The organism is Flavobacterium sp., assembly GCF_046293665.1.
GTDB lineage: Bacteria > Bacteroidota > Bacteroidia > Flavobacteriales > Flavobacteriaceae > Flavobacterium.
Window position 1 is genome coordinate 1 of record NZ_JBKBOL010000005.1, and the last position, 209715, is coordinate 209715.

Genomic DNA, 209715 nt, shown 5'->3' on the forward strand with positions numbered 1-209715 from the left:
GACCTCTTAAGGTGGTTATTGCGTCGGGGCTCACCTCTTCCCATTCCGAACAGAGAAGTTAAGCCCGATTGCGCAGATGGTACTGCAGTAATGTGGGAGAGTATGTCGCCGCCTTTTTTTTGAAAGTCCTTTACGAAAGTAAAGGACTTTTTTGTTTATAGATGCGGCGTGTCCCTTCGGTCGATCCGCCGCCTTTTTTTAGAAAGTCCTCATCATTTATTTGATGGGGATTTTTTGTTTTAGATTATAGGCGAACTGAAGTTCGCGTACCTGACTGCCACTGGCAGTCCTCCTTTTAATTTCAAATCTGAAGCCCACCGGGCTTCCTCCTCTATATATCATAGGTTTTTTGTTTTACAGTAGGGTTGCCTTTCGACATCCAGATAGTTATCGGGACAGGGTGACAAAGGATAAACGATTATTATAAGTTATTTTCCAAAGCTTATTTTCTCAATAATATCAGAATATTGTTTTGTTTGGTCATTGAACTTACGCAGGTAAAAGGCATCACAATTAAATTCGAAATTAATTTCAGTATTGCTGAATAGCTCATACGCTATTCTGATTTTTTCAGGATCTAATTTACGAGCAATGCTCATGTGGCTATTTGTATTACTGACTTTAAAACCCAAATGTTCATGTAAATCAATAATTAATTTATCAAGATATAGTTGTGAAGGTTTGTCAGGTCCAATGAAAAACGTATGAGGATTAACAAAGTGATTCCATGTATTTAAAGTAACATTTTGAGGAACGATTGTCTTGCAGAATTCTCTGACTTGGTCAATATAAAGAGTAAGTAACATTTCATTATCAAATTGTATTACAGTTATGTGTGCTTTAGAATTTACACTACCAAACCAACCAATATGACTTTTAAGCAATTGTTTATAGGATTTGACTAGTTCTATCTGTTCAGGTGAAGGAAAGATAACCAGTGAGAAAAGCGGAATTTGTTTCATGATTGTGCGAATTGCGTGAGGGATGGGAGAGGTTACCGCGTAACCCGGACAGCCCGACCCGAAGGGGCACGCCCCAATTATATAGTTTTTAAATCATATTGACAATCGTTTTGGATTGGACATTGTGAGCATTTTGGATTAGTTGGCCGACAAGTCTCTCTTCCTAAAAACGATATCGCCATGCCGATTTCTCCCCAAACGACTTTTGGTAACGCTTCCATTAGCTGTTTTTCGACTTTATTCCCGTCTTTGGCTTCTTGAATAACGCCAATTCTCGGAGCAACACGAATCACATGTAAATCAGCAATAATTCCTTCAGCTGGTACTTTCATTTCACGCATAATGACATTGGCAGATTTTCTACCGATACCTTTTAAAGCAATTAATTCGGGTAAGGAAGTTGGAATGTTGCTGTCTTTTTTTAAGGTTTGGGCAATCTCTATAAGCCAACTTGCTTTGGTGTTAAAGTTGCGTACTTTAGTTACAAACGGAATCAACGTGTCCATTGAAGCCGTTGATAATGCTTGTAAATTAGGATATTCCTTAAATAATGCCGGTGCTACTTTATTGATATTAGCGTCAGAATCCTGGGCAGACAAAATCACCATAACCATCAGTTGGTATAGATTTTCATAGTCTAAAGGATGCTTTTTGTTTTTGTATAAATCGATGATAGGCTGTAATTTTTGAGCCCAATCGGTGGTTTCAAATAAACTCATAATTTAAGGTTTTAAAAATTCTTTGATACGATTAATGACTATTTCATTACCTAATATTTTTCGATGACCTAAATGTTCTGTAATCATTAGCTCACTATCTTCAAGGTGTTTGTTGATATTGTAAGCAGCTTTTACATTTACATCGTGGTCATTTTGGTCGTGAATTACTAGTGTGGGAATTTTAACCTCTTGGGCAGAAAAATGAGCAGAATACTTTTCCATAGACTCACCAAATTTCTTTTCAAAATATTGCTTCATCATTCCGGCAATTTTGGGTTGTAGTTTTAAATTCGATACAAAATCGTCTAAAATATCTTGAATGATATCGCCACTTCCAATAAGTACTGCTTTTTTAACTTTTAGATTTTGTTTGATAGCATTCAAAATTGACATACCGCCAAGCGAATGACCAATCGCAAATTCAAACGGACCATATTGCTTTTCAATTTCCAATATCGAAGCTATAAATTCGGTCATAATAGTTGTTTTGCCTTCAGATTTACCATGTGCCGGGGCATCAAAACTAATGGTTTGGTAACCTAATTTTACTAATTCATCCGCAATTTTGACCAATTGTGTGCCTCTTCCGGACCAACCATGAACCAATAAAACTTTTTTTTCTCTTTTGCCATATTCATAAATCATTATCTCTTTTTTGAGACTGGGAACCAATAATTTGCTTTGGCGACTATTTTGCTCCATTTGAAGTTCTCTCTTGGGAATTTTGTATTTTATGGGTGTCGTAAACAATTTAGCGGCGAACAGTGTAGCCCATTTTGGAGAAATTGTCTCTAATAATTTAGCCGTAAGTAGAATTGGCTTAGGAATTTGCAATGATTGGTTGCTAATTGGGGATTTTTTTGTCATTTCAATAAATTTTGTAACTAACCAAAAGTTGAAATAATTTTTTTTAAATTTCAACATCATAAATATAAGTCAAAATGCAAAATCAAACCCGAATAATTATTGAAAATGTCACGCCTCAATTAGACGGAGGCGCTTTTTATATCAAGCGAATTGTAGGACAAACGGTTGTCGTAAAAGCCAATGTTTTTGCCGATGGTCATGACGTAATCGCCTGTTGCGTAAAATACAAACACGAAAAAGATAAAAAATGGCAAGAGGTTAGATTGAGTGCTTTAGGCAATGACGAATGGACAGCAAAATTTACTGTAGAAAAACAAGGTCATTACACTTATTTTGTGGAAGGTTGGGTAGATTATGCTCTCAATTGGCAACACGGCACCGAAAGAAAAATTCAAGACAACCAACATGTAAAATCAGAATTATTAGAAGGTGCCGAATATTGTCAAGCGATTTTAAAAGAAGTTGATAAGGATGAAAAAGCTTATTTAACTTCAGCTATCAAAGCTTTTCAAGACGAAAAACAATACGACAAAGCTACTGAAATAGCCTTATCCAAAGAATTACACCACATCTTTGAAAAATATCCAACCAGAACTTTAGCCAATACTTCTGCCGAATTAAAAATTTATGTCGACAGAAAAAAAGCATTGTTCAGTACATGGTATGAATTTTTCCCACGTTCAGCTTCCCAAGAAAAAGGCAAACACGGAACCTTTAAAGACTGTGAAAAGCTCTTGCCAAGAGTTGCTGCTATGGGATTTGATACTTTGTATTTTCCGCCAATTCATCCGATTGGGGAAGTCAACAGAAAAGGAAAAAACAACGCCACCAATGCCCAACCCGGAGATGTAGGTTCTCCTTGGGGAATTGGTTCCAAACACGGCGGACACAAATCAACGCATCCTGAATTAGGAACGATTGACGAATTCAAATCCTTAGTCAAAGCGGCCAAAGATTTAGGAATCGAAGTCGCTATGGATTATGCCCTGCAAGCTGCACCTGATCATCCTTATGTAAAAGATTTTCCGCAGTGGTTCAAATGGCGTCCTGACGGAACCGTACAATATGCCGAAAATCCACCCAAAAAATACCAAGACATTCAACCGATTTATTTTGAAAGTGGTGATTGGAATAACCTTTGGAAAGAATTATTAGATGTGGCTTTGTTCTGGGTAGAAGAATGCGATATTAAAGTATTCAGAGTCGATAATCCACACACGAAACCGTTTTATTTTTGGGGTTGGTTAATCGCCGAAATCAAGAAAAAACACCCCGATGTCCTATTTTTAGCTGAAGCATTTACAGCACCAAAAGTCATGCACGAGTTGGCCAAACAAGGTTTCTCTCAATCGTATACGTATTTCACTTGGCGCAACACCAAAGCCGAACTAATCGAATACGTAGAAGAACTGACCAAAACCAGCCAAGCCGATTTTTACCGACCAAACTTCTGGCCAAATACACCCGATATTTTGCCTTACGCTTTACAAAGTGGCAACGAAAGTATCTATCTTCACAAGTATTTCTTAGCGGCAACCTTGAGTTCCAGTGTCGGAATTTACGGTCCGGCCTATGAATACATGATTTCTGAAGCGATGCCGGGCAAAGAAGAATATTTCAATTCGGAGAAGTACGAAGTTTACCATTGGGATTGGACCGTGCAAAATAAGTTGATAACACTGATTTCAAGACTAAACCGAATCCGACACGAACAACCGTCATTACAACAAACGAACAACATACAGTTCTGTAATACTGATAACGACCAAGTGTTGGCTTACTATAAATACGACGATTCAAGATTAGATGAAACATTGATGATTTGCAGTCTTGATCCTTATTATGCCAAACAAACTTGGATTCAATTGCCTTTACAAGCGCTGGGAATTCAACCCGGACAAACCATTAAAGTGGTCGATTTAATTACCGGAAACAGCTACTATTGGGATAAAGAATGGAACTTCGTAGAATTACATCCGGCATTGCCATTTCATTTATTTAAAATTATCAAGTAATGGATACTAAAATTAATGAAGATGAATTTATCAATCCGTACGTTTTTAAAACGGATTGGAAAACGGCCTTTGAAGACGAAGAATTCATAAAAGTATTTTCGTCGGATATTTTGGAAAACTATATCATCAACAAACGATGGTATGGCGGAAAAGCCAGCACGCTAAAGTATATCGAAGTCGTTGATTGGTTCAAAATCACGTCGAAGAAGAATACGTATTACGGTGTTTTGCTGGAAGTCAATTTCAAAGAAGCCTTTTATCAACATTATTTTATGCCGATTTCCTTCATGTCGGAAGACGAATTGGACACCAATACCATCATCGCTCCGGTAAAAATGGGCGGACAAGAAGGATTTCTCGTTGATGCCTTACACCAAGAAGATTTCCGAAAGTTATTGTTTGATAAGATAGTAGCGTCCGCAGGAAAAGACGAAAAAGTCAAATTCCACAAAGGTGAAAAACTCGAAGATACAGCATACAAATCGTCCAAATTCATGGGCGTGGAGCAAAGCAATACTTCTATTATTTACAACGGTACTTTGGTGCTAAAAATCTTTAGACGAATCTACATCAGCATGAATCCCGATTATGAAATCAGTCGATTCTTGACTGAAACGATGGATTTTCAACATTCTCCGGCATACACCGGAAGCATCAGCGTAGTGTTATCCGAAGGCAATATCACACTCGGATTAATGCAAGAATTGGTGCCGAACCAAGGCGATGCGTGGCAGTTTATGTTAGAGGAAGTCGATAGAATTTTTGACAACCTCAAACACAAAAAAATCAAAATTGCCAAACTTCCGGATATCGAATTGTTCAAAAGATTGAAGATTCACGAAGTGCCTCACGAGATCATCGATTGGGCAGGGCTGAGCATTTTTTTACGAATTCACACTTTGGCAACACGCACTGCCGAAATGCACATCGCGCTCGGTGGCGACATCCGCGATACGGCTTTTACACCAACGACATACAACGGCGATTACACCGTTTGGCTCAAAAATCGGTTGACTTATCAGTTCCAAAACCGATTGAATATTTTAGAAAATAATTTGCACAAACTCGACGGTTTGGCACTCGAACTCGCCAATCAATTCCTCGACAACAAAAAAGAAATCAGAAAATTGTTCCTCGATTTCGACTGGACGAAAATGAAATCCGAACGCATCCGAATCCACGGCGATTACCATCTCGGACAAGTGTTGGTCAACGGTGACGATTTCTATTTGCTCGATTTTGAAGGCGAACCAGAAAGCACAATCCGCGACCGAAAAGTAAAACAACCGCCGCTGAAAGATGTCGCCGGTATGTTCCGCTCGTTCCATTACTCGATTTACGCGACGCTTTTCAATAACAAAGACAAATATCCGTACGAACAAAAAGAGCTGTTCCAAGCAGGAGAAATCCTGTTCAAATATTTCGTAGGCGTGTTTCTGCAAACCTACACCGAAGTCGCCCAAGGAGGCAATCTAAATATCGGTTACCGAAAAGAAATCGACTTCCTACTCAAATATTGCATCCTCGAAAAAGCGGTTTACGAACTCGGTTACGAACTCAACTCCAGACCGCGTTGGGCAGTAATTCCATTAACCGGAATCGCCAGTATTATGGAATTTGAAGCGAAAGTGTAGGGCTGTTTCAGGAAAGGTAATTCCCGCTTTCTGTGCTACGCGGTAGCACTGCCAATCGGGGCTAGATAGGATTTGAATTGATTAGAAATAGAAGTAATTATAAGCACAATCTGTCATCCCGAGAAGTTTATGCTGAGCGCAGACGAAGTACAGTCGAGGGAACACAAACTTGGCAAGAGAACGACAATGAAAACTCTTTTGCTTTAATTATAGAATGAAAATTCGCGAATTCGCGGTAAAAATAAACCACAAAACAAATGAACCAAGTACAAGTACATTCGCTTTTTACCGATTTTGACATCGATTTATTCAAAGCCGGAAAACATTTCAGACTCTATGAAAAACTCGGCGCTCATCTCACCGAAGTGAATGGCGTAAAAGGCGTTTACTTTGCCGTTTGGGCACCATCGGCACGTTCGGTTTCCGTTGTGGGCGATTTCAATTATTGGATACAAGGCGAACACCAACTTAACGTGCGTTGGGACGCTTCAGGCATCTGGGAAGGTTTCATTCCCGGTGTTGATAAAGGAACGACTTACAAATACAAAATACAATCCAACAACAACGGCATCATCACCGAAAAAGCCGATCCGTTTGCACTTTACTGTGAACATCCGCCACAAACTGCCTCAGTCATTTGGGACTTAGACTACAAGTGGAAAGACAAAAAATGGATGGACACGCGAAAGGACAAAAACGGTTTAGACAAACCTTATTCAGTTTACGAAGTCCACTTAGGTTCGTGGCGCAGAAACAGCGAAGGTAAGTTCCTGACGTATCTCGAAATGGCAGACCAATTGGTGGCTTACGTCAAAGAAACCGGTTTCACCCACGTAGAATTCATGCCGGTGATGGAATATCCGTATGATCCTTCTTGGGGTTATCAATTGGTTGGGTATTTTGCACCAACTTCCCGTTTCGGAAAGCCACAGGATTTTATGGTTTTGGTGGATAAATTGCACCAAGCAGGCATCGGAGTAATTTTAGATTGGGTGCCATCTCATTTCCCTGATGACGCGCACGGACTAGGATTCTTTGACGGTTCCAATTTATATGAACATCCGGACAGAAGAAAAGGCTATCATCCCGATTGGAAAAGTTTGGTCTTTAATTATGGTCGAAATGAAGTGCGTTCGTTCCTAATCAGCAACGCGATTTTCTGGTTGCAACAGTATCACATTGACGGTTTACGAGTAGATGCTGTAGCGTCGATGTTATACTTAGATTATTCCAGAGAAGAAGGTGAATGGGAACCGAATATTTACGGCGGAAGAGAAAACTTAGATACCATTAGTTTCCTAAAAGATTTCAATGAAGCAGTTTATTCCACTTTCCCGGATGTGCAAACCATAGCCGAAGAAAGTACCAGTTTTCCAATGGTGTCGCGACCAACTTTCATCGGTGGTTTAGGCTTCGGCATGAAATGGATGATGGGCTGGATGCATGACACTTTGCAATATTTCAAAAAAGAACCAATATACCGCCGTTTCCACCAAAACGATTTGACTTTCTCCATGACGTACGCTTTTACCGAAAATTTCATGTTACCATTGTCGCATGATGAAGTGGTTTATGGCAAACATTCTATTTTAGGTAGAATGCCGGGCGATGAGTGGCAAAAATTTGCGAATCTTCGTTTGTTGTACGGCTATATGTTTACACATCCGGGCGGAAAATTATTGTTTCAAGGAGCCGAATTCGGGCAAAGCAGCGAATGGAACTTCGAAGGCAGTTTAGATTGGCATTTGCTACAATATGGCTATCACGCCGGTGTCAAAAAATGCATCACCGATTTGAATGCGCTATACAAAAACAATCCGGCGATGTACGAAAAGCAATTCCACGTAGACGGTTTTGAATGGATCAATTATTCCGACAGTGAAAATGCAGTATTGAGTTACATCCGTAAAGGACTAAATCCAAAAGATGATTTGATTATCGTGGCCAATTTTACTCCTGTAGTAAGAAGCAATTACAGAATCGGCTTGCCAAGCAAAGGAAAGCTGACTCAGATTTTCAACTCAGACAGTACAGAATACAACGGAAGCGGCGTCGTAATGACCAAACCTATTAAAATCGATAAAGAATCATGGAATTATCGTGATTATTCAGCCGAATTGGTATTGCCACCATTAGGCATTACCGTTTATAAAATTTCGTAGCCAATTATTTATTAGCCACGAATTACACCCATTTTCACAAATTGATTCGTGAGAATTCGTGTAATTTGTGGTTATCCTTTTTTATCACTATTCGCAAACGTTGTAGTTAAAAACTACTTTGCTTATATGTGAAATTATAGTTGTCATCTTTGTAAATTTGGCACAAGACACAAATACAATACTATGATTACCAACCAAGAACTTGAATTTAAAGGCGATCAGTTTCCTTCCAAAATAGTTTCTTTCGAACAAGATGTTGACAGTATTTATTTTAATACTGACAATAATGTCATTCTAAAAATAACAATACTTCGCGATAGTTTAATTCGCTTTCGATATACGACCAAAGGCTACTTCAGCAACGACTTTTCTTATGCTATTGACAAAACGCAATCACATGGTTATAACCAATTGGAAGTTATAGAAGAACAACAATTTTATCTCATTAAAACCAGCAAAGTTTTTTGCAAAATCAATAAGAAAGATTTAAAAATATCCATTCACGATATTGACGGGTTTACCATTCTTGAGGATGAAATCGGTTTCCATTGGGAAGAATGTTATGAACACGGTGGGAATATTGTCAAAATGAGTAAAGTCTCTAAAGACGGTGAAAGTTTTTACGGTTTGGGCGACAAGCCTACGCATTTGAATCTGAAAGGCAAACGTGTAGAAAATTGGGCAACCGATCAATATGCTTTCCATAAAGACCAAGAACCATTATACAAAGTAGTGCCGTTTTACATAGGCTTACACCACAATAAAGCGTACGGAATCTTCTTTGACAATACGTTCAGAACCTTTTTTGATTTTTGTCACGAACGCAGAAATGTAACCAGTTTTTGGGCAGAAGGCGGAGAAATGAATTACTATTTCTTCTATGGCCCAAAAATGAGCGATGTGGTCATCAATTATACCCATTTGACCGGAAAACCTGAATTGCCGCCCATGTGGACGTTGGGTTACCACCAATGCAAATGGAGTTATTATCCCGAAAGTAAGGTAAAAGAAATCACCGGTAAATTCAGAGAACTCAAAATTCCGTGTGATGCGATTTATCTCGACATCGACTATATGGAAGGTTTCCGCTGTTTTACTTGGAGCAAAGAATATTTTCCTGAACCCAAAAGAATGGTTGCCGAATTAGCCAAAGATGGTTTCAAAACAGTTGTTATCATCGATCCGGGAATCAAAATCGATAAAGATTATTGGGTTTACCAAGAAGCTTTGAAAAATGATTATTTCTGTAAAAGAGCTGATGGTCCGTTTATGAAAGGAAAAGTGTGGCCGGGCGAATGTAATTTCCCTGATTATACCAATCCCGAAGTACGCGAATGGTGGGCCGGATTGTTCAAAGAACTGATTTCAGAAATTGGTGTAAAAGGCGTTTGGAACGATATGAATGAACCTGCTGTAATGGATGTTCCCGGAAAAACTTTCCCGAATGACGTTCGTCACGATTACGATGGAAATCCTTGTAGTCACCGAAAAGCACACAACGTTTACGGAACCCAAATGGCACGTGCTACTTATGAAGGTGTAAAACGTTTTTCTTATCCAAAAAGGCCATTTATCATAACGCGTTCGGCTTATTCCGGCGCGCAGCGTTACACTTCATCTTGGACAGGCGATAACGTGGCCAGTTGGGAACATTTATGGATTGCCAATATCCAAATGCAACGCATGTCTATATCAGGAATGGGCTTCACCGGTTCGGATATCGGAGGATTTGCAGAGCAACCTTCGGGCGAATTGTATGCACGTTGGATTCAATTAGGCGTATTCCATCCTTTCTGCAGAACGCACTCTTCTGGCGATCATGGCGAACAAGAACCTTGGTCATTTGGCGAAGAAGTGATTGATATCACACGAAAATTCGTTGAATTGCGTTATCAGTTATTGCCTTATTTGTACACTATGTTTTGGCAATATGTCAACGAAGGAACACCAATGTTAAAACCACTAGTGTATTTCGATCAAGACGATTTCCACACGCATTACAGAACCGATGAATTTATTTTTGGAAACCAAATTTTGGTTTGCCCAATATTGGAACCCAATGCTCAAGGTCGCAGAATGTATTTGCCAAAAGGGCACTGGTACAATTTCTGGACAAATGAATTGGTAGAAGGCAAGAAAGAACTTTGGATTAAAACCAGTTTTGACGAAATTCCGATTTTCATCAAGGAAGGCGCTATAATTCCGAAATATCCGGTGCAACAATACGTAGGCGAATTGCAATTTGACGAACTGACTTTGGATGCTTATTACAAAGTTGGCAAAGAAAAATCAACAGTTTATGAAGATGCACAAGATGGTTATGATTATAACAAAGGCCGTTTTTCTTTACGCACATTTACTTTAAACGGTAAAGAGAAAGAGTTGATTATTCAGCAACATACTGAAGGAACATTTGAAACGCAATATTCGAGATTCAAGATTAATTTAAAAGGATTGCCATTTAAAGTGAAGAGAATCGAATTGGATAATGAAAAAATAACGTTGGATCAAGTACAATTAAATGGAGATAATTCTTTAATTATTGGTAAAGATTTTACCGAAATTCACTTGTTTGGCGCTTAAATTATGTAAATTTATTATCTAAATTATGTAATAATTTGGACTGTAGATTATGTAAATTTGTTATTCAAATAATATAAACATGAAAAAAGGAATTTTATTTTTTGCTTCGCTACTGATTTTAGTGGTAGCATCTTGTTCTACAAATCCAGTTACCGGAAAAAGAACCTTGGCATTGGTGCCTAACTCTGAAATTTTCGCCTCTTCTTTTAGTCAGTATGGTGAGTTTTTAAAAACCAATAAAGTAATCACCGGAACAACTGATGCCAAAAGAGTGGAAAATGTTGGGATGAAAATAAGGGCTGCAGCCGAAAAGTTATTGAAATCGAAAGGCACCGCAGATCAGTTGGAAGGCTATGCATGGGAATACAAATTAGTGGACAGCAAAGAAGTAAATGCTTGGTGTATGCCTGGCGGGAAAATTGTTTTCTATTCCGGAATTCTTCCTATCTGTAAAGATGATGCCGGAATGGCTACAGTAATGGGACACGAAGTTGCTCACGCATTGGCCAATCATGGTCAACAACGTATGAGTGCCGGATTGGCACAACAGTTAGGCGCTGGAGTAACACAAGCAGTTGTTGGTGGTAAAAGTGCCGAAACACAAGCATTGGTAATGCAAGCTTATGGCGTTGGTACTAGTGTTGGAGGAATGTTGCCGTTTAGCAGAAGTCACGAAACCGAGGCTGATGAAATTGGACTTACTCTAATGGCAATAGCAGGTTACAATCCAAGTGAATCAGTTGCTTTTTGGGAAAGAATGTCTGCGAATTCAGGTGGTGGAGCCCCAGCTGAAATTTTAAGTACGCACCCTTCAGATGCTACTAGAATAGCCAACCTAAAGAAATTAATCCCTAAAGCTAAAGCAGAAGCAGCTAAGTTTGGCGTAACGTTTAAATAATTTACCGGATACCAAAAAAAAGCTATATTTGAATTCCGTCTTGTTCTTTAAACGAGGCGGGATTTTTTATTCTTAAATAGTTTTTATGGCAACACTTCCTAAAGGTCATCCAAAATTACTCAACGCTTGGGCTTTTTATGACTGGGCGAATTCGGTTTATCCGTTGGTTATTTCCTCCGCAATTTTTCCTTTGTATTTTGGATTTTTATTTCCTAAGAACAATCCAAACATCTTGTTTTTAGGGATAGATTTCAAGAGTACAGCGCTTATAAGTTTTGTGACTGCCTTTGCTTTTTTAACGGTTGCATTTTTGTCGCCTTTGCTTTCAGGGATAGCGGATTTTGCCGGAAACAAGAAACGGTTTATGCAGTTCTTCTGTTATTTGGGAGCACTTTCTTGTATTGGTATGAATTGGTTTACCAAAGACAATATTGTTTTTGGAATAGTTTGTTTTTACTTCGGATTGGTAGGTTTTTGGGGAAGTTTGGTCTTCTACAATTCCTATTTACCCGATATTGCTTTCAAAGAACAACAAGATAGATTAAGTGCCAAAGGCTATTCTATGGGTTATGCAGGAAGCGTAATCTTACTGCTTGTTAATCTTTATTTCATATTGGGAAAAGAAGGAGAAGAAGCTATGAGTGCTATGAGGTTATCATTTGCTATGACCGGTATTTGGTGGATAGTTTTTAGTCAGTATGCTTTCCGATTTTTACCCAAAGGCAATCCCAATGCTGAAAAAATAACCAAAGATGTACTTTTCAACGGTTTTAGAGAATTAAAAAAAGTAAAAAATCAGGTACTTGAAAATGAATGGCTCAAAAAATACTTGTTTGCTTTTTTTGTGTTTAGTATGGCGGTGCAAACAGTCATGTTGGTTGCCACATATTTTGGCGAGCAAGAAATCAACTGGAAGACTGACAGTGAAAAAACCACCGGATTGATTATTAGCATTTTGTTGATTCAATTAGTAGCCGTTGCCGGAGCGATATTAACCTCTCGCGCTTCAGCCAAATTCGGGAATATAAAGACTTTAATAGTGGTTAATTCCATTTGGGCCATTATTTGTATTGCGGCCTATTTTGTGACTGAACCTATTGAATTTTACATAACGGCAGGATTTGTGGGCATGGTTATGGGCGGAATACAAGCTTTAGCTCGTTCTACTTATTCTAAATTTTTACCGGAAACAGATGATACAACCTCTTTCTTTAGTTTTTATGATGTTTCTGAAAAAATCGGAATTGTTATTGGGATGCTGATTTATGGTTTGATTGACCAAATTACCGGAAGTATGCGAAACGCTATAGTGTTTTTAACCCTATTTTTCATCATAGGATTGTTATTATTGTTGAGAATACCAAAAAAAGACTTGTAGTAAATCCAAAAAAAATTATATTTGAACAAAATTTATAAAAAGTCATGAAAAACATAAAATTTTTAATCGGATTATTTTTAGTTGTTAGTGTTTTTACCTTCACTTCTTGTGAAAATGAGCCGATTGACAGCGCCATTGATTTAGGAAATCCAACAAATCCGGGCGGTGGTGGAAATCCAGGCGGAGGCGGTGGTGGAGTTTCAACCGGTGATTATTGGCCAACAGCTTTAAATAACCAATGGGTTTTCAAACAAGACGGTGTTGTTCAACCACCGATGAAAATGATTTCCATCAATAGTATTGGTTCGTTTACATATTATACTTTTGATCAATTATTTGGGACTTCATCAGGAGGAACTTCAGCAGGCGTTGTAGCTCGATTGAGAAAAAATTCAGGAGATTATTATATTAAAATTGAAAACTTCACTTTTGATACAGGTCTCGGAATTACAGGGACTTTAACCGGATACGAAATGTTGATTTTAAAAGATTATTTAAATGTCAATCAAACATGGTCAGGTAGTTTTTCACAAACAGCTACTTTTACCGGATTACCTTCAACAACTCAAGTTACAAATTACAGTGGTGTTATACTTGAAAAAGATGCGACCGTAACTGTAAACGGTACTAATTATACCAACGTAATCAAGATGAAAATCACCCAAAATGTTACTGTAATGGGAACGCCAGCCAATAATGTAGTTACAGAGTATTGGTTTGCCAAAAACATTGGGCCAATTAAATCGGTTACGGTGTCAACTGACGATACCGGAACAGAGACTATAAATAACGAGTTACAGTCTTACATTGTAAACTAACCAAATCCGCCAAATTGGCGGATTTTTTTTTTCGGCATAATCCTTGTCTTATCACAGCGCTTTACGATATAAAGTTTTAGGTTGATTTAACCTAAATCATTTGTAGTACGTCGATTATAATTTATTTGTATCCAAAGATGTCCTATTTTTGTTTAGCATTATCTATTTTTTAATGTCAATTTGACTAAATCAAGTACCACATGTCAAACCACAATATTTTAACCCTTGACAGTCTGTCATTGCAGGAATTCGATGAACAAACCGATTTAATTCCGCTTTTAACGCCAGAAGACGAAGAGGAAATGAATAAGGAAGAATTACCCAATTCATTACCCATTTTGCCTTTAAGAAACACCGTTTTATTTCCCGGAGTAGTAATTCCAATTACCGCCGGAAGAGACAAATCCATCAAACTAATTAATGATGCCAATGCCGGAAATAAAATTATTGGAGTAGTAGCACAAAAGAATGAAGATGACGAAGATCCAACCAAAAATGATATTCATACCGTTGGAACAGTAGCCCGAATTCTAAGGGTTTTAAAAATGCCTGATGGTAATATTACTGTTATTTTACAAGGGAAAAAGCGTTTTGAAATCGATACGGTAACTGCTGAAAGTCCGTATTTAAAGGCTACCATCAAAGAAGTAGAAGAAAAGCGTCCGACCAAAAAAGATACTGAATTCCAAGCTATTGTAGATTCGATTAGAGAATTGGCTATCGAGATAATTAAGGAAAGCCCGAATATACCAACTGAAGCGACATTCGCCATAAAAAACATAGAAAGTCAATCTTTCTTAATTAATTTTGTTTCTTCCAACATGAACCTTACGGTTAAGGAAAAGCAGGATTTGTTAATGATTAATGTTTTAAAAGATAGAGCTCTGGAAACGCTACGTTACATGAATGTTGAGTTACAGAAGTTGGAATTGAAAAACGACATTCAGTCTAAAGTACGTTTCGATTTAGACCAACAACAACGCGAATATTTCTTGCAACAACAAATGAAAACCATTCAGGAAGAATTGGGTGGCGTTTCGTATGAGCAGGAAATCGAAGAAATGCGTATCAAAGCCAAAACCAAAACTTGGGACGAAAAAACCGCCAAGCATTTTGAGAAAGAAATCTCTAAAATGCAACGGATGAATCCACAAGCGCCCGATTTTGGTATCCAAAGAAATTACTTAGAGCTGTTTTTAGAATTGCCGTGGAATCATTTTTCCAAAGACAATTTCGACTTAAAACGCGCTCAGAAAATACTAGACCGTGACCATTTTGGTTTAGAAGATGTCAAAAAAAGAATCATTGAGCATTTGGCGGTTTTGAAACTGCGAAACGATATGAAGTCGCCAATCATTTGTTTAACCGGACCTCCGGGAGTGGGAAAAACTTCCATCGGAAAATCTATTGCGGAAGCTTTAGGCAGAGAATATGTTCGTATTTCTTTAGGCGGTTTGCGTGACGAAGCCGAAATCCGTGGACACCGTAAAACCTATATAGGCGCAATGCCGGGAAGAATTATCCAAAGTTTGAAAAAAGCAGGAACTTCCAATCCGGTGTTTGTTTTGGATGAAATCGATAAGTTGTCAAACAGTCACCAAGGCGATCCGTCTTCGGCTTTGTTAGAGGTTTTAGATCCGGAACAAAACAACGAGTTCTATGACAATTTCCTTGAAATGGGTTACGACTTGTCTAAAGTAATGTTCATCGCAACCTCCAACAATATGTCAGCCATTCAACCGGCGTTGAAAGACAGAATGGAAGTCATCAAAATGACCGGTTATACCATTGAAGAAAAAACCGAAATCGCTCGCCAACATTTGTTACCTAAACAATTAAAAGAACACGGTTTAACCACCAAAGATTTGTCTATTGGCAAAAAGCAATTAGAAAAAATTGTTGAAGGTTATACCCGAGAATCCGGTGTTCGTAGTTTGGAAGCCAAAATCGCTCAGGTAATTAGAAATGCCGCCAAATCAGTAGCGATGGAAGAAGAATACAACAAAAAAGTAACCGATGAAGATATCGTGTCTATCCTTGGTGCACCAAAATTAGCCCGAGATAAATCAGAAAGCAATGATGTAGCCGGAGTAGTGACAGGATTGGCTTGGACTTCAGTTGGTGGCGATATTTTATTCATCGAATCGCTAATTTCTGCCGGAAAAGGAACGTTAACCTTGACCGGAAATTTAGGAACGGTAATGAAAGAATCGGCGACGATTGCTTTAGAATATATCAAAGCTAACGCAGAGATTTTTGGGCTCGACCCGGAAATGATAGGCAAATATAACATTCACTTACACGTTCCGGAAGGTGCAACGCCAAAAGACGGACCAAGCGCCGGAATTGCCATGTTGACTTCTTTAGTATCATTATATACACAAAAGAAAGTGAAGAAAAACTTAGCCATGACCGGGGAAATTACGCTTCGTGGGAAAGTATTACCGGTTGGCGGTATTAAAGAAAAAATATTGGCAGCCAAAAGAGCCAACATTAAAGAGATTATTTTGTGTAATGAAAACAAAAGTGACATCGATGAAATCAAACCCGAATATATCGAAGGTTTGACATTTCATTACGTAAAAGAAATGAGTGAAGTAATTGATTGTGCTTTGACCAGTCAAAAAGTAAAAAATGCTAAAACGCTGAAATAATAATTCATAATAAAAGGTTGAAAAGGCATGAGCAAAATATCGCTGATGCCTTTTTTTATTAACTTTTTTCCTCCGATATAAAATAATATCTTCGCATTTCCGTTATAGTGTATAGCCATAAGTCTCTTTTAATGTTTAGAACAACAATCTGTATTGCATTTTGCCTCGCCAATTTAGTCTCTTTCGGACAAGTTGGAGGAAAGTCGGTATACCAATTTCTAAACTTAGTAACTTCCCCAAGACAAGCGGCTATTGGCGGAAAGGTGATTACTTTTTACGACCATGATGTCAATCAGGCGCATTTTAATCCGGCTTGTATCAATGGCGAAATGGACAATAAACTGTCGTTGAATTACGGTAGTTATTTTGGCGAAGTCACATACGGAACAGCTTCTTACGCTTATACTTATGACCGACATGTGCAAACGTTTTTTGGTGGCGTAAATTATGTCAACTACGGAAAATTTGACGGTTATGACGAAAATGGTCAGCAAACTTCCGACTTTACCGGAAGTGAAATTGCTTTGTCTTTTGGTTATGCTTATAACATTCCTTTTTCTGATTTTTATATTGGTGCCAATGCCAAACTGATTTCTTCTACTCTGGAAAGTTACAATTCCTTTGGAGCAGCAGTCGATATCGGCGCTTTATTTATTGATACTCGAAACGATGTCAATTGGGCGATTTCTATTAGAAATATTGGAACACAAATTACACCTTATGCTGAAACCCGAGAGAAATTGCCTTTAGAAGTTCTGATTGGCGTTTCACAATTGATGGAAAATGTACCGATTCGTTGGCACCTGACTTTGGAAAATATGCAACAATGGCAAGTGGCTTTTGCGAATCCGAATAGGGCAGAAGGCAACTTGGACGGTGGTGCAACTCCTGAAAAAGTTTCGTTTTTTAACAACGCTTTACGCCACGTGATTGTTGGTGCCGAATTGTTTCCCGAAAAAGGATTCAACATCAGAGTTGGTTATAATTTCAGACGTGCAGAAGAATTGCGTATCTTAGAGCAGCGAAATTTCTCCGGAATCTCGGTTGGTTTCGGATTGAAAGTCAATAATTTAAAATTCAATTATTCCTATTCTCGATATACTTTGGCAGCCAACACGAGTTTGTTTGGTTTGACCATCGATTTTTCAGGGAATAGGTATTAAAACATAAAACATCGTTTTGAGAAAAATTACCATTGCCATTGACGGATTTTCATCCACAGGGAAAAGCACTTTAGCCAAGCAATTGGCCAAGCATTTGGGTTATGTTTATGTCGATTCCGGTGCAATGTATCGCGCTGTGACTTTTTTTGCCATGCAAAATGGTTGTATAGGCGATGAGTTTTTCGACAAAGAAACTCTCATTAATAGCTTGCCGTTTATCAAATTGCATTTCGAGTTTAATTCGGACTTGGGTTTCGCCGAAATGTATTTGAATAATGTCAATGTTGAAAAAGAAATCAGAACTATCGAAGTGTCCGGTTTTGTCAGCAAAGTAGCTGAAGTTTCCGAAGTTCGTGCCAAATTGGTTGAACAACAGCAAGAAATGGGTAAAGGAAAAGGCATCGTTATGGATGGGCGTGACATCGGAACGGTAGTTTTTCCTAATGCTGAACTTAAAATATTCATGACTGCCAGTCCGGAAACGCGAGCGCGTCGTCGTTTTGACGAATTGCAAGCCAAAGGGCAAAACGTAACTTTTGAAGCCGTTTTAAAAAACGTCGAAGAGCGAGATCATATTGATACTCACCGAGATGATTCCCCTTTAGTCATGGCAGATGGTGCGATTAAAATTGACAATTCGGCGCTCACTCGCGAAGAACAGTTTGAGGTAGTTTTAGCCTTAGTGGAGAAAGTATCGAAATCGTTGTAAATATTTGTTTATCTCAATATAAATAGTAGATTTACGGGCTATTTTCTTTAAACCAAAAACTATTTTTATGAGTATAAAATTCAGATTGACCGTTATGAGCTTCCTCCAATTCTTTGTTTGGGGTGCATGGTTGATAACCATAGGAACTTATTGTATTAATGCTAAGGGATGGACTTTTTCAGAATTCGGTTCAATATTTTCAACCTTAGCTATTTCTTCCATATTTATGCCTGCCATTACAGGTATTATTGCAGACAAGTATATTAACGCCGAGAAGCTTTATGGAATGCTACATATTTTATATGGCTTAGTTTTGCTTTATGTTCCTTCAGTTGATGATCCAAACACGTTATTTTATGTTGTTTTGTCAGCAATGATTTTTTACATGCCAACAATTTCTCTCTCGAATTCAATAGCATACAATGTTTTAAAGAACAATAATTTTGATGTGCTCAAGTCATTTCCACCCATTAGGGTTTGGGGAACCATCGGTTTTATAATAGCCATGTGGACGACAAACCTTTCAGGAAGTAAAGACAATGCTAATCAATTTTATATAGCTTCAGTTTTTGCAATTCTCTTAGGTATTTATTCTTTTAGTTTACCTAAATGTCCGCCACAAAAATTAATAGCAAAGGATGCAACTTTAATACAAAAGCTTGGTTTGGATGCTTTCAAGTTATTAGGAACTTATAAAATGGCTTTGTTTTTTATATTTTCTATGTTTTTGGGAGCAGCTTTACAATTGACCAATATGTATGGCGATTCATTTTTATCTAATTTTGAGAATATTCCAAAATATGCGGATTCTTTTGGAGTTAAATATTCTACTGTAATATTATCAATCTCTCAGATCTCGGAAACTCTATTTATTCTAGCAATTCCATTTTTCTTAAAACGTTTTGGAATTAAACAGGTGATGTTGATATCAATGTTTGCGTGGGTATTAAGATTTGGCTTATTTGCCTATGGAAACCCGTCCGATGGATTGTGGATGATTATTATTTCTTGTATTGTTTACGGGATGGCTTTTGATTTCTTTAATATATCAGGCTCATTATTTATTGAAACAACTACAGATTCTAAAATACGTTCTTCTGCACAAGGTTTGTTTATGATGGTGACCAATGGATTTGGTGCTTACGGTGGAAGTAAATTAAGTGGAATCATCATCGATAAATATTTTGTCAATGATGGTGTAATGAATTGGCAAGATATCTGGCTTTCATTTGCCGGTTATGCTTTAGTAATTGCCATAGCCTTTGCCATTTTATTTAAACATAAACACGATCCGAACGCGGTAGCGAATGTGAGTCATTAAAATACAAGCCTTTCAATTTTGAAAGGCTTTTTTTATTCAATCGATTAATCCAAATCCCTTGGATGTTCAGGATCAACGAATTCATTTTCGTTTTTAGAAATTACTATTGCGGCGACGCCATTTCCGATAAAGTTGGTGATGGCTCGCGCTTCACTCATGAATTTGTCTACGCCTAAAAGGAAAGCCAAACCTTCCAGCGGAATTTTATGTATCGCAGTTAGGGTAGAAGCTAAGACGATAAAACCACTTCCGGTTACGCCGGCCGCGCCTTTTGACGTAATCATTAGTAATCCGATTATGGTTAGGATTTCCATAAAACTCAGCTCAACGTTATAGAGTTGAGCCAAAAAAATAATTGCCATTGAAAGATAAATCGAAGTACCGTCCAGATTGAACGAATAACCTGTTGGCACGACCAATCCTACAACTGATTTGCTACAGCCCATACTTTCTAGTTTGTTCATTAAATTGGGTAAAGCCGGTTCTGAGGATGAGGTTCCAAGTACGATTAACAATTCGGCTTTGAGGTATTTGATAAAATCCCAGATACTTATTTTGTAGTAACGAAGAATACTTCCAAGGACTAGGAATATAAAAATAGCCATGGTAACATAAACGGTCAGCATTAATTTTCCTAGCGGAATCAACGTGTGCAACCCGAATTTACCAACGGTGTAAGCCATGCCTCCGAATGCACCTAGCGGAGCCAAATACATGACGATTTTCAATGCTCTAAAAACAATTTTTGAGATTTTGTATAAAGTGGCTACAACGGTTTCTCTTTTACTATAATAGTTTAATAGAATACCGGAAATGATGGCGACTACCAAAACTTGAAGCGTAAAGTTGCTCAGGAAAAAGTCAAGCCAACTGAATTCGGTTGGAGCAGAAGTGTATTTGCTTGCATCCTGAATGTCTAAACCCGATTTGTCAATTTTTCCGGGTTGGATAATGTAAGCGGCAACAACACCAATGGCTAATGCTAAAGTAGTTACGATTTCGAAATAGATGAGTGCTTTAATTCCGATGCGCCCAACTTTTTTTAAATCGCCTATACCGGCAATGCCTAAAACAATGGTTAGGAAAATAATCGGTCCGATAAAAATTTTGACCAATTGGATAAATGAATCGCTTACGATTTTCATTTCTTGTCCGGTTTCGGGTTTGAAATGTCCGAGCAATACACCGCAAACAATAGCGATTAAGACCCAAAAGGTTAGGTTGGTTACAATGGTGAATAAGATGGATTCCCTTTTAGGCGTATCGTTTATCATGGATTTTCAGTTGGATTAAAGATACTATTTATTCAATACAAATCCCAATCTAGCCCTGATTCCTCCGGCAGTTGCTTCGCTCGTGTGCAGTGGAAATCAACTTTGTCAAATTGACAAAGTTATTGTAACGGAAAGCAGGAAAACGGAAACCAAAGATGCCCTAGCCTTTCGCTCTTGAAATTCAATCAGTCTATTCTCTATTTTCTATCCTCTATTTTCTTAGTTAATTGTTTTGTAATTAAGATTTTATGCTTACTTTTGCAGTCCTTTTGGCGAAGTAGAGTTTCCATTAGGGAGTAAACAATTTATAGCTAACACTGTTGTGTTTTCTATCGCATTAAGAAACTCGAGAAGCACAGCATACAAATTTTTTATCAGCATGTCTGAATTAAACAAAGAACAACAAGCGTTTTTAAACGAATTTAACTGGCACAATTACGCAGAAGGAATTGATGCAGTAGATCAGAAAAACTTACAAGAGTTTGAAGATTTAGTAACTAAAACTTTCATTTCTACCGATCAAGAAGAAGTAGTAGAAGGTGTGGTAGTTAGAATCACTGACAGAGACGCTATCGTTGACATTAACGCGAAATCAGAAGGAGTTATTTCTTTAAATGAGTTCCGTTACAACCCTAACTTAAAAGTGGGTGACAAAGTTGAAGTATTAATTGACGTTCGTGAGGACAAAACAGGTCAATTGGTATTATCACACAGAAAAGCAAGAACTATCAAATCATGGGATAGAGTAATTGCAGCTAACGAAACAGGTGAAATTGTTACCGGTTTTGTGAAATGCAGAACTAAAGGTGGTATGATTGTAGATGTTTTCGGAATTGAAGCATTCTTACCTGGTTCACAAATTGATGTGAAACCAATCCGTGATTATGATGTATATGTAAACAAAAACATGGAATTCAAAGTGGTAAAAATTAACCATGAATTCAAAAACGTTGTTGTTTCACACAAAGCGCTTATCGAAGCTGACATCGAAGTTCAGAAAAAAGAAATCATTGGTCAATTAGAAAAAGGACAAGTATTAGAAGGTGTGGTTAAAAACATTACTTCTTATGGTGTGTTTATTGACTTAGGTGGTGTTGATGGATTAATCCACATTACTGACCTTTCTTGGTCAAGAATCAATCACCCAAGCGAAGTACTTGAATTAGACCAAAAATTAAACGTGGTAATCCTTGATTTCGATGATGAGAAAACAAGAATTCAACTAGGTTTAAAACAATTAAACGCTCACCCATGGGATGCTTTAGACTCTAAATTAACTATTGGAGACAAAGTAAAAGGTAAAGTAGTAGTAATCGCTGATTACGGTGCATTTATCGAAGTGGCTGAAGGTGTTGAAGGTTTGATCCACGTTTCTGAAATGTCTTGGTCAACTCACTTAAGAAGTGCTCAAGATTTCGTTAAAGTGGGTGATGTAGTTGAAGCTGTTATCTTGACGCTTGACAGAGACGATAGAAAAATGTCTTTAGGCATCAAACAAATGACACAAGATCCATGGACAGATATCACGTCTAAATATCCTGTAGGTTCTAAACACACAGGTATCGTTAGAAACTTTACTAACTTCGGAATTTTCGTTGAGTTAGAAGAAGGAATCGACGGTTTAGTGTATATTTCTGATTTGTCATGGACTAAGAAAATCAAACACCCATCAGAATTTGTTAACGTAGGTGACAAATTGGATGTAGTAGTATTAGAGTTGGATGTTGACGGTCGTAAATTATCTTTAGGACACAAACAAACTACGGCTAATCCTTGGGACAAACATGAAGATGCTTTCGCTGTTGGAACTATCCACACCGGAACTATCGCTGAGATTGTTGACAAAGGTGCTACTGTAGATTTCGGAGATGATGTTGTTGCATTTATTCCAACACGTCACTTAGAAAAAGAAGATGGTAAGAAATTGAAAAAAGGTGAAGAAGCAGAATTCAAAGTAATTGAGTTCAACAAAGAATTCAAAAGAGTTGTGGCTTCACACACTGCTATTTTCAGAGAAGAAGAAGAGAAAAATGTTAAAGCGGTTGCTGAATCAGTAGCTTCTAATAACAATGCTCCGGCTTCAACTTTAGGAGATAACAATGACATTCTTGCCGGATTAAAAGCAAAAATGGAAAAAAACGAGAAAAAGAAATAATTCTTGTTTTTGAATAATAGAAAAGCCTCGAGTAATCGAGGCTTTTTTTTATAGAACTATTTTGAAGCTAATAATTTTACTTCATCCGGAGTGTAGTCATTTACAATGACATAAGTACCTATTTTGTTTATGGCCATTTCATCCAATATATCTATCAAATTTCCGTAGTTACAATTTTTGCTGGGTTTTATGATTACGATTGCGCCTCTATCATTGTCTCCTGTTACTTGTAAAATTTGCTTATTGGAACGTATCAGTTCTTTTCGGATACCATGCTTACCATAGCCAATTTTCTTTGGCTTCTCCTCAGGATATTCCAATAATCCGCGATAACTAATTATTTTGTCGTCATCATCTAAAAGTAAAGTTATCACTCTAGTCGGCCAAACACCACAACTTGTAATCCCGTCATCTGGACCGCAACCACCTTCAGGCAAACCCAAATCCATCGCCTGTGGCCTCGCCAATTCTACTGTAACCATAAAGAATATGATTAACAAAAAGGAAACACTAACCATAGCGGCTAAATCTATTCTGGGTTTTAGCTTTTTGGTTTTGAATTTTTCTTTTACAATACGGGAACTATAATTATTTTCTTCCATAATTCATTGCATTAAGTTAAACAATCGCATGATGCTTATATAATTACAACGAAAAAAACACTTAATTATTATAATACTGCCGTTGCCAAATTTCCTCGTTGAAGTTCTTACCCATCATAAAAAAGTAATAGGCAAAAACCGCAAAGATGGATTTGAAAGCAAAAAGAAATACAATCAAGGAAGCTAACGGAACCGATTTACTCAAGTTGTTTTCTGGTACCAAGAAAGCAATCATTATACTCAGAAGAATACTTGTTATGGTAAAATTGCCCAAATTTTTTATCGGTAAAACCATCAGCTTTCGCCACGGATTCATCTCGGTTCCCCATTGGTGAATTAAGTAAAAGTAATTGTTTCCAATCGGAACAAACAATAACGGATCATCATAGTTTAACAAATGAAACGCTTTGCTTGGTGCAATAATTTTAAAGCCTTCTAAGGAAGTGTTGTGTGCTTTCTCCATCATTCTGATTTTAGAAATGGCTTCTTCCGGAATTTCATTTTTGAAGATATTACTGTCTAAGAAACGCAAGCGATACTCAATACAAAGCGACTTAATTTGTTCCAAATGGAAAATTTTATCGGCTTCTAGTAAGTCAAAGTTGAGTTGATTTGGTTTTGTTGAACTTTTCTGTTGCAACTTTTGAGAAATCTGTTCACGAACCAAATCATTTTCGGTAAAAATCGATTGCACTTCTGCCAAAATTTCGGCTTCGGCTTTAAACTTTCTTCTTTTGGAAAGCAATTCTTTTTCGAGGTCTAACTTGTTTACCAACATTCTAAGAAGATATTAAATGGTTGATATTTGGTGTTTTAGAATTTCTAAATTACAAATTTATTTTTTGTTTTTCAAGTTTCCTGACTTAGAATTCGGTTCTCTACAGTTGTTAAACTTTTCAGAAAAATATAGCATTACAAAACCGAAAACGAAACTGTGGCGTAAATGAGGTCATAACTTAAAACAATTCATTTGCTATGAAAACAAAAAATTTTTTAACATCTGCCTTTTTTGCGTTGACCGTAATGATAAGCAGTGAAGCTTTGGCACAAAATGACTCGAGCGCAAGCGAACTGGCGAAGCAAAAAACTGTTACCGTAGGTGGCGCGCCAATGTATCCTTCCAAAAACATTGTTGAAAATGCTGTAAATTCTAAAGACCATACGACTTTAGTTGCCGCAGTTAAAGCAGCCGATTTGGTGGAAACCTTACAAAGTAAAGGACCATTCACCGTTTTTGCCCCAACCAACGAGGCTTTCGCCAATTTGCCAAAAGGAACTGTAGAAACTTTATTAAAACCGGAAAACAAAAAGCTATTGCAAACCATTTTAACCTATCACGTAGTAGCCGGTAAAATGAGCGCAGCCGATATTGCTACAGCCATCAAAAAAGGAAATGGTAAAGCGACTTTGAAAACGGTAAGTGGTGGAACTTTGACAGCTTGGACAAAAGGAAGTGAGGTTTACTTAACCGATGAAAATGGGAATAGCGCCAAAGTAACCATCGCTGATGTCAACCAATCTAATGGTGTGATTCATGTGATAGATGCTGTAGTGACGCCTAAATCATAATTTATACTCAATACTTCGAAAACGTTTTGTGTAAAAGAAAAGCCTCGAGATTCTCGAGGCTTTTTTGTATTTGTGAACATTGTATAAATTATCTCAAACTGGCACCAATTTCACTTTCCAAATTCTTTTGCAACTTACTCATGATTTTGTCTATTTGCTCGTCGGTTAAGGTTTTGGAATTGTCTTGTAAAGTGAAACTCACCGCATACGATTTTTTGCCTTCCGGAAGATTTTTACCTTGATACACATCAAACAAATTCACGTCTTTTAAGAGCGATTTCTCGGTTTGACGCGCAATGTTGTAAATGGCATCAAAAGCAACGGAATTATCAACTAAAAGCGCCAAATCTCTTCTTACTTCAGGATATTTCGGAATGTCTGTAAATTTGATTTTACTGCCAATTAGTTTCAAAACTAAGTTCCAATTGAAATCAGCAAAGAACACTTCTTGTTTGATATCGAAATGTTTCAAAATCGATTTTTTCACGGTACCAAATTCCACTAAAGTATCATTGCCCTGTGCTATGGCCAAACCTTCCGCAAAGACATCCGAAGTTACCGGTTTGTTTTGCACTTTGGTAATCCCTAATCTGTCCAAAATCGAAGTAACATAGCCTTTAAATAAAAAGAAATCAGAAGGTTTTTGGGCATTCGTCCAGCTTTCTTCATTTCTATTTCCGGTCACGAATAAAGTCAGGTGCTTTGGTTCGTTGTAACCGTTCAATTCTTTATGATAGGTTTTTCCTAATTCGAATAATTTCAAATCGCCATTTCTGCGGTTGATGTTATAGGAAACAGCTTCTAAACCCGAGAATAACATCGACTGACGCATTGCCGATAAATCATTACTCAACGGATTCAACATCATTACGTTGTATTCTTCTTTCAACATTTCAGATAAACCAACATAATCAGGCGTTGTCAATGAATTCGCCATCATTTCGTGGAAACCTAAACCATTCAATTGAGCGGCAACAATGTTTTGTACTTTATAATCTTCTGTTCGTGCCGAATTGGAAACCGTAGCATTCAACTTCTTCGTAAAATTGATGTTGTTGTAACCGTAAACTCTCAGGATTTCTTCAATCACATCGACTTCGCGTTGCACATCAACACGGTATGACGGAATGATTAATCCTAAACCAACATCGGAAACGCTATTGACTTTGATGTCCAAAGAAGCCAAGATTTTCTTGATGGTTTCTTTAGGTAGTTCTTGCCCGATGAGTTTTGTCGTTTTATCAAAGTTTAACAAAACCGGGAAGTCTTCAATCTTTTTAGGGTAAATGTCTACAATGTCTGAAGTGATTTCGCCACCGGCTACTTCTTTAATCAAAAGCGCAGCACGTTTCAATGCGAATTCAGTAATATTCGGGTCAATTCCTCTTTCAAAACGGAAAGAGGCATCGGTATTCAAAGCATGTCTTTTAGCTGATTTTCGGACTGAAACCGGATTAAAATAAGCACTTTCCAAGAAAATAGCATTCGTAGTTTCAGAAACACCAGAACCTTTTCCTCCAAAAACTCCGGCGATACACAATGGTCCTTTTTCGTCACAAATCATCAAATCTTCTTCGTGCAATGTTCTTTCAACATCATCCAAAGTGGTAAATTTTGTACCTGCATCGGCTGTTTGAACCACAATTTTACCGGTAATTTTAGCTGCATCAAAAGCATGAAGCGGTTGTCCTAAATCGTGTAAAATATAGTTGGTAACATCAACAATGTTGTTTTTTGGCGTAAGCCCAATCGCTTTCAAACGGTTTTGCAACCATTCCGGTGAAGGTTTTACCGTTAAGCCGGAAAGCGTAACACCGCAATATCTTGGTGCCAACTTGCTGTCCTTAACATCAACGTCAATTTTTAAAGTTCTTTTGTCAATTCTGAACGTACTTACCGAAGGCGTAATCAACTCGATATTGCTGTTTTTTTGCAACAAACTGGCACGCAAGTCACGTGCTACACCATAATGTGACATGGCATCGGCACGATTTGGGGTTAACCCAATTTCGAATACTTCATCATTTTCTATATTGAAAACTTTGGCACAAGGCGTTCCGGGTTTTAGTTTTTCGTCTAAAATCATAATACCGTCATGACTGGTTCCTAAACCTAACTCATCTTCGGCACAAATCATTCCGTGGCTTTCTTGTCCGCGGATTTTTCCTTTTTTGATTTCAAATTCAACGCCTTCCTTGTCAAATAATTTGGTTCCGATAGTAGCTACAGGTACTTTTTGTCCGGCCGCAACATTACTCGCACCACAAACAATTTGTACCGGTGTTCCTTCGCCTAAATCAACGGTAGTGATTTTCAAACGGTCGGCATCAGGATGTTTTTCGCAAGTCAATACGTGACCAACCACAACACCTTCCAGTCCGCCGCGAACCGATTGGTATTTTTCTACGACTTCTACTTCTAAACCCAAATCGGTTAAGATGGCAGCCGTTTCTTCTGATTTTAAATCTATTTTAATGAATTGTTTTAACCAATTGTAAGAGATTCTCATGATTGTGCTTTAAGGGTGCAAATATAGTTATTGCGGATGAGAGATAAAACAAAATTGTGTCGTTTATCGATGATGTTTTTAACCCCAATTCTGCATTAGCATTAATTAACCGCAGATTCGCAAATTTAATGGAATAATTTGCGAATTTGCGGTAAAAAAAATTTAAAATAGTGGATTTAAAAAGAAATTTTCACAAGATTTCCTCTACGTGGCGTTTGATGTTTTCCGCAATTTTACCCGTTGGTAAATCATTGGCATCAGTTCCAAACGGATCTTCAATTTCCTCGGCAATCAATTCTAAAGAAGCCAAAACATAAAAGATAAAAACCACTACAGGAATAACATAATATCCCAAGTTAAATACATAACCAAAAGGCAAAGTCATCACATAAAAGAAAATGAATTTCTTGATAAAGGCACTGTAAGAATAGGGAATAGGCGTGTTTTTGATGCGCTCGCAAGCACCACAAACATCGGTAAATGATTGCAGTTCGGCATTCATAATAATCAGTTGATCACCTGAAATTTTACCGGCTTGATGCAAATCGTGTATCTTTTGAAACATCACTTGCGCCACTTGATTGGGTTTGTGTTTTTGGTGGTTGATTTTTAATTCGACGTCTTCAAATAAAATTTGGCCCACTTCTTCGTTGCTCAAGTGTTTGGATAAAATCGAAGCATAAGTCGGAATCAAAAAACGCAGGTACTTTTTATCGTGTTCGTCTTTCAATATCGCTGAAAGTTTGATGGCTAAATTCCGACTGTTATTCACCAATGAACCCCAAAGTTTACGACCTTCCCACCAACGGTCGTAGGCAGTATTGGTTCGGTATGCCAACAACAACGAAATGACAAAACCCAACATACCGTGCATGATAGAGATGTTTTTCACATGACTGGTTTGTGATAATTTCCAATATTCAACTTCCAAATAGCAAATGCCACCTGAATACAATCCGATGAAAATCATCATGGGAAATAATTGTCTGAAGGTATCTGATTTGTGAAATCGAAAAATAAAAGTAATCCAGTCTTTCGGGTCGTATTTTACCATTTTGTATTGTAATTTGAGCTCAAAAATACATTAAAAACTCAAACTTCCGGCCAATTCTTTTAAGGTGATTTCATTAATTTTGGTCATGTACATTGCATTGCTGTAACGCACTTTAGCGTCCAGAAAATTCTGTTGTGCCGTTCTGAATTCGATAGGGGTAATGGTTCCGATTTTGAATTTTGACATCGTAATGTCTAAATTTTGCTCGGCTATGTCTAAGTTTTTGGCTTCTACTTTGGTCAGCTCTAAATTGGTTACATAACTTGTAAAAGCGGCATTTAATTGACTTTCCAAACTTCTTTTTTGTTGTTCCAAAGTGATGTTGGCGTTTTCCAATTGCACTTTAGCAATTTTTTCGTTTCTATTTTGCAAACTTCCGTTGAAAATAGGAACCGAAGCATTAATCCCATAAAACATTCCGCGTCCTGAGGATTGCGTAACAAATCCCAGAGAAGCTTCTGAACGTGTAAAGTTATAGGCAGAAGTGATTCTCACGGTAGGATAACGTCCGGCTTTGACTTGTTTCAGTTCTTGTTCGGCAATGTTTTTGGTTAATATTTGTGCTTGTATTTGTGGATTTTGTTGGTCTGCGGAAGATTTGAGTTCATCAAATTTAAGTTGTTCATCAACACTAATTTCATTGGTTACGACAAAATCGGTTTGGACATCGCGGGCTAAAATTTCGTTCAAACGAATCTTAGCCGTTTTGATTAACTCAATTTGTTTCAAACGCAGACTTTTATCGGCATTCAAATCTACTTGAGCGTTTAAGACTTCCAATTTAGCAGCTTTGCCAATGCTGTAGCGGTTTTGAGCTGTTGTGACTCTTTCTTCTGAAATTACAATGGCAGTATCAATGGCCGCCAATTGTTGTTGCTGTTGGACCAAATCGAAATAGTTTATATAAATATCACTGATTCGGGTTAGTATGGCTAGTTTCAATTCGGCTTCCCCTTGCTTTTGCAAAATATTCAATTGTTCTTTTCGCGCAAACATTCTTAGGCCGTCAAAAACTGTCCAATCTAAACCAACACCATAGGTTAAATTTAAATTTCGAGCACCATCCAAGGTTCTTTCTGAACCATCAATTTGGGTTTGAGTAGTGTTTAAGATATTATTATTGTTGACTACTGAAGCACTAATGGTAGGCAGCATTCCGGCATTTCCAATGGTGTTGCCGAGTTCGTCGATCTTTAAATCATTTTTGGCCAACTTGATTTCGTAGTTGTTTTCCAAAGCTATTTTCACAGCATCTTCCAGTTTTAAAAGTTCCTGTGATTTTGCTTGTTGCGCAAAGTATAGAAGGATGAAGACGATATATAAAGATTTAATTTTCATGTTAAATATTTTGAGCATTCACGCTTTTAGTTTCTGACGATTCATATTGTTTATAAACAAAGTAATCAGTGAAAATTTGTGTTAATCTGTGGCTAAAATTATTTTTCCAAAGCTTCTAAATTGTCAAATTCAGGTCGGTGTTTCTTAGCTCTCGACCACATTAAATAGAAAGCCGGAATTACAAATAAAGTCAGAATTAAAGAGAAAACAGTTCCGCCAACAATCACAACACCCATTCCGATTCTACTGGTTGAAGCGGCACCAAGTGACAGTGCAATTGGTAACGCACCCAGAGCAATCGCCAAACTGGTCATTAAAATAGGTCGTAATCTGGCTTCAGAAGCTTGAATAATCGCCTCGTATTTCGACAAACCTTGTTCACGCAATTGATTAGCAAATTCAACGATTAGAATTCCGTTCTTGGTAACGAGTCCAATTAACATTACAGTTCCGATTTGGCTAAAAATATTCCACGTTTGACCAAACAACCAAAGCGAAAATAATGCTCCGGCAACTGCCATTGGCACGGTTAAAATAATGATAAACGGATCGATAAAACTTTCAAATTGTGCTGCCAAAATCAAATAAATTAGCAGTAAAGCCAATCCGAACGCAAATAAGGTATTCGAACTACTTTCCACGAAATCTCGAGATTCTCCTCCTAAGTCGGTAGTGAAAGAATCATCCAAGACTTTTTCTTTTATTTCATCCATCGCTTCGATTCCGTCAACCATACTTTTCCCGGGTGCTAAACCTGCAGAAACTGTCGCCGACATGTATCGATTGTTGTGAAATAATTGTGGAGGATTACTTTGCTCATCAACTTTGACCACGTTGTCTAATTGTATCAATTCACCTTTATTATTTTTGACAAACATTGAAGTTAAATCCAAAGGTTCATCTCGGTCTTTTTCATCAAATTGGCCGATGATTTGGTATTGTTTGCCATTTCGCATGAAATAACCAAAACGTTGTCCACTCAAAGAAAGTTGCAGCGTTTGCGCCACATCTAAAACTGAAATGCCTAAACTTTCTGCTTTTTCACGGTCGATGGTAACGTTAATTTCAGGTTTGTTGAATTTCAGGTTAACATCAACGTTGGAGAAAGTTTCATTTTTATTGGCTTCTTCCATAAACAATGGAATTTTTTCGCGCAATTGTTCAAAATTTGGTGCTTGAATAATATATTGTATCGGCAATCCACCACGACGGTTGACAGAAATAGTAGGTTGTTCCGAAACAGTTACTTTAGCTTGAGAGTATTTTTTGGTCCATTTGGTGAAATCGTCGGCAATTTCTTTTTGCGAACGCTCACGGTCTTCCGGATCTTTCAACGCCAATCGAACTCTTCCGGCATTGACTGAAGAAGATAAAAACCCGGGCGAAGTTATGACCAAAGCAATTTTTTTCTCCGGAACGCTGTCGTTGATTAAGTTGGACATGTCCTGCATAAAGCGATCAGTGTAATCATAAGTTGAACCTTCGGGAGTAGTTACGCCAACAACAACTAAATTTCGGTCATCATAAGGAGCAGTTTCTTTTGGTAGAATTGAGAAGAACAACCCAATTAATCCAAGACACACAATGACAATAGGGAAACTCAACCATTTTTTTTGCATAAAACTTTCCAAAGCAGAAGCATAGCCTTTGTTTAAACCTTCAAAATAAGGTTCGGTGAATGTGTAGAACTTGGTTTTCTTTTGTTTGCCTCCTTTCATCAAATACGCGTTCAACATTGGCGTAAGCGTCAACGAAACAAAAGCAGAAATCAACACAGCCGCGCCAATGACGACGCCAAATTCTCGGAACAATCGCCCGACAAAACCTTCTAAGAAAATGATAGGTAAAAAAACCGCCGCCAAAGTGATGGAAATCGAAATTACGGCAAAGAAAATTTCATTCGAGCCTTTGATGGCCGCTTCAATAGGCGACATGCCTTCTTCGACTTTTTTGAAGATGTTTTCTGTGACCACAATTCCGTCGTCAACTACTAATCCGGTGGCTAAAACAATGGCTAATAAAGTCAACACATTTATCGAGAAGCCACACAAATACATGATAAAAAACGTGGCAATCAATGAAACGGGAATATCTATCAACGGTCGGAAAGCAATAGACCAATCACGGAAAAATAAAAAGATAATCAAGATTACCAAAATGATAGAAATCATAAGGGTTTCGGCAACTTCAACTACTGATTTTTTGATGAATAGTGTGTTGTCTAAAGCGACATTAATTTGAATGTCTTTGGGTAAATCTTTTTTGAAATTGTCAAATTGTTTGTAAAATTCTTCAGCTATATCTAAATAATTGGTGCCCGGTTGCGGAATAATAGCCAAAGCTACCATCGGTTGGTCATTGGCTTTCAATTGGGTTTCAAGATTTTCCGGACCTAATTCGGCTCGACCGATATCGCTTAAGCGTACAATCTTATCGGCATTTGCAATGATAATGATGTTGTTGAATTCGGTTTCGTTGGATAAATTTCCCATGGTTTTCACCATCAATTCAGTATTGGCGCCGGTTAATTTTCCCGAAGGCAATTCGACATTTTGTTTTTCGAGTGCGGCTCTGACTTCCGAAACGGTAATGCCGTAAGCACTCAATTTTATGGGATCAATCCAAATGCGCATCGAGTATCTTTTTTGTCCCCAAATTTGAACGCTACTCACACCGGGAATCGTTTGCAAACGCTCAGCGATTACATTTTCGGCATAGTCACTTAATTCTAAAACATTTTTGGTATCACTTTGAACCGTCATCGAAATAATCGCTTCAGAATCGGCATCCGCTTTGGAAACTACCGGCGGCGCATCGATATCTTGCGGTAAGCTTCTGATGGCTTGCGATACTTTGTCACGAACATCATTGGCGGCTTCTTCTAAGTTTTTCTCTAATTTAAATTCGATAGTAATATTGCTCGAACCTTGGTTACTTGAAGAAGTAATATTTCGAATTCCGTCGATGGAATTGATGGCTTTTTCTAAAGGTTCGGTGATTTGTGATTCGATAATTTCTGCATTTGCACCAGTATAATTGGTCCGCACCGAAATTTGTGCCGGGTCAATCGAAGGAAATTCTCTTACGCCCAAATAACTGTAACCAATAATCCCAAAAAGGACAATGGTCAGGTTGATTACAATCGTAAAAACCGGTCGCTTGATACTTAAAGTGGATAAACTCATATTAATTTTTAGATTTTAGATTTCAGATTTCAGATTGGTGAATTGAAATACTAAAATTATTTAACTTTTACTTTGATGTCAGCTTCATCTTTCAACGACATTACTCCGGAAGTCAATACTGTATCACCGATTTTTAGTCCGGAAGTAACTACTATATCTTTATCGGTTCGGGTTAAAGTTTCTATTTTTACTTCTTTAGCCTTACCGTTATTGGCAATAAATACTTTTTTACCATCTTGAATCGGGACAATCGCTTCGGTTGGAATGATGATAGCGTCTTTGATGTTTTTCAAAGGCAATTCGATGTTGGCAAAAGTTCCCGGAAGTAATTTTCCACTTGAATTATCAGTCAATGCTCTGATTTGCAATGTTCGTGTTGTGGCTTCAATTGCAGGTTCTAAAGCATAAATTTTGGCAGTGAATTTGTCGGTAATGTTCGGAACTGTAAAAGAGATTTGACTGTTTTTATCTATTTCAGTGGAATATTTTTCAGGAATAGAGAAAGTAATTTTAAGCGGATTGGTATTGACTAATTTGGCAATCAAAGTCGCCGGCGTGACATAAGTTCCCGGAGAAATACTTCTTAAACCAATTTTTCCCGAAAATGGTGCTCTAACCGAAGTTTTACCAATTTGTGCTTGTATGAGTTGGGTTTGTGCTTTGGCTGTTCTGAAATCAGCGCTGGCGATGTCGTATTCTTCTTGGCTAATCGCTTCTTTTTGCAAAAGCAATTTGGCCCTTCTCTCGTTTTCAGAGGATAAACTTTCTCTGGTTTTGGCTTGTGCCAATTGCGCTCTGAGTTCTATATCATTAACCTTAAATAAAACCTGTCCTTTACTGACATTGCTTCCTTCGGTAAAAGAAATCGTTTCAACAATACCGGAAACTTCACTTCTGATTTCAATTTGTTCATTGGCTTCAATGGAACCGGAAAGCGAAATAGTGTTAGAGAAATCTTGCCCTTTTACAACGAATCCACTAATACCAATGGGTGGCTTTTTACCATTTTTATCATTCCCTTTTTCGGCTTTGTTTTTGGTGATTCGGTATGCAATCATTCCTCCCAGAGCAATGACTAAAATGGTGATGACTATATTTTTTGCTTTCATTGAAATGCGATGGGCTAAATTAGATGATAGTTGTTCCTGCAAATCTAATTCTTACCAATGAAAGCGGAGTTACAGTTAATTTTTATTTAACACTTGTAGGTACAAATATTCGTCAACTGATATAATTCCAGATGTTTTTCTTTTTCGTCAGTTCGATAAATACAGCGCGAAGTGTCTGATGCTCGGGAAGCGTCATTGAAGCATCTTTTTTTAGAAGTTTCATCGCTTCATGTCGAGCTAATAAGAGAATGTCTTTGTCTTTGACCAAATCGGCAATTTGTAAATTCAATACACCACTTTGTTGTTTGCCCATGATGTCGCCCGGACCGCGAAGTTTTAAATCGACTTCGGCTATTTCGAAACCGTCGTTGGTTTTCACCATCGTTTCTAAGCGAATTTTACTATCGCTAGACAATTTAAAAGAAGTCATCAAAATACAATAACTCTGTTCGGCACCACGACCAACACGTCCGCGCAATTGGTGCAATTGTGACAAACCAAAACGTTCGGCGCTTTCGATAATCATTACACTCGCATTGGGAATATTCACTCCAACTTCAATCACAGTTGTAGCCACCATAATATTGGTTTTGCCTTCGGCGAAGCGTTTCATTTCGGCATCTTTGTCGGCCGGTTTCATTTTGCCATGAACGATAGAAATGCTGTATTGCGGTAACGGAAAATCTCGTGAAATACTTTCGTAACCGTCCATCAAATCTTTGTAGTCCATCGTTTCACTTTCCTTGATTAAAGGATAAACGATGTAGATTTGGCGGCCTTTGGCAATTTCGTCTTTAATGAATTTCCAAACTTTCAAACGGTTGCTATCATAACGATGCACAGTTTGAATCGGTTTTCTTCCCGGAGGTAATTCGTCGATGACAGAAATGTCTAAATCGCCATACAAACTCATCGCCAAAGTTCGCGGAATCGGTGTAGCAGTCATTACTAAAACATGTGGCGGAATGTCGTTCTTTTGCCAAAGTTTGGAGCGTTGCTCGACACCAAAACGATGTTGTTCATCAATTATCGCCAAACCTAAATTGTTGAACTTGACCTTGTCTTCCAGCAAAGCGTGTGTTCCAATAAGAATATGTAAACTGCCATTTTCCAACGCTTCGTGAATAATCTTGCGTTCAGCAGTTTTAGTCGAACCGGTTAGTATTTTGATGTTGATGTTTAAATCTTTCGCTAATTCGGTTAAACCGTTGTAATGTTGGTTGGCCAAAATTTCCGTCGGTGCCATCAAACAACTTTGAAAACCGTTATCCAACGCAATTAGCATCGCCATTAAAGCGACAATCGTTTTGCCCGAACCAACATCGCCTTGTAGTAAACGATTCATTTGGGCATTCGTACCCATATCATTTCTGATTTCTTTGAGTACTTTTTTCTGCGCATTGGTCAATTCAAACGGCAAATGATTTTGGTAGAAATTATTAAAATGATCACCAACGATTGTAAATGGATGACCTTTAATTTTGTGTTTGCGCACCAAATTTTTGGTAATCAATTGTAATTGGATAAAGAAGAGTTCTTCAAACTTCAAACGGAATTGGGCTTTCGCCAAAAGATCAGGACTTTTAGGGAAATGGATATTGAATAAAGCGGCGTTTTTCGGAATCAACTTTAATTCCTCGATTAAATATTGCGGTAACGTTTCAGAAAATTGTGCTTGGGTTTCCAAAAAAACTTGTTGCATCATTTTATTCACTACCCGATTGGAAATCCCGCGATTGGTTAACGTTTCCGTTGATGGATAAACGGGTTGCATTGCCGAACGCAAGCTTTGTTCGTGTTCGTTGAGCAATTCCATTTCCGGATGCGCCATGCTGTATTGGCCGTTGAAGTTGGTTACTTTTCCGAAAATTACATAAGGTGTATTGAGTTTGAGCGTATCGCGAATCCATTTGTGACCTTGGAACCAGTTGAGTTCCATTTGCCCGGTTTCGTCCACAAAAACAGCGACTAATCTTTTTTTGGCTTTGCCGAATTCGACCGTTTTAATATTGATGATTTTGCCAATGATTTGAACTTCAGCCGGATTGTTGTTCAGTTCGTTAATTTTGTAATAACGCGTTCTGTCTATGTAACGATTCGGATAAAAATTGAGCAAATCTTCATATTTATGAATGCCAACTTCCTTGCGCAACAATTCGCCGCGTTGCGGTCCAACGCCTTTAAGGTATTCGATAGGAGTTTGGAGAAGATTGTTTGACATCGTAAGAAATTGTTAAAGCGAAGATAGTTTTTAATTTGAAGATTTGAAAATGCTTATATTCGTAACAACTAAACATTCAAATATGCGCCTACTATTTTTCCTTTTATTTACCGCTTTAACTTTCGCTCAACAAACGACCAAAGTTGATTTTATTAAATGCAATGCTTCGTTAATTCCCGAGATGGATACTAAAAAAGTGAATGGCGTTGTTGTCTATGAATTCAAAGTGATTTCGGCTATTGATTCTATCAGAATTGATGCGGTGAATATGACTTTTAGCACAGTTGAGATTAATGGAAAACCGGTAAAATTTAAAAATAGCAACAAAGAGTTGGTTTTATTTGAAGGTTTTACAAAAGGAAAAAATAAACTCAGATTTGCCTATCAAGCATTTCCTAAGCAAACCATGTATTTTAACGCCGGAAGCAACCAAATTTGGACACAAGGACAAGGCAAATACACCAGTCATTGGTTACCGAGTTTTGATGATGTCAATGAAAAAGTGGTTTTTAATTTGAATGTGATTTATGATAAAAATTGTAATGTATTGGCCAATGGTGTTTTAAAGGAAGTATTTCCGGACAAAGACAAAAAAATATGGCTTTATGAAATGCAAAAACCAATGTCTTCCTATTTATTGGCTATTGTTATTGGCGATTTCAGGAACAAAGTCATCGCTTCAAAATCTAGTATTCCGTTGCAGTTTTTTATCCAACCGAAAGACACGGCGAAGTTTGAATCAACGTACAGACATTCGAAAAAAATATTTGATTATTTAGAGCAAGAAATCGGTTATAAATATCCATGGCAAATTTACAAGCAAGTTCCCGTTGAAGATTTTCTTTATGCCGGCATGGAGAATACGAGTTGTACCATTTTTGCCCAAGATTTTGTAGTGGATGAGATTGGTTTTAACGATAGAAATTATGTCAATGTCAACGCACATGAGTTGGCACACCAATGGTTTGGTGATTTGGTTACGGCAAAATCAGGGAAAAATCATTGGCTACAAGAAGGTTTTGCGACTTATTACGCTTTGTTAGCGGAACGCGAAGTTTTTGGTGAGGATTATTTTTACCATCAATTGTATCGAACGTCGTTGCAGTTGAAAAATGCAGCCAAAACCGATACGATTCCGGTAATGCATGAAAAAGCAAGTTCGTTGTCGTTTTACCAAAAAGGCGCTTGGGCTTTGCATGTCATTCGCGAAGCTATTGGTCCGAAATTGTTCCAAAAAGCAGTCAAAACCTATTTGAAAAAGTACCAGTATAAGAATGTCGAAACAGATGAGTTTTTAGCCGAAATCAAGAAAGTTGCGCCTGCATTCAATACAGATGAATTCAAAAAAGTTTGGCTCGAAGATTATCATTTTCAAACCGAAGAAGCCAATGCCTTGTTAAAGAAAAATGCCTTTATGCGAATGCTTTTTGAAACCCAGCAACTGCGTAAAAAGTCACTGACAGAGAACCAACAAAAGTTTACAGATTTATTGAAATCCGATGCTTTTTATCCTGTGAAAACTGAGATTGTTTACCAATTGAAAGACATTGCGTTTAGCGATAAGGTTGCTTTTTTGACTTTGGCTATGCAAACTAATGACATCAAGGTTCGTCAAACTGTAGCAGAATTTACCACTGAAATTCCGTTAGAATTTAAATCGCAATATGAATCATTGTTAGACGATGCTTCTTATGAAACCAAAGAAATTGCTTTTATGAATTTGTGGAAAAACTTTCCGGAAAGCAGAAGCGTTTATTTATCGAAAGCAAAAGATTGGATTGGTGGAAATGACAAGAGTTTGAGGATTTTGTTTTTAACTTTTTCCATTCTTTCAGATGAAAATCAAAGTGAAGAAAAATCAAGATTTTACAATGAATTAGTGGATTATACTTCGGCTAAATATGAAAGCTCGGTGCGCCAAAATGCCATTGTCAATATGTTGTCTATTAATAATAAAGATACTGCAGTTTTAAAAAGTTTGGTCAATGCTACAACCCATCACAAATGGCAGTTCAGCAAGTTTGGTCGTGACAATATCAGAAAATTATTGAAAGAAGATAGTTTTCGTACTGCTTTTGAGACGTTACTACCCACATTACCCGAAGCCGATAAAAACCAACTGCAAAAACTGTTAAGCGAAAAACCATGAGAGCCTTAGTGATTTCGGGTGGTGGAAGTAAAGGGGCGTTTGCCGGTGGCGTGGCGCAATATCTGATGCAGGAAAATGGTTGTGAGTATGATATTCTCATAGGCAGTTCAACCGGTAGTTTGTTAATTCCGCACTTGGCTTTGGGTGAAGTTGATAAGATTTACAATATCTATTCTAATGTCAATATGCGCAGTATTTTTGACATTAGTCCGTTTGTCGTTAAAAATAAAAACACACCACATGAAACCGTTTCCATCAATCATTGGAACGTTTTGAAACAATTTTTAAAAGGCAGGAGAACTTTTGGCGAAAGCCATAAACTTTTGGAATACATTAAAGAAAATTTTACCCGAGAAGAGTTTGTTTTGCTCAAATCAACTGCTTGCGAAGTTGTTGTTACAGTCACAAATCTTTCCAAAAACGAAGTCGAATACAAATCGATTAAAGATTATGATTACGAAGAGTTTTGCGAATGGATTTGGATTTCCTGTAATTACATTCCGTTTATGAGTTTGGTCACCAAAAATGGTTACGAATATGGCGATGGCGGATTTTCGAGTTTGGTTCCGATACGCGAAGCTATAAAGCGTGGTGCTACTGAAGTCGACGTAGTTATTTTGGAAACCGAAGTTCAAGTTCGTACCAAAAAGATTGGTAGCAATCCTTTTTCTTTGATGATTGATTTGTTTCAAACACTTTTGACACAAGTAGAAAAACATGATATCACTATTGGGAAATTGGCGGCTAAGAACAAAGATGCTAAACTCAATTTATACTATACACCAACACAATTGACAGATAATGCATTGATTTTTAACAAAGACAAAATGAAAGATTGGTGGCACAAAGGCTATCAGTATGCTAAAAACAAGAGTGAATTGATGAGTGATAATGTGCAGTGATTTAGGGTTTAAATTTGATAATAAATTCGGTTTCTTCACCCAATTTTGATTTAACACTTATTTCTCCATCTATTCGTTCTACCAAGTTTTTAACTGTTGAAAGACCAATTCCGGTGCCAATATTGTTAAATCGGTCGACTTTATCCAAAGTCGTATACATATCAAATATTTTGTCTAGTTTATCATTTTCTATGCCAATTCCATTGTCTTTAACGCTCAAGTTACAATAACCATCTTCAAATTCAACATCAATATTTATGATTACTTTAGGCTTGTCATTGTATTTGATTGCATTGCTGATGAGGTTTAATAAGATTTGTTCAAAGTAGGATTTGTGATTGAATATTTCAATATTTTGATGTAAATTAATTTCATATTCCTTGGTGGGATTGAGCAACTTATTACAGTTTTTTACGACACTATTAAGAGAGAAGAATTTTTTATCATTGACAGAAATATTTCCTTCTTTATAGGTTTTTAAAGTTGCATCAATGTAATCCTTTAATTTGGATGAAGATTCTTGTATGAAGTTTATATACATTTTAATTTCATCATCTATTTTTTCGCCAAATCCATCTTGAAGTAGGTTAGTTAAACTCAAAATATTGTTCAAAGGTGATTTTATATCATGTGATATTACATGAGAAAAACTCTCTAAATATTTGTAGTTATTGTCTAAAATATTATTTCTAACATTCAATTGATAATTTAATCTTTTGAGTTCCATTAACTTGATTACTTGATTACTGAGTGTTTTTAGTGCTCTTTCCTGGAAACTATTCAATTTTTTAGTTTGATGATCAATAACACATAAAGTTCCCAGTGAAAAACCTTCTGCATCCATTAAAGGAATTCCCGCATAAAAAACAATATTTGGATCTTCAGTCACTAAGGGTGAATTTTTAAAACGATTATCTTCACGGGCATCTTCTACTATGAAAATCTCATCACTTTGAATGGCATGTGCACAGAAAGACACATTTTTTGGTGTTTCTTTGATAGACAAACCATGAGCTGATTTAAACCACTGTCGATTAGCGTCAACAAATGAGATTAATGAAATTGGAGTATTACATATTTCAGAAGCTAATTTTGTTATTTCATCAAAATCACTCTCATTCTCAGTATCCAAGATTTTGTATTCCTCGAGTATTCTGAGGCGTCTATTTTCTTTGAGGATTTGTTTGGTAGTTGTCATAATGGTAGGTTTATACAAATTTAATACTAAATTGAAACTAATAGTATTAAAATTATTTTAAAGTATTGCAATTATATCTGTAAAACAATACTTATATTTGTTTAAAAATGTAAGTATTTTATGTTGGTAAAAGTCTTTGGAAGCGCTGTCTTTGGGGTAGAAGCAACAACTATAACTGTAGAAGTCAATATTGACAAAGGTGTTGGTTATCATTTAGTTGGGTTACCTGATAATGCTATTAAAGAAAGTAGTTATCGCATTGCTGCGGCATTAAAAAACAATGGTTATAGTTTACCGGTAAAGAAAATCATCATCAATATGGCGCCAGCCGATTTGCGCAAAGAAGGTTCGGCTTATGACCTGACTTTGGCTATCGGAATTTTAGCCGCCACCGGACAAATTAAAGCCGATGAAGTTGGTCAATATGTCATTATGGGTGAATTGTCACTTGACGGAAGCTTACAACCCATAAAAGGCGCTTTGTCTATTGCCATTAAAGCCAAAGAAGAAGGTTTTAAAGGGTTTTTTCTACCGATTCAAAATGTAAAAGAAGCAGCTATTGTAACCGGTTTAGAGGTTTATGGCGTAGAAAATGTGTTGCAAGTCATTGATTTTTTTGAAGGTAAAGGAACGATAGAACCTACGGTAATCGACACCCGACATGAGTTCTATAAAACACTTGATTTTCCCGAATTTGATTTTGCCGATGTGAAAGGACAGGAAAGCATCAAACGGTGCATGGAAATTGCTGCCGCGGGTGGTCATAACATTATTCTTATTGGTCCACCAGGTTCCGGAAAAACGATGTTAGCCAAAAGATTACCGAGTATTTTACCACCAATGACTTTGAAAGAAGCATTGGAAACCACTAAAATTCATAGCGTAGCCGGCAAAATAAAAGATGCCGGTTTGATGAACCAAAGACCTTTTCGTAGTCCGCATCACACAGCTTCATCGGTTTCGCTTGTTGGCGGTGGCAGTTATCCGCAACCTGGAGAAATATCTTTAGCACACAATGGTGTTTTGTTTCTAGATGAACTACCTGAGTTTAAAAGAGAAGTTTTGGAAGTGATGCGACAACCGTTGGAAGACCGAGAAGTGACGATTTCTAGAGCCAAATTCACCATTACTTATCCGTCATCATTTATGTTGGTTGCGAGTATGAATCCTAGTCCGGGAGGTTATTTCAACGATCCTGATGCGCCGGTTAGTTCATCACCAGCTGAAATGCAACGCTATTTAAGCAAGATTTCCGGACCATTATTAGACCGAATTGATATACATATTGAAGTCACGCCGGTTCCATTTGAAAAACTTACTGAAACTCGTCCCGCAGAAAGTAGTGTGTTAATTCGGGAACGCGTGACCAAAGCCAGAGAAATTCAATCACAACGGTTTGAAGCATTGGATAACATTCATTACAATGCACAAATGAGTACCAAACAAATCAGAACTTATTGTGCTTTAGACGACACTTCCTTACAGCTTTTGAAAGTGGCCATGGAACGACTGAATTTATCTGCTAGGGCTTATGACAGAATATTGAAAGTCTCAAGAACTATCGCCGATTTAGAACAAGCGGAAACTGTTAGTTCTAATCATATTGCAGAAGCGATTCAATATCGGAGTTTAGATAGAGAGGGTTGGTTGGGATAATTTTGAAAAAATTATACTGCCTTGCCTCCAGCTTCAGCTGGAGGATTTTAAATGAAGATTAATTATAAAATAAGATTTATGCCCTATTTAAAAATATACATCCATTTTGTTTGGAGTACAAAAAACAGAACTCCTTTTTTAAACACAAAGGAATCTCGTGAATTGATTTGGAAGCACATCAAAGAAAATGCCATTTCAAAAGAAATTTATATTGATTTTATTAATGGCTTTGAAGACCATTGTCATTGTTTAATTGCACTGAATATTAATCAGAGTGTTGATAAAATAATGCAACTTATCAAAGGTGAATCTTCATTTTGGATTAACAAAAACAATCATTTGTTTCCGAATTTAAGCGGTAGAAAATTTGAATGGCAAGAAGGATTTTATGCTTCTTCGGTTTCAGAATCAGTTTTGAATAAGGTTAGGAATTATATCAAAAATCAAGAAAAACACCATGGAAAAAAATCTTTTGAGGACGAGATTGAGGAGATGTTTACTGACAAAGAGTGTTCCGACTGAAGTCGGAACCAAGTCAAAATCATTTCATGATTTGAATTTATAATACCTCGCGCCAACCAATACCGGATTTTCTTTTTCAATCGAATCCAAATAAAACTCATTTTTCGGAGCAATAACAGATTGTTTTACTTCTTTTTTATGGAGTTTTTCATAAATTAGGAAATCAATAGCTTTGCATTGTTCCAAAGCCTCAAAAAGTTTTACTTTTTCTATGGCTGATTGCCATTCAGTATTAACTTCGGCTTCGAAGACTTTTGACTTGGAACCGCTTCCGTAGGCGATGAATCCCAATTTTTTATTGGTCAAATCTGAATTTTGTTTGAAATGATAACAAAGCGTGGACAATAATCCTAAGAAAATAGAACCGGTGTAAATATTCCCAATTTGTCCTGAAGCGATTTCAGAAGGCAAAATCTTGTCATTTACTAAAGCTAAATATTCCGGACTTTTGGCTAAGGCTTTGATTTTGTCTTTGGTGGTTTCTCCGACTTGAGCATCTAATAATTCCGGATTTTCTTTGGCAAAAATTTTGATAAAAGTTCTTCTGCCTTGAAAGCAATAGGGAAGATGCATTAAAATATTTGCCCAGTTTTCATAGATTTTTCCGCTTTGGTTGCTTTCGGATTTGTAATGTTCATAGGCTTCAGAAATTCGGTTGATGTAACACTGATTCGAATATTGTCCGTCGAATACCGGTTGTTCTTTGTAGATTGAAATTTCATTTTCTAAAACACCATGCCATTCGGGATTATGGTTTAAAGGTAAATCTTCTTTACTGACAGAACGACGAGGCTTAAAGAAGTCAAAAACGCCTTCTGTTGAAACACCTACTTCATTTGAAAAGCTCAAAATTCTTGGTTCAGCAGTGATTAGCATCGCAATAGCACCGGCGCCTTGAGTGTATTCTCCCGTCGAATTTAAATCGTATTTGGCATTGTCAGAAGCAATTACCATCGCTTTTTTGTTTGGATTTAACCGAATGTAATCGAGGCAATTTTGCAATGCATCAATCGCTCCAATGCAGGCAAAAGTCAAATCGACTACATCACAATTTCGGAAACTGCCTTCGCCTAAAACATTTTCCAAATTCGATACAACATATGAAGCCACAGGTTTTGAACTATCGACTCCGCTTTCGGTTCCCACATAAATTCGGTTAATTTCTTTTGGGTTTAAATTTTCTTGTCGGATGAGTTTTAAAGCCGCATTCGAAGCCATGGTGACTACATCTTGATGAACATCCAAAAAGCTCATTTTGTGTAAACCCAAGCCTTTGATAAGCTTGTCGGCTTCAATGTTTCTATTTTCCGCTAAAGTAGTTATTGGTAGGTATAATTGCGGAATATCAAATGCGATACTGTCGATGCCTGCTTTCATTTATTTTCGTTTTTTGCATTACAAAATTAAAAAAGACAACCTCAAAATGAATTGAAATTGTCTTTAAAATTAGCTTGTTAGACACGATTTATGATATATGCAAAAAAGGCGACATTTAATTTTTAAATTGTGAGTTTTGTTAAAAATAACTGATTTTTTTAATCGATTAGTGCTGAGAAAGTATCGCCTTGTTTAATATCGCCTGAGCTGTAACCTTTTTTGAACCAATACATTCTTTGCTCCGAAGTTCCATGGGTGAAACTATCGGGTTGAACATGACCTTGCATTTTGCTTTGAATGGCATCGTCACCTACAGCATGAGCCGCACTCAAAGCTTCTTCTATGTCGCCTTCTTCCAAAAGGTTTTTGTTGTAATGTGCCCAAACACCGGCGTAAAAATCAGCTTGTAATTCTAAGGCAACCGAAAGTTTATTTGCTTCGGTCTTGCTTTTGTTTTGTTGTAACTGACGAACTTTTCCGGAAGTTCCCAAGATAGTTTGCAAATGATGTCCCATCTCATGTGCGATTACATAAGCAATGGCAAAATCACCACCTTGGGCTCCAAATCGGGTTTTTAATTCTTCAAAAAAGCGTAAATCCATGTATATTTTTTTGTCAGCCGGACAATAGAAAGGGCCTGAAGCCGAGGTTGCACTCCCACAACCTGTGTTGACACCGTCGTCAAAAATGACCATGCCGGGCTCTTCAAAATCCATATTGTTTTCTTGGAAAATTGTAGCCCAAGTTTCGTTGTTGTACACAAAACAAGATTTAGAGAATTCTCCCAATTCTTTTTCTTCAGCTGATAATTCTCGGGTTTTTGTGCCTTCAACTTGTGTTTCGGTTCCTTGCGTTTGTTGGATTATATTGCCTATGGTTTGTCCGGTTTCGCCACCGAACATTTGGAGTAACAAAACTATAATTCCTATAACTCCGCCACCTAAAAGTGCTTTGCCACCGCCAGACATGCCTCTACGGTCTTCAAAATTCTCACTTTCTTTTTTTTGCCATTTCATGAGTTTGTAATTTTTAATTCAACTTCATTAAATCTTTAATGATTTTTTCTAATAGTTCTTTATCTATTGGTTTCGGAATATAATCGTTCATTCCGTTTTCTATACATTTTTCTTTTTCACCAACCACTGTTCCGGCGGTTAATGCTATGATTGGAATGTCTGAAGCATTTGGCAATTGTCTGATGGCTACGGTTGATTCATAACCGTTCATAATGGGCATTTGAATGTCCATCAAAATTAAATCAGGCGTTACAGTTTGTACTTTTTCAAAAGCTTCTTTACCGTTTTCGAGTTCTATAATTTGTGCATTTGGTAAAATTTGTTTGACCAATGTTTTGGCTAAAAGCATGTTAATTTTATTGTCTTCTACGATAAAAATAACTTTGTCTGCTGTGGTGATAACATTTGAAGCATGGTTTGATTTTTCTGAATAATCAATCGATTTATTGTTTTCTGTAGATAAATTAGAATAAGTTACATCTAAAATAAAACTAAACTCACTTCCTTTATTAGGTTCGCTGGTTAGCTCTAATTTGCTATTCATTAAACTCAAAAGTTGGTTTGAAATAGTAAGCCCTAGACCGGTTCCGCCAAACCTTTTAGATGTTGAATTGTCTTCTTGAGAGAATGCTTCAAATATTTTTAGTTGGTTACTTTTTTTAATGCCGATTCCCGTGTCTTTAACTGCAAATTGTAATTGAATACTGTCTTCGTCGATTACTTTGAAGGTAGTAACAGATAAATCTATGCTGCCTTTTTCCGTAAATTTAACAGCATTACTTAGCAAGTTGATTAAGATTTGTTTTAGGCGAATGTAATCTACCCAAATGTATTTTGGAACCTCTTTTTCAATATTTAGATTGAGTTTTAGGTTTTTGAGATTGGCTTCATATTGAATCAAATCTACTACTTGATTCAGTAATTCGGTGATATTGATTTTGTCAACATCGAGTTCCAATTTGCCTGATTCTATTTTAGAGAAGTCGAGAATGTTATTGATAACTTCCATCAAAGAGTTAGCTGATTGGTTGATGGTATTCATGTATTTTTTTTGGATATTTTCCAAATTGGTATTCATCAACAGTTCAGTGAAACCTATGATTCCGTTCAAAGGCGTTCTGATTTCGTGACTCATATTGGCTAAGAATTCTGATTTGGCTCTATTAGCCGCTTCTGCATAATTTTTCGCTTTGATGGCTTCTTCGGCTTCTATTCTTGTGGTGATGTCAATGAAAATCCCAACTATATATACAATATCATTGTTCTTGAAAATAGGTTCGCCAAATTCTTCTACCCAAATTGATTGTCCTGATTTATTGACTATTCTATAGATTAAATGAACTTTTTGCTTGTTTTTAAATAATTCATCTGCTTTGTCCTTAACGATATTTATATCATCAGGATGTACCAAATCGATGTAAAATATTTTATTGTTCAAGAAATCTTCTTTAGGATGGCCTGTGAGTTTTTCTATTTCGTCATTAAGGTAAATTTTTGACCATTTTTCATCATATTTTGAAAGATGAACCGTTCCGGGAATGTTATTGGCTAAAAGTCTAAACTTTTCTTCACTTTCTTTGATGATACCTTCATTGATGTTTCTCTCAAACGCAGAAGAAATGTTATTAGCCAATGATTGTAATATCGTAATTTCATCAATAGACCAAGCTCTTTCAAGAGTAGAATCATCAAAAACTAAAAAGCCGTGCAAGTCATTTTTGACAAAAATAGGAAGAAACAAAACAGATTTAATTTCAAAAGCTTCTAAGAATTTTCGTGTGGTTTCATCTTTTATTTTTCTGACTATAGCAGCGTAATAATAATTTTCCTCCATGAATTTCATCACATAGGAAAGCATATTTGGCGTTATGTTCTGCAATGTTTCTCTTGGTTGTGCAAATCCATTTTCAGTGGCTAACCAACGGTGTTTTTGATAGTAAAGAATGTCTTTTTCATTCTTAGCAAAAAAAGAAATCCTATCGACTTTCAATACTTTCCCAATTTCATTTACAATGCCTTTAAGGGTTTCATCAGTGTTTTTGTTGAGTAAGAATTTGTCAATATTTTTACTGATTACGGTCAAAATTTCACTCTTGTAAGACAGCTTTTTGTCTGATTCGAGTAGCAATTGTGATTCGATGGCAATCGCTATTAAATCGGCTATAGAACGCGCAAAGTTGATGTCTTCATTGTCCCATTCAAAAGCATTTTCGGTTTTCTCAAAACACAGTATTCCAATTATTTTTCCATTGATAAATATTGGCGTGTCAAGCAATGACATAATACCGTTTTTGGGAATATAATCATAGCAAAGTTCTTGGGTAATTGAGTTGTTGTAAACATTCGAAGCTACGATTTGCATACCGGTTTCAATGTTTTCAAAATAGTTGGGATATGCTTCTTTTCCTAAGAAAAAGTTTTTCTCAAAACGGTCACTTTTTAAATAATACAAGCTTTCACATTTTAATCCTTCCGGAATGTATGACCAATAACCAACGCGATCAATTGAACAATTTGTTGATGCTACTTTGAGTATGTTCTTGAGAATTCCGTTAAACGTATCTTTGTTGGAATAACTTTGAGAAGTTAAAACTTTTAATGTTTCATTGTGAATTCTAACTTTTTTACTTCGATTGTAATGTTCGATCTCTAGATTTTTAACCAAAGTAATATCTCTGGCAATGGCCGAATAGCCAATAACTTCGCCAAAATCATTTCTTTTTAAAGTCACTTTTTGAGAAACCCAAATGGTCTCTCCGTCTTTTTTTAGCAACGGAAACACTAAATCATTGTATTCTTGGCTTTCGGGTATTTCTTTGTAAAAATCAGTTACATAGTCAAGATAATCTGCACGGACAAAATTGGAAAAATGCTTGCTTAAGATGTCTTCTTTTTCGTAATTGAGCATTTTTACGGCGAATTGATTTACATAGGTAACCATTGCGTTCAAATCAATTTCGTAGATTAAATCGGCAGCCGATTCTATCAAACTACGGTATTGGTCTTTGATTTTTATTTGCTCTGTTACATCTTGTCCAATGCCTATGATTACATCATCTGAGTACTTTTTGTCTTTCCATTGGATGAATTTATAGTCGCCGTTTTTACATTTTAATTTTCGGATGTAAGTTCGGTCATTGATGAAATTTTCGTGATAGGCTTCGCCAATAAATTCGGGATCTTCGGTTAGTTTCCAGAAGCCCATTCCTAATACGTCTTTAACTTTATATCCTAAAATAGTTTCTATTGATTCGCTACAAAATGAAATTTCACCTTTGGTATTGGCTGTCATAATCAGCGAATTTCCATTGTTGACAATAATGTCGGAAAAAAGAAATTTGTTTTTGGTCTCCAATAGCGCTAAGTGTCTTGAAATATGAATGGCTACAGTAGAAAGAAAGGTACAAACCAATAAAACAGTCAATTTGGTTTCAATCAACTCTGTTTGATAGCTAAAGATTAAAAATGTAAAAATGCTTAAGACAAAAATCCAATATTGAAGTACATTTTTAGCCACAAAATAGGAAAGAAAAAAAGCAACAATAAAACTCGCGTAAGAGATGATTTCAAAAGGCTTAAAGAATAAGTTGTAGCCAATAAAGAAGAAATAACCAAGATAAAACAAAGGGAAAATGATGGTTATTCGTTTGTGGAAATAATCATATTGACTACATAAAAAATAAAACAGCAACATCAGTGCTCCAACGGTAAAATTAATTCCAACGTGCTGCGTAGCCCGCAATTGAAAAACATCAACTATAGTTTCTATCAATGGAATCGTAATTCCAAAAAAGAGAAAATAAATTCGAAATTGTTCTTCTTTGGGTTCAAATTCTGAGTAGCTTTTACTGAGGTTTAGTTTTTTGTGTAAAGTTTTGTGGATGGCTGTATAAAATAGCAATGAGATAATCAATAATAAACCGATTATTATATAACTATTGATATTGGCAAATGAAAAAAGATAACTCAATGTATGGCAGATGTTTAATCAATTAAACAATATGAATTTAAAATATTAACTTTCGCACTAAATATACACAAAAATAAAAACTCTGTTCGCTTTTTAAAATCTTAATTTAAGAAAACCAATTTAATAACTTTTTCATAGTCTTTAATTTGCCTTTGTAAGGTGCGTATCTAGACGGAATGTCAAGCCAATTCCCTTTTTTCACCACTGCTTTTTGATGGGAAAAAAGATCAAAACTAAGTTTTCCGTGATAAGCGCCTATGCCGCTGTGACCAACACCGCCAAAGGGTAATCTTTTATTGGCAAAATGAATTACGGTATCGTTAATACAACCACCGCCAAAGGAATAGTTAGCCATTATTTTTTGAGCAAAAGCTTTGTTTTCGGTGAAAACATATAGTGAAAGCGGTTTTTCATATTGCATAATTATTGCTTCCAAATCGGCTTCAGTTTCATAACTTAAAATAGGTAATATCGGGCCAAAAATTTCCTCTTGCATCACCAAACTTTCTAAGTTGGGATTGTCTAACAAAGTAGGAGCAATGTAAAAATCTTCAGCTGTTGTTTTTCCGCCCAAAAGAACGGTTTGGTTTTCTAAAAAGGACACTTGTCGTTTCCAGTTTTTTTTATTGATGATACGAGGAAAATCAGGTGATTTTTCCGGATTTTCTCCGTAAGCTGTAATGATTTCTTCTTTAAGAAAATCAATCAATTTTGGTTTAATACTATGGTGAACCAAAAGATAATCGGGCGCAATACACGTTTGTCCCGCATTTAGGAATTTGCCCCAAACGATTCGCTTGGCAGTCAATCTTAAATGGGCACTTTGTTCAATAATACATGGATTTTTACCGCCCAATTCCAAAGTAACCGGCGTCAGATGTTCCGCAGCAGCTTTGGCTATAATTTTTCCAACAGCAACACTTCCGGTGAAGAAAATATAATCCCAACGTTGTGCCAATAATTCTTGAGCCACTTCAGTGCCGCCTTCTATACATTCGACATGATTTTTATCAAAGGTTTCGCTGATTATTTTGGCAATAATTTTAGAAGTATTCGGTGTCAACTCCGATGGCTTTACTATGACTTGATTTCCGGCTGCAACGGCTGCAATTAATGGCGCCAAAGCCAATTGGTACGGATAATTCCAAGGTGCGATAATCAGTACTTTACCATAAGGTTCTTTATACAGATAATCGGTAGATGGAAAATTTAAAAAAGAAGGCAAAACCCATTTAGGTTTTGCCCATTTATTGATGTTTTTGATCGTATGTTTTAATTCAGCTACTACATAACTGGTTTCAGTTACAACCGCTTCAAAAGCCGGTTTTTTGAAATCATCATACAAAGCCTGAATGATTTCGACTTCCTGTTCCTGAACGGCATTTAGTAATTTCAGTAACGATTGTTTTCTGTAATTGAGGTCCGTTTTAAAAATCATAGTAGGTTCTGTTAGCTAGGCTAATATAGGATTTTTTAACAGACAATTTTATTTTTTGTTACAGAAATGCCCAACGGAATCCGGTGTAAATATCACCTTGTTTGCTATCGCTAATTAAAGCCGATACTAAAGAACTTGTACCAAGATAAAAACCGCCTAATCTAAATCCAAGGCCAACATTCGTCCCTGATATTTCATTAAAAGTAACCGGAACATAAGTTTCAAAGAAGCCTAAATTTACTCTTGGCGTAATACTGAAAATATTAGGAACGGTAATCTGCTCGTTGCCAGCATCTTCGTTTAGCTTTTGTTGCAAATAAGCCGTTACATAAATTTTGGGAATAATTCTAAAATCAGCATAAGTGGAAAGTACGGTTGGTAATTTTACTTTGAAATTAGTCTCACCGCTAGTTTGTGTTAAATAACCACTATCAGTAAGTATCTGCTCAACATCTCTAAGACTGTCAACATCTTCAAAGCTGCTCAAATCTAAACCTTGTGGGTTTTGAACAGTTGGTTGGATGTCTAAAACATAATTGGTTGACGAATTATTATCGTCTTTAAAAGTCATACTGCCAATATTTCTAATGGCTAAACCGGCATTTACTTTGTAATCTTTTCCTTTTTTCCATTGGTAATTAAAACCGATATCTCCGGCAAAACCGTTTAATCCGCCAAAAATAGATTTACTGTAATCATCAAAATTGGTAAAACTTTCCGCCAGATTTCCGGAGTAAGCAATGTTTAAACTAGCAGGTGAATTGGTTGTCAAATAAGCCCCTGAGGCATTTTCGTTAACGGTTCCGTTAAGGTTGCTCAAACCAAAGTTAGAGTAAGAACCCGGAAATAGTATTTTCAAAGTAACACCCGCGCTGAAACGATGTTTTTCAGTTTCAAAAACAGTACGAGCCGCAGACAAACCAACTTCACCGTAGGAAGTTCCGCTTAGTCTTTGATTGCCTGGATTGTTTAAAAGGGTTGTGTTTAATATGATATTGTTATTGGTAATTGCATTTCCGATGGTAGGATCAATATCTACCATGTCAAATTTGGCATAGGCTTTTGTTGTAATAGCAAATCCCCATTTTTGCCAACGCATTGCAAATCCCGGACCTAGAATTTCAGTATCAATTCGGGCGTTTACCGGACTTGAACCTTGAAACAATAATTGCTCAAAATCGGTATCCGAATTGAAATCACTAAAAGCGATTTTGTTATTCGACACATTAAAACTTAAGCCATAAATATTGACTTCAAATTTTTTGGACAAATTGGCCAATTCAGCCGGATTAATATTGGCATTCAAAATACCAATACGACTCGAGGTGCTAATCCCTGAATAATGGTCTTGTGCAAAAGTGTTTAGACCAATAAGCAAACATACGGTTAAAATGATTTTTTTCATACTTGGTTTGATTTAGGTTATAACAGTTGGGTTTTCAAAAATCCTAACGTATTTATAAACGTAAAAGTAGTCTTTTTAGTTTATACAGCGTTCCAAATTACCTCATTTGGTGTTGGAGCGATGATTTCTATAGTTTCCTTCGTTACCGGATGGATGAAAACCAATTTTCGGGCGTGAAGATGGATGCCGCCGTCAGGATTGCTTCGGTCAAAGCCATATTTTAAATCGCCTTTAATAGGACAACCTATAGCCGACAATTGTGCTCTGATTTGGTGGTGTCTTCCGGTATGCAGATTGATTTCTAAAGCAAAATAATTGTTGAGTTCTTTGATGATTTTGTAATCTAAACTCGCTTTTTTGCTTTCCGGAACTTCTTTAAAATGGGCTTTAGAAGTGTTGTTTTTTTCGTTTCGTTTCAGAAAATGAACCAAATTGTCTTCTGTCTTTGGTGGTTTGTTTTTCACCACAGCCCAATACGTTTTTTGTGTTTCTCTTTTGCTGAACAATTCATTCAAACGAGTCAAAGCTTTACTCGTTCGTGCAAAAACAACAATGCCTGTAGTTGGTCGGTCTAATCGATGGACTACGCCAAGAAAAACTTCTCCTGGCTTGTTGTATTTTTCTTTTATGTATTCTTTAACGACTTCAGAAAGCGGTTTGTCTCCGGTTTTATCACCTTGCACTATATCGCCTACACGTTTGTTAACCACAATGATGTGATTGTCTTCGTGAAGAATTTGCAGATTGTCTTTGTTGGAAACTATTTTCAAAATCGATTGTTAGATTGTTAGATTTTTGGATTTTTAGATTGTCAAGGTAGAACGAAATTTAGATGTCATTTTTATGATAGTGTCTAAATTATTAACTAATTTATCCAACTCTAATTGATTGATGTACCCTAAATCATAAGCAATCAATAATTGTGTTTCGATTTCATAAATTGAACCAATAGCAATTTCAAGAAATCTAGAAAAATCTTTGTTGCTGTTTCTTGAACAACCTTCTGCAATATTTGAAGGAACTGAAACGGAAGCTCTTCTTAACTGATTTGTTAATCCAAATTTTTCGTTATCAGGAAAATTTGCAGTTGTAGCATAAATATGTGAACAAAATTCTCGACTTAATTTCCAAATTTCCAAATCTTTAAATCTGTGCATATCTCTAAATAATCTAAAAATCCAACAATCTAAAAATCTAAAAATCTGAATTAATATTGCTCATTCTTATTAGGAAAATCACTCGACTTCACATCCGCCACATAATTCCCAATTGCGGAAGTCATTTGTTCGTATAAATTTAAATAACGTCTAAGGAATCTCGGACTGAATTCATTGTTCATGCCCAGCATATCGTGAATAACTAAAACTTGTCCGTCAACACCGCCGCCGGCTCCGATACCAATTACCGGAATCGAAATCGTTTTGGCCACTTTTTCCGCCAAAGCCGCCGGAATTTTTTCTAAAACCAAGGCAAAACAGCCTATTCTTTCCAATAATTTAGCATCTTCAATTAGCTTTTCTGCTTCGGCTTCTTCTTTAGCGCGAACGGTGTAAGTTCCGAATTTGTATATCGATTGTGGCGTCAAACCCAAATGTCCCATGACCGGAATTCCCGCATTCAAAATGCGTTTAATACTTTCTTTGATTTCGCTTCCGCCTTCTAATTTTACCGCATGTCCACCACTTTCCTTCATGATTCTAATCGCCGAACGCAACGCTTCTTTCGGGTCACTTTGGTAACTTCCGAAAGGCAAATCCACCACAACCAAAGCTCTTTCAATAGCTCTAACAACAGAAGAAGCATGATAAATCATTTGGTCTAAAGTAATCGGCAAAGTCGTTTCGTGACCGGCCATTACGTTACTCGCAGAATCGCCCACCAAGATTACATCAACACCGGCAGTATCTACAATCTTTGCCATGGTGAAATCATAAGCGGTAAGCATCGATATTTTTTCGCCATTGGCTTTCATGTCAAAAAGTGACTTGGTAGTGATTCTCTTGTAATCTTTTTTTGCTGTCGACATTGCTATATTTTTATAAAGTAAAGTTAATAAAAAGGAATTGTAAAATTTCACAAAATCTCTTTCTTACAGTTAGCAAAGGTGTAACTATTTTTTTAAGTGATGTACTAATTTGAAAAAAAAAGTAACCATGGAACCGAATCGAAATTGGAAAAAGATAACCGAAGAAAAATACCTTTTTTTGGTTGGAGAAAAGAAGATAGGCGAATTAGAACTGCAGTATTCCAAATGGAAGCGTGGAGCGATTTTCAACATTGAAGGACAAATGTATACCATTCAACATTTTGGTTTTTGGAAAGACAAATTCCAAATCTCAGACTATAAAGGTAATATAGTCTTAAAAGGCTATTCCGAAAAATGGTTTTCCAGTCAAACTACCTTGGAATACCAAAACACCAAATTACAGCTTAAAATTAGAAACAATCCTCTGGCAGAATTTGTCATTACCAATGAGGTGTCAGATTGGCTTTCTTATAGTTTAGAGGCTGATGGTGCGAAGATTGTCACTAAAATAATTTCTTTGCCCGAGAACAATGATTATTTGCTTGATTTCCTACTTTGGTATCTCTTCCAACCGATTGCTCAAGAAAATACAGGCGATGAGATGGTTTTTCAAAGTTTATTGATGTCTTTATAGTTCCATAAAATTTCTAAGCGTCTTTTTAAATTCACAGAAATTGTTTTTGATACCATAAAAGTAAGTCGCTTAATGCGATTTTATACTACTTTTGTCAAAACTGATGGGAGCGAAAGGCTTGGGCAAAGAATAAACCATTTTCCTGCTTTCCGATACAATCTTTTATGTCTCGCCTCGGGTTAAAACCCAAGTCAAGACACAAAAGGATTTCCACTCCAATCAGGGCTAAAGCGCCATTCATAAATAAAAAAAACAGTTGTGTATTCGTGGTAAACCAACCCGAAGCTTGACACTTGAAACTCGAAACAAAAAATTTATGCCCAAAATATTAATCATCGAAGACGAAGCTTCCATCCGAAGAGTATTAATCAAAATACTCTCTGAAGAAAGTGATACTTACCTAGTAGAAGAAGCCGAAGACGGTAAACAAGGTTTTGAAAAAATCAAAAACGAAGACTATGATTTGGTGTTATGCGACATCAAAATGCCTAAAATGAGCGGTGAAGAACTATTAGAAGCCGTTAAAAAAATCAAACCAGAAATTCCAATGGTGATGATTTCCGGTCATGGCGATTTGGAAACTGCGGTGAATACAATGCGTTTAGGTGCATTTGACTACATTTCAAAACCACCCGATTTAAACCGATTACTAAATACCGTCCGAAATGCTTTAGACAAAAAGCAATTGGTTGTAGAAAATAAAATTCTGAAGAAAAAAGTTTCTAAAAACTACGAAATCATTGGTGAAAGCGAACCAATCAACCAAATCAAACAAATGGTGGATAAAGTAGCTCAAACTGATGCCAGAGTTTTAATTACCGGACCAAACGGAACCGGAAAAGAGTTAGTCGCTCATCAATTACACGAAAAAAGCGAAAGAGCGAATGCGCCAATGATTGAGGTCAATTGTGCCGCGATTCCATCAGAATTAATTGAAAGCGAATTGTTTGGTCACGTAAAAGGGGCATTTACTTCTGCCGTAAAAGACCGTGCCGGAAAATTCGAAGCTGCCGATGGCGGAACGATTTTTTTGGACGAAATTGGCGATATGAGTTTGTCCGCTCAAGCCAAAGTATTGCGTGCTTTACAAGAAAGCCTGATTCAAAGAGTTGGTGCCGATAAAGACATTAAAATCAATGTGCGTGTTGTAGCCGCAACGAATAAAGATTTGAAAAAAGAAATAGCTGAAGGTCGTTTCAGAGAAGATTTATACCATCGTTTGGCGGTTATCTTAATCAAAGTACCTTCTTTAAACGAAAGACGCGATGACATTCCGTTATTGATAGAACATTTCGCCGTGAAAATTGCTGAAGAACAAGGAAATGCACCAAAATCTTTTTCCAAAGACGCCATCAAATTATTGCAAGAATACGATTGGACCGGGAATATTCGTGAACTAAGAAACGTTGTAGAGCGATTGATTATACTTGGTGGAACTGAAATTTCGGAAACTGATGTAAAGCTATTTGCCAGTAAATAAAAGTTGTCTGTTCTCTGTTCTCGGGATTTAACCGATAACAGACAACCGACAACCGACAACTAAAAATATGAACTTAAAAAAAATAAACCCACAACTCCAACAAGCACTCATCGAACACGGTTTAACTGAAGCCAATGAGATGCAACAAGAGACTTTTTCAACCATTAAAAGTGGCGCCGATGCCGTAATTCAATCACCCGGCGGAACTGGAAAAACAACGACAATTGTCCTGAATGTCATTCAACGCATGGAGAAATCTATAGGGGAAAGTACCAGAACTTTAATTATTGTAGAAAATAAAGAACGTGTTCTGGAAATGGAAGAGTTGTTTTTGAAATATGGTACTTATACAGATTTAAGTATACTTGGTGTACATGACAAAGGCGATATTGATTATGATAAAAACGTTATTTCTATGGGTTTAGACATCCTGATCGGAACGCCAAATCGGATTAATGCTATGTTTGCTTCGGCCGGATTTAACATCAATACTGTAAAAATGTTTGTGGTAGATGATGCCGATATTCTTTTCCGCTTGCGTCATGATGCAATTATTCAACGATTAATGATGAGTGTTGAAAAAACGCAAAGAATTTTCTTTTGTTCTCAAATCACAGAAAGGGTAGAAACACTCGCCGAAAAAGTAATGATAGAACCGCTTTTCTTCGAAATGGAAGAAGAATAGCGTTTTAATTCGTAATTCATAATTTTTAATTCGTAATCAATACAATGGGACTTATCAAAATATTTTCAGGAGAAGAAATTCTCGCCCTTACTCTAAAAGATAAATTAGAAGAAGCCAACATTACGGTGGTCATTAGAAATAATAACCAAGCCAATGTGATACCAAGTATTCAAACCAATAAACCGGTAGAATTATTCATTCAAGAAATAGATTATGGCAAGGCCAATCCGGTAATTGAAGAATTTCGATTGAGTATTTAAATGAAAAAAAGAATTGATATAATACCATTTTTTCTTATTGTATTATTCATTTTGATGATTGATCGGTTTTTCTTTTTGCCCGCAAGAATGGAAGGTACTTGGGATTACGAATATGGAACTTATATAGGCGATTCAATTTCTTTTACCCAAAACATAGATATCATCAATAATTTTGAAATCAAAATACAAGAAGATAAAAAATTGGATTCGTTTTATCTGGTAGGTTGTTATTTTGGATATTTGTATTTGCTAAATAAAGAGACATTAGAGTTTACCAAGTATGAAAGAAAGGCTGCTTGGTTTTAATCTCGTTAAAAATCTTCAGTCGAATCCACCAACAATAAATAAAGATCCCGAAAACACCAATTATGGCAAACGAATATTTCAGATTCGTATTCAGAGCTATAAAAGCCGAAGTCAATGTCTTAGTGATAGTATTTCATTAAGAGACCATCTTCAAGCGGGATAAATGATGATCAATTGCGTCAGGAAAAGTTGAATGAGATTTTGGGGTAAATTAATCACAAAATTTATTTACGGAATCTGCAGCTTCAGGATGTTTTAGTTCTTTTGCTTTGTGAAAATCTTCACAAGCTGATTCTTTTTCGTGGATTAAAAGCTTTACCATGCCTCTTAAATAGTATAATGATGGTTGATTTTTTTTTAATTCTATCGATTTTGATATATCATTCAGAGCACCGTTATAATCTTTTAGCTTTAATTTACAAGTACCTCTGATTGAAAAAAAGTTAGGATTATCCTTTTCAGATTCACTAGCTTTTGATAAATCATCTAATGCACCTTTATAATCAGAAACTTTTTGTCTTATCATTGCCCGGCTGTAATATAGATCTGTGTAATTCTTTAACTTCAGGGCTTCGGAAAAATCTCTAATTGCACCACTATAATCCTTTAACTCATGTTTGCTCATTGCACGTTTGATGTAAAATCGAACATCATTGGGATTTATTCTTACGGCTTCGTCATACTCAACAATTGCTCCTTTGTGGTCATTCTTTTCTGCCCTTTTTAATCCATTATTATAATAATCATCAGAAGTTTTTTTGCAGGAAAGGAATAAAATAGTCAAAGAAAAAAGTATAACTTTTGCGTAAAATAATGAAAGCTTTTTTTGCATATCGAATAGGATTAATGGATAGCTAAACTATTTAAAAATCTTCAATCGAACCACCAACAACGAAATAAACACACCAAAAACCCCAATTATCGCAAACGAATATCTCAAGCTCGTCAATTCTGCGATAAAGCCAATCAACGGCGGACCAATTAAAAAACCCAAGAAACTTATGCTGGAAACTATGGTTAGGGCAATACCTGTCGGAACATTTTTATTGTTTCCGGCTACGTTGAAAATGATGGGAACGACATTGGAAACGCCAAAACCAACCAACATAAAAGCAATCATACACGGAATCATATAAGGTAATAAAACCGCCATGTACAAGCCACTCGAAATGACCAAACCACTAATAATAAGGATTTTTTTGGCACCATATTTCCCTACTAAAATATCGCTCAAAAATCTTCCCGAAGCCATGCTAATCATAAAAGTGGTGTATCCCAAAACCACCAAAGCGCCCGGAGCTTTTATAATTTCTTTGAAGTAAACGCCGCTCCAATCAAACATTATGCCTTCACTCGCCATGCCGCAAAAACAAATTACGCCCAGCCATAACAAAGTTTTGTCCGGATTTTTCCAAAATGAATAGTTTGACTTTTCTTCTTCTTGCCTTGATTTGGCTTTGATAATGTATTTATAATTAGTCAACAAGATTATCACAACAAAACCAAAAGCCACCAAAAAATGTTGGAATGGATTTAATTTAAAAGCCAGCATCAATAAACCAACCAAAGCACCAAAAAATCCGGCCAAGCTCCACGAACCGTGAAATGAACCAATAATAGGTTTGTCAAACAATTGTTGGGTATAAACACCTTGAGTATTAACAGCAATATTGCAGAAATTGCCAAAGAAACCAAACAAAAACAATCCCGCGGCTAAATGATAACTCTCCGTTGCTAGTCCTAATAAAGTCAGGCAAAATCCATACAGCAATAATCCCAAAATAGCAATAGTTCGGCTACCATATTTAGTGACAATTCTACCCGAAAACGGCATCGCAATTAATTGTCCAATTGGCAAAGCAAAAAGCATCGTTCCCAATTCAGCTTCACTCAATTGCAACATCGATTTCATATCAGGAATTCGGCTTGCCCAAGTAGAAAAACAAAATCCCATCCCAAAGAAAAACAACGATGTAGCCAATCGAACCCTATTGAGATAAGACTTTTTGGCTTTTCTAAAACCTTTTTTAATCTTGGCTTTGGGTAAAATTTTGGCCAAAAAACTATAGTCAAATAACGGCATAGCTGAAATCATTGGTTATAATAAGCAAAAATAGTTTTTTTAATTTATTAGCTCTCAAGACATCAGTATTACAACGTTATTGTTATTAATTTTTTTTGAGGTAGTCTGTCATTGTAACATTGGTACATTTTCAAATTGATACATTTCCAAATTAAACTATCTTTGCACCTTCAAAAAATCAGCAGATTGAAGTTTACCAACTTCCAACTTCTGACTTCCAACTCAATAAAAATGATTACAGTTAACGATATAGCCGTTGAATTTGGCGGTACCACACTTTTCAGCGAAGTCACTTTCGCCATCAACGAGACCGATAAAATTGCCTTAATGGGTAAAAACGGCGCCGGAAAATCAACACTTTTAAAAATTGTAGCCGGAGAAAACAAACCAACTCGCGGAAATATTTCGGCTCCAAAAGAAGCAGTGATTGCTTATTTGCCTCAGCATTTATTAGCCGCCGATAATTGCACAGTAATGGAAGAAGCCTCGAAAGCGTTTGCCGAAGTGTTTCAAATGAAAGCCGAGATTGATGAAATCAACGAGCAATTAACTATTCGTACCGATTACGAAAGCGATGACTACATGAAATTGATTGAACGCGTTTCAGAGTTAAGCGAAAAATACTATTCGATTGAAGAAGTGAATTACGAAGCCGAAGTAGAAAAAGTGCTCAAAGGATTAGGGTTCGAAAGAGAAGATTTTAATCGTCCGACATCAGAGTTTTCCGGAGGTTGGAGAATGCGTATTGAGTTGGCCAAAATTCTTTTGAAACAACCCGATTTAATTTTGCTAGATGAGCCAACCAATCACTTGGACATGGACAGTATTCAATGGCTCGAAGATTTTTTAATCAATCAAGCGAAAGCGGTGATGGTGATTTCTCACGATAGGGCTTTTGTTGACAATATTACCAATCGTACTATTGAAGTGACGATGGGTAGAATTTACGATTACAAAGCCAAATATTCGCATTATTTGGAGTTGAGAAAAGACAGAAGAATACACCAACAAAAAGCCTACGACGAGCAGCAGAAATTCATTGCCGACAATCAAGCTTTTATTGAACGTTTTCGTGGTACTTTTTCCAAAACGGATGCGGTTCAATCGCGCGTTAGAATGTTAGAAAAAATTGTTCCCATTGAAGTCGATGAAATCGATACTTCAGCCTTGAAATTAAAGTTTCCTCCTTCGCAACGTTCCGGACAATATCCTATAATTGTGCGTGATTTGGAGAAATCTTATGGTGATCATTTGATTTTTAAAGACGCTAATTTAGTCATTGAACGAGGACAAAAAGTAGCTTTTGTGGGGAAAAACGGCGAAGGAAAATCGACCATGATCAAAGCCATCATGAAAGAAATTGAAATCAATGGTGGTAGTGTTGAGGTTGGACATAATGCACAAATTGGTTATTTCGCCCAAAATCAGGCAGCATTGTTAGACGAAAACGCTACTATTTTTGAAACGATTGACAATATTGCCGTAGGCGAAGTTCGGACGCAAATCAAAAATATTTTAGGAGCCTTTATGTTCCATGGCGATGACATTCAGAAGAAAGTCAAAGTGCTTTCCGGTGGAGAAAAAACGCGTTTGGCCATGATCAAATTGTTATTGGAACCAGTCAATTTGTTAATTCTTGATGAGCCTTCAAATCATTTAGATATGAAAACCAAAGACATCATCAAAGAAGCATTAAAGGATTTTGACGGAACACTAATTTTAGTATCACACGATCGTGATTTCTTAGATGGTTTGGCCGAAAAAGTGTTCGAATTTGGAAACAAAAGAGTGAAAGAACATTTTGAAGATATTAAAGGTTTCTTAGCCTATAAAAAAATGGAGAGTTTGAAAGAGATAGAAAAATAGTGTTCAGTCACAGTCACAGTTTTCAGTTATGATAAAACCCGTCAAATTCTAGGAACTTGGCGGGTTTTGTACACTTAACAAATCTCAATTTAACTATTTTTTGCTCTTTTCCATCATATCAAGAATGCTTTTGTTTCCTTTTTTTTCCTTTGGTTTACCATTTTTAGTAGAGATAATCACCACGCCTTTTTTGCCTTTTTCACCATAAATAGAAGTCGCTTTTTCCTCCTGCAGTATGGAAATAGAGTCGATTTCTTGTTCACTTAACGGTGTGTAAGGACTGGTTGGGTTTGGACCGAATAATTCTTTTTCGGTGTATTCCACACCATTGATAATATAGAGAGGATCAGGAAGTACGATGATGGATTCAATTTCGTCCATTTCAACTTCTTTCACCGTTTGTTTATTGTTTACCTTGTCATCAAAAACTAGTAAAGGTTTTTCTTTTTTGGCATTTGAGACTCTATTTTCTTTATTGATGAAAAGTTCTACATCCTGTGATTTTGCTTTTCTGTCTTCTCGTTTTTCTGAACTGATATACCCTTGGCTGGCTTGCGGTAGAGGATTAAGATAGGCTTTGTTGAGTTCTTTGTCAGCTACAGGAGTTACATTTTTATCTTCTTCAATCTGAATGTTTTCTTGAACAGCTACCTGACTTTCTGTTGCAATTTGTTCTTTCAAAATAACCGCAGCATCTTTTTTAATATCCGGATGAACCGTTTCAGTCGTTACAACAGCCTCATTATTTGGTGTTTTTAGTTTTGGAATACTGTCTTTTTGGACAATAACCTCATTAGTATTACTTGTTGGCTGGTCATTTTTAAAAAAATGGTAACCTAATGTCGTAACCAATAGAAGTGAAGCTGCAACAGCAATTTTTTTCCAAAGGTTACTTTCTTTTTTCAGTTCTTTTTGGTCCAGTTTTTCTTCGACACGGTTCCAGACTTTCTCCATTGATGCAAAATCGGGCGATTCAGCGTTGTCGGCTGCCTTTTTAAATTGATTAAAAATATCTTGATTTTCCATGATTATTTTGCTTTTTGATAATAAAGATTGTTCACTAAATCTTTCAGTTTGGTTTTAGCGACATTCAATTGTGATTTCGAAGTACCTTCAGAAATATGGAGCATAGCAGCAATTTCTTTGTGTCCGTAGCCTTCAATAACAAAAAGGTTAAAGATGGTTTTACAACCTTCGGGAATTAAATTGAGTAAGTTGAGCAAATCTTCTTCTTCTAATGGTGTTTCTTGTGGGCTTTGTGGCTGAATGCTAAACGAGGTTTCCTCTAAATACAAATTGAAATTCACATTGCGTTTCAATTGTAACAAACATTGGTTTACGGTTATTTTTCGAGCCCAAGCTTCGAAGGCACCGACTTCTTTTAATTGGTCTAGCTTGGTAAAAATCGTGAAAAACGCATCGGCTAATACTTCTTCTATTTCTTCTTCCTTTTTTAAATACCGTTTGCACGTTCGATACAGCTTAGGAGACAAGTAGTCATATACTTGCCGCTGTGTCTCTCGGTGCATTTTTTTACAGGCTGCTATTTGCGTTTCGTTGATCACTATGAATGTCTTTATAGGTAAAGAGTGCTATTTGTTTAAAAAGGTTGGGAAGAGGTTGAAAAAAAGTTGGGAGTTTGGAGTTATCAGTTAGGAGTGTTTAGTTTTAGGAGGTAAATGTCAGACTCCAAAACTTCCGAATCCGTGTCTTCACAGAGTAAAAATTCGAGTTCCTTTTCGGATTGTTTGTATAATGTCATGCCTTCGAATTTATGGGTGTTTGAAATTTGTTGGGTGAATTCGACTTTGAATGTTTTAGCATCCATGCGTCCGATGATACTTCCTAATACTTCGCCGTCTAGGTAAGTGGAATTAGTGTCTTCTGCGGAAGCCAGAAAATAGATTTTATCTTCTACTAAAATGGCGTCAGTGAAAGTGGCTGCTACATTTTTGATTTTGGGTAAATCAATTGGCACATATTCGAATTGTTGATTTTGTGGAGTGTCTTTGCTGTAAATAACCGCATTTTTGCCTTTAGCGCCATTGCCTCTTTGGAAGAAATAAATATGGTCATGGTTCATGAGTAAGCCTTCGATATTTAACTCATCATCGGAAATGGCGAACGCTTGTTTGATTTTTTGGTAAATGACGCCTATGTTATTTTTTTGAATTTTTCCGGTTGGAATGGCATAATTGAAAATCATGTTTCGGTTTTCGGTTGAGCCTGAACCCAAAAGCACTAAGTCGGTTCCTTTTAACGCTATGGCTTCAAAATCGGGTTTGTCTTTTTTGGCGATGTTGTCTTGGGCGTTTTCGACTAAAGCGATTTTGTTCAGTTTTTCGGTCGGAATCGAATATTCGTAAAGAAAAGTACTGTTGTCCGAAATCAGATAAAGTTTGTCCTCGTAGTAAACCAATCCGGATGCCGAACCAATGCCAATGATTTTGAATAGTAGTGAAAGTTGAAATTTTTCCATAAGTTAGCAGTAAGTAATTAGCCCCGATTGCAGCGGCATCCTTTTTATTGCTTTTATTGAAAGACCTTCAACAGTGATTAAGGTGAGTAAACAATAAAAAGATATAGCGGAAAGCGGGAAACAGCTCCTACAAATATAAACATTGAACGTATGAAAAACATCAATCCTGAAGATTTTAGAGTGAAAGGCAAAATTGAGTTGTCAAAATTACCAACTCGATTAGACATTGATACCAGTAAAGAAGAAGAAACTTTGGCTTTGGATAAGGTGCAACTCAAGCTCAGTAAGAAGCAAGATGCGATGTATGCGCACAACCGACATGCGTTTCTGATTTGCTTGCAAGGTATGGATACCAGTGGGAAAGACAGTTTGATTCGCGAGGTTTTTAAGGAATTCAATCCGCGTGGCGTTGTGATTCACAGTTTTAAAACGCCGAATTCAGCCGAATTAGAGCACGATTATTTGTGGCGTCATTATTTGGCTTTGCCCGAAAAAGGGAAGTTTGCCGTTTTCAATCGAACGCATTATGAAAACGTTTTGGTGACGCGAGTGCATCCGGAATATATTTTGTTTGAAAATTTGCCCGGCATAGAAAAAGTAGAAGACATAACACCGCAATTTTGGGACAATCGCATGGAACAAATCAATAATTTCGAAAAGCATATAGCCCAAAACGGGACTACAATTTTGAAGTTTTATTTTCACATGAGCAAGGACGAGCAGAGAAAACGATTGTTGAAACGTTTGGAAAACCCGGAAGACAATTGGAAATTTTCTACAGGTGATTTGAAAGAACGCGATCGTTGGGATGATTACATGAAATACTATGAAGAAGCCATCAGCAAAACCGCCAAAGACCATGCACCTTGGTATGTGATTCCGGCCGATGATAAAGGCGTGGCACGTTATATAGTAGCGCAAACGATTTGGGAAAAACTGGAATCGCTCACGGATATTACGGAACCTGAATTGGATCCGAAAGTAAAAGCTAACATTGAGGTTTACCGAGAGCAATTGAAAGGATAAAAAAAAGCGCTGAAATTTTCAGCGCTTTTTTTGTTGAACAGAATGTATGGTTTACAGTTCAAAACCATAAGCCAAACGAACACCTAATTGACCAATACCTTTTCCAACGGTTCCGTTGTTATTCAGTTTTGGGAAATCTGTGTAATGTTCGTAACGCAAACTTATATCAATATATTTGGTTGCATAACCTATACTTGGTGCTACTAAAAAGGAGGTCTTGTCATAATCATTAGTTACGGCAATAGCGGCTCCGGCTTCTCCCATGATGTAGAATTGATCATCCCAAATAAAGGCTTTAAAACCTGCTTTTACCGGAATAAATCCTAAATCGTTGTCATCACCGCTAACAAAAAGGTTAGAAAAACCGGTGGTTAATGTCAATGAGTTTCTTTTAGATAAATCATATTGTAATCTGGCATCTACTCCAAGCGCTAATTTATAAGGTTCTTGAAAAACATAGCCACCGCTGATACCAATCCCTAATTTAAATTTTTGGTCATAGTTTTCCGTTGGTGTAGTTTCTTGTGCTGTAATTTTAGTGATTGAACCTAAAGTCATTGCTAAAACCAATAGCATTTTAATCGTTGTTGTAATTCTCATAAATATTTTAATTTTTGTTTTGTCTTACTTTGAAAACCATAGGCGGTAACAATTTTGACGGTGCAAAAGTATTGGTATTATTAACCGACTTTGTTACACATTTATGGTTGTTTGTTGTATAATTCTTTGCTTGTAATACATGGTTATCATTATTAATTAAAAGTTTGTTGCTTTATTTCAGTTAACCTAAGTACTTTTGCAGTCAAATTTTTGCAAAGTGAATTTAGCGCAATACACCAAAGAGTTTCGATACAATCTTCAATTGGCTTATCCTGTAATTTTGGGTATGATTGGTCATACCTTAGTGGGAATTGTTGACAATATTATGGTGGGAAAAATTGGCCCAACCGAATTGGCAGCTGTTTCATTGGGCAATAGTTTTGTTTTTATCGCGATGTCACTTGGCATCGGTTTTTCAACTGCCATTACACCATTGGTAGCCGAAGCACACGGAAAATCAAATCGTGAAGAAGGCCGATTGGCTTTTCACCATGGGTTGTATTTGTGTACCATTTTAGGGTTGTTTCTTTTTGGGGTTATCTTTTTTTCAAAGCCGCTTTTGTCTTATATGGGACAACCGGAAGCGGTGGTTCAATTGGCGAAGCCTTATTTGGATATCGTTGGGTTTTCGTTGGTTCCGTTGATAGTTTTTCAGGCTTACAAGCAGTTTGCTGACGGAATGAGCCAAACCAAGTATTCGATGTGGGCAACCATTGTTGGCAATGTAGCCAATGTAATCATCAATTATTTATTGATCTACGGAATTTGGTTTTTTCCAAAATTAGGCATTATCGGTGCGGCCATTGGTACGATAGCTTCCCGAATTATCATGTTGCTTTTTATGCATTATATCATGAAAAGTAAGACCAAGTTTCATTATTATTTTGAAGGTTTTACTTTGAAAGAAATCAAACGAGAAATCAATGTTAAAATCATCCGATTAGGTTTTCCTTCTTCGATGCAGATGTTTTTTGAAGTCGCTTTGTTCACCGGAGCCATTTGGCTTTGCGGCATGATTGGAACGACCAGTCAAGCAGCGAATCAAATTGCGTTGAGTTTGGCTTCATTAACTTTTATGTTTGCTATGGGATTAAGTGTTACCGGAATGATTAGAGTCGGAAACCAAAAAGGCAAGCAAGATTACGCAATGTTGCGTAGGGTTGGGTTGTCGATTTTTCTTTTAACCGTTTTATTAGAAATTGTTTTTGCCTTACTTTTCATCATGTTGCACAATGTGTTGCCTTATATTTTTGTCAATATGAATGAGACAAAAACTTTGCTAGAAAACCAAGAAGTAATTGCGATTTCAGCACAATTGTTGATTGTCGCTGCTTTTTTTCAAATATCTGACGGAATTCAAGTCGTTGTACTCGGTGCTTTACGCGGTTTGCAAGACGTTAAGATTCCTATGTATATCACTTTTGTAGCCTATTGGATTATCGGTTTTCCGGTGTCTATTTATTTAGGATTGTACACTAATTTGAAAGCCGTTGGCGTTTGGATAGGATTATTAGCAGGTTTAACAGCCGCCGCAATATTTTTGTATATTCGTTTTAATTTTTTAACCAAGAAGCTATTGAAACAAAACTCATAACTTGAAGAAAAAAGAGGATAGAATATAGAAAATAGACTTTGTTGTTGTGTATTTTTGTCTTTATTCTTTTCTCTATTTTCTATAATCTAAAATAATATGGAATTACCAAAATTCGTACTAGCAGATAACTCCAATTACCCGGATGATATTTTTGTCATTCACCTTGATTTTCCTCGCTTTATCATCAATTTAAAAGACGATGAAGTGGAATTTATGGAAGACCTGGAAGGAGAAGACGAAACCGAACTAGAAGCCGAAATGGAGCATTTAATTACCTTGGCCGGAGAGTTTTATGACAAGGAAATGGAAGCTTACGAGGAGTAGTATTCAGTTCCCAATCAAGTTGGGAATGACAGTTGGCAGTCTTCAGTATAAGCTGCGACTGCGACTGAAGACTACTTAAAATACTTTTCCAACAAAATCATAGCTGCTGCAAATGGTGACAATTCATCATTTTGCACGGCTTTTTTGTTTTGTTCCAATAAAGCCATGATTTCCGGATGATGGTAGAAGTGGTTTTTCAACTGCTCGTTGATGGTTTCCATCATCCAATATTGGTTCTGGTCTTTGCGTTTTTCTTGGAAGTAGTTATTGCTTTTAACCAATTCCAAATAATTAGAAATCGTTTGCCAAACATCATCAATTCCGGTTTTTTCATAAGCACTACAAGTTGACACTGTTGGAATCCAACCCGAATTTTTTGCCGGAAATAAATGTAAAGCACGATTAAATTCGGTTTTAGCCAATTTGGCTTTGGCTACATTATCGCCATCGGCTTTATTAATCACAATCGCATCGGCCATTTCCATAATCCCGCGTTTGATACCTTGTAATTCATCGCCTGCACCGGAAATTTTTAACAGCAAAAAGAAATCAACCATACTGTGAACGGCAGTTTCACTTTGTCCTACGCCAACGGTTTCAATCACTATCGTATCAAATCCGGCCGCTTCGCAAAGGATAATCGTTTCACGTGTTTTTCGAGCCACGCCACCAAGTGTTTCACCCGAAGCACTCGGTCGGATATAAGCGTTTTTGTCTTTGACCAATTCTTCCATGCGGGTTTTGTCGCCCAAAATACTGCCATGCGAAATCGTACTGCTCGGATCAACCGCCAAGACAGCAACTTTTTTGCCTAAAGACGTCAAGTGTTTGCCAAAAGCTTCGATAAACGTACTTTTTCCAACACCGGGAACGCCTGTAATTCCTATCCTAACAGATTTATTGGCATGAGGCAAACAAGCCTTAATGATGTCATTGGCTTTCGCCAAATGGGTAATATTGGTACTTTCCACCAAAGTAATCGCCCGACTCAGCGCCGAAATATCTCCTGCCAAAATTCCTTTCACTAGTTCTTCCGAACTTGGCTGGATTTTGCGACTGCGAACCACTTTGTCTAAAGAAGATTTACTGAAACTCTCCGGTTGTGAGATTCCGTCTTTTTCGGTCAAAGCACTTTTTTTATGGGATTGGTCTTTCAAAGGAAAATCGTTTGGGTAAATTTAGTGAAATATTATTTGCGCAAAAATGGAAAGACACCATTTTTTAGGAAACCTTTTGCGCTCAATTTTCGGCTGTTTGTTTTTTTTGCCGTTCCTTTGCAAAATAATTTCACACTTCGAATGGATAACATTCTACTAGTTTTTCTTTGTTTGATTATGGGATTGGGCATGCAAAGAATCGCAGCTTTCCCGAAGAACGGACACTTAGCCCTAAACCAATTCGTAATCTATATCGCTTTGCCGGCTTTGGCCTTGTATTATATTCCTAAAGTGCGCATTTCAACCGATTTGCTTTATCCGTTAGGCGTAGCTTGGATTGGTTTTTTATTGTCGTTTGTTTTTTTCTATTTCCTCGGAAAAAAAATGGGTTGGCCTAACAGGTTGATCGGTTGTTTGATTATTACTGCCGGTTTGGGAAATACTTCTTTCATAGGCTTTCCAATTATTCAGGCACTTTACGGAGACGAAGGTTTAAAAACTGCGATTATTGTTGACCAAACCGGTTCGTTTGTAGTCATGACCACACTCGGAATTATTACGGCAGGAATTTTTGCCAAAGGCGATCCAAACAGAAGCGAAATCATCAAGAAAATATTGCTTTTCCCACCATTTATAGCTTTTATTTTGGCTTGTATAATGAATTCGCTCCGACTTGATTTTACAGACCAATTTCAAACCGTATTTCTAAAACTTGGCGCTACAGTTACGCCAGTGGCTTTGGTTGCCGTAGGTTTGCAATTGAAGATTGAAAGAGAAAGCCAGCATTGGAAATTCCTAAGGTTAGGATTGTTATTCAAATTAATCATCACACCGGCGGTTTTTGTTTTGCTGTACAAAGTTATTTTAGGCGGAAAAGGATTAGCCGTTGATGTTTCCATCATGGAATCAGCGATGGCGCCAATGATTACCGGAGCAATTTTGGCTTCCAATTACGGATTAAAACCCAAATTAAGTAGTATGATGGTCGGCATCGGGATTCCGTTATCGTTTATATCTTTGGCTTTTTGGTATTTTATTTTAAGCACATTTTAAATGGACACAATTGTAAATGTATCGGCAAAGAATAAAGATTTAGCCCAAAAAACGGTCTATTCTATTCTTTTTTCTATCAGTTTCGCGCATTTGCTCAACGATTTAATCCAAGCGATTATTCCTTCGGTTTATCCCATTTTAAAACAGAATTACAATTTATCATTTTCCCAAATCGGTTTGATTACGTTTGCGTTTCAATTGACGGCTTCTATATTCCAACCTTTCGTAGGCTATTATACCGACAAACATCCAAAACCTTTTTCTCAAATTTACGGCATGCTGTTTTCCTTGGCCGGAATCATTTCAATTTCGTTCGCCGATAATTTTTATTGGATTTTACTGTCCGTAATGCTTATCGGTACCGGTTCGTCTATATTTCATCCCGAATCGGCACGAATTTCTAACTTAGCTTCCGGTGGCAGACGCGGTTTGGCACAATCGATTTTCCAAGTTGGCGGAAATTTCGGAACCGCACTCGGTCCGTTATTGGTTGCCTTAATTGTAGTGCCCAATTCTCAAGTGTACATTCTTTGGTTTATCATTGCCGCTACAATCGGTTTGGGCATTCTGAGTAAGATTGCTTTTTGGTACCGAGATCATTTGATCAATCGCCAACCTAAAAAAGTGGTTTTCGCCGACTTCCAACGGTTGTCCAAAAGCAAAGTAAAATGGGCGATTGCTATTTTGCTAATCGTTATTTTCTCTAAATTTTTCTATTCAGCCAGTTTGTCAACCTACTATACTTTTTATGTGATGGACAAGTTCAACCTTTCCATCAAAGAAGCACAATTCCACATGTTTATTTACTTGTTTGCTTATGCGGCCGGAACCATCATGGGCGGACCTTTGGGCGATAAAATTGGAAGAAAATATGTGATTTGGTTGTCGGTTTTCGGTGCGGCGCCATTTGCGTTATTATTGCCTTACGTGAATTTGTTTTGGACCGATGTGTTAATGATCATCATCGGTATTATCATTTCATCAGCGTTCCCAGCGATATTGGTTTATGCCCAAGAATTATTGCCTAGAAAACTCGGCATGATTTCGGGCTTGTTCTATGGTTTTGCGTTTGGAATGGGCGCTTTGGGTTCGGCGTTGCTCGGCACTTTAGCCGATTACACGTCGATTCAATATGTATATCACGTATGTTCATTTTTGCCATTGATAGGTATTATTTGTTATTATCTTCCCAATTTGAAAAAACGGTAGGAGCGAAAGGTTCGGGCATTTTTGGAAACCCTATTCCTGCTGTCCATTCTGCAAGGCGCCATTCCCATCAGGGCTAATTAGGATTTGTCTTTTTCTTTTGGAATGGTTACATTTACTTCTCAATTTTTTACACCATGTCACTCAATCCAGAAATCATTCAAAAACTCACGGCTATAGTAGGAGAAACTTTTATTTTCACCGACCAAGAAACCCGAAATCATTACGGTCACGACGAAACTGAAGATTATGTTTTTCCGCCAAGCGTAGTCGTAAAACCGGCCAATGCTCAAGAAATTGCAGCCATCTTAAAAGTGGCCAACGATTATAAAATTCCCACAACGCCCATCGGAGCGCGAACCGGTTTAAGCGGCGGTGCCTTGAGTATTTATGAAGGTATAGGTTTGTCGATGGAGCGTTTAAATAAAATCATTGAAATTGATGAACAAAATTTACAAGTAACGGTTGAACCGGCCGTAATAACACAAGTGTTGCGCGAAGCTGTTGCCGAAAAAGGATTGTTTTATCCCGTTGATCCAAGTAGTATGGGCAGTTGTTGGATTGGCGGTAATATTGCCGAAAATTCCGGTGGCGCACGAGCGGTGAAATATGGCGTAACCAAAGATTATGTGCTGAATTTAGAAGTGGTTTTACCGAATGGAGAAATCATCTGGACCGGAGCGAATACTTTAAAAAATTCTACCGGTTATAATTTAACCCAATTGATGGTCGGAAGCGAAGGCACTTTGGGTGTAATTACTAAAGCAGTTTTAAAATTATTGCCTAAGAACAATCACAACGTTTTAATGTTAGTGCCTTTTTACAAAGCCAATGAAGCTTGTGAAGCCGTTTCAGCAATTTTCCGTGCCGGAATTGTGCCAAGCGCTTTAGAGTTTATGGAACGAGATGCGATTGATTGGACGTTGCAATTTGTAGAAGGCATCAGCATACCAATCAAACCCGAGCATCAAGCGCATTTGTTGATTGAAGTCGATGGCAATTACCCCGAGGTTTTGATGCAAGAAGCAGAGAAGATTTTGTCAGTAGTGGAACAATTTGAAATCGATGAGGTTTTATTCGCCGATACGGAAGACGAAAAAAATGCCTTGTGGAAAATGCGTCGTTCGGTAGCGGAAGCCGTAAAATCGAATTCGGTTTACAAAGAAGAAGATACGGTTGTACCAAGATATATGTTGCCGGAACTATTATCAGGGATTAAAAAAATAGGCGAGAAGCATGGTTTTAAATCGGTTTGTTACGGTCATGCCGGCGATGGGAATTTGCACGTGAACATCATCAAAGGCGATATGACTGATGACAATTGGCAAACGCAAGTACCGCTTGGTATTAGAGAAATTTTTGAGTTGACGGTTTCGCTAAAAGGAACATTATCAGGTGAACACGGCATCGGTTTTGTACAAAAGAATTTTATGGATATTGCATTTTCGCGAACGCATTTAGAATTAATGGAAAGTATCAAACGCGTTTTTGACCCGAATAACATCTTGAATCCCGGGAAGATTTTTCCTGATGAGGTTTAACCACGAAGGATACAAAGAATGCACAAAGAGCACAAGGTTTAGATAACTTTGTGCTCTTTTTGGTTTAAAAACTAATCTCTTTTCGGAGTTTGTTTTTTTATTCTTTTCTCCTCTTTTTTTTCCTTTGCGGTCTTCAGAGGTTCTTTTTTGGCTGCTTTTTGCACGTCTTTTCCTTTTGCCATGGTTGTATAGTTTTTAGATTGGTATCAATTGATATCAGTAAAGGTAAAATTATTTATCTAATCCCAAAGTCCTTTTTACATTTTCATCAAAGAGTTCTTTAAAAGCAACTAATTGCTCCGGATGGTCAAAGTTGAAAAATTTCCATTCGCCACTAGTAGTTTCATCAAAAACGGCTACGAATGTTGCTATCATTTTAACGTTAAAACTGTTTCGGTTGGGCTCAAAAACAACATCTTTTGTGCGGTTAATTTCTTGTAGCCAAGTTCTCTTTTCAGCTACTTGTTCGGACGTTAATTTGCTTTCAAAAAAGTAGCGTTTCGGAATGCGTATAGTAATGACAGAAAATGATTTTTGGTTAATTTTAGTGATTGGTCCATATTGAAGTGGAACAGTTTGCAATTGGTAACGCAAACGAAATACTTCATTCTCGTAGTGAAGCTCTGTTTTCTCTAGGAAACTAGTTTTGCTCATACTTTCCAACATTTTGGGATAAGACAATTGGGCAATAGTTTCAAAATCCATCAAAAAATGGGCTTCGTAGTGTTTTTGTGCCGATGCTTTTAAGGCTGCTGTGCTTTGTGAAAAGCCATTGGCAACAATAAAAAAAAGAAGAATTGAAAGGTGTTTTGGTTTCATATTTATGAATCTATAATCAAATATAAAAAATCCACAACAGTTTGAACCATTGAGGATTAAATTATTTAAACGGATAAATTTTACTTGAATTATAAGCCAAGCGCAGTCACTACTTTATTACTGAATAGTTTGTTTACCAGTACATTTTCTTTGTCTTTATTGATAAACTTCCATTGGTTTTTAGTAGCGGCATCTGAAATGCCAATCATAGTGGATTTTTTCTTTACAGTAAAACTATTGGCTTCTTTACTAAAGGTTACTCTTTCAGTTTCCATAGCTGCTTTAAGGAGATCGACCATCATTTCAATTTCTTCGCCTTCAATTTTTTCGGTTAGGGTTAATTCCATTTCTAAATTGTGGTCAATTAAACAAAAGTTTTGGTCGCCAATTTTTATTATTTCTCCATATTCAAAGTTAGGGGCAATATTTAGAAGTTTAATTTTCATTTGCTCATTGCCATTGAATGTTTCTATCAGTATTTCTTTCATTTGTGCTTTAGGAAGGATTTCAAAAACTTTCGGATAAGTTGAATCCAAGATAGCATCATAGTCCAAAGTCGTGGTCGCCAAATAGATTTTTTGCGTACTTTCTTTTAAAGAAGCCAAATCTTGCGCCAATGTGAATTGTGCCAATAGTAAAGCAACGATTAGTGTTAGTTTCAATTTCATAGTTTATGTTTTACCAAATATAAAAAATCCCCAACAGTTTGTACCATTGAGGATTGTATTTTTAGCCGATAGACTTTGCTTTATAACTCTTCCAATTGAATGCGTTTTTTGTACTGTTTCATTTTTTTAAAGTAGGTTGGTGTCAGTCCGGTTATCTTTTTAAATTGGTTTGACAAATGGGAAACACTGCTGTAGTCCATCAAGAAGCTTATTTCAGTCAGTGATAATTCATCATACAAGAGCAATTCTTTAACACGCTCTATTTTATTCAAAATGATGTAATTGACTATTGTTGTTCCGGTAACTTCTGAAAAAAGGTTAGCCAAGTGCGTATAATTATAATCTAATTCTTTACTTAAATACTCTGAAAAATTGACCTTTGGATGTTCTTCAGCATAATGAACGAGTTCTATAATGACATTTTTGGTTTTTTCTATCAGCAATGATTTCTTGTCATCAATTAATTCCAAGCCTTTTTTTAGTAAGGCTTTGCGAAGTGCTTCTCTTTCTTCGGCATGGATGTCTTTTTTGAGGGTTACTTCACCTAAATCAATTGCGGTGTGCTTTAATTTCAGCTTGTCTAATTCTTCTTTCACCGCTATTTTACAGCGAAGCGAAACCATATATTTAATGTGTATTTTCAAGATAGATGAGTATTGGTTTATAAAAGAAGAACAATTTTTCCTTCAATTCTTGTAAAGGTACTCTATTTAAGCGCGCAAAGGTAATTTATTTGATTGCAGTACTTTTGTAAAATTCTACTTCATGTTTGTACATTTCACAGAATTTCAGCGTAATAAAAAAATCCCCAATAGTTAATATTGAGGATTTATATTGTTACAATCTGCTGACTGCGACTGCCACTGAAAACTATTCGTTAACCAAAACCCATTCGCCTGTGGCCAACATGCCTTCGGCTTTTTTGTATTTGGTAGTTTCTGTTTTGCCGCTCATCACGTGTTTAATCGTTACAGTATCATTACGATTGATTTTTGGAGTTTCTCTCACAATCGTTTCTGTTACTTGAGGACGTTGTTGTGCCGCTTGACTAGCTTCACGATTACCGTTTTCGCTGCTTTGAATTTCGTCTTTGCTTTCGGTATAATTTTGTTTTTCACGTACTTGTCGTGCTTCTTGAATGTTTTGGTTTTGCTGAGGCAAATCACCTTTGAACAAGAACGAAATTACTTCTTTATTCACACCGTCTAACATTGAGCTGAACAATTTAAACGCTTCTAATTTGTAAATCAGTAACGGATCTTTTTGTTCGTGAACCGCTAATTGTACTGATTGTTTTAATTCGTCCATTTTGCGTAAGTGCTTTTTCCATGCTTCATCTACAATGGCTAAAGTGATGTTTTTTTCAAAATCGGCAATCAATTGAGCTCCATTTGAATCGTAGGCTTTTTTCAAATCCGTTACCACATTCAGGGTTTTAATTCCGTCTGAAAACGGCACGATGATACGTTCAAATTTATTGCCTTCCTTTTGGTAAACATCCGCTACAATTGGGAAAGCTTCGCGAGCGCTTCTTTCGGTTTTTTCGGTGTAATAGGCTAAAGCGGCTTTGTAAACTTTACCCGTAATTTCCATTTCAGATAATTTATCAAATTCGGTAGCTGAAATAGGAGACGTAATCGAGAAGTAACGAATCAATTCAAATTCGAAGTTTTTGAAATCGTTTCTGTTTTTGTTTTCACCTACGATAAGTTCGCAAGTGTCATACATCATATTAGCAATATCCAATTTCAAACGTTCGCCGTGCAAAGCGTGACGACGACGTTTGTAAACCACTTCTCTTTGAGCATTCATCACGTCATCATATTCTAACAAACGTTTACGAGTACCGAAGTTGTTTTCCTCTACTTTTTTCTGAGCGCGTTCAATTGATTTGGTCATCATAGAGTGCTGAATTACTTCGCCTTCTTTCAATCCCATTCTGTCCATAATTTTGGCTACTCTATCGGAACCGAATAAACGCATTAAGTTATCCTCCAAAGACACATAGAACTGTGAACTTCCAGGATCTCCTTGACGACCAGCACGACCACGCAACTGACGGTCAACACGACGCGAATCGTGGCGTTCCGTACCAATGATGGCTAAACCTCCGGCAGCTTTTACTTCCGGTGTCAACTTGATGTCGGTTCCACGACCGGCCATATTGGTTGCAATAGTTACAACGCCCGGTTTACCGGCTTCGGCCACGATATCGGCTTCTTTTTTGTGCATTTTCGCATTCAACACATTGTGTTCAACACCGCGCATTTTTAACATTCGGCTCAATAATTCTGAAATCTCTACCGATGTGGTACCAATCAATACAGGACGACCTGATTTTGATAATTGGGTTACATCTTCGATAACGGCATTGAATTTTTCGCGAACCGAACGGTAAATCAAATCTTCTTTGTCTTGACGCGCCATTCCTCTGTTGGTTGGAATTTCGACTACGTCTAATTTGTAAATCTGCCACAACTCACCGGCTTCGGTAACGGCAGTTCCCGTCATACCGGCTAATTTGCTGTACATACGGAAGTAATTTTGTAATGTAATAGTAGCAAAGGTTTGGGTTGCCGCTTCAATCGTTACATTTTCTTTGGCTTCAATAGCTTGGTGCAATCCATCAGAATAACGACGACCATCCATGATACGACCGGTTTGCTCATCAACGATAAGGATTTTGTTATCCATGATCACGTATTCTGTGTCTTTTTCGAACAAAGTGTAAGCCTTTAATAACTGAGTCAGTGTGTGAATTCTTTCTGATTTTACACCAAAGTCTTGAAATAATTTCTCTTTAGCTTCCGCTTCTTGGTCTTTTTCTAAGTTTTGTTTTTCGATGTTGGCAATTTCAGTTCCAATATCCGGTAAAACGAAGAAATCATCTGAAGTATCTTTGGATAAGAATTTGATTCCGTTATCAGTCAATTCTACCTGATTGTTTTTCTCTTCGATTACAAAATACATCGCTTCGTCAACTTCCGGCATTCTGCGGTTGTTGTCTTGCATGTATTCGTTTTCGGTTTTTTGAAGCAATTGTTTGATGCCTTCTTCACTTAAGAATTTGATTAAGGCTTTATTTTTGGGTAACGAACGGTAAGCTCTTAACAATTGGAAACCACCGTCTTTGGTATTGCCTTCTTTGATTAAACGTTTGGCTTCTGTTAAGAATCCGTTAGCCAATTGGCGTTGTAAGTTGTAAAGGTTTTCGATTTTTGGTTTCAATTCGTTGAATTCGTGGCGATCACCATCAGGCACCGGACCAGAAATAATCAAAGGTGTTCTTGCATCGTCAATCAATACCGAATCGACCTCGTCGACAATGGCATAGTTGTGTTTTCTTTGTACCAAATCTTCCGGCGAATGCGCCATGTTATCACGCAAATAGTCGAAGCCGAACTCATTATTGGTTCCGTAAGTGATATCCGCTTCGTAAGCTTTTCTACGAGGATCAGAGTTAGGTGAGTGATTGTCGATACAATCTACGGTCAATCCATGGAATTCGAATAAAGGTGCTTTCCACGTACTGTCACGTTTGGCCAAATAGTCATTCACGGTTACTAAGTGAACACCGTTTCCGGTCAAAGCATTTAGGTATAATGGCAATGTGGCTACTAATGTTTTTCCTTCACCGGTTTGCATCTCGGCAATTTTACCTTCGTGTAATACGATACCACCAATCAACTGAACGTCATAATGAACCATATCCCAAGTAATTTCTTTTCCGGCAGCATTCCAAGAGTTGGCCCAAATGGCTTGGTCACCATCGAGTGTAATGTATGATTTTGTAGCCGAAAGCTCTCTGTCTTTTGGCGTAGCGGTTACAGTAATAGTTGTGTTTTCTTTAAAGCGACGAGCGGTTTCTTTAATTACAGCAAAAGCATCCGGGAGGATTTCGCTCAATACTTTTTCTGAGATTTCATAAGCTTCTTTTTCCAGAGCATCAATAGCAATGTAGATGTCTTCTCTTTGGTCGATGTCTACCGTATTTTCTGCTAGTGTTTTTTTGGCTTCAATCTCGGCATCTTGTTTGGCACGAGCTTGTTTTATTTTTTCTTTGAACTCGGCCGTTTTGGCTCTTAATTCATCGTGAGACAAAGCCGCTAAAACGGGTTCTAAAGCTTTGATTTTATTGATGTAAGGTTGGGTTGCTTTGACGTCTTTTTGGGATTTGTCGCCTACAAAAGCCTTAATAATGCTATTAATGAAACTCATAATGGGTTTGTATTTTTATGTTTTAGTTTTCCTGGTTAAGGAGTGCAAATTTAAACAAAAAAAAAGCCCTGAATGGACTTTCTTCTGTTGTGATTGTATATTTTTTTAATATTCATCCTCGTTCCAAAGGTAATCTTCGTCGGTTGGATAATCCGGCCAAATCTCTTCCATAGATTCGTAAATTTCACCTTCGTCTTCTATCGATTGTAAATTCTCTACTACTTCTAGTGGAGCACCTGTTCGTATAGCATAGTCGATAAGTTCATCTTTGGTAGCTGGCCAAGGCGCATCGCTTAAATAGGATGCCAATTCTAATGTCCAATACATCTTCTGTCGATTTTTAGTTTATGCAAAAATAAATTTTATACTGAAAAAGTCAAGTTTTTTTTGATTTATTTTTAAGTAAGTTTAAGAACGTCCTATTTCAGTGATTAGTCTCAGTCTCAGTTTGCAGAAACTGGATACTGAACAGTGTGACTGTTTACTTTCGCGGAATCCATTTCACTTCCTCCGCTTGAAGGTCAAAGGACAACTTCCGTGCCAAGACAAAAAGGTAGTCAGAAAGTCGGTTTAGGTACTTGATTACTTGCTCATCAGTAGGTTCTAATTCATGTAAATGGGTTGCCAAACGTTCGGCTCTACGGCAGACACAGCGGGCAATGTGACAATATGACACGGTAGTATGACCACCAGGCAAGACAAAGTGTGTCATTTGTGGTAAAGTGGTATCCATGACGTCAATTTCGTTTTCTAAAAAGGCTATGTCTTCTTCAGAAATTCGGTTAATGTTTAATCGCGGTTGGCCGTTTTTTAAGACTTCTTTTTCGGGCGGTGTGGCCAAAATGGCGCCGACGGTGAAGAGTCTGTCTTGTACTTCAATTAAAACATTTTTGTATAAAACATTGATTTCTTGGTCGCGGATTAAACCGATGTGAGAGTTGAGTTCGTCAACGGTGCCGTAACTTTCGATGCGGATATGGTGTTTTGGGACACGGGTGCCGCCAAATAGAGCGGTAGTTCCGGTGTCGCCGGTTTTGGTGTAGACTTTCATGTTGAATTATGAATTATGAATTATGAATTATGAATTCACCAATTCTGTTATTTGATTTCAAAGGTAGCAAAAATACAAATGAATTGCTGATTAGCCCTGATGGGAGTAGTTACCGTGTAACTCGGACAGCAGGAAAATGGATGGCTGATAAAGCCCGAGCCATTCGCTTCTATCTTATTACAAATGATTGACGTTTTGGGTATCGCTTTCGATTACACCATCGCGCAGGCGGATGATTCTGTGGGCGTATTGGGCGATGTCTTCTTCGTGGGTTACCAAGATTACCGTGTTGCCGTTTTTGTGAATGTCGTTGAAGAGATTCATGATTTCGACCGAAGTTTTACTGTCGAGATTTCCTGTTGGCTCATCGGCTAAAATGATGGAAGGTTTGTTGACTAAAGCACGGGCGATGGCTACACGCTGGCGTTGACCACCGGAAAGTTGGTTGGGTTGGTGGTCCATTCTGTCGGCCAAATTGACTTGCTTCAAGACTTCGGTAGCTCGAATATTTCTCTCAGATTTTGAATAACCGGCATAAATCATAGGTAAGGCTACATTATCTAAAGCAGTTGTTCTTGGCAAAAGATTGAAAGTTTGGAAGACGAAGCCTATTTCTTTGTTTCTGATTTCGGCTAAATCATCGTCGTGCATTTGGCTGACATCTTTTCCGTTCAATATATAAGTTCCTGAAGTTGGCGTATCCAAACAACCTAAAAGGTTCATCAACGTCGATTTTCCGGAACCCGATGGTCCCATCAAAGCTACATATTCGCCTTTGTTGATTTGTAAGTCGATGCCTTTTAAAACGTAAATGGTTTCGCTTCCGAGTTGGAAATCGCGTTTAAGATTTTTTATATTGATTAAGGAATTTGCCATTGCTTACTAAAAATTGAATTTGCCAAATAAGTAGTAAATATACCGATAATGTTACAAACTGAAGCACAAATTTGAAACAAGGAATTATACAACTATTGTAGAAAATTGTGTAATGGGTTTGAAGGTTATCCTGACTAATTTTACAAGAACATTAAAACTTAAACATTATGAAAAACAGAATAATTAGATATGGAGTATTTTTTACTGCATTGGTGAGCTTTGTCTCTTGTAAAAACAACGAGGCAGAAAAAGCAGCAGATGAAAGAATAGCCGCTTTAGAAAGCTATGTAGATTCGCTAGAAAATGTAAAAACTGAAGATGCCGAAGCCAATTGGGAGCAAATCGCCGCTGATTATGACAGAAGAACGGCAGAGTCAAATGAGGCTATTGCTACTTTAGGAGATGATCTTAAGCCACGAAATCAAGCACGATTAGATTCGATTAATGCTAGATATTTTGTAATTAAAACTACGGTTGAAGAAGCCAAAGTTCCGGTTAAAGTGAATCCGAATCAAGCACTTAGGGATAAATTTTTTGGTGCCGGAAAATTGGGTGAAGACATGAATTTCAGTTGGGTAAATAAAGACAACATTTTAGAAACGTATCAAACTTTTTTTGATGCTTATAAAGCCAACAAAAGTAATTTTTCGAGAGAAGATTATGATGAGGTAAAAATGATTTATGAAGCATTAGACAGTAGAAAAAATACAGTTGAAAAAGAAGGTTTGTCTTCTGAAGACAATACTAAAATTGCCTCAATCAAATTTAAATTTGCGCCTATGTTCAAGATGAACCGAATAGGAGCAAAGGCAAGAGAAAATGAGGAAGCAAAAGAATAATTTTTTTGAATTGGTTTGTTAATTCGAGAAAATGGCAATCAGGGATGGTTGCCATTTTTTTATGCCCTAATGATAAAATGTTCTTTCTCTTGTTCGGTGCGGAAGAAAACAATTCCCCATTGAAAGGTGTCGATTGTAACGGTGACTTTGGAATGTTTTTTAATGATTTCCCAAGCAGTTTCCATGTCTTTTGACCAATGAATATCGTCGAAAATCCAGACGGTTTCGTTGGTTACGGTTGGCAGTAAAAGTTCGAAATAATTCAGTGTTGCTTCTTTCGAATGGTTGCCGTCGAAGTAAATCAAATCGAAGATTTGGGGTTTCAAGTTTATGGTTTCAGGTTTCAGGTTGTTTAAATAGGTTGTAAATTCTGTAGTAACAAACTCAATTTGATTAGCGGCCAACTTGAAACTTGAAACTTGAAACATTTCTTTTGTCAAACTAATCGTATTTCCACAGCCTTCCAAAGTGGTGATTTTTGCTTTTGGATTGCCAAGTGCTAAAGCTGAAGTCGCTAAACCTAATGATGTTCCGATTTCTAAAATGTTTTCGGGTTGGAAATACTTTGTGATTCGGAAGAGCAATTCCGCTCTTTTTGGAGTAATTCCGGCAGTTTTGGCAATTTGATTGATGGCTCGGGTGTTGCTTTTAAAAACTCGAGAACCGGCGCCAAAATCGGTTACTTCGATGGTGTTTTTATTTTCTAAAAGCGATTTTCGGTACTTTTTAAGAATGGCATATTCAGGATATTGCTTTTTATCATAAAAACATTTGGTCACCAAATTAAATACAAACGGCGAATGCACTCCGTGTTCGTTTTTGGAGTTCCAGAGGAAGTTTAGGTATGACTTTATTTGCTGCGACATTTATTTTTTGTTACACAGAGATTCACGGAGTTTTATTAAGATTCACAGAGTTTTTCTCCGTGTGTCTCATTTTTTCTCTGTGAATCTCTGTGAAATAATTTACTCCATTTTACTCGAAAGCTCAAACCAGCGCTCTTCTTTGGCTTCCAGTTTTTTGATGATGACTTCTAATTCTTGGGCTTTTTTGGTGATGTCAGCGTCGGCTACTTTGCCTTCGGCGAATTGGTTTTCGATTTGCTTTTTCTCGTATTCTAGGTCTTTGATTTCGCGTTCGATTTTGCTGAATTCCTTTTGTTCGTTGAAATTCAAACCCGAAGTTGTTGGATTGTTTTGTTTCCAATTTGTTTTTTCAGTAGAAACGCTCGATAAAACTTTTGGCTCTGCCGAATCTTCATACGCTCTGAAATCAGAATAATTACCCGGGAAATCCTCTATTTGTCCTTCACCTCTGAAAATGAACAAATGGTCTACAATTTTATCCATAAAATAACGGTCGTGGGAAACTACCAATAAACATCCCGGATAATCCAAAAGGAAACTTTCCAACACGTTCAAAGTCACAATATCCAAGTCATTCGTAGGTTCATCGAGAATCAAGAAGTTCGGATTTTGGATTAAAACCGTACACAAATACAGTCGTTTCAATTCGCCTCCGCTTAATTTTTCTACAAAGTCATATTGTTTTTTGGCATCAAATAAAAAGCGCTCCAACAATTGCGAAGCCGAAATGATTTTACCTTTCGTTAGCGGAATGTATTCGCCATACTCTTTAATGATATCTATAACTTTTTGTCCGGGTTTTGGGTTAATACCGCTTTGCGTGTAATAGCCAACTTTGATTGTTTCTCCAATGACTACTTTACCGGCATCGGGCACCATGGTTTTGGTTAGGATGTTTAGGAAAGTCGATTTTCCTGTACCGTTTTTACCAATGATACCAATGCGTTCGCCACGTTGGAAGTCATAAGTAAAATTATCTAATATGGTTTTCTCCTTGAATTTTTTGTTCAGTTTGTACAGCTCAATAATCTTGCTGCCCATGCGTTCCATGTTGATTTCGAGCTCAACTACATTTTCTTTACGGCGACTTTCCGCTTTTTCCTTGATTATGTAAAAATCATCTTGGCGCGATTTTGATTTGGTCGTTCTCGCTTTCGGTTGGCGACGCATCCATGCCAATTCTTTGACGAAAAGGTTTTGTGCTTTGTCGATAGAAGAATTTTCCATAGCAATTCGCTCTTCTTTTTTCTGCAAATAATAAGAGTAATTGCCTTTGTATTGGAAGAGTTTTCCGTTGTCGAGTTCGATGATTTCGTTACAAACTCGCTCCAAAAAGAAACGGTCGTGCGTTACCATAAACAGCGTGATGTTTTCTTTGGCAAAATAACTTTCCAACCATTCAATCATCTCTAAATCCAAGTGATTCGTTGGTTCATCTAAGATCAACAAATCCGGACGATTGATTAGAATAATAGCTAAGGACAAACGTTTCTTTTGTCCACCGGAAAGACTTTTCACTTTCAGTTTTAAATCGTCTAACTTTAATTTGGATAAAATTTGCTTGAATTGCGTTTCAAAATCCCAAGCGTTGTGGCGGTCCATTTCGTCGAAAGCCAATTGGTATTTTTCCTCATCTTCCGGGTTTTCCAGCGCTTTTTCGTAGCGTTCAATTACATGTAGAATTTCGTTGTCTGATGCAAAAACACTTTCTTCAATAGTCAATTCGTCCTGAAGCATATTGTTTTGAGAAAGAAATGCCATTTTGATTCCTTTGCGAATGATAATCTGACCGGTATCGGGTTCGTCATCGCCGTTAATCATGCGCATAATTTGGGTTTTCCCTGAACCGTTTTTGGCAATAAAGGCGATTTTTTGGTCTTTGTTGATACCAAAAGAAATGTCCTTAAATAAGGTTCTTTCGCCAAAGGACTTAGATATATTTTCTACTGAAAGGTAATTCATGGATTGATTTGAAAATTGATAGGTTGCAAAAGTAGTTTATTGAAAAGGATGAAGCAATATTTTAAATACAAAACCTGACAGGATACAAAATCTTGTCAGGTTTTTAATTGTTTGATCCGAGTTTGAATTAAACTTCAAATTTTAGCCAAACACTTCCACGCCTTTTCCTGTGGTAATCAGGTTTTTCAAACTTTCCTGAATAAGCATCGTCCAGCCGTTGGAGCAATCACCAAAGCATTCAAATTTTGGAGTTAATCCTTCATGAGTGAAATTTACTTGTGTCTTGCCATCGGTTTCAGTGATTTCGAAAATGATTTTTGTTCCTGTCCATTCGTTCTTTTTTTGAGTAAAAGTCAAATCGCTGTCGGTAACCAACCAAACTACTTTTTTATTAGGGATAAGTTCCGCTACTTTTTGTTTAGAATAGTGAAAGTGTTTAAAGCGATAATCGAAATCATCGTTTATTTTGTCTGTACTACCTTCAATTTCGCCATGCCACCATCCTCGAACATTGTTGATGGCATCGAAAACTTCTTTTGGAGATTGGTCAACTATAATCGTTGTTGTAAAATCGGATGTTATCATTTTTTTAGTTTATTTAAGTAATCGCAATTGCCCTAAATGGTATTGTAAGTGCGAAGTACGGGTTATTATTATGTTTAATTTGTTTCGATGCGGTTCATTGACAAAGTCTTCAGCAGAAACAGCTGTATGTTTTTTGAACCAGTCATCTGTTGTAAATGCCTCAAATTTTTGCTTCATGATTTCATTTTGCTTCGTCAGGTATAGTCTTAATTCACTAACAGTTGGGATTTCGGTACTTGCCTTGTCAGCATACTTGATAAAAGGTTCATTCAGTTCCGGATACAGTTTTTCACCCATATCCAAAAGAATCAGCATATCATCGTGAACCGCGATGAGATGTCCCAATAAGTAAATACCTCGGTTTTTGCCTGGTGCAATTTCTTTCATCAATGTTTCATCGCTCAATGAGTCCAGTAAGGTGTTGGCATTCAGTGCAGAAGCGTTCCATCGGTCAAGAACCATTTTTACACTAATGTCTGCCTGTGTGATAGTTTCTGATTGTTTCATAAATTCATTTTTAGTTAATACTACAAATTTACTTTCTGATTATTAGACTGAAGAGGTGTAAAATAGACTTTGTAGCGGGTTGATTTGGACAAAAGAAATTTATAGCTTTGACAAAACGTAAATTATGAAACACCTAACGTTACTTTTGCCAAGTAAGCAACACAATTTAAGTACGGTAACCTGTATAATTGGCGCTTATGAAATTTTTGAATTTGCTAATGCTTATTACAGAAGGATCGGTCGAGAACCCTTGTTTAGCATTCAACTGGCAGGTATTTCAGAACAGGTCGAACTTAAAAATGGTATGTTTACAGTAAAACCAGAAATCCATATATCGAGAGTTGATAAGACCAATCTGATTATCATCCCTTCTTATAATCCGGTACTTTATTTTGATGATGCAGAAACGCAGCAATTGTTGGATTGGATTAAACTTCAATACAGAAAAGGAGCTGAAGTAGCGAGCCTTTGTTCTGGGGCTTTTCTTTTAGCGGCTTCAGGTTTACTTGATGGAAAGAGTTGCTCTACACATTGGAAACATACGGAAACTTTCAGGAAAGTTTTTCCAAAAATAAATTTGCGAACGGACAATCTGATTACCGACGAGTCAGGCATCTACACCAATGGCGGTGCTTATTCTTTTCTAAACCTGATGGTGTATTTGGTGGAAAAATATTATGACAGGCAGACTGCCATTTTGTGTGCGAAAGTTTTCCAGATAGAAATGGATCGTAATGTTCAATCCGAATTTGTAATTTTTACCGGTCAGAAACAGCACGATGACGAGATCATTCAAAAAGCACAAACCTATATTGAGCAACATCTGGAAGAAAAAATAAGCATTACCGATTTAGCATCAAAATTCAATGTCGGCAGACGCAATTTTGACCGCAGATTTATAAAAGCCACCGGAAATACACCCATAGAATATTCCCAAAGAGTAAAAATAGAAGCGGCCAAAAAAGCATTTGAAACCAATAGAAAAACCATCAATGAAGTTATGTATGAAGTGGGTTATTCAGATACCAAAGCTTTTAGAGAAGTATTCAGAAAAGTAACGGGAATGTCACCACTAGAATATAAAGGAAAATATTATAAAGCGGTAATTTAATAATTTGAAGATTTGAAAATATCGTTAATTTTAAAATTAAAGTCGTGCAAGTATTAGGCTTTTCCGAACGCAATCAGAATTTTCAATCTTTAAATTAAATTTAAAGTAACCATCATTTTCAAATTTTCAAATTGATGCATTTTCAAATTAGATTATATTTGCCTAATGCAACTATCCGTCATCATCCTTAATTATAATGTGCGCTACTTTTTAGAGCAATGTGTCTTAAGTGTGCAAAAAGCACTCGAAAACATTGATGGTGAAATCATTGTCATCGACAATAACTCTTCCGATGACAGTTGCGCTATGATGAAACAGCGTTTCCCGAATGTCAAACTCATCGAAAACAAAGAAAATTCAGGTTTTCCGAAGGGCAACAACATTGCAGTTCGAGAAGCCAAAGGCGAATACTTGTGCATATTAAATCCCGACACAGTCGTAGCAGAAGACACTTTCGAAAAGATACTGAACTCCCAACTCCTAACTTCTAACTCCGAACTCGGAATAATAGGTTGCAAACTCATCGATGGCACCGGAAACTTTCTACCCGAAAGCAAACGCGGTATTCCAACACCTTGGGTGGCTTTTACTAAGATATTCGGTTTGTATAAAATCTTTCCGAAATCAAGGATGTTTAATCAATATTATGCCCAACATTTAGCCGAAAACCAAACCGGAAAAGTCGATATACTCGTTGGTGCTTTTATGGTGATGAAGCGTGAATTGTACAACGAATTAGAAGGTTTTGACGAAAATTGTTTTATGTATGCCGATGATATTGATTTGTCTTATCGGGCTTTGTTATTGCAAAAACAGAACTATTACTTTCATGAAACGACTGTTATTCATTACAAAGGAGAAAGTACAGTTAAAGATGCTACTTATATGAAGCATTTTCGGGAGTTTATGAATTTCTTTTACCAAAAGCATTTTAAGCGATCGGTGTTTTTCAATCTGATGGCGCGTTTTGGCGCGTTTTATTTTTCGATAGTGAAAGTTTTTAAAGGAAAAGCAAAGCCTAAAGTCAAACCTAATCAGTATATTTTAGTTTCTGATAATGAAGTGTTAAGAGAAAAATTAGAAGCCAAACTGCAAAAAAACATCGAAAGAATGCCATTAGAAAACGGGAAAATAGTAATTTCGCAAACGATTTCGAAGGAGAAAAATACAGAGGTAATTTTAGATGCCAATTATACAGGTTTTAAAAACGCCATCGCTTTTTTGGAAGAAAACAAAAACAAGTCGCTTACTTTTAAATTGTTACCGGTCGAAAGTGATTTTATCATTGGAAGTAACAGCAGTAACGATAGAGGAGAAGTGATTAATTTGTAGAAAAGTATGAAAATCGGCTTTTCTTTTATTAATTTTGCAAACGAAACAACAAAATACAACTTTAGATTATCAATATGGCAAAGTTTGAATTGAAATTACCCAAAATGGGAGAAAGTGTTGCTGAAGCAACTATTACCAATTGGTTGAAAAGCGTAGGTGAAAAAATAGATGCCGATGAAGCCGTTTTGGAAATTGCTACTGACAAAGTAGATAGCGAAGTGCCAAGCGAAGTTTCGGGTGTTTTGACCGAGATTTTATTCCAAGTGAATGATGTGGTAAAAGTAGGGCAAACCATCGCCATTATAGAAACAGAAGGCGGAAGTGTTGCGGCTGCTCCAATTGCGGAATCAGTTGCTGCACCGGTTGCTGAAGTAGTCAAAACAATTGAAGTAGCACAAACAGTAGCAGCTCCGGCCGATTTCAAATCGTCTGATAAATTCTTCTCACCATTGGTGAAAAACATTGCCACAGCAGAAGGTATTTCAATAGCAGAATTAGAGAGTATCGCCGGTTCAGGAAAAGATGGACGCGTGACTAAAGAAGACATCCTAAATTATATCAAGAATAGAGGAACCCAACCTGTTGCTGTTCAACAGCCAGTGACGCAACCGACAACCAACAACCAACAACCAACAACCCCAATCGCAACACCTGTTTCGGTAAACGGTGGCGACGAGATTGTGGAAATGGACAGAATGCGTAAGCTAATTTCAGGTTACATGGTCGCTTCGGTGCAAACTTCGGCGCACGTACAATCGTTTATTGAAGTCGATGTGACCAATATCGTAAAATGGAGAGACAGAGTTAAAAATGCTTTTGAAAAACGCGAAGGTGAAAAATTAACGTTCACCCCAATCTTTATGGAAGCGGTAGCGAAAGCTTTAAAAGATTTTCCGGGAATGAACATTTCCGTTGATGGAGATTTTATCATCAAAAGAAAAAATATCAACCTTGGAATGGCCGCTGCTTTACCAAACGGCAACTTAATTGTTCCGGTTATTAAAAATGCAGACCAATTGAATTTGGTTGGTATGGCCAAAGCCGTAAACGATTTAGGCAACCGTGCGAAAGCCGGAAAACTAAAACCGGACGATACGCAAGGCGGAACTTATACGGTAACGAATGTCGGAACTTTTGGTTCTGTTTTCGGAACACCGATTATCAACCAACCACAAGTAGGAATCTTAGCCTTGGGCGCGATTAGAAAAGTACCTGCTGTTATCGAAACTCCGGAAGGTGATTTTATCGGCATCAGACAAAAAATGTTCCTGTCACACAGTTACGACCACAGAGTTGTTGATGGCGCATTAGGCGGAAGTTTTGTGAAACGAGTAGCAGAATATTTGGAAGCTTTTGATGCGAATAGAGAGTATTAGAAAATTTATATGGTAATGTAAAAACCTTTCAAGTATTTATTTGAAAGGTTTTTTTAGTTTAAATATTCCTTGAATTGATCACCTTTTGTCTCGTTTTTAAAAGTTGTTAAAGACCGTAAAGATGTAAATTTTAAGATAAGTTATGTAATAGTTTTAGATTAAATCAAGTGTAAATTTGTTGATAAAAATTAATTTAAAATTATTATGAAAAAAATAACACACTTGGTTCTTTGTTTATTTACAGTATGTATTTCAATAGCGCAAGAAGTAAAGACTACAATTGTGGTTGATTCTGCTCAAGTAAAAATCGAATCGAGTAAAGCCAACATCAACGAAAAAAAATCCCAACTTAAATCGGATCTTCAAGATCAAAAGAAAATCAGTAAAGAACAAAAGAGAACAGACAATAAAGCAACTGACGAGCGAAGAGAATTAGCAAAAGAGCAAAGAAAGCTAAAAAAGGAGCAAAAGCAAACTCAAAAAGAAAATAGAGCGATTTCCAATAATAATGATAAACAAAACGATGTAAAGAAAAAGGAAATCAAGTTAAATCAAAGATTAATGAATGCCAATAAAGATTTAATTAAACTTCAAGAAAAATTTGAAAAGAAAAAAAATAAAGGAAATTTAACTGCTGTTGAAAAAAGCAAGTTTGAGGTAAAAATCACCAAAAAACAACTTGAAGTCAGAAAGATAGAAGAAGATATTTCAAGTTTAAAAAGATAATTGATTATTTAGATCTTTATCCGGCGCAAAAAAATATAACAGAATAATAAAATTGTAAAACCCCGACTAGCCTGTCGGGGTTTTTGTTTCCTCTTCTTTGGTTTCTTCAACAGGTTTTTCTTTTACTTCTTCTTTTACTTCTTCTTTCAAAGTGATGACAGTTTTATCTTTAAATAGGTATTCTCCTTTTTTATAGACTTCATTATTGGCTAAAATGACTTCGTAACTGTAAACGCCTTTTGGTAATTCAAATAAACATTCTTTGCTGTCTTTTTGGATAATGAGTTCTTTTTTGAATTCTTCTCCATCTTCGGTTTGACGGGTAAGGACTAAAGTGATTTTATCGGTCATTTTGTTTTTGATACAAACACTTTCCACAGTAGTACTCGCCGGATTCTTTTTAGAAGAAGAAAAAATGGTAATCAAACCACCAACTAAAATTTCCCCGCCTTTAACTAAAGCTGTAACGTCAGATTGGGCGCCGGATGCCATTGGCCACGCCAATAAAATAGCGATTAAAGTTTTGAGTTTTCTGGATGCTTTACGCTTAACAATTGCATTCATAATAAAGTTGTTTTAGAGATTACGTAAAGCTTTTCATAGTATTTTTAGGTTTAAAATTAGTGAAGTAAAGTTGCAGATACTCTCCGTTAATTCCTAAAAGAAAACTGATAATTTCCAAAAGAGTAACAATAATTGCTAAAACTTTTATTATTAATAAAGCAAAAGTAATTATACAATAAATCTGTAAATATCTCGTTATTAGTATAGTTGTCTAACAACGCTAATCATCTCAACCACTTATAACCACTAACTATTTCACTATGACTACCGGAACGAAAATCAGATACCTTAGAGAGAAAAAAAAGATATCCCAAGAGGCATTGGCTTATGCTGTTGGTGTTAGCCAAGTAACCATTGGCAATTGGGAACAAGGCAAAAGTATCAAACACGAGTACATCAAAAGATTGGCTGAAGCACTTGAGATTTCTATCGATTATTTGTTTGAAGAAAGTCAGAATAAAAATGTCGAAACGACTTCTAAAATAGACGTTCACAGCGATAGTTTTGAAATCATCATTAAAGCACCCAATCATTTCTTTGAAGACCTTCATAAAAAGATGGATTTACTGATTAATAAATTTGAGGCGCCGAAATAGTTGCAAATTCAATTAATTATAAATCAACCCTTTCCTTTTTCGAAAGGGTTTTTTTATGGCCAAATCATAAATCTTTATTAAAATATCGATAAACGGTAACTTCAATATTTTATATTTGTGAGCATAAATTTTTACAATGGAATTAAAACTCAACAGACCTATTTGCTTTTTCGACCTTGAAACCACCGGAATTGACGTAGCCAAAGACAGAATCGTCGAAATTTCAATTTTCAAAGTCTATCCTAACGGAAACAAAGAAAGCAAAACTTGGTTGGTGAATCCAACGATTCCAATTCCACCACAATCGACCGCCATTCATGGTATTTCCAATGAAAAAGTAGCCAATGAGCCTACGTTCAAAGAATTAGCCAATCAAATTCACAATATGATTAAAGATGCCGATTTGGCCGGATTCAATTCCGACCGATTCGATATTCCATTATTGGCAGAAGAACTATTACGTGCCGAAGTTGATTTTGACATGAAAAACCGAGTTTCTGTTGACGTGCAAACCATCTTCCACAAAAAAGAAGAAAGAACCTTGAGTGCAGCCTATAAGTTTTATTGCAACGGAAGCCTTGAAAACGCCCACAGTGCCGAAGCCGATACCATGGCAACTTACGAAATTCTAAAAGCACAATTAGACCGTTACGAGGATTTAGAAAACGATATGAAAACGCTTTCGGAATACACCACCCGTAAAAAATCAGTTGATTTTGCCGGATTTATTGCCTTGAATGCCGAAGGAAAAGAAATTTTTACTTTCGGTAAGCACAAAGGTGCTTTGGTTGATGAAGTTTTAGACAAAGAACCGGGTTATTTCGGTTGGATACAAAATGCCGAGTTTCCATTATATACTAAAAAGGTATTGACGGGAATCAAATTAAGAAAGTTGAATACTAAATAGTTGTCCGTTGTCAGTTCTCGGTTAAAAAAATGACAGACAACAGACAACAGACAACAGACAACAAAAAATGAAAATAATCTGTATCGGAAGAAATTATGCCAACCACATCACGGAGCTCAACAACGAGCGTCCCGACGAACCAGTAATTTTTTTAAAACCGGATACAGCGGTTATTCCCAATAAATCGCCTTTCGTTATACCCGATTTTAGCAATGATGTGCACCATGAAGTCGAAATTTTGGTTAAAATCAATAAAGTAGGCAAATATATTGACGCTAAGTTTGCTCACAAGTATTATGATGAAATAGGATTAGGTATTGATTTTACAGCTCGAGATGTTCAGAACAGACTGAAAGAGAAGGGTTTGCCTTGGGAAAAAGCAAAAGGATTTGACGGTTCGGCGATGATTGGTGCGTTTCTTCCGAAAAATAATTTTAATTCGGTGGAAAATATTACTTTTGAATTAACCAATAATGGAAAAACCGTTCAAAAAGGAAATACAAGCCACATGTTGTGGAAAATCGATGAAATTATTGCGCACATTTCACAGTACTTTACCCTTAAAAAAGGAGATATTATATTTACAGGAACTCCTGAAGGAGTAGCCAAAGTAACACCAAATGACATCCTCGAAGGATTTATAGAAGATAAAAAACTACTAAGATTACACATAAAATAATGGCTATAAACTACAACCTAGCGAAAGTTTACGCACTTTCAGACAATGATCCCGAATTCGTAATGCAAATCATAACTTTGTTCGTTACCGAAGTACCGGAAGACATGAAACAAATAGAATTAGGCATCAAAGAAAAAGACCATAAATTGGCCTACGCCTACGCACACAAGATCAAACCAACGCTTGATTTATTGGGAATGTCTGTGGCCTTTGAAGAAATTCTTCAGGTAGAAGCTTGGACCAAAAGAGAAGGCAAACGCAAAGAAATCAATGATACTTTCGCCAGCATTCAAAGCCAAGTGGAAAAGGCAATCAAAGAAATAAAAAAAGATTTCGAAGTTTAAAAAAAATTAGAAGCGAATGGCTCGGGAATTATCAGTTATGGCAGTTCCCGCTTTTCGTTACAATCCTTTTAAAGATTTGCCTTCGCTTTGCTTCGACGAATCCTTTTAAAATGGATTTTCTCTACAAATGCGTAGCATTCACTGAACACCTATAACAAATATAAACTCAGTGAAGTAATCGGGGCTAATTAGCAATCTATTTGTCTACTTTTCAGCAAAATTAACTCAGCAACTCAGTCACTTAGTAACTCAGCTACTTATGAAAGCAACGATAGTCACCATCGGCGACGAAATACTCATCGGACAAATTGTCGATACCAATTCGAGTTACATCGCCAAAGCGTTAGATAAAATTGGCGTGCAAACCCAAGAAATGCTTTCCATTTCCGATGACAAGCAACACATTTTGGACACTTTCGCAACTTTACAAGATAAAGTCGACTTAGTCATCATAACCGGCGGATTAGGACCAACCAAAGACGACATCACCAAACATACTTTTTGCGAATATTTTGAAGACACATTAGTCGAAAATCAAGCTGTTTTAGCACATGTTACAGAAATTATTGAAGGCTTTTACAAACGTCCGATTACGCAGTTGAACCGAGACCAAGCCTTAGTGCCTTCCAAGTGTGAAGTCCTTTTCAACAAGATGGGAACTGCATCCGGCATGTGGATGAAAAAGCGAAACACAGTATTTGTTTCATTACCCGGAGTGCCTTATGAAATGAAGTATTTAGTCGATTTTGAAGTTGTTCCGAAAGTCGTTAAAGAATATGAGCGACCTTACATTATTCACAAAACCATCATGACTTACGGTGAAGGCGAAAGTAGAATCGCTGAAAAAATCGAAAGTTGGGAAAACAATTTACCCGAATTCATCAAATTGGCCTATTTGCCAAGTCCGGGGAAAGTCAGATTGCGACTTACAGCACGTGGTTCAGACAAAGAATTGTTAGAAAAAAGGATTGCTGAAAATGTAACGTCGTTGACCAAAATCATCAGTGATATAATCGTTGGATTTGATGAAGACGAAACCATTGAAGTAATCATCGGCAGATTGCTCACTCAGCAAGGCAAAACCATTGCTACAGCCGAAAGTTGTACCGGTGGAAAAATTGCCCAAATGCTGTCTTCTGTAGCCGGAGCTTCGCAATATTTCAAAGGTAGTGTTGTGTCATATTCAAAAGAAACCAAAATAAATGTACTTGGTATTGACGCTCAACTAATTGAAGAAAAAGACGTGGTTAGTGCCGAAGTCGCTTCAGCGATGGCGATTAGTATTCAAAAAATGATGAAAACCGACTATGCTTTGGCCACAACAGGCAACGCCGGACCAACATCCGAACCCGGAAAAGCTGAAGTTGGAGTTGTTTTTATTGCTTTGGCGACACCGAATGAAGTGTTGGTTTCCGAATTTAATTTTGGCCAACCCCGTGAAAAAGTGATAGATAGAACGGCAAATAAAGCACTTGAAATAGTGCAGAAAGAAATTTTAAAATTTCTGCCATAAATTTTTTGTTACTACAATATATTTTGCGTAAGTTTGCACCCTGATTTTGAATAACGATAAAAGAAAAGCATAATGTCAAGAGTTTGTGACCTTACAGGTAAAAGAGCGATGGTAGGAAATAACGTTTCTCACGCTATGAACAAAACTAAGAGAAAATTTTCTGTTAACTTAGTTAAAAAACGTTTCTATCTTGCTGAAGAAGACAGATGGATTACGTTGAGAGTAGCTGCGTCTACAATTAAAACAATCAATAAAAATGGATTGGCTGCTGTTTTGAAAAAAGCAAAAGTTGAAGGATTTATCAAATAATTCTAATCCAATAAAAATAAAGTAAGATGGCAAAGAAAGGTAATAGAATACAAGTTATTTTAGAGTGTACTGAGCATAAAGGAACTGGTTTACCGGGAACTTCTCGTTACATTACAAACAAAAACAAAAAAAATACTCCGGACAGATTAGAGATTAAAAAATTTAATCCAATCTTAAAGAGAATGACTGTTCACAAAGAAATTAAATAATTAGAGATTTAAAAATCTCAAATGGTCACATTGGAGATATTTTAAATTTAAATAAACAATATAAGTCATGGCAAAGAAAACCGTTGCAACATTACAAACAGCTTCTAAAAGATTAACCAAAGCAATCAAAATGGTTAAATCTCCTAAAACAGGTGCATATACTTTCCAAGAAAGCATCATGACACCAGAAGAAGTAGATAGTTTCCTTAACAAGAAATAATCTAACAAACTCAATATATCAGAGCTACTTTCATTCGGAAGTAGCTTTTTTATTTTTATATTTGCTCCGCCAGTTCGTCTTGTTTGTAAATGAGGCACAGGTGTCGAACATTTTTGAAGCAAAACAGTCAGGCTTTTTTAAACGTAGTTCCTGCTTTTCGTTACAATCTTTTTTCACATTTCCCTTTCAGGGCAATCTAAAAAAAGGATTTTCACTACAATCAGGGCTATAATCAAACGCTTGGGCTTCTTTTAAACCATAAACACTAAACCATAAACTAAATTATGAGTTTTTTCAAAAGAATATTTTCCTCCGAAAAAAAAGAGACTTTAGACAAAGGTCTTGAGCAGACCAAAACATCATTTTTTTCTAAGTTAACCAAAGCCGTTGCCGGAAAATCAAAGGTTGATGACGAGGTTCTTGATAATTTAGAAGAAGTGCTTGTTTCTTCAGATGTTGGAGTGAACACTACATTAAAAATCATCGAAAGAATTGAAGCGCGTGTCGCCCAAGACAAATACATGGGAACCGACGAACTCAACAAAATCCTTCGTGAAGAAATAGCCGCACTTTTATCCGAAACGAAATCGGGTGAAGAAACCGAATTCACGATTCCGGCCAATAAAAAACCTTATGTTTTAATGGTTGTAGGAGTAAACGGTGTTGGAAAAACTACGACCATCGGGAAACTAGCCCACCAATTCAATAAAGCCGGTTATAAAGTAGTTCTTGGAGCAGCCGATACTTTTCGCGCCGCGGCGATTGACCAATTACAAATTTGGGCCGATAGAGTAGGTGTTCCTTTAGTAAAACAACAAATGGGAAGTGATCCGGCATCTGTAGCTTTTGATACCTTGCAAAGTGCCGTTACCCAAAATGCCGATGTTGTAATCATAGATACCGCCGGTCGTTTACACAATAAAGTAAATTTGATGGCCGAATTGACCAAAGTAAAACGCGTCATGCAAAAAGTCGTTGACGATGCACCTCACGATGTTTTATTAGTATTAGATGGTTCAACCGGTCAAAATGCTTTTGAGCAAGCCAAACAGTTCACAGCAGCTACTGAAGTATCCTGTTTAGCCGTAACCAAATTAGACGGAACAGCCAAAGGCGGTGTTGTAATAGGAATCTCAGACCAATTTCAAATTCCGGTAAAATACATCGGAGTAGGTGAAGGTATCGAAGATTTGCAGGTTTTTAATAAATTTGAATTCGTAGATTCGTTTTTTAAATAAAAAGTATGAGTAGAGTTTTATCTTTCTTTACAGAAACAGCCCCAATAAAATTAATAGCCATCGCTATTGGAATCGCAGCACTAAGTTATTTTATAGAAAAGCCATTACCCAATGTTTTTATGGGATTGCGTTTAGTTGCTTTTCTTTTATTTGTGTATGGTACTATTCGACTGCTGAACAGAAAATAGTTACTGGTATAAAGCATTGATTTTACTCCACAATTCATTATCAAATCCCGAAAAAGCAAAAGTAGGATTGTCAGGATTGGCTACTTCACCCATTCTGATAATGACCATTTTTTTACTTGGGATGACGTAAATTTTTTGATCATTTTTTCCTAAAGCAGCATACATATCATTTGGAGCGTTTGGTATCAAAGTGCCGTTGAATTCCAGTTGGGTTTGTGGTAAATGAAAACTCGATTTCCCGTTCAGCCACCACATATAGCCATATGCTTGATTAATCGATTGTGAGGTTGTTGTGGCTTGAGTAAAATAATTTTCATTTACTATGGTGGTTCCGTTCCATTTTCCTTTATTTAAAGATAATAACCCAAAACGAGCCATGCTTCTTGTAGTGCTCCAATAAACACTCAGACCATCAAGATTAATCCAAGCACCTCCGGTCATTCCGATTCTGTCTCTCAATTTGGTGTTGAAATAATTTGCCCAAGTTTGTCCGCTACTTTGTGCTACAACATCTTGTAATTTTACATAAACATTATGGTAAGCCCATCGCGTTCCTGCATCGGCGACATATTGTAAATTGGCCGGAGAAACATCATCACCTAAAGCATCGTTTAACCCCGAGTTCATTGATAATAAGTTTTTACACGTAATTAAATTTTCTTTCGCTAATGGTGCACTTGTCCAACCAATTCCTAAATAATCGGAAACTTTATTGTTAATATTGAGCAGACCTTCATCTTGTGCAATTCCGGTTACTGTAGTCGTTAGTGTTTTTCCGGCACTTGCCCAATACCATGGAGAAGTCGCGGTATGACCGTTGAAATAGTTTTCCATCACAATTCTACCGTTGACTAAAATGATAAAAGATTTGGTGTTTTTTTCTTCCAAAAAATCTAATAAGGGTTGTACTGCGTTTTGATTCCATCCCATAGCTGATATCGATTTGGTTTCCCAAGTATTGCTACCATCACTTGGTGGAAAGTACATTTGTTCCTCAGGAGTTCCGCCATCAGTCGAATCTGAACTGCAATTCACCATAAAAAGGGACACAAAAGCGAATAGGTATATCTTTTTCATATTTTTGGAATTTGTTTTTGGACTTTAAATGTAGCAAATAGTTTAATGTTGATAATATTAATTTTTATTTCACTCGCTTTCTAAAGTAAAAAATTAAATTTGTGATGCAAAATCCATTGATGTAAAATGAAAAAAGTGGCCTCCATACTAATCACTTTCTTGTTACTTTCATGTCAAGCTGATGTCAAAAAAGAAGATTTGTCTAAACTCAATGGCTATTGGGAAATTAAGCAAGTTACCTTAGCTGACGGCGAGACTAAAGATTATAAAGTGAACGAAACCATAGACTTTTTTGAAGTAAAAGAGAATGTTGGCTATCGCCAAAAGGTAATGCCACAGTTCGACGGTACATTTAAAACAAATGGCATCAAAGAAAATCTTAAAATTTTGGAAATTGACAATGTCTATTTTGTCGAATACAAAACCGATTACGGCAAATGGAATGAAGAAATCATTCAAATTGAAGATTCAACGTTGGTTTTAAAAAACAAGCAAAACCTAATTTATACCTATAAAAAGTTCAAACCTTTTTCTCTAAAATAATGGCTAAAAGACTTAGTAACGAAAGCTCGATAGGCGACGTTTTAAAAGCGTTTATTGAAACCAACAAACTTCAAAACGGTATGGACAAAATCGATGTTCAAGAAGCTTGGAAATCTTTGATGGGTAATGGTGTCAACAGTTATACTAAAGAAGTAGTTTTGAAGGGTTCGACCTTATATGTTTCTTTAACTTCAGCTGTTTTGCGCGATGAGTTGAGTTACGGTAAACAAAAAATTATAACCATGATTAATGAAGAACTTCGAAAAGAAGTAGTTACAGCTATAATCCTTCGTTAAGTATTGGTTTCCAAATCTTTAATGTAGTCTTCGTATTCGTAGAAAAAGACTTCAAACTGTGTCATTGTTTCGCTGAAGAAATCAAAAATTTCAGGCCAATAACTTCTATTGTTTAGACTTACACCTAATTTTTCGACCCAAATTCTACTAATTACTTTACCGCTTTCTAAATAAAATTGGCGCTCCAAAATCGCTTCCGGAAGGTATTCTTCCAGTAAAATGGTTTTGAGTGATTCTATCTTTTCGAAATATATTTTACGCTTTTCTTCATCTTTCGGCTCAATATCTAAAAGCACTTGTGCCTTTTTGTTATCGATGAAGAATTTGAAAGTAACATCTTTAATCTTAGTATCATACAACAACCACTTTCGAGGATATGCTTCAGCAAATGCGGTCCAAAATTCCTTTTTAATGCGTTGGGCTTCTTCTTTGCTGTACATTTTTGGCTATAAATTTGGTATGCGTTGTTTTTTTGAGGTAACTTTATATTTCTAAAACCAGGCATAATGCACTTTGAAAAGTTTTTAAAATATACGCCAAAAATACAAAATGTCGAGTTACCGGCAACCAATGCGCATGTAAAAATGGCTCCGGCCAACCGATTAGATTTAATCAAAGCTATAGATTTTACAAAGGTTACTCCAAAGCAAGCCGCAGTATTGATGCTTTTTTATCCTAAAGCTTCGCAAACTCATTTGGCCCTAATTCTAAGAACCAGTTACAACGGCGTTCATTCGTCTCAAATTGCTTTTCCCGGGGGAAAGGTGGAAGATTTTGATGCCGATTTAAAGGAAACTGCTCTACGGGAAACCCATGAGGAAATAGGCGTTCATCCCAATCATATCAAAGTAGTTCGAGCTTTTACTGAAGTTTATATTCCTCCGAGTAATTTTATGGTTTATCCTTATTTGGGTTATAGTGAAAGCGAATTAGAATTCAATCTCCAAGAAGAGGAAGTAGCCGGTTTGGTTGAGTTTCCGTTTGCCGATTTTATGAATGACCAGATTATTGTCAATACCGTCATGAAAACTTCTTATGCAGGTAGTATAAATGTTCCGGGATTCCAGGTCAAAGAGCATTTTGTTTGGGGTGCCACGGCGATGATGTTGAGCGAATTGAAAGATACTTTGAAATTGGTTTTATAAGTTTTAGTTTTTGTAGATTTGCAACCCTAAAAGTCGGTACTAAAAATTAAATTATGGGATTATTTAAAAGAAATCCTTTTGGTCATATACTCTTTATCAAAAAATGGTTAATCCGCATCTTTGGTGTGTTGACTCACCGCCGCTATCGTGGTTTTAATGAATTGCATATAGAAGGTTCAGAAATTATCAAAGGTTTACCCGATAAAAACGTACTCTTTATTTCGAATCACCAAACCTATTTTGCCGATGTTGTAGCCATGTTTCACGTGTTCAATGCCAGTCTTTCCGGGCGTGTTGACAGTATTAAAAATGTGGGCTATTTATGGCAACCCAAAATGAATATCTATTATGTGGCCGCTAGTGAAACGATGAAAGCCGGATTGTTGCCAAGGATTTTGGCTTATGTTGGTGCAATCACAGTAGAACGAACTTGGCGATCAGGCGGAAAAGACGTAACAGAAAAACGCGAAATCAACCCAAATGACACTGAAAATATCAGAATAGCATTGGAAGATGGTTGGGTAATTACTTTTCCGCAAGGAACGACTAAGTCTTTTAAACCAGTTAGAAAAGGAACGGCGCATATTATCAAACAACACAAACCTATTGTAGTGCCGATTGTGATTGATGGTTTCCGTCGTGCGTTTGACAAAAAAGGGTTACGAGTAAAAAAGAAAAATATTCTACAGTCATTTATCATCAAAGAACCTCTGGAGATTGATTATGACAACGAAACGATAGAACAAATTGTAGAAAAAGTAGAATATGCTATAGAACAACATGCTTCTTTCTTAAAAGTTATCCCTGCCGAAGAAATTGCAGAACAAGAGCGCTTGAATAAATTGCGAAAATGGCAAGTCGATAAAGAGGATAACAGTAAATTTAATTAAGAAACCCTATCTTAAAGTGTTTTTTAGAGCAACCCCAATTTTTTAGCAATATCAATCATTTCCTTATCAGATCCCGAATTGAGCATTAACTGTTTCTTGATGTTGGCTTTTCTTTTTTCAATTGAGCTTAAAGAAAGTGGAACGAAATCAGGAAGTTGAATAGTTTTTATACCTTCTGATAGGAATTGTAATATCTTGCTATCGTTGTCATCCCAATTGATGTTTTTTTGAATCATTACTCTCTGGGATTCTTTAATTGAACTACTATAATAGGTTTCGCTTTTTTCTATGCTTTCAAATATCAGAGGAAAACTTTTGTAATTAATGTCACTTTTGGCAATAAATCCATGAGGGTTGATACTTTTATAAATTTGGTTTACCCACAAAGGTTCTTTGTGCATCGAAATGATGATTATTTTACATTTCGGAAAGAAATCTTTAATTATCAAAGCCAAATCACTACCTGAAAATATTTTTTTGTCTTCATAAGGCGGAAGATTAATGTCTATAAAGGCAAAGTCTATAAGCAGTTGGTTATTTTTCATTCCATTGATTATATGATAAGCTTCTTTGCAATCAAAGGCAAGTTGAAAATCAGCATTACTATTTGAATCAATATTAGATAATAGTGTTTTATAGCTGTCCACATTAATGGGATGGTCATCAACAATTAGAATGTTTCTTTTTGTGGCTGGTTTTTCAATCATAGTTTTTCATCCTAAAGGTTACGATTAATCAAATTTAATTAATAAGATTTGAAGATTTACGGTTTTACCGTAAAATAGCCTTTTTCTTGTACACTAAATTGCCAAAAAAAAATGCAGTTTTCCTTTATTCTTGTAGACGATTCGGATTATTATGAAACGACTTTAGAACATATAAAACAATTTGATAATTTTTTATGCGTAGCAGTTTGCCACAATAAAAAAGAAGGAATTGATAAAATATTGGAACTGAAACCTAATGTTGTTTTTTTATCCATCAATAGTGAGCTAAGTCAAGACTCTATTTCGTTTTCATTGCTCAGTGAGTTGCACGAATATTTAGAGGAATTGCCTACGATCATAGTTTTAAGTGATGTTAAAGAAACAGCTTATGAAGCTTACCAAAGAGGCGTAACAGGTTTTTTACTCAAACCGATTGACCCAAACGAATTGCGCAGGTGTTTGTTCCGATTTCAAAAGACTCACAAGGGTTTATTTGCCGATAAAATTTCAATAAAGTCTAATGGCGATTATAATTTTATCAAGTTTCAAGAAATTATATACCTGAAAGCAGACAGTAATACCACAGATTTTTATTTAAAGTCCGGTAAAGTAGTTACTGCTTTTAAAACTTTAAAGCATTTTGAAAAATTATTGCCTTTCTATTTCTTCAGAATTCACCACGGTTATATCATTAATATTGATTTTGTCAATAGAATCAATTTAGGCAAAAGCAGCTGTTACTTAGATAATAACGAGATTATTCTTCCTTTTTCCCGAACTTATAAGGAAAATATTGACACGATCATTCACCGTATTTCTTAGCAGAAATTGTGAGTTACAGTTAAAAACCAACTAGTTACTTTCCTTGCCTGCCGACTTACTAAACAGGCCTTGTGTTTTACTTTTAAGCTAATCCAACAGCTTACATTTGGATGTTTTTAATACCAAACAATAGCGCTATGTAAATTGTTTTAACCTAGGGAATAAAGGTTAGAATAAAACAGTAAAGAAATTCCCTTCTTTCTGAAACCCAAATGAATTGTTGAGCCTCAAAAGCTCGACCTCACAATTATTTATAATTTAAAACCACTAATTTTTATGAAAACAAATTTTTTCCCTAAACTACTTTTGATAATGCTATTCAGCTTATCGCTTTATTCTTGTACAACTGATGAAATGCCGGCCACTCAGAATGAGACTGTAGCTAATGATAACGGTATGGATGGCGGACCAGTTATTCCACCAGGACCGAGACCTTAAATTTTTTTATAAGAGACTATGAAATATAGTCTCTTTTTTTTTGCTTATTTTTGTCAAAAAAGCAATGCGCCCCAACTATGCTATTTTATTAATACCACTCAGTCTTTTACTCTTTAGCTGTCATCCTAAAAAAACAGCTAATGTTGATTCATTAGTCTTTAATACTACTGAATTTAAAAATCTTTCAAAAAACGATAAACTCAAACTTCTGGATTCCATAAGTGTAATGGAAAGAACCATTAGTGACGATTCTGTTTATTTGGCTTATCTGTTTAACTTGTCTTCAGAATACTATTATTTGAATCAGCTTGATTCATCTTTAAAGATTAGCGAAAAAGCATTACAACTTTCGAAAAAGCGAAATGATACTATTTCCATTGCGAGAGCCTATTTTTATAAAGGCGATTGCTATGAGTATACACAACGGGATAGTGCTTATTATTTTTACCATCAGGCTGAAAAATTATACAGCCTCAAAGGTGATAAAGAGAAGGAAGGACAAACTTTATTTAAAAAAGGGTATCTTTTATTTTATGAAGGGAATTATTTAGAGAGTGAAATTCAGGTTTCTAATGCTTTAAAGCTATTGCAGGATAGTAAAAATAATCAGTTGCTATATTCCTGTTATGTTGTAATGGGCTATAATTTTGAAAAATTAGAGGAGTACAATAACGCTTTAAAATATTTTCATTTATCCAAAACAATTTTAGAGGAATTAAAGAAATCTAATGTTGATTTTGAAAAAACCAATAACTACACGGTCAATTATTCTATCAATATTGCTAATATTTATGATAAGAAAGGCGAGTACCTAAAGTCGATAAAAGAGTTGAGTTCGGTTGTTAGCCCTGATTTGAAAAACAAATGGCCAAAAGATTATGCTTCTGTAATTGGTAATTTGGGATACTCTAAGATGAAATATGGCATTTTAAATGGAGTAGAAAATGCTTTTAGAGAAAGCTTACAGTTGTCTAAACAAAATAATCATCAAAACAACATCATGTACCAGTTGATTAATTTGGGAGAATATTACAGTATAACAAAAGACACTGCTTCCTCCATTCATTATCTGAAAGAAGCAAATGCAATGGCGGTAAAGCTTAAAGCGGTAGGTGAAATAAAATTAACTTTAAAATTATTAAGCGAAATAGATGTTGCCAATAACCGATTATACAACCAAAAGTATATTTCGATTACTGATAGTCTTACCAAAGCCCAGCGCATCAATCGAAACCGATATGCGCGTATTGAGTATGAAACATCTGTAGTAGAAAATGAAAATAAGGATTTAATAGCCGAAAATTTGTATCTCATAACAGGTTCTTTTGCTATAGTGTTGCTATTGGTGCTCTTAATCATATACCGTTACTTGCAACATCAAAAAAAGGAAATAGCCAATAAAAGACAACAACAAAAAGCAGAAGAGGAAATTTTTGAATTACTAAAAGAGTACCAAATCAAATTGGCTCAAGCCAAAGAAATTGAGCAAAACCGAATCTCGAAGGAACTTCACGACAGTGTGATGAATAAGCTTTATGGTGTTCGATTACAGTTGGGTATGCTCAATGCAAGTGATGCAAAAGAGGTAAAACAAAAACGGTCAGAGTATATTGATTTTCTGCAAGAAATTGAAAAAGAAATCAGAAGCATATCACATGACTTGCACAATGAAACTTTTGAAGCCCATTTTGATTATAAAAATTTATTGCTCGACATCATTTTGCAGCACAATCAAATAAGCAACACTCATTTTTCTTTTGAATGCGATGACAACTTCAGATGGGATGATATAGACAGTTTGGTAAAAATAGCCATCTACCGAATTATCCAGGAAGCTTTGCGAAATGTGATTAAATATGCCAAAGCTGAAAACTGCCGAGTGAGCATATCTGAATATGATAACAAACTAAGATTATGGATTGAAGATGACGGAAAAGGATTTGACACTACTTTATCAGAAAATAGCGGTATCGGACTTAAAAATATGGAAGAGCGCGCCACTCAACTGAATGCTTCTTTCAGAGTAATCAGTCAAGCAAATCAAGGAACAAGAGTTGAAGTTGTTTTTGTACTTAAATAAAAGTGATATGACAGTTGATTTAAAAAGCATTAATCAAACCAACATGAAAAATAATTATACAACTTAAATCTATAATTCTACAACTGCTTAGCAGAGTAATACACCTAATTTCGCCTCTAACATTATAAATAAAATAATATGAAAAATCGAAGTGTATTACTCGCCCTAGTATTAGGCATCGGATTATTTGTCACTTCTTGTAGTGATGATAATGAAGGAGAAACCCTTGCGCCTCTATCAGGAAAATGGAACATCAGTAAAATAGGCGGAACAGTAGGCGGACAAGAAACTTTAGTTGATGCACCACAAAACGAACCGGGATGCAATAAAGATTATCTTGATTTGAATATTGACAACACGCTTACTGAAGGTAATTATGATTCTACCATAGATCCGTGTGCTTTATCAACTACTCCCGGCATTTACTCAAGGTCGCACAATAATTTAACCACAGTGGTTAACGGAGTAACTCAGGTGCAAGATATTGTAAATCTGACCCTTACGGAGTTAAAGTTAAAAGATGCCAATGGTATGATTGAAGTGTATGTAAAAAACTAAATCATTTATTGTTTAAAAGAAAATCCCTTCGTAATGAGGGGATTTTTGTTTTAGTATAAGTCTTGTAGTTCTTGTAAACAGCTATTATGCGTTAGTATTTTTATTATTTTTTCATGCTTTTTCGGAACTTTATGATTGCTTTTCGAACTTTATTGATGTCTTTTTTGGAACTTCTTGATACCTTTTCGGAGATTATAGGTGACTTTTTTTTGAATTTTTTGCTTATTGTTTAAAGAAGAGGAATGAGCATAGCATTGTTTATAAGGAGCAATTTGACATTGAAGCACTAGTTTAATAATGGTTATGCTTTAAAAATGATGTATTTATTTTTGATTAGGAAATTCAATTGCATGCATAATGTCAGTCTGAGCCTTTCGAAGACCATTTTATAAAAGAACTTTATTGTTTTTAGAAAAATTAAATTAACATACTAACACATAAAAAAACCTTCTTACTTAAAACAGTAAGAAGGTTTGTATTTTGATGATACATCGAGAAATTAGCTCTCGGTATTATTTATTCACAATGATTAGCATCAACATAAGTTCCTATTCTACCTCCGGCAGCAATCACCTGAGCTTTAGTAACTCCGTTTGAAGTTGCAGGTAAGTTGAAATAGCTGTAAGCATTATTACCTGTAGTAGTTACAAGAGTTGAAAACACATTCAATCCGGTGAAATAAGCATCAATAATAGCTGCATCTGCTGCCACTTCGCTTTCAACACCACTTAAACGTACCGCACCCAATTGGAAAAAGCCATTCATGGTTTGATCTCCACCACGACCACGGTCAGTGTTCCAAGCTATGTTACCTTGTGTTTGTGTATAAGTAATTCCACCAATGGTAAGTCCGTTTGTCCAGAATGTTCCGGCACCGTTGTTCACATTTCCATTAGCAAAGAAAAATCCTTGTGAGAAAGAGCAATACTCTTCAATTGGACAACCAGGGGCTACCATAGTAACTTGGCTACATGATGAACCAGCTTTAATCCAACCTGTTGCAGTAGCAAATGTCTCATAGCCACGGTCAAATTTCAATACTAATACCCATGAATTTGCTGCTTGAAGATTGTCAAACTTTACAAAGTTATTGGTAGAAGCTTGTGGATTACAGCCTGTTCCAGCACCTTCTGAAGGTGATAAATCAGCTGGACTTCCGTTTACAGTGGCCCAAACAATATTAGCAAAAGTAGCGCTGTTGTCTCCACAATTATTTAAGTCAATAATAAAGTGACTAAGATTTTTTGCTTTTGCAATCGCACGAGTAATGGTATAAGTCCACTGTGAACCATCAGGACTTACAGATACTGCAATGTTGTAATCTCCTGCGTTACTAGTTGACGCTCCTGCTTTTGATTCAACACTTTGATTTTCATTGCTACAACTTAATGAGGCAATAGCCATAACGAATAATACAATAATTTTTTTCATTTTTTTCATTTTTAATGTTAAGTGATAGTAGTACTATGATAGATTTTTGAGTTAATAAATTGGGGCGCACTACTATTCTGGTGCAAACGTATGGCGGCAGTTAAGAGATAAAAAATAAATCCGTTAAAAACAGTAAATATTCGTCAAAATACTCTTATGTCTTATTTTGCGGATTTAGAGTTGAAGTTTTTTGAAATTATGGGAAGTTACTGATGAGTATCTATAATAAAAATAAAGCCCTGATTTCTCGGGGCTTAACTTTTATAGGGATTAAAATCTTCTTAACCCTCGAAATAAATAAGAGAGGATGGGTTTTTATTTCACCGCTTCTACTTTAAAACCGGCTTTTCTTAACAAGACAATTACGCCTTGTTCACCACCTAAATGAGCAGCGCCAACACCAAAGAAAGTCGATTTGGCTTTAGCAATTTTATCCATTCGGCTAATCCAGTTTTGGTTTCTGTTGTTCAACATTACATCTGTATATTTAGAGGTCATCACATTTTCAGACTTTTTAGTAAATTCAAACATGGCTTCAATGTTTTCAGTTTTGTATAACGCTAACATATCGTTCATTTCCTCGGTATCTCTTTTCAAATTGCTTTTGGCTGTTTTAACCAATTCCTCCATTTGATCCTGATAAGAAATCGCATCAAAAACATTCATTTGTTCGGCTATAGTTTCCAATCCGATCACTTCTTCGTTTTGGGCTTTGCTAATTTTCATTAGTTCACTCTCCACCGATTGGACTTCGCACCCCAACATTTTTGGGTATAACATTGCTGAAATCATAAAAGGTTTAAAGGTGTTAAGCATTTCGGCAGAATAACCCAATTGTGTTTTGAGAAAGTCATCTACCATTTTAAAATCTTCAGCAGAAACCAATGATTTCATCGTTACACCATCTTTCATCATCATTTTAGTAACCATTTCTGTTTGCATGTTGGGGTCATCCATGTCTAATTCTAAACACAATTGTTCCGTATTGTCCATAGCTTTTTTCACTTTATCAGACAAAGAAGCATCGCAAGTAATGTGAATGGTTCCAAACAAGTAAGATGGTTTAGTCAATCCGTTGCCCGAGATTTTCCACAGTAGCGAATTTTCTTTGGTTTGGGCATTGACAAAACCCGATAATAATGCCAATAGAAGTAGAATTGCTTTTTTCATGTTATAAATCAATTTTTTTAAGTTCTCTGTAATTGCCTTGTAATCTTCGGAGTAAAATTCCATACAACAAACGGTAGAATAACCAAAATACCCCGACGGTTACCACACAAGTCACCACTATAATACAAATGGTTTTTGATAGGGTTAAGTAACTGTCTTCGTGAGCAATCTTATCTTTTAGTGCATTCATCTGAGGATTGTAAATAAAGGCCATAACAAAACCTAAAATGGTACTGATGAATATCATGATTAAATTATACCAAACATAGAACTGTACCGTTTTTCGGGTTCGTAAAATATCTTGCATCAACTGTTTGGTGGAAGTAATCGTTGAGATTTTAGCATAGTTTCGATAAAAAACGTAGATAAAATAAACCACCACGGCATAATTAATATAAGTTAGTATTTTTAGGTAAATGGAGAAACTTTCTGCATGCAAACTTTTTATCGCGTCATCAGTATTAAATAAAATACTGACTGCAGCCCATACGGCAAATTCAAGTATACTAATCACCAATATCCATTTAACAATAGAAGATGATTTCCTATGCAGCATTTTGTAAATTTCAGTTTCAGTAACTTGTTCAAAAGAATGCGTATCCTTTTTCCAAGCTTTTTTTAATAAATCCAACTCATCCATAATCCTTAGGGATTTAATATTTTTTTTAATTTTCCTTTTATTCTATTCATTTTCACACGAGCATTGACTTCACTAATTCCCAATGTTTCCGATATTTCGGTGTAATCTTTGTCTTCGAGGTATAAAAACACCAAAGCCTTTTCAATATCATTCAACTGTTGCACCGCTTGGTACATTAATTTGATTTGTTCTTCTTCTTCTAAATTGTAATCTTCTTGGCTTAAGAAATGTTTTTGTCCTTCGTAAGTGACAGTTGAAACCGTTCGTGTATTTTTCCGGTAAAGTGTAATGGCGGTATTCAGTGCTACGCGATAAGCCCAAGTAGAAAATTTAGATTCACCTCTAAATTTCGGAAAGGCTTTCCATAGCTGAATGGTAATTTCTTGAAACAAATCGTTGTGCGCATCTTCGCCATTGGTATATAACCGACATATCTTGTGGATAATGTTCTGGTTTTCCTTTAGCTGCTTTACAAATGATTGTTCTAAGTGGTCACTCATAGTCCGTTAGTAGTGCAAGCGATTATTTTGTTACACTTAGTAAAACTACATTTTTTATTATACAAATTCAAGTTTCTAATTTCCTTATCTTTGTAACCAAAATTACAAGCAGTTAAAATGAAAATAGGGCATTACAATACGCTAACCATAGCACGTGAAACCAAAGTTGGACTTTTTTTAACCGATGGCACAGCCGATGTGCTGCTTCCGGTGAAATATGTACCGAAAGACTATACTATTGGTGACGAAATTATAGTATTTGTGTACCTTGACCATGAAGAAAGGCCTGTTGCTACAACCTTGGAGCCATATATTTTGATGGATGAGTTTGGTTTGTTAAGGGTGAATTATGTTAACCAATTTGGAGCTTTTTTAGATTGGGGTTTAGAGAAAGATTTGTTCGTTCCGTTCAAAGAGCAAGCCCGCCCGATGGAGAAAGGAAAACGTTATTTGGTATTTGCCTTCATTGATGAAAAGACCAACAGAATAATGGCTTCCAGCAAAACCAATCAGTTTTTGAGCAATGAAAATCTGACGGTTGCAGTAGGTGATGAGGTAGACTTAATCATTTCGCACATAACAGAATTAGGCATTAATGTTATCATCAATGATATTCACAAAGGTTTGTTGTACAAAGACCAAGTTTACGAAGACATCCGTCTTGGCGACAGAATGACCGGTTATATCAAAAACATTCGTCCGGATAACAAGATTGATGTAACTTTAAATAAATTCGGTTATAGTAATGTAGAACCTAATGCTGAGAAAATTCTCTTCGAATTAAAAGCCAGTCGTGGTTTTTTAAGGTTAACAGATAACAGTCATCCAGAAGACATTAAAACCGTGTTGAAGATGAGTAAAAAGACCTTCAAAAAAGCCATTGGTGCACTTTACAAAGAAAAGCGCATCGAGATTAAAGAAGACGGAATTTATTTGGTTAACGAAATAAAAATCTAATTCTTATTCTTTAATTTCCAATTCACTCGGCATAGGGATTTCCTCAGTTTTCTTTGCAAATAGGCTACTAGCCATATTCAAAGTAGCATAAGGTCTGTTAGAATATTTATTGCCTAAACAGATGATGGTCATTGTATCTTTTTTGATAGGAACAAAAGAAGTATTATTGCCATGCCACCAACCGTTATGGTAAACTAATTTTTCTCCGTTAGCCAAATAACGCATACGCATTCCCAAGCCATAGTCTTTTATGGGTTTGGCCACATTTATAGCGCTGTAACCAAAATAGGCTTCTTGCAAGAGTTCGGGTTTGATAAAATCGGGAGAATATGTGGCTAAATCAAACTTTACCAAATCTCGTGGTGTAGAATAAATGTTTTTGTCACCGTACAAATTGTCGTATTGATCCCAAGGAAAAATGGTACTTGCTCTATAGGATTTACAAACCGTATCTCTATCCGTATCATAATTGAAAACAAAAGTGTTTTTCATGCCAAGCGGTTTGAAAATTAACGTTTGCATAGCATCGCGATAATTTTGACCGGTTGCTCTTTCGATGATTAAGGCCAAAATTACATAGTTGGTATTACAATAATCAAAACGGGCATTGTGGGCAAAAATAGGTTTGAATTTTTGTTTCACCATTAAATCCAAAACATCTTTGTTGGTCAATATCTTTTTTCGGTTCCAAGCTTTTTTCATGATACCCGGAAAGTTGGAATAGTGTGGTAATCCGCTGCGGTGATTCAACAAAGTTCTAATGGTGACGCTTTTATATGGGAATTTCGGAATCCAATCGGTGACTTTTTGGTCAAGCATTAAATTGTTTTCTTGTACCAATTTTAAAATCGCTGTGGCAGTCAATACTTTACTCACGGAAGCCAAGTGTATTGCAGTATTGGCATCGATTTTCTTACCGGTTTTGGCATTAGAAAATCCGGTATAATCTTCGTAAAGGATGCGACCATTTTTAGCTACTATAAAACTTCCACTGTAATAGGGTGAATTAATAAATTTATTGTAAAACGAATCTATCTTTGGCTTTTTTTCATTGATGTATTCTTCTGAAACTGCATTGAATTTAATGTTTAATGGAACAGTTATCAAGATGCTGTCTTCAACGTGGTTTCCTTTTGAAGCATCGTGATTTATTCCGGTCTTAGGACCTGAAAAATAAAATAAACTGGTTAGAAAAACGGATATTAAAGTAATCTTCATAATTGCAATAATACCAATATTTAATCGAAATTAAAACCCAAAAAGTCTAAATCGTTGTTAATCTTTCCAACTTTTGTTAACAAAAAACCGCCTCGTATTGGAGGCGGTTTTAAGGAATTAAAGTTTAACTTTTATAGGCAACATGAATAAGGTTCTAACGGGTTTTCCGTCTTTTATTCCCGGAGACCATTTTACTTTTGAGGATTTTAAAAGTCGAATGGCTTCTTTTTCTAGTTTATAATCGGTGCTTCTAACGGCTTTGATATCGGTTAGTGAACCGTCTTTTTCAATGACAAACGACATAATAACACTCAACGTCACTTCTCCGTCTTCTTCAATTTCTGGTCGGCTAAAATTATTGACTACATATTCATAGAATCTTTTCATTCCGCCCGGATAGAGAGGAAGTTTGTCTAACTCATTAGTGGTATTAATATCGTTACCTTTTTTCTCACCAGTATCATCCTTTCCTGTTCCGGTTGTGGTGCCACCGGTATTGGCCATTGTAACTGTTCCTTTATGATCACCTCCATCAGGATTTTTATCCTCATTTTTTTTACCTAAATCTTCATTTTTAGTAATATCATCAGGATTCTCAGTGTGTTTTACAATGATTGGGTCAACCAAATCTTTAGTTTCCACTTTTTCTGTTGGTTCATCTTTTTTAGGTGGTGCTATGATATCTTTTTTAGGTTCATCGTTTTTCTTTGGCGGATAAACGAAATCATCTACTTTAATTACTCTATCGAGATCGGTTGGTACAGGTGTCGGAATATCATTAAATGAAGTTAAGAAGAGACCCAATCCGATAGCGCCACAAAAAAAGGTGATACCACTTAAAAAAGCAATTAAAGAAGTTTTGGAATTTTCTTGACGCAATTGGTAAGCGCCATAGGCTTTGTTTTTGCCTTCAAAAACCAGATCAATCCAGTTTTTTTCATAAATACTAACGTTTGACATAATTATATGGTTTTAGAGTTAAGTATTTATACTACATAAGCGAGGTGTTTAATGGTATAACGCAGGAAATGTCATAATAGTATAAATAATGTTAAATATTTATAATATAGAGGTTGTGTTTTCCTAAAAGGTTGGGAAGACTTAAGTAAAATTGATAAAAAAAAACAAGATTATCTTTTGCTCTCGATGATTTCTGCCAATAGTTTTTTGGCGCGAAGCAATTTGATTTTAACGTTACTCAACGGTTCGTTCAACTGTTCCGCAATTTCCTGATAACTCATTTCCTGAAAATAGCGCAACTGAATTACTTCTTGATAATGTGGTTTCAATTCTTTGATGAATTGGAGTAGGCGAGACAGGTTTTGTTCGGTAATCAACTCGTCTTCTGCTGAAGGTGAGCTGTCGGCGACGTTGTATGCTTGTTGGTCTTCTTCATCAGTGATTTCAACGAATACGGTCGATTTCTTTTTGCGAAGCATGTCGATGTGCACATTTTTGGCAATAGCGATTAACCACGTATTGAATTGAAATTCGGGATTGTAAGTCGCAATTTTGTCAAAAGCCTTAGAGAAAGTTTCTATGGTAATGTCTTCCGAATCGGTTTCGTTTTCGGTTCTTTTTAGCATAAAGCCATACACTTCGTTCCAGTAGTGGTCGAGCAAAAAGGTAAACGCGACTTGGTCACCTTTCTTAGCTTTTTCTATATATTTATTTATTTCCAATGAACCGGTTTTGAGAATGTATTCGTGATAAACACATTCAATTGGGTGAAAATTAGAACAATTTCTATGATTGGGAACCAGTACATTACATCTTTTTCTTTTAATTTACCGGCGGCAAATCCCATTGTTAGCCAAGCAAATAAATATCGGAAACCGATAATGCTAACTACAGCGATCCATTGAAATTGAAAAGTAAGTAATATTATTGGCAACAAAAGAAAGAGCAATTGTGACGCGTAAAAAACACTTAATTGGTTTCGATCAAACATTTTATAGTGTTTGGCAGTCGATACGTGACGGCGTTTTTGGGTAAACCATTCTTTAAAAGAAGTTTTTGGCTCCGAATAAGTAAAGCTGTCAGGTGTGTAACAAACGGCAGTATTCTCTTTAGTAGCGGCTTGATTGATAAACAAATCGTCATCACCGGAACGAATTTTCATGTGATCCATAAAACCTCTCACTTTGAAAAACTCTTCACGTTTATAAGCCATATTGCGTCCTACTCCCATATAAGGTTTGCCAATTTTAGCCCAAGCAAAATATTGAGTAGCCGTTAGTAAAGTTTCAAAACGGATGATTTTATTTAAAAACGAATTGGCTATTTTTTCATACGCACCATAACCCAAAACGATATTCTTTTGAGCCGTAAATTGTGAACTCATACTCGTAATCCAATCTTTCGAAGTTGGATAACAATCGGCGTCAGTAAACAATAAGTATTCGTATTTAGCAGCTTTGATACCCAAAGTTAAAGCGAATTTTTTATTGCCCCAAAAAGCTTCGTTGTTTTCTACTTTCACCAATTTAACATTGTTATATTGTTTTTCGAACTCTTCAAAAATCTCTAAGGTATTGTCGCTGGAAGCATCGTCAATCAAAACAATTTCGAAAGTATGGTAATTTTGTTCGGCTAAAAGCGGGACAAACTTCTTAACGTTTTCTTCTTCATTTTTGGCACAAACAATTACAGAAATTGGCACTCTTTTCGGGGTAATAGTTTGCGGTTTTGCAAAAGAAAATTTGCCAAAAACTACAATATAATAGATGAATTGAATGAGAACAACGGCAATGAATAGACAGAATAGAGTTAGTAACATAGGCTTTTTTTGACTTTAAAAAGGGTTGCAAATGTAGTTATTCTAACCGCAATAATCAAAGGAATTTTAACAAATTCCTACCGGTTCTTTTTCATTTCTTTGGCAATGTCAATGGCTTGATTGTCATTGGTTTTTTCGAGTTCGTTAATGATGTTTTGGTAGTTTTTATCATCACGGTTTTGAGATAATTTCTTTTGGGCTTCGATACTAGTAATTTCGATTTCGAAAGCTATAATGCCACGAGCTTCACGCATGGTTTTTTCGGATAGATTTTCGACACGAACGGGGTTTTCTGATTTGGTTTCGTATTTATCGACTAATTTTTTAAGAAAATGAATCGCTTCCTCATGGTTGTATACTGTCACTTTTCCGTAAACATGCACGGCTAGATAATTCCATGTAGGTACATTTTCATGGTCATACCAAGAGGAAGAAATATAAGTATGTGCACCCGAAAAAATAGCTAAAACTTCGTCATTGCTTTTAAAACTTTCCGCTTGTGGATTTGCTTTAGAAATGTGTCCGACTAAAATCTGTTTTCCTTCAGTGTTCGTTTCTAAAAGCAACGGCGTATGCGTTGCCCACAATTTTCCATCGGTTTGGTTGACTAAAATTGCAAAGCCGTTTTGATGAAGAAAGTTATGGATGTCTTCTTGGTTTTCGTTTTTATATAAGTCGGGGATGTACATTTTTTAATTTGTTAAAGTTGCTAATTCAGCCCACTTAAGATTTTCAGGCAAATCTTTGCTCGAAAATTCTATATGAATTACTCTTCGTCTCTTATTGTTTTGGGTTCTGTTTGAACCATGCAAAATTAGGGGCTTCATAAGCATTATGCCCCCTGAATTTACACTGCAAATCGTTTCTTTCTCAATGTCCCAATTGATGGTTTCCGTTCTGTATATTGATTTGGTATGTGATTTATCAATCACTTTTAACGCGCCATTATTCTCATCAGTGTCATCTAAATGGATTCGAATTGTGAAAATATTTTCTAAGATATCTAAAGTTGGTTGCACTGCAAATTGATTCTGTTTAACTGTCCAAGGTCCAAATCCTTCGGTTTCTATTTTCTTATCGACAGAAATAGTTAAGTCTTGATGATAAGCAACAAACCAATTTGATTTTTCGGGTTTGTCAAAGTAAATGGACTTGACTACAAAACAATTTTCACCACCAATTTCCTGAATTATTTTTTTCAAATTGTCATTGAATAGTAGCGATTTGATTTCGGGAAATTCTTTAACGAATTGTCTAATGGCAAATAAATCATCGGTTTTTCTAAAAATAGGTTTAGAAGTATCTAAACCATTAATGAAACTAGAAATCAATTCGATTTCATATTCAGAATAGACATTGTTGACTACTGAAAATCCTAATTCGTTTAATGCTGTTTTTGTTTTATCAAGTGCAACCATCACTTTTAGATTACATTCACTTCAGCTTCAATTGCAATACCGAATTCTTTTAAAATGGTGGCTTGTATGTCTTTAGAAACTGCCAAGATTTCTTGTCCGGTTGCGTTGCCATAATTCACCAAAACTAAAGCTTGATTCTTGTGAATTCCTGCGTCACCAAAGCGTTTTCCTTTAAAACCGGCGCGTTCAATTAACCAACCTGCAGGTACTTTGACTTCGGTTTCCGAAACCACATAATGCGGCATTTCGGGGTGTAAAGCATGTGCTTTTTCGTAATCCGCTTTCGAAATAATCGGATTTTTGAAAAAACTGCCGCTATTGCCCAATTCCTTTGGGTCAGGTAATTTACTTTGACGTATGGCGATTACAGCATTGGAAACATCTTTTAGTGTTGGTACAACTACGTTTTGTTTTTCTAATTCTTTAGTAATATCGCCGTAAGACGTATTGATTTTATGATTGCGCTTGGTTAGTTTGAAAACGACTGATGTTATGACGTATTGGTCTTTCACGTCCTGCTTAAAAACACTTTCTCTATAACCAAAACGACAGTCTTCTTTATTGAAAGTTTTAAGTTCTTGTGTAGCAATATTCACGGCTTCACACGAAACAAAAGTATCTTTAATTTCGGTTCCGTAAGCACCTATATTTTGCACAGGAGTTGTGCCTACATTACCAGGAATCAAGGACATGTTTTCCAATCCGCCAAAGTTTTGGTCGATAGTCCAAAGTACGAATTCGTGCCAATTTTCTCCGGCCATACTTTCTACCCAAACAAAATCGTCATCTTCTTTCAAGATTCGTTTTCCTCTCAAATCGATGTGAATCACTAGAGCTTGAATATCCTGGGTTAATAACATATTGCTTCCGCCACCGAGAATGAATTTCTTTTGGTTTTGGTTTTCCTGTAAAACGGTTTTTAGTTCGTTTATTGAGTGAACAGCAACAAATTGTTGGGCCTTGGCTTCAATACCAAAAGTGTTGTATTTTTTTAAAGAGAAGTTATGTTGAATTTGCATTTTGTTTTGAAATTGATATGGAACTTTGCCATTGATGTTGAAATTTAGTCTTCGGTTTCTAATGCCCGATTTAAAAAATCATTCAGTGGTTTTAAAGCGATTAATTTTTGAGCCACTATTTTACTGAAATCTTTATCGGTAAAAAGCGCATCGTCAATTTTAGCAGAAGCAGTATAACTTTTCAATTTTAAAAATTCGATAGCCGGATGATTTGGGTCGAAATCTTTGGGCGCTTTTTTTAACGTGTTGGTTTCGTCACGTGTCATTTCTTTGAACTCTTTCTTAAAGTTTTTGTCATTGACAATGGCTTCCAAATCTTCATTAAAAAAGGCAATTTCTTTGCGAATTTTTTTTAATTCATTGGGTTCCGGACACCAAACACCGCCTGCGATGAAGGATTTTCCTTTTTCGAAGTGAACATAATAACCCGGGCTGTTTTTTCGGAATTTATTTTGGGTAAACCAAACACCCATATTGGTTTTATAAGGCGATTTGTCTTTAGAAAAACGAATATCGCGATTGATGCGGAACGTACAGTTTTTAACCTCTAATGGTTCCAATGATTTGTCTAAAGGTTTCATTTCGGCCAAAAGTGAAGCAATAAAACTGTGGTAGTCTTTTTTATAGTTTTCATACCTTTTTTTATTGGCATGCATCCAATCGGTATTGTTGTTGGCAATTAAATCTTCTAAAAAATCAAGAGCTTCTTTAGTTATCATGTTACAATTTTTTTCTAAGTTCTTCTTCCGAAATATAGCCAGCGCTTCGCCATACTTCTTTACCGTTTTCATAGGCAATAATCAGTGGTAAACCGCTGATTTTCATCTCCTCGGTTAAGGTTTTGTTTTCATCGGCATCTACTCTTACAATTTTAATTTGGTCTTTTAATTCTTCTTGTAATTTCAAGACATAAGGTTTCATTTTTTGGCATGGCGCGCACCAAACTGCAGTAAAATTAATCAACACTTTTTTATCGGAAGTAATGAGTTTTTGATAGTCATCAGCAGACATTCCAATTTTGGTTTTTGAAGTATTTTGAGAGGATTTTGGTAGGTCGTTAGCTGTCCATTTCATGATGCCGCCTTCTAAATTATAGATTTCTTTGAAACCTAATTCGGCTAATTTATCGGCTGCTTGTGCGCTTCTTCCGCCTACTTTGCAATACACAAAAATAGGTCTGGTTTTGTCGTATTCCGCAACTTTTGAAGCAAAATCACTATTATTGATATTAATGTTGGTGGCATTTTCAAGGTGATCAATGCTGAATTCTTGTGGTGTTCTAACGTCAATTAATTGTGGGTTTTCTGTGGTTTTCAACTTTTCATTGTAAGCTTTCGCCTCTAATGTTTGAATGTTTTTAGCGGTCTGACCTTGGCAACTTAGGAATAGGAAAGTTAATAATAACAGCGAAAATAATTTGGATTTCATCTTTTGCAATTTTCCGCTAAATTACAAAATACTCTAACATTATAAGTTAAATATTTTGTAACTCTGATGGGTTGTTTTTACTATGTTTTCGGTTCGTTCCGGATGCGTGTCTGAGATGAACAATTGCCCGAATTCCTCGTTGTTGACCATTTCTATAATCTTGCTGACACGAAATTCATCCAGTTTATCAAAAATATCATCAAAAAGTAGAATCGGTTTCTCACCACTTTGTTTTTTGACAAAATCAAATTGGGCCAATTTCAAAGCGATTAGAAATGATTTCTGCTGGCCTTGAGAACCAAACTTTTTGATTGGATATTGATCAATTTCGAAAGATAAATCGTCTTTGTGAACCCCAACTGAAGTGTATTGTAAAGCCCTGTCTTTATTGAGGTTTTCTTCTAATAAGGTCAAAGTATTTTTCTCGAATAAATCACTTTGATAAACCAATTGCACTGTTTCGGCAGAGTTAGTAATGTCTTGATGGTATTGATTGAAAATCGGAATGAACTCTTCCAAAAAATGTTGTCTTTTCTCAAAAATGGCTTTGCCTAAATTATCCAATTGCTCATTATAGATACTTAAGGTATCTTTTTCGAATACATGATTCAACGCGAAATACTTCAACAAAGCATTGCGCTGGCTGATGATTTTTTGGTATTGGATGAGTTGTTGTAAATAAGTATTGTCCAATTGCGAAATCACACTGTCCATAAATTTACGTCGTGTTTCGCTACCTTCTATAATTAAATCTCGGTCAGCGGGCGAAATAATTACTAGCGGAATAAATCCGATATGGTCGGAGAATTTTTCGTAGGGTTTGCTATTGCGCTTTAGGATTTTCTTTTGGCCTTTTTTTAAACTGCAGAGAATTTGTTCGGAACGGTTATTTTTTTCGAATTCACCATCTACTACAAAAAACTCTTCGCCGTGTTTGATGTTTTGTACTGCTAACGGATTGAAATAACTTTTTCCATTGGCCAAATGATAAATAGCGTCGAGGATATTGGTTTTTCCAATGCCGTTTTTGCCTACGAAACAATTGATTTTGGCATCAAATTCGAAGGTAGCTTCCGAAAAATTCTTGTAATTGAGTACTGAAATTCGCTTTAAAAACAATTTGGTTTTGTTTGAAATTAGTGTTTAAACTCCTTATTTATATGGGAAAATAGTTGATTTATCGCAGTCAATCCAAATCCTTAAAGTAAAGAGGTGTAAATTATTCAAAAATATCGACAAAAATAGCTTTTAAATATGAATAAAAATTTTATTTTTGCGCACACTAAATTAAAAATAGATGGCAACTTTTAACAAAAGAGGATATAGATCACCAAAAGAAAAAGAAGAGAAATTAGATAATAATTTTATCGAAGATGTGAATGTTGATGCTAAAGACAGTACAACTGCAAAAGCTTTCGATACTTTAGATGAATCAGCTTCAAGAGCGGAGGATTTTATTGCAAAAAATCAAAAAGTGATTTTAGGTTTTCTTGTAGCCTTGGTATTGGCTGTTGTTGGGTATTTTGCTTACGACAAGTTTATTGCTGAGCCAAACCAACAAGACGCGGCTGATCAGTTATTTGTAGCGCAACAAAATTTCCAAAAAGCTGTTGATGGTGATGTGAAAGCAGATTCATTATTCAATTTAGTATTAAATGGTTCTGAAGGTAAATTTGGTGCAGTTAAAATCGCTGAAGAATATTCAGGAACAGCAGCCGGAAATTTAGCCAACTATTACGCAGGAATTGCTTACTTAAACACCGGAAAATATGCAGAAGCGATTGCTAGTTTAGAGAAATTTTCCTCAAAAGATGTTACTATAAGTGCTTTGGCAAAAGGAGCTATTGGGGATGCTTATGCCCAACAAAATAAGCAAAAAGAGGCTTTAGAGTTTTATGTGAAAGCAGCAGATGCTAACACTACTAACGATTTCACCCGACCAAGATTTTTGTTGAAAGCAGGAAAAACAGCTTTAGCTTTAGGAAATAAAGCAGAAGCTTTAAAATATTTCACCGAAATCAAAGATAATTTCGATATGTCACCTGAAGGACAACAAATCGATGCTTTGATTGGATTAGCTCAATAAATAAATTACGAATTTCAAATTATGAATTACGAACAGTGAATCATAATTCGTAATTCATAATTCATAATTAATTATGGCTACGGCAAATAAAAACTTATCCAATTACGATAAAAACACAATCCCAAACGCGAAGGACTTTCGGTTTGGGATTGTTGTTTCAGAATGGAACGACCATATTACAAACGGCTTGTATAACGGTGCCGAAGTAGCATTATTAGATTGTGGCGCGTTACCCGAAAATATAATTCGTTGGAATGTACCCGGAAGTTTCGAACTCGTTTATGGCGCACAACGCATGATTGTCACGCAAGAAGTTGATGTGGTGATTACTATAGGTTGTGTGATAAAAGGCGAAACAATGCATTTTGAGTTTGTTTGCGAAGGTGTAACCCAAGGTATCAAAGACTTGAATGTACAAACCGATGTACCGGTAATCTTTTGTTTATTAACCGATAACAACGAGCAGCAATCCATAGACAGAAGTGGTGGTGTTCACGGTAACAAAGGAACAGAAGCAGCAATTGCAGCAATTAAAATGGCCGATTTGAGAAGAAAAACCATGTAGTTTTACTCGGTTTTAAATACAAAATAGAAGCCTATTCCGTTGTGAATAGGTTTTTTATTTTTAGCCAATTATTAACTAAAAATCCCAATAGTTTTTCGTTAAATTTGCTAACTTCGGTAGCCCAAATACTGAAACCGTAACAAAACACTGAATACAAAAAGAATGTCGAGTATCATCCAATTACTTCCTGATCACGTTGCCAATCAAATTGCTGCCGGCGAAGTGGTGCAAAGACCGGCTTCAGTAGTAAAAGAACTATTGGAAAACGCTGTTGATGCCAAAGCCACCGATATCAAACTCATCATCAAAGACGCCGGAAAATCATTGGTGCAGGTAATTGATAACGGACAAGGAATGAGTGTCACTGATTCGCGATTGTGTTTTGAACGTCATGCGACTTCTAAAATCCGTCAGGCGGAAGATTTGTTTTCTTTGCATACCAAAGGATTTCGTGGTGAAGCCTTAGCTTCGATTGCGGCAATTGCTCATGTGGAAATGAAAACCAAACAAGAACAAGAAGAGTTGGGCGTTCACATTATCATCGAAGGGAGTAAATTTGTTTCGCAAGAACCGGCGGTTTTACCCAAAGGCACTTCGTTTGCGGTTAAGAATTTGTTTTTTAATATTCCGGCACGAAGAAACTTTTTGAAGTCGGAAACCGTTGAACAACGCCATATTGTTGATGAATTCCAACGTGTAGCGATGGCGCATTCGAACATTCATTTTACGATGTACCACAACGGCAGTGAAATGTTCAATTTACCGATTTCGAATTTCAGACAAAGAATAGTCAATATATTTTCGGGTAAAACCAATGAGAAGTTGGTTCCGGTAAAAGAAGAAACAGAAATCGTAAACCTACAAGGATTTATCGGAAAGCCTGAATTTTCTAAGAAAAATAGAGGAGAACAATTCTTTTTTGTCAATAATCGTTTTATCAAAAGCGGATATTTGCATCATGCGGTAATGGCGGCTTATGAAGGTTTGTTGAAAGATGGCGCGCAACCGAGTTATTTTTTATACTTAGATGTTCCGCCGCATACGATTGATATCAATATTCATCCGACTAAAACGGAGATAAAGTTTGACGATGAGCATGCGTTGTATGCCATTTTGCGTTCTTCGATTAAACACAGTTTAGGACAATTTAATGTCGCGCCGGTATTAGATTTCGACCGCGATCCCAATTTAGATACGCCTTATCAATACCAAAATAAAGAAGCTGAATATCCTACGATTCAAGTCGATAGAAGCTATAATCCGTTTTCAGAAGACAAGCAACCGAGTAAATCATTTGCTTCAGCTTCTCATTATAAAAAACCAGAAGCGCAACCGAGTTGGGAAAGTCTTTATGTTGGTTTAAAGCAAGCCGGACAAGAGATAGCCGAAATGACTTTTGAAAATGGAGAGGCAGTAACTTCTTCTTTATTCGAAGAGAATGAGATTGAACAAGAAGTTAAACGTACGTATCAAATCCATAAAAAATACATCGTCAGCCCAATCAAATCGGGTATGGTGATAATCAACCAAAAACGAGCCCACGAACGTGTTTTATATGAAGAGTTTTTAACGAGTATGACTGTGAAACAAGCTTCTAGCCAGCAGTTGTTGTTTCCGTTGCAGTTGTTTTATTCTTCGGATGAGGTAGTATTATTGTCGGAATTAAAAACTTCTTTGGAAAATACCGGTTTTGTTTTTGAAGCGATTGAAGAAGATAACGTACTCATTTCTGGTTTACCTGTCAATGTGACCGAAAGTGAGATTTCAATTGTTTTGGAAGAGTTATTGAGTGATTTACAAGATGGCATTCCGGATAATAGTTTTTCACAAAATGACACCATTGCTAAGTCGATGGCCAGAAGTTTAGCAATTAAAACCGGAACCTATTTAACCGAAAAAGAACAAGAGAATTTGGTACACAATCTTTTTGCTTGCAAGGAGCCAAATGTGTCACCGTTTCAAAAACCAACTTTCATCACAATGAGTGTGGAAGATTTAGATAAAAAATTCAGCTTATGATGCGAATGACCGATACTGTAAAGCAGTTACTGATTATCAATATTATATTTTACATTGGTTCTAATTATGTAGGCGATGTAGCTTACCAATTGTTTTCTTTGTATTATCCTGAGAATCCGAATTTCAGATTTTGGCAACCGCTGACCAGTATGTTTATGCATGCTAAAGCACCTAATTTTATGCATATTCTTTTCAATATGTTTGCTTTATATTCTTTTGGAAGTGCGTTGGAACATTTTTGGGGTTCAAAAAAGTTCTTGTTTTTTTATATTTCCTGCGGAATTGGTGCTTCTTTATTGTATATGGGAATGAATTATTATACTTTTCACCAAGGGGTAAATTTATTAGTTGAAAATGGTCAAAATCAAGCATATATTTTAAAGACTTTAGCAGAGGGAAAATATGATACCAATTGGGAAAACATCATTCCATTAAGTGATTTTAGCAACATGATGTCAAGTTATTTAGTTCCTGCGGTTGGAGCATCCGGAGCTATTTATGGTTTACTGACTGCATTTGCTTTTATGTTTCCTAATGCTGAGTTGGGCATAATGTTTATTCCAATTCCAATTAAAGCCAAATATTTTGTACCGGGATTATTGGCTGTCGATTTATTTTTAGGATTTAAAGGCAGTTCTATTTTTGGCAGTGGCGGAACAGGAGTAGCTCACTTTGCTCACTTGGGCGGTGCGTTAACCGGATTTATCATGATGTGGTATTGGAAAAAGAATTCATTCAATAAAAATCGTTGGGATTAGGTATGAGTATCATTGAAGATTTAAAACTGCAATACAAAATAGGAGGCATTGCCAATAAAATGATTTATTGGAATGTGGGTCTTTTTTTGTTGTCGATTCCTTTCTTTTACCAATTTAAGATTGGTGTTTTTGCTTATCCGGATTGGTTGGCTGTTTCTTCAGAACCTTTGGTAATTCTATACAAACCTTGGACTTTATTAACCTATGCTTTTTTTCATTCCGGTTTTTTTCACCTGTTTTTCAACATGATGGTGTTGCATTTTGCTAGCCGATTGTTTCTCACTTTTTTTACGCAAAAACAGTATTTAGGCTTATACCTTTTAAGCGCTGTTTTTGCCGGAATAGTTTATGTACTGAGCTTTTATTTACTGGGTAATTACTCAAATATGGTTGGTGCTTCGGGAGCAATCATGGCTTTGTTGGTTGCTACAACGACCTATCAGCCTTTAATGGAGGTTAGATTATTATTGATTGGTAATGTTAAACTGTGGCACATTACAGGCGTGTTATTACTATTGGATTTACTGCAAATTCAAATGAATAATACAGGCGGTCACATTGCCCATTTAAGCGGAGCATTTTTTGGTTATATTTACATCAAGTTATTACAAAACGGAACGGATTTAAGTCGGATGGTGAGTTCAGTAATTGATTTTTTGGCCAATTTATCTAGCCCAAGGAAATCCACACCCTTTAAAAAAGTACACGTTAATCCCAAAAAACCTACTATAAAACGAGAGAGTAAAATTGTTGCCAAAGACAAAACACAACAACAAATTGATGAGATTTTGGATAAAATTAGTCAATCGGGTTATGACAGCCTAACTGCTGAAGAGAAAGAGTTTCTTTTCAAGGCAGGTAAATAATTGTAAATGAAGAAACTATCGTGGTTCAACAAAGTGGTTTTCGGGTTTAATATAGTAGTGACTGTATTGACGTTTATCGCCTATGTATTGCCTTTTTTGGCGCCAAAATTATTTCCGTTACTTTCGGTATTGACTTTGATTCTGCCGATGTTTCTTATCCTAAATGCGCTGTTTTTTGTTTATTGGCTGATACAGTTAAAGCGACAAGTAATGCTTTCTGGATTGGTTTTACTTTTGGGCATTACTTTTATCAATAAATTTTATAAGTTTTCTTCTAATGATTTGCCCGAAGAAGAGAAAGATTTTACGGTAATGAGTTACAATGTACGTTTGTTTAACTTGTTTGATTGGCTTCCCAATGATCATGTTGGCGATACGATTTTGTCTTTTATCAATGAGCAAAACCCGGATATTCTTTGCATACAAGAGTATTCTGAAAATGCAAAAGTAGATTTAAGAGTGTACAAGTACAAAGCAATTTTCATGGAAGGAAAGCAAATCAAAACCGGACAAGCTATTTTTTCAAAATTCCCAATTTTTAATCAAGGCGATTTTAAAATTCCGCAAGCGGGAAATAATATTATTTATGCCGATATCAAAAAAGGAAAAGACACCATTCGCGTGTACAATATTCATTTACAATCCATAAAAATTTCACCCGATGTCAGTGAAATTCAAGAACACGTTGAGACGATTGATCAAAACAAATCGCAGCAACTTTTTGGAAGAATAAGAGACGCTTTCAAAAAACAAGAACAGCAAGCCGCCGTTTTAGTAAATCATAAAAAAGAATGTAAATATCCGGTAATCATTTGCGGAGACATGAACAATAGTGCGTTTTCATATATCTACAGAAATATAAAAGGTGACTTGAATGATTGTTTTGAAGAAGCCGGAAATGGTTTTGGACAAACGTATAAATTCAAATATTATCCGGCAAGAATCGATTATATTTTTGCCAATAAAAGTATGAAAGTAAAGAGTTTTAAAAGTTTCTCCAAATTTGAGAATTCCGATCACTTTCCGGTAATGACCAGACTTTCTTTTGTGAAGTAATTATAATTCTTGTTTCTTCAAATAATCCAAAGCATACCGACCTTCATTGAACAATAAATCCAAGATGCTTAAATTGTTCAAGTAGCCGTGTTTTTCTCCAAAAACTTGAGTGTAAGATTCAAACTTCGAGGTGTCTTTTTTACCATTAATCAAGTTTCTGAAATCCAATTTATCGGTTACTTCATGAAAAAACTCAGTAGTTTCATTATAGTCGAATTCGAGTCCGAGACATTTTGAAACAATTGACATAGTTTCAAAATTTAAATCCATTAGAAATTCATGCTTTTTTTCAAATATCGGACGGATATCATCTTCAAAATATTCAAAGAAAGGGGAAGTTCTATAAGCAGCCTCAAGCGATTTAAAGTGCTGTTTTTGCCAATCAAAAGCAGTTTCCAGCTTAACATCTTTGGTCTTTTGATGCGCTTCTTTGGAATGTTTTATAGGAATGTTTAGCAACTGAATACCATTTGGGCTATAAATGTACATTCGGTTCCGATTGGTCTGTTTTTGGAAATTGTCATCCATTTCAAAAGTCACCAAATCACTTTGGGCCATCGCCACAAAATGACTGATGGACGGGAAATAGCTTGGATGGATAAGTATGTTGTTCATTTATTGGTTCTAAGTTCTAAGTTGTAGTTGCACGTTTTTTAGCTTATAACCTACAACTTACAACCTGTAACAATTAAGCTTTAGCGTCTTTTCGCTTTTTCCAGAAATAATCGCCCAAAACATACAAAACTACTAAACCAAGGAAGTATTTTAAGTAGGATTCCGGTTGGCCTTCTCCGTTAACGGTGGTGAACATTCTGTCCCAGCGAATTTTGTTGAGTCCGCTTCCGTTGGTATCCCAACTTAACCAAATGAATACCGGTTTACCAACGACATGATCTTCGGGAACAAAACCCCAATAACGACTGTCTTCAGAGTTGTTTCGGTTGTCTCCCATCATCCAATAGTAGTTTTGTGCGAAAGTATAAGTAGTCACTTTTTGATCATCAATGTAAATATCGTCACCCACTACTTTTAAATCATGTTTTTCATAAACAGTGATTAATCTCTTGTATTGAGGAAGATTTTCTTTAGTTAAAGTAATCGATTTTCCAGCTTCAGGGATATAAATAGGCCCCATGTTATCAGAACTCCAATTTGGATTTCGGCTAAAAATATTTCCTTCTGCATTTTTATTGATAACTTTGGTCACCGATTTAATGCCACTAACTTGTTTCAAAGCAGTTGCGCCTTCGTTAGTTAGGGCTTTAATAAAAATAGTATCTTTTGTTTGATTTATAAACCCGGCACCATCGGTTGAACCTACTTCTTTTAAAATATACTCAAAATCGATAGCTACATTCGCATCATAAGTCATGTAATAAGCGTGTTGTGGCTTAGCCCTTTCAGGTAAAATCAATTCTTTTCCATTAATATGAACTACTCCATTTTTGATTTCTAAGTTATCACCGGGAGTTCCTTGGCACCGCTTAACATAATTTGATTTTTTGTCAATTGGCTTAACAATACTTCTGCCTGAAGTGTCAAAAAATTTGTAAACGGTATCCGCTGGCCAGTTGAAAACAACAATGTCGTTTTTTTCAATTTTCTCAAATCCGGGAAATCTGAAGTAAGGCAATTGTGGCCAACTCAAGTATGATTTTGTTTTTACAATGGGTAACGTATCGTGAACCATTGGTGCGGCAACAGTCGTAATTGGTGTTCTGGCACCATAATGAAACTTGCTTACAAAAAGGAAATCACCAATTAACAATGACTTTTCTAAAGATGAGGTTGGAATAGTAAATGGTTGCATAACATACGTATGCACTAAAGTGGCTACTACTATTGCAAAAAGAATAGAACTTATGGTATCTCCGGTTTTCGTGTTTGCCACTAAACTTCTATCGCTGATATGAGTAACGTTTTGGGTGTAATTGATGTAATAAATATAAAGACCAAAAGTAAAAATTCCTAACCAAGTGTCAGCGCTTGATTTTCGACCAAAACTTCTCAAAGTTTCTACCCAAACTACCGGAAACATAATCAAATTGATGATTGGAACGAATAGGAGTAAGGTCCACAAAGTTGGGCGACCGATGATTTTCATCAAAACGATTGCATTGTAAACCGGGACAAAAGCTTCCCATCTTTTTCTTCCTGCTTTTTCATATAATTTCCAAGTGCCTAAACCGTGGATGACTTGAACTATCAAGAAAAAAACTAACCATTGATATGTTGACATAATGTTGGGTTTAAAAGTTTATTTGGCCATAAGTTTATCAAACTAAGCTTTTGTTACAATTTCGAATTTTGTTATTTTAAGTCAAGGACATCTTTCATTGAAAACACACCGTTTTTTCCAATAATCCATTCGGCTGCTAAAACAGCGCCTAAAGCAAAACCTTCGCGATTGTGCGCTACGTGTTTGATTTCAATGAAGTCAACGTCTGAGCTGTAGTAAACACTATGCGTTCCGGGAACATTTTCAATTCTTTTGGCATCGATATGAATCTGGTTTTCAGTAGCCGTTTCTTCAGTCCAAGAATCGTAAGCCGAGTTTTCGATAATGCCTTTGGCTAAAGAAATAGCTGTTCCACTCGGAGAATCCAGTTTTTGAGTGTGGTGAATTTCTTCCATAGACACTTTGTAAACTGATGAAAATCTTGCCATCATTTTGGCCAAATAATCATTGAGTTCAAAGAATAAATTGACACCCAAACTAAAATTGGAACCGTATAAAAAAGCACCGTTTTTTTCTTGGCATAATTGTACTACTTCATCGTATTGTTCTAACCAACCGGTTGTACCGCAAACTACCGGAATTCCTCGGTTGATGCCTTCTGAAATGTTTTGAACAGCAGCCATCGGCACACTGAAATCAATAGCAACATCGGCATTTTCTAATCCTTCATAAGTATTGGATTCGTCTTTTCTCAAAACAATTTCGTGTCCTCTTTCCAAAGCGATTCTTTCAATCACTTTACCCATTTTTCCGTATCCCAGAAGTGCAATTTTCATTAGAATTTGTAATTTAAAGTTAGGCCAATATTGGGTTTAGCCGTGAAATCATTTTGGTAAACATCTGGCGCAACGGAAAGTTTGTCGCTCACATTAAATTGGATTAAATGTGCATCAACATTGGCATCAACAATATTTAAAATATAAAACCCAAGGGTTACAATCAGCGATAAATCTCTGTTTCGTTGGTAAAATCGTTGGGCTTGAACCAAACGAGAATCGTCGAGATATTGGTATTGGTCATCGTTAAAACCGGCCAATCTTCTTTTATAAGCATCGCGATAGCTGTGGTATTTTTTGTTATTGTCAAGGTAGAAATACATACTCGTTCCGATAGCACCGTAAACGATGGGTATTTTCCAATATTTTTTATTGTAAGCTTGACCTAAACCAGGTAAAATAGCCGAGTAGAAAGCAGCTTTTGCAGGAGTTAACGGGTCGATTTCTTTCATTTTTGTCGTATCGGTAACCACTAATCCGTTAATCACTTCTTGTGAAAAAAGGCTTTGATTTCCAATCAGAAAAAAAAGAACAATTATGTAGTGTAGCTTATTCACTAACCTTTGATTAATTTGATGATACGGTTAAAATCTTCTTCAGAGTGAAAAGGAATGGTGATTTTACCTTTACCGTTTCCGGCTACTTTGACGTCGATTTTGGTGCCGAAAAAATTAGTGAAAGCCTTTTTTTGGTCTTCAGCTATGGCAAAACTTTCTCCTTTTTTCGTTTTAGTCGCTGCCGGTTTTAAACTGTCTTGGTAATTTTTTACCAAAGCTTCGGTTTCACGAACAGAGAGATTTTGGCTTACAATTTTTTGGTAAATATCAGCTTGAATGTCTTGGTTTTCGATATTGATAATGGCACGACCATGTCCCATACTGATAAATCCATCTCGAATTCCGGTTTGGATAATCGGATCTAACTTTAATAGCCTTAAATAGTTAGCGATAGTCGAACGTTTTTTACCAACACGTTCGCTCATTTGTTCTTGGGTCAATTGTATTTCGTCAATCAATCTTTGGTACGAAAGGGCAATTTCAATCGGATCTAAGTCATGACGTTGGATGTTTTCCACTAAAGCCATAATCAACGACTCGTTGTCATTGGCAATCCTAATGTAAGCCGGAACAGTGGTCAATCCGACCAATTTAGAAGCACGCAAACGGCGTTCTCCCGAAATCAGTTGGTATTTATTGAAGTCTAATTTACGAACGGTAATCGGTTGAATAAGCCCTAATTCCTTAATCGAAGAGGCTAATTCCTGTAAAGATTCTTCGTTGAAATTGGTTCTCGGCTGAAACGGATTAATCTCAATAGATTCAATGTCTAATTCGATGATATTCCCAACCACTTTATCGGCATTTTTATCGTTTACCGATTTGATGTCGTTTTCAGGATCTTTCAATAGGGCAGATAATCCTCTTCCTAAGGCTTGTTTCTTTATCGCTTTTGCCATGGCTTAATTGCTGTTTTTCTTGATGATTTCTTGTGCCAAACTTAAGTAGTTTGTAGCGCCTCGGCTGGTAGCGTCAAAATTTATGATGCTTTCTCCAAAACTTGGTGCTTCACTCAATTTCACATTACGCTGAATGATGGTTTTAAACACCATATCGTTGAAATGTTTCTGAACTTCTTCTACAACTTGATTTGACAAACGCAAACGCGAGTCATACATTGTTAGTAAAAGGCCTTCGATATCTAAGTTGGGATTGTGTATTTTTTGTACGCTTTTAATAGTATTCAGCAATTTTCCTAAACCTTCCAGCGCAAAATATTCGCATTGAATCGGAATTACTACACTATCGGCTGCGGTTAAAGCATTCAAAGTCAATAAACCTAGCGATGGCGCACAATCAATAAGGATGTAGTCGTATTGGTCTTTTACGCTTTCTAGGGCTTGTTTTAGCATGTATTCGCGGTTTTCTTTATCAACCAATTCGATTTCGATGGCCACCAAATCAATATGTGCCGGAACAACCCAAACATTAGGTGCTGTACAAGCAATAGTAGCTTCTGCCGGAGTGTTACTGTGTTCTAAAATTTGGTAAGTACCAATTTCAACACTTTCTACATCAATACCCAAACCTGAACTCGCATTGGCTTGTGGATCAGCATCAATTAATAACACTTTTTTTTCTAAAACACCCAGTGATGCGGCAAGATTTACAGAAGTTGTTGTTTTTCCGACACCACCTTTTTGGTTGGCTATTGCAATGATTTTACCCATTTATTTTTGATAGATTTTGAGCCGTAAAAATACGATTAATTATGGGTTTGTCAAGGCTTATTTGTTAACATTTAGGTAAAGTTTTGAGCGAGAGAAAAGAAGGAAGAGAAAAGAGGAAAAATTTACTTTTTTCTGTTTCCATATATTGCTAGAGCTAGTAGTGATAAGATAGAAACACCTAAATTAATCCAATAGTTAATACTTTTGTTTTCAAATGTTGGAATCAAAAATAACAGAAAATTTATTGAAACTGCAATTACAATTATGCCTATAAAAATTTCTTTTAATGCTTTTTTGTCTTTTTCTACGAAAGGGAATATTAGAGCTAAAAGAATGTAAATCGTCAGCCCAGATAATAGTCTGTAAAATATATTAATCTGATAAGCACTCATTCCTTTACCTGAGATTAATTCACTTGTGAAATTTTTAACTTTAGCTATAATCGGTTTTCTGTTAATTATTTCATTTTCAATTTGATGTAAATGTTTTCGTTTGTTAATATTTGCTGTACTATCATTAGGGATTATCTCGTAAATATTTTTTAATTGAGAAATTTTTTGATTAGTCCTGTAGTTGAACGAGAAATTAAATGTATCATTTATTACAAATAATAAAAAGATGAAGCTAATTGTAAATATAGTTCTCCTAGAAAATGATATATTTTTGTCAGTTAAAACATTTAGTATATTAGAGAAGAAATTTTCCATTACTTACTTCCTTTATTTTTAATCATCGCTTCCAACATATCCCACATTTCCTGAGGAATTTTTTCCAAGATATTGAATTGACCGGCACCTTGTAGCCATTCGCCGCCATCAATGGTAATAACTTCACCATTAACATACGCTGAAAAGTCAGAAACCATATAAGCCGCTAAATTGGCCAATTCTTGGTGGTCGCCTACACGTCTTAAAGGCACTTTTTTAGCCATATCAAATTTTTCGGCTAAATCTCCGGGTAACAATCTATCCCAAGCGCCTTTGGTTGGAAATGGTCCCGGAGCAATGGCGTTCATACGGATTCCGTATTTGGCCCATTCAACAGCCAAACTGCGAGTCATGGCTAAAACACCGGCTTTGGCAGTCGCGCTTGGTACTACATAACCTGAACCAGTCCAAGCATAAGTAGTGACAATATTCAATACATTACAATTCGTTTGTTTGGTATTAATCCAATGTTTTCCAAAAGCCAACGTACAGTTTTTAGAACCTTTTAAAACGATATCAATAATCGTATCAAAAGCATTAGCGGATAATCTTTCGGTAGGCGAGATGAAGTTTCCGGCGGCATTATTCAATAAAACATCAACTTTACCGAAGGCTTTTAAAACTTCAGCCAACATCGCTTCGACTTGGTCATAATGACGAACGTCACATTGCAATGGCAAGCATTGTCCTCCTGTTTCAGTTTCTAATTCGGCAGCCGTGGTTTTTAGTTTTTCGATATCTCTTGAAGTAATGGCGACTTTGGCACCTAATTCTAAGAAGTATTTGGTCATGGCTTTGCCCAAACCGCTTCCACCTCCGGTTACTACAATTACTTTGTCTGCCAAGGCATCGTCGCGAAGCATTTTTGCTGAAAAATTCATAAAGCTTTATTTTTTAACTACGTTCGGTTTGCCCAACGGGCTCGTGTGTAAAGATATAAACTTAGCCTTTAGAAAAAAAATAAACCGGATTGAAGTGATGATTTTCAATCCGGTTTATACAATTTACGTATTAACCTAAACGTTTTATTTTTTGATGAATTTTTTGGTGATACTTCCTTTTTTTGAGGTGACTTGCAAAAAGTACATTCCTGAACTTAATGAACTTACCTCCATGGTGTAAATGTAATTGGAATTGTCGACTGTGGTATTTTGCATGATGATTTTACCTTGCATATTAACAATCTTATAGTCAATGAAGTCACTTTGTAAATATCCCGGAATGATATTCAATTGATTGTCTGTGAAAGTAGGAAACATTTTAAATTCGGAAGTGATTGGCGTTTCATCAATATTTAAAGCCTCAAAATTAGTTACTACATTGTCTATTAATAAACGACTACCAAAAGTTGGTACAGAACCTTCTTTTGCCATCGAAAAAGAAATGGTCATAGCACTTTTGATGGCATTTGAAGTGAAATGAATCGGCATATAAATGTATTCAAACTCGCTATTGATTCCCATAATGTCAACTGTTGCGGTACCAATAGTTTGTCCGTTAATGTCAAAAACTTCAATTTTCGCTTCGGCTATGTCATTACCCATTGGTAAAAATTTATAATAAAACCCAATCATATAAACTTGATCGTTTTGAGCTAATGGAATTCCGGCATTCCAACCCGGAAAATCCTGAGAGGCATCGCTAAAAATCGTCGCACTACCAGAAATGACCTCGTTTTGTGTTGCATTAAGGGCATTTGAGATTTCCATAGCATATTGTCCGTTTAAAGCATCTGTCGAGGCATAAACCATAGATGGAATATTTGAAGTATATTGAATTTGGTCAAAAGTTGTCGCTCCGCTTGGGATGTCAATGGTTATGGGTTGCGTAAAATTCATTCCCCAATTGCTCGGTAAAAGATTTGGCTTTACATTTTCAAAATTTCCATTGACCACTTGAGCATTGGCTGCCGAAATGAGTAATAAAGCGAAACTTAAAAAGAGATAATTCTGTTTCATGCGACATGTTTTAATTCACAGAAATTTTTTTCATAGCAATTTCTTAAATATCAAAAGTACAGATAAGATTTCAAATTCACTCAAAATTTAGGTAGACAATAGGTAAACATCATTAAAATGTTTTTACGGTTTAGAAGCTTTTAATTATTTTATAATCAATTTTTTGTGAGATGATTTATTTACAGAGGTTAGTTTAACGATGTAAATTCCGCTACCAAGGTTTCTGAGATTTAAAGTAGTGACTTCGTTTTCGACACTAAGTGAAAACACTTTTTTACCGGTAATATCAAATACAGACAAACTAGTGCTTTGGTCAAATTCTTTGGTTGAAATCGTAACTAAACCATCTGAAGGATTTGGATAAACTTCGAAATTAAAATCTTCAAAAGCTTCATTGTTCAATTGACAAGTTAACGGATTTTCATATTTAGCGATAAACAATCCAGCGTTATTTGGAATTCCATTGTTATTCGAATTCAAAAGAAATTCATTAGTAGGTGACGGATCAAAATCGAGCTGACCTCTGAAACTTCCGGTAATCACCAAATCATTATTTTGGTCTAAAGCAATAGGCAAGTAACCATTAAAGTCAACAAAAACCACATTCCCGAATTTGCCAATATCCATCGACCATAAATGTTCGCCTGAAGAAGAATATGAAGCCACAAAAGCATCGATAGTATTGTTCAAAGTACTCAATATTTTTTCTTCAACAGCAGGATTAAAATCACAATTGCCTTGAAACTCACCCGATACATAAATGTTGTCACAAGGGTCTACAATAACATTGGCAGAGAACGAAGAAGGGAAAAAGGTAGTTTGAGTGCTTGTTGGTGTTCCGAATTGTTTGGTCCAAAGTAAGTCGCCGTTGGTATTGTATTTGGCCAAATAAGAACTGTAAAACCCATTGGTATTCAAAGAAGTTGTAGTAGGTAAAAATGTTGCATTTCCTTTATAAGAACCGGTCATGATGATGTTATTGTTGCTGTCTTTTTTGATGAAAGTCATAAATGCATCGGTTGTACTTGTACCGCTAATGTGACGATTCCAAATGAGCTCACCATTACTAGTGAATTTAGCCAGAAACCCTGAACTGATAGCGCCGAAAGATACCGATTGTGAAGTAATAAAAGTATTGGCTGTTGTACTTGGGTTTAAATCGACGGTTCCTAAAAAGATGCCGCTCAGAAAAATGTTGTTAGCGTCATCCACTTCCAAACCACTAATCAATACTGCTCCATTGCACCTGAATTGTTTTACCCATTCAAAATTTCCGTTGTCTGAAAGCGACAAGAGAAAGCCATCATTGTTGAAAGCTGTCAGTGTTTCGGTTTGTGATACTGAAGGATTAAAATCCATGGTGCTGGCAAAAAGTCCGGAAACTAGTATGGAATTATTCGACTTTTTAAGGGCAAAAGTGGTGACGAAATTTTCTTCAGCATCGTCAAAATATCTGGTCCAAATTTCAATGCCATCGCTATTCCATTTTGAGATAAAGAATCCTCGCGTACTGGTAAAACCGGTTAAGTAAAGGTTGTTGTTGTCATCTATAATCATTGAAGAAGCGCGTTCTTCATTCATATTAGCAAAAGTGGGTTCAATTAGGTTTTTGGCCCAAATAAATTCTCCTGCCGAATTGTATTTAGCCACATAAACATCGGCTTCGCCATCAGTAACATTGACCGTTCCGCCTTGGTAAACTAGCGGGAAACTACCGGTTGTACTGGTGTCAAAATCCACAGTTCCATGGTATAATCCGGTAATGTAAATGTTTCCGTTGCTGTCGGTAACCGTAGAACGTGACCAAACGCCATGTTCGTGTTGGGTTTCCATTGATTTGGCAAATTGCAATGTTGGTGTTTGCCCTAAACTTTTCTCGGGAATAGTTAAAGCGGTCAAAAGTGACAGTAAAGTAATACTTTTGGTAAAAAAATGTTTCATAGCTTTTATTTTTTTGATTTAGTCAAAATTATAAAGCTTGTTTCTTTCTACTCAATTTTTCGGGTTTACATTAGGTAAACACTAACGTAAATAGCTGTATTTAAAGGATTTTATACGCTAAGGATGAAGTCGGTCAAATTTTCCTCAGTGTTCAATTGCAGTTTTTTTCTCAATCGGTGACGTGCTGTTTTGACGCTATCGGGAGAAATATTGAGGATGGAAGCCATTTCTTTGATGGATAGGTTTAATTTGATTAAGGCGCAAATTTTCAGATCGTTAGCACTGATGTCCGGATATTTTTGTTTTAAACGTGTATAGAAGTTTTTGTTCACGCTTTCAAAATAGTTGTCAAAGTCGCGCCAGTTGTTGTCTTGAATGGTGTATTTGCTAACTAGTTTTTTGAGTTCGCTTTCGGAATTTGGCGTTTTTTTGTTGATGATATTCTTGATTTCGTCCAAAATCTCATTTTTCTCAATCATTTGAATAGTTACGGCACTAAGCTGACTTTCTTTGTGTTCAATGTCGTTCTGGAATTGTTGTTCTTTCAGGTTTTTTTGTTCTTCCATCAAGGCAACTAATTCTTCTTTGGTTTTGAGTAATTGCTTGTCGCGTTTGTTGATTCTTTTTAAGAAGAAATACAAAATCGTAAAAATTAGAATTAGTAAGGCTAATAAAGTAATCAAGAGATAATTGGTCAATTTTGACACTTCTTGCTCTTTGGAAATCAGTTCGAGTTTTCTGTTTTTTTCTGAAACTTCAAATTGCACTTCGAGACTTTTTACAATTTGTTCTCTTTCGAAAGAATAAAAACTGTCTTTGATTTGGATGACTTCTTCTTGCAATTGACTCACTTTTTGGAAATCATTTTGCTTCTTTTTTAATTCAATTAAACCTTCTATGGTTTTGATTTCGAATAATTTATCGGTTAAGGGAATAGCTATGATTCTGGCTTTTCCAAAATAATTTTCGGCTACGATAAAGTTATTTTCAAAATTCAAATGCCATTTTCCAAGGGCAATAAGCGCATAAACTTGTGCTTGCTTGTTTTCGGTCTTTTCGGCTAATTCTAATGCTTTTTTAAAGTAATTCAGACTGTTCTCTTTCTGATTTTTTTGCTTCGCCAATTCCCCGAATTTTAAGTAAGTTGTTGGTAAATAAGCAACATTGTTCAGTTTTTCAAATTCATTTAAAGCCAATTTAAAATACTTTTCGGAAGTTTCAGCATCATTCTCTAATTCATATAAACCGCCCAAACTGTTATAAGCCAGGCCCAAAGTTCCGGTGCTGTCTTTTTTGTCTTTGAGTTCGGCTACGACTTCCATGCTTAGTCGCAAGGCGTCTTCATATTTTTTTTGGCGACTGTAAATCGTACTGATGAGTTGTAGGCATTTGTATCGACCTATTTTAGCTTCTTCACCGTTGGTTTTCTCCAATTTTTTGTATTGGTCTAACGATTGTGTGGCAAATTGAAGTCCTTTTTCTAAACTGGAACCATAGGAACAAACACCAAGATAAAACAGTGCATCAGCTTTGTCTTTGATATTTTTGTCTTTGGTCGCTTTTTCATTGGCTTCCCAAAAATGTTTAAAGGCTTCAGTTTCGTTGTCTTTGACAAGTTCGACCCAGCCTTTTTGCAACAACTTGTTCGATGATGTTTGGGTATAGCCATCACCAACGAAGCCAATCACGAGTAAAATCAAAAAGGATTTCCAAGAATTCATAATCCAAAAATAGATTTTTTTGGGTTTACTTATTTAAAATGAGGTTGACATATAGTAAACAACTATAATTTTAGTAAACATTCAGCCGCTTTTTGTAGGGTTTCGTCATCTTTAGCAAAACAAAAACGAATGCATTTAGGGTCATTTCCATTGGCGTAAAAAGTAGAAATCGGAATGGTTGCTATGCCGAATTCGGTGACCAATCTTTTGGTAAAAGCTAAATCATTTTCATCCGAAATATTGGCATAAGAAGCGACCTGAAAGTAAGTGCCTTCGCAAGGCAAAAGTTCGAGTTTAGTGTCTTTAATCAGGTTTCTGAAAAAGTCTCTTTTTTGTTGGTAAAATTGTCCTAAAGCTTTTACGTCAACCAAATCTATATAGTCATTTAGCACATGTTGGGCAATACTACTTACGCTGAAAACCATAAACTGATGCACTTTTTTAATTTCTTTCATTATATTTTCCGGCGCAATGACGTACCCGATTTTCCAACCCGTTATGTGAAATGATTTTCCGAATGACGATACAGAAATACTTCGATGCCATAATTTCGGGCGGTTATGTACTGAAATATGAGGTTGCTCAAAAGTAATGTACTCATAAACTTCATCAGAAAGCACTAAGAGTTTAGGGTGGGTTTCGATTAATTTTTCCAATTGGATAAAATCATTCTCCGTCCACATTTTTCCTGTTGGATTGTGCGGATTGTTGATAATGATGAGTTTGGTTTTTTCATTGGCTGCAGCCGAAATCACTTCCCAATTGGGTGTAAAATCATTGTTGAGTGAAACTCTAACAGGTTTGGCATTGCTTAACAAAATAGGCGCTTCGTAGCAGTCATAACTCGGATCCAGGATAATTACTTCTTCATTGGCTTTAACCAAAGCTTGAATGGTGGCAAAAATACCTTCAGTAGCACCCGCTGTCACAAGGATTTCTTCTTTGGCAAAAACTGCTCTTCCATAAGATTGTTTTGTTAGGATTGCAATTTTTTCCAAAAGCGATGGCAAACCAGACATTGGCGTATATTGATGAATATTTTCTTTGGAAAGTTTTGATAGAATAGCAGTCAATCGTTCATCAATCGAAAAATTTGGGAACCCTTGAGACAGATTAATAGCGTTGTGTTCCGTTGCCATTTGTGACATTACGGTGAATATACTCGTGCCGATATGAGGAAGTTTGGACATGAATTTGTTTTTGGTAAAGATAAAAAAAGCACTTCGATTGAAGTGCTTTCTCAAATATTAAGAATGGTTGTTATTCTTTTTTTGGCTTATTCATTTTTGTTTTTATCTGAGGCCGACATGTCTCTTATACAAACATATTTACCATCTCTTTTTTCAAAAACAGCGATATAGTTTCCGGTGTAAAGCGGAGCGCTGGTTGAATCAGATACTCTGTAATGACCAATTTCTACCACTTGAATACCATCAGTAGAAGGGAAAATTTCATTTACCACAAAAGCAATCTGGTATCCTTTAGGGAAATTCTCTAAGTCATCTTTAATTGACTTTTCGATAGCAGATTTACCCACTAAAGGTGGTTTGTTTTGGGAAAAACTAGTAGCATCTTCTGCATAATATTCTTCAGCTTTGACGGTTCTGTCATTGAACATTTCTGCCATTTTGTTTTCGATAGCCTGAATTTCATTTTTAATTTGTTCTTTATCTATTGCTACTGCTTCTTCTTTTTTGGGTTCGCAGGCAAAAAATAGAATCGAGACGATACTAAGAACGATACCTTTTAACATCATGTTTTTCATAAATTGCTGGTTTTGGTTACTAATTTTGGTTAAAGAACGAGTTTGCTGAATTATAAAAGTAGTGAATAATTTATTGAAAATCAGAAGTGACAGGTTTTTTTTTGTGAAAACCTCAATTTATTTACCAAAAAATAATAATATCAAATCCAACCTTTTTAATAGAAACATTCTCTTAACCATTATAACAGTTTCCGTGTGGAAGCCAAAATAATATTTTTATGAAAAATTCACTCCTATTCTTGTTTGTATTGATTGGAACATTGGTACATGCACAAAATCCTCAGTTAACTGTAAAAGGCAAAGATTCTTCCTTAGTAAGAATGACCCAGATGAAAGTCAGTGTAAAAGTTGTAGGTAATATTGCTTATTCGACTTCGGAAATGCATTTTTTCAACGGATCCAATCGTCAGATGGAAGCCGAGTTATTATTTCCGTTGCCGGAAGGTGTTTCGGTTTCTCGGTATGCTATTGATATAAACGGAAAAATGCGTGAAGCAGTTCCGGTTAATAAAAACAAAGGCAAGCAAGTTTTTGAAGCTATCGAACACCGAAGAGTCGATCCCGGACTATTGGAAAAAGTAGAAGGGAATAATTTTAGAACGCGAATTTATCCTTTAATGCCCGGAAAATCGAGGATTGTTATCATTGGTTATGAACAAGAATTGAGTAATATAGATGCCACTCATTTAGGTTACCAAATGGTCAGTAGTGTTGCCCATGAATTGGATGTTTTTGAACTCAATATATCTATTGTAGGCGCAACTGAAAGGCCGACAGTAACTACCGATGAAGGTACTTTGGCGCTGGAAAATATGAATCAAAATTATCGAGCGTCCATTAAAAGAAATCAATATAAACCTAAAGATAAGCTGCTAATTACTATTCCAATCAGAACTGAAATGCCAAGTGTAGTGGTGCAAACGAAAGACAATCAGCATTTTTTCTATGCCAATACCATTATCGACGGTGGCAAAATTCTCAAAAAGAATCCAACCACTATCGGATTGATTTGGGATAATTCATTAAGTTGTCGCAAACGAGATTTAAAAAAGGAGTTAGAGTTATTGGATGCTTATTTCAGAGGATTGCATAATGTTGAGGTAACCCTTTATTTTTCAGGCTATAATTTTGAAAAGAAAGCTGTTTTTTCAGTGAAGAATGGTGATTGGGAAACCTTGAAAAATGTCTTGAAAGCGACCAAATACGATGGAGGAACGCGTTACTCTAAAATCAAATTACCTCTGCATGATGAGTATTTGTTTTTTACTGATGGATTGTCTTCTTTGAGTGCCAATACTTTGGCTGCGACCAGAAAACCAATGTATACCATAACCTCTTTGGCTTCTTCCGATTATGCCTTTTTAAACTATTATGCTGTAAAAACCGGTGGTGCTTTTGTTAATTTAAACGATTTAAATGTAGAGGAAGCACTAAGCAAAATGGTTTTTCAAACCATGAAATTTTTAGGAGTAAAGGATAATTATATGGTGATTGAGATGTATCCGATGATAGGCACTCCGGTTTCGGGAAGTTTTAGTATGTGCGGAATTTCTTTGAAAGATAAACAAGAAGTAACCTTACTTTTTGGTTATGATGAAAAACCTATTTTGGAAAAAACTATAACTGTAGAGGCTCAGCAACAAGCCGATAATGAGGTGAGTATTGAAAAGCTATGGGCACAAAAAAAGATTGCCAATTTGGGATTACAATACAAACAAAATGCAGAAGAGATTGAAACTTTAGGCAAAAAATATGGTATCGTAACTGAGAATACTTCATTGATAGTTTTGGAAAATCTACACGATTATATACAATATGACATCGTGCCTCCGGCAGAGTTGCGTCCCGAGTTTGATCGTTTGTTAAAGCAACAAATCGCTAATGCACAGGCTAAAAAATACAGCAATTGGGAAAATGTGGCAAACTATTATGAAACACTTTTAGCTTGGTGGAATAAGGATGTAAAGTTCAGTCCGCCCAAGCCAATTCCGGCACCAAAAAAATCATCAAGACAAAACGGAAATATCAGTGGCATCATCTCGGATTCAACAGGGCCGTTACCTGGAGCCAATATAGCGGTAAAAGGAACCAATAGAAATACTCAAACTGATTTTGATGGGAAATACAGTATCAATGCCAATCGAGGTGAAACGCTGGTGGTTTCGTTTGTTGGTTATGAAAATTCAGAAGTTAGAATTGGTAATAGCGCCACTTATAATGTAAGGATGAGAGATAATGTCAGATTAGAAGAAGTGGTTGTTCAGGGTTATAGAATGAATGACAATAGTGACAAAGAGGAAGTAGAAGATGACTTGGTTAAAGAAAAACGAAGCGTTGTATCTAATTCAACTACCGTAGTTACTGCTAGATCTATTGAGAGCAGACCTAATGCTAATATTATTCAATCTTTAGAAGGCAAAGTTCCTGGTTTAAATATTACTGGTGGTAGCCATTCTTTGGATAATAATAAAGGTTTTTTAAATGATAAAAACATTAAATTGACACAATGGAGTCCGGACAGAGTATACTTGAAAGCATTAGCTGTGGCACCGGTAGACAAAAAATATGATTTGTATCTGGATTTAAGAGAAGGTCAAGAAACCAATCCGAGTTTTTATTTTGATGTAGCCAATTATTTTTATGACAACGGGAATAAATCGATGGCACTATTGGTGTTAAGTAATATAGCCGATTTAAGTTTGGAAAACCACCAACTCTACAAATCGTTAACTTATCTTTTAAGACAATGGGAAGCATACGAGGACGCTTTGTACACAGCAACCCAAGTGGCCAAATGGAGAATCCACGAACCACAAGCCCATCGCGATTTAGCTTTGACATTAGAAGACAACAAACAATACCAAGCAGCTTTTGATGAATTAATCAAAGGTTTAGAAGTGAGTTATTACGGAGAAATGCGGGGTCAGTATGAAGGTGTTGAAGATATTATTCTAATGGACATCAACCGAATGGTTTCTCAACATAAAAGTATAAAAATAGGAAAATTAGACAAAAAATACGTAACCCAAATGCCGGTAGGTGTGAGAATCATTTTGAATTGGAACCAAATGGATACGGATATTGATTTACATGTAATCGAACCAACAGGTGAGGAGTGTTATTATGCACATCGTGATACACAAGCCGGCGCAAGATTCTCTAAAGATTTTACACAAGGTTACGGTCCGGAACAATATTTATTGAGAAATGCCGTTAAAGGTAAATACACTATTAAGACCAATTATTTTGGTGAAAGCACTTTAACCGAAAACGGTCCGGCTACTGTAATGGTGGAGATATATATTACTAAGAATGGGGTGACCGAAAGAACTTTGCAAACCATACAATTGGGTAAAGTGAAAGAAAATCAAAGTTTAGCAGAAATTACTGTAATATAATCAATTAAATTGTGGTTAATTGATGAAAGCAGTCTCTGAATTTTTTCGGGGCTGCTTTTTTTGTAGGTACAATAGTAATCTGTTCTAATTACCTTTTCAAAGTAAAATGACCTTTTAAAATTCGACCGTCTTCCCGATGCACTACAAACCAATAGTCATCAGAAAATAATTGTTTCCCATTAAGTGTTCCGTCCCAACCTATGCTTCCCGAAGGAAATCCGGTTATGAGTTTTCCATAACGGTCAAAAATATAAACCTGAAAATGAGGTTCGTTATCGGAATGTTTTACATACCAATAGTCGTGAATACCATCGCCATTCGGAGTGAAATAATGAGGGTAATTGAGTAGCCAAACAACTTGTGTTACCACTCGGCAACCATTCGTATCACGAACATAAACAGTGTAAAGTCCGGGAATCAGTTGCGTAAAATTAGGATTACTTTGGTAGTTAATGCCATCTATGGAATATTCAAAATCACCTGATTGGGTTGTAATGACGGTAATACTATTTTCATTAGCGGTCCAATCATGCAACTCTATACGGTCAATCTCAGGAACAGTTACTATCGTTACTGCAATATCCTTGGAAACTACACAACTTTGTGGTATATTATTACATAAACCATAAGTGTTCGTTGCGGTAACTGTGACATTGGTTGTGCCTAGCTCACTGATGGTAACAGAATTGGTGTTAAGCCCGGTTGACCACGAATAGGTCGTTGTGGGAAGATTGCCAATACCGGCATCAAGTAAAACCGGTTGACCATCGCAAAGGGAATACTCAGAGTTTAAATTAATAGCTGGGTTTTGGCCACTAATTAAGTCAAATGAACCTGTTTGATAGCAATTGGGAAACTGGTTAAAAATCAATCTCACATAAATTGTTTGAGGATTTGTAGTTGGATTGAAAGCTGTAATATTGGTAATAGGATTGGTATTATTTTCGGCATTTGTCTGGCTTGTGAAATATGAAATGGTATAATTAGATGGTGATTGTATACCAAGTATTGAGGCTGCTTGTGTAGACAAATTAAAAGTTTCATTACCTGTTATTACAGTAGAACAGCTAAACAAATTACAAGTTGGGTAAACCACCACAAGTGATTCCAAATCAGACACATCAAAGGTTCTTATAATGGTATTGCCACAGTTGTCTTCTATCTGGAATTTATAGATGGCGGGTTCCAAATTTTGAAAGATGTTCGAGGAACCATTATCAAGGAAAAACGGTAATCCATCTTTTTCAACAATGGTGAAATGTAAAGGAGGTTCGCCACTGGTAAAAAGAATTACATCAAGGTTTCCATTGGTTGAGCAAGGTACCCGATACACATCATTAATAGCCAAAACCCTGTCGAAAGTCAATTCAGGCGATAAGATTTCTATACAGTCTTTGATTTGGTTAGAGACTAAGTTATTGTTGATGTCACTGCCATTATTATAAGAAGTGAAATGATGCACAATTCTGAACCTACCATTGAAAATTAGGTTTGGATTAATCGTGTTATTCATCAATTCAATACCAGTAGAAGAATTGGGTACAGTACCAGGACTATAGGGTTCTTCAGTTTCGGGATGCCCCCATGTTCCGCTATTAGGGTCAAGTAATTTTTGCAACCAAAAGGTTTGGCCGGCAGTTAGATTACTAATAAAATTGAGCGGAACATCAAACGCTCCACAGCCTATGGTTAATGAAAAATCGCTAGTGGTTACTGTATAGCCTTCCATTAAAACGGTCGTGTCGTTGGTGAATCCGCAATTGTCTACTGTTCTGAACGTATAAGTTCCGGCGGGCAGATTGTTTAGGTAAAATTTTCCGGAAGCCACAATATTATTGGAAACATCAAAAGGTAACGGAAAATTAAATGTGCTAGGAGCATTTAAAACAATAACCGAAGTTAGATTGCCGTTACTGCTGCTCATTTCGATGGAACTTCTGCCACGATCACAACCGTGCAATAGCTCTGTCATTACCCCTAAATCATTATAGGCCGGAACCGTGACTTGCAGCGGATCATGAACAAAACCACATTCATCTGTAACCACTACAGTATAATCGCCAACCGGTACCGGGCTGACTACCAAAACGCCACCTGCATTAATAAAACTGCTTACATCATGTGGTAACGGAAAAGAATAGGCTGAAGGAGCTACTGTAATAACGGCATTTATGATATCCCGACCATCTACAAAGGCTATGATTTGCCCGCTAGTTGACTGACAGCCATTGTTGTTTCCCACAATATTGGCTGTTGGAAGTTCATAGATTACTTCAAAATTTATTGTCTCGGTTTTGCCACAAGTATCGGTAACGGTAACGGTATAATTGCCTTCTGGAACCGATTGCGAGTCACTTCCAAAAGTTACACTCGGCAAGGTGTAAGGTCCGGGATAAGCACTGTTGAAAAAAGCAGGGTTAAATCCGGAAGGGAAGGCATCAAAGTTTAGTGTATAAGACCCAGCAAAATTAGAAGTATTGAGAACAAAGAAGTACAGGCATTCTTCATCTTCAACAGTTGATTCAATTGTAATGATATTACTGATGGCGAAATTGTTGGTATAGGTCACTCCACAAGCATCAGTGATGATCATTTCATAAGTATAATCGTCGTTGATGAAATAAGGGAATGTTTGCGAAACAGTTACAGCCGTTGGATTTCCCGAGTTTAATATTTGTGTATTACTCGTTGTTCCTCCGGGTAGATAAAGGATGTATTGAACCTGAATGGGATAAGCTATCACATTGCCCGGCGATGGTGTTAAAGTATTAGAGACCACTATTGAGTTACAAGATGGAGGAACCGTTTCTGAATAAACAGGCTCACCTACGTTCAGGCTGGCCGGGTTGACCGTAACAATAAAGGTTTGAACCAACGCATTTCCGCAATTGTCAATTACCCGAATTCGGTAAGTGCCCGCCGGAACTCCTGAAAATGTATTAGAAGTTTGAACAGGAAAGGTAACCGGACCAAAAAAGATTTCGTAGGTAGCCGCAGTACCTGAACTGGTAATAACCGTAACATTACTAGTATTAGAACACGCTTGATTGAGTACTTGAACCGAATAGGACAAAGCGGTAACCGTGCTGTTGATGGTTACATCAGTTTCCTTGGCAGTAGTTATGCCACCAACAGTTTCTCTGGCAATTATCCGATAGGTGCCTGCGGTTAGTCCGCTAATAAAATTAGTGGTTAATGAGGCATAAGGAGTTGTAAGATTGGGCAATTTATAAACCACAAATACAATAGAGCCAGCGGGATCAGCGTCGAAAACATTAAAAGTTAAGGTGCCATTACCGGCACAAGTTTCATGGGTTGGGGTTACAGTAAATGAAAAGCTAAAGCCTGCTGTGGGGCAAAGCAAAAGCCATACAATTGTTAGTCTGTAAAACCAAGTTTTCATAGCATCTTGTAGCGATAATAGTATAGGTTACTATTGATTTTTAATTAATCGGACTTTAAAAGTATGAAAATTAGGTGAATATGAAAAGAGAAACTGTGATTTAACTTTTTTTGGAAGCCCTGAATTTTGGTTTTAAAATAAAAATTTAGTTTATTATGTTGTAGCTATTTAATTCAAAGTACAAGCTTGCTTCATAATCATAACATTCCACTCATTATTATCCTCTTTGATCAACATTTCAACTTGAATCTCTTTTTCATACACAGAAAAAATCAATTTTTGAATGTTGGCTACTTTGAAGTTCGACAGTGTTCTTTGATTTTGATTAAGAAAAGGATGTTTGTTAAGCACTATTTCCTGTAAAGCTTTAAAGGTATTAGGATTGTCATTTTTGGCTAAGGTAAGGGTAAACTCAACACATTTTTTACGGATGGTGTTGAGGGTTTTCATCTCTATTCGAATAGGATTTACTTCAAGGTTGTTGCCGGTTGGCGTAAGGATTTTGGTTTTTTCATCAACACTGAATTCTTGCAAGATTTCCTTGGGAATCATAACATTCAAGGCTGCTTTGGGAATGGCAATTGTGGTTTCATAACTGACTACTTCGTCTATATAATCGGAAGCATTATCGTTAGCATATTTTTTGAAGAAGCCCAAGAAATTTTGCGTTTCTTTTTTTTGGTCTTTGGTTTTGATATAAATATCATATAAAACACTTGAACAATATTTATTAGTTTGTTGGTACACTTGCGTTACAATACTTTTGAGGATTGATTTATCGTTTTTTTCATCGACTACTATTTTAACTTTAGCCTCTTTTTTTAAATCATCAGTCAATCTTTGGATAGCGGTTTTTTTCTTGTCGTTCCAATCAGAGATGTATCGGTTGATGAATTCAGCCAAAACCTGTTCTTCTGAAAGATTGAAAATCATCAAGCCCAGTTCGTATTTTTGTTTGAAGTTTTTCGGGTCATATTTATTGGGGTCAAAACTTCTGAAATACGCCAATATTCTGAATTTCTGTTCCATTTGAATATTAATCGGCACAGAAAAATCGGGTTTGTCCTTGTTGATGATGAGTTCAAAACCGGAATTCCCGAGTTTAAAGGTGTTTTGTCTTTTAAAAATTAACCCCATGCTTTGAAAAGACGCATCACCTCTTGGACTAACTGAATGCTGCAAGTCTTTGTAGAAAACTGCTTGGGTCAGGTTTTTTATCCAAATGTCATAGTAATTAAAATCAGCGGGCATTTGCTTGTCGAAAGGTTCCGAAAAAAGATTTTTTAGGGAAGGATAATACCTGTTGGTGTTTTGTGCCGATAGGGTAAAGGCAAATAATAATCCGAAAGTCAGCAGTATTCTTTTCATGTGTTTTTATTAAATGAAACAATCCCAACTTGTGTCGGGATTGGTATTTAAATATAATTATGAGTTAGTCTTCCAACAATACCTCCAAAATACTAATTGCTGCCTCACTAATTTTCGTTCCCGGGCCAAAAACCGCCACGGCTCCGGCATCAAACAAAAACTGATAATCTTGTGCCGGGATTACCCCGCCAACAATCACCATAATGTCTTCGCGACCGTATTTTTTTAGCTCTTCAATCACTTGAGGCACTAGGGTTTTATGTCCGGCTGCTAATGAGGAAACCCCTAAGATGTGTACATCATTTTCCACAGCTTGTTTGGCTGCTTCTTCCGGAGTTTGGAATAGTGGTCCGATGTCTACATCAAAACCTACGTCGGCATAACCGGTGGCGACTACTTTGGCACCGCGGTCGTGACCGTCTTGTCCCATTTTGGCAATCATAATACGCGGTCGGCGACCTTCTTTCTTAGCGAAAGCGTCGGCTAATTGTTTGGCTTTTTCAAAGCTCTCGTCGTTTTTAATTTCTTTACTGTACACGCCGCTAAAACTTCTGATTTGTGCTTTATAGCGTCCGAAAACTTCTTCTAAGGCATCACTGATTTCTCCCAATGTGGCTCGGTTTCGGGCTGCTTCTACGGCTAAAGATAACAAATTATCGTTTCCGTTTTTCGCACAGTCGGTTAATTTGGCCAAACACGCTTTGACTTTATCGTTGTCACGTGTGGCTTTTATTTTTTGTAATTGTTCGATTTGTTGTTTGCGCACCATTTGGTTATCGACATCCAAAATATGTAACGGATCTTCTTTGTCCAAACGGTATTTGTTTACGCCTACAATAATATCTTGTGAACTATCGATACGTGCTTGTTTACGCGCCGCGGCTTCTTCGATACGCAACTTCGGAATTCCGGCTTCAATGGCTTTGGTCATGCCACCTAAAGCTTCTACTTCTTCGATTAGTGCCCAAGCTTTTTCGGCAATTTCGGCGGTTAAACTTTCAACGTAATAACTGCCGGCCCAAGGGTCAACGGTTTTACAGATTTTGGTTTCTTCCTGTAAAAAGATTTGTGTATTTCTGGCAATTCGTGCCGAGAAATCGGTTGGTAAAGCAATCGCTTCATCTAAGGCATTGGTATGTAAAGATTGCGTTCCGCCAAAAGCAGCCGCAGCGGCTTCAACGGCTGTTCGAGCCACATTATTAAAAGGGTCTTGTTCGGTTAAACTCCAACCCGAAGTTTGGCAATGCGTTCTGAGTGCCAGTGATTTTTCGTCCTTTGGATTAAATTGTTTTAAAAGTTTTGCCCATAACATTCTTCCGGCGCGCATTTTGGCAATTTCCATAAAATGATTCATCCCGATGGCCCAAAAGAACGAAAGACGAGGAGCGAATTCATCAATCTTCATTCCGGTAGCCAAGCCGGTTCGGATGTATTCTAAACCATCGGCTAGAGTGTATGCCAATTCAATATCGGCAGTTGCTCCGGCTTCTTGCATGTGGTAACCCGAAATGGATATCGAGTTGAATTTGGGCATTTTCTTGCTGGTATATTCAAAGATATCGGCTATGATTTTCATCGAAGGTGTTGGCGGATAGATATAAGTATTCCTAACCATAAACTCCTTGAGAATATCATTTTGTATTGTTCCTGAAAGTAATTCCGGTGCCACGCCTTGTTCTTCGGCAGCTACTATATAAAAAGCCATGATGGGTAAAACCGCACCGTTCATGGTCATGGAAACCGACATTTCATCTAGTGGAATTTGGTCAAACAAAACCTTCATGTCTTCCACAGAATCTATGGCAACGCCTGCTTTTCCAACATCTCCTACCACTCTTTCATGGTCTGAATCATACCCTCGGTGCGTGGCTAAATCGAAAGCGACAGACAAGCCTTTTTGTCCGGCGGCTAAGTTTCGTCTGTAAAACGCATTACTCTCTTCGGCAGTAGAGAATCCGGCATATTGGCGAATCGTCCAAGGACGGCGAACGTACATGGTGGCATACGGACCGCGAAGATTAGGCGCAAAACCGGCTCCGAAACCTAAGTGTTCTAAATCGGTGATGTCTTTTTTAGAGTAGGTTGGTTTTAAATCAATATCTTCTGCAGTCTTGAAATTAGCACTTTCCGAACTATTGCCTTTTGCCTTTTGCCTTTTGCCTATCTGTAAATGTTGAATATCCTTTCTCATGATTATGCTTCTTGGGATAAACGTTCTTGCTCTAATTTTTCTGCCAAACGCTTTTCAATAATCGGGGTGATTAAAGTTTTGCGTGGGTTTTGTTTCACGAAGGGATACAATTCCAAATCGTGTTTCATTTTGTCGTTTTTGTTAGGGTATTTGTTGGTGCCCAATAAAACTTCTTTGCCGCTATCGAATAATTCTTGCTCTTTGGCGGCGCTTTCGCTGATTTTCTTTTGGATATTGCCTTCGATTAATTGGGTAATCAAACCGCCATTGGTTTCGATGTCTTTGAATAAAAGCAATGCTTTTTCGGCCAATTGTTCTGTTAAAGATTCGATGTAATAAGCACCATCGGCTGCGTTGTTGACTTTGTCAAAATAGCTTTCGTGTTTTAGTACTAATAATTGGTTGCGCGCAATACGGTCGCCAAATTCATTGTCTTTGTGGTATAAAGCGTCGTAAGGCAAATTCGCTATACTATCGGCACCGCCTAAAATAGCGCTCATGCATTCGGTGGTAGTGCGCAGCATGTTGACATTGTAATCGTATAGTGTTTTGTTGCGCTTGGTTGGCGTAACGATAATATGGCAGTCGAAATTATGATTGTATTCCTTAGCCAATGTGTTGAATAACAAACGAAGCGAACGCAATTTGGCGATTTCAAAAAAGTAATTAGTGCCAACGGCTACTTCAATTGTTATCGGTTGGTTGAGGTTGGCTATTCGATTAAAATATTCATTAGCGTGTGCCAAAGTGTATGCGAGTTGCTGTACCATATTGGCACCGGCATTTTGATAGGTTCCGCTTGTAATGTTTAAGAATGGCATGGCTGCTTTAGAAGCAATTGTATTTAGTTTGTCAAAATCTTTGTTTAAATTTTCAAACCAATTGCCGTCTCTAACCAATTGTCCGATTGGGTCGATTTGGGTAGCAATGTTGTAATTATTCTTTGTTTTGAAATCAATGATTTTATTTACGAAATCGATTGAAAGGAAAGGCAAATAAAAAAAATATTGGGTTTTACCCTGAGGAAGGTTTTTCATTAACTCTTCTACTGAAATGGAATCATTTTCAATAGTAAAACGGATATTTTCGGCACCACGATTTAAGGTGTCTAAAGCGCGTTCGTTTGATTTTTTAACATCGTGAACGAAAATATTTTGAAGAATTGAAAAAGCATTTTCACTTGAAGTAATTTCAAATTTTGTTTCCGTTTCATCATAATGATAAAACGGTTTCACTTTGATGCCTTCCGGACTTTCCCAAACTAATGTTTCGTTATAATCGGCGCCTTTGAGTTCGTATTGAATTTGTTGTTTCCATTGTTTGGAAGACACCGGTTCAAACTCATTGAATAAATTGTCAGCCATGATGGTAGTTATAAAGATTTTGACTTAGATTGTTCTTCTTTTAGAGAATCTTCTTCAAATTCGATGATGTAAACGTCTTCGCTGTCGCGTTTCATATAGTATTTTTCGCGAGCGTACTTTTCTATTTGGTCAGGATTTTTAAGGAGTTTGATGTTTTCTTCATCTTTTCTGATTTCGTCCTGATAGTATTTTTTATTGTCTTCTAATTCGTCTATTTGTTTGTTCAAGACACGTTGTTCCATATAGGAAGTATTGTCTATAAAAAGCATCCAAACGATAAAAAAACACAACACAATAACGTATCGGTTACCCAAAATTTTTAGGATAGGATAGGTATCGGTTAGGTTTTTAAAGAAGCTCATGTAATCGTTTTTAGGTAATTCGTTGGTTGATTACGGCACGAACCACATCAATGGCAACAGTATTGTATTTGTCATTCGGAATGATAATATCAGCAAACACTTTGGTTGGTTCGATGAACTGTTGGTGCATTGGTTTTAAAGTCGTTTGGTAACGGTTTAACACTTCTTCCATATCACGACCGCGTTCGGCAATGTCTCTTTTTAGTCTTCGAATTAAACGTTCGTCTGAATCGGCATGGACAAATACTTTGACGTCAAATAAATCGCGAAGTTCCGGGTTGGTTAAAATCAAAATTCCTTCAACAATCATTACTTTTCTGGGATGTGTAACGATGCTGTCATCGGTCCTGTTGTGTGTGATAAAAGAATAAACCGGTTGTTCAATGGTTTTACCTGCTTTTAAATCTTTTAGGTGTTGTACCAAAAGGTCAAAATCAATGGCGCGGGGATGATCAAAATTGATTAAGGCTCTTTCTTCAAAACTCAGATTATTATTGTCTTTATAATAAGAGTCTTGAGAAATGACACCCACTTCTGTTTCGGGTAATTCATTCATAATTTGGTGAACTACGGTCGTTTTTCCACTTCCTGTTCCTCCGGCAATTCCGATAATCAGCATATGTTGTTGTGTTATTTTTACTGAGAACAAAAATAGAAATTATATCGGAAGAGAATTTTATTTTTTTGAGAAAAGAGAAAAGAAAATAGAGAAAAGAAAATAGAGAAAAGAAAATGGAGGCAAGAGAGAAGAAACTTCAACGAGTTGAGGTGTTTTTACAGGATTAAATATACTGAGTTATGGCTCAATTACAAATAAAAAATCCCTCCTGTTAAAACAGAAAGGATTTATTCGTCGGGGTGATTTGATATTAAGAGGAGGACTGCCGGTGGCAGTCAGGTATATGAACTTTAATTCGTTTAACTGTTATCGCTTAGCAGGATTACTCTGTGATCCTGAGTTGGGGCTCAATCACAAATAAATCCTTTGGCAGTTTTGGCAAACTGCTGGTCTTTTTTATTTCAAATAAATTTTCAGGTAAACCTGAAATCATTTCAAATAAAAAATCCCTCCTGTTAAAACAGAAAGGATTTATTCGTCGGGGTGGCAGGATTCGAACCTGCGGCCTCCTGCTCCCAAAGCAGGCGCGATAACCGGGCTACGCTACACCCCGAAAGCGAGTGCAAATATAAAGCTATTATTTATTTTTCAAAGCATAATGTAAAATTATTTTTGAATAGCTTTTTATGATTTGAGGAGAATAAATTTTTCATTTTATTGAGTTACATTTGCAACCGAAATAAAACACAAATCATGTCAGATACTATAGAAAAAATTAAATGCCTTATAATCGGTTCAGGTCCTGCGGGCTATACTGCCGCTATTTATGCAGCCAGAGCTAATATGAATCCGGTGCTTTACCAAGGAACACAACCGGGTGGGCAATTGACCACCACTAACGAAGTAGAAAATTTTCCGGGTTATCCTGATGGGGTTACCGGACCGGAAATGATGGTACAATTACAAGCGCAAGCACAACGTTTTGGAACCGATGTTCGTGACGGTTGGGCGACTAAAGTTGATTTTTCGGGACCTATTCACAAAGTTTGGATCAACGATTCGATTGAATTGCACGCTGAAACAGTGATTATTTCTACCGGTGCTTCGGCCAAATATTTAGGATTGCCTTCGGAGCAACATTACCTGCAAATGGGTGGCGGTGTTTCTGCTTGTGCGGTTTGTGACGGTTTCTTTTACAGAAATCAAGAAGTAGTGATTGTTGGTGCCGGCGATTCTGCTTGTGAAGAAGCACATTATCTTTCTAAATTGTGTAAAAAAGTAACCATGTTGGTGAGAAGTGAGAAATTCAGAGCTTCTAAAATCATGGAAGAAAGAGTACGCAAAACAGAGAATATCGAAATATTAATGAATCACGATACCGTTGAGGTTATTGGTGACGGACAAGTGGTTACCGAAGTAAAGGCGTTGAACAAAACTACCGGAACAGAAATTACTATTCCGGCAACCGGTTTCTTTGTGGCTATTGGTCACAAACCCAACACCGATATTTTTGCCGATTACATTACGTTAGACGAAACCGGTTATATTGTTAATGTTCCGGGAACTTCTAAAACCAATGTAGCCGGTGTTTTTGTAGCCGGTGATGCTGCGGATCATGTATATCGTCAAGCGATTACTGCTGCAGGAACCGGTTGTATGGCGGCTTTGGATGCCGAAAGATATTTGGCTGCTTTAGATTAAATTTATTTAAAACCTTATAAGGCCGACTGATTGTTACTCTTTTTTGTCAACAATTAGTCGGTCTTTTCTATTGGCAATTTCCCAAGCTATCGCAAAAGCGTATTGTGTGCGTTTGGTCAATGCGTCAAATTCTATTTTGCTCACTTCATCGGTAGCTTTGTGGTAATCAGCATGCGTTCCGTTGAATAAGAATACTGATGGAATTCCGTTTTTGGCAAAATTGTAATGGTCAGAACGATAGTAAAAACGGTTAGGGTCTTTTTTGTCGTTGTATTTGTAGTCTAAGTCAAGTTTGGTGTATTCTTTATTGACACTTTCACAAATGTTATACAAGTCAGACGATAAGTAGTCGGAACCAATTACGTAAACATAATTATTACTGTCTTTGTGCAAATCATCTCGGCGACCTATCATATCAATATTGACATCCGCTACGGTATTGGCCAAGGGAAACAAAGGATTTTCAGCATAATAACGCGAACCGTGTAAACCGTGTTCTTCTCCGGTAACATGCAAAATTAAGATAGAACGTTTCGGACCGTGACCTTCATTTTTGGCTTTTTGAAAAGCAACGGCCATTTCCATTAAAGCAACTGTTCCTGAGCCGTCATCATCGGCACCATTATAAACTTCTCCGTTTTTAACTCCAATGTGATCATAATGGGCAGAAATTACCACAATTTCTTCCGGTTTTTCAGAGCCTTCTATATATGCCCAAATATTTTCTGAATCAGGTAAGTTTTCATTTCGTTTTGCATTCAAAAAGGCCGCCGGAACGGATTGGTAGTAATCTTTAGCCCCTTTTGGGAAAGATACGCCGTGTTTTTTATAGAAATCAATCATGAATTTCCCTGCTTTTTTTTGTCCTTCACTTCCGGTTTCGCGACCTTCTGTTTCGTCGGATGCTATATAGGTTAAGTTGGTTCGTAAACTTTCGGTAGAAATAGTATTGATATAGTTATTGGTTTTTACTTTGGTCTCAGACTTTTTTTCAGTTGATTTTTGGGTACTGCAACTTAGAGTTAACGTACCAAGCAATAATAAGACAATTGTTTTTTTAGACATGACTTTTGATTTAATGAATATTGATAAAAGTGTAAAGCATAAAAGCTAATAAAAGAATACTCATCAGGATAAGATTGATGAAAAACATCGCTATGCTTTTAATAAATGAAATGAATCGGGTTTCGCCGTAAAAGCGATGGTGTGCCGGAAAGAAATAATAAAACATCCAAACATAACCGGCAGCGTTGACTATGAAAGAGATAATATTGGTGAAAGTGTTTTCTACAAAACAACCCATTATTTTTCTAAAAAAGAAAAGGAGTAGTGTTGATAATAATAAAAATGAAAAATAGTGAAGTGTAAAGATGCCATGATCAAAGTAATACCAACGCTTTTTGCTATGAAACAACCACAAGACAAATGCAAATAACGGCATATAGATGAATAAGGTTTTCGGGAAATTGCGTCTTGCTTCTTCCAAAAATTTACTCAATATTTCCTGTTGTGTGAATTTAGATTTAATAACCAATGTTTTTTTAACAATATCATACTCCCAATCGGATAATTTTTCGTCCTTTGGACCATATTTTTGCATTGAATCCAACTCTTTCAAGTTCTTGTAACCCAAATTCACAAAGCCTTCATTTACTTGCGCATTAGTAAGATTTTTTGCTTTTTGCTCTTTTTCTCTAGCCTTAATAACATCAGATAATTTTACCTTTCTTGATGTGATGAGGCTGTCTTTTAATTGGCCATTGGCATCTGTAACTTTTATGGTTTGTGTTTCATTTAAATCTATCAGTTGATCTCCATTATCTATACTACTTGAGAAAATTGAAATTAGAAAAAAAGTTGCAAAACTGATAAAAATGTACAAACGCACCGGTGCTAAATAGGAGAGCCTTTTTCCAGAAAGGTATTCTTTAGTTAGGGCTGCCGGTTTTAAAAATAGGTTTTTGATTGTTTTCCAAAAGGCATTTTCATAGTGCGTTAAGTCTTCAAAGAAGTGCACAAATAGATGGTGGAAGGTTTTACGAGTATCCGTGTTTTCTTGACCACAATTCGGACAAAATCTATTTTCAACAACGTAACGACAATTCAGACACGTTTTGTCTTTTCTGAGTTCACTTTTGGACATCGCTTTGTAATAAAAATCAATACGTAAATCTATAAAATTATTTCTACTTTTGGGAAACAAAATACAAAACCATGCAATCTACCGCACTAACACCGGATGACTATACCAACGAATTGCCTGCCGACAGAAAAGAGGTGATTCAAAAACTAAGAAAAACAATCAATGACAATTTGCCGAAAGGCTTCAAAGAAGCTATGGGTTATGGCATGATGGGCTATTGTGTGCCGCATACTATTTATCCCAATGGCTATCATTGTAATCCTAAAGATCCATTGCCATTTATGGGTTTGGCTTCACAAAAAAACTTCATTGCGTTTTATCACATGGGTATTTATGCAGATAAAAATTTGCACGATTGGTTTGTGGAAGAATACGCAAAACGTTGCAAATACAAACTCGATATGGGCAAAAGCTGTGTGCGTTTCAAAAAATTCGATGATATTCCGTATGATTTAATTGCCGAATTAGTCCGTAAAATCTCTGTGGAAGATTGGATTACAACCTATGAATCTGCTTTCAAAAAATAAAGAATGATAGTAGTAGAAAAGAATTCTGACGCTGATTTTAAAGATGTTATAGCGATTGCTAATGAAGTTTGGCCGAAAACGTATGGTTCGATTTTGGGTCAAGCCCAACTCGATTATATGATGAATATGATGTACAGCATTGAAGCTTTACAAACGCAGGCGAAGGACAAACAACATCATTTTATTTTGGCCAAAGAAAATAATCTTTCAGTTGGATTTGCTTCTTATGAGTTTGATTGTAACGCAACGAAAAAGACCAAGATTCACAAGATTTATGTATTATCGACCCAACAAGGAAAAGGGACGGGTAAAATGTTATTGAATTATATTGCCGTTGAAGCCAAAAAGCAACATAACAAGGCTATTTTTTTAAATGTCAACAAATACAATTCCGCCCAACATTTTTATAAAAAATTAGGCTTTGAGATAACAGAGGAAGTAGTAATCGACATCGGTCAAGGTTATGTAATGGATGATTATGTGATGGAAAAACAAGTATAACGAAAAAATCTCCTGATGATTCAGGAGATTTTTTTATTTCATAGTAACCTCTAAAGTTACGGCTACTTTCTTAGAAACTTTTTTGCTGACAACACTCGGAATTTCAATATCGAAATCATCGGTGTTTAATGTGAAATTTGAATCAAGTTCTACACCGGCATCCGTTTTTTTGATTTTAGCTGTAATGGTAATGTCTTTTGATTTTCCGTGTAATTCTAATTTTCCTTTGATGGTATAGTCTTTGGCTGTAGCAGTGAGTTTGGTAGCATCAAATCCATCAATTTTTCCTTTAAAAGTAGCTTTAGGGAACTTATCACTTTCCACATAGTTTTCGTTGAAATGTTCTTCCATCAAAGCCACTTTAAAGCGAAATCCTTTCATCAGAACCAAACTGGCAATTTCTCCCGTTTCCGGATTCAAAATGCAAGTGACGGCTTCATTTTTAGCTTTCACTTCTTCAAAGGCAGGCACTGAAGCTTCGAAAGTTATTTTCCCTGTTTTGGTTACTAGTTTCGTTTGGGCAAAACTTTCTGCCATGACTAATAAAAATCCGTAAAACAATATTTTTTTCATAGGGCTGTATTTATTCTGTTAATCCTTGTGAATCCCATGCAATTACTTGATCAATAACCGCTTGAGGCAAACGAGTTCCACCGCTAGGCATCATTCCAGGTTCTCCTTGTGCTCTCGATATTCTATCTAATAATCCACGAGTAAGAACCGCATCTTTAACATTTTCGTATGTTGTTAGAGACATAGGCGCACCGTTTATTGGTGTTGTGGCATGACAGGAAATACAATTGTTGTCAATTATACTTTTTACAGTATTAGTGTAAGTCACTTCATCAAGTTCATCGATGCCCGATAAATCAGCCGAAGAGTCATTGGTACAACTGCTGACAAGAATTGTGCCGACAAGGAGGGTTAAAATTAAGAAGGTGTTCTTTTTCATGATTTTAATTTTTTTTTGAATAAATTTAATAAATTAAATGGTTTGAGTTTGGGTTACCTCATTTTTAATTAACGTTATTATGAAGAAGAAGGTTTTTATTTTAGGGATTATTTTAATCGTTATGGGTTTTGCAACTTATAAATATATCTATCAAGAACACAGAGATATTGCTGCTGAGAAAGCCAATTACACGGATACGGTAAAAGAAATTTTTGATGCTTTTGCTACAAATGATAGTTTGGCCAATGCCAAATACTTAGATAAGACGATTGAAATACACGGGAAAATATCCAATATCGATTTTGATACTAAAATTATCACGGTAGATAAAAATTTATCAGCTCGGTTCACTGAAAAGCTTCCCGAAAATTTAAAACTTCAGGATTCGATTAATTTAAAAGGAAGATTGACCGGTTTTAACGATTTGTTAGAGGAAATTGAAATGGACCAATGTGTAATGGTGCCATAGGATTTTCCCGTCTTTATTTTGAAAAATGGTTGTGTTTAATTAAAAGAAATTAATTTATGAAAAAAGTGCTATTATTGTTATTGCTTCCTTTTGGGATGTTGGCTCAGGATGATTTGTTAAGTGAAATTGACACCGCTACTACAGAAAAAAGCAAAGTTGAATCGGCTTTTAAAGGATTAAAGATTGTTAATCTCGAATCTACTAAATTGGCGGCCAAAGGTGATTTGTATTTTATAGTCGCCCACCGATTTGGTTCAGTAAAAGATGGTTTTGAAGGTTTCTACGGATTGGACCAAGCGGTAACCCAATTGAAATTTGTTTATGGTTTGACTGATTGGTTAACGATTAGTGGTGCCAGAAGTGAAATTGCCTATGATTTTTCAGGAAAGTTTTTAATTAAATCCCAACAAACCGATGGTTTTCCGGTGGCTATTGCCGGTTTTACCAGTTTGGCCATTAACAATACTTTAAAGGAAAGTCTGTATCCGGAAATGAAGTTTAACAATCGATTGGTTTATGTAACCCAACTTTTGGTTTCCAGAAAATTCAATAATAAATTATCGTTGCAATTAGCGCCAACTTATTTCCATGAAAACTTCGTGATTGATGACAATCAAGAGAATAGTCAGTACGCTATCGGAATGGGCGGAAGGTATAAGTTTGCCAAGCGATGGTCTGTCAATGTGGATTATGCAACGCATTTAAACCGTTCAAGTAGTTCACCGTTTCGTGATCCGCTGTCTATCGGCGTTGATTTAGAAACCGGTGGACACGTTTTTCAGATGCATTTCAGTAGTTCACAAGGCATGCATGAATCGGGTTTCTTAGGCAATTCAACCGGTGATTGGGGTAAAGGCGATGTTTTCTTTGGCTTTAATTTGTTGAGGGTGTTTTAATAAAAGTATTACATAAAATAAAAAATCCTCTTGTTTAATTACAAGAGGATTTTTTATATAAAAAGAAAGGGTTATTTATTCTTTAACGAATTTCTGAGAGTAATCTTTCCCTTGCGCATCTCTTAACATTAAGATGTAAGTTCCGGTGGCCAAGTGGTCAACAACGATACTTTGATTTTGAACAGGACTTTCTTGTACCATTCTTCCGTTTAAATCATATATCTGAGCCAATTTAAAGTCTACCGGATTGGCAGTATTCATTGAAATATTGATAATGTTTTTTACAGGATTTGGATAAACAGTAAATACAGAAGTTTCAAAAGCATTAGTGGCCAATGTTGCCCCTTCTACTACCAATAGAGATTGGTTTGGAGAAACATTGTTAAAGGTATCTACAATACCTGATGGCCATCTTACAATTACTTGATTGATAGTAGTAGCAGTGCCTAAACCAAAATGAGCGTTCAAAGTACTCATGTATCTAAAGCCTTCACCACTACGAACGTCTCTAATTTGTTTGCCCCAAGGCCCATAAATTTCAACACGAGCCCCAATTCCGTTGCGGTTACTTTGAATTCCTTGGAAATTAACTTTTAACCAATTGTTACCGTTTGGTACAGCATAACGAATAGTACTTCCGTTTTGAAAATCAAGAAAACCGTCGTTGTTTAAATCACCAACAGCTCCAACACTGATACCGTTATAGCTAACCGGTGCAAAAACATTGTTTCCTTGGTTGAACATGATTTTACCACCAGCTCCAAGAACATCAACACGGCCATCATTATCAAAATCATAAGCAATGTTATCAATATTAGTTGAAGTGTTAGTGTCCCAACCCGAACCTGCAGTAATATTGGTAAAAGCACCTAAAACACCTCCATTTGATTCATAGTTATTTCTAAAAAATCTATGCGTTCCGGAACTTGCAGTAATAATAACATCCATATCGCCATCGTTGTCAAAATCAGCAATGGCTGATGACCAAGTTTGAATTGGCGTTACATTAATTTGTGCTAAAGCGGAAACATCAGTGAAAACACCATTACCATCATTTCTATGCATTTCACAAGGAGGACCTGAACATTTTGAAATGAACATGTCTAAATCGCCATCATTATCAAAATCAGTCCATAAAGAAGCATAGTTTCCTCCACTTGGTGTAACACCTAACATATAAGCACCGTTTTGTCCTGATTGATAATATTGCATATTTGCGTTACCATCATTGATATAATAAACGTTTGGTGCAACATCATGACATGAAAAAGCATCTAAATGTCCGTCATTATTGATGTCAACAAAATTGGTTCTTTGACAGAAAATATAATCAGAAGGATTGATATTGGTGTAGGCCGTTCCGGTATTGTTAGATCTCCAAAAAGTTAGACCGGTGCCACTTCCTAACATAAGGTCATTATATCCGTCTTTGTTGTAATCTCCGGCAGCCATACTCCAAGAAGGCATATCACTCGTTCCGGTTATTGGAAAGTCGGTAGGGGTGAATGTTCCTCCATTACCTTGAAAATGTATTCTTAAATTGTTATTACTTACGCCTACAAGATCATCTTTATAATCTCCATTCATATCTACGATACAAGTGTTGAAATTACTGTTTAATGAACCAAGATTTTGAGTCGTGTAGTTTACAGGAACTATGATTGGTACTTCGGTGATGGTAAAGTTAAATCCATCATTACTCCAACGGTTATCCCAAACGATGTAATAAGTTGTACCGGCTTCAACAGAAAATGTTTTAGTAGAAAGATTTGAGTTGGTATTCCCAAAATTACAAGCTAAAACTCCGGAATTGTCATCACTAGTCAAACAACTCAATCCTGTGGTACAGTTTCCGGTGTAAACACTAAAAAAAGTGTCTTTACACAAATTTACAGCTAAGTCAGAAGAAACAGTAACGCTCGCATTTACAGTCGGAGTGTAAGAATACCACTTAGATAAAGCAGCTGAAGAACAAGAAGTATTGATGTTAAGTTGATCAACAGCATTAACAGTAGTTGTACCTGCTGTAACCGCTATAGCTGTACTACACGGATTGTATCCGGCAGGAATTTCAGATACTTGGAAATCAAAACCTACTGAGGCATATCGATTATCCCATACAATGTAATAGGTAGTCCCGGCTATGGCATTAAAAGTTGCTTTAGAAAGATAGGAAAAATTATTCCCTGCATTACAAGTGATTACACCTGAATCATCATCAGCAACTACACAAGTCATAGCTGCACAAGTTCCACTATAAATTCTTAATCTGGTATCTTTACAGATATTTTGAATCAAATCAGAGGTTACCGTTACAGTATAGTTCTGAGTAGGTGTATAAGCATACCATTCGGCAGCTGTTGTACTGGTATTAGAAAAAGAACAAGTTGTTGTTGGTAACTGTGTTCCGTTAATAGTGCTAATGGTGTATGTTCCGGCAGTGATTGGCAGTGCTGTAGCACAATTGTCTTGTGCGAAAGACATATTGCCGGCCAAAAGCAAAATAAAAAATAAGGTAATTTTTTTCATTATTAGTGGTTGGTTTAAATTGTTTGTTGTTTATTTTAAGGACAACTTTGTAAAGAGTTAATCCATTCTTCTATAAGTAATATGCCTTCATCATGAATTAAAGTTCTTCCGTGAAGTGGCATTCTGAAAGCTTCGTTGCTGGTATTTACACGATGAAATAACATGGATTGATCTATTTTTCCCGGCGTAACCAAATTACTTAACTCCGGGTTAAAATCCTGCATGTCTTGCGTTGGAACACAAACACCCATATTAGTTAGTCCGTTGGCACCATCGGTTTCTCCAAACGCTAAGCGCAAAGGTCTGTAATCACAATGTCCTTGTTCTTTATGGCAATGAGCACAATTAATATCAAAATAAGAACGAACTCTAGCCGCTAAAGGCTTAGAAGTATCGTCATAATTAACGGTAGTATTTTCAGGAGTAGGCAAAGTAAAGTTGTTTTCCAAATAACCTTGCTCAATCCACTTAGTCAATTGGTTTTTACTCGAACCACCATAATTAAAGTTGAAATTTAAATTCTGAGGCTTAATTCCAATCGGTGTATATCTTGTTATTTCACTACCATTCACTTCTTCCTTAAATTTATGACAAACGATACATTGCACTTCAGATGGAATTCTGTAATTAACATCTCTAGTAATGTTGTTATCGTCCTTAAAAGTCATTTGTTTGTAGCTTCCGGCTAAATTTAAGGTGGCTTCTGTTTGTTCGTCATTCCATACATAATCAGCAAAAATCCATCCGGTAGCTTTGCGAATCATAATTCTGGTTTCAATAAGGACAGTTTTGTTTTCGGGTTGTACTTTATCGTAATAAAAAGTTTTAATCAAAACAGCTCCTACCGGCATTTCCAAAATGCTGTCATCACCATCAAAAGTCGCTTTTGAACCCGGTGGCATCCAAACAAATCTTTTTTTGTGCGCATAGTCACTAAATAAAACACTTGCAGGTTCGTAGGGAATTACATTTAATGAAGGGATTTGGTCTTTCATATCGCCTTCAAAAAAATGGTAATCAGATAATTTAGGGTAAGGAACTTGTGTCAAATCAACCACAACCGGAGATACCGGAGTATATTCGTCATCGTTGTCTGAACAAGAATAAAAAATGGTAACGGCTAATAGTAAAACGGTAGCTAAGAGGTAATATTTTTTCATGTGTTTTTTAAAATGCAAACCAAAAATAATAAAAAAAATATAATATCCTATTGATTAAACAATTAGTAATACGTTTTTTTTAAAATTTATGTGAATAGTTTAAGGTTTGCGCTAAAAAACTAATAATTTTACATGATAATTCTTTAGTTTTTCTAAAGAATCTTCTGATTTGTAATCAAAAATTTCCTCGTGTCTGTTTTTGTCTTTTTTGAGAGAAATAAGTTTAATGCAATTACAAAAACGTCTGATTTCTTCATCATTAGATAAAATGAGTCCCGGAACTGGTGTATTGTTGCCTTTGTCATCTTTGGCTACCATCGTAAAATAGCTTGAATTGCAGTGTTTGACCATTCCGGTTTGAATGTTCTCGGCTTCTACACGAATGCCAACAATCATCGAACTTTTGCCCACATAATTTACGCTGGCTTTCATGGTTACGAGTTCGCCGACTTCTATCGGATTCAAAAAATCAACCGTGTCAACCGAAGCCGTCACGCAATAATGTCCCGAGAATTTCGATGCACAAGCGAAAGCAATTTGATCCAACAAAGACAAAATATAACCACCGTGAATTTTACCACTGAAATTGGTATGCGAAGGCAACATCAATTCGGCTATCGTAATTTTGGAGGCGTCTACGGATTTAAATTCGTTATTCATCTTTTTCAGCTCGAGTTAGTATGTTTTCGGGTAGTGCTTTTTTGGCTTTAGCTCCCATTTTTTTTAGCTTTTCAACGCTGGTCACTAAGTTTCCTTTGCCGTCGACTAGTTTATTCATAGCACCTTGATACTCGACCTTCGCTTCATCCATTTTCTTTCCAATTTTGACTAAATCGCCTACAAAACCTTCAAATTTATCATACAAAGCACCAGCTTGTCGGGCAATTTCCAAAGCGTTTTCTTGTTGTTTTTGGTTCGTCCACATGCTGTCAATCGTGCGCAAAGTGGCCAAAAGAGTCGAAGGTGTTACAATCACAATATTCTTTTCAAATGCTTTGTTGTATAGCGTTGTGTCTTCATTCAGCGCCAAAGCAAAAGCAGATTCAATAGGGATAAAAAGCAAGACAAAATCAGGACTTTCCATTTGATACAAATCCTGGTAATTCTTCTCGCTCAATTGGTCGACATGGCGTTTTAAAGCCATAACGTGTTCTTTTAAATATTGCGATTTAGTGTTGTCATCTTCTTCATTAATATAACGTTCGTAAGCGGTTAAAGTCACTTTTGAGTCAACAACCATTTTCTTACCATCCGGTAAATTAATTACTACGTCAGGAAAAACACGATTGCCTTCTTCGGTGGTGAAACTTTGCTGTACTTCATATTCGCGCCCTTTTTCTAAACCCGATTTTTCGAGTACTCGTTCTAAAATCAATTCACCCCAATTGCCTTGCATTTTGCTGTCGCCTTTTAAAGCTTTGGTCAAGTTCAATGTTTCTTTGCTCATCTGTTCGTTCATTTCGCGCAAACCTAAAATTTGTTGGCGCAAAGCTGCATGATAATCAATACTTTCCTTGTGTGTGTCTTCGACTTTCTTTTCAAACAGTTGAATTTTGTCTTGTAAAGGCGTTAAAATATTTTTGAGGTTTTCTTTGTTTTGTTCTGTAAATTTTGTGGTTTTTTCTTCTAAGATTTTGTTGGCCAAATTTTCAAACTCTTTGGTAAACTTCTCTTGTAGTTTTTCGACTTCCTCTTTTTGCTCTTTGTTGCGTTCCCAAAGATTCTCAAAATCGGTTTCTTTTTTGGATAACTGAATGGCCAAAGCTTCTTTTTCAGCACGAATGCTTTCGCGTTCTTGAACTGTTTGATTCACCTGATTTTTAAATTGTTCGATTTGTTGGAACAAGCCATTGATTTTTTCTTCCAACGACGCTTTATCCGATTGTGATTTGGCAGCGAAAAGTGTTTTACCCAAGAAAATTCCAATGGCTAAGGCGAGGATAAATGCAAGGATGATAAATAGCGATTCTGACATTATAAAGAATATGTTTTTTGGTAAAAATAAGGATTAAATCGAAATGATGGAATTGAAAAATGTATTTTTGTTTCAAATAAAACCCATGCACCGACACTTCATAATTCACAAGCCACACGGTTATTTAAGCCAATTCATTTACGCCAAAAAGCGACACAAAAAGTTGCTCGGCGAACTCTATAATTTTCCCGAAGGCACTATGGCTATTGGTCGTTTGGATGAAGATTCGGAAGGGTTGCTTTTGTTGACCACGGATGGGATGATGAGCGAAATCGTAAGAAGCAAAACCATCGAAAAAGAATATTACGCTCAAGTTGACGGCATTATTACGCAAGAAGCGGTTGAGCAGTTAAAATCAGGCGTAGAAATTGGTTTCAAAGGCATTCGATACACTACCAAAAATTGCGAAGCTAAAATTGTTGTTAAATTGCCGGAATCTATTGGCGAAGGCCGAAAAATTCGCGATGAGCGTCACGGACCAACAAGCTGGGTTTCCATCACGTTAACCGAAGGCAAATTCCGCCAGGTTCGAAAAATGACCGCTGCTGTTGGATTTCCGACCCTAAGATTAGTGAGAATTCGCGTCGGGAACATATCTTTGCAACTCAAAGCCGGAGAAGTTTTAGAAGTAGATAATTTTGATACGCTTCGCTCTTAGATAGTTAGACTCGTTTCACTCTTAGATTATTAGAAAAATCTAAAGAGTCCAATTGGTCTAACAATCTAATAATCTAATAATCCAAAAATGTTGAACATCGTCCTCGTAGAACCCGAAATCCCTAACAACACCGGAAATATTGGTCGTTTGTGCGTTGGCACTGAAAACCGATTGCATTTAATTAAGCCTTATGGTTTTGAGATTACCGACAAAAACTTAAAGCGGTCCGGTTTGGATTATTGGGTACATCTCGATTGGCATGAGTATGATAATGTAAGCGAATGGATTGCTCAAATTAAAGATAAATCGAGAGTGTTTCTAATGAGTTCACACGCTACCAAATCGATTTATGAAGCCGAATTTCAAGACGAAGATTGGTTGGTTTTTGGGAAAGAAAGCGTGGGTTTGAGTCAAGAAGTTTTGGCCCAATTCGAAAATCATCTAACCATTCCAATGTCAAATTTAATTCGCAGTTACAACATCGCTAATTCAGTAGCGTTTGTCGTGGGTGAAGCGAAGCGCCAAATTAATTTAAAATAGTATTCAGTCGCAGTCTCAGTTTGCTGTTAAGAAATCACAAACTTTCCTTTTTCACCGTCAAATTTGATAGAATCGTCTTTGAAAAGTGTATTGAAAACGCCTTTGGTAATCAAATTGCAAGGTTGGTCTTGAACCAATTTTTCTTCCGTCATGACAATCATTTCATCGCTTAACTGAATGGCTAAGTCGATATCATGTGTTGAAAATAAAATACATTTATTGGTTTCCTGAGATAATTTTTTCAACAGTTTAAAAACTGAAACCTTGTGTAATAAATCCAAATGTGTTGTTGGTTCATCTAAAATAATCAACGGCGTATCTTGAGCCAATGCTCTAGCAATTAACACAATTTGCAACTGACCGTCACTGATTTCATGGTGTTTTTTATTGACCAAATGTTCGATATGCGTCAATTCAATCGCTTGATTGATTTTTTTATAATCTTCATTGGAAAGATTTCCAAGCCAATTCGTGTAAGGCTGTCTTCCTAAAGCGATTAATTCAAAAACAGTCAAGTTACTTGGTGGTAATTTCTCGGTCAATACCAAACTTAAATTTTGCGCCAATTCTAATTGTTGAAAATCATTTATATTCTTTTCATTTAAAAAAACCGCACCTTTCAATGGTTTTTGAATGCCGGTAATAGTGCGTAATAAAGTAGATTTTCCTATACCATTAGCACCAACTAACGAGATTAGTTGTCCGGAAGTCAAATTCAAATTCAGGTTTTCGGCAATGACGAGGTTTTCGCGTTTGGAATGGTATCCAATGCTTAAACTCGTTGTGATTAGTATGTTCTTATTGTTTTCCAAATTTATTGAATATCAATAGTGTAATTTTTACTAGTCGAATCATTTCCAAGACAAATATTATTACTATCATAGAAAGGATCATCTTCTTCTCCAAAATCATTTTCCGGGTAATCAATGGTTAAGTCTACTTTGAAGGTGTAAATACCTCTTGCAGTAGGTGTTCCTGTAAAGATAATTTTTCTTCCTTGTTGGTAATAGCTGATGCCTGGCGGTAAACCGTTGTCAATTGAAATATAATAGATAAAACTATCGTCATTTGGGGCATTTTTAACGGAAGCTTGGATTGATTCACTATAAGTCATTCCAATTTGGCCGATGCTCAATGTTTTGGTAGGCAAATTAGGTTTTGCGCTCACAATACAATCAATCAATTCTCCACAACCCGACAAAGTGAATGACAAGGTCAGGCAAAATATGGCAATGATTTTGGAGCTAATCTTTTTCATAATTAAACAATTCTATTTTTTCTTTTTACGATTAGCCAAATCACCACTGGCGCGCCAATGATGGAAGTTATAGCATTAATCGGTAACGTAAAATCAAAGCTCGGCATTTGGGAAACGGTATCACAAAATAACATGATAATAGCGCCAACAAGTATTGTACTCCAAAACAATGTTTTGTGATTACTGGTTTGAAATATTAATTTCGACAAATGCGGTACCGCCAAACCCACAAAAGCAATCGGACCAGCAAAAGCGGTAATGCTTCCCGCTAAAATACTAGTGGCAAAAATGATGGTATATCTCGATTTTTTCAGGTTCAACCCCATGCTTTTGGCATAATTTTCACCTAGTAATAAAGCATCCAAAGCTTTTAAAGTCAACAAACTCAAAAACAAACCAATGGTTACCGCAATACCTAATACAATTATATTCTGCCAAGATAAATTGCCAAGACTTCCCATTGACCAAAAGGTGTATTTTTGCAATTGCTCGGCCGTACTGAAATAACTAAATACACTTACAATTGCACTAGTAAAACTACTGAACATTAGCCCAACAATCAAGATTGACATGGTATCACGCAAACGTTGGGAAACTATTAAAATCAATAGTAAAACCAATAAACTTCCCAGGCAAGAAGCCAAAATGATTCCGTAAGAAGATAATAAAAATTGTGAAAAAACAGCGGGCAATATTCCTGCACCGAGAATCACAAAAGCAACACCCAAACTAGAACCCGAGCTTAAACCTAAAACATAAGGTCCGGCCAAAGGATTTCGAAACAAAGTTTGCATCAACAAACCACTTATCGATAACCCTATGCCAACTAAAGTTGCCGTAATCGCTTTGGGCAATCTGAAATTCATAATGATGTATTCCCAAGTTTCCTTTTCGGCTTGACCGCCAAACAAACTTGTAAATACTTCTTTCAACGGTATCGCTACTTGACCAAAGGAAATGTTCACGAGGAATGTCAATAACAAGGTCAATGACAAGAAGGTAAAGAGGAGACTATTTCGGTTGCTGGTTTTCAAATCTGTATAATCTGTGTAATCAGTGTTTTATTTTAATTTTTCAAAAAAGAAAGGCTTATAACTCGGCAATAATTCCGGATGTAAAATTTTGACAATGTCTTTCAATACCATATCCGGTCGGTTGGGTGCCAATTCATAATACAAAATGCCACCGGTTTTTCCTTTTTTGCCGCTGAACGAATATACCTTTTTATTTTTGAAGGCTGTAAATTGTGCATAATGCGGATTTTTATCGGTCATTTCCTTTAAGGTGGCAAACTGTCCTGAAGTGATCCAAATATCAGCGTTTTGGGCTTTTTCGAGTACAGTTTCAAAGGATAAAGACAAACTTCCGGTTCCACTCGTTTCTTGCCATAAATAGTTTCCTTTGGCTTCTTTTAGTAACAAACTTCCCCAACTGGTGCCTTTGGGTAAATACCAACGATCTTCAAACATATCTCCGGCTAAAACGGTTGGCGCAGTGGTAGCTATTTTTGCAATTTCAATCGTTTTCAAATAATCTTTTTCAATTTTGGTAAAGAGTTCATGGGCTTCTTTTTGTTGGCCATACAATGCACCGAAAAACTTAATCCATTCGGCTTTGCCTAAAGGAGTTTCTTCATTCCAATCGCCATTGAGCATGACTTTCAAACCACTTTTTTGCAAATTATCTAAAGTCGGATTGTTGTTGTCAATGCCGTAACCTATGATTACATCGGGTTGTAAATTCAGAATGACTTCGGTGTTTAGGCTTTGATTCATACCCAATTCTTTGACCTTTCCGGCGTCTATTCGCGCTCTGACTTTTTCGGAAGAGATGTAATCTAAATGCGGAAAACCGATTAAAGTATTTTGTTTGCCCAACATTTCCAATGATGGAATATGCGTCGTGGAAGTCACGATTATAGTTTTTATCGGAACCGAAATAATGGTGTTTTGTTTTAAACTATCGGGAACAATTCCGTTTTTTTCTTTAAGGACATAAGTGTAGGTTTTACTGGCTTTCGGCCATGGATTTTGTACGGTTACTATAGAGTAGCCATCGTAATTTCGGATAGAAAAACCTTTGGCATAAGTAACGGTATTTTCAGAAGAAATAGTTGGAGCCGATTTCGTTTCGGTTTTGCAATGAACGAACAACAAAGAAACAAAAGCAATAAATAGAGCATTAAAAAAGGTTTTCATCAAATTGTTTTTGCAAAAGTATAAGATTGTTGTCTAATATTGTTGTTTTGGTAACATTTGATGCAAAACCATTTAGAAATACGCATTACTTTTACTTAAAATGATAGTTGTGAGAGACAGTTCCAATACTTTTATATACATCGTAGGCGGAATTATTCTGCTTCACTTTTTGGTTGGATTTATATGGTTGATAGTCAAGTTTTCCAAGAAAAAAGAGGAATAATTTTGCCAAGTTCTTGTAGAAGTTTCTTTTATTGCTTTACCTTTACACCCGAATTAAGGTTGCGATTTCTGTTTTTCAAAATCGCATTAAAAGGGAATCAAGTGAAGAATTACGAATTGAGAATTACGAATTAGTAATTCTAAATTCAATCATAATTTTAAATCTTGAGCTGTTCCCGCAACTGTAAGCTATCAAGCTTGTTGTTATCTCCAAAACCATTGTTCCAGTATCGGGATGAGAAGGTCAACAACAAGACGCAAGCCAGGAGACCTGCCTAATTCATCGAGTAACAAACTTTCGGGACAAAAGGTTTGGGTATGGGTAAATTCTATGCTTTTCTCCCAAGATTATCAAATTATTGTTGAATTTAAAAAATGAAAAAAACAGTTAGAGCTGTAGCTATTTTGGCTATGCTAAACACTTGTGCCTATGCGCAAGAACAGGATTCTACCAAAGTGAATCCTTTAAAAGAAGTGGTCATCTCTGATACCAAGTTTGCACAAAGCAAAGAAAAATCAGGAAAAGTAATCGAAGTCATCTCAGCCAAAGATTTGGAGAAAAAGTCTGGGCAAAGTTTGGCCACAGTTTTATCTCAAGTAACCGGTGTGGAAATCAATGGAAACCAATCGGCCAACGGTAAAAACTTAGGGTATTACATTCGTGGTGGTAAAAACAGACAAGTTTTAATTCTGATTGACGGTATTCCGGTTACGGATGCTTCCGGGATTAGTTTGGAGTATGATTTGCGTTTGCTTCCGGTTGAGCAAGTAGAAAGTATCGAAGTCATGAAAGGTGCTGCAAGTACGCTTTACGGAACAGGAGCAGCCACTGGTGTAATCAATGTTACCCTAAAAAAATCATCCAAAAAGCCCATTGAAGGGAATGTTTATATGAACATTGGTTCCAATAATACTCAGGACAACAAAAAGTACAACGGACAAGATTTTAACCAAGGGATTTCGGTGAACGGAAACCAGAAAAAAGTGAATTATTTTGCCGGATTTAACAGTACTGAAACAAGTAACATCTCCCAAATTGCCTCACCGGATGAAACCATAAAGTATGAAGATGATCGATTTTCAAGACAAAATGCCATAGCTAAGTTGGGTTTCAAAGCTACAGAAAAACTGACTTTAGACTTTTTTGGTAATTATGACAAGTTGAAAAACGGTTATGATTTAACTTTTGATAATACCGGTTTTAATGATACTAATATAAATACAACCACTTCAGAGCAAGTTCGTTTTGGATTCTCCCCGAAATTCAAATACAACAAAGGCGAATTTGTTCTGAATTCCGGTTTTGCCAGGATTGTCCGCGATTATAGTGAATACAATAGTTTTACAACCGGAACGGATTATTCTTTGTACGAATCGAGAAATATAGTTGTTGACGGATTTAATAAATACAATCTCAATAAGGATTTTGCGGTTATCGTTGGAGTGAATTACCAATTCAATGATATGCTAAGTGAAACACCTTATGGAAATTTAGAAAACGAATCGACTAAGTTTAATATAGTTGATGGTTACACGACTTTGGTTTACCATTTTGATTTTGGCTTGAATATCAATGCCGGTGCTCGTTTGAACAATCACAGTGCTTACGGCAATAATTTTGTGTATAACTTCAATCCGTCCTATAATTTTAAAACGAGTTTCCCTTTGAAATTGGTAGCTTCTTATAGTACTGCTTATATCACGCCGAGTTTGTACCAATTGTACTCTGAGTATGGAAATGCCGAGTTAACACCGGAGAGAAATGCCACAGCAGAAGCCGGTTTTGAAACCCAATTGTTAGATAAGAAACTAAGGCTAGATGCGGTAGCTTTTTATCGTGACCAAACCAATTCGTTTGATTTCTTTTTTGATTCGGATACTTTCGAAGCTTATTATGTAAACATCGACGGAACTAACAAGGCTAAAGGAGTTGAAACCGAGGTAACCTTTGACGTGACAGCTAAGTTAAGATTAAATGCCAACTATACATTTACTCAGGTTGACAAAGCTTTAGATCGATTAATTCCGAAGCACAAAGCCAATGCCGGATTAGATTTTCAGCCAACACCAAGAACTTTGTTTAACTTGACTTATCAGTATTTTGATGCCAGAAACGATGCGTTTTTTGACGGGAATACTTTTGGAACAGCATTTGTAAAATTGGATTCTTACCAGTTGGTAAATGCTTTAGCAAAATATGAATTGATTAAAGGACGAATGTCTGTTTTTGGTTCGGTTACTAATATATTAAACGAAGAATTCGTTGAAAATATCGGTTACTCCACCCGAGGAAGAAATTTCAAGTTGGGGTTAAACATTGTTTTATAGTGGTATTTAAACTTTGTTTATAATTGTGGTGAAAAGGCTAACTGAAAGGTTAGCCTTTTTTTAACAGGTTGGTAGAAATTATTATCTTTCAATATACATCTCGCTTTGCAAAGGATTAATCGCTTTAGCATCTGTAAAATCTCGTGCAACAACGTTTGGTAATTGTGGCACTCGCTTGCCACTAGAGATGATTTGATTGATAGCTACGTTTAATAAAGGTTCATCTACGTTACCTAAGATTCCTAAGTTGGCTAAGTTTTCCGGCAATGGCATAGTTGGTGCAATTCCAGATGTATAATCTCCAAAACCATTCTTGTCTACTATTTTCAATACGATTGGTTGCATAGCATATTTGTGCCTTGGATTTACGTTTTGTTTGGCAAAGGTAGGTGAATCATATAGGGTAATTGAACCCACGTTTTTTCCTGTGGTTACATCGCCAATTTGTACAACATCAATATAGGGTTTTAGGCAATTGATTACTAATTCACTTGCTGATGCAGAAGCTTTAGAAGTTAAGATATAAACTTTGTTGAGGTTCAAACTATTCAATCCACCCACAAATTTATTGGTCAAACTGCCCGGATTGTTCTCTTCAAAATAAGCTTGTGCTTTGGCATTCCATTGTTGTTTAGCAAAAATTTGTCCGGTGAACTGTCCGGTAATCATGCTGGCCAATTTTGTAGCGGTATTAACAGAACCTCCTGAATTGTAGCGTAAATCTAAAACCAAATCAGTTACATTTTGCGATTGAAAATTACCAAAAACGGTATTCAATTGGGTTTCATAATTGGAATAAAATCCATTATACATTAAATAACCAACATTGCGAGCGCCTTGTGGAATTACAGTGCTAAGTAAAATTGGGTTTTCAGCCAAAGGTGTTTTGGTCAAAGTCACTGATTGACCGTTTGGAGTAATAGTAACAAAATCGTTACTGTCGATACTGTAATCAGCCAAGTTAACAGTATAGGTTTGGTCATTACTAAATAAAAGTGATCGATAATTGTCATCCGTCAAAGGAATTCCATTAACGGCATAAAAAATATCACCACGCTGAATGTCCTTGGTTGCTGCATCAGAATTCGGAATAATGTATCTCACCCAACCAAATACACTAGTAGTACCATTGATGTGTTTTAATCCGAAATCCATTCCGTTGTTCAACGTATTTCCGGAAAGAACACCTTCCAAAACATCATAATCACTGTAAATTACACTAAACCTATCAATTGAATTATTAACCCGTAAAGCACTAAACAAAGTTTCAGGCGTTTCAAAATCTTCTAAAAAATTATTCAATTCGTTTTGATTGGCAAATCTATTGTCTGCTAAATCGGGCACATTTCCTTGCCATAAGTAATATAAATTCATGCCTTTCCAAACAAAGTCTTTTACGGCAAGACTACTCGGTATGGCATTGTCATCCATATCTTCACAACCCAAGGGCAGCACAAAAATAAATAATAACAAAAAGGTTTTCAATAAGTTTTTCATAGCAGCTTTTTATTTTAATAAACGTAAATTTACTAAGTTTAGATTAATAATAGAAATTTGTTTGTAACAAATAAAAGGATGGGTCGTCTGGACTTTATAACTACTAACCAAGGATAGTTTCAATGAACCAAAATGAGTTTATGCTACTCGTGAATCCGTTTAAGGATAAAGTCTTTCGAATGGCGAAGCGATTGCTCGTTAGTACTGAAGAAGCAGAAGATGCCACTCAGGAAGTTTTGGTGAAATTGTGGAACAAGAATGAAAGTTTGGATGAATATAAAAGTGTGGAAGCCGTGGCAATGACCATGACCAAAAATTATTGTTTGGACCAACTAAAATCGAAGCGTGCCAGCAACATGAAGATTGTACACAACAACTTCACCGACAGGGAAGCGGGTTTACAACAAAAAGTAGAAGACCGTGACACTTGGAATTGGGTAGAAAAAATAATGAACGACTTGCCCGAACAACAAAAATTGATTGTCCAAATGCGTGACATTGAAGAAATGGAGTTTGAAGAAATCGGCAAGATATTAGACATGAATGAGTCGGCTATTCGCACGGCTTTATCAAGAGCAAGAAAAACGATAAGAGAAAAAATGATAAAAACACATCATTATGGCATTGGATAAAATAGAAAAATTACTGGAAAAATACTTCGAAGCAGAAACGAGTATAGCCGAAGAAAAAGAGTTGAAAGACTATTTTGCTTCTTCAGATGTTACGCAGCACCTGGAACAATACAAGCCTATATTTGGTTATGCTACTCAAGCAAAACAAGAACAGTTTACCGCAACTATTCCATTAAAAACGAATAAACGCTCAAGCGTAGTTTGGTTATCAGTTGCAGCGTCTGTGGCGGTTTTTTTGAGTGTGGGTTTGTTTACTTTTAATCATTATAATCATCCTGTTTCAGAAGATTTAGGGACTTATGATGATCCGGAAGTCGCTTTCCGAGAAACACAAAAGGCTTTGGCTTTAATTTCTCGAAGTGTAAATAAAGGCATAGAGAGTATGGAATATTTAAATGAATACGAACAATCAAAAAACAAAATTTTTAAATAAAAAATCAAGAAATCATGAGAAAATTAATCTTAGCCTTAGTGGCAATATTATCAACGAACACCTTTTTTGCACAGTCCGTCTTTGACAAATTTGATGGTCCAGAAGAAATCACAACAGTAATCGTAAACAAAAAAATGTTTTCGTTATTGAGCAAAATGAAAGTAGAAGACAAAGAAACCCAACAGTATGTTAATTTGATTAAGAAATTAGACAACCTGAAAGTATTTGTAACGACTAATACTAAATATGCTAATGAGATGAAATTAACTTCTGACAAATACATTAAAACGTCTGTTTTAGAAGAATTAATGCGTGTTAACGAAAAAGGGAAAAGCGTAAAAATTTATGTAAAATCCGGTGCAACTGATTCTCAAGTGAAAGAATTGTTGATGTTTGTAGAAGGCAGTGGCAAAGAAGAAACTGTTTTGATGTCGTTGACAGGAGATTTTGACCTGAATGAACTTTCAGTTTTAACCGATAAAATGAGTTTACCGGGTGGAGAAGATTTAAAAAAAGCATCTAAAGGGTCAAAAGGAAAAAAATAGCAAGACATGAAACTTATTTATTTCATCGCCACTTTGGCTTCACTGTTATTGTCGAGTTGTAGTAGTGAACCAAGTCTGCAAAAGTATTTTGTTGAGAAATCAGAGGACAAAGATTTTGTAGCTCTTGATTTGTCACCTAATATTATTAATGTTGACAAAACCAAATTAACTTCTGAGCAAAAAACCGCTTTAGCTTCTTTTGATAAAATGAACATTTTGGCTTTTAAATTAGACGAGAATAACAAAGCGCAATTTGAAGCAGAAAGTAATAAGCTTACGCAAATACTGAAAGGAAAAAAGTACCAACAATTAATGAAAGTCGGTTCAGGTAAAGATGGTGCTTCGGTTAGTTTTGTTGGTGACGAAGATAATATAGACGAGTTTATTTTATTTGGCAAAAAAGAAGATAATGGGTTTGCAGTAGTGAGAATTTTGGGAAATGACATGAATCCAAACAATATCATGAACATGATTTCCATCTTGCAATCGGCCAACATTGATATGGATCAATTAAAGCCTTTAGAAGGTTTAATCAAAAAATAAATAAAATCCCGATTAACTCGGGATTTTTGATTTGAGGCGGGATTTATCCCGCCTTTTATTTTTTAAAATATTTAAAAGGAACAACCAGCATTCCAAAGCATTCGCCATGTTCTTTTCCCAAGTGTTTGTGATGCATTTTGTGAGCTCTTCTCACGGCTTTAGCATAACGATTATTTGCGTTTCGAAACAATTTAAATCTTTGGTGAATAAAGATGTCATGAACAGTAAAGTAAGCCAATCCATAAGCGAAAATTCCTAATCCAATGGCCAAACCAATTTCAAGAATGTTGTTTTGCCAAAGCAAAAAGAAACCAATGCTAACCACTGCATAAAAAATAAAGAAAGCATCATTGCGCTCAAACCAAGAATCATGGTCTTTTTTATGGTGATCAGCATGTAAATTCCACAGAAAACCATGCATGATGTATTTGTGACTAAACCAAGCCATAAATTCCATAATACAAAATGTGACAATAAAAACTATAATGTGTAATAACATAATCTTATAATAAATTTAAACGATAATTGACATAGCAACGTGCCAACAGCCCAAATTTTTCATAATCAGGTACTCGTATTCGAGTATTTTTGATTTCTGTCGATGGTGTTTTTTTTAACTTAGATAAAAGTTTTTTGTAATAAACATAAGCGGTATAAACACCAAATTTGGCTTCCATTGGCAATTTTAAAATTCCTTCAAAACCTGCTTGAAAATCGGCTTCGATTTCTTTGATGATTTCATTTTTGGAATGTTCATCCAGTTTTGATAAATCGGTATTCGGAAAATAAGTCCGATTTAAATCTTCGTAGTCAGCTTTTAAGTCGCGAAGAAAATTTACTTTTTGAAATGCGGAACCTAGTCGCATAGCTGAATGTTCGAGTTCAGTAAACTTTTTTTCATCGCCTTTGACAAATACTTTCAGACACATCAATCCCACTACGTCGGCAGAACCATAAATGTATTCGCTGTATTCGTCATAAGTTTGATATACCGTTTTGTGTAAATCCAGTCTCATACTTTTCATGAAAGCCGCAATCATAGAATGCGGGATGTCGTATTTGTGAACGGTATGTTGAAAAGAATTTAACACCGGATTCAGACTGATTTTATTTTCCAAAGCATTCTTTAAATCCTTTTCAAACAGTTCAAAAAGCATTTCTTTGTTGTAATCGTGGAAAGTGTCTACAATTTCATCAGCAAAGCGAACAAATCCATAAATATTATAAATATCCTGACGGATGCTCGGCGCCAACATCTTCACGGCCGCTGAAAAAGAGGTGCTGTAAGATTGGGTCACATTTTTACTGCAATCGAAAGATACGGTGTCAAAAATTGATTTCATATTTATTAATTATAGATTTTTTGCAATGAGTTCTGCAACGAGTTTTCCGGAAATCAGTGACGGTGGCACACCTGGTCCGGGAACTGTTAATTGTCCTGTAAAATAGAGATTTTTTACTTTTTTACTTTTCAATTTGGGTCTTAAAAAAGCGGTTTGCAATAGGGTGTTGGCTAACCCATAGGCATTCCCTTTATACGAATTATAGTCTTTAATGAAGTCATTCACGCAAAACGATTCTTTAAAGATAACATTATTTTTTACTTTTTGTTGTGTCAACTTTTCAAAGCGAGTAATAATTTTTTCAAAATACAGCTCTCTTATTTCAGGAGTATCTTCAATTCCCGGTGCAATCGGAATTAAAAAAATACCGGCTTCTTTTCCTTCAGGTGCAGTATTCGCATCTGTTTTGGATGGAAAACTCGCATAGAATAAGGGCTCTTTGGGCCATTTTGGAGTGTCATAAATAGCTTCCGCATGTACATCAAAATCCACATCAAAAAACAAAGAATGGTGCTCTACATTTTCTATCTTTTGATCAAAACCTACATAAAATAGGAGTGAAGAAGGGGCAAAAGTTCTTTTGTCCCAATATTTTTCAGAATAGGCTCGGTATTTTTCCTCTAATAAAGTTTCTGAATGATGGTAATCAGCGCCACTCAAAATGATGTCCCCTTTTACAATTTCTCCGTTTACTACTATAGCATTAGCCGAACCGTTTTCAACTAGAATTTTTTCAATATTAGCATTCGTGTGGATGACTACACCGAGTTCTAGGGCTAACTTTTCCATGGCTAAAATCACACTATACATACCGTTTTTTGGATGCCAAGTACCTAAACCAAAATCGGCAAAGTTCATAAAACTGTAAAAGGATGGTGTATCTGAAGGTTTGGCTCCAAGGAAAAGTACGGGAAATTCAAGGATTTGGATTAACTTGGTATTGTTAAATCGTTTTCGAATGTCTTTAGAAATATTACCAAAAAATTGATTGACCTTTTTGGCTGTTTCTAAAGTGACTAATTCTAAAGGAGAAACGCCCGGACGATAGACCAAATCTTTAATGGCGATGTCATAATTACTTTGAGCTTCTTTGATAAAGGACGTTAGTTTTTGCCCGCTTCCTTTTTCAATTGATTCAAAGGTTTCAATAATTTCAGGGAGATTGTCAGCAATGGTTATAAAATCTTTTACCCCAAAATAAACCTGATAAGCAGGAGAAAGCTTGATTAAGTCATAATATTCGGAAGGTTTTTTTCCAAAATCAGCAAAGAATCTTTCAAAAACGTCGGGCATCCAATACCATGTTGGACCAATATCAAAGGTAAAACCATTTTTTTTGAGTTGACGAGCCCTACCGCCAATAGTAGCATTTTTTTCATAAACAGTAACACTATGACCTTGTTGGGCTAAATAGCTTGCCGCTGCTAATGACGAAAATCCGGAACCGATTATTTTAATTTCTTTTTTCATATTTTGTTTAACAAAAGTATTAAAAAGTTAAACAATAAAAAAAGATTTCTTTATATAAATTCAACTAATTCTTTGATTGAGCTAAATGTAGTTGTTTTTTCGCTCAATATTTTTGTATCAATATTTTCAATCATTCTTCCAATGAGCCATAAACTCGAAGATTCGTCCAAAACATCTTGTTTTAAGGATTTAATATAATTGTTGACTTCTGATTTGTTGGGTTCAACCGTCATATAGCATATGTATGTGATGTTGTCAAAGTGCTTTTTCATGTCTTTCAAACTGTCAATCGGAACACTTTCACCCAAATATATGGTTTTATAGCCTAAATTTAAAATTTCATAGTTTAAGTACATTAATCCTAGTTCGTGGATTTCATTCATTGGAAGGTATAATACAAAAACCCTATCCGATTTCGTTGGCTCAAGGGTTTGAACTTTCTCGGTATTTGTCAATAATTTTTGTTTGATGAGATAGGAAATAAAATGTTCATGCGCCGGCGTAATGGTATCGGTTTGCCAAAGCAATCCTATTTCCTGAATTAAAGGAATAAATACGTCATAAAAAGTTTCTCTGAACGATTTTTCGGAGAGTAATTTATTATAGGTTGCAAAGAAAAGGGCTTGGTCAAAATTCATCATTGCCATTTTAAACGAGCTAATTGCGTGGTGTTTTGCGCTTTTCTCAGAAATGATTTCATTAACCAATTGCGGAATTCTTTCGCTAGAAAGCTTAGATATTTTTGAGATTTTATAACCGTAGTTGTGCAACAAAGTAATGTTTAGAAGCTTTTGTAAGTTGTTCAAATCATAAAGCCTTATATTCGTTTCAGTACGCATAGGTTCGAGTATGCTATACCTTTTTTCCCAAATTCTAATCGTGTGGGCTTTGATTCCGGAAAGGTTTTCTAAGTCCTTAATGCTAAAAACACTCTTAACGTTGTTCATCTTTTGTTTGAATTAGTTAAACAAAATTAATAAAATAACTTTACGAATGGCTTTTTTGGAAATAAACTTTAAAAAAAAGAGCAAACTCAATAGAATTTACTCTTTTAATGTGACCACGATTGGAGTAATTTCGTTTTTCCCACAAAGCTCCGCTTTGAAAATAAAAACAGCAAATAAAAATACTCAAGTAAACTTGGAATTTTTATTTGCTGCTTTTATTTATCCGTGACCACGATGGGATTCGAACTTTATTTTGAATACCTTAATATTAAAGGCTTCACAGTGTCATATTTTTGATGTACCCCTAATTTTACCCCTATCAGATTAATTCGTTTTATGCTTTTTTGATATTATAAAAATATACAATTTATTTTATATTACAAAGGATAACAATAAATAATTAGGCTAATAATTGAACTAGTTTCTATAGTTTTCAGTGATTTAGCAGTCTTTTAAGCTGTTTAAAATTTATCCAACTATACAGCGTACTACATGCTCTATTTTAAGTCCTGTATACTCGCAGAATTCTTGTATTGAGATTAACTGGTGAGGCTCTTTATTTAGATGCTTTTTTATCTTCAATAAATATAATCTTGCCTGAGCATATTCTTTTCCCATGATGCGCTGCACGTCTTTTGGATATATACATACCCTTGTGCTGCTTGGTATCACTTCTTATCTATTTAATACTTTATCTATGCCTTTGACTAGGCTATAGCTAGCTTAATGTAAGTTACAAATTTATATAATTTTAGATGTTAAATTTCGTTCTGATACGATTAATTGTACTTATCGGCAGATTTAATTGTTTTGCTATCATCTCATTAGAAATTTGTTTATTGTTAGAATAAACTGAAATAATCGCACAGCCAATTGGGCCTATTTCTGACGGTTCCCATTTTTTAGACTTTATCTGCTTAGGATTCTTGTTTTTACTTTCTAAGTTTGATGGTTTAATTTTTGGAATCATGTGAATTAATATGTTTTCATGATCAAGTGCATTTTGGAGAGATAAAGATTTATTTTCAAATGCAGGGTTGAAATTGCTTGTGTCATTTGAGGAGTCAGCTACTGCATCAGATTCCCCGTCAAAATGCGCATAGTTTTCTTCAAATACATTTTCAGTTTCATTTATTAAAGAATTTTGATTATCGTATTCTGTGTTAAACTCTAACTCTGATTGAAATGAAGATATTGGTTTAAATGTGTTATAAGGTGAATCGAAAATTTGATTTTCAGAGACATGGTCGTTTAGACTGTTTTCTGCAATTAAAAATGAATAAGTTGAAGCTGCTTTTTTTATTGCTTCAAAAGCTACTCTTAACATAGGTGTGCCTGGAACTCTAATTTTCTCGTCATTTGAAATAGTTTTTCCGAAATGCTGATAGCTTAAGAGATTTAATGCCCAAATATCAGGTGATTCATTTCGGGTTTTTAATATCTTATTTTGGAGGTTATACACTATAGCTTTGAATAAATGATCCTCTTTAGTTTCTTTGCTGCTTAAGTAAATATAAGCCCCTAATAATCCTAACATTGGTGATTCATATTTTCCATATGCAATGTTTCGCAATAGTTCAGAATCAAGTGAGTAATCATTATTTTGTAACTTATCTAAACATATGTCAATATAATAATTATTTCTATCCATTGGATTAAAAGTGGAAGTGCGAGAAATAAAAACTCTAATAGAACCAAACAGTGGCTCTTGACCAACAGTCATAAATAATTGTGTATACCAACCTTCATAGATGTAAATTGGAGTTAGTCTTGAATCACCACCACTCTTCTCGTATTTTAAAAAATATAACCCGGGCTCTAGATGTTCACTTAACCCAATGTAGTCTGAATTACGGTGGTAATTATAATTTTGGTTTATTTTGTCATTTATACAAAAATCAGGAAAGTTTAAAATGCTTTTTCCCACATCATTGAGAAGTGAAAAACAGTCCCAATATGATTGTTCATTAAATTTTTCTCGAAAAACTTCTTCATCAGGATATCTTAAGAAAATAAATAGACCTGAATTTAACACGCTGCTTAAATTGTTTTTCATTTTTTTACTGATTTCTACGGCAGGATTTGTGTAGTATTCATGTGAAGAACCATAGGGAATCTCTCCGCCGAGTAGAGCGGAAGAATATAATATTGGACTTTCAAGTTGTTTTATGTAAGGTGAAAATTGACCAACACTACAAGTATAATCGTTTTGAATTATAATTTTATTATCAGTTATCTGACTATTGATTTCTATTCTTATTATATAGTGTCCTTCTAATAGAACATATATCCTTGTATCACCTTGTATCTTTTCATCTCCTGGTTTTGAAACTACTTTTAACTTATCACTAAATATCCAGATGTTTGTTATATGGCTGTAAACACCCGATAAGTGAATAGTTAAGGTAAAACCAGATTTATTGTATAGATGTGATTTATTAGGTAAATTAGAAGAAGCAGTTAAAATTGTTTGTCTTATTTGTTGTTGTTGCATGACAATTCGATTTATATTTTAAAAATTATTTTTTTATGCTTAGTTTCGTTTGTCAATGGATCAGGTATTTGAGTATAACCTGCTTCTTGTGCTTTAATTGGAACATGGTATGCAAGGTAATCACACATATCTCTTGCTGTTATGTCTACCCCATTTTCGCTTGCATCACCATACAACCCTTTAAGCAGTACTGTGGTAAAGACACCTCTAGTTTCCTTACCACTAGCTGTTTCTACCGTTGCTTCGAATGCTTGATTTTGATAATTTGTTGCAAAAGCTGTAAAAAATAAAGGGTCTGTATTTTGACCCAATGGTGTTCTGCTTGGAGCACCATGTGGATTAAAGTACATTTTTGTATTCCGACAGCAATCCATCCACATTACAATTTCTTTAAATAAACCCTCATTAAGAAATTTTTTCTTGTAATCTGTTGTAGACAAAGCAGCAGAATCTTTTTGGTATTCACTCCAATTTGCCATGCACATACCATTGTTTTCTTTGTCCAATTCAACACCAAGTCCATGACCAGCAAAATAAAAATAAAATCTATCAGCATCGCTGTCATCATCTCTAATTACAGCCTTTGTAATTTCTGTAATTGCATTATCTACATCATTTTTAATAGGATACAGTGCATCGGTTGATAATATTAAGTAGCAATTACTTTTTTTGACATCCCCTTTATTAATCATCCAAGTATAGATTTCTTTAGCGTCTCGGATTGCACCTTGTAATTCTTTCAATCCTGCATCTTCAGGTTTGGTATAATTATTTATTCCGATAATTATTGCATAATTTGCCATACGTCATCTATTTAATAATTGCTTGAATACTTTTAAGTGTTGCCGAGTCATCGTCAAATCCACCATGAGAAGTGCTTTCAGTTGATAATCCATTTGCAGTTCCTTGAGGCGTGACTGAAAAACATATGCGGTTTTCACCAGCCGCATAAATATAAGTGTGTACTTCTTTTAAATTGGGTGTATTATATGGTAATATATATCCAATATGACGCTCTAGTCCCAAAATATTGGCGTCATAGGAATCACCCTCATCTTCTAATATCCCTGATATTAGGTATAATAGAGAATGAGTATAAAAGTAGGGCACTAAAACATCATCACATTCTGTTTTATCATTCATTGTAAATATTCTGATGTCTCTATATCTAGAAATATTATCTAGTATTTCTTTTTTAAATAATTCTATCCGACATGCGGGAGCCATAAAAATTATATGATTGGCAGAAAAACTATTTTCAAGTTGAGCAGTATATTTTAATAAATTACAGGTAGCGATGGAACCTGCGCTATGTCCAATAATATTAACTTCTGTTTCTGGATAAAGCAATTTGTAAGCAGCAAGTTTTTCTAAAAAATATCTTCCGGCAAATTGGTTCAGACCTATTCTGCCCGCATTACTTTGCCACATGTCTGATGATTTATCTTTCATCGATTTCCAGACCCAAGCACCAACCTCAGCGATATAGAATTCACGTAAAATTTCCTCTACGATTGTTGGGTAGAGATCATGGTCTTTCTTTTGTATAAATCTTGTAATTATTCTTATGGCAATTTTTGTCACGTGAACTAGAAATACACCTACACTTATAAAACCACGTGCGCCCGTACTGTTTCCATTCGCGTTTGTTGTTAATTTTGTTTGTGAAATCGCTAACACAAATTCTTGATCATTCTCAATCAAAATTCTGAATTCACGTTCAAGTTCAGCATTCAAAAATGGTCCTTGTCCTGCGAGTGATTCAATATTAATTGCACTACGTGCTTCATTAGGCTCAGCAGAGCGGCTATAGGCTTTAAAAGGGTTAGGTTTTGAAAGTTCAATTTCAATTTCATCATAGGAAAGTTCCTTTCCTGCTATTCCCCTTCCTGTTGGAGTGTCATATCCCATTTTTTGGGTAACTTTTTTGAGAAGTACTTTTAACAATTTATTGAAAAGTTTGGTTTCAGATATTTTTTGAAGATTTGTAGAAATAGTCTCGACTAAACCTGTTTCCCAAACAAAACAAACAGGTTCAACATCAACTTCTGCAATTAGTGGTCCGATTTTGCGAGCACAATCTAAACCACTTTGTTCATTTACTAATCCTCCGTGGAAATAGAGAGCAATTTTCCTAGAAGCATTATTTTCATAGCGTTCAAACATAGCATCGATATCTTTAGGTAAAGTTTGATATTTTCCGGACTTACTGAAAGTTCCGTGAGGACCTACATTAATTATGTAGTCTTTGTCTACAAGATTTCTCATAATTTCTTTTTATTTATCTGTTTAATTTTTAAAACTTTCGTTGCGTAGCAAAATATCTATGAATGGCTTCAGAAAAAGTATAAATAGAATTACTAAAGTTTTAATGTTCAAGCGATGAATATCAATAAAATTCAAAATTAACTTGACCAAAAAAAAATGACTCGCCAAAAAGCTGAAGTGGTATTGCTTCTTATAGCTAGTTGTATAAATTTAAAAAAATATAAGCATTCATAAACCAATACTGATGTTTTTTCAATAAAAACTTCAACAAAGCAATTGTTTTATAGATAATTACTTACACAATATCAATGTTTATTTTACTAAAATGCCTCATAAAGCTTTTTTTATTAGAAAATTTAAGTTCTATGGTAAGAATACGCTATGTGAATTTTTTAATAAAAAAACCTTCTATTCTGATTTTAAGGGATAATTTATTATGTGAAAATAGACGATTATGTATGTTTTTAATTGCTTTAGTAAACCGAGTGTTTGAAATGTCTTTTTAATATCTGAATCTTTGATCAAATCATTGAGATTTAGTTGCAACGATTATCGAAATGAAAGTGAAATGTGAAAATGAGTATTAATCAAAAATTGTAAAGATTATGGCTAGACAGAAAAGCATAATTAAATTAAAAGGTACTATCGGAGGTATTACCTTTTACAAGACTTCTCAAGACGGGCATCTTGCTCGCGAGAAAGGAGGTATCGAAAAAAGTAGGATTATGAATGATCCTGCGTTTCAAAGAACACGTGAAAACGGTTCGGAGTTTGGAAGGGCTGGGAAGGCCGGAAAAGTACTTAGAACTGCGTTGAGAGCTTTGCTATTAAATTCTGCTGATGGTAGATTGACAAGTAGACTTCATAAGGCGATGTACAAAGTTATTCAGGCAGACATGACTAGTGAGCGTGGTTTAAGAAACGTGATAGATGGTGAAGCCGAATTGTTGTTGGGCTTTGAGTTCAATATCAGAGGTAAGCTTGGTACAAGTTTTTATGCTCCGTACACAACTGCGATAGACCGTGTTAGTGGTGAAATGACTGTGGATATACCGTCGTTTGTTCCTGTTAATATGATTGCGGCTCCAACAGGGACTACGCATTATAAAATTATTTCTGCAGGTACGGAAATTGACTTTGAAGCAGAAACCTTTATTGAGCAACATTCTGAAACAGCCATTTTACCATGGGATGCTGTTGCGACAGTTGCGATTGCACAAACCAATCAGGTTACTGCTGCTAGTACTAAACCATTATTCCTTGTCTTAGGAATTGAGTTTTACCAAGAAGTTAATGGTCAAATGTACTCACTTAAAAATGGTGCATACAACCCATTGTCGCTTGTTAAAGTTGATAGCGGCGTGTAACGGACTTTGACTCCCGAAGTTTCGGGACAGTACTATAAAAAACTGTAAAAAATGGTTTTAGTCCTTACCAGAACTTATTTCCCTGAAGGAACTAATGGCAAACTCGAATGCGATGGCAAATTGATTTGCAACACGATTGAATTGCCTTGGAAGAATAACGAAACGAAGGTTTCCTGCATTCCTGAGGGGAAATATTTTATAAGAAAGCGCTACAGCAAAAAGTTTAAATGGCATTTGGAAATCATTGAAGTAATAAGCAGAAGTTTTATTCTGCTTCACCCGGCCAATAATGCCCTCAAAGAACTTAACGTCTGTATCGCACCGGTAACAAAGATTTCGGGAGCCGGTTTAGGAATAATGTCCCGAAAAGCTTTTACCAAGCTTAAAACTATTGTTTATAAAGCTTTGGATGAAAAGCAACGAGTTTTAATCATCATCAAATCTTAAATTTTTTAAATCATGAAAACAAATTTTTTTAAAAATGTGAAACTATTACTGTTTCTTTTATTTGCTGCATTTGGCAGCTTTGTTGGGACAGCTCAAACGAGTCAACCCAATGTAATTATTAGTCCAATTGGAGGGAAGAAGACCCCAGACCCAGGACCGTATACCAATTTTACAAATTTGACGTTCAGCGGAAAGATTTTTTTTGTTGACATAGGCGGAAGAAGTACCGGAGGAGAGTTTTCAATTAGTGATATAGGAGGCAAAGGTTCGGCATCTCCAACACCATTCTCAGAAATGAGGATTAGACAGCCTGAACTCTCTCCGATTACAAAATTGGTTGTAATTGGTGGAAAAAAAGGTTCTGGTCCAGTACTCATAACTAATGGAGTTGTATTATTTAATTTGGAACCCTCAACAAAACCACTATCGAATAACAATTATTCAGCAGATGTTGGTTTGGGGTTCTCCGGATTTAGTTTGCCTATTCATGTCTAATATTTGAGGTCATGAATATTAGCAAGAGAGTAACTGCTCCCACTCCGAAATTTTTCAAGGTGCTTCGAAATATTGGATTGGTGCTCGCCGGAGTTGGCGGAAGTATATTGGCAGCACCAATTGCGCTACCGGTTGTTATGACTACCTTAGGTGGTTATTTAGTTGTTGCCGGAGGTGTTGCATCAGCGGTCAGTCAATTGACGATTAAAGAGGACGAGGTCACTCGACCCTTCGACAGCGCTAAGGACAGGCAAGCTCAGGATAACCATGAGCGCAAATAATCCCACTTTGATGGGTACAGCCGGAGGCACATTTTTAAGTGTGATTCCAAATATTAATTCGGCAGATGTTTTGAGAACTGTTTTACTAGCTGCTATCGGTGCAGTTGTAAGTTTTACCATTTCATTAGTACTCAAAAGGATTATTAAGAAGCACAAAAAATAGTTTAACCTTTGTTGTGCCCCGATGGTTATCGGGGTTTAGGTTAAACAAAATGAAAAGCCAAGTCGTGAGACCTGGCTTTTTTATTTGTCATTGGATACAGTAAAATTCCTATATTTGTTTTAAATCATCTATATGAGAAATATAATTAGGGAAAAAAGAAGGTTAGCTTTTGGTTATAAAAGAATTACACCGATCACCATTCGGTCATTTTCAGAAATCATCGAAAATGAAATTAAAGAACTGCAAAATGATAATAATTATTCCTATTATGTTATGTATTCAGTAGATGCCACTGATAATACTTCATTTGAAAGTCAGTCGCATACAATATTTGATGAAAATCAAATTATTGAAAATAGAGTTGTTAGAAAAATTACAATGCACTTTTATACTCTAGATAATTCAAAAAATATTGAAATTCAAATAGTGCATTCTCAAAACAACGAAAACTTAGAAAATTTTATTTTAGTTAGTGGTGATTATCCTAATTGGGTAAACGGTATATTGACACGGTTATCCGAAATAATTTCCTTATCAGAAGATCAACCAAAATTCAATAACAGTGGATATTTAATATTCATGGTATGGATTCTTTTTAACATTGTTTATTTTAGATTTACATCAGATCTAATAAATCATAGTTCCGCTAATTCGTGGTTTCCCATATTGTCAATCTTGGGAGCTCCAATCTTATCAGCAATTTTGCTTACGAAACTTTCCAATTATGTAAAGTCTGTGTGGCCAACTGTTGAATTGCAAACGGGACCAAACTATCTACAGAAGCCAGAGGAGAACAGGAAAAAAGCAGAACTGATTTTTTTGACAATAGTAATTCCATTAGTGCTTGCATTTTTATATGATGTACTAAAATCAAATTTTTTATGAATCAACAATATGTATTTTCGACGCACTGGTTTAATGTAATTTCCTCAATTACAACTTCAGTGTAACTGGAATATAGACCATGATATTTAGCACAATCAATAGCTTTATTCAAGCTATCGAAACACCAAAAAATACCCTTGAGGCTTTGCTTTTCCATTGGTCTGTTTGGTAGAGAATAAATAGTATCATATTAGCTTGTATTAATGGTTATTATTTACAATAGCGATGAAGAATGACTCTCCGCAAATCATTAATAAGGTTTATGTTTTGATGGAATTGTTTTGCTTTTAGTTCTAACAAGCGTAGTGCTTCAACATCTTTTTTGTGTTGTTCAAAATCGTTTAGCATTTCGTTTGCTTTTGCCGAAAACTCTTTTATGAAATCGGAAATTCTCAAAAAGGGAATTACAGAACCGACAAGGTTTCTGTGCCAATATTTGGATTGCCAAAGGCTATAGGTTATCCAAAAGATATTTTCGCAGTCCTCTTCGTTTTCGAAAATGACAACAAAACTGTTTGTAAATGGCTCTTTTGAGGGCTTTCCGCTGTTCAATCCTTTGTTCAGAATGAATAGGTGCGGTTTGTTGTACTGAGTTTCTTTTCTGTGGGTTTTAATAATGTAATTTCGCATGGCTTCGGATTTAACGTGATGTGCTCCGCTACGCTGCGCGCACAAAATTTTTTAAAAGAAAAAAAGAAAAAAAAGAAAGCCGTTCGTTGAAGTGGAGGGTTTCAAAAAAGCAATTTTTTTAAAAAAAATACTACCCAATTTGTTCAATAGAAACGGAGATATAATACTAAAGACAGAAGGTGTTGTGGAAAGGTAGGGGTGGAGATTTTTTTCAAAACCCGCAGGGCTTGAACTTGCTTTTTTGAATACCCGGAACTTACCTTTGCAGTCTTTTTTTTATTTTTTTATTTTTCGCCATAGTAGTAATCTGAGATGATTTTTGGAAGTCGTTAGAAAGGTGGTTGTGATGGGAAAGGGTATAAAATTTCTGTGACTGGTGAAATAACAAAGACAAATAATATCATCCCTTTTCACCAGTCACAGAAATTTTATACTCTTTCGTAGAGTTGTTTTTTGAGGATGCAGAGATAGTGTACAGTAAGTAGTTATTAGTGTTCAGCAGTTAAGTGTTTTAGAAATGAAAAGCATCTTCAAAAAACAATGCATTAACTTACCGAGTGCGACGTAGCAGCAGCGCGGGCAAGGGTATCATTTTTTATTTGTTGAGTATGATGTTTGTGATTGCTTTTATGAATAGCTGATGCCTTAAAATAGTGTTCAGTTTGCAGTGATCAGTATATAGAAGAATGAGTATAAAGACACAGTGGCATTGGCTATTGGTGGAAGCAATTTATAGGACGGTGCTGGCGAATGAAAAATGATACTCTTGCTGGCTTTTTAGGTTTTATAGGTGCCAGAGTAGTGTTTAATAAAGAAGAGTTTGGTCCTGTAAAATAGGTTGTATTGAAAACGGGAAGGCCCTTATAAAACCAGGGGAGTGCGCGGCTTTTTTACATAATGTTATTATAGTTGCGCAGCACTATAATGCGACATTATGTAAAGAAGCTTGGGAGAAAAAATTACCGGCGCAAGTCACGCAGTGTACGCATTATTGTTTCAATAATTGTGACGGTAATTTTTTAAGGAGCGGTGGGACTTAACGAAAGCTAAACAATCTTTATTTATTCAGCATGCTTTAATATTAAGTTTTATTTTGTATTTGAAATTTATTCCTTAATAACTTTAATTGTTTTAGAAAAACCATCAAACTCTATTTTAACAAAGTAAGTTGAAATTGAAAGGTTTGATAAGTCTAAAACTGTTTCTGTATTTTCAACTGATTTATCTAGGAGTTTTTGACCAAGCAAATTAAAGATGCTAACACTTTTGATTTCAGTTTGTGCTTTGATTGTAAAATTGTTTTTTACCGGATTGGGATAAAAATCGATATTGTCTATTTCGAATTCAGTGTTTGATAGATTGCAAGGTTGTTGCATAACTGCTACCATTTTTGACACAGAATCTGTTTGTGATAGTAGCACACATGTGTCATTGCTGGTTATCTGACAACTTAAAATATCATTATGCTGCAAACTGGCTGTAGTGAAAGTAGGTGAATTCGTTCCTACCACCTGATTATTTCTTTTCCATTCGTAGACAGGATTGGTGCCCGGGTATTGAGCAATTACAGAGAACGTATAGGTGTTGCCACTGCAAAGGACTTGATTTTGTGTAATTGATTGAAATGACAGATCCGGGTTTGGAATACCGGGTACGTTAAATACCATTAGTTGTGAAAATCCGTTAACATTTGAACAAATGGGGATGATTTCCATTTTGTATCTACTACTACATACTGTATTATCATCATTATATGGAAAAGCAAATGTGCTCTGAGGATAACTTACCGTTGTAAAAGAACCCCATGTATTGGAGGTATAGTTGTATAAACGCAGTTTATATTCCATTCCAATTTCTGAAAGCCAATTGATATTGATGTTATCATCATCTGTACTTATGACAAGATTTTCAACTCTTTCATTATAACACAATTCCGTTTGACAGTCGCTAATACAATTAGACACGGTCAGTTTATTGTTAATGGCTGCAATAGAATCAGGATGCCAATTATTACTTGTAGAACCAGCAGCATACATTATAGTACCACTTTCATAAATGTGTTGACAGCCAAAATTATGACCTAACTCGTGTGATAATACTGCTCGAGTAAAATTAGTGTTGTTTAAAATAACTCTCAATGAAGCATTTCCCGAATTAGTTAGAAGATCTTGAGGATTGCAATTTTGCATTGAATTCTGAGTTCCATATCCCCACGCTTGTGGTGTTGGGTCGTAAGAGTCCTGCCAAAACACTTTAATGTCACTTTTAATATCAAATATCTGACTATAATTTTCAAACAGAAGAAATTTACTGTTATTTGTGGTAAGGTTATTAGTTGAAGGCCAATAATTACAGTTGTTGCAGGTAAGTATATAATGTCTGTTCAATTTAAAACTTACATCATAAGCCAGTCCATTGGCAATGGTATAATTTAACTGTGTTAAGTTTAGGATTTCAAAGGTTCTATTAATGGTAGCATTTATAGAATTATAGATTGCATATAATGAATAATCTACACAGAAATTCAACTCTACAGTTTTGCAACCATCATTAGGTTGCATCAATTGGTTTCTTTCGTGATGTAAATCATGAATATTTTTATCTTCAACACGGCAACTAAGCTCGTCTTCATTAATAATATCCTCGACTTGATAGTAAACATAAACATCAGCAGAAGCGAACTTAACAAACTTATTTAGTGGTTCTATATAAAATTCATTCCCTGCGCTTTTAACGTAAAAACTGTATTGGTTTTCAAATGAAGAAAGTGCGAGTTGATGTGTAGAAGAACGGTCAGCATTGAGGAAATACTTTCCATCAAAACCTAACTCCTCTAACTTTTTATGTTCTACTGTGTTTTCTTTTTTTATAATAGCTACATAGTCATTAGAAAACAATCTGCTTTCTTGTAGTTCAAAAACATAATCTCTTTCGTAAGCCAAAGTAAATTTTTCTCCATCACCAATAGAGTTGATATCCTCACTAATTTTGATTATTTCATAGCTTTTAAAACTCTTTGATAAATCTATATCAGATGCATTCATTTTTGCAAATGAAATTTTATTTTGGGAATACATCCCGGCACAAAAAAGAATTATGTAGCAAAGTATTAACTTTTTCATCAAGTTTAGTTTTAATGGTTTGATTAGCTATGTTTTGTGTAAAAGTATAATATTTCATTAAATAAAAAAAATACTAGATTTTGCTATATGAAGGTTGAATTTTAATGGCATTTATTGTAAGCGCTAATATTGTTTTTTTTAGGTAATCATCAATTTATAAAAATATAAGTCATTGACTTTTTATAATGCTTAAAAAAAATGTTAATTAATTTTGTTAGAGAGGAATGTTATTGAAAACTAAAAATTAATGGTGATAGTTACTAAATTTCAGCAAATTGAATTGAAATTATATTGAAAGAAAAAATTTATCTTTCTAATCAAACTCTGCTATTACTTGGTTTTACTGCGAAATTTATTTTTTAATAAAAAAATTACATTTATATTTTTTTTTGTAGGAATAAATTAATTAGATTTATAAAAAAAATAAAACAGTATGCAAAAACGGATTTTTTTCGGTTGCGCCTTAGTATTGCTAATCACCCTACCTTTTCTTATATATTTTTATTACAAACAAACTGTCACTTCGGTAGTTTATGTTGATAATTTAAAGTTATTTAATGAGTTTAAGATGACGAAAGAGTTAAAGGAAAAAGGAGAAAAAGAATTGAAATTCAAAAATGACCAATTAGATTCTATACAGTTTTTATTGAAAATCGCGCCTGATGAAAGGACTAAATCATTACTGATGCAACGTCTAATAGCTAGTAAACAGGAGGTTGATGAATTTGAGAGTAATTTTACTCAGTCTAATACGGAAAGGATTTGGGGTAGAATGGCATTATACAGTAAAGAGTTCGCAGAATTAAACGATTATGATTTTATCATAAGTTCAGATGGTGGTCGAAGTTTGCTTTATGGAAAAAAAAACAAGGACGTAACATTGCTATTGTTAAACTTTATTAATAAAAAATATGAAGGTTTTCAATAGTTTTTTTTTATTCTGTATTGTTTTTGGGTTATTGTTATCGTGTAAGAATGATAAGCAGGCTATCGTATCAGATGACTCTGAAATTAGATTCAGATATTACAATCTTGAAAATCAAGGTTGGAAATCTAAAACACATTCATACAAAGTTGATAATATCAATTTTACCGCAACAGAAGTTCCAATAATATACTATCTATTAAAAGATAATCCTACTCCAAATTTATTGCAGACCGACTCGATTTATGAAGAGAATAAAAGAGAAAGAATTATTGAGTTTGTTTTTAAGGAAGAATCGGAGAATGATATATTAAAGAAGGAATATACCAATTTAGATTATCAAAAAGCGGTTGAATATATATCGTTTGCTATCCAGAAAGATTTTTTAGTTGTGACATCCAAAAACGATACTATAGAATGCTCCGGGGTTTTATTTGAAAGAAATTTTAAAGTATCGCCAGATAATAAAGTATTATTGTTTTTTTCCAATATTGACCCTAATGACAAAATACAATTAGTTTACGAAGATAATCTCTTCAGGAAAGGAGTACTAAAATTTAGATTTAAAGAACCAATATTAAACCTTTAGTTATGTTCAAAGCAATCAGAACCAGTAAAGCCACTAAGATTTTTATTTATTATTTGTCAATAATGATGTTTCTTGAGTTTACACAACCCATGAATTTGTATGCATTAACAGAGGGTCCTTCGCAACCTGAATTTAATTCGTTTACACCAATAGGTACTTCAGATATGGTTGATTTGGCCAGCGGTGATTTCAATTATAATATACCGATTATGGATGTTGGAGGATATCCTATAAATCTTGCTTATAATTCTGGCGTAACTATGGATCAAGAATCTTCATGGGTTGGATTAGGCTGGAATTTAAATGTAGGGCAAATTAACAGAAATGTTAGAGGGATACCAGATGACTTTAAGGGCGATGTGATTAAGAATGAAAATAATTTAAAGAGAAATTTGACAGTAGGTTTGAGCGGTTATATTAATCCTCAAGTTATAGGTGTTCTTGATAATGTTCCTGTTTCTGTTGGTGGAGGAATGAATGTTCAATATAATAATTATCATGGATTGTCAGCAGTGCCCTCTTATGGTGTTTCATTCAAACTTTCAGAGAGCGTTTCGGTGGGTATGCAGCTTTCCAGTTCAAATGAAACGGGGGCTAGTGTTACACCGAATGTTTCGTTAAGTCACAAGTCTTCATCAGAAAATGGCAAATTAAATTTTATTGGAACATTATCTCCAGGTATAACTTATAATTCCAGACAAGGATTGTCATCATTTAACTTATCTTCAAGTGTTGGGATTACTAAGTTTTTTAATAAAGGTGGTGGGGCAAATGTTGGTTCATCTGGTAGTGGTAGTATCTCTTTTGTAAACAATACATTTACCCCTTCAAAAAGATTAGCATTTAAAAATAATAACATTACATTTTCTATGTCTGGTGGTCCAAATTTATGGGGAGCTCACATAGAGGGGAGTATTTCTGCCTTTGCCTCTGTGCAAACATTAAAGGACAAAATAAAAAACGATGCTGCCTACGGTTATGAATTTACGGAGTATGCCTCAAAAGAAGATTTGTTGGATTTCAATAGAGAAAAAGAACTTCCAATGGTTACTAAAAACACTTTAGTTCTCCCAGTCACTAATTATACTTATGATATTTTATCTGTTCAAGGACAAGGTGTAGGGGGTACAGTTAGACCCTTTAGAGGACAAGTTGGCTTTGTTTATGATCCATTAGTTAATGATATTTCAAGTAGTAAATCTATGGGGGTAGAGATTGAAGGTGGAGCAGGAGGACATTTTGGTGCGAGTAAAAGACACTCTAATTCTAATTCATACACAGGAATTTGGAATACAGTAGCGACTCCATTCTTTAAAGAGAAAGTTTCAGGAAATAATAGAAACTATGAGCGTGTTTACTATAAAAATGTTGGTGAAACTAGAACAGATCAGGAATATCACGACTTATTTACAAGCAAGCTAGGCGGTTATAGTCCTATAACATTAAGTTTAGATGTTAATAAACAAGCAAGTAATAATTATTTCAGAAAAACTGTTAGTGATAATACCGCTAGCTTAGAATTGTCTAATACAATATTACAACCTATAAAACGAAATGAAAGGGAGAAAAGAAATCAGATTACTCAAAAAATTTCAAAAAGTGAAATTTCCAGATATAATTTACAATCGGTTATAACACCAAATTTTTATGCTAGACCACACCATACTGCAGGTTATATCATAACAGATGAAAATGGAAATAGAAATATTTACGGAGTTACTGCGTACAACAATGTTAAGGACGAGGTTACATTTGCTATTAATGAAGGGCAGCAAATTGATTATCAAAAAGGATTAGTTAATTACTATTATGGTCAAAATTCCACCTCTAATATTTCAGGAATAGATAATTATTTTAATAGAATATCTACACCAGCTTTTGCTCATACTTATTTGGTTTCTTCTATATTATCATCTGATTACGAAGATTTAACAAGGAATGGGCCTACAGATGATGACTTAGGTTCCTATACTAAATTTACATACAGAACTATTCCTAATTATAAATGGAGAGTTCCTTTTGGTGAGTATAAGGCATCCTACAATGAGGGGTTTAAAACCGATAGCAGAGATCAAAAGGCAAGTTATTTATACGGTGAAAAAGAATTAAAATATGTAACAACGATAGTTACCAAGACCCATGTTGCTTTTATAGATCTTCAAGATAGAAAAGATGGTTATGGAGTAAAAGATAAGAATGGTGGATTTCCAAATGATTTGAATAATTGCCCTAGAATGCAATCAATAAAAAGTATTCGACTATATTCTAAACCTGAAGTGATTAATTCTGCAGGAGTTGTCTTTGATCCCGCTTTATCCGGAAACGCTATAAAGCCTATAAAAACCGCTCATTTTGAGTATGATTATTCATTATGCCCAGGAATTGATAACAATAGGGATAATTATAATAATTCAAATGGTTTAGCCGGAAAATTGACCTTAAAGAAAGTTTATTTTACTTATAAGTCTTCAAATATGGGTAAATACGCCGCTTACAAATTTAATTATGAACAGACAGACCCCAATAATGACTCTAATCCCCGTTATAATCCTAAAAATTATGATGTTTGGGGTAATTTTATGGAAAACAATTCTTATACAGGAAGTACACCCAATCCTACCGAGACATCACCTCAAGAATTTCCATATGTAAATCAAAATAATGACCAGCAACAAGATACTTGGTCATCGGCATGGTCACTGACCTCTATTGAGCTTCCATCGGGAGGAAAAATTAAACTTGCTTATGAAAGTGATGATTACAAATATGTGCAAAATAAAAGAGCTCTTCAAATGTTTAAAGTTGCAGGGGTTAGTAATGAATATGAGTATTTTGATGTAGAACGGAATAAATTATATGGGGGAGTTCCTGAAGCAAAGTTTGTCGTAGTTAAACTTAATGAAGAAGATCAAGATGCCAATTTTAATGAAGATGTTATACGACAAAAATATATTGGTGAGTTGGAAGGGAAGCCAATCTATTTTAATTTTTTGCTCAATATGACTAGTGATAAATCGGACTATGTTTCTGGTTATTTCGAGATGGATGAAGAGGCTAAGGTAAGAAGGCATAGTGGTGTTAATTACTTATTTGTTCCGATGAAGCATTTAAATAGAGAGGGAAAAGTTGGGAATGGAAGTAATAAAATTAATCCGATAACTTTAGCCGGTCTGTTCTTTGGCCGAAGTAATCTTCATTATCAAGTTTATGATGTTGATTTTAGTCCGAACTCTGTTAATGTTGTCGATATAGGATGGAGTATTTTAAGTAATATGGGTGCTATGGTTGAGATTTTTATTGGTCCTAATGGTCGATTGATACAGAATTTTGATACAGCTCAACGATTTGACAAGAATAAATCATGGATTCGATTACAAGAGCCTACTGGATCAAAAATGGGAGGTGGTTGCAGAATCAAGAAAATTGAAATGTTTGATGCTTGGGATGAAATCTTAAGTATCAGCCCTTCTAGTGATGATATACAACGCTATAAGAAGAAATATGGTCAAGAATACAACTATAGTTTAGAAGACGGAACATCGAGTGGTGTTGCGACTTATGAACCTAATGTTTGTAAAGAAAACCCTTTAGTACAACCATTTTATCACAAGCCTGAAAAAATGGCAGCTGCCGTTTATCAAGAAAAGCCCTTTGGAGAGTCCTTTTTTCCAAGTCCAACAGTTACGTACAGTAAGGTCACGGTTAAGAATATCACTGCCGCTGATGATGATAATGGAACCGATGGAGACAATAATAGAAAGACAAGGTCGGGAACGGTCGTAACAAATCATTATACAAGTTATGATTTTCCAACTAAAACAGATTTTACGCCACTTGTAAATAGGATATCACAAATATACAGAAGCAATGAAAATCAAGTTTTTCAAAACATTATAAAAGGTATGTTAGGTTTAAAAGTTACTGTGAATGTTGATCTCACTATGACGCAGGGTTTTGTCATTGAGACTAATGATATGAATGGTAAAGTCAAAAAACAAGAAGTGTTTAATAAAGGTGGTGATGCAATATCAAGTGTTGAATATATTTATAGCACTGAAGAGAACGACAGAAGCACTTTGAATAGTAAGCTTACCACTATTAAAAAGAATGGAGATATCACTAATGAACATGCTATTGGAATGCATTACGACGTTGTTAATGATTTTAGAGAAAGTTATTCAAACATGAACGTGTTTGGAAAAAACGTTAACGTGGATGTATTACCTCTTGGGCCTATACCAGTAGTAATTGGAATGGGTATTCCTGAAAGGTCTAAACATACACAAATATTAAGGACAGCAGTGACCACCAAAGTAATTCATAAGACAGGGATTTTAGTTGAAAAAATTGCTAAAGATTTGGGTTCAACTGTTAAGACAAAGAATTTGGCGTGGGATGCTGAAACCGGACAAGTATTGTTAACAGAGACTATAAATGAGTTTGATGACAATTATTATACTTTTAATTTTCCTGCTTATTGGTATTATGAGAATATGGGAATGGCCTCTGAAAACATTGATATTACCGGCGTTTTCAAACATATCCCAATGCCCAATACAGGAGCGGATAAATATTTTCAGGTTTATGGTCTGTTAACCGGACAACAAATAAAAAAATATTTAAAACCCGGTGATGAAATTTTATTCAATCAGTCTAATAATTTCAGATTTTGGGTGACAGGTTATGATAGTTCCGGTAATGGTGTTAGTCTAATTAGAGCCAGCGGTCAAAAAGTGAATAACTTAAATTTTATAAGTCTGAATCCTTATCAAATTTCAAAATCGTTCAGGGTTATCAGGTCTGCTAATAAAAACAATCAAATGTCTTCGATGGCAAGCATTACATTGATGAAAAATCCTTTATTAGATTATTCAACGACAGTACCAACAGTAAAAACAAGTATAAAGGACAGTTTTGATAAAACAAATGTAAATGATCCGAGAATTATTAATTCTTCAGCTATTGAATATAAAGAAATTTGGGAATCTCAATGTGAAAATGGATTACCAGAACCTAATCAGACTAATGTTAATCCTTATTTATATAATATTAAAGGGGAGTGGAGACCGGTTAAATCATATGCCTACTTGACCAGTAGAAACGCAACTAATAATTCCAATATCAGAAAGTCTGGTTATTATGTTAAATTCAATCCTTTTTATAAGTTGAATGATGTTGCAACTACATGGGAAATAGATAGTTTGAATTGGACATTTGCTAGCGCAGTCACTAAATATAATCCATATGGTGTTGAATTAGAAAACAGGGATGCTTTAAAAAGATATTCAGCAGCACAGTATGGATATAAATATAAATTACCTGTTGCTGTAGGCTCTAATGCTAAATATAAAGAAATTGGATTTGACGGTTTTGAAGATTATTCCCTTTTAAACTTTTTAACACCGACAACTTTACGACCTCATTTTGGCTTTTCTAATCTTGTAAACCAAGATGCAAGAGTGACTAATAAAAAATCTCACACCGGCAAAAACTCAATTGTTATTAGACCACAAAGCAGCGTTCGGTTTTCGAGGAAAATGAATGGTTGTGAAGATTCAAGTAGTAATACGAACAATTAATTTGGCGTTAATTTTTAATTATGGAAAATATGAATATTAAAAATAAACTGAGTTTGCTGATTTTATTTTTTATTAGTTTTAATATAGTTGGGCAAACTAATGTAATACCAGTGGTAGTTGATTGTTATAATTTAAATTACGTTGAAAATACTGATAGATGGGCCTTATTTTGGGACAATAATAACTACAGTCAAACACAATTGTTATCTGAAGGGAATACTGCGAATTATCAATTAGGTTCAACGGCAATTAATCATATTTCCGAATCCGGATCAAGTTCCAACAGGATTCAAATTTTAACCTCTAGTGGGGTTCAAAATGAACTTTCTGCTATTGGGTATACTATGCCCAGTTTGGATAATGTATACTTTATGAGATTAGGAGGGCACTTAGCTCCTAATTTAGGGAGTGAAGAAGCGGTAAGAAAAGTTAATTTGACATTACAAAATTCTCATATTCAAACAGCATGCAGAGTAGTTTTGAAATTTGTAGAGAATGAAGATGGCGATTACATCAATCCACAATATTTCAGAATAGCTGCGAAAGTTGAATATGATGACGGTACTATAGCTGACTTACCAGCTGAAATAGAAAGTTTAGTAGTTAATCCATACAGTCCTTTGTTAGAGTATGATCTTGAATTGCCGAATGACTACTATTTTTATCAAAGAACTTATGACGTTAATTTTGCTCATTATGTTGATATGTGCAGAAATCCGGTACTTACTTTGTCATTCATGGTTTCTGATCCTGAGAGTGGTTTGTATAATTTAAATCATGGTGAGGCCTATGCTTATATTACCTCCGATTGCTATGTTTATCAAGATGTTTTCATTGATTTTGATGATAAAATATGTACGAATTATAATTATACTTTGCTTGAGCCAAATTTTGGTGTTAACAATCAAAATCCTGATAGTGTTATAACTTGGCTTGTCAAAGGCATAGCGAATGGTGTTATGGAAGTTTTACAGCAAGGTGATAATGATTATACTTTTACAATTCCCGGAGATTACGTTATCATTTATACTGTTACTAATCCAAATTTTCAAGATTGTGAATTAGAGATGAGATATTATTTTACAGTTTATAATTGTGAAAATACTTCGGAGTGTGATGATTGCAGTTCTTTTAATTTGGAAAATGATAAAAAGTATGTGATATCAGCCTGGGTTAACGTTATGGAAGATAGCGAGGATGATTATGTAAAAGTTAATGGTGTTATGAACTATAACGAAGCTTATATAGTATTAAAGTTTTTAGATCTAAGCGGTAGTGCTATAGGTAGTCCATTGACTTTTCATACCAGTGGTGAAATTATAGATGGGTGGCAAAGAATCTTGGGAGAATTTGTTACTCCTACCAATGCTGAAGATATGAGTTTTGATTTAGTTAATAATTATGATGGGTTGAGTGTTTTTTTTGACGATATCAGGGTTCATCCATTTAATGGAAACCTCAAATCGTTTGTTTATGATCAGGAAACTCAAAAGTTGATGGCTGAGTTAGATGAAAATAATTATGCAACCTTTTATGAATATGATAAAGAAGGCGGGTTAGTAAGAGTTAAAAAAGAAACAGAGAAGGGTGTTTTTACCATTCAAGAGACACGGTCAAGTACCATTAAAAGAGATTAATCATGGGTATATATTTTAAGACTTATTTTTTTCTGAGTGTACTGCTTTTCTCTGGTATATCATTTGAAAATGTTTGTATTTCAAATTCAGATGATAAGAAAGCTGTGGTTAATATTTTAAAGAAAAGTAATAGTTACTATCAAGGTAAAAATAAATTTCAGCTTAATACAACTTACAAAATATATGCAACCAAAAGTTCTAAGCAAGTAAAGGATAGTTTTAAAGGGTTATTTGCATGCAATAATGATCGCACTTATGCTAAAATTAATCAAACAGAATTTATTATTTCGTCCGATTTGAGTTTAAAAATCGATAATGAATCCAAATTGATTCAGTTCTCAAAAAATGAGCTTGATAAAGATTTAAAAGTTTATGATTTAGAGAAGTATTGCAGTTATTATAACGGATTTAAACTTACTGAGACTGAGAAAGAATGGATTTGTACTTTGACAACTGCTGCTTTTTCCTTTGTACCCTATTCTAAGGTTGTAATTTATATCAATAAAGCTAACTACAATGTGAGTAAACAAATCTTATATATAATTAGCGCTGTAGAGTATAAAGATAGTGATGGTAAAATGAAAATTGATTACCCAAGACTTGAAATAGAGTTTGATAATCTTAAAACGGTAATTGATAATGAAAATGTTTTTAACATAGATAGTTATATACTGTTAAAAAACGGAAAATATTATCCGTCAAAAAAATATAACACTTACAAAGTAATTGATTAACTTAATATTCAGACGATTATGCCAAAAGCTGCAATCAATATTCTAGGAATCTGGAAGATAGTATTTTTTACTATTTTATTTTTAAATTTTTCTATTCTTGAAGCTAAAGAAAAAAAATGGGAACAACAGATTAGTGGTTCTCAGATTCAAACCGGTTCAGTTATATCTATATTCGATCCAGAAATTGCAATGACAAATACTAATTCTGTTAGTAAAAGGACATTCATTGAAATAAAAATAGATGATTTTGAAGCTCCTTATTATTGGTATGAATGCGAGTTGAAATTGAGAATTACACCAATTTTAGACAATGGTAATCCTTCATCAACATATGATATTGGGCTGATGGTGCAAAACAATCATTATGGAAATTTTGGAAATTTTGTTGATTTAAATAAGCATCTAGTGGTTCAAGGATTAAGAGGTGCTATTGTTGAAGTCATTAGTTTTACTGTTTTAAACAAAGACACTAATACCAATGAAAATTCAGTGCCAGATAATGTTCATATGATTGTTTCATTTGAAACAGAAAGGTATTATGATTTATCCGCTACAAGTATACCAGTATTACAACCTTATGCATTATTAAATTCAACAAACAATACCTTAAATATTTCATGGCAGAATATTCCTGAGGCGGAAGCCTATGAGTTAGAATGGACTTGGGTAGATAATTTTGGATTAACTTTATCAAGTGTTTTACAACCTCATCAAATTGCATTATCTCGAAGAGAATTTGAATTGAATAACACTAGGATTCAAACAGCAAATATTACTTATTCCATTCCATTAGTTTATGATAAGGGATACATAGTTTATAGAGTTAGACCAATTGGTAGATTTCTTGCAGACACTTCTAAAAAGTATGAAGGGCTTTGGAGTATGGATGCGCCCACTGTGCAGACAGTATCAGATTGGGGTGATTTCATTGAGGTAACCAATCATAATAACATAAACTGGCAGTTTCAATCTTCCTATGCAGAAAACGGTAAGAAAAAAGAGGTTGTTTCTTATTTTGATGGGTCGCTAAGAAATAGGCAAACTGTAACCAGAATAAATACAAATGATAAAGTTATTGTGGGCGAGGTGGTTTATGATGAAGAGGGTAGACCGGCGGTTGAAGTATTACCCGTACCTACTGAAGGAACAAAAATTGAATATTATCCAGATTTTAATAGAAATACAGATGAAAAAGTTTATTCTTATCAGGATCTGGATTCTATTAGTCAAAATTGTAATATTGTTGCAGACGGCATGTCTAAGATTTCTGGGGCGAGTAAATATTATTCTTCTAATAATAGTGTTGAAAATAGTTATCAAGATTTTGTTCCTGTTGCGCATAGATATCCATTTTCGCAAACTGAATACGAATTAGATAATACAGGTAGGGTTAAGAAAAAAGGAGGTTTAGGACCTGACCATCAATTAGGCAGTAACCATGAAATGAAATATTTTTATTCGGTGCCCACTCAGGAAGAACTTAACCGATTATTTGGTTACAGTGTTGGTTTTGTTTCTCATTATAAAAAGAATATTGTAGTTGATCCTAATGGTCAAGCGAGTGTTAGTTATCTTGACCCACAAGGGAGAACCATTGCAACAGGTTTGAGCAGTGGAACGCCAACAAATTTATCACCGCTAGAAGATGAAGGAAATTCATCTCTTCATACTAGAGTAACTACGGATTTGTTGAATAAGCTTTCAGTAGATGATACTGACACATCTCTAGATAATAACACTAAATATCTTTCAAGTAGCTATTGGAGTAATTATTTTGATGGTTTGAAATACGAGGCTCAAAAGGTATTTATTACCTCTGGAGGTTATGATTTTTACTATAAAATGAATAAACCGGATGCTTTTTCTATCAATTGTGGAAATGAAACTTACAACTATCCTTTTATTTATAAACTCAAATTAGATGTTACTGATGATTGTGGGGTTTTGAAAAATCCATATAATACTTTCAATATAACAGGTAATGATATTACAATTGTTCCTGATGTCGAAGCAACTTTACAGGATGAATCTACAATAATTATAGGTGATTATGACACAATTCCCGATGATCCTAATACTCCTGCATTTGATCCGGGGATTGAATTAGTTAGTGCCAATCAAAATAGTATTTTTGATAGTCCCGGCTCCCCGGCGATAACTTTTACTGTCAACAATCAGTCCATTAGAGCATATGGTATATCCAAGAAGCTTGATATAGATCAAATTGCACTGGAATTATTTGCTAATGATTACATCAGAAGAGGTATTCTTGCCGGTTGTATTTTAGGTCCTCAAGATCCTGTTATTGACTCGACAGGTTGTTTCTACAGTTGTGCTGATTGTGAAAATCATTTCAATAATTTACAATTTGTAGTTGGGGAAACACCTTATACAGGTAAAAATGCCTATGTACAACAAATGTTGTCTACCAATTTTGATTTATTGCAAATTGAAGATGTATTATCTTTAGAATATTCGACACTCAGAGAAATGTTAATTGCCAGATATGAAAGAGAGTGGGATTTATATATCATTGGCTGTAATGAACCATGTAATAATGGCACTACTAATCAAGGAGTAATTTCAAGTTCTATATCGTGTGAAAATAATCTTGAAGTTTTGAGATCTGATATGCTTCCAAGCGGACAGTATGGTATATTTATATCGGATATTGATAGTAATGGGGATGTAGTTAGTGATTCCGCTAGCACTTCAACTTCAATTCCTGATCTTGTATCTAATAATCCGCTCACTGTATATAATGATGACACTACATTTAATCGAATCTATTCAATTGTACCGGGTACCAATCAAACTCAAATAAATTGGAGACATCCGCATTATTTTGATGCAGATCAAATTATTACTGCTCTCAATCCTAACGCAGTTAATGATGATTACAAACATTATTTTACTGAAACAGGAGAAATAGATTATGTAATTATAACTTTAGATGAAGAGACAGAAACTTTTAATCCTCCGTTACTGAGTAATGTTGTTTATGGTCCAAATAATCAGACCAATATACATGCTATTCCAGTAGATGCGGAGGCAGGTATTTATAAAGTTGAACCGCAGTATTTAGCCAATGTGGAAGATTTTGTTAATCTTATTAACTCAAGAGATCATTGGTCTCAATCATTGGTAAAATACCATCCTGAATTTCATTATTTAGATTACCAATATAAAACCTGTAAAATGACGCTTACCACTGGTGCATTTAGTATCGATGCCGGTGATAGTCAAGATGAAATCACTTTAAATTCAGATGGTTTTGATATGTTGTTGGGAAGTAAAAGTACTTTTCAAGAAGCTTTCGACGCCGGTTTTTTTAGTAGTAAAACCGCATTCTTTGATAATGACCCGTTTTTTCAAATTCCTCATGAGTTTGATGGTTTTGTACACACTGTTACCAATGAGAATGATCCAGATGTTGAAACCGATACACTTGTTTCTAAACTTGATATGCTTCAGGTTAAAAGGGCTATAATGTATCAGGCACTCAAAAAGGATAATGACCCACTGACCACTAGTATAACTAACATTTCTTTGGGTAGTGATTTTGTAACGACAACTACTCCAGAATTACAAAAAGGTTATGATGATACCAATTATGAACTTGCTGTTTATGTTTATAGAGTCTCGTTTTGTAATGCACCAGGTTTTACTTGTTCTATCACAAACTTTACTGATGTAATCAATTCTGTTAGTACAATGGTGCCAACTCAACAAGATTTGTTTTGGAGGAACTATGTATCTTATTATATTGGTTTAAAGCAAAAAATTCAACATGTTTTTATCAATTTATATGCTGCTAGGCAAGGATTTTATAATGATTGTATTGGGAATAACGGAAATCAAAATCTGAACAAAATTAAAACTATTATTAATGATTATCCCAAGGCTAAAAATAGAGTAGGTGGTTGGATTATTCAACCATCTCCAAATTTACATTCTGAAAACCGACTATTATTGAGAGATAATATTAAGAGGTTTATTCCTTATGATGGTTCTCATGATTCGACAAGTTCAGCTCAACAGATTTATGAAGATATGATGGATACTACCGGTACTCAAAATTACTTGGATACAGGAGTTTGTCCGATGGTGAGAGATTTACAAATTTTCCTAAATAATGCCCCAAGCAGACCGGGAATGGATCAAGTTTTTCAAGGTAGTAGTAGTCCGACCCCAACCCCAATCGTAAACTTTATTACACCAGACTTACTTGAAGCTATAGGAGGTAATTACAGTAATGAATTAACCATTTCCGGTAGTGTTAGTGGGCAGACTTTAAGTTTAAATTTTGCACAAGGACTAGGGGTTACCATAGCCCCTATTACATTGACATTGCCAACAAATTCGTATACTGGTAGTGGATGGAGTGCTTTTGGTTATAACACTACATCAACATGGGTAATTACAGAAATGCACCATTTAACTTTTGATCATTATGATACTTCTGTACCAGGACTTGTGATAAGTCACTTCTCTGTGGTAGCAAAAATTGTAAGTACTGACCCAGCCGTTACTAATACGACTTATCCTTTTAGGGAAATAATTTTAACAGGAACGGTTAAAGCTATTTTGACCTGTACATCAAATTCTTCTGATTTAGTGGATGGAAGTAATACAAATCCAATTTATCTGGATCCAAGCAATTCATTTGATTGTAATAAAAAGGAATTGTTTGCTAATGGGTTGAAGGATTTGATAGTTGGATTACAAGCTGCTAATCAGGTTAATAACAATTATTTTATTACTAATTTTGCCCCTTTTACTTCTAATTATCTTTATTCCTATTTTGGTGTTAGACCGGGAGATTCCGTTGAATGGAAAGGATTTGGAGGTACGTCTCAATCATACGAATTATATATAAATACTATTTTGAGGTTTACAATTTCTTCAAATAGTACTTTATCAAATGGCTGGTTGGGGCATCCTTTAGTTTCTATTGGAATTGATAATGTATATTTAGGAGGACTAACCGGTCTTCCACTTTCCTCAATTGCTATTCCCGGTGTTTCCTCCGGGCATAATTTTCATGCTACGCTAGAAACCTCGCCAGATACTTTTGTACAAATTGTAGGGGATATTTTTAGAGGAGGTGCTTCAGGAGCCTATGGAGGTAAAGCACCTTTATATTTTGAATGTTGTTCTCCATGTGGTGAATGGGATTATGATGGTGATGGTAGGGGAGATGATGGTTTTTTTGGCGAAAACAGTTGTGATAGATGTGATAATAGGGATAATCCACAGGATGCTTGTACTTATACTGTATGTGAACCAATTAATACAGATACTGACAGCGATAGTATTGATGATGCTTGTGATAATTGTGTCGGTACTGCCAACTATAATCAGAATAATTTTGATGGTGATCATTATGGTGATTTGTGTGATAGTAACCCAGATTATGGGATGTGTTTCAATGATGATAATGGTGTTAAAGCAGCATTTGAAGCAAGATTGAAGAGTGCTATAAATGGTATAATTGGTGATACTTCCGTTGTTAACAGTAACGGCTTTTCGGGAATTGTGTCAATAAATGACGTATCCAATTTAGCCCAACCGTCCGGTTTTCATTTACCTTTTTGTTTTTCACGTGTATCTGGTGGAGTTATTCAGGAACCGGTTGTTTTAGCGAGTTTCAGGTATAAAAAAGTTAATAATTTCCCTATGGTAATGCGTTGGCATAGTGATAGTAATCCAAATTCATATAATAGTGGAACTTATTATGATATCATGTTTCTGGGAGAGCCTGAGTTTGAAAGTAATGTTTTAAGCATCTCTCAAGTGGCGATTTTACCTGCTAATAATCCTTATACAGATGCTTCAAATGAAGTATTAATCAGAGGAAGTTATGAGAATAATACTCAGTTTGAGATTACCATACCAATTAAGGTGCAAAGAGTTTCACCTGAATTAGGAGCTTTCAGTGAAAATATATGTGAGTTTTTAAGAAGTAGCGATATCAACACAACCTTAAGTCCTGTTGTAGCACCTATTGGTGACTATACTTGTAATTGTATTCCGCAAGTCCCAATTATATGCTCGAGTAGTGATATGTATTTCCTTTATCTTCAAAAGAAAAATGATTTTCCAGCATTGGCACTTACATCATATACGTTAGAAGAATTTGCGAATTTGAACTTGCAATTTATTACAGAGGGGTATTTAGATTATTTACTAGCATTAAATATTGATTCTACAGATGACCCTTATTATTTGACCCTAGCAGGATTTGGAGCCACAGTATTGAACTATGGTTTTAACGATTATGAAACAGTTATTACACAATTTCAACAATATGTAGGTTCTATGAATGGTTCAAATTTTACACCATTCACAGTCCTAAATGGTGAGGGAGAAACAATAGAGGTAAATAGTTGGGGTCAATTTGCTAACTATTTTCTACAGCATAATCCTGATATTTGCCCCCCTCAGCCAATGATTCCTATAATAGAAGCTACAGTGGTTATGGAAAACCCGTGTATTGATTTTCTGTTTAATGCTGCTGAAACCTATAATAGTGAAGCTTATGCGGCTTACATAAGTGCTTTAAAATTAGCCTTTAAGAAAGCATATCTTGAAGAAGGTCTTGGAGAAGTTATTGAAAACTTGACGATGACATATGATGATAAAGAATATCAATATACTTTATATTATTATGATCAAGGTGGTAATTTAATTCAAACAGTTGCTCCAGAGGGTATAGATAGACTAAACTTAGATGTTGCTCAAAACGATATAATTGATAATTCTAGGATTAATGATAATGAAAATGGCTTATTACCAAGCCATACTTTCAAGACTAAATACAGATATAATTCCTTAAACCAATTAGTTTGGCAATCCACTCCTGATGGAGGAGAAACAAGATTTGCCTATGATGGACTAGGGAGAATAGTAGCATCACAAAATGATAAACAGCGAAATCCTCAAATTGAGATAAACCCATCTTTGAATCTTCAATCCCATTTGACTAGTGGTTTTAATACTGTTTTCAATAGTTCATCATCTTTTGATTGGAAGTATGCAGGAGGTATATCTATGGGTACTGTTGGTTCAAGCGGATATGCTGAGCATACTATTATCATCGACGATCTTCACCCCATTCGTACGACAGAACAAATTATTTTTGGTTTATCTTATTCAAATTCAGTAGATAATGATAATGTATATTATGGCTTCTACTATATGGATAATGGTCAGTTTACTTTGAGAAGTGGACTTGAAAATTATGGGCCAACCTATACTTTGGCTAATGGCGATAAATTTAAGATTGAAAGAATAAATGAAAAAGTTAGGTTCTATCAAAATGGCGTATTACTTCATGAGATAGTAGATCCCGAACCAGGGGTATTAACCATCGTAGATTTTGCGATAAAAAACCCAGGTTCTATGCTTAATAACATAAAAATTGTTAATTATAAAAATTTTGATTTTAGTTATACTTGTTATGATAAATTAGGAAGAATTGTAGAAGCGGGTCAATTATTAACTGATCAACTCAGTACTTTTATAAATGATGATGGAAGGTTAGTAGATGATAATAACGATTTAGTTGGCGTAGATTCAATTGTCGATAATTATCCACATAATATTTCGAAAAATCAAATAGAAGTCACTAAAACGTTATATGATTCTTATGAACCTTTTAATCCTAATAGTTATCTAACTGCTCAATCTATAAGAAATACAAGAAATAGGGTTACGGCGATTTTAACTTTTGCTAAAACAATTGTTTCAACACCACTGACTGAGAATGAAACTGCTATTTTCTATAATTATGATATACATGGAAATGTTGATGAAATGGCACAAAGGGTTAGCCCTGACATACTTTATGTAGATGCCTATCCTTCAGGAGTGGTAAAAAGAGTGAATTATGAGTATGATTTGATTAGTGGAAATGTTAACAAAGTAATTTATCAGAAAGGAGTTGATAAAGATCAATTTATTCATAAATATAATTATGATGCAGATAATAGAATTACCGCTGTTGAGACTTCAAGAGATAATGTGATTTGGGAGAAAGATGCTACCTATGAATATTATGACCATGGGCCATTAGCAAGAGTTATTACCGGGGATAAGAAAGTGCAAGGAACAGATTATGCTTATACTATTCAAGGTTGGATTAAAACGGTTAATTCTGAGAATCTTTCCAATAGTAACAAAGACATGGGGAATGATGGACAACATGTTTCTAAAGATGCTTATGGATACTCACTTACTTATTTTGACAGTGATTATAAAGCAAGACATTTAGGTTCAAATGAAGGATATTATATTTCGAATAATGCACCAACTCAAGGGGGTAACTTATTTAACGGAAATATTAATCGCATGATTACATCGGTTAGAGGCATTAAAGAAGAAATTCTTCCTACTCAAATTAACTTATACACATATGATCAGTTGAATAGGATATTTTCTTTGCGATCAAAGAGTGGAATACAGGTTAATGACACTTTTCCCTATGATGATAGCTATCATAGTGATTACACTTATGACAGAAATGGTAATTTAAAGACCTTAAAACGTTCTGCACCTCTCTCAGCAGATGCCTATGCGACCGAGATGGATGACTTTTCATATCATTATATTTCCTCAACAAATCAATTGTCTTTTATTAAAGATAATGTTTCGGAAAATACTTTTTCTGATGATATTGATAATCAATTGGATAATAATTATCATTATGATGAAATAGGTCAGCTTATAAAGGATGAAGCAGAAAAAATTGATAAAATTGATTGGAGAGTGGATGGAAAAGTGAAAAGTATAGAAAAAAATTCAGGTTCATTATTTATTAACTTTTTTTATGATGGTTTAGGGAATAGGGTTGCTAAGCAGGTAACATCGGGAGAAAATAGTACACTCACAACGCATTATACCAGAGATGCTCAAGGAAATGTCATGGGAGTTTATAGTTTGATTTCGGCTCCTGATAAGAAGATAGAGTATAATTTATCGGAACATCACATTTATGGTAGCAGTCGTTTAGGTTTACAACAGTATGAATTTTTTAAAGCTCCTAAATATTTTTACAGATTGGTAGGAGATAAGCGCTATGAATTAACTAACCATCTTGGGAATGTTTTAAGTGTTATAAACGATAGGAAAATAGTAAATACAGACGTAAATTTATTGCACAGTGATTTCTTTAATGAAAGTTCATTATGGAGTAGATTTAATATGGCAGAGGCATATATTACAAGTGAAAGAGAATTAGAGGTGCTTGTTTATGGTGACAATTCGGGTTGCAAACGAGATTTTTCCTTTGAGAGTAATGCACCAATTACTTTTCAGTTGAAAGTAAATAGACCTGATAATTTTCCTTCTAATACTCCTATTACATTTGCGGTCAGAAACCCTTCCGATGATAGTATAATTTGGAGTACTTTAGTGCCTGAATCAGGTATTATTGCCCATAATTTTACTACGACTTACTCAGGAGATTATAGAATCACAGTTACAACTAATGGACAATTAGGAGAAACGGTCATTTTTACCATGGATGACTTTTATGTCTATCAATTACCGACATCAAATACAGACTATTTATCTTTGTATTTACCAGACGTTCTTAATTATAATGATTACTATCCTTTCGGAAGCCTAGT

Annotated in this window: 183 protein-coding genes, 1 tRNA gene, 1 rRNA gene and 1 riboswitch; of the genes, 86 read left to right on the plus strand and 99 right to left on the minus strand. The window is 35.8% G+C overall.

Features of this window, described 5'->3' with window-relative positions:
* Positions 1-7 precede the first annotated feature (7 nt).
* Positions 8-117: ribosomal RNA gene (gene rrf / locus ACK4R1_RS08760) — 5S ribosomal RNA — on the plus strand.
* Between the two features lie 311 nt (positions 118-428).
* Here rrf and ACK4R1_RS08765 read toward each other — a convergent pair.
* The 3 genes from ACK4R1_RS08765 to ACK4R1_RS08775 all read right to left on the minus strand — a co-directional run bounded on the left by ACK4R1_RS08765 (position 429) and on the right by ACK4R1_RS08775 (position 2548).
* Complete coding sequence (locus ACK4R1_RS08765; protein WP_409685983.1) at positions 429-962, minus strand: 2'-5' RNA ligase family protein; 534 nt, start codon at positions 960-962, stop codon at positions 429-431.
* Positions 963-1039: 77 nt separating this feature from the next.
* Entirely contained in the window at positions 1040-1681 is a 642-nt protein-coding gene (nth, locus tag ACK4R1_RS08770; protein ID WP_409685985.1) for an endonuclease III domain-containing protein, read from the minus strand.
* A gap of 3 nt (positions 1682-1684) precedes the next feature.
* Entirely contained in the window at positions 1685-2548 is an 864-nt protein-coding gene (locus ACK4R1_RS08775) for an alpha/beta fold hydrolase (protein WP_409685987.1), read from the minus strand.
* Positions 2549-2622: 74 nt separating this feature from the next.
* Here ACK4R1_RS08775 and ACK4R1_RS08780 point away from each other — a divergent pair, with 74 nt between their 5' ends.
* The 11 genes from ACK4R1_RS08780 (at position 2623) to ACK4R1_RS08830 (ending at position 19883) form a co-directional block, all read left to right on the plus strand.
* The gene (locus ACK4R1_RS08780) at positions 2623-4563 is read left to right on the plus strand and encodes an alpha-1,4-glucan--maltose-1-phosphate maltosyltransferase (RefSeq protein WP_409685989.1); all 1941 of its coding nucleotides are present in this window, start codon (positions 2623-2625) and stop codon (positions 4561-4563) included.
* The gene (locus ACK4R1_RS08785; protein ID WP_409685991.1) at positions 4563-6197 is read left to right on the plus strand and encodes a maltokinase N-terminal cap-like domain-containing protein; all 1635 of its coding nucleotides are present in this window, start codon (positions 4563-4565) and stop codon (positions 6195-6197) included. Before ACK4R1_RS08780 ends, ACK4R1_RS08785 begins: the two co-directional genes overlap by 1 nt.
* Positions 6198-6454: 257 nt before the next feature.
* Positions 6455-8359: a 1,4-alpha-glucan branching protein GlgB gene (gene glgB / locus ACK4R1_RS08790; RefSeq protein ID WP_409685993.1), complete on the plus strand. Its 1905-nt coding sequence runs from the start codon at positions 6455-6457 to the stop codon at positions 8357-8359.
* A gap of 183 nt (positions 8360-8542) precedes the next feature.
* Positions 8543-10942 (plus strand): glycoside hydrolase family 31 protein, encoded by a 2400-nt coding sequence (locus ACK4R1_RS08795; protein WP_409685995.1) that lies wholly within the window; start codon positions 8543-8545, stop codon positions 10940-10942.
* Between the two features lie 79 nt (positions 10943-11021).
* The gene (locus ACK4R1_RS08800) at positions 11022-11840 is read left to right on the plus strand and encodes a M48 family metallopeptidase (protein WP_409685996.1); all 819 of its coding nucleotides are present in this window, start codon (positions 11022-11024) and stop codon (positions 11838-11840) included.
* Positions 11841-11925: 85 nt separating this feature from the next.
* Positions 11926-13218: an MFS transporter gene (locus ACK4R1_RS08805; RefSeq protein ID WP_409685998.1), complete on the plus strand. Its 1293-nt coding sequence runs from the start codon at positions 11926-11928 to the stop codon at positions 13216-13218.
* 44 nt (positions 13219-13262) lie between these two features.
* A complete protein-coding gene (locus ACK4R1_RS08810) occupies positions 13263-14036 on the plus strand; it encodes a hypothetical protein (RefSeq protein ID WP_409686000.1) in 774 nt (257 codons plus the stop codon).
* Positions 14037-14236: 200 nt separating this feature from the next.
* Positions 14237-16690: an endopeptidase La gene (lon, locus tag ACK4R1_RS08815; protein ID WP_409686002.1), complete on the plus strand. Its 2454-nt coding sequence runs from the start codon at positions 14237-14239 to the stop codon at positions 16688-16690.
* Between the two features lie 131 nt (positions 16691-16821).
* Positions 16822-17853, plus strand: a complete 1032-nt coding sequence (porQ, locus tag ACK4R1_RS08820) for a type IX secretion system protein PorQ (protein WP_409686004.1) — start codon at positions 16822-16824, stop codon at positions 17851-17853.
* A 16-nt stretch (positions 17854-17869) separates the two neighbouring features.
* The gene (gene cmk / locus ACK4R1_RS08825; protein WP_409686006.1) at positions 17870-18562 is read left to right on the plus strand and encodes a (d)CMP kinase; all 693 of its coding nucleotides are present in this window, start codon (positions 17870-17872) and stop codon (positions 18560-18562) included.
* A gap of 67 nt (positions 18563-18629) precedes the next feature.
* A complete protein-coding gene (locus tag ACK4R1_RS08830) occupies positions 18630-19883 on the plus strand; it encodes a nucleoside permease (RefSeq protein ID WP_409686008.1) in 1254 nt (417 codons plus the stop codon).
* 44 nt (positions 19884-19927) lie between these two features.
* On the opposite strand, the gene ACK4R1_RS08835 is transcribed toward ACK4R1_RS08830, so the two are convergent.
* Positions 19928-21157 (minus strand): cation:dicarboxylate symporter family transporter, encoded by a 1230-nt coding sequence (locus tag ACK4R1_RS08835; RefSeq protein WP_409686010.1) that lies wholly within the window; start codon positions 21155-21157, stop codon positions 19928-19930.
* Between the two features lie 379 nt (positions 21158-21536).
* Here ACK4R1_RS08835 and rpsA point away from each other — a divergent pair, with 379 nt between their 5' ends.
* Positions 21537-23312, plus strand: coding sequence for a 30S ribosomal protein S1 (rpsA, locus tag ACK4R1_RS08840; RefSeq protein WP_409686012.1), 1776 nt, complete (start codon positions 21537-21539; stop codon positions 23310-23312).
* Positions 23313-23368: 56 nt separating this feature from the next.
* Here rpsA and ACK4R1_RS08845 read toward each other — a convergent pair whose 3' ends face one another.
* Complete coding sequence (locus tag ACK4R1_RS08845; protein ID WP_409686014.1) at positions 23369-23914, minus strand: ExbD/TolR family protein; 546 nt, start codon at positions 23912-23914, stop codon at positions 23369-23371.
* Positions 23915-23975: 61 nt separating this feature from the next.
* The gene (locus tag ACK4R1_RS08850; protein ID WP_409686015.1) at positions 23976-24692 is read right to left on the minus strand and encodes a hypothetical protein; all 717 of its coding nucleotides are present in this window, start codon (positions 24690-24692) and stop codon (positions 23976-23978) included.
* A 197-nt stretch (positions 24693-24889) separates the two neighbouring features.
* Here ACK4R1_RS08850 and ACK4R1_RS08855 point away from each other — a divergent pair, with 197 nt between their 5' ends.
* Entirely contained in the window at positions 24890-25483 is a 594-nt protein-coding gene (locus ACK4R1_RS08855) for a fasciclin domain-containing protein (RefSeq protein ID WP_409686017.1), read from the plus strand.
* Positions 25484-25571: 88 nt separating this feature from the next.
* Here ACK4R1_RS08855 and pheT read toward each other — a convergent pair whose 3' ends face one another.
* From pheT to recG, 6 genes are all read right to left on the minus strand, one after another.
* Complete coding sequence (pheT, locus tag ACK4R1_RS08860; protein WP_409686019.1) at positions 25572-27992, minus strand: phenylalanine--tRNA ligase subunit beta; 2421 nt, start codon at positions 27990-27992, stop codon at positions 25572-25574.
* 190 nt (positions 27993-28182) lie between these two features.
* Entirely contained in the window at positions 28183-29046 is an 864-nt protein-coding gene (locus ACK4R1_RS08865) for a bestrophin family protein (RefSeq protein ID WP_409686021.1), read from the minus strand.
* A 30-nt stretch (positions 29047-29076) separates the two neighbouring features.
* Complete coding sequence (locus tag ACK4R1_RS08870; protein ID WP_409686023.1) at positions 29077-30384, minus strand: TolC family protein; 1308 nt, start codon at positions 30382-30384, stop codon at positions 29077-29079.
* Positions 30385-30482: 98 nt separating this feature from the next.
* A complete protein-coding gene (locus ACK4R1_RS08875) occupies positions 30483-33569 on the minus strand; it encodes an efflux RND transporter permease subunit (protein WP_409686024.1) in 3087 nt (1028 codons plus the stop codon).
* 56 nt (positions 33570-33625) lie between these two features.
* Positions 33626-34678, minus strand: a complete 1053-nt coding sequence (locus tag ACK4R1_RS08880; RefSeq protein ID WP_409686026.1) for an efflux RND transporter periplasmic adaptor subunit — start codon at positions 34676-34678, stop codon at positions 33626-33628.
* A gap of 112 nt (positions 34679-34790) precedes the next feature.
* Entirely contained in the window at positions 34791-36899 is a 2109-nt protein-coding gene (gene recG / locus ACK4R1_RS08885; protein ID WP_409686028.1) for an ATP-dependent DNA helicase RecG, read from the minus strand.
* 82 nt (positions 36900-36981) lie between these two features.
* Here recG and ACK4R1_RS08890 point away from each other — a divergent pair, with 82 nt between their 5' ends.
* A complete protein-coding gene (locus tag ACK4R1_RS08890; RefSeq protein WP_409686030.1) occupies positions 36982-39048 on the plus strand; it encodes a M1 family metallopeptidase in 2067 nt (688 codons plus the stop codon).
* Entirely contained in the window at positions 39045-39950 is a 906-nt protein-coding gene (locus ACK4R1_RS08895; protein ID WP_409686032.1) for a patatin family protein, read from the plus strand. Before ACK4R1_RS08890 ends, ACK4R1_RS08895 begins: the two co-directional genes overlap by 4 nt.
* 1 nt (position 39951) lies before the next feature.
* Here the strand turns inward: ACK4R1_RS08895 and ACK4R1_RS08900 are convergent, their stop codons facing one another.
* The gene (locus tag ACK4R1_RS08900; RefSeq protein WP_409686034.1) at positions 39952-41148 is read right to left on the minus strand and encodes a sensor histidine kinase; all 1197 of its coding nucleotides are present in this window, start codon (positions 41146-41148) and stop codon (positions 39952-39954) included.
* Positions 41149-41268: 120 nt separating this feature from the next.
* On the opposite strand from ACK4R1_RS08900, the gene ACK4R1_RS08905 reads away from it, so the two are divergent.
* Together ACK4R1_RS08905 and tnpA are read left to right on the plus strand one after the other, a co-directional pair.
* A complete protein-coding gene (locus ACK4R1_RS08905) occupies positions 41269-42804 on the plus strand; it encodes a YifB family Mg chelatase-like AAA ATPase (protein ID WP_409686035.1) in 1536 nt (511 codons plus the stop codon).
* Positions 42805-42882: 78 nt separating this feature from the next.
* Positions 42883-43326 (plus strand): IS200/IS605 family transposase, encoded by a 444-nt coding sequence (tnpA, locus tag ACK4R1_RS08910; protein ID WP_409686037.1) that lies wholly within the window; start codon positions 42883-42885, stop codon positions 43324-43326.
* Between the two features lie 24 nt (positions 43327-43350).
* On the opposite strand, the gene ACK4R1_RS08915 is transcribed toward tnpA, so the two are convergent.
* From ACK4R1_RS08915 to panB, 8 genes are all read right to left on the minus strand, one after another.
* Positions 43351-44703, minus strand: coding sequence for a hydroxymethylglutaryl-CoA synthase family protein (locus ACK4R1_RS08915; RefSeq protein WP_409686039.1), 1353 nt, complete (start codon positions 44701-44703; stop codon positions 43351-43353).
* Positions 44704-44861: 158 nt separating this feature from the next.
* The gene (locus tag ACK4R1_RS08920; RefSeq protein WP_409686041.1) at positions 44862-45719 is read right to left on the minus strand and encodes a neutral zinc metallopeptidase; all 858 of its coding nucleotides are present in this window, start codon (positions 45717-45719) and stop codon (positions 44862-44864) included.
* A gap of 13 nt (positions 45720-45732) precedes the next feature.
* Positions 45733-49689: a PAS domain S-box protein gene (locus ACK4R1_RS08925; RefSeq protein ID WP_409686043.1), complete on the minus strand. Its 3957-nt coding sequence runs from the start codon at positions 49687-49689 to the stop codon at positions 45733-45735.
* Between the two features lie 106 nt (positions 49690-49795).
* Positions 49796-51127 carry an aldehyde dehydrogenase gene (locus ACK4R1_RS08930; protein ID WP_409686045.1) on the minus strand — a complete coding sequence of 444 codons (1332 nt, stop codon included), beginning with the start codon at positions 51125-51127 and terminating at the stop codon, positions 49796-49798.
* Positions 51128-51185: 58 nt separating this feature from the next.
* Positions 51186-52532, minus strand: a complete 1347-nt coding sequence (locus ACK4R1_RS08935; protein ID WP_409686047.1) for a DUF5723 family protein — start codon at positions 52530-52532, stop codon at positions 51186-51188.
* Positions 52533-52612: 80 nt separating this feature from the next.
* The gene (locus ACK4R1_RS08940) at positions 52613-53302 is read right to left on the minus strand and encodes an RluA family pseudouridine synthase (protein ID WP_409686049.1); all 690 of its coding nucleotides are present in this window, start codon (positions 53300-53302) and stop codon (positions 52613-52615) included.
* Positions 53303-53335: 33 nt separating this feature from the next.
* The gene (locus ACK4R1_RS08945; RefSeq protein ID WP_409686051.1) at positions 53336-53689 is read right to left on the minus strand and encodes a four helix bundle protein; all 354 of its coding nucleotides are present in this window, start codon (positions 53687-53689) and stop codon (positions 53336-53338) included.
* 50 nt (positions 53690-53739) lie between these two features.
* Positions 53740-54558, minus strand: a complete 819-nt coding sequence (gene panB, locus ACK4R1_RS08950; protein ID WP_409686053.1) for a 3-methyl-2-oxobutanoate hydroxymethyltransferase — start codon at positions 54556-54558, stop codon at positions 53740-53742.
* A 127-nt stretch (positions 54559-54685) separates the two neighbouring features.
* On the opposite strand from panB, the gene ACK4R1_RS08955 reads away from it, so the two are divergent.
* The 5 genes from ACK4R1_RS08955 to ACK4R1_RS08975 all read left to right on the plus strand — a co-directional run bounded on the left by ACK4R1_RS08955 (position 54686) and on the right by ACK4R1_RS08975 (position 57923).
* On the plus strand, positions 54686-55192 hold the full coding sequence (locus tag ACK4R1_RS08955) for a hypothetical protein (RefSeq protein ID WP_409686055.1): 507 nt from the start codon (positions 54686-54688) through the stop codon (positions 55190-55192).
* A gap of 316 nt (positions 55193-55508) precedes the next feature.
* The gene (locus tag ACK4R1_RS08960) at positions 55509-56672 is read left to right on the plus strand and encodes a sigma-54-dependent transcriptional regulator (RefSeq protein ID WP_409686057.1); all 1164 of its coding nucleotides are present in this window, start codon (positions 55509-55511) and stop codon (positions 56670-56672) included.
* Positions 56673-56739: 67 nt separating this feature from the next.
* Positions 56740-57357 (plus strand): DEAD/DEAH box helicase, encoded by a 618-nt coding sequence (locus ACK4R1_RS08965; protein WP_409686059.1) that lies wholly within the window; start codon positions 56740-56742, stop codon positions 57355-57357.
* Positions 57358-57401: 44 nt separating this feature from the next.
* Complete coding sequence (locus ACK4R1_RS08970; RefSeq protein WP_409686061.1) at positions 57402-57617, plus strand: putative signal transducing protein; 216 nt, start codon at positions 57402-57404, stop codon at positions 57615-57617.
* Positions 57618-57671: 54 nt separating this feature from the next.
* The gene (locus ACK4R1_RS08975; protein WP_409686063.1) at positions 57672-57923 is read left to right on the plus strand and encodes a hypothetical protein; all 252 of its coding nucleotides are present in this window, start codon (positions 57672-57674) and stop codon (positions 57921-57923) included.
* Positions 57924-58134: 211 nt separating this feature from the next.
* Here ACK4R1_RS08975 and ACK4R1_RS08980 read toward each other — a convergent pair whose 3' ends face one another.
* Positions 58135-58755: a tetratricopeptide repeat protein gene (locus tag ACK4R1_RS08980; RefSeq protein ID WP_409686064.1), complete on the minus strand. Its 621-nt coding sequence runs from the start codon at positions 58753-58755 to the stop codon at positions 58135-58137.
* 27 nt (positions 58756-58782) lie between these two features.
* Positions 58783-60018: an MFS transporter gene (locus ACK4R1_RS08985; RefSeq protein ID WP_409686066.1), complete on the minus strand. Its 1236-nt coding sequence runs from the start codon at positions 60016-60018 to the stop codon at positions 58783-58785.
* 219 nt (positions 60019-60237) lie between these two features.
* On the opposite strand from ACK4R1_RS08985, the gene ACK4R1_RS08990 reads away from it, so the two are divergent.
* Positions 60238-61872, plus strand: a complete 1635-nt coding sequence (locus ACK4R1_RS08990; RefSeq protein WP_409686068.1) for an ABC-F family ATP-binding cassette domain-containing protein — start codon at positions 60238-60240, stop codon at positions 61870-61872.
* Positions 61873-61965: 93 nt separating this feature from the next.
* Here ACK4R1_RS08990 and ACK4R1_RS08995 read toward each other — a convergent pair whose 3' ends face one another.
* The 3 genes from ACK4R1_RS08995 to ACK4R1_RS09005 form a co-directional block, all read right to left on the minus strand.
* Positions 61966-62898 (minus strand): hypothetical protein, encoded by a 933-nt coding sequence (locus ACK4R1_RS08995; RefSeq protein ID WP_409686070.1) that lies wholly within the window; start codon positions 62896-62898, stop codon positions 61966-61968.
* 2 nt (positions 62899-62900) lie between these two features.
* Positions 62901-63401, minus strand: coding sequence for an RNA polymerase sigma factor (locus ACK4R1_RS09000; RefSeq protein WP_409686071.1), 501 nt, complete (start codon positions 63399-63401; stop codon positions 62901-62903).
* A 119-nt stretch (positions 63402-63520) separates the two neighbouring features.
* Positions 63521-64351 carry a DUF6929 family protein gene (locus tag ACK4R1_RS09005; RefSeq protein ID WP_409686073.1) on the minus strand — a complete coding sequence of 277 codons (831 nt, stop codon included), beginning with the start codon at positions 64349-64351 and terminating at the stop codon, positions 63521-63523.
* Between the two features lie 150 nt (positions 64352-64501).
* Here ACK4R1_RS09005 and ACK4R1_RS09010 point away from each other — a divergent pair, with 150 nt between their 5' ends.
* Positions 64502-65377 (plus strand): PPK2 family polyphosphate kinase, encoded by an 876-nt coding sequence (locus ACK4R1_RS09010; RefSeq protein WP_409686075.1) that lies wholly within the window; start codon positions 64502-64504, stop codon positions 65375-65377.
* Positions 65378-65428: 51 nt separating this feature from the next.
* On the opposite strand, the gene ACK4R1_RS09015 is transcribed toward ACK4R1_RS09010, so the two are convergent.
* The gene (locus tag ACK4R1_RS09015; RefSeq protein WP_409686077.1) at positions 65429-65977 is read right to left on the minus strand and encodes a hypothetical protein; all 549 of its coding nucleotides are present in this window, start codon (positions 65975-65977) and stop codon (positions 65429-65431) included.
* 217 nt (positions 65978-66194) lie between these two features.
* On the opposite strand from ACK4R1_RS09015, the gene ACK4R1_RS09020 reads away from it, so the two are divergent.
* Both ACK4R1_RS09020 and ACK4R1_RS09025 read left to right on the plus strand, forming a co-directional pair.
* Positions 66195-67571, plus strand: a complete 1377-nt coding sequence (locus tag ACK4R1_RS09020; RefSeq protein WP_409686079.1) for an MATE family efflux transporter — start codon at positions 66195-66197, stop codon at positions 67569-67571.
* Between the two features lie 96 nt (positions 67572-67667).
* Complete coding sequence (locus ACK4R1_RS09025) at positions 67668-67895, plus strand: hypothetical protein (RefSeq protein WP_121313156.1); 228 nt, start codon at positions 67668-67670, stop codon at positions 67893-67895.
* A gap of 71 nt (positions 67896-67966) precedes the next feature.
* Here the strand turns inward: ACK4R1_RS09025 and meaB are convergent, their stop codons facing one another.
* Positions 67967-69052, minus strand: coding sequence for a methylmalonyl Co-A mutase-associated GTPase MeaB (gene meaB, locus ACK4R1_RS09030; RefSeq protein WP_409686081.1), 1086 nt, complete (start codon positions 69050-69052; stop codon positions 67967-67969).
* A gap of 141 nt (positions 69053-69193) precedes the next feature.
* On the opposite strand from meaB, the gene ACK4R1_RS09035 reads away from it, so the two are divergent.
* The 3 genes from ACK4R1_RS09035 to ACK4R1_RS09045 all read left to right on the plus strand — a co-directional run bounded on the left by ACK4R1_RS09035 (position 69194) and on the right by ACK4R1_RS09045 (position 72852).
* Entirely contained in the window at positions 69194-70105 is a 912-nt protein-coding gene (locus ACK4R1_RS09035; protein ID WP_409686083.1) for an AEC family transporter, read from the plus strand.
* Positions 70106-71314, plus strand: coding sequence for an MFS transporter (locus tag ACK4R1_RS09040; RefSeq protein ID WP_409686085.1), 1209 nt, complete (start codon positions 70106-70108; stop codon positions 71312-71314).
* A 134-nt stretch (positions 71315-71448) separates the two neighbouring features.
* On the plus strand, positions 71449-72852 hold the full coding sequence (locus tag ACK4R1_RS09045) for an FAD-binding oxidoreductase (protein WP_409686086.1): 1404 nt from the start codon (positions 71449-71451) through the stop codon (positions 72850-72852).
* Between the two features lie 231 nt (positions 72853-73083).
* On the opposite strand, the gene ACK4R1_RS09050 is transcribed toward ACK4R1_RS09045, so the two are convergent.
* The 6 genes from ACK4R1_RS09050 to ACK4R1_RS09075 all read right to left on the minus strand — a co-directional run bounded on the left by ACK4R1_RS09050 (position 73084) and on the right by ACK4R1_RS09075 (position 79608).
* On the minus strand, positions 73084-73671 hold the full coding sequence (locus ACK4R1_RS09050; RefSeq protein ID WP_409686088.1) for a hypothetical protein: 588 nt from the start codon (positions 73669-73671) through the stop codon (positions 73084-73086).
* Positions 73672-73760: 89 nt separating this feature from the next.
* Positions 73761-74339 (minus strand): hypothetical protein, encoded by a 579-nt coding sequence (locus ACK4R1_RS09055; RefSeq protein WP_409686090.1) that lies wholly within the window; start codon positions 74337-74339, stop codon positions 73761-73763.
* An 80-nt stretch (positions 74340-74419) separates the two neighbouring features.
* Positions 74420-74983, minus strand: coding sequence for a helix-turn-helix domain-containing protein (locus ACK4R1_RS09060; protein ID WP_409686092.1), 564 nt, complete (start codon positions 74981-74983; stop codon positions 74420-74422).
* 226 nt (positions 74984-75209) lie between these two features.
* The gene (gene secA, locus ACK4R1_RS09065) at positions 75210-78557 is read right to left on the minus strand and encodes a preprotein translocase subunit SecA (RefSeq protein WP_409686094.1); all 3348 of its coding nucleotides are present in this window, start codon (positions 78555-78557) and stop codon (positions 75210-75212) included.
* A gap of 105 nt (positions 78558-78662) precedes the next feature.
* Positions 78663-78884, minus strand: a complete 222-nt coding sequence (locus ACK4R1_RS09070) for a DUF2795 domain-containing protein (protein ID WP_002986941.1) — start codon at positions 78882-78884, stop codon at positions 78663-78665.
* 154 nt (positions 78885-79038) lie between these two features.
* Positions 79039-79608, minus strand: coding sequence for a cob(I)yrinic acid a,c-diamide adenosyltransferase (locus ACK4R1_RS09075; protein WP_409686096.1), 570 nt, complete (start codon positions 79606-79608; stop codon positions 79039-79041).
* A 29-nt stretch (positions 79609-79637) separates the two neighbouring features.
* On the opposite strand from ACK4R1_RS09075, the gene ACK4R1_RS09080 reads away from it, so the two are divergent.
* Entirely contained in the window at positions 79638-79799 is a 162-nt protein-coding gene (locus ACK4R1_RS09080) for a hypothetical protein (RefSeq protein ID WP_409686098.1), read from the plus strand.
* Here ACK4R1_RS09080 and ACK4R1_RS09085 read toward each other — a convergent pair.
* On the minus strand, positions 79786-80484 hold the full coding sequence (locus tag ACK4R1_RS09085) for an ABC transporter ATP-binding protein (RefSeq protein WP_409686100.1): 699 nt from the start codon (positions 80482-80484) through the stop codon (positions 79786-79788). The two genes, ACK4R1_RS09080 and ACK4R1_RS09085, sit on opposite strands and share 14 nt — an antisense overlap.
* Before the next feature lie 167 nt (positions 80485-80651).
* Here ACK4R1_RS09085 and ACK4R1_RS09090 point away from each other — a divergent pair, with 167 nt between their 5' ends.
* Complete coding sequence (locus tag ACK4R1_RS09090) at positions 80652-81323, plus strand: hypothetical protein (RefSeq protein ID WP_409686102.1); 672 nt, start codon at positions 80652-80654, stop codon at positions 81321-81323.
* Between the two features lie 59 nt (positions 81324-81382).
* On the opposite strand, the gene ACK4R1_RS09095 is transcribed toward ACK4R1_RS09090, so the two are convergent.
* The 4 genes from ACK4R1_RS09095 to ACK4R1_RS09110 all read right to left on the minus strand — a co-directional run bounded on the left by ACK4R1_RS09095 (position 81383) and on the right by ACK4R1_RS09110 (position 85243).
* Complete coding sequence (locus ACK4R1_RS09095; protein WP_409686104.1) at positions 81383-82189, minus strand: O-methyltransferase; 807 nt, start codon at positions 82187-82189, stop codon at positions 81383-81385.
* Positions 82190-82288: 99 nt separating this feature from the next.
* Positions 82289-84151, minus strand: coding sequence for an ABC-F family ATP-binding cassette domain-containing protein (locus ACK4R1_RS09100; protein WP_409686106.1), 1863 nt, complete (start codon positions 84149-84151; stop codon positions 82289-82291).
* 141 nt (positions 84152-84292) lie between these two features.
* On the minus strand, positions 84293-84736 hold the full coding sequence (locus tag ACK4R1_RS09105) for an SRPBCC family protein (RefSeq protein WP_409686108.1): 444 nt from the start codon (positions 84734-84736) through the stop codon (positions 84293-84295).
* 9 nt (positions 84737-84745) lie between these two features.
* The gene (locus tag ACK4R1_RS09110; protein ID WP_409686109.1) at positions 84746-85243 is read right to left on the minus strand and encodes a DinB family protein; all 498 of its coding nucleotides are present in this window, start codon (positions 85241-85243) and stop codon (positions 84746-84748) included.
* Between the two features lie 124 nt (positions 85244-85367).
* Between ACK4R1_RS09110 and ACK4R1_RS09115 the strand changes: the two genes are divergently transcribed.
* The 4 genes from ACK4R1_RS09115 to ACK4R1_RS09130 all read left to right on the plus strand — a co-directional run bounded on the left by ACK4R1_RS09115 (position 85368) and on the right by ACK4R1_RS09130 (position 89788).
* Positions 85368-86354, plus strand: a complete 987-nt coding sequence (locus ACK4R1_RS09115; RefSeq protein WP_409686110.1) for a GlxA family transcriptional regulator — start codon at positions 85368-85370, stop codon at positions 86352-86354.
* A 165-nt stretch (positions 86355-86519) separates the two neighbouring features.
* Positions 86520-87686 (plus strand): glycosyltransferase family 2 protein, encoded by a 1167-nt coding sequence (locus tag ACK4R1_RS09120; protein ID WP_409686112.1) that lies wholly within the window; start codon positions 86520-86522, stop codon positions 87684-87686.
* Between the two features lie 74 nt (positions 87687-87760).
* Positions 87761-89062 carry a dihydrolipoamide acetyltransferase family protein gene (locus ACK4R1_RS09125; protein WP_409686114.1) on the plus strand — a complete coding sequence of 434 codons (1302 nt, stop codon included), beginning with the start codon at positions 87761-87763 and terminating at the stop codon, positions 89060-89062.
* Positions 89063-89266: 204 nt separating this feature from the next.
* Positions 89267-89788, plus strand: coding sequence for a hypothetical protein (locus ACK4R1_RS09130; RefSeq protein WP_409686116.1), 522 nt, complete (start codon positions 89267-89269; stop codon positions 89786-89788).
* A gap of 66 nt (positions 89789-89854) precedes the next feature.
* Here the strand turns inward: ACK4R1_RS09130 and ACK4R1_RS09135 are convergent, their stop codons facing one another.
* Positions 89855-90352: a hypothetical protein gene (locus ACK4R1_RS09135; protein ID WP_409686118.1), complete on the minus strand. Its 498-nt coding sequence runs from the start codon at positions 90350-90352 to the stop codon at positions 89855-89857.
* Positions 90353-90612: 260 nt separating this feature from the next.
* On the opposite strand from ACK4R1_RS09135, the gene ACK4R1_RS09140 reads away from it, so the two are divergent.
* The 10 genes from ACK4R1_RS09140 to ACK4R1_RS09185 all read left to right on the plus strand — a co-directional run bounded on the left by ACK4R1_RS09140 (position 90613) and on the right by ACK4R1_RS09185 (position 96555).
* Positions 90613-90948, plus strand: coding sequence for a helix-turn-helix domain-containing protein (locus ACK4R1_RS09140; protein WP_409686120.1), 336 nt, complete (start codon positions 90613-90615; stop codon positions 90946-90948).
* A 136-nt stretch (positions 90949-91084) separates the two neighbouring features.
* A complete protein-coding gene (locus ACK4R1_RS09145) occupies positions 91085-91855 on the plus strand; it encodes an exonuclease domain-containing protein (protein WP_409686122.1) in 771 nt (256 codons plus the stop codon).
* A 67-nt stretch (positions 91856-91922) separates the two neighbouring features.
* Complete coding sequence (locus tag ACK4R1_RS09150; RefSeq protein WP_409686124.1) at positions 91923-92534, plus strand: fumarylacetoacetate hydrolase family protein; 612 nt, start codon at positions 91923-91925, stop codon at positions 92532-92534.
* Positions 92534-92878, plus strand: coding sequence for an Hpt domain-containing protein (locus ACK4R1_RS09155; protein ID WP_409686126.1), 345 nt, complete (start codon positions 92534-92536; stop codon positions 92876-92878). The genes ACK4R1_RS09150 and ACK4R1_RS09155 overlap by 1 nt, the downstream gene beginning before the upstream one ends.
* Positions 92879-93137: 259 nt before the next feature.
* Positions 93138-94391, plus strand: a complete 1254-nt coding sequence (locus ACK4R1_RS09160; protein ID WP_409686128.1) for a CinA family nicotinamide mononucleotide deamidase-related protein — start codon at positions 93138-93140, stop codon at positions 94389-94391.
* Positions 94392-94463: 72 nt separating this feature from the next.
* Entirely contained in the window at positions 94464-94700 is a 237-nt protein-coding gene (gene rpmB, locus ACK4R1_RS09165) for a 50S ribosomal protein L28 (protein ID WP_121313180.1), read from the plus strand.
* Positions 94701-94726: 26 nt separating this feature from the next.
* Positions 94727-94909 carry a 50S ribosomal protein L33 gene (rpmG, locus tag ACK4R1_RS09170; RefSeq protein WP_035126304.1) on the plus strand — a complete coding sequence of 61 codons (183 nt, stop codon included), beginning with the start codon at positions 94727-94729 and terminating at the stop codon, positions 94907-94909.
* A 67-nt stretch (positions 94910-94976) separates the two neighbouring features.
* Entirely contained in the window at positions 94977-95129 is a 153-nt protein-coding gene (locus ACK4R1_RS09175; RefSeq protein WP_409686130.1) for a DUF4295 domain-containing protein, read from the plus strand.
* Between the two features lie 284 nt (positions 95130-95413).
* Positions 95414-96367 carry a signal recognition particle-docking protein FtsY gene (gene ftsY, locus ACK4R1_RS09180; RefSeq protein WP_409686132.1) on the plus strand — a complete coding sequence of 318 codons (954 nt, stop codon included), beginning with the start codon at positions 95414-95416 and terminating at the stop codon, positions 96365-96367.
* A gap of 5 nt (positions 96368-96372) precedes the next feature.
* Positions 96373-96555 carry a hypothetical protein gene (locus ACK4R1_RS09185; RefSeq protein WP_409686134.1) on the plus strand — a complete coding sequence of 61 codons (183 nt, stop codon included), beginning with the start codon at positions 96373-96375 and terminating at the stop codon, positions 96553-96555.
* Here ACK4R1_RS09185 and ACK4R1_RS09190 read toward each other — a convergent pair whose 3' ends face one another.
* On the minus strand, positions 96556-97632 hold the full coding sequence (locus ACK4R1_RS09190) for a serine hydrolase domain-containing protein (protein ID WP_409686136.1): 1077 nt from the start codon (positions 97630-97632) through the stop codon (positions 96556-96558).
* A gap of 126 nt (positions 97633-97758) precedes the next feature.
* On the opposite strand from ACK4R1_RS09190, the gene ACK4R1_RS09195 reads away from it, so the two are divergent.
* Both ACK4R1_RS09195 and ACK4R1_RS09200 read left to right on the plus strand, forming a co-directional pair.
* A complete protein-coding gene (locus tag ACK4R1_RS09195; RefSeq protein ID WP_409686138.1) occupies positions 97759-98175 on the plus strand; it encodes a hypothetical protein in 417 nt (138 codons plus the stop codon).
* A complete protein-coding gene (locus ACK4R1_RS09200; protein WP_409686139.1) occupies positions 98175-98471 on the plus strand; it encodes a DUF721 domain-containing protein in 297 nt (98 codons plus the stop codon). Before ACK4R1_RS09195 ends, ACK4R1_RS09200 begins: the two co-directional genes overlap by 1 nt.
* Here the strand turns inward: ACK4R1_RS09200 and ACK4R1_RS09205 are convergent.
* Positions 98468-98911 carry a DUF4268 domain-containing protein gene (locus ACK4R1_RS09205; protein ID WP_409686141.1) on the minus strand — a complete coding sequence of 148 codons (444 nt, stop codon included), beginning with the start codon at positions 98909-98911 and terminating at the stop codon, positions 98468-98470. The genes ACK4R1_RS09200 and ACK4R1_RS09205 overlap by 4 nt on opposite strands.
* Before the next feature lie 66 nt (positions 98912-98977).
* Between ACK4R1_RS09205 and ACK4R1_RS09210 the strand changes: the two genes are divergently transcribed.
* Positions 98978-99616: an NUDIX hydrolase gene (locus ACK4R1_RS09210; protein WP_409686143.1), complete on the plus strand. Its 639-nt coding sequence runs from the start codon at positions 98978-98980 to the stop codon at positions 99614-99616.
* A 53-nt stretch (positions 99617-99669) separates the two neighbouring features.
* Positions 99670-100506, plus strand: coding sequence for a lysophospholipid acyltransferase family protein (locus ACK4R1_RS09215; protein WP_409686145.1), 837 nt, complete (start codon positions 99670-99672; stop codon positions 100504-100506).
* 23 nt (positions 100507-100529) lie between these two features.
* Here ACK4R1_RS09215 and ACK4R1_RS09220 read toward each other — a convergent pair whose 3' ends face one another.
* Entirely contained in the window at positions 100530-101213 is a 684-nt protein-coding gene (locus ACK4R1_RS09220; protein WP_409686147.1) for a response regulator, read from the minus strand.
* 111 nt (positions 101214-101324) lie between these two features.
* Between ACK4R1_RS09220 and ACK4R1_RS09225 the strand changes: the two genes are divergently transcribed.
* From ACK4R1_RS09225 to ACK4R1_RS09240, 4 genes are all read left to right on the plus strand, one after another.
* Positions 101325-102035, plus strand: a complete 711-nt coding sequence (locus ACK4R1_RS09225) for a LytR/AlgR family response regulator transcription factor (RefSeq protein WP_409686149.1) — start codon at positions 101325-101327, stop codon at positions 102033-102035.
* Between the two features lie 276 nt (positions 102036-102311).
* Positions 102312-102473 carry a hypothetical protein gene (locus ACK4R1_RS09230; RefSeq protein ID WP_409686151.1) on the plus strand — a complete coding sequence of 54 codons (162 nt, stop codon included), beginning with the start codon at positions 102312-102314 and terminating at the stop codon, positions 102471-102473.
* A gap of 226 nt (positions 102474-102699) precedes the next feature.
* Complete coding sequence (locus tag ACK4R1_RS09235; protein WP_409686153.1) at positions 102700-104553, plus strand: ATP-binding protein; 1854 nt, start codon at positions 102700-102702, stop codon at positions 104551-104553.
* Between the two features lie 138 nt (positions 104554-104691).
* On the plus strand, positions 104692-105111 hold the full coding sequence (locus ACK4R1_RS09240) for a lipocalin family protein (protein WP_409686155.1): 420 nt from the start codon (positions 104692-104694) through the stop codon (positions 105109-105111).
* Between the two features lie 516 nt (positions 105112-105627).
* Here ACK4R1_RS09240 and ACK4R1_RS09245 read toward each other — a convergent pair.
* The 4 genes from ACK4R1_RS09245 to ACK4R1_RS09260 all read right to left on the minus strand — a co-directional run bounded on the left by ACK4R1_RS09245 (position 105628) and on the right by ACK4R1_RS09260 (position 108852).
* Complete coding sequence (locus ACK4R1_RS09245; RefSeq protein WP_409686157.1) at positions 105628-106542, minus strand: hypothetical protein; 915 nt, start codon at positions 106540-106542, stop codon at positions 105628-105630.
* A 315-nt stretch (positions 106543-106857) separates the two neighbouring features.
* On the minus strand, positions 106858-107712 hold the full coding sequence (locus ACK4R1_RS09250; RefSeq protein ID WP_409686159.1) for a TraB/GumN family protein: 855 nt from the start codon (positions 107710-107712) through the stop codon (positions 106858-106860).
* A 1-nt stretch (position 107713) separates the two neighbouring features.
* A complete protein-coding gene (locus ACK4R1_RS09255; protein ID WP_409686161.1) occupies positions 107714-108352 on the minus strand; it encodes a hypothetical protein in 639 nt (212 codons plus the stop codon).
* Positions 108353-108357: 5 nt separating this feature from the next.
* Positions 108358-108852 carry an RNA polymerase sigma factor gene (locus ACK4R1_RS09260; protein WP_409686163.1) on the minus strand — a complete coding sequence of 165 codons (495 nt, stop codon included), beginning with the start codon at positions 108850-108852 and terminating at the stop codon, positions 108358-108360.
* Between the two features lie 117 nt (positions 108853-108969).
* Here ACK4R1_RS09260 and ACK4R1_RS09265 point away from each other — a divergent pair, with 117 nt between their 5' ends.
* A complete protein-coding gene (locus ACK4R1_RS09265; RefSeq protein WP_409686164.1) occupies positions 108970-109809 on the plus strand; it encodes a S1 RNA-binding domain-containing protein in 840 nt (279 codons plus the stop codon).
* A gap of 3 nt (positions 109810-109812) precedes the next feature.
* On the opposite strand, the gene ACK4R1_RS09270 is transcribed toward ACK4R1_RS09265, so the two are convergent.
* The 10 genes from ACK4R1_RS09270 to recF all read right to left on the minus strand — a co-directional run bounded on the left by ACK4R1_RS09270 (position 109813) and on the right by recF (position 118790).
* The gene (locus ACK4R1_RS09270; protein WP_409686166.1) at positions 109813-111027 is read right to left on the minus strand and encodes a serine hydrolase domain-containing protein; all 1215 of its coding nucleotides are present in this window, start codon (positions 111025-111027) and stop codon (positions 109813-109815) included.
* Positions 111028-111144: 117 nt separating this feature from the next.
* Complete coding sequence (locus ACK4R1_RS09275) at positions 111145-111987, minus strand: energy transducer TonB (RefSeq protein WP_409686168.1); 843 nt, start codon at positions 111985-111987, stop codon at positions 111145-111147.
* A gap of 170 nt (positions 111988-112157) precedes the next feature.
* Complete coding sequence (locus ACK4R1_RS09280) at positions 112158-112709, minus strand: RNA polymerase sigma factor (protein WP_171222418.1); 552 nt, start codon at positions 112707-112709, stop codon at positions 112158-112160.
* A complete protein-coding gene (locus tag ACK4R1_RS09285; RefSeq protein WP_409686171.1) occupies positions 112700-113806 on the minus strand; it encodes a glycosyltransferase in 1107 nt (368 codons plus the stop codon). Before ACK4R1_RS09285 ends, ACK4R1_RS09280 begins: the two co-directional genes overlap by 10 nt.
* Before the next feature lie 77 nt (positions 113807-113883).
* Positions 113884-114495: an FMN-binding negative transcriptional regulator gene (locus ACK4R1_RS09290; RefSeq protein ID WP_409686172.1), complete on the minus strand. Its 612-nt coding sequence runs from the start codon at positions 114493-114495 to the stop codon at positions 113884-113886.
* Between the two features lie 3 nt (positions 114496-114498).
* Positions 114499-115224: a phytanoyl-CoA dioxygenase family protein gene (locus ACK4R1_RS09295; protein ID WP_409686310.1), complete on the minus strand. Its 726-nt coding sequence runs from the start codon at positions 115222-115224 to the stop codon at positions 114499-114501.
* Between the two features lie 5 nt (positions 115225-115229).
* Positions 115230-116243 carry a UDP-N-acetylmuramate dehydrogenase gene (gene murB, locus ACK4R1_RS09300; protein WP_409686174.1) on the minus strand — a complete coding sequence of 338 codons (1014 nt, stop codon included), beginning with the start codon at positions 116241-116243 and terminating at the stop codon, positions 115230-115232.
* Positions 116244-116287: 44 nt separating this feature from the next.
* Positions 116288-116962 carry a DUF2461 domain-containing protein gene (locus ACK4R1_RS09305; protein ID WP_409686176.1) on the minus strand — a complete coding sequence of 225 codons (675 nt, stop codon included), beginning with the start codon at positions 116960-116962 and terminating at the stop codon, positions 116288-116290.
* A gap of 1 nt (position 116963) precedes the next feature.
* Positions 116964-117671 (minus strand): thioredoxin domain-containing protein, encoded by a 708-nt coding sequence (locus ACK4R1_RS09310; RefSeq protein ID WP_409686178.1) that lies wholly within the window; start codon positions 117669-117671, stop codon positions 116964-116966.
* 39 nt (positions 117672-117710) lie between these two features.
* Complete coding sequence (gene recF, locus ACK4R1_RS09315) at positions 117711-118790, minus strand: DNA replication/repair protein RecF (protein WP_409686180.1); 1080 nt, start codon at positions 118788-118790, stop codon at positions 117711-117713.
* Positions 118791-118968: 178 nt separating this feature from the next.
* Between recF and ACK4R1_RS09320 the strand changes: the two genes are divergently transcribed.
* From ACK4R1_RS09320 to ACK4R1_RS09345, 6 genes are all read left to right on the plus strand, one after another.
* The gene (locus ACK4R1_RS09320) at positions 118969-119757 is read left to right on the plus strand and encodes a tetratricopeptide repeat protein (RefSeq protein ID WP_409686182.1); all 789 of its coding nucleotides are present in this window, start codon (positions 118969-118971) and stop codon (positions 119755-119757) included.
* Between the two features lie 73 nt (positions 119758-119830).
* Complete coding sequence (gene ribH, locus ACK4R1_RS09325) at positions 119831-120322, plus strand: 6,7-dimethyl-8-ribityllumazine synthase (protein ID WP_409686184.1); 492 nt, start codon at positions 119831-119833, stop codon at positions 120320-120322.
* Between the two features lie 162 nt (positions 120323-120484).
* Complete coding sequence (mutL, locus tag ACK4R1_RS09330; protein WP_409686186.1) at positions 120485-122341, plus strand: DNA mismatch repair endonuclease MutL; 1857 nt, start codon at positions 120485-120487, stop codon at positions 122339-122341.
* Positions 122338-123099: a rhomboid family intramembrane serine protease gene (locus ACK4R1_RS09335; RefSeq protein ID WP_409686188.1), complete on the plus strand. Its 762-nt coding sequence runs from the start codon at positions 122338-122340 to the stop codon at positions 123097-123099. Before mutL ends, ACK4R1_RS09335 begins: the two co-directional genes overlap by 4 nt.
* Positions 123100-123101: 2 nt before the next feature.
* Positions 123102-123965: a rhomboid family intramembrane serine protease gene (locus ACK4R1_RS09340; RefSeq protein ID WP_409686190.1), complete on the plus strand. Its 864-nt coding sequence runs from the start codon at positions 123102-123104 to the stop codon at positions 123963-123965.
* Positions 123966-123971: 6 nt separating this feature from the next.
* Complete coding sequence (locus tag ACK4R1_RS09345; protein ID WP_409686192.1) at positions 123972-125021, plus strand: endonuclease/exonuclease/phosphatase family protein; 1050 nt, start codon at positions 123972-123974, stop codon at positions 125019-125021.
* On the opposite strand, the gene ACK4R1_RS09350 is transcribed toward ACK4R1_RS09345, so the two are convergent.
* The 13 genes from ACK4R1_RS09350 to ACK4R1_RS09410 all read right to left on the minus strand — a co-directional run bounded on the left by ACK4R1_RS09350 (position 125022) and on the right by ACK4R1_RS09410 (position 138355).
* Positions 125022-125636, minus strand: coding sequence for a WbqC family protein (locus ACK4R1_RS09350; protein WP_409686193.1), 615 nt, complete (start codon positions 125634-125636; stop codon positions 125022-125024).
* A 73-nt stretch (positions 125637-125709) separates the two neighbouring features.
* Positions 125710-127260: a signal peptidase I gene (lepB, locus tag ACK4R1_RS09355; protein ID WP_409686194.1), complete on the minus strand. Its 1551-nt coding sequence runs from the start codon at positions 127258-127260 to the stop codon at positions 125710-125712.
* 71 nt (positions 127261-127331) lie between these two features.
* Entirely contained in the window at positions 127332-128036 is a 705-nt protein-coding gene (gene dapB, locus ACK4R1_RS09360; protein ID WP_409686195.1) for a 4-hydroxy-tetrahydrodipicolinate reductase, read from the minus strand.
* Positions 128036-128593, minus strand: a complete 558-nt coding sequence (locus ACK4R1_RS09365; protein ID WP_409686197.1) for a DUF5683 domain-containing protein — start codon at positions 128591-128593, stop codon at positions 128036-128038. The genes dapB and ACK4R1_RS09365 overlap by 1 nt, the downstream gene beginning before the upstream one ends.
* Entirely contained in the window at positions 128593-129492 is a 900-nt protein-coding gene (locus ACK4R1_RS09370; protein ID WP_409686199.1) for a ParB/RepB/Spo0J family partition protein, read from the minus strand. Before ACK4R1_RS09370 ends, ACK4R1_RS09365 begins: the two co-directional genes overlap by 1 nt.
* Positions 129493-129495: 3 nt before the next feature.
* Positions 129496-130263: a ParA family protein gene (locus ACK4R1_RS09375; RefSeq protein ID WP_409686201.1), complete on the minus strand. Its 768-nt coding sequence runs from the start codon at positions 130261-130263 to the stop codon at positions 129496-129498.
* Positions 130264-130385: 122 nt separating this feature from the next.
* A complete protein-coding gene (locus ACK4R1_RS09380) occupies positions 130386-130970 on the minus strand; it encodes a hypothetical protein (protein WP_409686203.1) in 585 nt (194 codons plus the stop codon).
* Positions 130970-131851, minus strand: a complete 882-nt coding sequence (locus ACK4R1_RS09385; protein WP_409686205.1) for an SDR family oxidoreductase — start codon at positions 131849-131851, stop codon at positions 130970-130972. The genes ACK4R1_RS09380 and ACK4R1_RS09385 overlap by 1 nt, the downstream gene beginning before the upstream one ends.
* A gap of 144 nt (positions 131852-131995) precedes the next feature.
* The gene (locus ACK4R1_RS09390; protein ID WP_409686207.1) at positions 131996-132928 is read right to left on the minus strand and encodes a T9SS type A sorting domain-containing protein; all 933 of its coding nucleotides are present in this window, start codon (positions 132926-132928) and stop codon (positions 131996-131998) included.
* 144 nt (positions 132929-133072) lie between these two features.
* On the minus strand, positions 133073-134869 hold the full coding sequence (locus tag ACK4R1_RS09395) for a T9SS type A sorting domain-containing protein (protein WP_409686209.1): 1797 nt from the start codon (positions 134867-134869) through the stop codon (positions 133073-133075).
* A 110-nt stretch (positions 134870-134979) separates the two neighbouring features.
* Positions 134980-136590 (minus strand): transcriptional regulator, encoded by a 1611-nt coding sequence (locus ACK4R1_RS09400; protein WP_409686211.1) that lies wholly within the window; start codon positions 136588-136590, stop codon positions 134980-134982.
* A gap of 62 nt (positions 136591-136652) precedes the next feature.
* On the minus strand, positions 136653-137780 hold the full coding sequence (locus ACK4R1_RS09405; protein WP_409686213.1) for a methionine aminotransferase: 1128 nt from the start codon (positions 137778-137780) through the stop codon (positions 136653-136655).
* Between the two features lie 86 nt (positions 137781-137866).
* Positions 137867-138355, minus strand: coding sequence for a YybH family protein (locus ACK4R1_RS09410; protein ID WP_409686215.1), 489 nt, complete (start codon positions 138353-138355; stop codon positions 137867-137869).
* A gap of 218 nt (positions 138356-138573) precedes the next feature.
* Here ACK4R1_RS09410 and ACK4R1_RS09415 point away from each other — a divergent pair, with 218 nt between their 5' ends.
* Positions 138574-141753: a VIT domain-containing protein gene (locus ACK4R1_RS09415; protein ID WP_409686217.1), complete on the plus strand. Its 3180-nt coding sequence runs from the start codon at positions 138574-138576 to the stop codon at positions 141751-141753.
* Positions 141754-141841: 88 nt separating this feature from the next.
* Here the strand turns inward: ACK4R1_RS09415 and ACK4R1_RS09420 are convergent, their stop codons facing one another.
* From ACK4R1_RS09420 to ACK4R1_RS09450, 7 genes are all read right to left on the minus strand, one after another.
* Positions 141842-145156 (minus strand): T9SS type B sorting domain-containing protein, encoded by a 3315-nt coding sequence (locus ACK4R1_RS09420; RefSeq protein ID WP_409686219.1) that lies wholly within the window; start codon positions 145154-145156, stop codon positions 141842-141844.
* Positions 145157-145324: 168 nt separating this feature from the next.
* A complete protein-coding gene (locus ACK4R1_RS09425) occupies positions 145325-146524 on the minus strand; it encodes a hypothetical protein (RefSeq protein ID WP_409686221.1) in 1200 nt (399 codons plus the stop codon).
* 64 nt (positions 146525-146588) lie between these two features.
* Positions 146589-148718: a methylmalonyl-CoA mutase gene (scpA, locus tag ACK4R1_RS09430; RefSeq protein WP_409686312.1), complete on the minus strand. Its 2130-nt coding sequence runs from the start codon at positions 148716-148718 to the stop codon at positions 146589-146591.
* On the minus strand, positions 148718-150079 hold the full coding sequence (locus tag ACK4R1_RS09435; protein ID WP_409686222.1) for a methylmalonyl-CoA mutase subunit beta: 1362 nt from the start codon (positions 150077-150079) through the stop codon (positions 148718-148720). The genes scpA and ACK4R1_RS09435 overlap by 1 nt, the downstream gene beginning before the upstream one ends.
* Positions 150080-150087: 8 nt before the next feature.
* Positions 150088-150441 carry an FtsB family cell division protein gene (locus ACK4R1_RS09440; RefSeq protein ID WP_409686223.1) on the minus strand — a complete coding sequence of 118 codons (354 nt, stop codon included), beginning with the start codon at positions 150439-150441 and terminating at the stop codon, positions 150088-150090.
* Between the two features lie 10 nt (positions 150442-150451).
* Positions 150452-151060, minus strand: a complete 609-nt coding sequence (gene udk / locus ACK4R1_RS09445) for a uridine kinase (RefSeq protein WP_409686224.1) — start codon at positions 151058-151060, stop codon at positions 150452-150454.
* 478 nt (positions 151061-151538) lie between these two features.
* Positions 151539-151613 (minus strand) — tRNA-Pro (locus ACK4R1_RS09450).
* A 140-nt stretch (positions 151614-151753) separates the two neighbouring features.
* Here ACK4R1_RS09450 and trxB point away from each other — a divergent pair.
* Positions 151754-152701, plus strand: a complete 948-nt coding sequence (gene trxB / locus ACK4R1_RS09455; RefSeq protein ID WP_409686225.1) for a thioredoxin-disulfide reductase — start codon at positions 151754-151756, stop codon at positions 152699-152701.
* Positions 152702-152734: 33 nt separating this feature from the next.
* Here the strand turns inward: trxB and ACK4R1_RS09460 are convergent, their stop codons facing one another.
* Both ACK4R1_RS09460 and ACK4R1_RS09465 read right to left on the minus strand, forming a co-directional pair.
* Positions 152735-153766, minus strand: a complete 1032-nt coding sequence (locus ACK4R1_RS09460; protein ID WP_409686227.1) for a M28 family metallopeptidase — start codon at positions 153764-153766, stop codon at positions 152735-152737.
* A 10-nt stretch (positions 153767-153776) separates the two neighbouring features.
* Entirely contained in the window at positions 153777-154844 is a 1068-nt protein-coding gene (locus ACK4R1_RS09465; protein ID WP_409686229.1) for a DUF3667 domain-containing protein, read from the minus strand.
* Between the two features lie 71 nt (positions 154845-154915).
* On the opposite strand from ACK4R1_RS09465, the gene ACK4R1_RS09470 reads away from it, so the two are divergent.
* Complete coding sequence (locus ACK4R1_RS09470; RefSeq protein ID WP_409686231.1) at positions 154916-155371, plus strand: DUF1801 domain-containing protein; 456 nt, start codon at positions 154916-154918, stop codon at positions 155369-155371.
* A 3-nt stretch (positions 155372-155374) separates the two neighbouring features.
* Complete coding sequence (locus ACK4R1_RS09475) at positions 155375-155872, plus strand: GNAT family N-acetyltransferase (RefSeq protein ID WP_409686232.1); 498 nt, start codon at positions 155375-155377, stop codon at positions 155870-155872.
* 33 nt (positions 155873-155905) lie between these two features.
* Here ACK4R1_RS09475 and ACK4R1_RS09480 read toward each other — a convergent pair whose 3' ends face one another.
* Together ACK4R1_RS09480 and ACK4R1_RS09485 are read right to left on the minus strand one after the other, a co-directional pair.
* Positions 155906-156445, minus strand: coding sequence for a YceI family protein (locus tag ACK4R1_RS09480; RefSeq protein ID WP_409686234.1), 540 nt, complete (start codon positions 156443-156445; stop codon positions 155906-155908).
* A 10-nt stretch (positions 156446-156455) separates the two neighbouring features.
* On the minus strand, positions 156456-156824 hold the full coding sequence (locus ACK4R1_RS09485) for a c-type cytochrome (protein ID WP_409686235.1): 369 nt from the start codon (positions 156822-156824) through the stop codon (positions 156456-156458).
* 79 nt (positions 156825-156903) lie between these two features.
* Here ACK4R1_RS09485 and ACK4R1_RS09490 point away from each other — a divergent pair, with 79 nt between their 5' ends.
* Entirely contained in the window at positions 156904-157293 is a 390-nt protein-coding gene (locus ACK4R1_RS09490; RefSeq protein WP_409686237.1) for an OB-fold protein, read from the plus strand.
* A gap of 56 nt (positions 157294-157349) precedes the next feature.
* Positions 157350-158189, plus strand: coding sequence for a DUF5777 family beta-barrel protein (locus ACK4R1_RS09495; RefSeq protein WP_409686239.1), 840 nt, complete (start codon positions 157350-157352; stop codon positions 158187-158189).
* A 75-nt stretch (positions 158190-158264) separates the two neighbouring features.
* On the opposite strand, the gene ACK4R1_RS09500 is transcribed toward ACK4R1_RS09495, so the two are convergent.
* The 4 genes from ACK4R1_RS09500 to rmuC all read right to left on the minus strand — a co-directional run bounded on the left by ACK4R1_RS09500 (position 158265) and on the right by rmuC (position 163853).
* Positions 158265-160718 carry an FG-GAP-like repeat-containing protein gene (locus tag ACK4R1_RS09500; RefSeq protein WP_409686241.1) on the minus strand — a complete coding sequence of 818 codons (2454 nt, stop codon included), beginning with the start codon at positions 160716-160718 and terminating at the stop codon, positions 158265-158267.
* A gap of 35 nt (positions 160719-160753) precedes the next feature.
* Positions 160754-161878 carry a hypothetical protein gene (locus ACK4R1_RS09505; RefSeq protein WP_409686243.1) on the minus strand — a complete coding sequence of 375 codons (1125 nt, stop codon included), beginning with the start codon at positions 161876-161878 and terminating at the stop codon, positions 160754-160756.
* A gap of 111 nt (positions 161879-161989) precedes the next feature.
* Positions 161990-162538 (minus strand): acyl-CoA thioesterase, encoded by a 549-nt coding sequence (locus ACK4R1_RS09510; protein WP_409686245.1) that lies wholly within the window; start codon positions 162536-162538, stop codon positions 161990-161992.
* On the minus strand, positions 162531-163853 hold the full coding sequence (gene rmuC, locus ACK4R1_RS09515) for a DNA recombination protein RmuC (protein WP_409686246.1): 1323 nt from the start codon (positions 163851-163853) through the stop codon (positions 162531-162533). The genes ACK4R1_RS09510 and rmuC overlap by 8 nt, the downstream gene beginning before the upstream one ends.
* 85 nt (positions 163854-163938) lie before the next feature.
* On the opposite strand from rmuC, the gene ACK4R1_RS09520 reads away from it, so the two are divergent.
* Complete coding sequence (locus ACK4R1_RS09520; protein WP_409686248.1) at positions 163939-164511, plus strand: pseudouridine synthase; 573 nt, start codon at positions 163939-163941, stop codon at positions 164509-164511.
* Between the two features lie 87 nt (positions 164512-164598).
* A complete protein-coding gene (locus tag ACK4R1_RS09525) occupies positions 164599-165051 on the plus strand; it encodes a tRNA (cytidine(34)-2'-O)-methyltransferase (protein WP_409686250.1) in 453 nt (150 codons plus the stop codon).
* A gap of 26 nt (positions 165052-165077) precedes the next feature.
* On the opposite strand, the gene ACK4R1_RS09530 is transcribed toward ACK4R1_RS09525, so the two are convergent.
* Genes ACK4R1_RS09530 through ACK4R1_RS09545 form a run of 4 tightly spaced genes read right to left on the minus strand, consistent with a single transcriptional unit; the run spans position 165078 to position 168507 of the window.
* Positions 165078-165863 carry an ABC transporter ATP-binding protein gene (locus tag ACK4R1_RS09530; RefSeq protein WP_409686252.1) on the minus strand — a complete coding sequence of 262 codons (786 nt, stop codon included), beginning with the start codon at positions 165861-165863 and terminating at the stop codon, positions 165078-165080.
* A 2-nt stretch (positions 165864-165865) separates the two neighbouring features.
* Complete coding sequence (locus tag ACK4R1_RS09535) at positions 165866-166309, minus strand: Ig domain-containing protein (RefSeq protein ID WP_409686254.1); 444 nt, start codon at positions 166307-166309, stop codon at positions 165866-165868.
* Between the two features lie 2 nt (positions 166310-166311).
* On the minus strand, positions 166312-167343 hold the full coding sequence (locus ACK4R1_RS09540; RefSeq protein ID WP_409686256.1) for an iron chelate uptake ABC transporter family permease subunit: 1032 nt from the start codon (positions 167341-167343) through the stop codon (positions 166312-166314).
* 27 nt (positions 167344-167370) lie between these two features.
* Complete coding sequence (locus ACK4R1_RS09545; protein ID WP_409686258.1) at positions 167371-168507, minus strand: ABC transporter substrate-binding protein; 1137 nt, start codon at positions 168505-168507, stop codon at positions 167371-167373.
* 262 nt (positions 168508-168769) lie between these two features.
* A riboswitch (cobalamin riboswitch) is annotated at positions 168770-169023 on the plus strand.
* 81 nt (positions 169024-169104) lie between these two features.
* Between ACK4R1_RS09545 and ACK4R1_RS09550 the strand changes: the two genes are divergently transcribed.
* Positions 169105-171057: a TonB-dependent receptor plug domain-containing protein gene (locus tag ACK4R1_RS09550; RefSeq protein WP_409686260.1), complete on the plus strand. Its 1953-nt coding sequence runs from the start codon at positions 169105-169107 to the stop codon at positions 171055-171057.
* Between the two features lie 81 nt (positions 171058-171138).
* Here ACK4R1_RS09550 and ACK4R1_RS09555 read toward each other — a convergent pair whose 3' ends face one another.
* Positions 171139-172554 (minus strand): S41 family peptidase, encoded by a 1416-nt coding sequence (locus ACK4R1_RS09555; RefSeq protein ID WP_409686262.1) that lies wholly within the window; start codon positions 172552-172554, stop codon positions 171139-171141.
* A gap of 122 nt (positions 172555-172676) precedes the next feature.
* Here ACK4R1_RS09555 and ACK4R1_RS09560 point away from each other — a divergent pair, with 122 nt between their 5' ends.
* The 4 genes from ACK4R1_RS09560 to ACK4R1_RS09575 are packed head-to-tail and all read left to right on the plus strand — an operon-like array spanning position 172677 to position 174707.
* Positions 172677-173186, plus strand: coding sequence for an RNA polymerase sigma factor (locus tag ACK4R1_RS09560; protein ID WP_409686264.1), 510 nt, complete (start codon positions 172677-172679; stop codon positions 173184-173186).
* The gene (locus ACK4R1_RS09565; protein WP_409686266.1) at positions 173173-173619 is read left to right on the plus strand and encodes a hypothetical protein; all 447 of its coding nucleotides are present in this window, start codon (positions 173173-173175) and stop codon (positions 173617-173619) included. Before ACK4R1_RS09560 ends, ACK4R1_RS09565 begins: the two co-directional genes overlap by 14 nt.
* 14 nt (positions 173620-173633) lie before the next feature.
* A complete protein-coding gene (locus ACK4R1_RS09570; protein ID WP_409686268.1) occupies positions 173634-174164 on the plus strand; it encodes a DUF4252 domain-containing protein in 531 nt (176 codons plus the stop codon).
* Positions 174165-174170: 6 nt separating this feature from the next.
* Entirely contained in the window at positions 174171-174707 is a 537-nt protein-coding gene (locus ACK4R1_RS09575; protein ID WP_409686270.1) for a DUF4252 domain-containing protein, read from the plus strand.
* Between the two features lie 55 nt (positions 174708-174762).
* Here the strand turns inward: ACK4R1_RS09575 and ACK4R1_RS09580 are convergent, their stop codons facing one another.
* From ACK4R1_RS09580 to ACK4R1_RS09610, 7 genes are all read right to left on the minus strand, one after another.
* The gene (locus ACK4R1_RS09580) at positions 174763-175206 is read right to left on the minus strand and encodes a sterol desaturase family protein (RefSeq protein WP_409686272.1); all 444 of its coding nucleotides are present in this window, start codon (positions 175204-175206) and stop codon (positions 174763-174765) included.
* Positions 175207-175210: 4 nt separating this feature from the next.
* A complete protein-coding gene (locus tag ACK4R1_RS09585) occupies positions 175211-176050 on the minus strand; it encodes a phytoene/squalene synthase family protein (RefSeq protein WP_409686274.1) in 840 nt (279 codons plus the stop codon).
* A gap of 9 nt (positions 176051-176059) precedes the next feature.
* Positions 176060-177520, minus strand: a complete 1461-nt coding sequence (locus ACK4R1_RS09590; protein ID WP_409686276.1) for a phytoene desaturase family protein — start codon at positions 177518-177520, stop codon at positions 176060-176062.
* 50 nt (positions 177521-177570) lie between these two features.
* Positions 177571-178467, minus strand: coding sequence for a MerR family transcriptional regulator (locus ACK4R1_RS09595; protein ID WP_409686277.1), 897 nt, complete (start codon positions 178465-178467; stop codon positions 177571-177573).
* Between the two features lie 751 nt (positions 178468-179218).
* On the minus strand, positions 179219-180961 hold the full coding sequence (locus ACK4R1_RS09600) for a hypothetical protein (protein WP_409686279.1): 1743 nt from the start codon (positions 180959-180961) through the stop codon (positions 179219-179221).
* A gap of 11 nt (positions 180962-180972) precedes the next feature.
* Positions 180973-181764 (minus strand): caspase domain-containing protein, encoded by a 792-nt coding sequence (locus ACK4R1_RS09605; protein ID WP_409686281.1) that lies wholly within the window; start codon positions 181762-181764, stop codon positions 180973-180975.
* A gap of 7 nt (positions 181765-181771) precedes the next feature.
* The gene (locus tag ACK4R1_RS09610) at positions 181772-183229 is read right to left on the minus strand and encodes a hypothetical protein (RefSeq protein ID WP_409686282.1); all 1458 of its coding nucleotides are present in this window, start codon (positions 183227-183229) and stop codon (positions 181772-181774) included.
* Positions 183230-183834: 605 nt separating this feature from the next.
* On the opposite strand from ACK4R1_RS09610, the gene ACK4R1_RS09615 reads away from it, so the two are divergent.
* The 6 genes from ACK4R1_RS09615 to ACK4R1_RS09640 all read left to right on the plus strand — a co-directional run bounded on the left by ACK4R1_RS09615 (position 183835) and on the right by ACK4R1_RS09640 (position 186867).
* Positions 183835-184596, plus strand: a complete 762-nt coding sequence (locus ACK4R1_RS09615) for a hypothetical protein (protein WP_409686284.1) — start codon at positions 183835-183837, stop codon at positions 184594-184596.
* 51 nt (positions 184597-184647) lie between these two features.
* Positions 184648-185043 (plus strand): DUF5675 family protein, encoded by a 396-nt coding sequence (locus ACK4R1_RS09620; protein WP_409686285.1) that lies wholly within the window; start codon positions 184648-184650, stop codon positions 185041-185043.
* Positions 185044-185055: 12 nt separating this feature from the next.
* The gene (locus ACK4R1_RS09625) at positions 185056-185538 is read left to right on the plus strand and encodes a hypothetical protein (RefSeq protein ID WP_409686287.1); all 483 of its coding nucleotides are present in this window, start codon (positions 185056-185058) and stop codon (positions 185536-185538) included.
* Positions 185539-185549: 11 nt separating this feature from the next.
* Positions 185550-185819 (plus strand): hypothetical protein, encoded by a 270-nt coding sequence (locus ACK4R1_RS09630; protein ID WP_409686289.1) that lies wholly within the window; start codon positions 185550-185552, stop codon positions 185817-185819.
* Positions 185806-185982, plus strand: a complete 177-nt coding sequence (locus ACK4R1_RS09635) for a hypothetical protein (protein ID WP_409686291.1) — start codon at positions 185806-185808, stop codon at positions 185980-185982. The genes ACK4R1_RS09630 and ACK4R1_RS09635 overlap by 14 nt, the downstream gene beginning before the upstream one ends.
* Positions 185983-186114: 132 nt before the next feature.
* A complete protein-coding gene (locus ACK4R1_RS09640) occupies positions 186115-186867 on the plus strand; it encodes a hypothetical protein (protein ID WP_409686293.1) in 753 nt (250 codons plus the stop codon).
* A 210-nt stretch (positions 186868-187077) separates the two neighbouring features.
* Here ACK4R1_RS09640 and ACK4R1_RS09645 read toward each other — a convergent pair whose 3' ends face one another.
* Both ACK4R1_RS09645 and ACK4R1_RS09650 read right to left on the minus strand, forming a co-directional pair.
* Positions 187078-187497 carry a DUF6943 family protein gene (locus tag ACK4R1_RS09645; protein WP_409686295.1) on the minus strand — a complete coding sequence of 140 codons (420 nt, stop codon included), beginning with the start codon at positions 187495-187497 and terminating at the stop codon, positions 187078-187080.
* Between the two features lie 1106 nt (positions 187498-188603).
* Entirely contained in the window at positions 188604-190619 is a 2016-nt protein-coding gene (locus ACK4R1_RS09650; protein WP_409686296.1) for a zinc-dependent metalloprotease, read from the minus strand.
* Between the two features lie 433 nt (positions 190620-191052).
* Here ACK4R1_RS09650 and ACK4R1_RS09655 point away from each other — a divergent pair, with 433 nt between their 5' ends.
* The 6 genes from ACK4R1_RS09655 to ACK4R1_RS09680 all read left to right on the plus strand — a co-directional run.
* Positions 191053-191547: a hypothetical protein gene (locus tag ACK4R1_RS09655; protein ID WP_409686298.1), complete on the plus strand. Its 495-nt coding sequence runs from the start codon at positions 191053-191055 to the stop codon at positions 191545-191547.
* Positions 191531-192133, plus strand: coding sequence for a hypothetical protein (locus ACK4R1_RS09660; protein ID WP_409686300.1), 603 nt, complete (start codon positions 191531-191533; stop codon positions 192131-192133). The genes ACK4R1_RS09655 and ACK4R1_RS09660 overlap by 17 nt, the downstream gene beginning before the upstream one ends.
* A gap of 2 nt (positions 192134-192135) precedes the next feature.
* The gene (locus ACK4R1_RS09665) at positions 192136-197712 is read left to right on the plus strand and encodes a hypothetical protein (RefSeq protein WP_409686302.1); all 5577 of its coding nucleotides are present in this window, start codon (positions 192136-192138) and stop codon (positions 197710-197712) included.
* Positions 197713-197732: 20 nt separating this feature from the next.
* On the plus strand, positions 197733-199349 hold the full coding sequence (locus ACK4R1_RS09670; protein ID WP_409686304.1) for a hypothetical protein: 1617 nt from the start codon (positions 197733-197735) through the stop codon (positions 199347-199349).
* Positions 199350-199351: 2 nt separating this feature from the next.
* The gene (locus ACK4R1_RS09675) at positions 199352-200083 is read left to right on the plus strand and encodes a hypothetical protein (protein ID WP_409686306.1); all 732 of its coding nucleotides are present in this window, start codon (positions 199352-199354) and stop codon (positions 200081-200083) included.
* Between the two features lie 18 nt (positions 200084-200101).
* The coding region (locus ACK4R1_RS09680) for a DUF6443 domain-containing protein (protein ID WP_409686308.1) at positions 200102-209715 on the plus strand (9614 nt) is incomplete at its 3' end.

What these genes read in the sequence shown, in the direction of transcription:
- ACK4R1_RS08800 (WP_409685996.1), top strand. Translation starts at nt 11,022, where the DNA reads ATGAAAAAAGGAATTTTATTTTTTGCTTCGCTACTGATTTTAGTGGTA.
- tnpA (WP_409686037.1), top strand. Translation starts at nt 42,883, where the DNA reads ATGCCCTATTTAAAAATATACATCCATTTTGTTTGGAGTACAAAAAAC.
- ACK4R1_RS08775 (WP_409685987.1), bottom strand. Translation starts at nt 2,548, where the DNA reads ATGACAAAAAAATCCCCAATTAGCAACCAATCATTGCAAATTCCTAAG.
- ACK4R1_RS09400 (WP_409686211.1), bottom strand. Translation starts at nt 136,590, where the DNA reads ATGAATTCTTGGAAATCCTTTTTGATTTTACTCGTGATTGGCTTCGTT.
- lon (WP_409686002.1), top strand. Translation starts at nt 14,237, where the DNA reads ATGTCAAACCACAATATTTTAACCCTTGACAGTCTGTCATTGCAGGAA.
- ACK4R1_RS08960 (WP_409686057.1), top strand. Translation starts at nt 55,509, where the DNA reads ATGCCCAAAATATTAATCATCGAAGACGAAGCTTCCATCCGAAGAGTA.
- ACK4R1_RS09600 (WP_409686279.1), bottom strand. Translation starts at nt 180,961, where the DNA reads ATGCAACAACAACAAATAAGACAAACAATTTTAACTGCTTCTTCTAAT.
- ACK4R1_RS09495 (WP_409686239.1), top strand. Translation starts at nt 157,350, where the DNA reads ATGAAAAAAGTGCTATTATTGTTATTGCTTCCTTTTGGGATGTTGGCT.
- ACK4R1_RS08975 (WP_409686063.1), top strand. Translation starts at nt 57,672, where the DNA reads ATGATTGATCGGTTTTTCTTTTTGCCCGCAAGAATGGAAGGTACTTGG.
- ACK4R1_RS09190 (WP_409686136.1), bottom strand. Translation starts at nt 97,632, where the DNA reads ATGAAAAAGATATACCTATTCGCTTTTGTGTCCCTTTTTATGGTGAAT.
- ACK4R1_RS09205 (WP_409686141.1), bottom strand. Translation starts at nt 98,911, where the DNA reads ATGTACAGCAAAGAAGAAGCCCAACGCATTAAAAAGGAATTTTGGACC.
- pheT (WP_409686019.1), bottom strand. Translation starts at nt 27,992, where the DNA reads ATGAGAATCTCTTACAATTGGTTAAAACAATTCATTAAAATAGATTTA.
- ACK4R1_RS09160 (WP_409686128.1), top strand. Translation starts at nt 93,138, where the DNA reads ATGAAAGCAACGATAGTCACCATCGGCGACGAAATACTCATCGGACAA.
- ACK4R1_RS08865 (WP_409686021.1), bottom strand. Translation starts at nt 29,046, where the DNA reads ATGGTAAAATACGACCCGAAAGACTGGATTACTTTTATTTTTCGATTT.
- ACK4R1_RS09320 (WP_409686182.1), top strand. Translation starts at nt 118,969, where the DNA reads ATGGCAACTTTTAACAAAAGAGGATATAGATCACCAAAAGAAAAAGAA.
- ACK4R1_RS09125 (WP_409686114.1), top strand. Translation starts at nt 87,761, where the DNA reads ATGGCAAAGTTTGAATTGAAATTACCCAAAATGGGAGAAAGTGTTGCT.
- ACK4R1_RS08785 (WP_409685991.1), top strand. Translation starts at nt 4,563, where the DNA reads ATGGATACTAAAATTAATGAAGATGAATTTATCAATCCGTACGTTTTT.
- ACK4R1_RS09260 (WP_409686163.1), bottom strand. Translation starts at nt 108,852, where the DNA reads ATGAGTGACCACTTAGAACAATCATTTGTAAAGCAGCTAAAGGAAAAC.
- ACK4R1_RS09195 (WP_409686138.1), top strand. Translation starts at nt 97,759, where the DNA reads ATGAAAAAAGTGGCCTCCATACTAATCACTTTCTTGTTACTTTCATGT.
- ACK4R1_RS09490 (WP_409686237.1), top strand. Translation starts at nt 156,904, where the DNA reads ATGAAGAAGAAGGTTTTTATTTTAGGGATTATTTTAATCGTTATGGGT.
- ACK4R1_RS08845 (WP_409686014.1), bottom strand. Translation starts at nt 23,914, where the DNA reads ATGGAAGAAAATAATTATAGTTCCCGTATTGTAAAAGAAAAATTCAAA.
- ACK4R1_RS09275 (WP_409686168.1), bottom strand. Translation starts at nt 111,987, where the DNA reads ATGTCAAACGTTAGTATTTATGAAAAAAACTGGATTGATCTGGTTTTT.
- ACK4R1_RS09410 (WP_409686215.1), bottom strand. Translation starts at nt 138,355, where the DNA reads ATGAAAAACATGATGTTAAAAGGTATCGTTCTTAGTATCGTCTCGATT.
- ACK4R1_RS09480 (WP_409686234.1), bottom strand. Translation starts at nt 156,445, where the DNA reads ATGAAAAAAATATTGTTTTACGGATTTTTATTAGTCATGGCAGAAAGT.
- ACK4R1_RS09000 (WP_409686071.1), bottom strand. Translation starts at nt 63,401, where the DNA reads ATGCACCGAGAGACACAGCGGCAAGTATATGACTACTTGTCTCCTAAG.
- ACK4R1_RS09090 (WP_409686102.1), top strand. Translation starts at nt 80,652, where the DNA reads ATGAAAAACAGAATAATTAGATATGGAGTATTTTTTACTGCATTGGTG.
- ACK4R1_RS09520 (WP_409686248.1), top strand. Translation starts at nt 163,939, where the DNA reads ATGCACCGACACTTCATAATTCACAAGCCACACGGTTATTTAAGCCAA.
- ACK4R1_RS09440 (WP_409686223.1), bottom strand. Translation starts at nt 150,441, where the DNA reads ATGAGCTTCTTTAAAAACCTAACCGATACCTATCCTATCCTAAAAATT.
- ACK4R1_RS09150 (WP_409686124.1), top strand. Translation starts at nt 91,923, where the DNA reads ATGAAAATAATCTGTATCGGAAGAAATTATGCCAACCACATCACGGAG.
- ACK4R1_RS09025 (WP_121313156.1), top strand. Translation starts at nt 67,668, where the DNA reads ATGGAATTACCAAAATTCGTACTAGCAGATAACTCCAATTACCCGGAT.
- ACK4R1_RS09575 (WP_409686270.1), top strand. Translation starts at nt 174,171, where the DNA reads ATGAAACTTATTTATTTCATCGCCACTTTGGCTTCACTGTTATTGTCG.
- udk (WP_409686224.1), bottom strand. Translation starts at nt 151,060, where the DNA reads ATGCTGATTATCGGAATTGCCGGAGGAACAGGAAGTGGAAAAACGACC.
- ACK4R1_RS09615 (WP_409686284.1), top strand. Translation starts at nt 183,835, where the DNA reads ATGGCTAGACAGAAAAGCATAATTAAATTAAAAGGTACTATCGGAGGT.
- ACK4R1_RS08780 (WP_409685989.1), top strand. Translation starts at nt 2,623, where the DNA reads ATGCAAAATCAAACCCGAATAATTATTGAAAATGTCACGCCTCAATTA.
- ACK4R1_RS09210 (WP_409686143.1), top strand. Translation starts at nt 98,978, where the DNA reads ATGCACTTTGAAAAGTTTTTAAAATATACGCCAAAAATACAAAATGTC.
- ACK4R1_RS09605 (WP_409686281.1), bottom strand. Translation starts at nt 181,764, where the DNA reads ATGGCAAATTATGCAATAATTATCGGAATAAATAATTATACCAAACCT.
- ACK4R1_RS09110 (WP_409686109.1), bottom strand. Translation starts at nt 85,243, where the DNA reads ATGAAACAATCAGAAACTATCACACAGGCAGACATTAGTGTAAAAATG.
- ACK4R1_RS08810 (WP_409686000.1), top strand. Translation starts at nt 13,263, where the DNA reads ATGAAAAACATAAAATTTTTAATCGGATTATTTTTAGTTGTTAGTGTT.
- ACK4R1_RS09080 (WP_409686098.1), top strand. Translation starts at nt 79,638, where the DNA reads ATGAATTCACCAATTCTGTTATTTGATTTCAAAGGTAGCAAAAATACA.
- ACK4R1_RS08930 (WP_409686045.1), bottom strand. Translation starts at nt 51,127, where the DNA reads ATGATTTTTAAAACGGACCTCAATTACAGAAAACAATCGTTACTGAAA.
- ACK4R1_RS09665 (WP_409686302.1), top strand. Translation starts at nt 192,136, where the DNA reads ATGTTCAAAGCAATCAGAACCAGTAAAGCCACTAAGATTTTTATTTAT.
- ACK4R1_RS08895 (WP_409686032.1), top strand. Translation starts at nt 39,045, where the DNA reads ATGAGAGCCTTAGTGATTTCGGGTGGTGGAAGTAAAGGGGCGTTTGCC.
- ACK4R1_RS09650 (WP_409686296.1), bottom strand. Translation starts at nt 190,619, where the DNA reads ATGAAAAAGTTAATACTTTGCTACATAATTCTTTTTTGTGCCGGGATG.
- ACK4R1_RS08920 (WP_409686041.1), bottom strand. Translation starts at nt 45,719, where the DNA reads ATGAAATGGCAAAAAAAAGAAAGTGAGAATTTTGAAGACCGTAGAGGC.
- ACK4R1_RS09580 (WP_409686272.1), bottom strand. Translation starts at nt 175,206, where the DNA reads ATGTTATTACACATTATAGTTTTTATTGTCACATTTTGTATTATGGAA.
- recG (WP_409686028.1), bottom strand. Translation starts at nt 36,899, where the DNA reads ATGTCAAACAATCTTCTCCAAACTCCTATCGAATACCTTAAAGGCGTT.
- ACK4R1_RS09570 (WP_409686268.1), top strand. Translation starts at nt 173,634, where the DNA reads ATGAGAAAATTAATCTTAGCCTTAGTGGCAATATTATCAACGAACACC.
- ACK4R1_RS09045 (WP_409686086.1), top strand. Translation starts at nt 71,449, where the DNA reads ATGTCACTCAATCCAGAAATCATTCAAAAACTCACGGCTATAGTAGGA.
- ACK4R1_RS09215 (WP_409686145.1), top strand. Translation starts at nt 99,670, where the DNA reads ATGGGATTATTTAAAAGAAATCCTTTTGGTCATATACTCTTTATCAAA.
- ACK4R1_RS08875 (WP_409686024.1), bottom strand. Translation starts at nt 33,569, where the DNA reads ATGAGTTTATCCACTTTAAGTATCAAGCGACCGGTTTTTACGATTGTA.
- ACK4R1_RS09625 (WP_409686287.1), top strand. Translation starts at nt 185,056, where the DNA reads ATGAAAACAAATTTTTTTAAAAATGTGAAACTATTACTGTTTCTTTTA.
- ACK4R1_RS09460 (WP_409686227.1), bottom strand. Translation starts at nt 153,766, where the DNA reads ATGTCTAAAAAAACAATTGTCTTATTATTGCTTGGTACGTTAACTCTA.
- ACK4R1_RS09645 (WP_409686295.1), bottom strand. Translation starts at nt 187,497, where the DNA reads ATGCGAAATTACATTATTAAAACCCACAGAAAAGAAACTCAGTACAAC.
- ACK4R1_RS09285 (WP_409686171.1), bottom strand. Translation starts at nt 113,806, where the DNA reads ATGTTACTAACTCTATTCTGTCTATTCATTGCCGTTGTTCTCATTCAA.
- rpsA (WP_409686012.1), top strand. Translation starts at nt 21,537, where the DNA reads ATGTCTGAATTAAACAAAGAACAACAAGCGTTTTTAAACGAATTTAAC.
- ACK4R1_RS08765 (WP_409685983.1), bottom strand. Translation starts at nt 962, where the DNA reads ATGAAACAAATTCCGCTTTTCTCACTGGTTATCTTTCCTTCACCTGAA.
- ACK4R1_RS08870 (WP_409686023.1), bottom strand. Translation starts at nt 30,384, where the DNA reads ATGAAAATTAAATCTTTATATATCGTCTTCATCCTTCTATACTTTGCG.
- ACK4R1_RS08805 (WP_409685998.1), top strand. Translation starts at nt 11,926, where the DNA reads ATGGCAACACTTCCTAAAGGTCATCCAAAATTACTCAACGCTTGGGCT.
- ACK4R1_RS09230 (WP_409686151.1), top strand. Translation starts at nt 102,312, where the DNA reads ATGAAAACAAATTTTTTCCCTAAACTACTTTTGATAATGCTATTCAGC.
- ACK4R1_RS09350 (WP_409686193.1), bottom strand. Translation starts at nt 125,636, where the DNA reads ATGAACAACATACTTATCCATCCAAGCTATTTCCCGTCCATCAGTCAT.
- ACK4R1_RS08955 (WP_409686055.1), top strand. Translation starts at nt 54,686, where the DNA reads ATGGAACCGAATCGAAATTGGAAAAAGATAACCGAAGAAAAATACCTT.
- panB (WP_409686053.1), bottom strand. Translation starts at nt 54,558, where the DNA reads ATGTCGACAGCAAAAAAAGATTACAAGAGAATCACTACCAAGTCACTT.
- ACK4R1_RS09395 (WP_409686209.1), bottom strand. Translation starts at nt 134,869, where the DNA reads ATGAAACATTTTTTTACCAAAAGTATTACTTTACTGTCACTTTTGACC.
- ACK4R1_RS09240 (WP_409686155.1), top strand. Translation starts at nt 104,692, where the DNA reads ATGAAAAATCGAAGTGTATTACTCGCCCTAGTATTAGGCATCGGATTA.
- ACK4R1_RS09305 (WP_409686176.1), bottom strand. Translation starts at nt 116,962, where the DNA reads ATGATAACTAAAGAAGCTCTTGATTTTTTAGAAGATTTAATTGCCAAC.
- ACK4R1_RS09120 (WP_409686112.1), top strand. Translation starts at nt 86,520, where the DNA reads ATGCAACTATCCGTCATCATCCTTAATTATAATGTGCGCTACTTTTTA.
- ACK4R1_RS09310 (WP_409686178.1), bottom strand. Translation starts at nt 117,671, where the DNA reads ATGAAATCCAAATTATTTTCGCTGTTATTATTAACTTTCCTATTCCTA.
- ACK4R1_RS09590 (WP_409686276.1), bottom strand. Translation starts at nt 177,520, where the DNA reads ATGAAAAAAGAAATTAAAATAATCGGTTCCGGATTTTCGTCATTAGCA.
- ACK4R1_RS09525 (WP_409686250.1), top strand. Translation starts at nt 164,599, where the DNA reads ATGTTGAACATCGTCCTCGTAGAACCCGAAATCCCTAACAACACCGGA.
- ACK4R1_RS09105 (WP_409686108.1), bottom strand. Translation starts at nt 84,736, where the DNA reads ATGATAACATCCGATTTTACAACAACGATTATAGTTGACCAATCTCCA.
- ACK4R1_RS09585 (WP_409686274.1), bottom strand. Translation starts at nt 176,050, where the DNA reads ATGAAATCAATTTTTGACACCGTATCTTTCGATTGCAGTAAAAATGTG.
- ACK4R1_RS09245 (WP_409686157.1), bottom strand. Translation starts at nt 106,542, where the DNA reads ATGAAAAAAATTATTGTATTATTCGTTATGGCTATTGCCTCATTAAGT.
- glgB (WP_409685993.1), top strand. Translation starts at nt 6,455, where the DNA reads ATGAACCAAGTACAAGTACATTCGCTTTTTACCGATTTTGACATCGAT.
- ACK4R1_RS09375 (WP_409686201.1), bottom strand. Translation starts at nt 130,263, where the DNA reads ATGGGTAAAATCATTGCAATAGCCAACCAAAAAGGTGGTGTCGGAAAA.
- ACK4R1_RS09610 (WP_409686282.1), bottom strand. Translation starts at nt 183,229, where the DNA reads ATGAGAAATCTTGTAGACAAAGACTACATAATTAATGTAGGTCCTCAC.
- ACK4R1_RS08935 (WP_409686047.1), bottom strand. Translation starts at nt 52,532, where the DNA reads ATGAAAAAAATCATTTTAACCGTATGTTTGCTTATTGGTCTAAACACT.
- ACK4R1_RS08970 (WP_409686061.1), top strand. Translation starts at nt 57,402, where the DNA reads ATGGGACTTATCAAAATATTTTCAGGAGAAGAAATTCTCGCCCTTACT.
- ACK4R1_RS09005 (WP_409686073.1), bottom strand. Translation starts at nt 64,351, where the DNA reads ATGGAAAAATTTCAACTTTCACTACTATTCAAAATCATTGGCATTGGT.
- ACK4R1_RS09415 (WP_409686217.1), top strand. Translation starts at nt 138,574, where the DNA reads ATGAAAAATTCACTCCTATTCTTGTTTGTATTGATTGGAACATTGGTA.
- ACK4R1_RS09075 (WP_409686096.1), bottom strand. Translation starts at nt 79,608, where the DNA reads ATGAAAGTCTACACCAAAACCGGCGACACCGGAACTACCGCTCTATTT.
- ACK4R1_RS09470 (WP_409686231.1), top strand. Translation starts at nt 154,916, where the DNA reads ATGCAATCTACCGCACTAACACCGGATGACTATACCAACGAATTGCCT.
- ACK4R1_RS09670 (WP_409686304.1), top strand. Translation starts at nt 197,733, where the DNA reads ATGGAAAATATGAATATTAAAAATAAACTGAGTTTGCTGATTTTATTT.
- ftsY (WP_409686132.1), top strand. Translation starts at nt 95,414, where the DNA reads ATGAGTTTTTTCAAAAGAATATTTTCCTCCGAAAAAAAAGAGACTTTA.
- ACK4R1_RS09050 (WP_409686088.1), bottom strand. Translation starts at nt 73,671, where the DNA reads ATGAAACCAAAACACCTTTCAATTCTTCTTTTTTTTATTGTTGCCAAT.
- trxB (WP_409686225.1), top strand. Translation starts at nt 151,754, where the DNA reads ATGTCAGATACTATAGAAAAAATTAAATGCCTTATAATCGGTTCAGGT.
- ACK4R1_RS09500 (WP_409686241.1), bottom strand. Translation starts at nt 160,718, where the DNA reads ATGAAAAAAATTACCTTATTTTTTATTTTGCTTTTGGCCGGCAATATG.
- ACK4R1_RS09255 (WP_409686161.1), bottom strand. Translation starts at nt 108,352, where the DNA reads ATGGATGAGTTGGATTTATTAAAAAAAGCTTGGAAAAAGGATACGCAT.
- ACK4R1_RS09145 (WP_409686122.1), top strand. Translation starts at nt 91,085, where the DNA reads ATGGAATTAAAACTCAACAGACCTATTTGCTTTTTCGACCTTGAAACC.
- ACK4R1_RS09185 (WP_409686134.1), top strand. Translation starts at nt 96,373, where the DNA reads ATGAGTAGAGTTTTATCTTTCTTTACAGAAACAGCCCCAATAAAATTA.
- ACK4R1_RS09385 (WP_409686205.1), bottom strand. Translation starts at nt 131,851, where the DNA reads ATGAATTTTTCAGCAAAAATGCTTCGCGACGATGCCTTGGCAGACAAA.
- ACK4R1_RS08890 (WP_409686030.1), top strand. Translation starts at nt 36,982, where the DNA reads ATGCGCCTACTATTTTTCCTTTTATTTACCGCTTTAACTTTCGCTCAA.
- ACK4R1_RS09380 (WP_409686203.1), bottom strand. Translation starts at nt 130,970, where the DNA reads ATGGAAAATTTCTTCTCTAATATACTAAATGTTTTAACTGACAAAAAT.
- ACK4R1_RS09635 (WP_409686291.1), top strand. Translation starts at nt 185,806, where the DNA reads ATGAGCGCAAATAATCCCACTTTGATGGGTACAGCCGGAGGCACATTT.
- ACK4R1_RS09660 (WP_409686300.1), top strand. Translation starts at nt 191,531, where the DNA reads ATGAAGGTTTTCAATAGTTTTTTTTTATTCTGTATTGTTTTTGGGTTA.
- ACK4R1_RS09405 (WP_409686213.1), bottom strand. Translation starts at nt 137,780, where the DNA reads ATGTCCAAACTTCCTCATATCGGCACGAGTATATTCACCGTAATGTCA.
- ribH (WP_409686184.1), top strand. Translation starts at nt 119,831, where the DNA reads ATGGCTACGGCAAATAAAAACTTATCCAATTACGATAAAAACACAATC.
- murB (WP_409686174.1), bottom strand. Translation starts at nt 116,243, where the DNA reads ATGCAAATTCAACATAACTTCTCTTTAAAAAAATACAACACTTTTGGT.
- ACK4R1_RS09390 (WP_409686207.1), bottom strand. Translation starts at nt 132,928, where the DNA reads ATGAAACAGAATTATCTCTTTTTAAGTTTCGCTTTATTACTCATTTCG.
- ACK4R1_RS09595 (WP_409686277.1), bottom strand. Translation starts at nt 178,467, where the DNA reads ATGAACAACGTTAAGAGTGTTTTTAGCATTAAGGACTTAGAAAACCTT.
- rmuC (WP_409686246.1), bottom strand. Translation starts at nt 163,853, where the DNA reads ATGTCAGAATCGCTATTTATCATCCTTGCATTTATCCTCGCCTTAGCC.
- ACK4R1_RS08980 (WP_409686064.1), bottom strand. Translation starts at nt 58,755, where the DNA reads ATGCAAAAAAAGCTTTCATTATTTTACGCAAAAGTTATACTTTTTTCT.
- ACK4R1_RS09070 (WP_002986941.1), bottom strand. Translation starts at nt 78,884, where the DNA reads ATGTATTGGACATTAGAATTGGCATCCTATTTAAGCGATGCGCCTTGG.
- ACK4R1_RS09655 (WP_409686298.1), top strand. Translation starts at nt 191,053, where the DNA reads ATGCAAAAACGGATTTTTTTCGGTTGCGCCTTAGTATTGCTAATCACC.
- ACK4R1_RS09640 (WP_409686293.1), top strand. Translation starts at nt 186,115, where the DNA reads ATGAGAAATATAATTAGGGAAAAAAGAAGGTTAGCTTTTGGTTATAAA.
- ACK4R1_RS09140 (WP_409686120.1), top strand. Translation starts at nt 90,613, where the DNA reads ATGACTACCGGAACGAAAATCAGATACCTTAGAGAGAAAAAAAAGATA.
- ACK4R1_RS09135 (WP_409686118.1), bottom strand. Translation starts at nt 90,352, where the DNA reads ATGAATGCAATTGTTAAGCGTAAAGCATCCAGAAAACTCAAAACTTTA.
- ACK4R1_RS09200 (WP_409686139.1), top strand. Translation starts at nt 98,175, where the DNA reads ATGGCTAAAAGACTTAGTAACGAAAGCTCGATAGGCGACGTTTTAAAA.
- ACK4R1_RS09010 (WP_409686075.1), top strand. Translation starts at nt 64,502, where the DNA reads ATGAAAAACATCAATCCTGAAGATTTTAGAGTGAAAGGCAAAATTGAG.
- ACK4R1_RS09345 (WP_409686192.1), top strand. Translation starts at nt 123,972, where the DNA reads ATGAAGAAACTATCGTGGTTCAACAAAGTGGTTTTCGGGTTTAATATA.
- ACK4R1_RS09235 (WP_409686153.1), top strand. Translation starts at nt 102,700, where the DNA reads ATGGAAAGAACCATTAGTGACGATTCTGTTTATTTGGCTTATCTGTTT.
- ACK4R1_RS09425 (WP_409686221.1), bottom strand. Translation starts at nt 146,524, where the DNA reads ATGAAAAGAATACTGCTGACTTTCGGATTATTATTTGCCTTTACCCTA.
- ACK4R1_RS08830 (WP_409686008.1), top strand. Translation starts at nt 18,630, where the DNA reads ATGAGTATAAAATTCAGATTGACCGTTATGAGCTTCCTCCAATTCTTT.
- ACK4R1_RS09505 (WP_409686243.1), bottom strand. Translation starts at nt 161,878, where the DNA reads ATGAAAAAATATTACCTCTTAGCTACCGTTTTACTATTAGCCGTTACC.
- ACK4R1_RS09560 (WP_409686264.1), top strand. Translation starts at nt 172,677, where the DNA reads ATGAACCAAAATGAGTTTATGCTACTCGTGAATCCGTTTAAGGATAAA.
- ACK4R1_RS08880 (WP_409686026.1), bottom strand. Translation starts at nt 34,678, where the DNA reads ATGAAAGCAAAAAATATAGTCATCACCATTTTAGTCATTGCTCTGGGA.
- ACK4R1_RS08995 (WP_409686070.1), bottom strand. Translation starts at nt 62,898, where the DNA reads ATGGAAAATCAAGATATTTTTAATCAATTTAAAAAGGCAGCCGACAAC.
- ACK4R1_RS09250 (WP_409686159.1), bottom strand. Translation starts at nt 107,712, where the DNA reads ATGAAAAAAGCAATTCTACTTCTATTGGCATTATTATCGGGTTTTGTC.
- ACK4R1_RS09225 (WP_409686149.1), top strand. Translation starts at nt 101,325, where the DNA reads ATGCAGTTTTCCTTTATTCTTGTAGACGATTCGGATTATTATGAAACG.
- ACK4R1_RS09270 (WP_409686166.1), bottom strand. Translation starts at nt 111,027, where the DNA reads ATGAAGATTACTTTAATATCCGTTTTTCTAACCAGTTTATTTTATTTT.
- ACK4R1_RS09370 (WP_409686199.1), bottom strand. Translation starts at nt 129,492, where the DNA reads ATGGCAAAAGCGATAAAGAAACAAGCCTTAGGAAGAGGATTATCTGCC.
- ACK4R1_RS09095 (WP_409686104.1), bottom strand. Translation starts at nt 82,189, where the DNA reads ATGTCGCAGCAAATAAAGTCATACCTAAACTTCCTCTGGAACTCCAAA.
- nth (WP_409685985.1), bottom strand. Translation starts at nt 1,681, where the DNA reads ATGAGTTTATTTGAAACCACCGATTGGGCTCAAAAATTACAGCCTATC.
- ACK4R1_RS09335 (WP_409686188.1), top strand. Translation starts at nt 122,338, where the DNA reads ATGATGCGAATGACCGATACTGTAAAGCAGTTACTGATTATCAATATT.
- porQ (WP_409686004.1), top strand. Translation starts at nt 16,822, where the DNA reads ATGTTTAGAACAACAATCTGTATTGCATTTTGCCTCGCCAATTTAGTC.
- ACK4R1_RS09085 (WP_409686100.1), bottom strand. Translation starts at nt 80,484, where the DNA reads ATGGCAAATTCCTTAATCAATATAAAAAATCTTAAACGCGATTTCCAA.
- ACK4R1_RS09620 (WP_409686285.1), top strand. Translation starts at nt 184,648, where the DNA reads ATGGTTTTAGTCCTTACCAGAACTTATTTCCCTGAAGGAACTAATGGC.
- ACK4R1_RS08855 (WP_409686017.1), top strand. Translation starts at nt 24,890, where the DNA reads ATGAAAACAAAAAATTTTTTAACATCTGCCTTTTTTGCGTTGACCGTA.
- mutL (WP_409686186.1), top strand. Translation starts at nt 120,485, where the DNA reads ATGTCGAGTATCATCCAATTACTTCCTGATCACGTTGCCAATCAAATT.
- ACK4R1_RS09295 (WP_409686310.1), bottom strand. Translation starts at nt 115,224, where the DNA reads ATGGTTGCACTTGATAAAACAAAAACAGCATTAAACGAATTAGGATTT.
- ACK4R1_RS08850 (WP_409686015.1), bottom strand. Translation starts at nt 24,692, where the DNA reads ATGTTGGTAAACAAGTTAGACCTCGAAAAAGAATTGCTTTCCAAAAGA.
- ACK4R1_RS09465 (WP_409686229.1), bottom strand. Translation starts at nt 154,844, where the DNA reads ATGTCCAAAAGTGAACTCAGAAAAGACAAAACGTGTCTGAATTGTCGT.
- ACK4R1_RS09115 (WP_409686110.1), top strand. Translation starts at nt 85,368, where the DNA reads ATGAAACACCTAACGTTACTTTTGCCAAGTAAGCAACACAATTTAAGT.
- ACK4R1_RS08835 (WP_409686010.1), bottom strand. Translation starts at nt 21,157, where the DNA reads ATGATAAACGATACGCCTAAAAGGGAATCCATCTTATTCACCATTGTA.
- rpmG (WP_035126304.1), top strand. Translation starts at nt 94,727, where the DNA reads ATGGCAAAGAAAGGTAATAGAATACAAGTTATTTTAGAGTGTACTGAG.
- ACK4R1_RS09535 (WP_409686254.1), bottom strand. Translation starts at nt 166,309, where the DNA reads ATGAAAAAGATTAGCTCCAAAATCATTGCCATATTTTGCCTGACCTTG.
- ACK4R1_RS09175 (WP_409686130.1), top strand. Translation starts at nt 94,977, where the DNA reads ATGGCAAAGAAAACCGTTGCAACATTACAAACAGCTTCTAAAAGATTA.
- ACK4R1_RS09420 (WP_409686219.1), bottom strand. Translation starts at nt 145,156, where the DNA reads ATGAAAACTTGGTTTTACAGACTAACAATTGTATGGCTTTTGCTTTGC.
- ACK4R1_RS08900 (WP_409686034.1), bottom strand. Translation starts at nt 41,148, where the DNA reads ATGACAACTACCAAACAAATCCTCAAAGAAAATAGACGCCTCAGAATA.
- ACK4R1_RS08985 (WP_409686066.1), bottom strand. Translation starts at nt 60,018, where the DNA reads ATGATTTCAGCTATGCCGTTATTTGACTATAGTTTTTTGGCCAAAATT.
- ACK4R1_RS08915 (WP_409686039.1), bottom strand. Translation starts at nt 44,703, where the DNA reads ATGAAAGCAGGCATCGACAGTATCGCATTTGATATTCCGCAATTATAC.
- ACK4R1_RS08795 (WP_409685995.1), top strand. Translation starts at nt 8,543, where the DNA reads ATGATTACCAACCAAGAACTTGAATTTAAAGGCGATCAGTTTCCTTCC.
- ACK4R1_RS08905 (WP_409686035.1), top strand. Translation starts at nt 41,269, where the DNA reads ATGTTGGTAAAAGTCTTTGGAAGCGCTGTCTTTGGGGTAGAAGCAACA.
- ACK4R1_RS09055 (WP_409686090.1), bottom strand. Translation starts at nt 74,339, where the DNA reads ATGAAATTGAAACTAACACTAATCGTTGCTTTACTATTGGCACAATTC.
- ACK4R1_RS09485 (WP_409686235.1), bottom strand. Translation starts at nt 156,824, where the DNA reads ATGAAAAAGAACACCTTCTTAATTTTAACCCTCCTTGTCGGCACAATT.
- lepB (WP_409686194.1), bottom strand. Translation starts at nt 127,260, where the DNA reads ATGTCAACATATCAATGGTTAGTTTTTTTCTTGATAGTTCAAGTCATC.
- ACK4R1_RS09475 (WP_409686232.1), top strand. Translation starts at nt 155,375, where the DNA reads ATGATAGTAGTAGAAAAGAATTCTGACGCTGATTTTAAAGATGTTATA.
- ACK4R1_RS09630 (WP_409686289.1), top strand. Translation starts at nt 185,550, where the DNA reads ATGAATATTAGCAAGAGAGTAACTGCTCCCACTCCGAAATTTTTCAAG.
- ACK4R1_RS09265 (WP_409686164.1), top strand. Translation starts at nt 108,970, where the DNA reads ATGAAAATAGGGCATTACAATACGCTAACCATAGCACGTGAAACCAAA.
- ACK4R1_RS09545 (WP_409686258.1), bottom strand. Translation starts at nt 168,507, where the DNA reads ATGAAAACCTTTTTTAATGCTCTATTTATTGCTTTTGTTTCTTTGTTG.
- ACK4R1_RS09510 (WP_409686245.1), bottom strand. Translation starts at nt 162,538, where the DNA reads ATGAATAACGAATTTAAATCCGTAGACGCCTCCAAAATTACGATAGCC.
- ACK4R1_RS09035 (WP_409686083.1), top strand. Translation starts at nt 69,194, where the DNA reads ATGGATAACATTCTACTAGTTTTTCTTTGTTTGATTATGGGATTGGGC.
- ACK4R1_RS08990 (WP_409686068.1), top strand. Translation starts at nt 60,238, where the DNA reads ATGATTACAGTTAACGATATAGCCGTTGAATTTGGCGGTACCACACTT.
- ACK4R1_RS09290 (WP_409686172.1), bottom strand. Translation starts at nt 114,495, where the DNA reads ATGTACATCCCCGACTTATATAAAAACGAAAACCAAGAAGACATCCAT.
- secA (WP_409686094.1), bottom strand. Translation starts at nt 78,557, where the DNA reads ATGAGTTTCATTAATAGCATTATTAAGGCTTTTGTAGGCGACAAATCC.
- ACK4R1_RS09565 (WP_409686266.1), top strand. Translation starts at nt 173,173, where the DNA reads ATGGCATTGGATAAAATAGAAAAATTACTGGAAAAATACTTCGAAGCA.
- ACK4R1_RS09550 (WP_409686260.1), top strand. Translation starts at nt 169,105, where the DNA reads ATGAAAAAAACAGTTAGAGCTGTAGCTATTTTGGCTATGCTAAACACT.
- ACK4R1_RS09015 (WP_409686077.1), bottom strand. Translation starts at nt 65,977, where the DNA reads ATGAGAATTACAACAACGATTAAAATGCTATTGGTTTTAGCAATGACT.
- ACK4R1_RS09435 (WP_409686222.1), bottom strand. Translation starts at nt 150,079, where the DNA reads ATGGCTGACAATTTATTCAATGAGTTTGAACCGGTGTCTTCCAAACAA.
- ACK4R1_RS09220 (WP_409686147.1), bottom strand. Translation starts at nt 101,213, where the DNA reads ATGATTGAAAAACCAGCCACAAAAAGAAACATTCTAATTGTTGATGAC.
- ACK4R1_RS09555 (WP_409686262.1), bottom strand. Translation starts at nt 172,554, where the DNA reads ATGAAAAACTTATTGAAAACCTTTTTGTTATTATTTATTTTTGTGCTG.
- ACK4R1_RS09155 (WP_409686126.1), top strand. Translation starts at nt 92,534, where the DNA reads ATGGCTATAAACTACAACCTAGCGAAAGTTTACGCACTTTCAGACAAT.
- ACK4R1_RS09130 (WP_409686116.1), top strand. Translation starts at nt 89,267, where the DNA reads ATGAAAAAAATAACACACTTGGTTCTTTGTTTATTTACAGTATGTATT.
- ACK4R1_RS08945 (WP_409686051.1), bottom strand. Translation starts at nt 53,689, where the DNA reads ATGCACAGATTTAAAGATTTGGAAATTTGGAAATTAAGTCGAGAATTT.
- ACK4R1_RS09675 (WP_409686306.1), top strand. Translation starts at nt 199,352, where the DNA reads ATGGGTATATATTTTAAGACTTATTTTTTTCTGAGTGTACTGCTTTTC.
- ACK4R1_RS09340 (WP_409686190.1), top strand. Translation starts at nt 123,102, where the DNA reads ATGAGTATCATTGAAGATTTAAAACTGCAATACAAAATAGGAGGCATT.
- ACK4R1_RS09100 (WP_409686106.1), bottom strand. Translation starts at nt 84,151, where the DNA reads ATGAATTACCTTTCAGTAGAAAATATATCTAAGTCCTTTGGCGAAAGA.
- dapB (WP_409686195.1), bottom strand. Translation starts at nt 128,036, where the DNA reads ATGAAAATTGCACTTCTGGGATACGGAAAAATGGGTAAAGTGATTGAA.
- ACK4R1_RS08965 (WP_409686059.1), top strand. Translation starts at nt 56,740, where the DNA reads ATGAACTTAAAAAAAATAAACCCACAACTCCAACAAGCACTCATCGAA.
- rpmB (WP_121313180.1), top strand. Translation starts at nt 94,464, where the DNA reads ATGTCAAGAGTTTGTGACCTTACAGGTAAAAGAGCGATGGTAGGAAAT.
- ACK4R1_RS09040 (WP_409686085.1), top strand. Translation starts at nt 70,106, where the DNA reads ATGGACACAATTGTAAATGTATCGGCAAAGAATAAAGATTTAGCCCAA.